202 protein-coding genes, 7 tRNA genes, 1 pseudogene and 1 riboswitch (2 of these 211 cut by a window edge) are annotated in these 227,834 nt (G+C 72.1%); of the genes and pseudogenes, 63 read left to right on the plus strand and 147 right to left on the minus strand.

What is annotated here, in order from left to right:
* Both KK483_RS04175 and ptsP read left to right on the plus strand, forming a co-directional pair.
* On the plus strand, window positions 1-122 hold the 3' portion of the coding sequence (locus tag KK483_RS04175) for a PTS glucose transporter subunit IIA (RefSeq protein ID WP_262003812.1). The gene continues 328 nt to the left of window position 1, outside the view; 122 of the gene's 450 nt are visible here — the last part of the coding sequence; the start codon falls outside the window, past its left edge; the stop codon is at window positions 120-122.
* Between the two features lie 93 nt (window positions 123-215).
* Window positions 216-1,886: a phosphoenolpyruvate--protein phosphotransferase gene (gene ptsP / locus KK483_RS04180; protein WP_262003814.1), complete on the plus strand. Its 1,671-nt coding sequence runs from the start codon at window positions 216-218 to the stop codon at window positions 1,884-1,886.
* A 69-nt stretch (window positions 1,887-1,955) separates the two neighbouring features.
* Here ptsP and KK483_RS04185 read toward each other — a convergent pair whose 3' ends face one another.
* Window positions 1,956-2,852 (minus strand): hypothetical protein, encoded by an 897-nt coding sequence (locus tag KK483_RS04185; RefSeq protein WP_262003816.1) that lies wholly within the window; start codon window positions 2,850-2,852, stop codon window positions 1,956-1,958.
* A gap of 125 nt (window positions 2,853-2,977) precedes the next feature.
* Entirely contained in the window at window positions 2,978-4,954 is a 1,977-nt protein-coding gene (locus KK483_RS04190) for an acetoacetate--CoA ligase (RefSeq protein WP_262003817.1), read from the minus strand.
* A 260-nt stretch (window positions 4,955-5,214) separates the two neighbouring features.
* On the opposite strand from KK483_RS04190, the gene KK483_RS04195 reads away from it, so the two are divergent.
* On the plus strand, window positions 5,215-7,572 hold the full coding sequence (locus tag KK483_RS04195) for a glycoside hydrolase family 31 protein (protein ID WP_262003818.1): 2,358 nt from the start codon (window positions 5,215-5,217) through the stop codon (window positions 7,570-7,572).
* A gap of 83 nt (window positions 7,573-7,655) precedes the next feature.
* On the opposite strand, the gene KK483_RS04200 is transcribed toward KK483_RS04195, so the two are convergent.
* Window positions 7,656-8,162 (minus strand): NUDIX domain-containing protein, encoded by a 507-nt coding sequence (locus tag KK483_RS04200; RefSeq protein WP_262009341.1) that lies wholly within the window; start codon window positions 8,160-8,162, stop codon window positions 7,656-7,658.
* A gap of 121 nt (window positions 8,163-8,283) precedes the next feature.
* A complete protein-coding gene (locus tag KK483_RS04205) occupies window positions 8,284-9,090 on the minus strand; it encodes a M15 family metallopeptidase (protein WP_262003819.1) in 807 nt (268 codons plus the stop codon).
* Between the two features lie 194 nt (window positions 9,091-9,284).
* Between KK483_RS04205 and KK483_RS04210 the strand changes: the two genes are divergently transcribed.
* The 4 genes from KK483_RS04210 (at window position 9,285) to glpK (ending at window position 13,681) form a co-directional block, all read left to right on the plus strand.
* Window positions 9,285-9,740 (plus strand): Zn-ribbon domain-containing OB-fold protein, encoded by a 456-nt coding sequence (locus KK483_RS04210; protein ID WP_262003821.1) that lies wholly within the window; start codon window positions 9,285-9,287, stop codon window positions 9,738-9,740.
* Complete coding sequence (locus KK483_RS04215; protein WP_262003823.1) at window positions 9,737-10,927, plus strand: lipid-transfer protein; 1,191 nt, start codon at window positions 9,737-9,739, stop codon at window positions 10,925-10,927. Before KK483_RS04210 ends, KK483_RS04215 begins: the two co-directional genes overlap by 4 nt.
* A 420-nt stretch (window positions 10,928-11,347) precedes the next feature.
* Entirely contained in the window at window positions 11,348-12,109 is a 762-nt protein-coding gene (locus KK483_RS04220) for an MIP/aquaporin family protein (protein WP_262003824.1), read from the plus strand.
* Window positions 12,110-12,160: 51 nt separating this feature from the next.
* On the plus strand, window positions 12,161-13,681 hold the full coding sequence (gene glpK / locus KK483_RS04225; protein ID WP_262003826.1) for a glycerol kinase GlpK: 1,521 nt from the start codon (window positions 12,161-12,163) through the stop codon (window positions 13,679-13,681).
* A gap of 142 nt (window positions 13,682-13,823) precedes the next feature.
* On the opposite strand, the gene KK483_RS04230 is transcribed toward glpK, so the two are convergent.
* The 4 genes from KK483_RS04230 to KK483_RS04245 are packed head-to-tail and all read right to left on the minus strand — an operon-like array spanning window position 13,824 to window position 18,195.
* The gene (locus KK483_RS04230; RefSeq protein ID WP_262003828.1) at window positions 13,824-14,435 is read right to left on the minus strand and encodes an ATP/GTP-binding protein; all 612 of its coding nucleotides are present in this window, start codon (window positions 14,433-14,435) and stop codon (window positions 13,824-13,826) included.
* Window positions 14,416-14,928 carry a DUF742 domain-containing protein gene (locus KK483_RS04235; RefSeq protein ID WP_262003829.1) on the minus strand — a complete coding sequence of 171 codons (513 nt, stop codon included), beginning with the start codon at window positions 14,926-14,928 and terminating at the stop codon, window positions 14,416-14,418. The genes KK483_RS04230 and KK483_RS04235 overlap by 20 nt, the downstream gene beginning before the upstream one ends.
* A gap of 16 nt (window positions 14,929-14,944) precedes the next feature.
* Window positions 14,945-15,379: a roadblock/LC7 domain-containing protein gene (locus tag KK483_RS04240; protein WP_262003831.1), complete on the minus strand. Its 435-nt coding sequence runs from the start codon at window positions 15,377-15,379 to the stop codon at window positions 14,945-14,947.
* Complete coding sequence (locus KK483_RS04245; protein WP_262003833.1) at window positions 15,376-18,195, minus strand: nitrate- and nitrite sensing domain-containing protein; 2,820 nt, start codon at window positions 18,193-18,195, stop codon at window positions 15,376-15,378. The genes KK483_RS04240 and KK483_RS04245 overlap by 4 nt, the downstream gene beginning before the upstream one ends.
* Before the next feature lie 463 nt (window positions 18,196-18,658).
* On the opposite strand from KK483_RS04245, the gene KK483_RS04250 reads away from it, so the two are divergent.
* Window positions 18,659-19,078, plus strand: a complete 420-nt coding sequence (locus KK483_RS04250) for a hypothetical protein (RefSeq protein ID WP_262003835.1) — start codon at window positions 18,659-18,661, stop codon at window positions 19,076-19,078.
* 191 nt (window positions 19,079-19,269) lie between these two features.
* Here KK483_RS04250 and KK483_RS04255 read toward each other — a convergent pair whose 3' ends face one another.
* The 4 genes from KK483_RS04255 to KK483_RS04270 form a co-directional block, all read right to left on the minus strand.
* Entirely contained in the window at window positions 19,270-24,156 is a 4,887-nt protein-coding gene (locus KK483_RS04255; protein ID WP_262003837.1) for a hypothetical protein, read from the minus strand.
* Window positions 24,157-24,280: 124 nt separating this feature from the next.
* Entirely contained in the window at window positions 24,281-25,195 is a 915-nt protein-coding gene (locus tag KK483_RS04260; protein WP_262003839.1) for a hypothetical protein, read from the minus strand.
* A gap of 91 nt (window positions 25,196-25,286) precedes the next feature.
* Entirely contained in the window at window positions 25,287-26,831 is a 1,545-nt protein-coding gene (locus KK483_RS04265; RefSeq protein ID WP_262003840.1) for a hypothetical protein, read from the minus strand.
* Window positions 26,832-26,945: 114 nt separating this feature from the next.
* Window positions 26,946-27,662 (minus strand): GntR family transcriptional regulator, encoded by a 717-nt coding sequence (locus tag KK483_RS04270; protein ID WP_262003842.1) that lies wholly within the window; start codon window positions 27,660-27,662, stop codon window positions 26,946-26,948.
* Between the two features lie 201 nt (window positions 27,663-27,863).
* Between KK483_RS04270 and KK483_RS04275 the strand changes: the two genes are divergently transcribed.
* The 4 genes from KK483_RS04275 to KK483_RS04290 are packed head-to-tail and all read left to right on the plus strand — an operon-like array spanning window position 27,864 to window position 31,451.
* Complete coding sequence (locus KK483_RS04275; protein ID WP_262003844.1) at window positions 27,864-29,141, plus strand: MFS transporter; 1,278 nt, start codon at window positions 27,864-27,866, stop codon at window positions 29,139-29,141.
* 32 nt (window positions 29,142-29,173) lie between these two features.
* Window positions 29,174-29,938, plus strand: coding sequence for a LamB/YcsF family protein (locus KK483_RS04280; RefSeq protein ID WP_262003846.1), 765 nt, complete (start codon window positions 29,174-29,176; stop codon window positions 29,936-29,938).
* Window positions 29,935-30,564, plus strand: a complete 630-nt coding sequence (locus KK483_RS04285; protein ID WP_262003847.1) for an allophanate hydrolase subunit 1 — start codon at window positions 29,935-29,937, stop codon at window positions 30,562-30,564. The genes KK483_RS04280 and KK483_RS04285 overlap by 4 nt, the downstream gene beginning before the upstream one ends.
* Entirely contained in the window at window positions 30,561-31,451 is an 891-nt protein-coding gene (locus KK483_RS04290; protein ID WP_262003848.1) for a biotin-dependent carboxyltransferase family protein, read from the plus strand. The genes KK483_RS04285 and KK483_RS04290 overlap by 4 nt, the downstream gene beginning before the upstream one ends.
* Here KK483_RS04290 and KK483_RS04295 read toward each other — a convergent pair.
* From KK483_RS04295 to KK483_RS04320, 6 genes are all read right to left on the minus strand, one after another.
* A complete protein-coding gene (locus KK483_RS04295) occupies window positions 31,430-35,035 on the minus strand; it encodes a hydantoinase B/oxoprolinase family protein (RefSeq protein WP_262003849.1) in 3,606 nt (1,201 codons plus the stop codon). The two genes, KK483_RS04290 and KK483_RS04295, sit on opposite strands and share 22 nt — an antisense overlap.
* On the minus strand, window positions 35,032-35,931 hold the full coding sequence (locus KK483_RS04300; protein WP_262009342.1) for an SGNH/GDSL hydrolase family protein: 900 nt from the start codon (window positions 35,929-35,931) through the stop codon (window positions 35,032-35,034). The genes KK483_RS04295 and KK483_RS04300 overlap by 4 nt, the downstream gene beginning before the upstream one ends.
* 1,049 nt (window positions 35,932-36,980) lie before the next feature.
* Entirely contained in the window at window positions 36,981-38,162 is a 1,182-nt protein-coding gene (locus tag KK483_RS04305) for a glycosyltransferase (RefSeq protein WP_262003851.1), read from the minus strand.
* Window positions 38,159-39,280 (minus strand): glycosyltransferase family 1 protein, encoded by a 1,122-nt coding sequence (locus tag KK483_RS04310; protein WP_262003853.1) that lies wholly within the window; start codon window positions 39,278-39,280, stop codon window positions 38,159-38,161. Before KK483_RS04310 ends, KK483_RS04305 begins: the two co-directional genes overlap by 4 nt.
* Before the next feature lie 350 nt (window positions 39,281-39,630).
* A complete protein-coding gene (locus KK483_RS04315; RefSeq protein WP_262003854.1) occupies window positions 39,631-41,049 on the minus strand; it encodes a HEAT repeat domain-containing protein in 1,419 nt (472 codons plus the stop codon).
* 220 nt (window positions 41,050-41,269) lie between these two features.
* Complete coding sequence (locus KK483_RS04320; protein ID WP_262003856.1) at window positions 41,270-41,662, minus strand: ankyrin repeat domain-containing protein; 393 nt, start codon at window positions 41,660-41,662, stop codon at window positions 41,270-41,272.
* A gap of 246 nt (window positions 41,663-41,908) precedes the next feature.
* Here KK483_RS04320 and KK483_RS04325 point away from each other — a divergent pair, with 246 nt between their 5' ends.
* On the plus strand, window positions 41,909-42,103 hold the full coding sequence (locus KK483_RS04325) for a hypothetical protein (protein ID WP_242332840.1): 195 nt from the start codon (window positions 41,909-41,911) through the stop codon (window positions 42,101-42,103).
* 49 nt (window positions 42,104-42,152) lie between these two features.
* A complete protein-coding gene (locus KK483_RS04330; RefSeq protein ID WP_262003858.1) occupies window positions 42,153-43,778 on the plus strand; it encodes a hypothetical protein in 1,626 nt (541 codons plus the stop codon).
* Between the two features lie 568 nt (window positions 43,779-44,346).
* On the opposite strand, the gene KK483_RS04335 is transcribed toward KK483_RS04330, so the two are convergent.
* Window positions 44,347-45,846 (minus strand): PLP-dependent aminotransferase family protein, encoded by a 1,500-nt coding sequence (locus KK483_RS04335; RefSeq protein ID WP_262003860.1) that lies wholly within the window; start codon window positions 45,844-45,846, stop codon window positions 44,347-44,349.
* Between the two features lie 212 nt (window positions 45,847-46,058).
* On the opposite strand from KK483_RS04335, the gene KK483_RS04340 reads away from it, so the two are divergent.
* The 4 genes from KK483_RS04340 (at window position 46,059) to KK483_RS04355 (ending at window position 49,493) form a co-directional block, all read left to right on the plus strand.
* Window positions 46,059-46,682 (plus strand): YitT family protein, encoded by a 624-nt coding sequence (locus KK483_RS04340; protein ID WP_262009343.1) that lies wholly within the window; start codon window positions 46,059-46,061, stop codon window positions 46,680-46,682.
* Entirely contained in the window at window positions 46,679-47,452 is a 774-nt protein-coding gene (locus tag KK483_RS04345) for a glycerophosphodiester phosphodiesterase (protein WP_262003861.1), read from the plus strand. Before KK483_RS04340 ends, KK483_RS04345 begins: the two co-directional genes overlap by 4 nt.
* Before the next feature lie 43 nt (window positions 47,453-47,495).
* Window positions 47,496-48,851 (plus strand): MFS transporter, encoded by a 1,356-nt coding sequence (locus KK483_RS04350; RefSeq protein WP_262003863.1) that lies wholly within the window; start codon window positions 47,496-47,498, stop codon window positions 48,849-48,851.
* A 267-nt stretch (window positions 48,852-49,118) separates the two neighbouring features.
* Entirely contained in the window at window positions 49,119-49,493 is a 375-nt protein-coding gene (locus KK483_RS04355) for an RNA polymerase-binding protein RbpA (RefSeq protein ID WP_003959706.1), read from the plus strand.
* Window positions 49,494-49,704: 211 nt separating this feature from the next.
* On the opposite strand, the gene fxsA is transcribed toward KK483_RS04355, so the two are convergent.
* The 4 genes from fxsA to KK483_RS04375 all read right to left on the minus strand — a co-directional run bounded on the left by fxsA (window position 49,705) and on the right by KK483_RS04375 (window position 53,670).
* Window positions 49,705-50,280, minus strand: a complete 576-nt coding sequence (gene fxsA, locus KK483_RS04360; protein ID WP_262003865.1) for an FxsA family membrane protein — start codon at window positions 50,278-50,280, stop codon at window positions 49,705-49,707.
* A 46-nt stretch (window positions 50,281-50,326) separates the two neighbouring features.
* Window positions 50,327-51,097, minus strand: a complete 771-nt coding sequence (locus KK483_RS04365) for a polyprenol monophosphomannose synthase (protein ID WP_262003867.1) — start codon at window positions 51,095-51,097, stop codon at window positions 50,327-50,329.
* A 500-nt stretch (window positions 51,098-51,597) separates the two neighbouring features.
* A complete protein-coding gene (locus KK483_RS04370; protein WP_262003868.1) occupies window positions 51,598-53,220 on the minus strand; it encodes an amidohydrolase in 1,623 nt (540 codons plus the stop codon).
* Window positions 53,221-53,229: 9 nt separating this feature from the next.
* Window positions 53,230-53,670, minus strand: coding sequence for an Lrp/AsnC family transcriptional regulator (locus KK483_RS04375; RefSeq protein ID WP_242332848.1), 441 nt, complete (start codon window positions 53,668-53,670; stop codon window positions 53,230-53,232).
* Between the two features lie 259 nt (window positions 53,671-53,929).
* Between KK483_RS04375 and KK483_RS04380 the strand changes: the two genes are divergently transcribed.
* Window positions 53,930-54,334, plus strand: a complete 405-nt coding sequence (locus tag KK483_RS04380; RefSeq protein ID WP_262003870.1) for a hypothetical protein — start codon at window positions 53,930-53,932, stop codon at window positions 54,332-54,334.
* Window positions 54,335-54,669: 335 nt separating this feature from the next.
* Here the strand turns inward: KK483_RS04380 and KK483_RS04385 are convergent, their stop codons facing one another.
* The gene (locus tag KK483_RS04385) at window positions 54,670-55,842 is read right to left on the minus strand and encodes an acyl-CoA dehydrogenase family protein (protein WP_262009344.1); all 1,173 of its coding nucleotides are present in this window, start codon (window positions 55,840-55,842) and stop codon (window positions 54,670-54,672) included.
* A gap of 369 nt (window positions 55,843-56,211) precedes the next feature.
* On the opposite strand from KK483_RS04385, the gene KK483_RS04390 reads away from it, so the two are divergent.
* Window positions 56,212-57,489, plus strand: coding sequence for a glycoside hydrolase family 18 protein (locus KK483_RS04390; RefSeq protein WP_262003871.1), 1,278 nt, complete (start codon window positions 56,212-56,214; stop codon window positions 57,487-57,489).
* Between the two features lie 52 nt (window positions 57,490-57,541).
* Here the strand turns inward: KK483_RS04390 and KK483_RS04395 are convergent, their stop codons facing one another.
* The 7 genes from KK483_RS04395 to KK483_RS04425 all read right to left on the minus strand — a co-directional run bounded on the left by KK483_RS04395 (window position 57,542) and on the right by KK483_RS04425 (window position 62,658).
* Window positions 57,542-57,682: an SCO1431 family membrane protein gene (locus KK483_RS04395; RefSeq protein WP_262003874.1), complete on the minus strand. Its 141-nt coding sequence runs from the start codon at window positions 57,680-57,682 to the stop codon at window positions 57,542-57,544.
* A gap of 97 nt (window positions 57,683-57,779) precedes the next feature.
* The gene (locus KK483_RS04400; RefSeq protein WP_262003875.1) at window positions 57,780-58,274 is read right to left on the minus strand and encodes a DoxX family protein; all 495 of its coding nucleotides are present in this window, start codon (window positions 58,272-58,274) and stop codon (window positions 57,780-57,782) included.
* Complete coding sequence (locus KK483_RS04405; protein WP_262003876.1) at window positions 58,271-58,630, minus strand: hypothetical protein; 360 nt, start codon at window positions 58,628-58,630, stop codon at window positions 58,271-58,273. The genes KK483_RS04400 and KK483_RS04405 overlap by 4 nt, the downstream gene beginning before the upstream one ends.
* The gene (locus KK483_RS04410) at window positions 58,627-59,490 is read right to left on the minus strand and encodes an extradiol ring-cleavage dioxygenase (RefSeq protein WP_262003877.1); all 864 of its coding nucleotides are present in this window, start codon (window positions 59,488-59,490) and stop codon (window positions 58,627-58,629) included. The genes KK483_RS04405 and KK483_RS04410 overlap by 4 nt, the downstream gene beginning before the upstream one ends.
* A gap of 143 nt (window positions 59,491-59,633) precedes the next feature.
* Entirely contained in the window at window positions 59,634-60,467 is an 834-nt protein-coding gene (locus KK483_RS04415; RefSeq protein ID WP_262003879.1) for a citryl-CoA lyase, read from the minus strand.
* 101 nt (window positions 60,468-60,568) lie between these two features.
* A complete protein-coding gene (locus KK483_RS04420; protein WP_262003880.1) occupies window positions 60,569-61,750 on the minus strand; it encodes a CaiB/BaiF CoA-transferase family protein in 1,182 nt (393 codons plus the stop codon).
* Between the two features lie 104 nt (window positions 61,751-61,854).
* A complete protein-coding gene (locus tag KK483_RS04425; RefSeq protein WP_262003881.1) occupies window positions 61,855-62,658 on the minus strand; it encodes an IclR family transcriptional regulator C-terminal domain-containing protein in 804 nt (267 codons plus the stop codon).
* A gap of 288 nt (window positions 62,659-62,946) precedes the next feature.
* Here KK483_RS04425 and KK483_RS04430 point away from each other — a divergent pair, with 288 nt between their 5' ends.
* Window positions 62,947-64,416 (plus strand): amidohydrolase family protein, encoded by a 1,470-nt coding sequence (locus tag KK483_RS04430; RefSeq protein WP_262003882.1) that lies wholly within the window; start codon window positions 62,947-62,949, stop codon window positions 64,414-64,416.
* A gap of 136 nt (window positions 64,417-64,552) precedes the next feature.
* On the plus strand, window positions 64,553-65,815 hold the full coding sequence (locus tag KK483_RS04435; protein WP_262003884.1) for an MFS transporter: 1,263 nt from the start codon (window positions 64,553-64,555) through the stop codon (window positions 65,813-65,815).
* A gap of 7 nt (window positions 65,816-65,822) precedes the next feature.
* Here the strand turns inward: KK483_RS04435 and KK483_RS04440 are convergent, their stop codons facing one another.
* Window positions 65,823-67,199, minus strand: a complete 1,377-nt coding sequence (locus KK483_RS04440) for a C39 family peptidase (RefSeq protein WP_262003885.1) — start codon at window positions 67,197-67,199, stop codon at window positions 65,823-65,825.
* A 213-nt stretch (window positions 67,200-67,412) separates the two neighbouring features.
* Between KK483_RS04440 and KK483_RS04445 the strand changes: the two genes are divergently transcribed.
* Window positions 67,413-68,066, plus strand: a complete 654-nt coding sequence (locus tag KK483_RS04445; RefSeq protein WP_262003886.1) for a uridine kinase — start codon at window positions 67,413-67,415, stop codon at window positions 68,064-68,066.
* A gap of 372 nt (window positions 68,067-68,438) precedes the next feature.
* A complete protein-coding gene (locus tag KK483_RS04450) occupies window positions 68,439-70,358 on the plus strand; it encodes an AAA family ATPase (RefSeq protein WP_262003888.1) in 1,920 nt (639 codons plus the stop codon).
* A 60-nt stretch (window positions 70,359-70,418) separates the two neighbouring features.
* Here KK483_RS04450 and KK483_RS04455 read toward each other — a convergent pair whose 3' ends face one another.
* The 11 genes from KK483_RS04455 to KK483_RS04505 all read right to left on the minus strand — a co-directional run bounded on the left by KK483_RS04455 (window position 70,419) and on the right by KK483_RS04505 (window position 80,978).
* A complete protein-coding gene (locus KK483_RS04455) occupies window positions 70,419-71,513 on the minus strand; it encodes a hemolysin family protein (RefSeq protein ID WP_262003889.1) in 1,095 nt (364 codons plus the stop codon).
* On the minus strand, window positions 71,510-72,844 hold the full coding sequence (locus KK483_RS04460) for a hemolysin family protein (RefSeq protein WP_262003890.1): 1,335 nt from the start codon (window positions 72,842-72,844) through the stop codon (window positions 71,510-71,512). Before KK483_RS04460 ends, KK483_RS04455 begins: the two co-directional genes overlap by 4 nt.
* 188 nt (window positions 72,845-73,032) lie before the next feature.
* Window positions 73,033-73,494 (minus strand): PH domain-containing protein, encoded by a 462-nt coding sequence (locus KK483_RS04465; RefSeq protein WP_262003892.1) that lies wholly within the window; start codon window positions 73,492-73,494, stop codon window positions 73,033-73,035.
* 15 nt (window positions 73,495-73,509) lie between these two features.
* On the minus strand, window positions 73,510-74,358 hold the full coding sequence (gene hisG / locus KK483_RS04470; RefSeq protein WP_262003894.1) for an ATP phosphoribosyltransferase: 849 nt from the start codon (window positions 74,356-74,358) through the stop codon (window positions 73,510-73,512).
* 87 nt (window positions 74,359-74,445) lie between these two features.
* Complete coding sequence (locus KK483_RS04475) at window positions 74,446-74,718, minus strand: phosphoribosyl-ATP diphosphatase (RefSeq protein ID WP_262003895.1); 273 nt, start codon at window positions 74,716-74,718, stop codon at window positions 74,446-74,448.
* A 33-nt stretch (window positions 74,719-74,751) separates the two neighbouring features.
* A complete protein-coding gene (gene ribH / locus KK483_RS04480) occupies window positions 74,752-75,237 on the minus strand; it encodes a 6,7-dimethyl-8-ribityllumazine synthase (RefSeq protein ID WP_262003897.1) in 486 nt (161 codons plus the stop codon).
* A 36-nt stretch (window positions 75,238-75,273) separates the two neighbouring features.
* Window positions 75,274-76,560: a bifunctional 3,4-dihydroxy-2-butanone-4-phosphate synthase/GTP cyclohydrolase II gene (locus KK483_RS04485; protein WP_262003899.1), complete on the minus strand. Its 1,287-nt coding sequence runs from the start codon at window positions 76,558-76,560 to the stop codon at window positions 75,274-75,276.
* Window positions 76,557-77,204 (minus strand): nicotinamide mononucleotide transporter family protein, encoded by a 648-nt coding sequence (locus KK483_RS04490; RefSeq protein ID WP_262003901.1) that lies wholly within the window; start codon window positions 77,202-77,204, stop codon window positions 76,557-76,559. Before KK483_RS04490 ends, KK483_RS04485 begins: the two co-directional genes overlap by 4 nt.
* On the minus strand, window positions 77,201-77,809 hold the full coding sequence (locus tag KK483_RS04495) for a riboflavin synthase (RefSeq protein ID WP_262003903.1): 609 nt from the start codon (window positions 77,807-77,809) through the stop codon (window positions 77,201-77,203). Before KK483_RS04495 ends, KK483_RS04490 begins: the two co-directional genes overlap by 4 nt.
* Window positions 77,810-77,811: 2 nt before the next feature.
* Entirely contained in the window at window positions 77,812-78,903 is a 1,092-nt protein-coding gene (gene ribD / locus KK483_RS04500; protein ID WP_262003905.1) for a bifunctional diaminohydroxyphosphoribosylaminopyrimidine deaminase/5-amino-6-(5-phosphoribosylamino)uracil reductase RibD, read from the minus strand.
* A 185-nt stretch (window positions 78,904-79,088) separates the two neighbouring features.
* A riboswitch (FMN riboswitch) is annotated at window positions 79,089-79,219 on the minus strand.
* A gap of 607 nt (window positions 79,220-79,826) precedes the next feature.
* Window positions 79,827-80,978, minus strand: a complete 1,152-nt coding sequence (locus KK483_RS04505; protein WP_262003907.1) for an ROK family transcriptional regulator — start codon at window positions 80,976-80,978, stop codon at window positions 79,827-79,829.
* A gap of 89 nt (window positions 80,979-81,067) precedes the next feature.
* Here KK483_RS04505 and KK483_RS04510 point away from each other — a divergent pair, with 89 nt between their 5' ends.
* Both KK483_RS04510 and KK483_RS04515 read left to right on the plus strand, forming a co-directional pair.
* On the plus strand, window positions 81,068-82,264 hold the full coding sequence (locus KK483_RS04510) for an MFS transporter (RefSeq protein ID WP_262003909.1): 1,197 nt from the start codon (window positions 81,068-81,070) through the stop codon (window positions 82,262-82,264).
* 549 nt (window positions 82,265-82,813) lie between these two features.
* Complete coding sequence (locus tag KK483_RS04515) at window positions 82,814-84,220, plus strand: uracil-xanthine permease family protein (protein WP_262003910.1); 1,407 nt, start codon at window positions 82,814-82,816, stop codon at window positions 84,218-84,220.
* Here KK483_RS04515 and KK483_RS04520 read toward each other — a convergent pair.
* Window positions 84,199-84,453 carry a hypothetical protein gene (locus KK483_RS04520; protein WP_262003911.1) on the minus strand — a complete coding sequence of 85 codons (255 nt, stop codon included), beginning with the start codon at window positions 84,451-84,453 and terminating at the stop codon, window positions 84,199-84,201. The two genes, KK483_RS04515 and KK483_RS04520, sit on opposite strands and share 22 nt — an antisense overlap.
* Before the next feature lie 109 nt (window positions 84,454-84,562).
* Between KK483_RS04520 and KK483_RS04525 the strand changes: the two genes are divergently transcribed.
* On the plus strand, window positions 84,563-85,279 hold the full coding sequence (locus KK483_RS04525; protein WP_262003912.1) for a DUF5995 family protein: 717 nt from the start codon (window positions 84,563-84,565) through the stop codon (window positions 85,277-85,279).
* Window positions 85,280-85,340: 61 nt separating this feature from the next.
* Window positions 85,341-86,270, plus strand: a complete 930-nt coding sequence (locus KK483_RS04530; RefSeq protein WP_262003913.1) for an LLM class F420-dependent oxidoreductase — start codon at window positions 85,341-85,343, stop codon at window positions 86,268-86,270.
* Window positions 86,271-86,541: 271 nt separating this feature from the next.
* Here KK483_RS04530 and KK483_RS04535 read toward each other — a convergent pair whose 3' ends face one another.
* From KK483_RS04535 to KK483_RS04550, 4 genes are all read right to left on the minus strand, one after another.
* A complete protein-coding gene (locus tag KK483_RS04535) occupies window positions 86,542-88,236 on the minus strand; it encodes an NAD(P)/FAD-dependent oxidoreductase (RefSeq protein ID WP_262003914.1) in 1,695 nt (564 codons plus the stop codon).
* Window positions 88,237-88,273: 37 nt separating this feature from the next.
* Entirely contained in the window at window positions 88,274-89,074 is an 801-nt protein-coding gene (locus KK483_RS04540; protein WP_262003915.1) for a carbon-nitrogen hydrolase family protein, read from the minus strand.
* 187 nt (window positions 89,075-89,261) lie between these two features.
* A complete protein-coding gene (locus tag KK483_RS04545; RefSeq protein ID WP_262003916.1) occupies window positions 89,262-89,717 on the minus strand; it encodes an Lrp/AsnC family transcriptional regulator in 456 nt (151 codons plus the stop codon).
* A 10-nt stretch (window positions 89,718-89,727) separates the two neighbouring features.
* A complete protein-coding gene (locus tag KK483_RS04550) occupies window positions 89,728-91,197 on the minus strand; it encodes an amino acid permease (RefSeq protein WP_262003917.1) in 1,470 nt (489 codons plus the stop codon).
* A gap of 435 nt (window positions 91,198-91,632) precedes the next feature.
* Between KK483_RS04550 and KK483_RS04555 the strand changes: the two genes are divergently transcribed.
* The gene (locus KK483_RS04555; protein WP_262003918.1) at window positions 91,633-92,703 is read left to right on the plus strand and encodes a GDSL-type esterase/lipase family protein; all 1,071 of its coding nucleotides are present in this window, start codon (window positions 91,633-91,635) and stop codon (window positions 92,701-92,703) included.
* A gap of 171 nt (window positions 92,704-92,874) precedes the next feature.
* Here the strand turns inward: KK483_RS04555 and KK483_RS04560 are convergent, their stop codons facing one another.
* From KK483_RS04560 to KK483_RS04570, 3 genes are all read right to left on the minus strand, one after another.
* A complete protein-coding gene (locus tag KK483_RS04560; RefSeq protein ID WP_399015962.1) occupies window positions 92,875-94,323 on the minus strand; it encodes a GuaB1 family IMP dehydrogenase-related protein in 1,449 nt (482 codons plus the stop codon).
* A 98-nt stretch (window positions 94,324-94,421) separates the two neighbouring features.
* Complete coding sequence (locus KK483_RS04565; protein ID WP_262003920.1) at window positions 94,422-94,784, minus strand: barstar family protein; 363 nt, start codon at window positions 94,782-94,784, stop codon at window positions 94,422-94,424.
* Window positions 94,781-95,212, minus strand: coding sequence for a ribonuclease domain-containing protein (locus KK483_RS04570; RefSeq protein WP_262003921.1), 432 nt, complete (start codon window positions 95,210-95,212; stop codon window positions 94,781-94,783). The genes KK483_RS04565 and KK483_RS04570 overlap by 4 nt, the downstream gene beginning before the upstream one ends.
* Window positions 95,213-95,461: 249 nt before the next feature.
* On the opposite strand from KK483_RS04570, the gene KK483_RS04575 reads away from it, so the two are divergent.
* Window positions 95,462-96,793 carry a glutamine synthetase family protein gene (locus tag KK483_RS04575; protein ID WP_262009345.1) on the plus strand — a complete coding sequence of 444 codons (1,332 nt, stop codon included), beginning with the start codon at window positions 95,462-95,464 and terminating at the stop codon, window positions 96,791-96,793.
* A gap of 2 nt (window positions 96,794-96,795) precedes the next feature.
* A complete protein-coding gene (locus tag KK483_RS04580) occupies window positions 96,796-97,932 on the plus strand; it encodes an amidohydrolase (protein WP_262003922.1) in 1,137 nt (378 codons plus the stop codon).
* A gap of 171 nt (window positions 97,933-98,103) precedes the next feature.
* On the opposite strand, the gene KK483_RS04585 is transcribed toward KK483_RS04580, so the two are convergent.
* The 4 genes from KK483_RS04585 to fmt form a co-directional block, all read right to left on the minus strand.
* A complete protein-coding gene (locus KK483_RS04585; protein ID WP_262003923.1) occupies window positions 98,104-99,150 on the minus strand; it encodes a sugar-binding transcriptional regulator in 1,047 nt (348 codons plus the stop codon).
* 75 nt (window positions 99,151-99,225) lie between these two features.
* Window positions 99,226-99,909: a ribulose-phosphate 3-epimerase gene (gene rpe, locus KK483_RS04590; RefSeq protein ID WP_262003924.1), complete on the minus strand. Its 684-nt coding sequence runs from the start codon at window positions 99,907-99,909 to the stop codon at window positions 99,226-99,228.
* A 77-nt stretch (window positions 99,910-99,986) separates the two neighbouring features.
* Window positions 99,987-101,420, minus strand: coding sequence for an RsmB/NOP family class I SAM-dependent RNA methyltransferase (locus tag KK483_RS04595; protein ID WP_262003925.1), 1,434 nt, complete (start codon window positions 101,418-101,420; stop codon window positions 99,987-99,989).
* Between the two features lie 34 nt (window positions 101,421-101,454).
* Complete coding sequence (gene fmt / locus KK483_RS04600; RefSeq protein ID WP_262003926.1) at window positions 101,455-102,399, minus strand: methionyl-tRNA formyltransferase; 945 nt, start codon at window positions 102,397-102,399, stop codon at window positions 101,455-101,457.
* A gap of 248 nt (window positions 102,400-102,647) precedes the next feature.
* On the opposite strand from fmt, the gene KK483_RS04605 reads away from it, so the two are divergent.
* On the plus strand, window positions 102,648-103,175 hold the full coding sequence (locus KK483_RS04605; RefSeq protein WP_262003927.1) for a hypothetical protein: 528 nt from the start codon (window positions 102,648-102,650) through the stop codon (window positions 103,173-103,175).
* Between the two features lie 878 nt (window positions 103,176-104,053).
* Here KK483_RS04605 and KK483_RS04610 read toward each other — a convergent pair.
* The 14 genes from KK483_RS04610 to pyrR all read right to left on the minus strand — a co-directional run bounded on the left by KK483_RS04610 (window position 104,054) and on the right by pyrR (window position 120,718).
* The gene (locus KK483_RS04610; RefSeq protein ID WP_262003928.1) at window positions 104,054-106,204 is read right to left on the minus strand and encodes a primosomal protein N'; all 2,151 of its coding nucleotides are present in this window, start codon (window positions 106,202-106,204) and stop codon (window positions 104,054-104,056) included.
* 113 nt (window positions 106,205-106,317) lie between these two features.
* A complete protein-coding gene (gene metK / locus KK483_RS04615; RefSeq protein WP_262003929.1) occupies window positions 106,318-107,541 on the minus strand; it encodes a methionine adenosyltransferase in 1,224 nt (407 codons plus the stop codon).
* Window positions 107,542-107,860: 319 nt separating this feature from the next.
* The gene (gene coaBC, locus KK483_RS04620; RefSeq protein WP_262003930.1) at window positions 107,861-109,063 is read right to left on the minus strand and encodes a bifunctional phosphopantothenoylcysteine decarboxylase/phosphopantothenate--cysteine ligase CoaBC; all 1,203 of its coding nucleotides are present in this window, start codon (window positions 109,061-109,063) and stop codon (window positions 107,861-107,863) included.
* A gap of 89 nt (window positions 109,064-109,152) precedes the next feature.
* The gene (gene rpoZ / locus KK483_RS04625) at window positions 109,153-109,425 is read right to left on the minus strand and encodes a DNA-directed RNA polymerase subunit omega (protein ID WP_005319902.1); all 273 of its coding nucleotides are present in this window, start codon (window positions 109,423-109,425) and stop codon (window positions 109,153-109,155) included.
* 55 nt (window positions 109,426-109,480) lie between these two features.
* A complete protein-coding gene (gene gmk / locus KK483_RS04630) occupies window positions 109,481-110,053 on the minus strand; it encodes a guanylate kinase (protein WP_262003931.1) in 573 nt (190 codons plus the stop codon).
* Window positions 110,054-110,091: 38 nt separating this feature from the next.
* The gene (locus KK483_RS04635; protein ID WP_026246651.1) at window positions 110,092-110,415 is read right to left on the minus strand and encodes an integration host factor; all 324 of its coding nucleotides are present in this window, start codon (window positions 110,413-110,415) and stop codon (window positions 110,092-110,094) included.
* Between the two features lie 261 nt (window positions 110,416-110,676).
* Complete coding sequence (pyrF, locus tag KK483_RS04640) at window positions 110,677-111,528, minus strand: orotidine-5'-phosphate decarboxylase (RefSeq protein ID WP_262003932.1); 852 nt, start codon at window positions 111,526-111,528, stop codon at window positions 110,677-110,679.
* Window positions 111,525-112,637, minus strand: a complete 1,113-nt coding sequence (locus KK483_RS04645) for a quinone-dependent dihydroorotate dehydrogenase (RefSeq protein ID WP_262003933.1) — start codon at window positions 112,635-112,637, stop codon at window positions 111,525-111,527. Before KK483_RS04645 ends, pyrF begins: the two co-directional genes overlap by 4 nt.
* A gap of 55 nt (window positions 112,638-112,692) precedes the next feature.
* Window positions 112,693-116,001, minus strand: coding sequence for a carbamoyl-phosphate synthase large subunit (carB, locus tag KK483_RS04650; protein ID WP_262003934.1), 3,309 nt, complete (start codon window positions 115,999-116,001; stop codon window positions 112,693-112,695).
* Window positions 115,994-117,133, minus strand: coding sequence for a glutamine-hydrolyzing carbamoyl-phosphate synthase small subunit (gene carA / locus KK483_RS04655; protein ID WP_262003935.1), 1,140 nt, complete (start codon window positions 117,131-117,133; stop codon window positions 115,994-115,996). Before carA ends, carB begins: the two co-directional genes overlap by 8 nt.
* Window positions 117,130-117,732: a hypothetical protein gene (locus tag KK483_RS04660; RefSeq protein ID WP_262003936.1), complete on the minus strand. Its 603-nt coding sequence runs from the start codon at window positions 117,730-117,732 to the stop codon at window positions 117,130-117,132. Before KK483_RS04660 ends, carA begins: the two co-directional genes overlap by 4 nt.
* Window positions 117,729-119,015 (minus strand): dihydroorotase, encoded by a 1,287-nt coding sequence (locus KK483_RS04665; protein WP_262003937.1) that lies wholly within the window; start codon window positions 119,013-119,015, stop codon window positions 117,729-117,731. The genes KK483_RS04660 and KK483_RS04665 overlap by 4 nt, the downstream gene beginning before the upstream one ends.
* 2 nt (window positions 119,016-119,017) lie before the next feature.
* Window positions 119,018-120,016, minus strand: a complete 999-nt coding sequence (locus tag KK483_RS04670; protein ID WP_262003938.1) for an aspartate carbamoyltransferase catalytic subunit — start codon at window positions 120,014-120,016, stop codon at window positions 119,018-119,020.
* 126 nt (window positions 120,017-120,142) lie between these two features.
* Window positions 120,143-120,718 carry a bifunctional pyr operon transcriptional regulator/uracil phosphoribosyltransferase PyrR gene (gene pyrR, locus KK483_RS04675; protein ID WP_262003939.1) on the minus strand — a complete coding sequence of 192 codons (576 nt, stop codon included), beginning with the start codon at window positions 120,716-120,718 and terminating at the stop codon, window positions 120,143-120,145.
* Window positions 120,719-120,938: 220 nt separating this feature from the next.
* Here pyrR and bldD point away from each other — a divergent pair, with 220 nt between their 5' ends.
* Window positions 120,939-121,439 carry a transcriptional regulator BldD gene (bldD, locus tag KK483_RS04680; RefSeq protein WP_017945577.1) on the plus strand — a complete coding sequence of 167 codons (501 nt, stop codon included), beginning with the start codon at window positions 120,939-120,941 and terminating at the stop codon, window positions 121,437-121,439.
* Between the two features lie 213 nt (window positions 121,440-121,652).
* Here bldD and nusB read toward each other — a convergent pair whose 3' ends face one another.
* The 14 genes from nusB to KK483_RS04750 form a co-directional block, all read right to left on the minus strand.
* Window positions 121,653-122,084, minus strand: coding sequence for a transcription antitermination factor NusB (gene nusB / locus KK483_RS04685; RefSeq protein ID WP_262003940.1), 432 nt, complete (start codon window positions 122,082-122,084; stop codon window positions 121,653-121,655).
* 2 nt (window positions 122,085-122,086) lie between these two features.
* The gene (gene efp / locus KK483_RS04690) at window positions 122,087-122,653 is read right to left on the minus strand and encodes an elongation factor P (RefSeq protein WP_262003941.1); all 567 of its coding nucleotides are present in this window, start codon (window positions 122,651-122,653) and stop codon (window positions 122,087-122,089) included.
* A gap of 71 nt (window positions 122,654-122,724) precedes the next feature.
* Entirely contained in the window at window positions 122,725-123,840 is a 1,116-nt protein-coding gene (locus KK483_RS04695) for an aminopeptidase P family protein (protein ID WP_262003942.1), read from the minus strand.
* A gap of 92 nt (window positions 123,841-123,932) precedes the next feature.
* Window positions 123,933-124,844: a Pro-rich N-terminal domain-containing protein gene (locus tag KK483_RS04700; protein ID WP_262003943.1), complete on the minus strand. Its 912-nt coding sequence runs from the start codon at window positions 124,842-124,844 to the stop codon at window positions 123,933-123,935.
* 136 nt (window positions 124,845-124,980) lie between these two features.
* The gene (aroQ, locus tag KK483_RS04705; RefSeq protein WP_262003944.1) at window positions 124,981-125,424 is read right to left on the minus strand and encodes a type II 3-dehydroquinate dehydratase; all 444 of its coding nucleotides are present in this window, start codon (window positions 125,422-125,424) and stop codon (window positions 124,981-124,983) included.
* Window positions 125,421-127,067, minus strand: coding sequence for a 3-dehydroquinate synthase (aroB, locus tag KK483_RS04710; protein ID WP_262003945.1), 1,647 nt, complete (start codon window positions 127,065-127,067; stop codon window positions 125,421-125,423). The genes aroQ and aroB overlap by 4 nt, the downstream gene beginning before the upstream one ends.
* Window positions 127,064-128,248, minus strand: a complete 1,185-nt coding sequence (aroC, locus tag KK483_RS04715; RefSeq protein WP_262003946.1) for a chorismate synthase — start codon at window positions 128,246-128,248, stop codon at window positions 127,064-127,066. Before aroC ends, aroB begins: the two co-directional genes overlap by 4 nt.
* The gene (locus KK483_RS04720; protein ID WP_262003947.1) at window positions 128,245-128,592 is read right to left on the minus strand and encodes a hypothetical protein; all 348 of its coding nucleotides are present in this window, start codon (window positions 128,590-128,592) and stop codon (window positions 128,245-128,247) included. Before KK483_RS04720 ends, aroC begins: the two co-directional genes overlap by 4 nt.
* Window positions 128,589-129,431 carry a shikimate dehydrogenase gene (locus tag KK483_RS04725; protein ID WP_262003948.1) on the minus strand — a complete coding sequence of 281 codons (843 nt, stop codon included), beginning with the start codon at window positions 129,429-129,431 and terminating at the stop codon, window positions 128,589-128,591. Before KK483_RS04725 ends, KK483_RS04720 begins: the two co-directional genes overlap by 4 nt.
* Entirely contained in the window at window positions 129,409-131,130 is a 1,722-nt protein-coding gene (mltG, locus tag KK483_RS04730; RefSeq protein WP_262003949.1) for an endolytic transglycosylase MltG, read from the minus strand. Before mltG ends, KK483_RS04725 begins: the two co-directional genes overlap by 23 nt.
* 101 nt (window positions 131,131-131,231) lie before the next feature.
* Complete coding sequence (ruvX, locus tag KK483_RS04735; RefSeq protein WP_262003950.1) at window positions 131,232-131,696, minus strand: Holliday junction resolvase RuvX; 465 nt, start codon at window positions 131,694-131,696, stop codon at window positions 131,232-131,234.
* 127 nt (window positions 131,697-131,823) lie between these two features.
* Complete coding sequence (gene alaS / locus KK483_RS04740) at window positions 131,824-134,493, minus strand: alanine--tRNA ligase (protein ID WP_262003951.1); 2,670 nt, start codon at window positions 134,491-134,493, stop codon at window positions 131,824-131,826.
* Window positions 134,493-134,852 (minus strand): hypothetical protein, encoded by a 360-nt coding sequence (locus KK483_RS04745; protein ID WP_262003952.1) that lies wholly within the window; start codon window positions 134,850-134,852, stop codon window positions 134,493-134,495. The genes alaS and KK483_RS04745 overlap by 1 nt, the downstream gene beginning before the upstream one ends.
* A gap of 7 nt (window positions 134,853-134,859) precedes the next feature.
* The gene (locus KK483_RS04750) at window positions 134,860-135,291 is read right to left on the minus strand and encodes a DUF948 domain-containing protein (RefSeq protein ID WP_242332948.1); all 432 of its coding nucleotides are present in this window, start codon (window positions 135,289-135,291) and stop codon (window positions 134,860-134,862) included.
* Window positions 135,292-135,473: 182 nt separating this feature from the next.
* Between KK483_RS04750 and KK483_RS04755 the strand changes: the two genes are divergently transcribed.
* Complete coding sequence (locus KK483_RS04755; RefSeq protein ID WP_262003953.1) at window positions 135,474-137,699, plus strand: tetratricopeptide repeat protein; 2,226 nt, start codon at window positions 135,474-135,476, stop codon at window positions 137,697-137,699.
* A 52-nt stretch (window positions 137,700-137,751) separates the two neighbouring features.
* On the opposite strand, the gene rpsD is transcribed toward KK483_RS04755, so the two are convergent.
* The gene (gene rpsD, locus KK483_RS04760; RefSeq protein ID WP_262003954.1) at window positions 137,752-138,363 is read right to left on the minus strand and encodes a 30S ribosomal protein S4; all 612 of its coding nucleotides are present in this window, start codon (window positions 138,361-138,363) and stop codon (window positions 137,752-137,754) included.
* A 188-nt stretch (window positions 138,364-138,551) separates the two neighbouring features.
* Here rpsD and KK483_RS04765 point away from each other — a divergent pair, with 188 nt between their 5' ends.
* A complete protein-coding gene (locus KK483_RS04765; RefSeq protein WP_262003955.1) occupies window positions 138,552-139,316 on the plus strand; it encodes a DUF2470 domain-containing protein in 765 nt (254 codons plus the stop codon).
* 33 nt (window positions 139,317-139,349) lie between these two features.
* Here the strand turns inward: KK483_RS04765 and KK483_RS04770 are convergent, their stop codons facing one another.
* The 4 genes from KK483_RS04770 to KK483_RS04785 form a co-directional block, all read right to left on the minus strand.
* Window positions 139,350-140,705 carry a replication-associated recombination protein A gene (locus KK483_RS04770; RefSeq protein WP_262003956.1) on the minus strand — a complete coding sequence of 452 codons (1,356 nt, stop codon included), beginning with the start codon at window positions 140,703-140,705 and terminating at the stop codon, window positions 139,350-139,352.
* A gap of 138 nt (window positions 140,706-140,843) precedes the next feature.
* The gene (locus tag KK483_RS04775) at window positions 140,844-141,491 is read right to left on the minus strand and encodes a vitamin K epoxide reductase family protein (RefSeq protein WP_262003957.1); all 648 of its coding nucleotides are present in this window, start codon (window positions 141,489-141,491) and stop codon (window positions 140,844-140,846) included.
* Window positions 141,492-141,652: 161 nt separating this feature from the next.
* Window positions 141,653-142,915 (minus strand): histidine--tRNA ligase, encoded by a 1,263-nt coding sequence (gene hisS / locus KK483_RS04780; protein ID WP_262003958.1) that lies wholly within the window; start codon window positions 142,913-142,915, stop codon window positions 141,653-141,655.
* An 11-nt stretch (window positions 142,916-142,926) separates the two neighbouring features.
* Entirely contained in the window at window positions 142,927-143,637 is a 711-nt protein-coding gene (locus KK483_RS04785; protein ID WP_262003959.1) for an MBL fold metallo-hydrolase, read from the minus strand.
* 182 nt (window positions 143,638-143,819) lie between these two features.
* Between KK483_RS04785 and KK483_RS04790 the strand changes: the two genes are divergently transcribed.
* A complete protein-coding gene (locus KK483_RS04790) occupies window positions 143,820-144,602 on the plus strand; it encodes a peptidylprolyl isomerase (RefSeq protein WP_262003960.1) in 783 nt (260 codons plus the stop codon).
* Window positions 144,603-144,775: 173 nt separating this feature from the next.
* Window positions 144,776-146,005, plus strand: coding sequence for a DUF349 domain-containing protein (locus KK483_RS04795; RefSeq protein WP_262003961.1), 1,230 nt, complete (start codon window positions 144,776-144,778; stop codon window positions 146,003-146,005).
* Window positions 146,006-146,245: 240 nt separating this feature from the next.
* On the opposite strand, the gene KK483_RS04800 is transcribed toward KK483_RS04795, so the two are convergent.
* The 11 genes from KK483_RS04800 to pdxS all read right to left on the minus strand — a co-directional run bounded on the left by KK483_RS04800 (window position 146,246) and on the right by pdxS (window position 157,932).
* Window positions 146,246-148,753, minus strand: a complete 2,508-nt coding sequence (locus KK483_RS04800) for a bifunctional (p)ppGpp synthetase/guanosine-3',5'-bis(diphosphate) 3'-pyrophosphohydrolase (protein ID WP_262003962.1) — start codon at window positions 148,751-148,753, stop codon at window positions 146,246-146,248.
* A gap of 158 nt (window positions 148,754-148,911) precedes the next feature.
* Window positions 148,912-149,454, minus strand: coding sequence for an adenine phosphoribosyltransferase (locus KK483_RS04805; RefSeq protein ID WP_262003963.1), 543 nt, complete (start codon window positions 149,452-149,454; stop codon window positions 148,912-148,914).
* Window positions 149,451-150,548: a protein translocase subunit SecF gene (gene secF, locus KK483_RS04810; protein WP_262003964.1), complete on the minus strand. Its 1,098-nt coding sequence runs from the start codon at window positions 150,546-150,548 to the stop codon at window positions 149,451-149,453. The genes KK483_RS04805 and secF overlap by 4 nt, the downstream gene beginning before the upstream one ends.
* 1 nt (window position 150,549) lies before the next feature.
* Entirely contained in the window at window positions 150,550-152,295 is a 1,746-nt protein-coding gene (gene secD / locus KK483_RS04815; RefSeq protein ID WP_262003965.1) for a protein translocase subunit SecD, read from the minus strand.
* 146 nt (window positions 152,296-152,441) lie between these two features.
* The gene (gene yajC, locus KK483_RS04820) at window positions 152,442-152,948 is read right to left on the minus strand and encodes a preprotein translocase subunit YajC (RefSeq protein ID WP_262003966.1); all 507 of its coding nucleotides are present in this window, start codon (window positions 152,946-152,948) and stop codon (window positions 152,442-152,444) included.
* 164 nt (window positions 152,949-153,112) lie between these two features.
* A complete protein-coding gene (gene ruvB / locus KK483_RS04825; RefSeq protein WP_262003967.1) occupies window positions 153,113-154,213 on the minus strand; it encodes a Holliday junction branch migration DNA helicase RuvB in 1,101 nt (366 codons plus the stop codon).
* Window positions 154,214-154,231: 18 nt separating this feature from the next.
* On the minus strand, window positions 154,232-154,843 hold the full coding sequence (gene ruvA, locus KK483_RS04830; protein WP_262003968.1) for a Holliday junction branch migration protein RuvA: 612 nt from the start codon (window positions 154,841-154,843) through the stop codon (window positions 154,232-154,234).
* Entirely contained in the window at window positions 154,840-155,373 is a 534-nt protein-coding gene (gene ruvC, locus KK483_RS04835) for a crossover junction endodeoxyribonuclease RuvC (protein ID WP_262003969.1), read from the minus strand. The genes ruvA and ruvC overlap by 4 nt, the downstream gene beginning before the upstream one ends.
* A 216-nt stretch (window positions 155,374-155,589) precedes the next feature.
* Complete coding sequence (locus tag KK483_RS04840; protein ID WP_262003970.1) at window positions 155,590-156,342, minus strand: YebC/PmpR family DNA-binding transcriptional regulator; 753 nt, start codon at window positions 156,340-156,342, stop codon at window positions 155,590-155,592.
* Window positions 156,343-156,405: 63 nt separating this feature from the next.
* A complete protein-coding gene (pdxT, locus tag KK483_RS04845) occupies window positions 156,406-156,999 on the minus strand; it encodes a pyridoxal 5'-phosphate synthase glutaminase subunit PdxT (protein WP_262003971.1) in 594 nt (197 codons plus the stop codon).
* Window positions 157,000-157,005: 6 nt separating this feature from the next.
* Window positions 157,006-157,932: a pyridoxal 5'-phosphate synthase lyase subunit PdxS gene (gene pdxS, locus KK483_RS04850; protein WP_262003972.1), complete on the minus strand. Its 927-nt coding sequence runs from the start codon at window positions 157,930-157,932 to the stop codon at window positions 157,006-157,008.
* A gap of 134 nt (window positions 157,933-158,066) precedes the next feature.
* Between pdxS and KK483_RS04855 the strand changes: the two genes are divergently transcribed.
* Window positions 158,067-158,441 (plus strand): VOC family protein, encoded by a 375-nt coding sequence (locus tag KK483_RS04855; RefSeq protein ID WP_262003973.1) that lies wholly within the window; start codon window positions 158,067-158,069, stop codon window positions 158,439-158,441.
* On the opposite strand, the gene KK483_RS04860 is transcribed toward KK483_RS04855, so the two are convergent.
* From KK483_RS04860 to pgsA, 4 genes are all read right to left on the minus strand, one after another.
* Window positions 158,438-158,980, minus strand: a complete 543-nt coding sequence (locus KK483_RS04860; RefSeq protein WP_262003974.1) for a hypothetical protein — start codon at window positions 158,978-158,980, stop codon at window positions 158,438-158,440. The genes KK483_RS04855 and KK483_RS04860 overlap by 4 nt on opposite strands.
* Window positions 158,981-159,245: 265 nt before the next feature.
* Entirely contained in the window at window positions 159,246-160,406 is a 1,161-nt protein-coding gene (locus tag KK483_RS04865; protein ID WP_262003975.1) for a glycosyltransferase family 4 protein, read from the minus strand.
* Window positions 160,403-161,314 carry a phosphatidylinositol mannoside acyltransferase gene (locus KK483_RS04870; protein ID WP_262003976.1) on the minus strand — a complete coding sequence of 304 codons (912 nt, stop codon included), beginning with the start codon at window positions 161,312-161,314 and terminating at the stop codon, window positions 160,403-160,405. Before KK483_RS04870 ends, KK483_RS04865 begins: the two co-directional genes overlap by 4 nt.
* The gene (gene pgsA, locus KK483_RS04875; RefSeq protein WP_262003977.1) at window positions 161,311-162,066 is read right to left on the minus strand and encodes a phosphatidylinositol phosphate synthase; all 756 of its coding nucleotides are present in this window, start codon (window positions 162,064-162,066) and stop codon (window positions 161,311-161,313) included. The genes KK483_RS04870 and pgsA overlap by 4 nt, the downstream gene beginning before the upstream one ends.
* A gap of 260 nt (window positions 162,067-162,326) precedes the next feature.
* Between pgsA and KK483_RS04880 the strand changes: the two genes are divergently transcribed.
* The 3 genes from KK483_RS04880 to KK483_RS04890 all read left to right on the plus strand — a co-directional run bounded on the left by KK483_RS04880 (window position 162,327) and on the right by KK483_RS04890 (window position 166,738).
* Complete coding sequence (locus KK483_RS04880) at window positions 162,327-164,534, plus strand: elongation factor G-like protein EF-G2 (protein ID WP_262003978.1); 2,208 nt, start codon at window positions 162,327-162,329, stop codon at window positions 164,532-164,534.
* Window positions 164,535-164,703: 169 nt separating this feature from the next.
* The gene (locus KK483_RS04885; RefSeq protein ID WP_262003979.1) at window positions 164,704-166,362 is read left to right on the plus strand and encodes a hypothetical protein; all 1,659 of its coding nucleotides are present in this window, start codon (window positions 164,704-164,706) and stop codon (window positions 166,360-166,362) included.
* A gap of 25 nt (window positions 166,363-166,387) precedes the next feature.
* Entirely contained in the window at window positions 166,388-166,738 is a 351-nt protein-coding gene (locus KK483_RS04890) for a VOC family protein (RefSeq protein ID WP_262003980.1), read from the plus strand.
* Window positions 166,739-166,752: 14 nt separating this feature from the next.
* Here the strand turns inward: KK483_RS04890 and KK483_RS04895 are convergent, their stop codons facing one another.
* On the minus strand, window positions 166,753-167,313 hold the full coding sequence (locus KK483_RS04895; RefSeq protein WP_262003981.1) for an HIT domain-containing protein: 561 nt from the start codon (window positions 167,311-167,313) through the stop codon (window positions 166,753-166,755).
* Window positions 167,314-167,380: 67 nt separating this feature from the next.
* Between KK483_RS04895 and KK483_RS04900 the strand changes: the two genes are divergently transcribed.
* Window positions 167,381-168,070: a potassium channel family protein gene (locus KK483_RS04900; RefSeq protein WP_262003982.1), complete on the plus strand. Its 690-nt coding sequence runs from the start codon at window positions 167,381-167,383 to the stop codon at window positions 168,068-168,070.
* Window positions 168,071-168,134: 64 nt separating this feature from the next.
* Here the strand turns inward: KK483_RS04900 and thrS are convergent, their stop codons facing one another.
* The 3 genes from thrS to KK483_RS04915 all read right to left on the minus strand — a co-directional run bounded on the left by thrS (window position 168,135) and on the right by KK483_RS04915 (window position 172,218).
* The gene (gene thrS, locus KK483_RS04905; RefSeq protein ID WP_262003983.1) at window positions 168,135-170,111 is read right to left on the minus strand and encodes a threonine--tRNA ligase; all 1,977 of its coding nucleotides are present in this window, start codon (window positions 170,109-170,111) and stop codon (window positions 168,135-168,137) included.
* Between the two features lie 254 nt (window positions 170,112-170,365).
* Window positions 170,366-171,655, minus strand: coding sequence for a hypothetical protein (locus KK483_RS04910; protein WP_262003984.1), 1,290 nt, complete (start codon window positions 171,653-171,655; stop codon window positions 170,366-170,368).
* A complete protein-coding gene (locus KK483_RS04915; protein ID WP_262003985.1) occupies window positions 171,655-172,218 on the minus strand; it encodes a DUF4365 domain-containing protein in 564 nt (187 codons plus the stop codon). Before KK483_RS04915 ends, KK483_RS04910 begins: the two co-directional genes overlap by 1 nt.
* Before the next feature lie 177 nt (window positions 172,219-172,395).
* On the opposite strand from KK483_RS04915, the gene KK483_RS04920 reads away from it, so the two are divergent.
* Window positions 172,396-173,124: a 3'-5' exonuclease gene (locus KK483_RS04920; protein WP_262003986.1), complete on the plus strand. Its 729-nt coding sequence runs from the start codon at window positions 172,396-172,398 to the stop codon at window positions 173,122-173,124.
* 49 nt (window positions 173,125-173,173) lie between these two features.
* Here KK483_RS04920 and KK483_RS04925 read toward each other — a convergent pair whose 3' ends face one another.
* The 3 genes from KK483_RS04925 to KK483_RS04935 form a co-directional block, all read right to left on the minus strand.
* Complete coding sequence (locus tag KK483_RS04925) at window positions 173,174-174,841, minus strand: carbohydrate binding domain-containing protein (protein ID WP_262003987.1); 1,668 nt, start codon at window positions 174,839-174,841, stop codon at window positions 173,174-173,176.
* A gap of 279 nt (window positions 174,842-175,120) precedes the next feature.
* Window positions 175,121-175,192: transfer RNA gene (locus KK483_RS04930), tRNA-Val, on the minus strand.
* A gap of 85 nt (window positions 175,193-175,277) precedes the next feature.
* On the minus strand, window positions 175,278-175,736 hold the full coding sequence (locus tag KK483_RS04935; RefSeq protein ID WP_262003988.1) for an SRPBCC family protein: 459 nt from the start codon (window positions 175,734-175,736) through the stop codon (window positions 175,278-175,280).
* 94 nt (window positions 175,737-175,830) lie between these two features.
* On the opposite strand from KK483_RS04935, the gene KK483_RS04940 reads away from it, so the two are divergent.
* On the plus strand, window positions 175,831-178,257 hold the full coding sequence (locus tag KK483_RS04940) for an SCO7613 C-terminal domain-containing membrane protein (RefSeq protein ID WP_262003989.1): 2,427 nt from the start codon (window positions 175,831-175,833) through the stop codon (window positions 178,255-178,257).
* Window positions 178,258-178,346: 89 nt separating this feature from the next.
* On the opposite strand, the gene KK483_RS04945 is transcribed toward KK483_RS04940, so the two are convergent.
* Both KK483_RS04945 and KK483_RS04950 read right to left on the minus strand, forming a co-directional pair.
* Window positions 178,347-178,421, minus strand: a tRNA-Val gene (locus KK483_RS04945).
* Window positions 178,422-178,510: 89 nt separating this feature from the next.
* Window positions 178,511-178,990, minus strand: coding sequence for a TIGR02611 family protein (locus KK483_RS04950; protein ID WP_262003990.1), 480 nt, complete (start codon window positions 178,988-178,990; stop codon window positions 178,511-178,513).
* Window positions 178,991-179,179: 189 nt separating this feature from the next.
* Between KK483_RS04950 and KK483_RS04955 the strand changes: the two genes are divergently transcribed.
* Both KK483_RS04955 and KK483_RS04960 read left to right on the plus strand, forming a co-directional pair.
* Window positions 179,180-179,593: an SsgA family sporulation/cell division regulator gene (locus tag KK483_RS04955; RefSeq protein WP_003959770.1), complete on the plus strand. Its 414-nt coding sequence runs from the start codon at window positions 179,180-179,182 to the stop codon at window positions 179,591-179,593.
* Window positions 179,594-179,789: 196 nt separating this feature from the next.
* Window positions 179,790-180,347, plus strand: coding sequence for a CGNR zinc finger domain-containing protein (locus KK483_RS04960; RefSeq protein ID WP_262003991.1), 558 nt, complete (start codon window positions 179,790-179,792; stop codon window positions 180,345-180,347).
* 57 nt (window positions 180,348-180,404) lie between these two features.
* Here KK483_RS04960 and KK483_RS04965 read toward each other — a convergent pair whose 3' ends face one another.
* Window positions 180,405-180,557 carry a hypothetical protein gene (locus tag KK483_RS04965; RefSeq protein WP_262003992.1) on the minus strand — a complete coding sequence of 51 codons (153 nt, stop codon included), beginning with the start codon at window positions 180,555-180,557 and terminating at the stop codon, window positions 180,405-180,407.
* Between the two features lie 205 nt (window positions 180,558-180,762).
* Complete coding sequence (locus KK483_RS04970; RefSeq protein WP_399013344.1) at window positions 180,763-181,239, minus strand: hypothetical protein; 477 nt, start codon at window positions 181,237-181,239, stop codon at window positions 180,763-180,765.
* 160 nt (window positions 181,240-181,399) lie between these two features.
* Between KK483_RS04970 and KK483_RS04975 the strand changes: the two genes are divergently transcribed.
* Window positions 181,400-181,924, plus strand: a complete 525-nt coding sequence (locus KK483_RS04975; RefSeq protein WP_262003994.1) for a DsbA family protein — start codon at window positions 181,400-181,402, stop codon at window positions 181,922-181,924.
* On the opposite strand, the gene KK483_RS04980 is transcribed toward KK483_RS04975, so the two are convergent.
* The 3 genes from KK483_RS04980 to KK483_RS04990 are packed head-to-tail and all read right to left on the minus strand — an operon-like array spanning window position 181,921 to window position 184,709.
* Window positions 181,921-182,766: a GNAT family N-acetyltransferase gene (locus tag KK483_RS04980; protein ID WP_262003995.1), complete on the minus strand. Its 846-nt coding sequence runs from the start codon at window positions 182,764-182,766 to the stop codon at window positions 181,921-181,923. The two genes, KK483_RS04975 and KK483_RS04980, sit on opposite strands and share 4 nt — an antisense overlap.
* A gap of 57 nt (window positions 182,767-182,823) precedes the next feature.
* The gene (locus tag KK483_RS04985; RefSeq protein ID WP_262003996.1) at window positions 182,824-183,654 is read right to left on the minus strand and encodes an aminotransferase class IV; all 831 of its coding nucleotides are present in this window, start codon (window positions 183,652-183,654) and stop codon (window positions 182,824-182,826) included.
* The gene (locus tag KK483_RS04990; protein ID WP_262003997.1) at window positions 183,654-184,709 is read right to left on the minus strand and encodes a chorismate-binding protein; all 1,056 of its coding nucleotides are present in this window, start codon (window positions 184,707-184,709) and stop codon (window positions 183,654-183,656) included. Before KK483_RS04990 ends, KK483_RS04985 begins: the two co-directional genes overlap by 1 nt.
* Before the next feature lie 222 nt (window positions 184,710-184,931).
* Between KK483_RS04990 and KK483_RS04995 the strand changes: the two genes are divergently transcribed.
* The 5 genes from KK483_RS04995 to KK483_RS05015 all read left to right on the plus strand — a co-directional run bounded on the left by KK483_RS04995 (window position 184,932) and on the right by KK483_RS05015 (window position 185,392).
* Window positions 184,932-185,004 (plus strand) — tRNA-Gly (locus KK483_RS04995).
* A gap of 35 nt (window positions 185,005-185,039) precedes the next feature.
* Window positions 185,040-185,113: transfer RNA gene (locus tag KK483_RS05000), tRNA-Cys, on the plus strand.
* A 1-nt stretch (window position 185,114) separates the two neighbouring features.
* Window positions 185,115-185,186: transfer RNA gene (locus KK483_RS05005), tRNA-Val, on the plus strand.
* 22 nt (window positions 185,187-185,208) lie between these two features.
* Window positions 185,209-185,280, plus strand: a tRNA-Val gene (locus KK483_RS05010).
* 40 nt (window positions 185,281-185,320) lie between these two features.
* Window positions 185,321-185,392: transfer RNA gene (locus KK483_RS05015), tRNA-Val, on the plus strand.
* A gap of 51 nt (window positions 185,393-185,443) precedes the next feature.
* On the opposite strand, the gene KK483_RS05020 is transcribed toward KK483_RS05015, so the two are convergent.
* The 4 genes from KK483_RS05020 to KK483_RS05035 all read right to left on the minus strand — a co-directional run bounded on the left by KK483_RS05020 (window position 185,444) and on the right by KK483_RS05035 (window position 188,152).
* On the minus strand, window positions 185,444-185,746 hold the full coding sequence (locus KK483_RS05020; protein ID WP_262003998.1) for a zf-TFIIB domain-containing protein: 303 nt from the start codon (window positions 185,744-185,746) through the stop codon (window positions 185,444-185,446).
* Between the two features lie 60 nt (window positions 185,747-185,806).
* On the minus strand, window positions 185,807-186,781 hold the full coding sequence (locus KK483_RS05025) for a phosphotransferase family protein (protein WP_262009346.1): 975 nt from the start codon (window positions 186,779-186,781) through the stop codon (window positions 185,807-185,809).
* Between the two features lie 679 nt (window positions 186,782-187,460).
* Window positions 187,461-187,670, minus strand: coding sequence for a hypothetical protein (locus tag KK483_RS05030; RefSeq protein WP_242333048.1), 210 nt, complete (start codon window positions 187,668-187,670; stop codon window positions 187,461-187,463).
* 188 nt (window positions 187,671-187,858) lie between these two features.
* Window positions 187,859-188,152, minus strand: coding sequence for a hypothetical protein (locus tag KK483_RS05035; protein ID WP_262003999.1), 294 nt, complete (start codon window positions 188,150-188,152; stop codon window positions 187,859-187,861).
* A gap of 234 nt (window positions 188,153-188,386) precedes the next feature.
* Between KK483_RS05035 and KK483_RS05040 the strand changes: the two genes are divergently transcribed.
* Window positions 188,387-189,604 (plus strand): serine/threonine-protein kinase, encoded by a 1,218-nt coding sequence (locus KK483_RS05040; RefSeq protein WP_262004000.1) that lies wholly within the window; start codon window positions 188,387-188,389, stop codon window positions 189,602-189,604.
* Between the two features lie 58 nt (window positions 189,605-189,662).
* Here KK483_RS05040 and KK483_RS05045 read toward each other — a convergent pair.
* From KK483_RS05045 to KK483_RS05085, 9 genes and pseudogenes are all read right to left on the minus strand, one after another.
* A pseudogene (locus tag KK483_RS05045) lies at window positions 189,663-190,472 on the minus strand (TrmH family RNA methyltransferase); the annotation flags it as partial.
* Between the two features lie 118 nt (window positions 190,473-190,590).
* Window positions 190,591-191,832, minus strand: a complete 1,242-nt coding sequence (cobA, locus tag KK483_RS05050; RefSeq protein ID WP_262004001.1) for a uroporphyrinogen-III C-methyltransferase — start codon at window positions 191,830-191,832, stop codon at window positions 190,591-190,593.
* A 766-nt stretch (window positions 191,833-192,598) separates the two neighbouring features.
* A complete protein-coding gene (cobT, locus tag KK483_RS05055; protein ID WP_262004002.1) occupies window positions 192,599-195,904 on the minus strand; it encodes a nicotinate-nucleotide--dimethylbenzimidazole phosphoribosyltransferase in 3,306 nt (1,101 codons plus the stop codon).
* A gap of 338 nt (window positions 195,905-196,242) precedes the next feature.
* Complete coding sequence (gene cbiE / locus KK483_RS05060) at window positions 196,243-197,460, minus strand: precorrin-6y C5,15-methyltransferase (decarboxylating) subunit CbiE (protein WP_262004003.1); 1,218 nt, start codon at window positions 197,458-197,460, stop codon at window positions 196,243-196,245.
* A gap of 66 nt (window positions 197,461-197,526) precedes the next feature.
* Window positions 197,527-198,171: a GNAT family N-acetyltransferase gene (locus tag KK483_RS05065; RefSeq protein WP_262004004.1), complete on the minus strand. Its 645-nt coding sequence runs from the start codon at window positions 198,169-198,171 to the stop codon at window positions 197,527-197,529.
* A 184-nt stretch (window positions 198,172-198,355) separates the two neighbouring features.
* On the minus strand, window positions 198,356-199,228 hold the full coding sequence (locus KK483_RS05070; protein WP_262004005.1) for a MetQ/NlpA family ABC transporter substrate-binding protein: 873 nt from the start codon (window positions 199,226-199,228) through the stop codon (window positions 198,356-198,358).
* An 82-nt stretch (window positions 199,229-199,310) separates the two neighbouring features.
* A complete protein-coding gene (locus tag KK483_RS05075; protein WP_262004006.1) occupies window positions 199,311-199,979 on the minus strand; it encodes a methionine ABC transporter permease in 669 nt (222 codons plus the stop codon).
* Window positions 199,976-201,052 carry a methionine ABC transporter ATP-binding protein gene (locus KK483_RS05080; protein WP_262004007.1) on the minus strand — a complete coding sequence of 359 codons (1,077 nt, stop codon included), beginning with the start codon at window positions 201,050-201,052 and terminating at the stop codon, window positions 199,976-199,978. Before KK483_RS05080 ends, KK483_RS05075 begins: the two co-directional genes overlap by 4 nt.
* Window positions 201,053-201,443: 391 nt before the next feature.
* Window positions 201,444-202,103, minus strand: coding sequence for an HAD-IA family hydrolase (locus KK483_RS05085; RefSeq protein ID WP_262004008.1), 660 nt, complete (start codon window positions 202,101-202,103; stop codon window positions 201,444-201,446).
* A 71-nt stretch (window positions 202,104-202,174) separates the two neighbouring features.
* On the opposite strand from KK483_RS05085, the gene KK483_RS05090 reads away from it, so the two are divergent.
* The gene (locus KK483_RS05090; protein WP_262004009.1) at window positions 202,175-202,534 is read left to right on the plus strand and encodes a hypothetical protein; all 360 of its coding nucleotides are present in this window, start codon (window positions 202,175-202,177) and stop codon (window positions 202,532-202,534) included.
* 2 nt (window positions 202,535-202,536) lie between these two features.
* Window positions 202,537-202,980, plus strand: coding sequence for a hypothetical protein (locus KK483_RS05095; protein ID WP_262004010.1), 444 nt, complete (start codon window positions 202,537-202,539; stop codon window positions 202,978-202,980).
* A gap of 27 nt (window positions 202,981-203,007) precedes the next feature.
* Here KK483_RS05095 and KK483_RS05100 read toward each other — a convergent pair whose 3' ends face one another.
* From KK483_RS05100 to KK483_RS05110, 3 genes are all read right to left on the minus strand, one after another.
* Window positions 203,008-203,517, minus strand: coding sequence for a GNAT family N-acetyltransferase (locus KK483_RS05100; RefSeq protein WP_262004011.1), 510 nt, complete (start codon window positions 203,515-203,517; stop codon window positions 203,008-203,010).
* A 17-nt stretch (window positions 203,518-203,534) separates the two neighbouring features.
* A complete protein-coding gene (locus tag KK483_RS05105) occupies window positions 203,535-204,143 on the minus strand; it encodes a sigma-70 family RNA polymerase sigma factor (RefSeq protein WP_262004012.1) in 609 nt (202 codons plus the stop codon).
* Window positions 204,144-204,301: 158 nt separating this feature from the next.
* On the minus strand, window positions 204,302-205,486 hold the full coding sequence (locus KK483_RS05110; RefSeq protein WP_262004013.1) for a glycerophosphodiester phosphodiesterase: 1,185 nt from the start codon (window positions 205,484-205,486) through the stop codon (window positions 204,302-204,304).
* A 223-nt stretch (window positions 205,487-205,709) separates the two neighbouring features.
* Between KK483_RS05110 and KK483_RS05115 the strand changes: the two genes are divergently transcribed.
* Window positions 205,710-206,399 (plus strand): lysophospholipid acyltransferase family protein, encoded by a 690-nt coding sequence (locus KK483_RS05115; protein WP_399013358.1) that lies wholly within the window; start codon window positions 205,710-205,712, stop codon window positions 206,397-206,399.
* A 171-nt stretch (window positions 206,400-206,570) separates the two neighbouring features.
* Here the strand turns inward: KK483_RS05115 and KK483_RS05120 are convergent, their stop codons facing one another.
* Both KK483_RS05120 and KK483_RS05125 read right to left on the minus strand, forming a co-directional pair.
* Complete coding sequence (locus KK483_RS05120; RefSeq protein ID WP_262004015.1) at window positions 206,571-208,118, minus strand: MFS transporter; 1,548 nt, start codon at window positions 208,116-208,118, stop codon at window positions 206,571-206,573.
* Complete coding sequence (locus tag KK483_RS05125; RefSeq protein ID WP_262004016.1) at window positions 208,115-208,666, minus strand: TetR/AcrR family transcriptional regulator; 552 nt, start codon at window positions 208,664-208,666, stop codon at window positions 208,115-208,117. Before KK483_RS05125 ends, KK483_RS05120 begins: the two co-directional genes overlap by 4 nt.
* A gap of 84 nt (window positions 208,667-208,750) precedes the next feature.
* Here KK483_RS05125 and KK483_RS05130 point away from each other — a divergent pair, with 84 nt between their 5' ends.
* Complete coding sequence (locus KK483_RS05130; RefSeq protein WP_262004017.1) at window positions 208,751-209,257, plus strand: HAD domain-containing protein; 507 nt, start codon at window positions 208,751-208,753, stop codon at window positions 209,255-209,257.
* A 75-nt stretch (window positions 209,258-209,332) separates the two neighbouring features.
* Here the strand turns inward: KK483_RS05130 and KK483_RS05135 are convergent, their stop codons facing one another.
* From KK483_RS05135 to KK483_RS05145, 3 genes are all read right to left on the minus strand, one after another.
* A complete protein-coding gene (locus KK483_RS05135; protein ID WP_262004018.1) occupies window positions 209,333-211,552 on the minus strand; it encodes an NADP-dependent isocitrate dehydrogenase in 2,220 nt (739 codons plus the stop codon).
* 109 nt (window positions 211,553-211,661) lie between these two features.
* A complete protein-coding gene (gene argH, locus KK483_RS05140) occupies window positions 211,662-213,089 on the minus strand; it encodes an argininosuccinate lyase (RefSeq protein ID WP_262004019.1) in 1,428 nt (475 codons plus the stop codon).
* 84 nt (window positions 213,090-213,173) lie between these two features.
* The gene (locus KK483_RS05145) at window positions 213,174-214,367 is read right to left on the minus strand and encodes an argininosuccinate synthase (RefSeq protein ID WP_262004020.1); all 1,194 of its coding nucleotides are present in this window, start codon (window positions 214,365-214,367) and stop codon (window positions 213,174-213,176) included.
* A 115-nt stretch (window positions 214,368-214,482) separates the two neighbouring features.
* Here KK483_RS05145 and KK483_RS05150 point away from each other — a divergent pair, with 115 nt between their 5' ends.
* Complete coding sequence (locus KK483_RS05150; RefSeq protein ID WP_262004021.1) at window positions 214,483-215,073, plus strand: pyridoxamine 5'-phosphate oxidase family protein; 591 nt, start codon at window positions 214,483-214,485, stop codon at window positions 215,071-215,073.
* A 102-nt stretch (window positions 215,074-215,175) separates the two neighbouring features.
* Here the strand turns inward: KK483_RS05150 and KK483_RS05155 are convergent, their stop codons facing one another.
* The 5 genes from KK483_RS05155 to argC all read right to left on the minus strand — a co-directional run bounded on the left by KK483_RS05155 (window position 215,176) and on the right by argC (window position 220,161).
* Window positions 215,176-215,739 carry an arginine repressor gene (locus KK483_RS05155; protein ID WP_262004022.1) on the minus strand — a complete coding sequence of 188 codons (564 nt, stop codon included), beginning with the start codon at window positions 215,737-215,739 and terminating at the stop codon, window positions 215,176-215,178.
* Window positions 215,740-215,746: 7 nt separating this feature from the next.
* Entirely contained in the window at window positions 215,747-216,952 is a 1,206-nt protein-coding gene (locus KK483_RS05160) for an acetylornithine transaminase (protein ID WP_262004023.1), read from the minus strand.
* Window positions 216,949-217,857, minus strand: a complete 909-nt coding sequence (argB, locus tag KK483_RS05165) for an acetylglutamate kinase (protein WP_262004024.1) — start codon at window positions 217,855-217,857, stop codon at window positions 216,949-216,951. Before argB ends, KK483_RS05160 begins: the two co-directional genes overlap by 4 nt.
* Window positions 217,858-217,877: 20 nt before the next feature.
* Window positions 217,878-219,044: a bifunctional glutamate N-acetyltransferase/amino-acid acetyltransferase ArgJ gene (gene argJ / locus KK483_RS05170; protein WP_262004025.1), complete on the minus strand. Its 1,167-nt coding sequence runs from the start codon at window positions 219,042-219,044 to the stop codon at window positions 217,878-217,880.
* An 88-nt stretch (window positions 219,045-219,132) separates the two neighbouring features.
* Window positions 219,133-220,161, minus strand: a complete 1,029-nt coding sequence (argC, locus tag KK483_RS05175; protein ID WP_262004026.1) for an N-acetyl-gamma-glutamyl-phosphate reductase — start codon at window positions 220,159-220,161, stop codon at window positions 219,133-219,135.
* A gap of 184 nt (window positions 220,162-220,345) precedes the next feature.
* Here argC and KK483_RS05180 point away from each other — a divergent pair, with 184 nt between their 5' ends.
* On the plus strand, window positions 220,346-221,140 hold the full coding sequence (locus KK483_RS05180; RefSeq protein ID WP_262004027.1) for a metalloregulator ArsR/SmtB family transcription factor: 795 nt from the start codon (window positions 220,346-220,348) through the stop codon (window positions 221,138-221,140).
* A 19-nt stretch (window positions 221,141-221,159) separates the two neighbouring features.
* Here the strand turns inward: KK483_RS05180 and KK483_RS05185 are convergent, their stop codons facing one another.
* Window positions 221,160-221,735 carry a histidine phosphatase family protein gene (locus KK483_RS05185; protein WP_262004028.1) on the minus strand — a complete coding sequence of 192 codons (576 nt, stop codon included), beginning with the start codon at window positions 221,733-221,735 and terminating at the stop codon, window positions 221,160-221,162.
* A gap of 190 nt (window positions 221,736-221,925) precedes the next feature.
* Window positions 221,926-223,362 carry a PLP-dependent aminotransferase family protein gene (locus tag KK483_RS05190; RefSeq protein ID WP_262004029.1) on the minus strand — a complete coding sequence of 479 codons (1,437 nt, stop codon included), beginning with the start codon at window positions 223,360-223,362 and terminating at the stop codon, window positions 221,926-221,928.
* Here KK483_RS05190 and KK483_RS05195 point away from each other — a divergent pair.
* Both KK483_RS05195 and KK483_RS05200 read left to right on the plus strand, forming a co-directional pair.
* Window positions 223,361-224,356, plus strand: coding sequence for a DMT family transporter (locus tag KK483_RS05195; RefSeq protein ID WP_262004030.1), 996 nt, complete (start codon window positions 223,361-223,363; stop codon window positions 224,354-224,356). The two genes, KK483_RS05190 and KK483_RS05195, sit on opposite strands and share 2 nt — an antisense overlap.
* A gap of 98 nt (window positions 224,357-224,454) precedes the next feature.
* Window positions 224,455-224,649, plus strand: a complete 195-nt coding sequence (locus KK483_RS05200; RefSeq protein WP_262004031.1) for a DUF1918 domain-containing protein — start codon at window positions 224,455-224,457, stop codon at window positions 224,647-224,649.
* A gap of 1 nt (window position 224,650) precedes the next feature.
* Here KK483_RS05200 and KK483_RS05205 read toward each other — a convergent pair whose 3' ends face one another.
* Window positions 224,651-225,925 (minus strand): glycoside hydrolase family 10 protein, encoded by a 1,275-nt coding sequence (locus tag KK483_RS05205; RefSeq protein ID WP_399013366.1) that lies wholly within the window; start codon window positions 225,923-225,925, stop codon window positions 224,651-224,653.
* Between the two features lie 181 nt (window positions 225,926-226,106).
* Here KK483_RS05205 and KK483_RS05210 point away from each other — a divergent pair, with 181 nt between their 5' ends.
* Both KK483_RS05210 and KK483_RS05215 read left to right on the plus strand, forming a co-directional pair.
* Window positions 226,107-226,967 carry a 3-hydroxybutyryl-CoA dehydrogenase gene (locus tag KK483_RS05210; protein WP_262009348.1) on the plus strand — a complete coding sequence of 287 codons (861 nt, stop codon included), beginning with the start codon at window positions 226,107-226,109 and terminating at the stop codon, window positions 226,965-226,967.
* Window positions 226,968-227,138: 171 nt separating this feature from the next.
* A complete protein-coding gene (locus tag KK483_RS05215; protein WP_262004032.1) occupies window positions 227,139-227,396 on the plus strand; it encodes a hypothetical protein in 258 nt (85 codons plus the stop codon).
* 23 nt (window positions 227,397-227,419) lie between these two features.
* On the opposite strand, the gene KK483_RS05220 is transcribed toward KK483_RS05215, so the two are convergent.
* On the minus strand, window positions 227,420-227,834 hold the 3' portion of the coding sequence (locus KK483_RS05220; protein ID WP_262004033.1) for an NUDIX domain-containing protein. It continues 116 nt past the right edge of the window; only the last 415 of its 531 coding nucleotides appear in the window; its start codon lies beyond the right edge, outside the window — the gene reads right to left on this strand; its stop codon occupies window positions 227,420-227,422.

A 227,834-nucleotide genomic window follows, 5' to 3' on the forward strand; every position in this document is an offset into this window, starting at 1 on the left:
AGGAAGCGGGCAAGTCCCCGATCTGCCCGGTCGTCGCGCTGGAGGCCACCGTCGACTCGTTGAGCGGTGTCCGCGAGGACGGCGACGTGAAGGCGGGCGACGAGCTGTTCGGCTGGCAGTGACCACGCCGTCGTACTGACGGGTCTGACGGTCCGAGGGCCGGGTGCATATCCATCGCGGTGGCTGGAACCGCCGCACGATCGGGGACGGGTGACATGGAGACAACGCTTCGAGGCGTCGGCGTGAGCCACGGTGTGGCGGTCGGCGAGGTCCGGCACATGGGGACGGCGGTGCTCGAGCCGCCGGCCAAGCAGATTCCGGCCGAGGAGGCCGAGCGCGAACAGGGGCGCGCTCGGCAGGCGGTCGATGCCGTGGCCGCGGACCTCATTGCGCGTGGCAATCTGGCGGGTGGCGAGGCACAGCACGTGCTCGAGGCGCAGGCCATGATGGCGCAGGACCCGGAGCTCATGGCCGATGTCGAGCGGCGGATCGCCGTCGGGAGCACGGCGGAGCGGGCCGTGTACGACGCCTTCGCCGCGTACCGGGCGCTGCTTGCGGGTGCCGGGGAGTACCTGGCCGGGCGTGTGGCCGACCTCGATGACGTCCGGAACCGGATCGTGGCGCGGCTGCTGGGCGTGCCGATGCCGGGTGTGCCGGACAGCGACGAGCCGTATGTACTGATCGCGCGGGATCTGGCTCCGGCGGACACGGCGCTGCTCGATCCGGCGCTGGTGCTCGGGTTCGTGACCGAGGAGGGCGGGCCGACGAGCCACAGCGCCATTCTGGCGCGGGCGCTCGGTGTGCCGGCCGTGGTGGCGCTGCCGGGTGCGGGTGAGATCACCGAGGGCACCGTCATCGCTGTCGACGGCAGCACGGGGGAGATCTTCGTCGAGCCGAGTGCGGAGAAGCGCGCGGCCCTGGCCAAGGCCGCCGCGGAGCGCAAGGCTGCGCTGGCCGCGTCGTCGGGTCCCGGGGTGACATCGGACGGGCACAAGGTGCCGCTGCTGGCCAATGTGGGCGGTCCGGCCGATGTGCCTGCGGCCGTGGAGGCGGGGGCCGAGGGTGTCGGTCTCTTCCGCACCGAGTTCCTGTTCCTGGACGACAGCAGGCAGGCGCCGTCGGAGGCCAAGCAGGTCGAGGCGTACCGCAAGGTGCTGGAGGCGTTCCCCGAGGGCCGGGTGGTCGTGCGGGTGCTGGACGCGGGTGCGGACAAACCGCTGGAGTTCCTGACTCCGGCCGATGAGCCGAATCCGGCGCTGGGCGTGCGGGGTCTGCGGACCCTGCTGGACCACCCGGAGGTGCTGCGGACGCAGCTGACCGCGCTGTCCAAGGCGGCCGAGGGCCTGCCGGTGTACCTCGAGGTCATGGCGCCGATGGTGGCGGACCGTGCCGATGCCAGGGCGTTCGCGGACGCCTGCCGTGAGGCGGGGCTGAACGCGAAGTTCGGTGCCATGGTCGAGATCCCCTCTGCTGCTCTGCGTGCGCGGTCGGTGCTGCAGGAGGTGGAGTTCCTGTCGCTGGGCACGAATGACCTGGCCCAGTACACCTTCGCGGCGGACCGGCAGGTGGGTGCGGTGTCGCGGCTTCAGGACCCGTGGCAGCCGGCGCTGCTCGATCTGGTCTCGCTGGCGGCCGAGGCCGCCAGGGCCGAGGGCAAGAGCTGTGGCGTGTGCGGTGAAGCCGCTGCGGATCCGCTGCTGGCGTGTGTGCTGACGGGTCTGGGTGTCACCTCTCTCTCGATGGGTGCGGCGTCGATTCCCTATGTGCGGGCGACGCTGGCGAAGTACACGCTGGCCCAGTGCGAGCGCGCTGCTGCCGCTGCGCGGGCGGCGGAGAGCGCCGAGGAGGCGCGGGTGGCCGCTCAGGCCGTGCTGTCCGGGGAATGACCGGCGGTCCGCCGTGCCGAGGTGAGTGGTGAGGGGGCTTCCCGCCGTGGCGGGGAGCCCCATCGGCGTTCAGTGGTGCGACGGTGTGTCCGGTGGGTCGCCGAGGTCGAAGCCCGCGCGGTATTCGACGCCGGGTTCCGGGGAGAGCGGTTCACCGGTTTCCGCGTCGGTGCAGTAGGCGCTGAAGACCTCGCCTTCGGTGAGCGGGGCGAGGCGGCCGTGGTGGAGGCGCCAGCCCCGGAGTCGGTCGGGGGTCTCCGGTGCGCTGGTCCGGAGCACGACTCCGCCCGGGCCTTCGAGGGCGATGCCGACGGCGAGCACCGTCGCGAACTCGGCTCCTTCGGTTGAGTCGAGGACGGCCGGGGTGTCCTGGCCGGTGCTGATGTGGAGCACCGCCAGGAGCTGTTCGCCGGCGGCGGGGATGCTGCAGACGAGGTGGTGTGTCCCGGTGCCGGCGGTGTCGATGAGGCTGAGCAGCTGCTGTGCGGCGCGGTCGAAGGCCGCGCGCCCGATGTCCTCTCCGCAGTCGGCGCAGGTGCCGATGCCGCTGAGCACGGCGGTCGCGTACTCCCAGGTGGCCTGGCGGACCGATCGGCTGACGAGCAGGGGCACGAGGTGGTCGAGGGGCTGGCCCGTGTAGGCGACGGTGGCTCCGGAGGCCGCGATCTCGGCCGTGTAGCGGCTGCGGCTGGTGGAGCTGTCCGGATCGAGGCCGGTCTCGGTGCAGTAGTGGGCGAAGTCCTCGGGGTCGAAGACGGCGACGGTGGTGTGGCCGCTCCGGGCGGAGAGCGTTCTGAGGAGCTTTTCGACCTGGTGGAGGTAGTCGGGATGGTCGGTGAAGGTGAAGCTGCGGTACCGGCGCATGGCGGTGAAGTCCTGCTCGTCGACGAGCAGGCCGACCGTGGCCGGAACGTCGCGGCGCAGGGCGCGCCGCATGGACTGCTGCTGGTTCCTGGTGTTCGCCATGATTCCCCCTGGTTCCCCGTGTTCCCCGTGGGCGCTGTTGCCAGTGCTCACTCACCGTAACCGTGAGCACTGACAACGTGTTCGTGACCGAGGTCGGGGCGGGCGGCAGGGGGCGGCGGCGGGGTTCAGCTGCGTGTGCGCGCCAGGTCCTCGTAGAAGCGGAGCAGGTCGATGTTGTCGACGGAGCCCGGGTTCACGGCTTTGGTGAGGGCGGTGCCCTGGAGCAGGCGCTTCACGGGGACTTCGATGCGCTTGCCGGTGAGGGTGTGCGGGATGCCGGGGACTTCGATGATGTCGTCGGGGACGTGGCGCGGGGAGAGCTGTTCGCGGATGGTGCGCTTGATGCGGTCGCGCAGGTCGTCGTCGAGGGTGGCGCCGGGTGCGAGGTGGACGAAGAGCGGCATCCAGTAGCCGCCGTCCGCTTCTTCGAGGCCGATGACGAGGGACTCGCGGATTTCCGGGAGCCGTTCGACGGCTTCGTAGATGTCGGCGGAGCCCATGCGGACGCCCTGCCGGTTCAGGGTGGAGTCGGAGCGGCCGTGGATGATCACGGAGCCGTGGTCGGTGAGGGTGATCCAGTCTCCGTGCCGCCAGACGCCGGGGTACATCTCGAAGTAGCTGTCGCGGTAGCGGCTGCCGTCGGGGTCGTTCCAGAAGTGGATGGGCATGGACGGCATGGGGTTGGTGACGACGAGTTCGCCGACCTCGCCGGTGAGCGGCTTGCCGTGCGGATCCCATGCCTGGAGGTCGGTGCCGAGGCAGGGCGCCTGGAGTTCGCCGATGTGGACGGGGAGGGTGGGCACGGCGCCTGCGAAGCAGGAGCACACGTCGGTGCCGCCGCTGACGGAGGCGATCCACAGGTCTTCCCTGACCTCGTCGTGGAGCCAGCGGAAGCCGTCGGGCGGGAGCGGGGAGCCGGTGGTGGCGACGCACTGGATCCGGGAGAGGTCGTGGTCGCGGCCGGGGTGCACGCCGGCTTTGCGGCAGGCCATCACATAGGCGGCGGAGGTGCCGAAGAGGGTGGATCCGGTGCGTTCGGCGATGGCCCACTGGGCGCCGGTCTCGGGGTAGCCGGGGCTGCCGTCGTAGAGGATGACGGTGGTGCCGGTGAGGAGGCCGGAGACGAGGAAGTTCCACATCATCCAGCCGGTGGAGGTGTACCAGAAGAAGCGGTCTCCGGGGCCGAGGTCGCAGTGCAGGCCGAGCTGTTTGAAGTGCTCGAGCAGGATGCCGCCCTGGGACTGGACGATGGCCTTGGGCAGGCCGGTGGTGCCGGAGGAGTACAGGACCCACAAGGGATGGTCGAACGGGACCTGTTCGAAGACGGGCTCGGTGTCCGACGAGGTGAGGTCGGACCAGGAGAGGGCGCCTTCGGGGGTGGGGGTGCCGAGCAGTGGGATGTGGACGACGGCGCGCAGGGTGGGGAGTTCCCGGCGCAGTTCGGCGACGGTGTCGCGCCGGTCGTGTTCCTTGCCGCCGTAGCGGTAGCCGTCGACGGTGAAGAGAACGACGGGTTCGACCTGCTGGAAGCGGTCGAGGACGCTGCGGGCGCCGAAGTCGGGGGCGCAGGAGGTCCAGACGGCGCCGACGGCGGCGGTGGCGAGCAGGGCGGTGACGGCTTGGGGGATGTTGGGCAGGTAGCCGCTGACGCGGTCGCCGGGGCGTACGCCGAGGGCGCGCAGTTCGGCGGCGAGTGCGCCGACCTGTCGGCGGAGCTCGGACCAGCTGACGGGGGTCGGCTCATGTGCCTCGTCCATATGGATGAGGGCCGGTTCGTGGGCGCGTGCCGGGTCTTCGGCGGTGCGCAGGGCATGCTCGGCGTAGTTGAGGGTGGCGCCGGTGAACCATTGGGCGCCGGGCATGGTGCTCTCGCCAAGGATGTGCTCGTACGGTGTGGAGAACCGTACGTCGAACCAGTCGGCGACGGCCTTCCAGAAGGTCTCCAGCTCGTCCACGGACCAGCGGTGCAGTGCCGGGTAGCCTCCGCCGGCGGGTGCGCCGTACCGCTCGGCCGCCCAGGTCTGGAAGCGGGTGATCCGGGCGGCGGCGATGCGGTCGGCGTCCGGCTGCCAGAGGGGGGCAGGGTTCGCTGCTGAGGTCATGGGGCGGCTCCCGGGCGGCTGTGGCTCTCGCTGTGTGGCTCTGCGCGTGGTTACGCATGGTTACGCGTGGTGGCGGTTCCGCGCACGGGCGTGGGTGTGCGCGTGACGCGGCTGACGCTCACAGGGACGATGCCATGTGATCGTCTTGTGCACCAGGGGCCCCCACCCATGGTCGAAGGGTTGAATGTGTGCTCCGACCACGGGTGAACGGGAGTTGAACGGTCCCCGCCAAACCCCTGGTGGATGGCAGGGTGATCAGCATGAACGGTCGTGGACTGGGGCGCTCGGTGAAGGTGTTCGGCACGGTGCAGGGGCTGCGTGCGGCGCGCGCGGCGTGGCGGCGGAGACGTACGGACGCGTGGGGGCTGCCGGCGCGGGGGGCGGAGCGTGCGCGGGTGCCGGGAGCGGTGGTGGGTGCCGAACCGCTTCCGGGCGGCGGGGTGGTCCGGTTCGCTCGGTCGCAGCTTCGGGTGCGGGTCGCGGCGGGCGGAAGCGTCTTCTGGGGATGGGACGGTGCGGAGCCCGAGCCGTCGTACGCGCTGGCGGGCCGGTTGCCCGAGGTCGATCCGCGTGCCGGGTTGGAGCCCGACAAGGACGGCGGCTGGCGGGTCGTGTCGGAGCGGGTGACGGTGGCGGTGTCGCGCCACGGTGCGGTGGAGATCCGTACGCCGGGCGGGGTGGTGCTGCGCCGGGATCTGCCGCCGCGCTGGTGGGAGCCGGTGGCCGGGGGGCCGGCGCGCTGGTTGCAGCGTTCCGAGGTGGCTGCGGACGCGCGGTTCTTCGGGCTGGGCGGTCGGTCGTCGGGGCCGCGTCTGCGGGACGGGACGTACCGGCTGTGGAACACCGATCCGCGTGGTGCTTTCGGCCCGGGGGACGATCCGCTGTACATCACGATGCCGGTGCAGCTGGTGGTCGCGGACGCGGGCACGCATCTGGCGTTCGTCGACAACTCCTGGGAGGGCCGCGTCACCCTGCGCGAGGGCGAGGAGGGTGCGGGTTCGGGTCACGACCGGCCGGGTACCTGCGAGGTCCGGGTGGCCGGCGGGCCGCTGCGCGGCTGGGTGCTGGTGGGCCCTCCGGCACGGGTGCTGCGCGGCTGGACGGCGCTCACGGGGGCGCCCGCGCTCCCCCCGGCGTGGGCGCTGGGGGCGCAGCACGCGCGCTGGGGCTTCGGCAGTGAGCAGGAGGTCCGCCGGGTGGTGGCGGGCTACCGGGAGCGGGGGCTTCCGCTGTCGGCGGTGCATCTCGACATCGACCACTACGACGGGCACCGGGTCTTCACGGTCGACCGTGCGCGCTTCCCCGATCTGCCGGGGCTGGCGGAGGAGCTGCGTGCGGAGGGGGTGCGGCTGGTGTCGATCGTCGATCCGGCGGTGAAGGCGGAGCCGGGCGGTGCCGTCTACGACAGCGGGTCGGCGGCGGGGGCGTTTGTGCGGGACGCGCGGGGGCGGGAGGTGCGCGGTGAGGTGTGGCCGGGCGAGTGCGTGTACCCGGACTTCACCGATCCCGAAGTCCGTGAGTGGTGGGGCGGGCTGTACGAGGAGCGGCTCGCGCAGGGCTTTTCCGGCGTGTGGCACGACATGAACGAGCCGGTGTCGTTCGCCCCGTTCGGTGACATGACGTTGCCGCGGTCGGCCCGGCATGTGCTGGAGGGGCACGGGGGTGATCATCGTGAGGCGCACAACGTGTACGGGCTCGCGATGGCGCGGGCGGCGTATGAGGGGCTGCGGCGGTTGCGGCCGCAGGAGCGGCCGTTTCTGTTCTCGCGCTCGGGGTGGGCGGGGATGCAGCGGTACGGCGGGACGTGGTCCGGTGATGTGGCCACGGGCTGGCCGGGGCTGCGGGCGTCGCTGTCGCTGGTGCTGGGGCTCGGGCTGTGCGGAGTTCCGTACTCCGGTCCGGATGTCGGCGGTTTCGACGGCAGTCCTTCGCCGGAGCTGTATCTGCGCTGGTTCCAGCTCGGCGCCTATCTGCCGCTGTTCCGTACGCATGCGGCGATCGACGCGGGGCGCCGGGAGCCGTGGGAGTTCGGTCCGCAGGTCCTCGGGCACGCGAAGGCGGCGATGCTCGAACGGGAGCGACTGCGTCCGTATTTCGTGACCCTGGCGCAGCTCGCCCGGCTCACCGGGGCGCCGTACGTGCGTCCCCTGTGGTGGGGAGCGCCGGAGGACCGTGCGTTGCGGGACTGCGAGGACGCGTTTCTGCTGGGTGACGCGCTGTTGGTCGCGCCGGTGCTGGCGCGGGGCACGGACCGGCGGGCGGTACGGCTGCCGCGCGGGCGGTGGTACGACACGGTGACCGGGGAGGCGTACGAGGGTCCGGGGCAGGTGCTGCTGGACGCGCCGTTGTCGCGGATCCCGGTGCTGGCGCGGGCGGGTGCGGTGATTCCGGTGCGCGGTGAGGACGGCGGGACGGAGCTGGAGGTGTGGGCTCCCGCCGCCGGTCGCTCCGGCGGCGGCCTGGTCGTCGAGGACTCGGGGGACGTCTCGGCGGTGGCCGAGCTGGAGCGGTACGCGTCACGGCTGGTGGGCGGGCGGGTCGTGGTGGAGCGGGTCGCGGAGGGCGGAGTGGTGAAGGCGGATCGGCCGGTACGGGTGCGGGGGCTGGACACCGTCTAGGGCAATCCATCCAGGGAGTGTCTTCGCGTCCCGTCCGCCCGGCGGTCGCTCCCGTGCCGAAGGAGGCGTCAGGGACACGTCCTTCAGACGTCGTAGTCGCCCGCGAACCAGCGCCGTGCCGCCACGGTGTGCAGGGGGAAGGCCAGTTCGGCCGGCTCGTGGAGGAGGTGCCAGCCCTCGGTCTCCTCGGTCGGCGCCGAATGCGGGAGCTCCGCCGCAGGCCGTTCGGGCAGCAGGCCGAAGAGGAGCAGATGGCCGCCGGGTGAGCTGAGCGCGTCGGCGAGCCGGACGTCCTCGTGGGCGGCCTCGATGCCGGTCTCCTCCTTGAGCTCGCGGACGACCGCGTGCCGCCAGTCCTCGGCCTGGTCGATGAAGCCGCCGGGCAGGGCGATGCCGCCGCGTTGCGGCTCGATGGTGCGGGTGATGACGACGAGTCCGGTGCCGTGGGCGGTGGCGGCGGGCACCAGGGCGACGGCGACGGGAAGGGGGTTGCGGTACGCGATGTCGCCGCAGACGGCGCAGGTTCGGGGCCAGCCGGTGGCGGCGGCCGGGTAGCGGGCGCCGCAGCTGGAGCAGTGCGAGTCCTGCACGGGGGTGGGGGTGGGGGCAGGGGCGGGGACACCGGGGGCAGGGGCGGGGGCAGGGGGCGGTGTGGGCGCGTTGGGCTCGGTCACACGCGGACTGTACGGGAGACCGAGCCCGATCGGCCCGTCACGGCCGCGCCAGTGACCTCCAGGACACGGGGAAGTCGAAGTAGGTGTCGGGGAAGAGCTCGGGCTTGTGCGTGAAGTGCCACCATTCTTCGGGCAGGTTGACGAATCCGACACCGGCGAGGGTCGTCTTCAGGAGCCGGCGGTTGGCGCGCTGCTCGCCCTGGACTCGGGGGTCGTCCGTGTGCGAGAGGGTGTCGAAGCAGTCGAATCCGGTGCCCATGTCGACGGAGTTGTCCGGGAACCGTTCGTTCCGCGGCGCGTAGCAGGGGACCAGCTTCTCGCCGGGGACGTAGGGACGGGACTTCTTGGCGGGGAGTTTCACGAGGGTCAGGTCGACGGTGCTGCCGCGGCTGTGGCCCGACTTCTCGGCGATGTAACCGTCCTCGAACAACCTCGATTTGTCGACCTGGGGATAGAACTCCTCCTTCATGCGCTCGTCGTCGAGGTCCTTGGCCCAGCGGACGAAGTGGTCGACGGCGCGCTGCGGCCGGTAGCAGTCGTAGACCTTGAGGGAGTAGCCCTGGCGCAGCAGTTGGCGCTGGGCACGCTGGAGGGCCTGGGCGGCGGGGCGGGTGAGGATGCACACGCCCTGGTGGTATCCGTCGATCGGTTCGCCGATGAAGTTGTGCGCGGTGGTGTAGCGCATCTCCTGGATGATCGTCGGGGCTACCGTGCGCAGCGCGACGAACTCCTGTGGCGCTCCCGGTTCGGGGGTCGCCCGGGCGGCGGGGGAGGTGACGGTGACGGCGAGCAGGGCGGCGGCGGTGAGGGTCAGGGCGCGGAATGCGGAAGCGAGTCCTCTCATGCGCACCACCGTCTATCAGGAACGGGCGGCCGGAACCACCCCCGTGGGTTCCGGCCACCCCTCCCCCACGTACCGGACGCGGCGGAGCACCGTCCGGTTCTGGCCGTACCCGGATCCGGCCGTACCCGGATCTGGTGGGGGGTGTCGGTCGCGTGGCACACTTCTGACGTTCCGTCAGATTGGAGAGGTCGGCCGTGGCGCGCACGCGTACGCCCGTGGTGGCCGGATGGTTCACCGACGGCGAGGTGGAGAGGGAGTTCAGACTCCTGGGCACCCGCTGCACCGTCTGCTCCGTGGTGTTCTTCCCACGTGAGGACGCGCACTGCCGCAATCCCGGCTGCGCGGGCGGCGGCCAACTGGCGGAGGTGGCCCTGTCCAAGCGGGGTCGCGTGTGGTCGTACACGGACGGGCGCTACCGGCCGCCCGCGCCGTACGTCTCGGACCCGGATGCCGCGTGGGAGCCGTACACGCTGGTGGCGGTCGAGCTCGCGGAGGAGCGCATGGTGGTCCTCGGGCAGGCGGTGCCGGGCCTGACCGTCGCCGATCTCGCCGTCGGCATGGAGGTCGAGGTGGTGCCGGGGGTCCTCGAAGAGGACGCGGGAACCACCTGGACGACCTGGCACTGGCGGCCGGTCGGGGGTGCCCGATGACCGGTGACGTCGCCGTGCTCGGCGCCGGGATGCACCCGTGGGGCAAATGGGGGCGGAGCTTCGTCGAGTACGGGACCGTCGCGGCGCGTGCCGCGCTCGCGGACGCCGGCGTCGACTGGCGGGACGTCCAGTCGGTGGTCGGCGCGGACACGGTGCGCGGCGGCTATCCCGGGTACGTGGCCGGTGCGACGTTCGCCCGCGCGCTCGGCTGGCAGGGTGCGCGGGTCACCAGCGTCTACGCCGCGTGCGCGTCCGGCGCCCAGGCCATCGGCACCGCCCGGGCGCAGATCCTCGCGGGCATGGCGGACGTCGTCCTGGTCGTGGGCGCCGACTCCGCGCCCAAGGGCTTCTTCGCACCGGCGGGCGGTGACCGTCCCGACGATCCGGACTGGCTGCGCTTCCGGGTGCTCGGCGCCACGAACCCGGCGTACTTCGCGCTCTACGCCCGGCGCCGCATGGCCCTGCACGGCGACACCCCGGAGGACTTCGCGCAGGTCAAGGTGAAGAACGCGGCGGCAGGCGCACTCAACCCGAACGCCCGCTACCGCAAGCCCGTGACCGCCGACGAGGTCGCCGCGTCCGCGGTCGTGGCCGATCCGCTGCGGCTGCTCGACATCTGCGCCACGTCGGACGGTGCCGCCGCACTCGTCCTGTCGAGCTTGGAGTACGCGCGCCGGCACGGCGCGGCCGATCCGGTCCGTGTCCGCGCCGTCTCGACGATCACGCCCACCTTCCCGAGGACCGTGCTCGACCTGCCCGACATCGCCACGGACTCGGCCGCCGTCGTGGAGCCGGCCGCGGTCGGCTTCCGCGAGTCGATCGCGCGCGCCGCGTACGAGGAGGCGGGGCTGGGTCCGGGGGACCTCTCGCTCGCCGAGGTCTACGACCTGTCCACGGCGCTGGAGCTGGAGTGGTACGAGGACATCGGGCTGTGCGGCGCCGGCGAGGGCGCGAAGCTGGTACGGGAGGGCGCGACGGCGCTCGGCGGGCGCGTGCCGGTCAACGCGAGCGGGGGCCTGGCGTCGTTCGGGGAGGCGGTCCCCGCACAGGCGATCGCGCAGGTGTGCGAGCTGACCTGGCAGCTGCGGGGCACGGCGGGCGGACGGCAGGTGGCGGGAGCCCGGGTGGGGATCACCGCGAACCAGGGGCTGTTCGGCCATGGATCGGCGATCGTGGCGGTTCGCTGAGGCTGCGCCCCGGGGTCCGACTCGCCGCACGGCCACGTCCCGGCATGCGCCGCCGACTGGACATTCCGTGGGGAAGTTCCGAACGCCCGCTGTGAACTGCGGGTGCTGTCGGCGACCTTGACGGTCCGGTAACACCGGAGAAAACTGCCTCTTCGTCGGCTCGGCGGGTATCCGTCGCCGCAGTCCGGCGGGCATCCGTACGCGCCCCTGCGCGCGCGGTCAGTACACGCACGGTCACGTACACGCGCACGTATGCGCGCAGTGAGAGACACGCACGGTCAGATACAGGCACGATCACGCACGCGCACGGTCACGCACGCTCACCACGCTCGTCACGGACGCCGAGCGGGGCCCGGGACACCTGTGCCCGCTGCCTTCGGCTCCGTAGCCATGGGAACACCACCCAGCCCAGGAGCCGCCATGAGCAACGCAGACATCTTCCTCGGCGAGGTCATCGGGACCGCGATACTGATCCTCTTCGGCGCGGGCGTATGCGCCGCGGTCACCTTGCACCACTCCAAAGCGAGAGCCTCCGGATGGTTCGTCATCACGTTCGGCTGGGGTTTCGGTGTGCTCGCGGGCGCGTACACCTCGGCGCCGCTCTCGGGCGGACACCTCAATCCGGCCGTGACCGTGGGCGTCGCCGTCGACACCGGCGAGTGGAGCAAGGTGCCGCTGTACATCGTGGCGCAGATGATCGGCGCGGTCCTCGGCGCCGTGCTCGCCTGGCTTGTCTACTACGCGCAGTTCCAGGCCAACTCCGACCGCGAGAAGGCCCAGCCCACGCTCGGGATCTTCGCGACCGCCCCGGAGATCCGCAAACCCGTCGCGAACCTCGTCACCGAGATCATCGCGACCGCGGGGCTCGTCCTGCCGGTCCTGGCCTTCGGACGGAACGCCGGCATCGGCATCGGCCCGGTACCGGGCGCGCCCGCCGGGATCTACGGCTCCGGAATCTCGATCCTGCTGGTGTCCCTGCTGGTCGTCGGGATCGGTCTGTCCCTGGGCGGACCGACCGGTTACGCCGTCAACCCGGCACGTGACCTGGGGCCGCGCCTCACCCACGCGCTGCTGCCCATCCCCAACAAGGGGACGTCCGACTGGGGATACGCCTGGATTCCGGTGGCCGGACCGCTGGTGGGTGGTCTCCTGGCGGGCCTCGTCTTCAACGCCGCGTTCTGACCGTAACGTTCCGACAGCAGCACCGAGCAGCACCTCCGACAAGGGGACGTCATGACGGACACCTCCGAGAAATTCGTCGCCGCGATCGACCAGGGCACCACGTCGAGCCGCTGCATCATCTTCGACAGGAACGGCGCCGTCGTCGCCGTCGACCAGCGCGAGCACCGTCAGATCTTCCCCAAGCCCGGCTGGGTCGAGCACGACGCGACCGAGATCTGGTCCAAGGTCCAGGCCGTGGTCGCGGGGGCGCTGGCCAAGGCCGGACTGCGCGCCGAGCAGCTCAGCGCGCTCGGCATCACCAACCAGCGCGAGACGACGGTGCTGTGGGACCGCGCCACGGGCAAGCCGGTGCACAACGCGATCGTCTGGCAGGACACACGGACGACGGCGCTGTGTGCCGAACTCGGCGGGGCGGACGGGCAGGACCGTTTCCGCGATGCGACCGGGCTGCCCCTCGCGAGCTACTTCTCCGGGCCCAAGGCGGCATGGCTGCTGGACAACGTGCCCGGGCTGCGCGGCAGGGCGGAGCGCGGTGAGATCGCGTTCGGCACCATCGACTCCTGGCTGATCTGGAACCTCACCGGCGGCACGGAGGGCGGTGTGCACGTCACCGACGTCACCAACGCCTCGCGCACCATGCTGATGAACCTGGAGACCCTCCGGTGGGACCCCTCGATCCTGGCGGCGATGCGGGTGCCCGAAGCCGTGCTCCCGGAGATCCGGTCATCGGCCGAGGTGTACGGAACGGCCGTCGGGCGGCTCGACGGTGTGCCGGTCGCCTCCGCGCTCGGCGACCAGCAGGCGGCCATTTTCGGCCAGGCGTGCTACGACACGGGCACGGCGAAGAACACGTACGGCACCGGCAGTTTCCTGCTGCTCAACACAGGAAGCCGGCCGGTCCCGTCGAAGAGCGGACTGATCACCACCGTCGGCTACAAGATCGGCCAGGAGGCTCCGGTCTACTGCCTGGAGGGGTCGATCGCGATCACCGGAGCCCTGGTGCAGTGGTTCCGGGACCAGCTCGGGATCATCCGCAGCGCGGACGAGATCGAGACACTGGCGGCGAGCGTGGACGACAACGGCGGGGCGTACATCGTGCCCGCCTTCTCCGGTCTGTACGCGCCGTACTGGCGGGCCGACGCCCGCGGTGTCATCACCGGGCTGACCGGGTACGTCACCAAGGCGCATCTGGCGCGGGCGGTGCTGGAGGCGACGAGCTGGCAGACGCGCGAGGTCGTGGACGCCATGTACCAGGACTCGGGCGTGCCGATCACGACGCTGAAGGTCGACGGCGGAATGACCGCCAACCAGCTGCTGATGCAGCATCAGGCGGATGTCCTCGGCGTGCCCGTGATCAGGCCGAAGGTGGCGGAGACGACCTGCCTGGGCGCGGCGTACGCGGCGGGTCTCGCCACCGGGGTGTGGGGCGGCCTGGACGAGCTGAAGACGCATTGGCAGCGCGATGCCGAGTGGTCGCCGCGGATGGGCGCGGAGGCCAGGGAGCGGGAGTACGACAACTGGCGCAGGGCCGTGGAGCGCAGCTTCGGCTGGCACAAGGAGGGCGGCGCGTAGCCCTGTCGTTTGGATCCGGCCGGATTTCCGAACGACAAGGGCCTGGCCCTGCTGCGGTCGCAGGACTGCCGTCTCCCCATGAGCCACGGTCCGTACCCCTGTCGGTGGGGGTACGGACCGTGTCGGATCCTGACGCGCTCTGTCAGGTCACGGCGGGCTCGCGCTCCCGGGTGGAGCGGTCCAGGGCGTGTTCCACGACCGCCACCAGCACCGACTTCACCGACTCGCGCTCCCGGGCGTCGCACAGCATCAGCGGCACCTCGGGGTCGAGGTCGAGTGCGGCCCGTACCGTGTCGATGGGGAAGCGGTCCGCGCCGTCGAAGCAGTTGACGCCGACGGTGAACGGGATCCCGCGGCGTTCGAAGTAGTCGATCGCCGCGAAGGAGTCCTCCAGGCGGCGCGTGTCGGCGAGGACCACCGCGCCGAGGGCGCCCTGGGCGAGTTCGTCCCAGAGGAACCAGAAGCGGTCCTGGCCGGGCGTGCCGAAGAGGTAGAGCACCAGGTCGTCCCGGAGGGTGATCCGGCCGAAGTCCATGGCGACGGTCGTCGTGCCCTTCGACTCGACGCCGTCGAGATCGTCGACGGGACGGCCGGCCTCGCTGAGGGTCTCCTCGGTGCGCAGTGGTCTGATCTCGCTGACAGCGCCGACGAGCGTCGTCTTGCCGACCCCGAAGCCGCCCGCCACCAGGAGCTTCAGCGTCACCGGCTCGACCGGCCGCTGCGCGCCCGAGCGGCTAGAGCGCTCGAAGACCATTGATCACCTCGCGGAGAATGCTCACGTCCGGCAGCTCGGCCGGCGGAACGGGACGGGATACGTGGACGAGCGCGTCGTCGACGAGGTCGCCGACGAGGACCCGGACCACCCCGACGGGGAGGTCGAGTCCGGCGGCGAGCTCGGCGATGGACTGCGGGATGGTGCTGCAGCGTTCGATGATCTCGACGTGCTCGGGCGAGAGCGTCTGGTCCCCGCCCGGGTTGTCGGCGGCCGGTTCGGGGACGACGAGCGCGATCAGATCGAGCCGGTGCCGGGTCGCGCTGCTCGTGCGGCCGCGGGTCATGGCATACGGACGGACCACCGGTCCCGCGTCGTCGTCGAACCAGTGGGATGCATGCTGGGCGTCCTGGCCGGAGCCCTGGCCGGTGCCTTGTCCGGAGTCCTGTCCCCCGTCTCGTCCGGCGTTCTGGTATCCGGCGTCCCGCCCGGGGTCTCGTCCGGAGTGTCCGGCGCGTTGTCCGGTGTCATTCATGATTCATGCCATTCACTCACCCTCCGGAGGTCAGCCCGGTCCGTGGTGCCGTGGCGAGGTGGACGCCCACCCGCTTGACCATCAACGTCATCTCGTAGGCGACCTGGCCGACGTCGGAGTCGGAGTCGGTCAGCACGGCGAGGCAGCTGCCGTCACCCGCCGCGGTGACGAAGAGGAAGGCGTCGTCGAGTTCGACGACGGTCTGCCGGACCTGCCCCACGTCGAAGTGGCGGCCCACGCCCTTGGCGAGGCTGTGGAAACCGGAGGCGACGGCGGCGAGGTGCTCGCCGTCCTCGCGGGTGAGGTCCTTGGACCTGCCGGTCGCCAAGCCGTCGCTGGAGAGCACCAGCGCCTTGCGGATGGAGCCGACCCGCTCGACCAGTTCGTCCAGGAGCCAGTTGAGCTCGCCGCCCCCGGCGGTGTCGTCTTCTGCGGCGTTCGGTGCGGTCATCGACCGTTCTCCTCCGGTGTCGTTCCGTGTGCTGTTCCGGCGGTGCCGTCGGGGCCGGTGGCGTCCTCGGCGTTGTGCCGGCGTCCGCGCTGCCAGCCCCGCTGCATCGCGGCCATGCGCGCGCGTACTTCTTCCGCGTCACGTTCGATGTCCGGCCCGTCCGCCGATGCGCCGCCGGTGGAGGCGGAGGCGACGCGGCCCGCCGAGGCGTCCGCGCGCAGCTGCGGCGCGAGGCTGGCCTGGCGGACGCGCCGGGGCAGACCGCCGTTGTTCGTCACGCGCCCTCCCTCCTTGCCCGGTGTCCCCTTGGCCGGGGCCTCCTCGGCCTTCCCCACGGAAGAGGCAGTCTCCGCCGCGTCCGCGGTCCGACCCGCCGCGTCCGCGGTCCGGCCGAAGGACGGGGCCCGGTTGGGGGCGGGATGGGCGCGCCCCGCCTCGTCCACGCGGCGGCCGTTGTCGCTGACCAGCGTCGGCGGCGTCCGGCGCGGCAGCGGAACGGGGCCCGTCGGGCGCGGGCCGCCGCCGCGCGGCCGCTGCGGCACCTGGTCGGACGCCTGCTGGTGCTGCTCGTCGGACGGCGTGCGCAGGAAGTCGCGGGCGCGGAACAGCCCGCCGCGCTCGCTCTCCGTGTCCTCGATGTCGGCGGCGGAATCGATCACTCCGATGGACTCGATCGTGTCGATGCCGCCGAGCGCCGGACGGTCGTCGAAGCCCAGCGCGCCGACGGGGGGCTCCAGTTCGACGGGACCGTCGAGCACGGAGGGACTGGTGAGCCCCGTGGGCACCTTGGACAGGGCGGCCAGCCTGCCGCCGTCGGAACGACGCCTGTCACGGCCCCTTTCCGGCGGGCCGTCGCGGTCGATACGGCCGCTCTTGCGGTCGCTCGCGCGGTCGAGGCGGAACCCGGTCCCCTCCGTGTCCGGCGCGTCGGTGAGAAGCGTGGCCGGGATGAAGACGACCGCGGTCGTGCCTCCGTAGGGCGAAGGCTGCAACGAGATCCGGACGTTCTGCCGCTGGGCCAGCCGGCTGACGACGAACAGGCCGAGGCGGTCGGTGTCGGAGAGCTCGAACTCGGGCGTCTCGGCGAGCCGGAGGTTCGCGTCGAGCAGCGCCTCGGGCGTCATGCCGAGTCCGCGGTCGTGGATCTCCAGGGTGAAGCCGTTGGCGACCCGCTCGCCGTGCACCTGCACGGCGGTGTGCGGGGGCGAGAACACCGTGGCGTTCTCCAGCAGTTCCGCGATCAGATGGGTGAGGTCGGCGACCGCGGCCCCGCCCACGCCGATCCGCGGCAGCCGCCGGACCTCGACGCGCTCGTAGTCCTCGACCTCGGCGACCGCTGCGCGGACGACGTCCATGAGCTGGATGGGCTTGCGCCACTGGCGGGACGGGGCGGCCCCGGAGAGGATCACGAGGCCCTCGGCGTGCCGGCGCATGCGGGTCGTGAGGTGGTCGAGCCGGAAGAGGTCGGCGAGTTCCTCGCTGTCCTCGGTGCGCCGCTCCATGGCGTCGAGCAGCGTCAGCTGGCGGTGGAGCAGCACCTGGTTGCGGCGGGCGAGGTTGACGAAGACCTCCGAGACGCCGCGGCGCACATCGGCCTGTCGGACGGCGGCCTCGACGGCGGCCCGCTGGAGGGTGTTGAGCGCCTGGCCGACCTGGCCTATCTCGTCCTTCTCGTATTCGAGGTGCGGTGCTTCGGTCTCGACGTCCACCGTCTCACCGGCGGCGAGCCTGCGCATGACGCTGGGCAGACGGACGCCGGAGACCTCGTGCGCCTCCTTGCGGAGCCGGGAGAGCGCCCGGACGAGATCGCGGCCGATGCGTACGGAGACGACGACGGAGACCAGCAGGGCGAGGAAGCCGAGCACGCCGGCCACTCCGGCCCTGACGAGGACGTCGTACGCGGCGGGCTCGACGCGGTCCTGGTAACGGTCGCCCGCCTCGGTGCTCTGCCGGGCGAGGTCGTCCAGGACGGGGGTCGCCTGCTCCTGCCACCACGGCGCGTCGATGGCGCGCGGGTACTTGGTGGGGCCGCCCGCGATCAGTCTCTCCTCAGCCTCGCGCAGCGGCTGGGTGTCGGGGCTGCGCCAGTACCGTTCGAGGATCTCCCGCTCGGACGCGGGCAGGACTTCGAGGCTTGTCTCGTACAGCAGCGCCCGGTTGGCCGCGAGGTCGGAGATCGCGCGGATCTCCGCGGCGGTGATCCGGCGTGTGATCAGCGCGGAGGTGACGAGCGCGTCCTCGCGGGCGAGCAGTTCGCGGGCGCGGCTCACGCCGACGAGGGCGCGGCCCTGCTTCTCCAGTTCCACGTCCTCCAGTGCGTGGAGGGAGGTGAGGAAGGTGTAGCAGGGGTCGACGAGCCGGTTGTAGAACTCGAGTGCCTGGGCACGGGTGATGGCGCTCTTCTCGACGTTGCGGCGCAGTGAGCCGAGTCCGTCGAGGGCGTCGACGAGCGAATCGAGCCGCTGTGACGCATCGGGCCGGATCGAGTCGCGTACACCGGAGTCGTCGGCGCTGTCGCGGATTTCGGCCACGGCCACGTCGGTGGCGGCGCGTTGGCGGCGCAGCGTGGTCAGGGCGTCGGATGCGCGCGGGTCCGCGAGATAGATCAGGGTCTGGCGGCGTTCCTTCTGGATGACGCGGACGGTGTCCTCGATGGGGTGGCCGACCTTGCCGATGATGTAGCCCACGTCCAGGAGCTGCTTGGCTTCCTGGCCGGTCAGTGCGGTCGCGAATCCCCACAGCGCGGTGAGGGACACGAGCGGCACGAGCAGCAGCGCCACGATCTTCCTGCGGATGGACTTCCCGCGAAAGCGCATGGCCTCCCCCAGATCGGCGCCCGCTGCGGGCGGGCGGTGATTCCGCTTGTGTTTTCCGTCAACTTGCGTCGACTACCGTCAACAAACGGCGCGAGCCTACTACTGACGCACTGCCAACTCGAAGACACGTCCGGACGATTTTCAGCCGTGAGGCGGCACGTTGATCATGGGTTGTCCTGGTATTCGGGGAGTTGGACCATGCGGGTGTGGCCCAGGACACCTGGCAGAATGCAGCATTCCGTTCCCGAATGGATGGCTGGAATTCTTCCTACCGTGGGAATCTTCGGCGGGATTCGTTCGTCTTCCTGTGCGGGGAACGGGAGTTGTCGGGGGCTGCGGTGGTTTCGGCGGTTCCGCCTGTGCCGGTGATGTGTCGGCACAGGCACGCCTGACACGGCGTAAAGACGGTGAAATCCGGGCAGGCACCCTGCAGTCGGACAGTGGTGGGGAGTGGACGCGGGCCATGGCTACGGCGGATGAGACAGGTGTGCGGGGGCGGCTCTGGGTGGAGGAGCCGGCCATCCGGCGGCGGATGCCTGATCCGGTGCGCACATCGGCCGTGCGTGCGGTGATAGTCGTGGCGGTGACGATGATTCAGGCGATGGTGGCGTTCCTCTTCAGTCTCACGGGCTCATGGCTGGCGTTCCCGATGGTGCTCGGCAGCGTGGGGAGCACGGTCGTGGCGACATGGGCGGTCCTCGACGTCTGGGTGACCCGCCAGGTGTGGAACCAGCGGCACGGTGTCGTCTCGGTGCCGAGCAGCACGGCGCGTCGGCTGAGGCGCGAGCGGCGCAGGCAGCGCCGGGCGGTGCGGAGCGCCGCGCGTGAGGCCGCGCGGATACGGAGTCGGCGCACAGGCGGCGGCTGGCTGTCGGAGGCCTGACCACCCGTCGGCGCCCCCGATGGTGTGGTGACGTGGGCAGTTCGCGTAGGACGTTGGCGTGGGGACGTTGGCGTGGGGCGTTGGCCTGGGCCGTTGACGGGCCCTCGCCGCCGGTGCCGTGGCGCCGGTCCCGTGGCGGTGGTGCCACGGCACCGGTGTCGTGCCACGGGTCCCCTGCGACCGGCCGGCGTCTACGCGCCGGGCGCGGGCGTCGACGGCGCCGGTGCGGAGGACACCGGTGCGGAGGACACCGGTGCGGCCGGTCCGGGGGCGTCCGCGCCACTCGCCGGCGCATCGGCAGAGGCCGTCGCCGGCCCGTCGACGGGCGCCGTCTCGTCCGCACTGCGCTTGAACATACGGGTGGCGGTGATCTCCCCGTGCACGGTCTCGCCTTCGGTGCGCTGTTGCGGAAGACCGGGCCGCAGATGCTCCTCGACGCTGATGTACTTCAGACCGGCCCGCAGGTCCGCGTCGTTGCGGAGGCGGATGACGAGCGGGAACTCGGCGAGAGCGGTCGTGTCGAACAGCCCCGTGGTGTAGAGCAGTTGGACGCCGAGGGCGTCGGAGACCGCGCGCTGGAGCTCCAGCAGATACGTGGCGTTCGCACGGCCGATGGGGTTGTCCAGGAACAGCGTGCCGGCGTGCCGGTGCTTGTCCCGGCCGCGGTCGTTGCTGCGCAGGGCCGCCATCGTGCAGTACAGGGCGATGGCCGCGGTGAGGAGCTGGCCGCCGGAGAAGACGTCGCCCATCTGCCCGACCGGCACCCTCTCGGCGCGCAGCACGGCGTCGGGCTTGAGGATCTCGACGGCGACGCCCTTCGGCTGAAGCGCCGCCTGCACACCGCGCAGCAGCAGGGACATGCCGTCCCGGCGCAGATCGGAGTTCTTCTTCACGGCGGCGCGGGTCGCCTCGTCGATGACCTCGCCGAGCCGCTCCGTGAGCGTCGCCTGGTCCGGCTCGTCGAAACGGATGCGGAGGAACTCCTGGCCCGACCACTCGCCGAGCCCTTCGGGCAGCCGGGAGAGCCGCTGTGCCGAACGGAGCGTCGTGAGCGCGGACTCCACCAATCCGCGCAGCCGGTCCACGATCGAGTCGCGGTTGCGCTCCAGCTGTGCCAGCTCATCCGTCAGCACGCGGAGCCTCGGTGCGAACGCCTCGGCCCACTTCGCGGCGTGCTCGGGCAGTGCGGCCGCGGGAAGTTCACGGATCTGCTGGCGCGCCGGGGTGCGTACGGCTTCGAAGCGGGTGGAGTTGGCATGCCGGACGAGCACATCGCTCGCCTCCCGTACGGACGCTTCCGCGGCGGACAGGTCGGAGGCGCAGCCGCGCAGCGAGCGCCGGGCCTCGGCGGCGGACTGCCGGGCCTCCTCCAGGCTGCCCGGGTACGGCTCCGGGGTCTCGTGCTCCTCGTCCGTGTGCTCCCTGAGCAGGTCCCTCAGCAGTGCCGCGGTCTCGTCGAAGCCGCCCGCCGCGTCCTCCGCGGCCCGGTGAGCGCGCAGCAGTCCGGCATGGGTGGCCCGCGCGGTGTCCAGGGCGTCGGTGCGTGCGGCGAGTTCCGCCGTGGCCGTGCGCAGCAGCGTCTGGGCGTGCTCGGCGTCGGCGGGGACCAGCTCCTCCGGCAGTTCGGTGTGCGCTTCGCCGTCCTGCGGGGCGAGGCGTTCGGCGTCGCCCCGCAGCCGGCCGAGCTTCTCGCTCGCCTCGGAGGCACGGGACTCCAGCATCTGGACCAGCGATTCGGCGCGGGCAGCGGCCGCCTGCCGGGACGGGCCGTCGGCGCCGTCGGTGCCCTCGAGGAGCTGGGCGGCGCGGGTGCGCACCTTGTTGGTGAGCCGGTCCAGTTCGTTGAGGGCCGCACTCTCGTCGCTCTCGGCGCGGGCCTGCTCGGCACGCAGGTCGGCGCCGACACCGACCTTCTCGTACAGCTGTGAGGCGGAGCGATATGCCTCGCGCAGGGCGGGGAGCGCGGCGCGCGGTGCTCCGGTGCCCTCTGGATTCCCGGAGTCCGCTTCCGGGAGCTGCTCGGGGGCGCCGGCGATCTCGGCACGCTCGGCGCGCAGGGCCCGCGCGGTGCGGCGGGCGTCGTCGGCCGCGCGCTGGGCCGCGCGGCGGTCCTCGTCGGCAGCGCGGGCCCGCTCCAGCCAGACGGCCGCCTTGGTCTCGGACTCGGCGGCGTCGTCGGCCAGTTCGCGGACCTTGGCCTGCCAGCCGGCCCTCTCGCGCAGGCGGAACGCAAGCCCGGCGAGCGCGTCTGCGGCTCGGCGGGTGCGCTGGGCGGTGTCCTGGCGCTCGTCGCGCACACGGGCGGTGTCGGCGGCGGCCTCGTCGGCCTCGGCCCGAGCGGCACGTGCCTCGGTGAGCTTCGCCGCCGCCGCGGCGGCGGCGTCGGCGGCCGTCTGTGCTGCCGCGTCGAGCTCGGCGAGCATGCCGGGCGGGCAGTCACCGCGCCAGGACCCGATGCGCGCGGCCAGCGCCCGGTCCCCCGCCAGCCGTGCGGCCAGCGTGCGGATCTCCTCGTCCCGTGCGGCCGCCCGGGCGCGCAGCGCCTGCCGCTCCTCGTCGGCGGCCTGCTCGTCGTGCATGGCGGGGTTCGGCGGTACGAGGAAGACCTCGGCGCCGCCCCCGGTGCCGGGCCCGGGCACCGGCGCGAGGAGCGCGGCGGCGGTGCCGACGGCCACCGTGGACCGCGGGAGCAGCGCGGCGCCGGAGAGCACCTCGCGGGCGCGGGCGTAGGAGACGGGGTCGGTGATCACGACGCCGTCCACCAGCTCGGGCCGTGCGGCGAGCACGGCGGCGTGGTCGGCGGGGTCGACGGCCTGCGCGAGGTAGCGCCAGCCGGGGAGCGCGGGGATGCCGTGCTCGCCGAGGAGTTCGACGGTGGCCAGCACATCGGGGCCGGGCGGGAGCAGTCCGCCGTCACCGAGCGCCCCGAGGATGCGGGCGTCGTCGGCGGCCGCGGTCCTCAGCTCGAACAGCTGCCGTTCGGCCGCGGCGACCCCCTGCTCAAGGAGCTCGCGCAGGTCGTCGGCGTAGCGGTCCAACTCCTCGGGGGCGAGGGGCCCTTCGACGCCGCGGGTGGAAGGTCCTGCCGGGGTGACCTGTCCCCCTGCGGAGCCGGCAGGGCCGTCGGTACCGCGTGCGGCGCCTTCGGTCCCCTCGGGCGAGTCCCCTGCGCCGGGCGTTTCCCCGGGGGCAGTTGCGCGACGCGGGCCCGGGACTGCCGGGGCGGCGGTGGCCGGGGGCAGGCTCAGGAGTTCGGCGAGGCGCTCGGACTCGGCGATGGACGCGGCCGCGCGGCGCTCCGCCTGGTGGGCGTGGTCCGCGGCCTCTGCGGCGTCCGACGCCCGGGCCGCCGCGAGCTCGGCCCGGGTCTCGGCGGCGGCGGCCTCGCGGGCGCGGTCCGCGGCCTCGCGCGCGGCGTCTCGGGCCGCGTCCCAGGCGGCCACGGCGGTCTTCTCCGCGTCACTGGCGGCGAGCGCGGCACGGGCCGGGTCGGCGTCGGGGGCGGTGTCGTCGAGCCAGCCCGCGCGGACGGCCTCCGCGGTCTCCTGCTCGACCTCGGCGAGGCGCTGGCGCAGATGTCCGGCCTCGCTTCGCGCGCGCTGTGCCTCGGTCGCAGCCGATGTGGCGTCGCGGTGGGCGGACTCGCCGGCCTCCTGGAGCGCGGTGGAGCGCTCCTCCTCCTCGTTGGCCACCCGTTCGGCGTCCTCGGCCGCGGAGTGCAGCGCGCGCACCAGGTCGGCCGCGGCGGTGGCACGGGCGGCCAGCGCGGGGGCGGCGTCCCGCTCGGCCTCGCGGATGGCGGCGGCGACGCGCGCCGAGCGGTCGGCGGCAGCGCGGTGCCTGAGCACCGCTTCGGCGGCCTGCCAGGCCGAGTGCAGCGTGCGGGCGTCGGTCAGCTCGCGGCGCTGCGCGGCGGCGCTCTTCTCGGCGGCGGTGAGCGCCAGGGACGCGTGCCGGTAGGCCAGTTCGGCCGCGATGAGCGAGCTGCGGCCGCGGGCGCGCTCGGCCTCGGTCACGGTGTCCGCGGCGCCGGTGACCTGCTCGGCGAGGTCCGCGGCGCGGTGGCGTTCCTCGCCCCCGCGAGCGGAGAGCCTGCGGGCGAGCGTGCGTGTACGGCGCTCGGCGCCGGAGTGGATGTCGCGCGCCCGTGCCCGCGCCTCGGCCGCCTCGACGATGCGGCCGAGCAGATCGAAGGAGCCGGCGGTGAAGTCGCGTTCCGCGGTGAGTTCGGAGCGGCGGCCGAGTTTGTTGCCGAAGCCGCTGACGAGGTCGGCGAGCCCGTCCGTGTCCCTGGTGTCGGTGACGGCCCGCAGCAGCAGATCGGTGAAGTCGGAGTCCTTCTTGACCGCGAAGAGCCCGGCGGCCTCACCCTCGTCGGCGTTCATCTCCCGCTGGTAGCGGAAGAGTTCGGGGTCGAGACCCAGGTCGCCGAGGTGTTCGTTCCAGCGGTCGTGGATCTCTTCCCAGTACACGTCGAGATGCAGGTACGCCTTGCCCGCATCGGTGATCGCGTCGCGGAAGCCCTTCATGGTGCGGCGGCGGCCCTGCGCGCCGGAGGCGCCCTCGACGGGCGGGCGCACCGCGGTGGACTCCGCGACCGGGAGCGAGTCGAGGCTCAGGCCGGGACCGGGCCGGAAGGAGTACCAGGCTTCGGCGAACTTGCGCGGGTCGTTGGAGACCTGCCGCCCCCGCCACTCGCTGACCTTGCCGACGACGACCAGCTCGCCGGTGAGGGTGTGCTGCCATTCGAGGGCCACGTGTCCGCAGTCGTCGGCGAGCAGGAACTTCCGCAGCACGCCCGAGCTGGCTCCGCCCAGTGTGTTGCGGTGCCCGGGGAGCATCACCGAGAAGATCAGCTTGAGCAGGACGGACTTGCCGCCGCCGTTCTCCAGGAAGAGCACGCCCGCGGGGGCCGGGCGGCGCGGCGGGCCGACCGGCTCCTCCTCGAAGAACTCGGCCTGCATGGGAGCCGGGTGGGGCACGGGCGCACCGACTCCGCGCAGGTCCAGCACGGTGTCGGCGTAGCGCGCACCGGCGGGCCCGATGGAGTAGAGGCGTACCCGGGACAGCTCGTACATGGCGGCGGACTCTCGTTGTTCTCAGGAGGGTTGGGCGGTGGTCAACGGGTTGGGCGGTGGTCAACGGGGTTGGGCGGTGGTCGACAGGTTGGGCGGTGAGCGGGGTGGAGCGGGGCGGGCCGTGTCAGGTGTGGAAGGGCAGACCGGCGTCGGCGGCCAGCTCCAGGCCGTCGGCGTCGGGTGGCGGCAGGAGTGTCGCCGTGCCGTCCGTGACGGGGACGATGCCGAGCTCCAGCAGCTCGGCCATGGCGGCGCTGCCCGCCATGTCGCGGACCTGCAGCTGGTACCGGGCGGTCGTGCGGTACGCCCCGCCGGCGTCGTCGCCGGTGCGCTGGAGGAAGCCGGAGTCGGTGAGGAAGGCGACGGCCTTGCCGACGATGCCGGTGGTGGATCCCGCGAGCCGCCGGGCGTCCTTGGTCGCGCCCGTGGCGCTGCGGCGGGCGTAGATCCGCCAGGCGGCTTCGAGGCCGGGGGTGCCGGATGCCGGGTCGGTGTTCTCGCCCTGCTGCTCGGCGCGCTCCTCCAGCCTGCGGCACGCCTGCCGTATGAACGCGTCGATGCCGTTGACGGTGATCCGGCCGATGTACCCGTCGTCGGCGAGGTCTTCGGGGCGCGGGAACGCCATGGCGGCGACGGCCAGGTGCGCGAGGCCGTGGAGGAAGCGGTCGGCCGAGTCGGTGGAGGCGCGACGCGCGTAGTCGCCCATGCGGACGGCGAAGACCGAGTCCTCGCCCGCGGTCACGGCCATGCCGGCGCGCGGGGAGACTTCGAGGACGACCAGGCCGAGACCGGTGGCGACGGCGTCGGCGAGCCGCGCGAAGGCGGGCTCTTCCCGGTAGCGCCGCAGCAGGTCGGCGTACTCGGCGTCGCGCGCGGGCAGCAGCTTGGGCTGGAGCCCGAAGGAGACGAGGCGGGCGGCGTCGGCCGCGTCGGCGGGCGTGACGCCGGCGGCCGCGGAGATCGGGCCGGACGGCGGTCCCTGCGGCGCACCACCCGGCTCGCTCCACGCCCCGGCGTGCTCTGCGTGCTGCTGGCTCACGGCTGGTGCTCCTCTGCGGGGTGGTGGTTCGGCGGCTCGCGGTGGGCCGGGGCAGGGACGGGGGCGCCGGCGGTGGTGGGGCGGGGCGGGCTCACGCCGACTCCGTGCGGTCCGCCGCCATGCCCGCCGCGTCCAGCAGGGCCGTGCCCACGATCAGGTCGGCGCCGCCGAACTCGGGGTCGTCGAGCTCCGTGCCGTCGTCGACGGCGAAGAGCAGGCGCTGTTCGCCCTGTCGGTAGGCCGTGCCGACCGGGGGGCTCGCCGCGTGGACGGCCAGCAGCGCGACCAGGTACGGGAGGTCCGGGTCGCGGCGGCGGGCCTCGGCGAGCAGGCCGGAGAGCCGGCGGGGTGCGTCGTGCTCCAGATCGAGCAGCTCCATGGCGCTCGCGAGCTGCTCCTCGCTGAAGCGGCTGTCGTCGGGGGTGGCGATGAGGTCGGGCTCCGGCATTTCGGCGCCCAGGTGCTCGCGCTCGACCGGAGGGGTGAGCAGCAGCTCGACGAGGTCGCCGACGCGCACGGAGGCGGGGGTGCGCAGCCCCGTACCGCGGGCGAAGAAGGCGTCGGTGACGCGGATGGCCTGGTCCACGGGGAGCGGGAGCAGCGGGGCGAGGAGGTGCCCGTACAGGTCCGTCCCGGAGCGCGCCGCCGGTGCGGCGAATGCCTGGCGGTCCTGCTCGGCACGGAAGAGCGGGCCGGCCTCCAGCAGCCGTGACTGGAGCTGGGTGTGGCGGCGGATGCAGTCCTTGACTATGTCGACGAGCTCGGCGGCCCGGCGCTTGTGCTCGCCCGTCCTCGGATCGGACCCGGTCTCGGCCTCGTCGCGTGCCTTGCGGATGTTGGTCAGGATCGCGTTCTCGTGGCGGTAGCGGTCGGCGACGTGGTCGAGCGCTTCGGCGATCATGTCGGGCACCGTGTTGAGCCAGTCGACGGCGCGCACGTTGCGGCGGGTCGCCTCGAGCGTCCTGCGGAGCGTCTCCGCGTACTGAACGGTCCGGTAGCGGGCCTGCTCGGCGGCGAGCTGGGCGTCGGCGAGCCGGCCCCGGCTGATGAGGACCTCCAGCTTCACCTCGGCCGCGATCTGCGCGCTGGTGACGTCCGTGTCGAGCGCTCCGACGAGGACGTTGACGGCTTCGTCCGTCGTACGGAGGTAGACGCTGCCGCCGTGGCCGGGGACTTCTTCGATGAGCTTGAAGTCGTAGTCCCGGCGGACATATGCACCGTCCGGCCCGAAAGTGCCATAGACGGCACGGAAGCCGCGGTCGACGCTGCCCACGTTGATCAGGTTCTCCAGCACCCAGCGGGCCACCCGCTCATGCTCCGCCAGGGGGCGCTGCGGGGCCTGCGCCGCGACGCGCGGCAGCAGTCTCGCCACTATCTGCTCGTGGTCGGCACCGGTGTCGAAGTCCATGTTGAGCGTGACGAGATCGATGGCGGCGAGGGCGACTTCGGCCATCGCGTACACCGAGTACTCCCCCGCGAGATTGGCTTTGCGGGTGTCCAGATCGTGCAGCGGGGCGGTGCATGCGAGCGCGCGGAGCCGCCGCGCCAGCCCTTCGTCGGCGGCCGGCCCCTGCGCGGGGCGCGGCCCCGCGCTGAGCTGGGGCGGAACGGATTCCGTCGGGGCAGGCAAAGTCACGGTGCACAGACTAGGTCCTCGGACTGACAACGGTCGAAACGGCGCAGAAACCCCGCGCCCACCGTGCCCGTGTCAGCGCCCGTACCCGTGCCCGCGCCCGTGTCAGCGCCCGTGTCAGCGCTCCGCCGCGTCCCCGTCCTGGACGAGTCCCGCGTACACCCGTACGAGCCGGGTGCGCGAGTCGTCGAGGTAGGCGGCGAGGAGCCGCTCCGCGCCGTCCCGCTTCCCCGCCTTGAGAGCTTCCAGAATCTCCCGGTTTCGCACGAGATACGGCTCATGGAGCCCGCGGGGGTCGTCCACGACGTGGAAGGCGAGGCGGAGTTCGGCGAGGACGCCGCGCATGAGCTCGTCGGTGCGGACGCTGCGTGCGAGCGCGACGAGCTCCCGGTGGAAGTGGATGTTGGCGGTGGAGACGCCCTTCCAGTCCTCCACGGATGCGGCCTGTTCGCCGGTGATGACGGCGGTGCGCAGCCCGTCGACGGCGAACGGCGGCTTGCCGAGCCCTCGGACGACCGCGCACTCGACGAGCCGGCGGGTGCGGTAGATGTCCTCGACGTCCTCGACGGCCAGCACGCGCACGAACACCCCGCGGTTGAGCTGGTGGACGAGCAGGCGTTCGTGGGTCAGCAGGCGGAATGCCTCGCGGAGCGTGTTGCGCGAGACGCCGAGCGCGGTGCCGATGCTGTCCTCCGAGAGCCGGGCCCCGGGAGGGAAGAAGCCCTCGGCGATCCGGGTGCGCAGGATGTCGGCGACCCGCTCGGCCGTGCTGGTCCGACCCAGCAGCGCGCGGTCGTCCGCCAGTTGGCCGTGTCCGGACCCCGTCGTCCCCACAGCGCCCTCTCTTCGTGCTCCACGGCCGCCGGTCCCTGTGACGACGTCCGGATTCACCGGATTCAACCGCACGAGCAAGGACGAGACAACATGACTCTTGTCGGATCGTTGAACAATCCCCTACGCTCGGTGTGGCCGGCATCACAGCCTGATGCCGAGCGCAGGTCTCAGCCGCGCCCCTCCCCCTTCTGCGAGGTGCAGATGAGTACGACCCAGACGCAGCCGAAGCAGGGCGAACGACCCGAAGACACCGGTGCGTTCGCCTTCCTTCGCGCGCTCGGACCGCGTGGCCGCCGGGCCTTCGGCGGCGCGTTCGGCGGATACGCCCTGGACTCCTACGACTTCTTCACGCTGCCGCTGAGCATGGTGGCCATCGCCGCCTACTTCAGCCTCGACAGCGGACAGACCGGGCTGCTGACCACCGTCACGCTGGTCGTGTCGGCCGTCGGCGGTGCACTGGCCGGGATTCTGGCCGACCGCATCGGCCGGGTCCGGGCGCTGATGATCACCGTGGTCACGTACGCGGTGTTCACCGTCGCCTGCGGCTTCGCCCCCAACTACGAGACCCTGCTGGTCTTCCGGGCGCTCCAGGGCCTGGGCTTCGGCGGCGAATGGGCGGTCGGCGCGATCCTCGTCGCCGAGTACGCCACGGCCAGGCACCGGGGCCGCACGCTCGGCGCGATCCAGAGCGCCTGGGCCGCCGGCTGGGCCCTGGCGGTCGTCGTGTACACGCTGGTGTTCCAGTTCCTCGACGCGGACACGGCGTGGCGGGTCATGTTCTGGACGGGCGCGCTGCCCGCCCTGCTCGTCGTCTACGTCCGGCGGAACGTGACGGATGCGCCGGAGGCGACCGAGCGCCGGCGCGCAAGCAGCGAACGCGGCTCGTTCACGGCGATATTCCGCAACGACCTGGGGCGCACGACGCTCTTCGCGGTGCTGCTCTCCACCGGGGTCCAGGGCGGCTACTACACACTCGCGACCTGGGTGCCGACCTATCTCAAGTCCGAGCGGGGACTGACGGTCGTCGGTACGGGCGGCTATCTGACCTTCCTCATATCCGGCGCCTTCATCGGCTATCTCACCGGCGGCTGGCTCACGGACGTGCTGGGCCGCAAGAAGAACATCGCCCTGTTCGCCGTGCTCTCCGCCGCCTGCATCCTGGCGTACACGAACATTCCGTCGGGGGCGGACGGACTGCTGCTCGTGCTCGGATTCCCGCTCGGCTTCTGCATGTCGGCGATATTCAGCGGCTTCGGTTCGTTCCTGGCCGAGCTGTATCCGACGGCCGTGCGCGGGACGGGTCAGGGCTTCACGTACAACACCGGGCGGGCGGTGGGGGCCTTCTTCCCCACGCTCGTCGGGTTCCTGGCGGGGAGCTGGGGCGTCGGCGGCGCCCTGGTCTTCGGCGCCGTCGGCTACGGCCTCGCGGTGGTGGCGCTGCTCGGGCTGCCCGAGACCCGCGGGCGAGAGCTCGTGTGAGGACGGGCACGTATGCGAAAGGACCTTCCGGTATGACCTGGGCTTCGATCGACCTCAACGCCGACCTCGGCGAGGGCTTCGGCCGCTGGCGGCTGACCGACGACGAACAGCTGCTCTCCGTCGTCACCAGCGCCAATGTGGCCTGTGGCTTCCACGCCGGGGACGCCTTCACCATGCGGCAGGTCTGTGCCATGGCGGCGGAGCGCAGAGTGCGCATCGGCGCCCAGGTGTCCTACCGGGACCTGGCCGGTTTCGGCCGCCGGTCGATGGATGTGCCGGCCTCCGAACTGGCCGCCGAGACCGCCTACCAGATCGGGGCGCTGGAGGTGTTCGCCCGCGCCGCCGGTTCGCGCGTCTCGTACGTCAAGCCGCACGGGGCGCTCTACAACCGGGTCGTCCACGACGAGGAACAGGCCGAGGCCGTCATCGAGGGGATCCTGCTCACCGGGGAGCGGCTGCCGGTGCTGGGACTGCCGGGCTCCCAGCTGCACACGATGGCGGAGAAGGCCGGACTCCCCGTCGTCACCGAGGCGTTCGCGGACCGGGCCTACCGGGCGGACGGCACCCTCGTGCCACGGGGGCAGGAGGGCGCCGTCGTCACCGACCCCGGGGCGGTGGTCGAACGGTCGGTGTCCGTGGCCCGGTTCGGAGTGGTCACCTCGTTGTGCGGACGGCCGGTGGGCGTGCGCGCCCGCTCGCTCTGTCTGCACAGCGACACCCCCGGAGCGGTCGGCCTGGCCCGCCGGGTGCGGTCCCGGCTGGAGACGTCGGGGGTCCGGGTGGAGGCCTTCGTATGAGACTGCTGCGCGTCGGCGACGGGGCGCTGCTCGTGGAGCTGGCCGATGGCACGGAGGCCGAGGCGCTCCATGCCGAACTGCTGCGCCGCCGCGCCGCCGGCACCCTCCCGGCGATACGGGAGATCGTGCCGGCGGCCCGGACCGTGCTCCTCGACGGCGTCGCGGAGCCGGCGCGGCTGGCCGCCGAGCTGCCCGGCTGGCAGATACCGCCCCTCGCCCCGGACGCCGGGCAGGCGGTCGAGATACCCGTGCGCTACGACGGGCCCGATCTGGCGGAGGTCGCGGCGCTCTGGGGGGTCGGCGCGGACGAGGCAGCGCGCCTTCACTCGGCGGCCGAATTCCATGTCGCCTTCTGCGGGTTCGCTCCCGGATTCGGCTATCTGACCGGACTCGGCGAGCGGTTCGCGGTTCCGCGGCGGACCACGCCCCGCACCTCGGTGCCCGCGGGATCGGTCGCGCTGGCCGGCCCGTACACCGGTGTGTACCCCCGCTCCTCCCCCGGTGGCTGGCAGCTGATAGGGACCACGGATGCGGTCCTGTGGGACCCCGCGCGGGAGCCTGCCGCATTGCTGTCCCCGGGGGTCCGCGTGCGGTTCCTGCCCGTCGGCGCGGGGGCCGGCCGGTGACGGACCGGGCTCTCGCGGTCGTGCGGGCCGGGGCGTTGACGACCGTGCAGGACCTGGGCAGGCCGGGCTACGCCCACCTCGGAGTGCCGCGCTCCGGAGCTCTCGACCCCGCCGCGCTGCGGCTGGTCAACCGGCTCGTGGGCAATCCTGAGCGGGCGGCGGTCCTGGAGACCACACTCACCGGGTGCGCGGTACGGCCGCGCCGTGCGGTCACGGTGGCGGTCGGCGGGGCGCCGTGCGCCGTGCGTGTCGGCGGCCGGCCGGCGGCCTGGGGCGCGCCGGTACGGGTCCCGGCGGGGACGCTCCTGGAGGTCGGCGCGGCGGTGCGCGGCGTGCGGAGCTATGTGGCGTTCGCCGGGGGCGTCGAGGCCGAACCGGTGCTGGGCAGCCGCTCCACGGATCTGCTCTCCGGGCTGGGGCCGGCGCCGCTCGGGGACGGCGCCGTACTGCCGTTGGGCGTGCCTGCCGGGCCGCCTGGCAGGCTGGACGGCACACCCTGGCCGGCGCCCGCGTCGGAGCTGATTCTGCGGGTCGGGCTCGGGCCGCGCGACGACTGGTTCACGGCGGCCGCGCTGCGGACCCTCGCCACGGGCGCCTACCGGGTGTCCGCGGCGAGCAACCGCATAGGGCTGCGCACCGAAGGACCGTCGCTGGAGCGGTCCGTGGGGGCCGAGCTGCCGAGCGAGGGCATGGTCCTGGGCGCGGTCCAGGTCCCGCCGGACGGGCGGCCCGTGGTGTTTCTCGCCGACCATCCGACGACGGGGGGCTACCCGGTGGTGGCGGTGGTCCGCGAGGCGGACCTCGGGGCGGCCGCGCAGGCGGCGCCGGGCACGCCGGTGCGCTTCGTCCCGGTCGGTGGGCCGGGTCAGTCCTCGGGGTCGCCGTAGCCGCCACCGCCCGGGGTGCGCACGACGAGGACATCACCGGGAGCGACGTCCACCGAGTCCACTCCCCGGAGTTCCTCGACCGTGCCGTCCGCGCGCTCCACCGCGTTGGCGCCCAGCGCGCCCGGGCGGCCGCCGGCCATGCCGTACGGCCGGACCCGCCGGTGGCCGGTGAGCAGGGCCACGGTCATCGGCTCCAGGAAGCGGATCCGGCGCACCACGCCGCTTCCGCCGTGCCAGCGTCCCGCACCGCCGCTGCCCCCGCGGACCGAGAACGCCTCGACCCGCACCGGGTAGCGCCACTCCAGGATCTCCGGGTCGGTCAGCCGCGAGTTGGTCATATGGGTCTGGACGGCGTCGGCGCCGTGGAAGCCGTCACCCGCGCCGGAGCCGCTCGCCACGGTCTCGTAGTACTGCACGCGGTCGTTGCCGAAGGTGACGTTGTTCATCGTGCCGGAGCCCTCTGCCTGGACGCCGAGTGCCGCGTAGAGCGCTCCGGTGACGGCCTGTGAGGTCTCGACGTTGCCCGCCACCGTCGCGGCCGGGAAGGCCGGGGCGAGCATCGAGCCGTCCGGGACCCGCACCTCGATCGGCTCCAGGCAGCCGCTGTTCAGCGGGATGTCCTCGGCGACGAGCGTCCGGAAGACATAGAGGACCGCCGCCGTCACCACCGACTTGGGGGCGTTGGCGTTGCCCTGCTGCTGCGGCGAGGTACCCGTGAAGTCGAGCACCGCGCTGCGGGCCCCCCGGTCCACGCGCAGGGCGACCTGGATGACCGCGCCCCCGTCGGTCTCGTAGCGGTACGTGCCGTCGTCCAGCTCGGCGACGATGCGGCGCACTGACTCCTCGGCGTTGCTCCGTACATGGCCCATGTACGCCTGGACGACGTCGAGGCCGAACTCGCCCACCATGCGGTCCAGTTCGGCGATGCCCTTCTCGTTGGCCGCGATCTGGGCCCGCAGGTCGGCGAGGTTGGTGTCGGGGTCCCGGGACGGGTGCGGTGCGCCGGTCAGCAGCGCCCGTGTCTCGGCCTCCCGGAGCCGGCCGTCCCGTACGAGAAGCCAGTTGTCGAAGAGGACGCCTTCCTCGTCGATCGTGCGGCTGAAGGCGGGCATGGACCCCGGGGTGATACCGCCGATCTCGGCGTGATGGCCGCGCGACGCCACCAGGAAGCGCAACCGGCCGCCGTCGTCCCCGAAGACGGGTGTGACGACGGTGACATCGGGCAGATGGGTGCCGCCGTGGTACGGGTCGTTGATCGCGTACACATCGCCGGGCCGCAGCTCACCGGCGTTGCGCCGCAGCACCTCCTTGATGGACTCCCCCATCGAGCCCAGATGCACGGGGATGTGGGGGGCGTTGGCGATGAGGTTGCCCTCGGCGTCGAAGAGGGCGCAGGAGAAGTCGAGCCGCTCCTTGATGTTGACGGAGTGTGCCGTGTTCTCCAGGCGGACGCCCATCTGCTCGGCGATCGCCATGAAGAGGTTGTTGAAGACCTCCAGCAGCACGGGGTCGACGTCCGTGCCCACGGCCACCCGGGCGGGCCGTGGCGCCGTACGCGTGAGCAGCAGGTGCCCGCCCTCGCCCACCGCCGCCCGCCAGCCGGGATCGACGACGGTCGTCGCGTCGGCCTCGGCGATGATCGCCGGGCCCTCGACGGCGTCGCCGGGAGACAGCTCCTCCCGACGGTGCAGCGGGGCGTCCGTCGGAGCGCCGTCGACGAACATCGGTACGGTCGCCCGCGCCTGCGGTCCGGCGTCGCTCTGCGCGGCCTCCCCGAGGACCACCGATCCGTGCGGCCCCGCCGTCCCCACCGCCTCCACCGACACCGCCTCCACGACCAGCGGCTTGTCCATCGTGAAGGCGTACCGCGCCCGGTGCACGGACTCGAACTCCTCCCGCATCCCGGCGGCCGTGCCGAGCCGGACCGGAAGCGCCGTGTCCGTGCCCGCGTAGCGCACGAGCACGCGTGCGTGGGTGGTGATCGCCTCGTCGGGCACGGTGTCCTCGCGGAGTTCCGCGCGGGTGCGGTCGGCGAGTTCGCCGCAGAGCTCCTCGACCCGGTGCAGGGCGGCGTCGTTCAGCTCGGCCTCGACCGACTGCTCGCGCATGGCGGTCGCGTCGGCGAGGCCGATGCCGTACGCGGAGAGGACCCCGGCGAGGGGCGGCACGATTACGGTGTCGATGCCGAGCGCGTCCGCGACGGCGCAGGCGTGCTGGCCGCCCGCGCCGCCGAAGCTGGTCAGGGCGTAGCGGGTGACGTCGTGGCCGCGCTGGACGGAGATCTTCTTGACGGCGTTCGCCATGTTGAGGACGGCGATCTCCAGGAATCCGGCGGCGACGTCCTCGGGGGTCGGCTCGGTGCCGGTCTCCCGGCGCACCTCCTCGGCGAGGGCGCGGAAGCGTTCCCGTACGACGTCGGCGTCGAGCGGCTGGTCGCCGTCCGGGCCGAACACGGCGGGGAAGTGGGCGGGCTGGACGCGGCCGAGCATCACATTGGCGTCGGTGACGGTGAGCGGGCCGCCGCGCCGGTAGCAGGCGGGGCCGGGTACGGCGCCGGCGGAGTCCGGGCCGACACGGTAGCGGCGGCCGTCGAAGTGGAGGACCGAGCCGCCGCCGGCGGCGACCGTGTGGATGTTCATCATCGGGGCGCGCATCCGCACGCCCGCGACCTGGGTGCCGAGTTCGCGCTCGAACTCGCCCGCGTAGTGCGACACATCGGTGGACGTGCCGCCCATGTCGAAGCCGATGACCCGGCCGTGCCCGGCCTGCTCGGAGGTGCGGGCCATCCCGACGACACCGCCGGCCGGCCCCGAAAGGACGGCGTCCTTGCCGCGGAAGTGGGCGGCCTCGCGCAGCCCGCCGTTGGACTGCATGAACATCAGCCGGACGGAGCGGAGTTCGCCGGCGACCTCGTCGACGTACCGCCGCAGGATCGGCGAGAGGTAGGCGTCCACGACGGTGGTGTCCCCGCGCGGCACGAGTTTGATCAGCGGGCTGACCTCGTGCGAGCAGCTGACCTGGGTGAAGCCGAGTTCGCGGGCGGCGTCGGCGACGGCGGACTCATGGGCGGGGTGGCGGTATCCGTGCATGAGGACGACGGCCGCGCTCGTGAAGCCGTCTCGGCGGGCGGCGGCAAGCTGCTCGGTGACCGCGCCCAGGTCGAGGGGCCGGACGGTCCCGCCGTGCGCGTCGATGCGTTCGGGTACGTCGATGACGCGGTCGTACACGGCCTCGGGGAGGACGATGCGGCGGTCGAAGAGTCGGGGACGGTTCTGGTAGGCGATGCGCAGCGCGTCGCGGAAGCCCTCGGTGATGAGGAGGACGGTCGGCTCGCCGCGCCGCTCCAGCAGGGCGTTGGTGGCGACGGTGGTGCCCATCTTGACGACGTCGATCCGGTCCGCCGGCACGGTGTCGTCGGGGCCGAGGCCGAGGAGCAGCCGGATACCGGCGACGGCCGCGTCGCGGTAGTGCTCCGGATTGTGCGAGAGCAGTTTGCGGGTGACGAGATGCCCGTCGGGGCGTCTGCCGACGATGTCGGTGAACGTTCCGCCACGGTCGATCCAGAATTCCCAGCGCCCGCTCATTCCCCCATTCTGGCAAGGGGGACGTCGAGGGACAGCGAGGCGAGCGCGGACGAGAGCGCGTTCTCGGCGACGTGGTCGAGGCGCGCGCTGGTGCCGCGGGCCCAGTGGCGTACCTCGGAGCCGGCGAGCGCGATCAGCTGGGGCAGCAGATCGGTGCAGCGGCGGGCCACCCAGGCCGTGCCTGCGGTCGCCAGCCAGGCCGCCTTGGCCACCCGGCTCGGCGTGGGCTGCTCGGGTTCGGCGCCGGGCGGGACGCCGAGGGCGAGGCCCTCCGCGGCGAGCAGCTCGTGGAAGCGGCGGGCGATCATTCGGTGCCCGCGCTCGCCGGGGTGGAGCCGGTCCGCGCTCCACATCGAGCGGTCCTCGACCCAGGCCGCGTCGGCGATGTGCAGGTGGATGGCGCCGTACCGCTCGGACAGGGCGTGGACGACGGCGTTGACCCCCCGCTGGCGGCGGGCGAGCGGCCGGGCGAGCGGACCGGGCAGCGCGAGCATCGTGCCGGGGTCGGGCAGGCACGCGGTCAGCAGCCGGGTGCCGCTTTCGCTGAGCGCCGCGCAGACCTTGTTGAGCCGGACGGCGATGTCATGGATGTCGAACGTGTGCCGGAGCGTGTCGTTGACGCCGACGACGACCGAGGCGATGTCGGGCGCGAAGGCGAGGACCTCGGGCGTCTGGGCGTCGTGCACATCGCGCGTGAGGGCGCCGCTGACGGCGAAGTTCCGGAACTCCGCCGGTCTGCCGGCCTCCCCGAGGCCCTGCGCGAGCAGCGCGGCCCAGCCGCGCCAGGCCCCGTCGACCCGGTCGCCGACACCCTCGGTGAGGGAGTCGCCGAGCGCGGCGAAACGCGGGGGGCGGGGACGGGCGGCGACGGGGGCGGTGCGGGTGCCGCGCTCCAGGGCCGGTGCGCCCGGCGCGGGCACGGGCACGGCCACTGCCGGGGAGGGAGCCGGGGCCGGGGCCTGCGCGACGGCGAGCGCCGGCACCCGGTCGGACGGGAGCGTGGCAGGGCGGGGCGCTGCGTCGGCCGCGGTTCCGGCGGGTGCCGCCGACGCGACGCCCACGGGGCGCGGGGACGGGACGGTCGCGACGAGAGGGCACGCACCGCCGGTGGCCCCGGACGCGACGCCCGTACGACCGGACGCGGCCTGCGCCCCGGATGAACCGGATGAACCGGATGAACCAGCGAGGCCCGCACCGCCGGCCCGGCCGGGGGCGCTGGAAGGCGTGCCTACCGAGGCCACGGCGCCGAGCTGCACGGACGGGGCCTCGCCGGATGTCCCAGCACTCCCGGACGCCCCGGTAGTCCCGGCCGTCCCGGGCGAGAGCGTTCCTGCCGTGGCGACAGCGTCGAACAGCGCGCCACGGACGGCTCCGACAGCCGGCACAGCGCCGAGCCGCGCGTACGCGGCCTCACCGGACGTCCCAGCACTCCCGGGCGTCCCGGCCGTCCCGGACGTCCCGGGCGTCCCGGCCGTCCCGGACGTCCCGGACGTCCCGGACGAGAGCGTTCCTGCCGTGCCGGGCAAGGGCGTCCCTGCCGTGCCGACGGCGTCAAACAACGCGCCACGGACGGCTCCGACAGCCGGCACAGCGCCGAGCCGCGCGGACGCGACCTCACCGGCCGTCCCAGCTGTCCTGACCGTCCCGGTAGTCCCGGTCGTCCCGGGCGTCCCGGGCGTCCCGGGCGAGAGCGTTCCTGCCGTGGCGACGGCGTCGAACAGCGCGCCGCGGACGGCTCCGACAGCCGGCACGGCGCCCGTGCGGTCGCCGCCCGGAGCCATGCCCGCTCGGGCCACCACTGCCGACGGGACGCGGCGCTCGGCCGGCGCGGGCTCGGCGCCGACGCGATCGGTCGGTGCTGCCGGCGCGGGCACACCGTGCGCTGCCTGGATCGGCTCGCTGCGCGCTCCGGGCGTCAGCTCGGCCGGCGGGCTCAGGTCCGTGCTCATGCCGCGACCTCCGGGTGACCGGCTATACGGGCGGGGGCGTCGTGGGCGGAGAGGAACGCGGTGACCGCGCTGTCCCAGCTGTAGAGCTCCGCGCGGGCGCGGGCGGCCTTGCGCCGGGCGGCTTCGGGGCGGGCCAGCAGTTCGCGGATCGCCTCCGCGAACGCCTCCGGCGTGTCGACGGCGGCGGCTCCCGCGTCGCCGATGACCTCGGGAAGGGCGGAGGAGGCGCTGGAGACCACCGGCGTCCCGCAGGCAAGGGCCTCCAGCGCGGACAGCCCGAAGGTCTCCGCGGGCCCGGGCGCCAGGCAGATGTCGGCCGATGCCTGGAGGTCCGCGAGGGCCTCGCGGTCGGCGACGTGCCCGAGGAAGTGGACCGGCAGCCGGGCGTCCTGGGCGCGCCGGGCCAGTCCGCTGCGCAGCGGGCCCTCCCCGGCCACGGCAAGCGCCGCGCGGACACCGCGCCTGCGCAGTGCGGCCAGCGCGTCGAGCGCCATGCCCGGGCGCTTCTCGACGGACAGCCGGGAGCACATCACGAGCAGCACCTCGGCACCTTCCGCGTACCGGGCGCGCAGCACCTTGCTGCGCCGGCCGGGACGGCAGCGCTCCAGTTCCACCCCGAGCGGCGCGCGCACCACGTTCCCGGCGCCGATGCGGACGAACTCCCGCTCCGCGAACTCCGTCGTGCACACGATCCGCGAGTACGACCAGGCGCTGCGCCGGTTGAGCCGGTCGGCGGCGCGTTCGGCGAACGCCTCGGGCACGCCCCAGGTGCGCAGCACACCGTCGGCCGTCTCGTGGGAGACCATCACCGAGGGGATGCGGCGGCGGCGCGCCCATTCGCCCGTCCAGCGCAGCGTGGTGCGGTCGGAGACCTCCAGCCGGTCGGGGGCGAGCTCCTCCAGGATGCCGCGCAGCCGGGTCCGGTTGGCGAGGACGCGGTACCCGCCGGTGCCGGGCAGGACGGGCCCGGGGAGGGTGATGACCCGTCCCTGGTCGGTCATCATGTCGCTCTCCACGTCGCCCGGTACGACGAGCACCGGGTCGTGTCCTGCCGCCAGATAGCCGCGGCCCAGCTCCCTGAGGGCCGTGCGCAGACCGCCGGAGGCGGGCGTGACGAAGTTCGCGAGGCGTACGATCCGCAGCCCGGCGGTGCCGTGGGCCGCGCCGGTGCCGGTCATGCCGCCACCGCCGTGCGCTCCCGCAGCACCTCCGCGTAGTGGTCGAGGAGCTGGTCGCCGACGGCGGCCCAGGTGCGGCCCTCGACCATGGCACGGCCGGCCCGCCCGTACGCCTCCCGGCGCGCCGGGTCGGCGACGAGGGCCGCCACCGCCTGCGTGACCGCCGCGGTGTCGCGGGCCGGGACGAGGAGTCCCGTACGGCCGTGGTCGACGAGGTCCAGCGGACCGCCGGCGGCCGGGGCGATGACGGGCACTCCGCTGGCCATGGCCTCCTGCACGGTCTGGCAGAAGGTCTCGTAGGGGCCCGTGTGCGCGAAGACGTCGAGCGAGGCGAAGATCCGCGCGAGGTCGTCGCCGGTGCGGCGGCCCATGAACACGGCTCCGGGGAGCGCCTCGCGCAGCGAGGGACTGCTGGGCCCGTCGCCGACGACCACGACCTTGACGCCGGGCAGTCCGCAGGCGCCGGAGAGCAGCTCGACGCACTTCTCGGGCGCGAGGCGGCCGACGTAGCCGACGATCGTCTCGCCGTTCGGGGCGAGTTCGCGGCGCAGCGTCTCGTCCCGCAGCTCGGGCCGGAAGCGGACGGTGTCCACGCCGCGCGGCCACAGCCGCACGCGCGGGATGCCGTGCTCCTCCAGGTCGCGCAGGGCCGCGGTGGAGGGCGCGAGGGTCCGGTCGGCCGCGGTGTGGACGGTGCGGATGCGTCGCCACGCCGTGGCCTCGCCCGCGCCCATGTACGTACGGGCGTAGCCGGCGAGGTCGGTCTGGTAGACGGCGACGGCGGGCAGCCCGAGCTTCGCCGCCGCCGTCATGCCGCGCACCCCGAGCACGAAGGGGCTGGCGAGATGGACGACATCGGCCCGGTGCGCGGCGAGCGCGGCGGCCAGCCGCCGGCTGGGCAGGGCCACACGGACCTGCGGATAGCCGGGCAGCGGGATGGACGGCACGCGGACCACCGGGCAGGGCGCTTCGTTGTCGGGCCCATGCCCGGCGACGGCCGGGGCGATGACGAGTGGATCATGACCGCGGTCGGCGAGATGCCGGGCGGTCTGCAGGGCGCAGTGCGCCACACCATTGACGTCTGGCGGGAAGGATTCGGTGACAATGACGACACGCATAGGGGAGTTGTCGTCTCGCCGGGGGTGGTGCGGCCAACGTGGATCTTTCCGCACGGGGAACGTCCTATGAGCGTTTGTCCCACGGCACCCCTTGGGGGGTCCTTCCCGGCTCGGACCTGCCCCGTGATGTCCCACCCTGCCCGTTTCGGCCATGCACTGACGGCGTTTCGGCCAACGCCTGGCTGAGTCTCGGCGGGGCGCAGTGAACCTGCACGACGGGACACGCCGAGCGGCACGCCCTGACCGCCGGACGAGCCGGACGAACGGGTGCAGAGCGGCCAGTGGCAGAGCGGTCAGCGGCGGAGCGATCAGAAAGCCATCAGAAGCGGATCGGTCGGGGAGCAGAGCGGTCAGATCGTCGGGGCGTCCGGACCGATGCGGCTGCGCACCGCCGTCTGCACCTCGTCCTCCTCGGCCGGGTCGGCCGCGAGCCTGCGCAACCGCTCGGCCACGCGCGCGTCACCCGTCTCCGCGTGCAGCGCCGCGACTTCCCTCGTGGTCTCCTCGCAGTCCCACAGGCACTCGACGGCGAAGCCGGTCGCGAAGGAGGGATCGGTCGCGGCGAGAGCGCGCGCCGTGCGGCCGCGCAGCTGGGAGGAGGTGGTCTCGCGGTAGATGTGCCGCAGCACGGGAGCCGCGCACTGGATGCCGAGCCGGCCCGTGCCGTCGACGAGGGTCCAGAGCAGCGGGGCGTCGGGCCCATCCGCCCGTACGGTCTCGCGGAGGGCGCCGAGCACCAGCTCGGCGTCCTGGGCGCCACCCCGGCAGGCCAGCACCCCGGCGGCCGAGGCGCCGAGCGCGTCGGGCCGGTGGACCCAGCTGCGCGCCCGGTCGACGGCGGGCTCGCCGCACATCCGCTCGAAGGCCGCCACGGCGGCCTCGGCGACCGTGCGCGAGCCGTCGAGCGCCGCCGCCTCGATGAGGTCGAGCACAGCGGGATCCCGTGACTCGGCCAGATAGTGCAGGGCGGCGCAGCGTGCGCCGTCCGGTCCCCCGCGCGCGGCCTCGAGGATCAGGGGGCGGTCGTCGGGACCGGCGACCGCGGTGAGACACCGGGCGGCCGGGACGTGCAGCACGCTGCCGCGTTCGAGCCCCTGCTGGGCCCATTCGAAGACCGCCCGGACGCTCCAGCCCGGCTGCGGCCCGCTCGGCCGCAGCTGGCGCTGCCAGCGGTCGAAGGAGCCGCGCTCCCGCGCGGCCCGCACCCGTGCGCCGACCGCTTCCCGCTGGTCGTCGGCCCACAGCCGCCACGGCCGCGGTTCGAAGGCGTCCCGTACGGCGACGGCGAGCTCGGCGTCGCCCTCCGGGGTCGCGGGGAAGCGGGCCAGTACGGGGGCGGCGAGGGAACGCAGCCCCTGGTCGTCGTCGCGCAGGGCCAGCTCGTCGAGGGCCCAGGCCCAGTTGGATCCGGTCGCCGCGTACCGCCTGAGCAGGGCGAGGGCGTCGTCGCGCCCGTACGCGGCGAGATGGCCCAGCACCGCGAGGGCCAGGCCGGTCCTGGACTCGTCGGTCCCGATGTGGTCCTCGGCCGAGAAGAGGTGGGCCTCGACCTCGTCGAGTCCCCCGTGGAGGTCCAGATAGAGGCGTGCGTAGTACAGGGACCGGTTCTCCACCTGCCAGTCGTGGCGGGGGTCGCTGAGCACGCAGTGGTTGAGGGCCGCGAGGGCCTCGGCACGGGGCGCGGCGAGCGCGTGCAGCGTGCCGTCGCCGCGGCCCCTCTGCAGCAGGCCGAGCAGGGTGCCGCTCGGCGCTATGACTGGTTCGAACATGGAAAGTGCCTCACATCAAGCTGTCGACGCAACCGGGGGTGTGTTCGCCTAGGCCGCGCGGCAACATGATCGGCTGCCCGTCGTCTTCCGCTTGATGTAGACCATTTCCCTCTGCCTCTCGTCGGTGGCCCCTTGCGGGCCCGACGCCATGATGACCCAGCCGCTTTCATCCCCGCGACCACATTTACGGCGCCGCCCTCACCTGGGGTTCAACACCCGTTCACCGGGCGGAGAACAGCTCCAGGAGATCCGTCTTCCCAAACATCCGCGCGGTATCCACGGCGGACGGAGTTCCCGCCCCCGGGTCGGCTCCGCCGTCGAGCAGGGCGCGGACGACAGTGTCCTCGCCCTTGAAGACGGCCCCCGCGAGCGGCGTCTGGCCGCGGTCGTTGGCCCGGTCCACGTCGGCGCCGCGCGCGAGCAGGGCCGTCACCGCGGCCGCGTGCCCGTGGTACGCGGCGAGCATGACGAGCGAGTCGCCCTTGTCGTTGGTCAGGTTCGCCGGTACCCCCGCGTCCACATACGCGGCGAGCGCCTCGGCATCGCCCTGACGCGCCAGATCGAAGATCCTGGTCGCAAGCTCGATCACCTCGGGATCGGGGTTCTCGCTCATCAGGGGGACCGCCTTTCACTGCGTTGACCTGGGACGTAGGGGTGAATCGACAGCGTACTGCGCGCCGGGCCACAGGACCGTGCCCGTCCACGGCGAAGATCAACACGCCCCGGGCAACCATCCGGCGTACGCCATTCGAGTGAAAAAGCTAGATATTCACCCATTTGCACCTTTTATCGCATAGATACTTCCTGTGAGGCTGGAAGAACTCATGGTGACTGTCCCCCTCAACCAGGAGAACACCTCATGATCCTGTCCATGTCAGGCGTCGTGCTGCTGGGAATCATCGTCTTCCTCTTCTTCAAGAAGGACGGGCTCAAGGCGTCGCACGCGCTGATCTCGGCACTCTTCGGCTTCTACCTCGCAGGTACGGCCATCGCCCCGAGCATCACGGCCGGCGGCGCCAGCCTCGCGAGCCTCCTGGGCGGGATCAAGTTCTGACCCCCGCGTCACCCGTCGACCACAACAAGTCAAGGAGCAGGAGAACCTCGTGGCCCGGCGACCACTCCCCCGCATTCCGCTCAGCGGCACCGACCGGATCGCGCGCAGCCGCGAGTTCGCGCGGACGGCCGCCGACAGCGCCACCGACGTCCTCCACCCGCTCATCACGATCAGCCGCGGACTGCGGCTGCTGGCCGCCGCCGGACTGCGCAAATGGGCCGACACGCCGAAGGACCGGCGCGGCCCCGCCCTGTTCCTGGCGGCGGCCTGCGCGCTGGCGGTCGCCCTCGTCCCGTACGGACCGCTGCTCGGCCTGATCACGGTCATGGGCGTGGCGGGCTGGAAGGGACGTGAGCGCACGCCCGTACGGACCGAGCCCGACGAGGCGGCACTGACGCGCGTCAAGGCACTCTACGAGGCGCTCGTGCCGTACTTCTCCGTACCGGAGGACCCGAGCCCACTCTTCGCCCACGGCGGCGAGTGGGCGAAGGCGTTCAGCGACCACCAGTTCGACGACGCGGGCCGGGTGACCCGGCTGCGGGTGCGCTACCCGGCGTACTTCACCGACGGCGAGCAGCAAGCACGGGCCCGGATCGAGCAGTTGCTGCACGCCAAGTCGGGGCGCGGCCGCGAATACCGCTTCGACTGGGACGAGGAGAGCAACCAGCTCCTGATGAGCGTGCTCCCGGCGCTCCCCACCACCATCACCGCCCAGCACTTCGTCGCCGCTCCCGGCGAGACCGTGCTGGGCTTCACCGACCCCGGCGCCGTGCCGCGGACCGTGCCCGTCGTCGTCGACGGCGGCGACACCAAGGACGAGACCCCCGTCGTGTGGCGCACCGGACCACGCTCGACGGAGCCCCACCTGCTGGCCGTGGGCCACCCCGGCAGCGGCACGACGACGCTCCTGCGCTCGATCGCCCTCCAGGCCCTGCCGCACGGCGACGTCCTGATCGTCGAGGGCAGCGGGACCGGGGAGTACGCCTGCCTCACGGGGCGGCCGGGCGTCCTCGGCGTCGAATGCGGGCTGGCGGGGGCGCTGGCGAGCCTGGAGTGGGCGGCGCACGAGACCGAGCGCCGGCTCATCGCCGCGAACCGGGCGCGGCAGGCGGGGCATCCCGCGCCCGACGACACCAAGCGTCCCCTGTGGATCCTCGTCGACCGCCCGAGTGTGTTCAGCCACCTGGCGGCCGCCGACGGACGGCCCGATCCGCAGCAGCTCCTCCAGGTGCCGCTGCGGCACGGGCGGGCGGCGTCGGTGACGGTCGCGGTGGCGGACCAGTTCGACAGCCTGGAGTTCCTGTCCGAGACGGTACGGACGCACACGCGTGCCCGGGTCGTCCTCGGCCCCACGACGCTCGACCAGGTCGAGACCGTGCTCGGCGTCCCGCCGCACACGACCCCCACAGCCGACGTGCCTCCGGGCCGCGGGTACGCGCGCCTCGGCACCGGCGGAGTGCTCCGGCTCCAGGTCCCGGTGACACCGGACCCCTACGACGACGCGACGGCCGAGCCCCACCGCCAGGCGGTCCTGGCCCTCCTCCCGGACCGCCCCACCCCGGACGCGCCCCCCGTCCCCGAACCGGCCACGGCCCCGCCCCCGGAGCCGGCTCCGGACCCGGTCCCGGCCCCCCAGCCCCGCGCGACGACGACCCCCGTCCCCGCGGAGGGCTGACGCCCTCGCCACCCACGGTCCCCTGCGGATTCGCCCCGGGGGGACCCCGCCGTCTCCGGCCGCAGACCGGTGGGTGGCGCGCCCGGCCTCCGGCCGGACTCCTCCCGTGGGCGGTTGCGCGCCGTCGGCGAGAGCGGCCTGGTGCGCGTGACGCGCCTACAGAGACCGGTGCGGGCTGGGAAGTCCCCGCACTTCCACGGGTGACTTCGGGCCGGTGGTGGCAGACGGCCTGCACCGGAGGGACGACCGGTACCGGAAACGCCCGGCCCGGCAAGGGGCCGTGCAGGGTCGGCCCCGCAGGGGACGGCGGCAAACACCGGGTGCGCAATTGGGCGGGCCTGTATGCCGCCGACCCCGAGGAGTCGAGCCCGGAGGGGCCCCGCAACCCGCACCCACCACACCGGGCACGCCCGCCGCACCCCGCAACCCCGGCACCGGACGCACCCCCGATGCCGGACGCACCCCACACACCGGGCACGCCCAACGCGCACCCGGCCCGGGGCAGGCAGGCCAGGCAGGGCGGGGCCCCCAGGGGCCGACGGGGGCATCCCCCGTCACGGAGAAACGCTCAGGCCACGAACGTACGCGGCGCCTCCGTCCCCGTCGTCGCCCCCGTTCGCACCAGCCGTGCCGCCGCCGCCAGCCGTGCCGCCGCCTCGTCGGCGACCGGGCCGCCGACCGTGAAGGGGAGGCGGACGTAGCCCTCGAACGCGCCGTCCACGCCGAAGCGCGGACCCGACGGCACCCGCACGCCGACCCGTTCGCCGACCTCGGCCAGGCGGGAGCCGGAGAGGCCACCCGCGCGGACCCACAGGGTCAGCCCTCCGTCGGGCACGGCGAACTCCCAGTCCGGCAGTTCCCTGTGCACCGCCGCGACCAGCGCGTCCCGGTTCGCCCGCGCCTGGGCACGGCGGATCACCACCGCCTCGCCCCAGCCTCCGGTCTGCATCAGCCAGTTGACCCCGAGCTGTTCCAGCACGGGCGTGCCCAGGTCGGCATAGGCACGCGCCGCGACGAGCGACCGGATGACGTCGGGTGCCGCCCGGACCCAGCCGATCCGCATGCCCGCCCAGAACGCCTTGCTGGCCGAGCCGACGGTGAGGACCGTGGCACCCGCCGGGTCGAACGCGCACACCGGCCGGGGCAGCTCCAGGCCGGGTTCGAGGCACAGCTCGGACATCGTCTCGTCCACGACGAGCACCGTCCCTGCGGACCGCGCGGACTCCACGAGCCGGCGCCGCTGGTCCTCGTCGGCCAGCGCCCCGGTGGGGTTGTGGAAGTCGGCGACGACATAGGCGAGTCGGGGCGCCGCGTCGCGCAGCACCTGGCGCCAGCGGGGCAGGTCCCAGCCGCCCAGCCCCTCGGCCATGGCCACGGGCACCAGCCGTGCCCCGGCCTCCCGCATGAGCTGGAGGATGTTCGCGTACGAGGGGGACTCGACGGCGATGCGTTCGCCGCGGCCGGCGAACAGATGGCAGATCGCGTCGATCGCACCCATCGCGCCGGTGGTCACCATGATCTGCTCGGGCATGGTGGGGATGCCGCGCTCCGTGTACCGCTCCGCGAGCGTCCGGCGCAGCGCGGGCAGGCCGGCCGGGTAGTCGCCGTGGGTGTGCGCGTACGGCGGCAGCTCCTCCAACGCGCCCTGGATGCTGCGGGTCAGCCAGGGCTCGGGGGCGGGCAGGGCGGCGCAGCCCAGGTCGATCATCGAGCCGAGGGACTCGGGCGGCAGCGGCTCCAGCCCGCGCGCCGGCACCGGATTGCCGGCCGGTACGGCGGTCCAGCTGCCGGCGCCCCTGCGGGATTCGAGGAACCCTTCGGCGCGGAGCGCCTCGTACGCCGCCGCGACCGTCGTCCGGCTCACGGCGAGGGCCACCGCGAGTTCGCGCTCGGCGGGCAGCCGGGCCGCGACGGGCACACGGCCTTCGAGGACGAGCAGCCGGATGCCGTCGGCGAGTGCCCGGTAGGCGGGCGGCTTGCGGGTGCCGGGGCCCGCCGGGCGGGGCTGCTGGGCGTTGAGCTGGCGGGCGAGCTGGCCCGCACCGACCGCCGAAGTCCACTGCGCCATGGAAGTCAGTCCACCTTCCTTGAATTGGCCATGGTTGGGTTCCATTTACCAGCCACAGAGTGTCATGCGTCAGTCCACTCTCACCACTGGGGGCCAGAACCTTGTCCATTCCCTCCGCCCGGAACCGGCACCCCCGCCCGGCCGGCCAGCCGGTCGACTCCACAGCCGACCAGCCGGCCGGCCGCCCGCTCACCCGCCGGCTTCCCCGCCGGCTGGTCCAGCTCTACGCCGGTCTTGCGCTGTACGGCGTGAGCTCCGCCCTCCTCGTCCGGGCCGGTCTCGGCCTTGAGCCGTGGGGCGTGCTGCACCAGGGCCTCGCGGAGCGGACCGGACTGACCATCGGCGTCGTCACGATCATCGTCGGCGCCGCCGTGCTGCTCCTGTGGATCCCGATCCGCCAGAAGCCGGGCCTCGGCACGGTCTCCAACGTCTTCGTCATCGGCGTCGCGATGGACGGCACGCTCGCCGTCGCCCCCGATGTGAACGGCTTGGCCGCCCAGATCCCGGTGATGATCGCCGGGATCGTCCTCAACGGGGCCGCCACCGGCCTCTACATCTCCGCCCGCTTCGGCCCGGGCCCGCGCGACGGCCTGATGACGGGGCTGCACCGGCTGACGGGCCGCTCGATCCGGCTGGTCCGCACCGCCATCGAGATCGCGGTCGTCGCCACCGGCTTCCTGCTCGGCGGCTCGGTCGGCGCCGGCACCGTGGCCTACGCGCTGGCCATCGGCCCGCTCGCCCAGCTCTTCCTGCGTGTTTTCGCCATCCCGTCTGCGGGCGAAGGAAGCCGGGAGGTCGCCAAGTCGACACCGGAGCAGGCCATACTGCCCGGGTGACTCGCGTACCGCACCCCCGGCATCCGTATCTCGACCACGCCTCCCCGATACCGTTCGCGCACCGCGGCGGCACGGCGGACGGGCTGGAGAACACGGCCGCCGCCTTCCGCCGCGCCGCGGCGACCGGCTACCGCTACTTCGAGACCGATGTGCACACCACCGCCGACGGGAAGCTGGTCGCCTTCCACGACCCGACCCTGGACCGTGTGACGGACTCCCACGGCCGGATCACGGACCTGCCGTGGAGCGAGGTGAGCCGGGCCCGGGTCGCGGGCAAGGAGCCGCTGCCGCTCTTCGAGGACCTCCTCGAGGAGTTCCCCGAGGCGCGCTGGAACGTCGACATCAAGGCGGAGGGCGCGCTGGCGCCGCTCGTGGACCTGGTGCGGCGGACGGCGGCCTGGGACCGGGTCTGCGTCGGCTCGTTCTCGGAGAGCCGGGTCTCCCGTGCGCACCGCCTCGCGGGCCCGCGCCTCGCGACCTCGTACGGTGTGCGCGGCGTGCTGGGGCTGCGGCTGCGCTCCCTGGGCATCCCGGCGGCGGTGCGCGTGGGCGCGGTCTGCGCGCAGGTGCCCGAGTCGCAGAACGGCATCAAGGTCGTGGACCGGCGTTTCGTCCGGGAGGCCCACGCACGCGGGCTCCAGGTGCACGTGTGGACGGTGAACGACGCGGATCGGATGGCCGCCCTCCTGGACCTCGGAGTGGATGGCATCATGACCGATCATCTGGAGACGCTGCGCACGGTGCTGACCGACCGGGGAGTCTGGTTCTGAGCCTCGCGCGTCTCCCCATGGGGACGAGCGAGGGGGGCACGGCGTGAGCGCTGAGACCGCGGACCGGGCCACGGCGACGGACGACGCCGGCGATCGCCGGCGTCAGCAACGCGGCTGGTACTTCTACGACTTCGCCGTCTCCGTCTACTCGACGAGCGTGCTCACGGTCTTCATCGGCCCCTATCTCACCTCGGTGGCGAAGGCCGCAGCGGACGCGGACGGCTTCGTCCACCCGCTCGGCATCCCGGTGCGGGCCGGTTCGCTGTTCCCGTACACCGTGTCCGTCTCGGTGGTGGTGGCGGTGCTCCTGATGCCGCTCGCGGGCGCGGTGGCGGACCGTACGGGCCGGAAGAAGCCTCTTCTCGCGGCCGCGGCGTACGTGGGGGCGGCGGCGACGGCCGGGATGTTCTTCCTTGACGGCCACCGCTATCTGCTCGGCGCGCTCCTGCTGATCGTGGCGAACGCGGCGCAGTCGGTGTCGATGGTCCTCTACAACGCGTACCTGCCGCAGATCGCGGAGCCAGACGAGCGCGACACCGTCTCCTCACGCGGCTGGGCCTTCGGCTACACGTCCGGGGCGCTCGTCCTCGTTCTCGACCTGGTGCTGTACACCGGGCACGAGTCCTTCGGCCTCTCCGAGTCGGACGCGGTGCGCATCTGCCTCGCCTCGGCCGGAGTCTGGTGGGGCGCGTTCGCGCTCGTGCCGCTGCGGCGGCTGCGCGACCGGCGCGTGCCGCACGCCCACGAGGGCGCGGTGGGGGCCGGATGGCGGCAGCTGACCGCGACGCTGCGGGACATGCGCCGGCATCCGCTGACGCTGTCGTTCCTGCTGGCGTACCTGGTCTACAACGACGGTGTGCAGACGGTGATTTCCCAGGCGTCGGTGTACGGCTCCGAGGAGCTGGGGCTGGACCAGACGACGCTGATCACGGCGGTGCTGCTTGTGCAGGTGCTGGCGGTGGCGGGCGCGCTGGGGATGGGCCGGCTGGCCGGAAGGTACGGTGCGAAGCGCACGATCCTCGGCTCGCTCGCGGTGTGGACGCTGATCCTGGCCGCCGGGTACTTCCTGCCGGCGCGGACGCCGGTGTGGTTCTACGCGCTGGCCGGTGCGATCGGGCTGGTGCTCGGTGGCAGCCAGGCGCTGTCGCGTTCGCTGTTCTCGCATCTGGTGCCGCGGGGCAAGGAGGCCGAGTACTTCTCGGCGTACGAGATGAGCGACCGCGGGCTGAGCTGGCTGGGGCCGTTGGTGTTCGGTCTGACGTTCCAGCTGACGGGGAGCTACCGGGATGCGATCATCTCGTTGGTGATCTTCTTCGCGCTCGGTTTCGTACTGCTCGCGCGGGTGCCGGTGCGGCGCGCGGTGGCCGCTGCGGGGAACCCCGTGCCGGAACGGATTTAGACGTTGAAGTGAAAGGCCGGTAGTGTACGCCTTTGGCCTGCCAGGCGGACCGTTACTGCGTGCTGAAAACGTCAAAACGTTGGGTGACACTTTCTGCCAGATGTGACAAACCGGGCGCTGGTGGGTACAACAAGGGGCGGCACGACGGGCGCGACGCATGACCTGAGAGGGAATGCGACGGGAATCTTTACCGCCGACCGGACGTTGACCGGATGACGACGACAGCGACACCTGTCCTGTGGGCGACAAGCCCGGGAGGCACGATTCATGAGTGAGCGAGCTCTTCGCGGCACGCGCCTCGTGGTGACCAGCTACGAGACCGACCGCGGCATCGATCTGGCCCCGCGCCAGGCGGTGGAGTACGCATGCCAGAACGGACATCGATTTGAGATGCCGTTCTCGGTCGAGGCGGAGATTCCGCCGGAGTGGGAGTGCAAGGCGTGCGGCGCCCAGGCACTTCTGGTGGACGGGGACGGCCCCGAGGAGAAGAAGGGCAAGCCCGCGCGTACGCACTGGGACATGCTCATGGAGCGGCGCACCCGCGAGGAGCTCGAGGAGGTGCTGGCCGAGAGGCTGGCCGTCCTGCGCTCCGGAGCCATGAACATCGCGGTGCACCCGCGCGACAGCCGGAAGTCCGCGTAACGACACCCACGAACGACATATGAGCCGCGGGCTGCCGCACACGTCATGTGTGCCGCAGCCCGCGGCTCTTCGCGTTCCTGGACCGGCTCGCGCCTGCTCAGGGCCCGGCCCGCGACGACTCAGCGCGCGGCACTCGGCGCAGTGATCCCCTGTGCAGTGACTCTCGGTGCAGTGACTCTCGGTGCAGTGACATTCGGTGCAGTGACATTCGTCACGGGGTCAGCGGAGGCCGCGACTCCTCGCCGGCTCGCCGCTGCGGCGGCGGCACGTCCTCGCGGATGACCTCACCCTGCACGACCTTTCCGTCGGGACGGTGAATGCGGGCCTGCCGGAAGGCGTCGCCAAGGGAACCGGGAGCGGCCTTGCGCACCCTGCGCTCGATCGACCTCTCCGCGAACCGGCCGAGGGCCGCGCGGACCGGCGGGACGAGCAGCAGCAGACCGGCGGCGTCGGAGATCAGGCCCGGCAGCATCAGGAGCAGCCCGCCGAGCATCAGCAGGCCGTTGCCGCCAGGGCGGTCGCCTTCGGCAGGCGCGAGGCCCGACTGCTGCCGCTGGAGGGTCTCGGTGAGACTGCGGAAGGCACGCCGTCCGGCGCGCTTGATCACGACCGCGCCGAGCACGGCGCCACCCAGCAGCAGAGCGAGGACGGTGAGCCCGCCGGCCGCTCCGGCCACGACGGTCAGCAGCCAGATCTCCAGCACCAGCCAGGCGGCCGTGGCGAGGGGGATGAGGGTGCGAGCGCGTGAGCGCCCGCGGGCGGTCGGGGTCGGTACACCGGTCGTCATGCTCCCAGTGTGCCTGGGCGCCCGCAGATGTGGCGTAAAGGCGGGATCAGCGCGACGGCCTGCGGCCCAGGACCCGGCCGGCCCTGGCGCTCACGCCCCACGCGGTGACCCGCCACAGCGCCTCCACGACGATGTCGCGGCTCATCTTGGAGTCGCCGAGCTCCCGCTCGACGAAGGTGATGGGGACCTCGACGACGTGGAAGCCCGCCTCGACGGCCCGGCGGGCGAGGTCGACCTGGAAGCAGTAGCCCTGTGAGGCGACGTCGTCGAGGCCGAGCCCTTCGAGGGTCTCCTTGCGGAAGGCCCTGAAGCCGCCGGTGACATCCCGGATGGGGATGCCGAGCAGCAGGCGGGAGTAGGTGCTTCCGCCGCGGGAGAGGAACTCACGGGACCTGGGCCAGTTGACGACCCGGCCCCCCGGCACCCAGCGGGAGCCGAGGACGAGGTCGGCGCCCTTGAGCGCGGTGAGCAGCCGGGGCAGTTCCTCGGGCTGGTGGGAGCCGTCGGCGTCCATCTCGACGAGTACGCCGTAGCCGTGCTCGGTGCCCCAGCGGAAGCCGGCCAGATACGCCGCGCCGAGCCCTTCCTTGCCCTTGCGGTGCAGGACGTGGACCTGGGGGTCCTCCACGGAGAGTTCGTCGGCGATCTTTCCGGTGCCGTCGGGGCTGTTGTCATCGGCGACCAGGATGTCCGCGTCCGGCACGGCGGCGCGCACACGCGAGACGATCGGCCCGATGTTCTCCGCCTCGTTGTAGGTCGGGATGATCACCAAGGCTCTGCCGAGCGGGCCGTACCGCCTCTGACCACCGTCGTTCACTGCTGCCCCTTTAACGTCCGTACGCAGAGACCCACCATAGCGACCGCTGATGACGCAGCGACGGCGGCACGGACACGAGGTGCGTGGGAGGGCGGATACGGCCGGGGCCCGGCGTCCTTCGGGCCGGCCTGGGACCCGCTGGCTGCGGGTCGACCGAGAGCCGTTGTCTACTGAACGCCGGGCCCCACCCGGGTCGCACCCTGCCGCCCGGCCGAAACCCTCCCTCGCCCCCGAGGCGCGGGCGCTGAACCTGGCTCCCAGTGGTGGTGCGCCGGTGCGGCGCACCACCCCATGACCCAGCGGCGTTCGACGACTGCGTGGAAGCTCGACCGGTCGGACGTCCTGTGGTGGACTCGGCCGAACCTACCGGCCCTCCGCCGCACTCTGTCAACACTCCTGTGAACTGCGGCGATTGGGCGAATCGGCTGGTCAGCGACGAAGATCCGCAGGTAGTGAGCGAACCTTCGGCGAGTCGCTCGACGGTACGAAATGTCCCGATGTCACTCGTTAGGCCGTACGTAGACCGTTTGTCCGAAGACAACGGTCCGCAGGCACTCCGGGAGCGCATTTCCGGGGGTCAGATCAGGCAGTCCCGGGGTGCCCGAGCGCGGGTCCGTCGACCAGCGGGCGACCCGGTCGTCGGGGGCCTGGACGACGAGTTCACCGGTGCGCCAGACCGCGTAGTCGGCGGGGGCACCGGGCACGAGAACGCCCGCGTCGTCCCTGCCCACGGCCCGCCAGCCGCCCCGGGTGTGGGCGGTGAAGGCGGCGCGCACCGAGATCCGGTGCTCGGGTGTGCGGTGGAAGGCGGCGGCGCGGACCGTGCCCCAGGGGTCGAGCGGGGTGACCGGACTGTCCGATCCGAAGGCCAGCGGGACCCCGGCGCGCAGGAGTGCGGCGTACGGATTGAGAGTGCGGGCACGTTCGATTCCGAGGCGCTGGGCGTACATACCGGTGTCGCCACCCCAGGCCGCGTCGAACGCGGGCTGCACGGAGGCGGTGAGGCCGAGCTCGGCAAAGGCGGCGACGGTCTCCGGAGTGAGCATCTCGGCGTGCTCCACACGGTGCCGGGCAGCGCGCACCCGGGCGAGACCGAGGGCGGCCGCGGCGGCTCGTACGCCCTCCACGACGTTGCCGATCGCACGGTCGCCGATCGCGTGGAAACCTGCCTGGATCCCGGCCTCCGTACAGGCCGTGACATGGGCGGCGACGGCGGCCGCGTCGAGGTGGGCCACGCCGGAGTGCGCCGCGTCGGCGTACGGCTCGTGGAGGCATGCCGTGTGGGAGCCGAGCGAGCCGTCGGCGAAGAGGTCACCGGCCGCGCCGGCCGCGCCGAGGGCGAGCGCCCGCTCCACGTCCGTGTCGGCCCAGTAGCCGACCACACGGGGCCCCGGCACGTCGCCGGCGGTCTTCAGGAAGCCGGTGAAGTCGTCCTCGGAGGAGATGTCGGGGCCGGCGCACTCGTGCACGGTGCCGATGCCGAGCGAGGCCGCGCGCCGGAGCGCGGCGCGCTGGGCCTCGGCCCGCTGCTCGGGCGACACGGCGGCGTACGCCGCGGCGCGTACGGCGTGGTGGGCGTCGCCCGTCAGCGGCTCCGCCTCCTGGAAGCCCGACCGGTCCCGGACGCCCGGCACCAGATCGAGCAGCGCGGTGGTCACGACGGCCGAGTGGACGTCGACGCGGGTCAGATAGAGCGGGCGGCCGCCGGTGAGTTCGTCGAGCTCGTCACGCCGAGGGGGGCGCTGCTCGGGCCAGCGGGAGGCGTCCCAGCCGTGCCCGATCAGGATCCGGTCGCCGGGCCGGTCCGCCGCGTACGCCCGGACGCGCTGCGCCGCCTCGGCGAGCGAGGAGGCACCGGTCAGGTCGAGTCCGGTGAGCGCCAGGCCGGTGGCGGTGGTGTGCACGTGCGCGTCCACGAAGGCGGGCGTCACAAGGGCGCCTTCCAGGTCGAGGACCTCGTCGACGCCGGAGGCGAAGGCGTCCGCGGCACCCTCGGAGCCCACCCAGGCGATGTGCCCGCGCTCGACGACCATCGCGGTGGCGAACGGGTCGGCGGGGCTGTGTACCTCACCGCCGCGCAGCAGCACGGTGCGGTGTTCGGCCTGGGTCGCGCTCTCACTCATGGGGACAGCCTAGATTCGCGGGGGCCGTGCCTCGTACGGGGTCGAGAGGACGACGGTCGTCCGGGTGGACACACCGGCCAGCGAGCGGATCTGGCTGAGGAGTTCCTCCAGCGCCAGCGGCGTGCCGACGCGCACCTTGAGGATGTAGTTCTCGTCGCCGGCGACGCTGTGGCACGCCTCGATCTCGGGCACCCCGGCGAGCCGCTCGGCGATGTCGTCGGGGGCGCTGGGGTCGAAGGGTTTCACCGAGATGAACGCCGTGAGCGGCAGTCCGACCTCTTCGGGGTCGACGACGGCGGCGTACCCGCGGATGACGCCGCGCTGCTCGAGCCTGCGGACGCGCTGATGCACAGCCGAGGTGGACAGGCCCGTGGCCTTGCCCAGGTCGGTGTAGCTCATGCGCCCGTCCTTGACGAGCAACTCGACGATCTGACGATCCAGCTCCTCCATGCGGATCAACCTATTGCCCCGGGTCGCCTCCGGCACAGTCGGCTGCGTCCTCGACGACTCCGCAAGGGGCGCCGGAAGGGCACTGGAAGGGGCGCGGAACATGCCGGGGCGGGCATCTGCGACGGGCATGTGACGAAGACCACAGGCTTGGACCCGTGTCCGTCGAGACCGCACGGTTACCTGCGGAGCGCGGCGGGAAGTGCTTGGTGTGGTCGAGGCCGCACGTGCCTGGTCGGCCCACCCGAGGGGGAGATTCTCCATGCAGAGTGTGAAGCGCGCCGGACGTACCGATCCGGAGCCTGTTGAAGCCGTCGTGTCCCACGAGGACGACGCGCTCGATGCCTACGACACGTTCGAGATGTACCGGGTGATCTGCCCGGACTGCGCGCAGCCGATCGCGCTGCTCGCCGACGAGGACGCACTGCCGGAGCACGCACTGTGCCCGACGCCGTGGAACCCGTTCGTGCTGTCGGTGTGCGCCGGGACCGGTCGGCCGGCGGCCGACGCCCGCCCCGCCGACGAGTCGCTGGAGGTACAGGAGCAGGACACCGCCCTGCTGTTGACGCTCCCTCAGGGGCTCGACTGGCGGACGCAGCCCTTCTCGCACGTCGGCGGACCGGGTTCGCGCCCGATCAAGGTGCCGCCGATGCGACGGGCCGCCTGACCCCGCCGCGGGTCCACCGCCACGAGCAGACCCGTCGCCCGCTCCGCGCGACGGGTACACCACGAACTCGCGCTCGAATCGGCCTGCCGGTGACCCGGGGCGCCCACCGGGCGTTTTGACGGTCATGACCCCGCAGTACCCCACGGGCGGCTCGGGCCGCCGCCGGCTGACGGCGCCCCGTCAGGACGAATCGGTTCCGCGCGCGGCGGACCCGCCCATCTACCGCGATCTGCTGCGCCACTGGGCGAGCACGGGACGCACCCTGCCGGGCCGCCGCGACCAGGAATGGAACAGGCTCACGGCGGCACCGGCGTGGACTCAGCGGACCGGCTGGGTCAGCGGGACTCTGGCCCAGCGAGGTGACGGGCGATGACCATGCGCTGGATCTGATTGGTGCCTTCGACGATCTGGAGCACCTTGGCCTCGCGCATCAGCCGCTCGACCGGGAAGTCGGCGGTGTAGCCGTATCCGCCGAGGATCTGCACCGCGTCCGTGGTCACCTGCATCGCCGCGTCCGTGCAGAACAGCTTGGCCATCGCCGCCTGCCGGGAGAACGGCCTGCCCGCGTCCCGCAGGCGGGCGGCGGCCAGGTACAGCGCACGGCCGGCCTCGACCTTGGTCGCCATGTCGGCGAGCATGAAGCGCAGCCCCTGGAAGTCCGCGATGGGACGGCCGAACTGCCGCCTTCCGGTGGCGTACGCGACCGACTCGTCGAGCGCCGCCTGGGCGACGCCGACCGCGCAGGCGGCGATGCCGAGGCGCCCCGAGTCCAGCGCCGACAGCGCGATGGCGAAGCCCTGCCCCTCCTCGCCGATGCGGCGGGCGTCGGGGACGCGGACCCCGTCGAAGTGCAGCTGGGCGGTGGGCGAGCCCTTCATGCCCATCTTCTTCTCGGGCGCGGCGGCGCCGAGCCCTTCGGCGTCGCCGGGCACCAGGTAGGCCGTGACGCCGCGGGCGCCCTCCCCGCCGGAGCGGGCGAGGACGGTGTAGAAGTCGGCGACGCCGCCGTGGGTGATCCATGCCTTGGTGCCGGTGATCACCCAGTCGTCGCCGTCGCGCACGGCCTTCGTGCGCAGCGAGGCGGCGTCGGATCCGGAGGACGGCTCGGAGAGGCAGTACGCGCCGAGCAGGCCGCCCCCGAGCATCGCGGGCAGGTGCTCGGCCTGCTGTTCCTTGGTGCCGTACTGGGCCAGGGCGTGGCAGGCCAGCGAGTGCACGCTGACGCCGAGGCCCACGGTGAGGCGGGCGGCGGCGAGCTCTTCGAGCACCTGGAGGTACACCTCGTACGGCTGGTCGCCGCCGCCGTACGCGGAGTCGTAAGGCAGGCCGAGCAGTCCGGAGTCGGACAGCAGCGAGAAGATCTCGCGCGGGAAGTGGCCCGCGTCCTCCTCCTCGGCCGCGCGGGGGGCGATCTCCCGCTGGACGATCTCCCGGACCAGGGCGATGAGATCCCTGGCCTCCTCGGTGGGCAGCGTGCGGTCCACCGGATGCGGGGCGCGGTCGGGCATTGCGGCGCTCTCCTCCCTGTCGGGCGCTGCGGCGGTCACGCGCGAAGGGTTGGGCGGCGCCGCCGGGTGTCACCTGATGCGCCGATGCTGCCCTCCCGGATCACGGAAGTGGCTGACCAGCGGCTGTGGCGGGTCGAGTATGCCCGATCCGGGGGCGTCCGTCACGGGGTGGAATGAGTCGCTCCGCTTGCCTGCGGCCGTCCTCGGGCGCCATCCCCGCCTTTCGAAAAGCCCCTCGAAATTGGTCCGAACCATTGACCCCACTGGTCTAGTCCTTCTACCGTCGCCCTGGAGACATGACCAGTTCATGCCATGCCTGCGAAGCGCTTTCCCCCCACATTCGCTCTCCCTCCCCCACGAGGAGACACGATGCTCGGATCCCCTCCCCCACACAGGCGCTTGAGGGCGCTCGTCGCGGCGGTCTGTACGGCCGTGCTCGGCGCCGGGCTGCTCGGCGGCGTCGGCACGGCCGGCACCGCCGACGCCGCCGGCGCCGGGGCGGCCTCCCTGGACACGGCCCCCGCCGCCGCTGCCGCACCACGGGCCGGCTCCAACGTGGTCGGATACTTCACCAACTGGGGTGTCTACGACCGCAATTACCACGTCAAGAACATCCAGACCTCCGGCTCCGCGGCCAAGCTCACGCACATCAACTACGCCTTCGGGAACGTCACAGGCGGCAGGTGCGTGGTCGGTGACGCCTTCGCCGACTACGAGAAGACGTACACCGCCGACCAGTCCGTCGACGGCGTCGCCGACACCTGGGACCAGCCGCTGCGCGGCAGCTTCAACCAGCTGCGCAAACTGAAGAAGCTCAACCCCCAGCTGAAGGTCATCTGGTCCTTCGGCGGCTGGACCTGGTCCGGCGGCTTCACCGAGGCCGCGCGGAACCCGGCGGCGTTCGCCGACTCCTGCTACAGCCTGGTCGAGGACCCGCGCTGGGCCGATGTCTTCGACGGCATCGACATCGACTGGGAGTACCCCAACGCCTGCGGCCTCTCCTGCGACACCAGCGGGCCCGCCGCGTTCAAGAACCTGATGTCGGCGCTGCGGACGAAATTCGGCTCGTCGAACCTGGTCACGGCCGCGATCACGGCCGACGCGAGCAGCGGCGGCAAGATCGACGCCACCGACTACGCGGGCGCGGCACAGTACGTCGACTGGTACAACCCGATGACGTACGACTTCTTCGGCGCCTGGGCGGCCCAGGGCCCGACCGCCCCGCACTCCCCGCTCACCTCGTACACCGGCATCCCGCAGCAGGGCTTCAACACCGACGCGGCGATCACCAAGCTCAAGGGCCTCGGGATCCCGTCCGGCAAGCTGCTGCTCGGCATCGGCTTCTACGGGCGCGGCTGGACCGGTGTGACCCAGGCCGCACCCGGCGGCACGGCGACCGGGCCCGCACCGGGCACGTACGAGCAGGGCATCGACGACTACAAGGTGCTCAAGACCAAGTGCCCGGCCAACGGAACGGTCGCGGGCACGGCGTACGCGCACTGCGGGACGCAGTGGTGGAGCTACGACACGCCCGCGACGATCACCGGGAAGATGGCGTACAAGAACCAGCAGGGCCTGGGAGGCACCTTCTTCTGGGAGCTCAGCGGCGACACGGCCAACGGCGAGCTGATCAAGTCGATCAGCTGAGCCGCAGCGGACCGGAGGGGGCGGGGAACGGGTCGGTTCCCCGCCCCCTCTGTCACAGCAGGCCGGTCTGGGTGACGAGCATCGCGAGGACGACCACGAGGACCCAGCCCATGAGGTGCTCGACGATCTTGGGGCCGTCGTCCTTGGGCCCTCCGGTACGGGCACGGGCGGTGGTGGCGGTGGTGGCGGTCATGGCTGCTCGCTCGGTCGTCGCGGTCGTGGGCGTCCTCCGTCGGAGGGTGTGACCCGTCCACAGTGCCAGTCGGCGCGCCTTCGGTCAGTGACACCGGTCACGGCCGCAGATGACGCCGGCGCAGCAGCAGCGCGGGGGTCGCCGCCGCCACGGCGACGGCCGCGGCGGCCACCGCCCAGACCGGGCCGGACGCGCTGTCCGCGCCGAGGGCATGGTCCACCGACCAGGGCCCCGGACCGGTCACCGCGATGACGAGCGCCAACGCCCCGTAGACGAACGGCACTTCGTATCCGCCCTGATGGGCCCAGAACCCGGTGGCGGCGCCCGGCGCGGCCGCGACGATCATCGTGCCCGTGACGATCGCGGCCGCGAGCGGGGTCGCCGCGCCGCAGGCGAGCAGCAGCGCACCGGCGAGCTCGCAGGCGCCGGCGAGCAGGACCAGCGGCTTGCCGGGCCGGAACCCCCAGCTCTCGAAGACCGGCGCGGTGCCGCTGGGCCCCATGCCGCGAAACCAGCCGAGCAGTTTCTGGGCCGCGTGCCCGAACAGCAGCCCCGCCAGCAGCAGACGCAGGAGCAGCAGCCCGGCGCTCATGTCGCGATGTCCGGGTACGGGAGGGAGAAGTGCGCCAACTGCTCGGCGTACAGCTTCTGGAAGCCAAGCCCTTCGTGGTCGCGCTCGAACATCGCGATGAAGAGCGTCAGGGTGAGGAAGGGGTGGGCGCCGAGCTCGAACAGCCTGGGGTGGTCGTGGGACGCGAGCGCCTCGCGCTCGGCGTCGTCGAACGTCAGCCAGGTCGACGACTCGCCGCTGGTGCAGTTGAGGAGGGTGTTGGCCACGTTCGCCTCCCACCACTCGACCGTGCCGCGCGGGTCGTTCCGGTACCGCTCCACCAGTTCGGGGTCGCGGTCGACGGTGTAGAGGAACTTGTTCAGCAGGTACCTGCTCATGCCCGGACTCCCTTCGGGTACCAGGTGAAGTACGCCTCCATGGTGTGGAACAGGTCGAGGGTGTCGACATGGTCGGCCTTGGCGCCCTCGCCGGCGACGCCCATCATCAGCATGAAGTCCATGAAGCCGTGCGTGGCGTTCCCGGGCCGGTGCAGGCTGTCGAGGGTGACCTCGGAGAGACAGCCCTCGATGTCCCCCTCGGCGATCCACTCGACCGCGCGGCGGTCGAACTCCGGGTCGGGTCCGTGCTCGCCGAACTGGCGCGGGCCGCCGAGCTCCAGCGACAGGTGCCCGGTGCCGATGACGGCGACGCGCTGGTCCGCCGGCCAGCCCTCGATGATCTCGCGGATGCTCCGCCCCAGTTGGACGAAGCGCTTCGGCTGCGGCAGCGGCGGGGCGAAGATGTTGGTGTAGATCGGCACGATCGGCAGGTCGGCCTCGGGTCGCAGCGTGATGATCGGGCAGGTGATCGAGTGGTCGATCCGCAGCTCGTTGCTGAAGGCCAGGTCGAAGCCGGCGTCCAGGCCCTGGCGCAACACATGGGCGGAGAGCTCCTCATGCCCCTTCAGGAGCATCTTCGGCAGGCCGAACTCGCGCTCCTCGTTGAAGAAGTTCGCGTCGTAGAACGGTGCCTTGCCGACCAGGAACTGCGGCATGTTGTCCAGCCACAGCTGGTGGAAGTGGTCGGAGCCGACCATGACCAGCACATCGGGGCGGGCCCGGGTCAGGGTCTCCCGGAATCTCTCGATCTTCGCGACCCATGCGTCGGCGAACGGCGGCCGGTCCTCGCCGGTCGCCGTGCTGGCCCGGTAGTAGAAGGGATGATGGGTCGAGGCGATGACCGCAACCAGTTCTGCCATGGTGATTCCTTCATCGGCTGCCATCTCGGGTGCTCTGACTGGTGCTGCGCTGCGTTGTGCTGTGCTGTGCTGTGCTGGCTGCGTGGTGCTGTGCTTGGTGCGTTGTGCCGAGTCGTGCGGAGCCGTTCGGACCGCCGCGCGGGTCAGCCGCCGGGCGGGGCGACGTACCGGGCGTTGCGGTCGACGGACAGATAGACGTCCATTCCGAGGGGTGAGCGCTGCTCCTCGGCGAGGTGCCCGAGCAGACCGGCCGCCCGCGCCAGCAGTGCGAAGCCGCGCAACAGACCGACGGGCAGGCCGAGATCGGCCAGGGCCGCACCGCACACCCCGGCGCCGTTGAGCGGGAGGGTACGGCCGAGGACCTTCGGGTGGACCCGGCCGACGGCCTCGAACAGCCGCAGGTGCGGCCCCTTGAGCCCGTTCTCCTCGGCGATCCCCAGCAGCACCGGCGTCCGGGGGTCCTGGACCTTGTGGACCGGGTGCCCGAGTCCCGGGACGAGCCGCCCCTGCGACCGGGCCGCCCGCACCGTCTTCAGTGCCAGCTCGTCCCAGCCCGCGTCGTCGCCGTCGCCGGGCAGTGGTCCGTCGTGGGCGGACACGGTCTCGTGCAGGAAGGCGCCGCAGTCCTCGGTCACGCCGAGGAAGCGCGAGCCGCCGCCGAGCAGGCCGGCCGCGAGCGCCCCCTGTACGGAGTCCGGAGCGGACAGGTACGTCAGCCGGGCCGCGATCGCCGTCGGCGTGAACCCGTGGTCGGCAAGCGCGACGAGGACGGCCTCGAAGACGCGGACCTCGCCCGGCTCCGGGCGGCGCTGGGTGACCAGCCACAAGGCCAGCTCGCCGAAGCCGACCTTGCCCATCAGCTCGCCGGCCAGGTCGTGGCCGAGCAGGGTGATGGTGCTGGCGTCCGATGTGCCCAGCGAGGTCGGGTACGAGGTCGCTTGCTGCGGCGGTCGGCCCGTCGCCGGTTGCTGTTCCACGGTGCTGCTCCTTCGGTCGGGGGCCGGCAGCGGCCACGGGCTTCGGCGAGGGTTTCGGCGAGGGTTTCGGCGAGGGTTTCGGCGACGGGTTCGGCGACCGCTCAGCCGCGCGGGGCCGTGAGCCAGGCACGCAACTCGGCGCCGTGCTCGTCCAGGCCCGGCGGGGGCAGCCGGTAGCGCGGCGGAGTGGCCGAGAACGAGATCGGATGCCGCACCGTCGGTACGGCCGCGTCCCCCTCGCCGACCACGACCACCGGGTCGAGGCCCACTTCCTCGGCGAACGCGACGCCTTCGTCGATGGTGTTGATGGGCGCGCACGGCACCCCCGCGGCGAGCAGTTCGTGGAACAGGTCCTTCTTGGTGCGCTCTGCCAGGCGCTCCACCAGCAGTGGCCGCAGTTGTTCGCGATGGGCGGTGCGGTCCTGGTTGCGGGCGAAGCGCGGGTCGCCCGGGAGGTCGGGGAGTCCGAGCACCTCGCACAGCCTCGCGAACTGGCCGTCGTTGCCGGCGATGACGATGAGTTCGCCGTCGGCGACGGGCAGGGGCTCGTACGGGAACAGACTCGGGTGGGCGTTGCCCATCCGTCGGGGGACGTCGCCGCCCGCCACGTAGGCGCTGGAGTGGTTGACCAGGCCGGAGAGCGCGGACGAGAGCAGATTGACCTCGAGGCGCTGGCCGGTGCCGGTCAGGTCGCGGTGGTGCAGTGCGGCGAGGATGCCGATCGTGGCGTGCATGCCGGTCATCACGTCGAAGACCGAGATGCCGGCCCGGTAGGGCGGGCCGTCCGGGTCGCCGGTCAGGCTCATGAGCCCGGAGATCGCCTGCACCATCAGGTCGTACCCGGGCAGGGCGGTGTCGGCGCGGGAGCCGAATCCGCTGATCGAGGCGTAGACGACGCCCGGGTTCAGGTCCCGGACGGCGTCGTAGTCCAGACCGAACCGCGCCAGCCCGCCCGGCTTGAAGTTCTCGATCACGACATCGGCGCGTGCGGCGAGTTCACGGGCCAGCGCCGCGTCGTTCCCGTCCTTGAGGTCCAGGGCCAGGGACCGCTTGTTCCGGTTGACGGCCAGGTAGTAGGTGGAGACCTCGTCGCGCACCGGCGGGAGCCAGGTGCGCGTGTCGTCTCCCCCGGGGCTCTCCACCTTGATCACTTCGGCGCCCATGTCCGCGAGCAGCATGGTCGCGTACGGACCGGCGAGGATGCGCGAGAAATCGGCCACCAGCAGTCCGCGCAGAGGCCCGCGGGCGCTGCTGTCGCCGGACCGAGCCGTTTCATCCTCCATGCCTCAGCACTCCCTTTGACCCATTGCCCGCTGTACGGACATTCGTCCGTACAGCGAAAGTCTCAGGAGTACCTGGAGTACGTGTCAAGACTCGGGCGGGAGAATCAGGTGACGGGCCGCCGTGGGATCGCGTCGTAGCGCGCGAAGTCGGCGCTCACATCACCGGCCGCCTGCAGGAGCAGCGGCAGGTACTCCCCCGTCAGCGTCTCCACCGAGGTCTCCGCGGCGTGCACCGTCACGTTCATCGCGGCGATCACCCGGCCGGTGCCGTCGCGCAGCGGCGCCGCCACCGACCGGATGCCGGCGGCGAGTTCCTGGTCGGTCAGCGTCCAGCCCTTGGCCCGCACCTCCCGCAGCGTCGCGTCCAGCTCCGGCCGGTCCAGGCCGCGGCGCGGCTCGACCCCGGCCCGGCTCGGCTCCGCCAGCGCCTTGTCCAGCTCCTCGGGCTCAAGGCCGGCGAGCAGCACCTTGCCCAGCGAGGTCTGGGGGGCGGGGAAGCGGGTGCCGATGCTCACCGACAGGGCGATGATCTTCGGCACGGCGACCCGGGCGACATAGACGATGTCGGAACCGTCCAGCTGTGCGATGGAGGTCGACTCGTGGGTCCGGGCGACCAGGCGCTCCATGTGCGGGCGGGCCACCCCCCACAGCCCCATGGCCTGCACATAGGTCAGGCCGAGTTCGAGCACCCGGGCGGTCAGGGTGAATCCGCCCGCCGGGAGTGCGCGTACGTACCCCAGCGATTCGAGGGTCAGCAGGATCCGGCGCGCGGTCGGGCGGGCCAGGCCGGTGGCCGTGGCCACCTCGCTCAGGGTCATGACGGGCGCGTGCGGGTCGAACGCCTTGATGACGTCGAATCCGCGGGCGATCGCCTCGATGAAGTTCGGGTCGTCGTCGCGACGAGGCACGGTGGCTCCTGCTGCTCGGAGGTGTGGGCGCCGCCAGGCGGTCCCGCCCAGAGCCTAGCTTCCCTGGTCCGTCCGTCCGCATGACGGACGGACCAGGCACCGCCACGCTTCCGAGTCCGGCTTCCGCGGTCTTGTGCGGAGTATTGACAGCCTCCCCGGCTCGACCCATGGTTACGCCAACGCCCCGACGTCCGCCAAACGGACAGTCGTCCGTTCATTGGCCGGAGCGGGGAACGGGCGCAGCGACCAGCGGCCGGCCACCAGCGACGTAGGAGTCGGAGGAGCCGAATGAACACGGCCAGCAGACCCGGCGGGAACGGCGAGGGCCCCGTGGCGGGCTCCTCCCTGGTGTTCCGGGGCGGAACCGTCCTCACCATGGACGACGGCAGGACCGTGCACGCCGCGGCCGACGTCCTGATCGTCGGCGAGCGGATCGAGGCCATCGGTCCGTCCCTGGCCGTCCCGGACGGCACGGTCGAGATCGACGCCGCCGGCGGCATCGTCATGCCCGGCATGATCGACACCCATCGGCACATGTGGCAGACCGCCATACGCGGCTACGGCGCGGACTGGACCCTCACCCAGTACTTCGTCTGGTACTACCTGGAGCACGGGAAGCACTTCCGGCCCGAGGACGTGCACGCCGGCAACCTGCTGTCCGCCCTCGAGGCGCTCGACGCGGGCGTGACCACGACGGTCGACTGGTCGCACGGCCTGCAGACCGTCCAGCACGCCGACGCCGCCGTCGACGCCCTGGAGGAGGTCCCCGGCCGCTTCGTGCTCGCGTACGGCAACATCCAGGCCGCGCCCTGGGAATGGTCGGCCGCGCCGGAGTTCCGCGACTTCGTCCGGCGCCGCTTCCACGGCAGCGACATGCTCGGCTTCCAGATGGCCTTCGACGTGACCGGGGACCCGGCGTTCCCGGAGAAGGCGGCCTTCGAGGTCGCGCGCGACCTGGGGGCCACGGTGACCACGCACGCCGGGGTGTGGGGCGCCACCAACGACGACGGCATCCGGCTGATGCACGACCACGGCTTCATGACCCCGGGCACGGTCTACGTGCACGCCGCCACCCTCGGCGCCGACTCCTACCACCGCATCGCGGCCACGGGCGGCTCGGTGTCGGTGTCGACCGAGAGCGAGCAGAGCTGCGGGCAGGGCTACCCGCCCACCTGGATCCTTCGCTCGCACGGAATCCCCGTCTCGCTGTCCATGGACACCAGCGTGTGGTGGAGCGGGGACCTGTTCTCCGCGATGCGCGCCACCCTCGGCGCCGACCGGGCCCGCGAACACCTCGAAGCGCACGCCGGGAGCGAGACCGTCACCCACGTCCACCTGCGGGCCGAACACGTCGTGGAGTGGGCCACCCGCGGCGGGGCCAGGGCACTCGGCCTGGACGACAGGGTGGGCAGTCTCGAAGCAGGCAAGAAGGCGGACGTCGTCCTGATCAAGAACGACCACTCCCCGGTCATGTTCCCGGTCCTCAACCCGTACGGCCACGTCGCCTTCCAGGCCCAGCGCGGCGATGTGCACACCGTCGTGGTCGACGGACGCGTCGTCAAACGCGACCACCGGCTGGTCGGCGTCGACCTCGCCAAGGCCCGCCGCGGCGTCGAGGCGACGGTCGAGCACCTGCGGGCACGGCTCGGGACCGCGGCCTGGGAGCGCGGGATGAACCCCGACATCCCCGAGACGAAGGTCCTGGACAACCCGTACACGTACACCGGCTACCGCAGCGCCGCCACCCACGGCGGCTGATCCCGCTCGTCGGCGCCCGCGCCACCGCTCCGCCCGCGCCACCGCTCCGCCCGCGCCCCGCGCTCCGGATTCCCCACGCGTCGAAGACCACTCCCCCGCGGCCACGACCGGTCGCCGTCCCCGAAGGAAACGTCCCGTGGTTGATGCACCTCCGACGACGACCTCTTCCGCTCGGCCGTCGCCACGACACCTGACGCCCGCCGCCGTCGCCGTCGGCTTCACCGTGCTGTGCGTCTCGTACATGCTCAACGCCATGGACCGGCAGGTCTTCTATCCCCTCCTGCCGGAGATCCGCCAGGAGTTCGGGTTCTCGCTCGACCAGGGCGGCCTGCTGGCCACCGGATTCACCCTCGGCATCGCCCTGGCCGGGCTGCCCGCCGGCTATCTGATGGACCGTCTGTCCCGCAAGAGCATCGTCGTGATGAGCGTCCTGATCTACTCCCTGGGGACCCTGGCGATCCCGCTCGCCTCCGGCTTCGTCGACATGAGCGTCTACCGCCTCGTCTCCGGTGTCGGCGAAGGGATGCAGGCCACGGCCCTGTACGCGATCGTCGGCGCCTTCTTCTTCCACCGCCGGGCCGTCGCCGCCGGTGTGGTCGGGGTCGCCTTCGGCGCGGGTGTCTTCCTCGGCCCCCTCGTCGGCAACCGGATCGCCGCGGCATGGGGCGACTGGCGCGGACCGTTCTATGTCTTCGCCGCGGCCGGCCTGGTCGTCGCCCTGCTCATCGCCGTCGGCGTCCGGCGGACGATGACCGAGTCGGTCACCGGCACGACGGCTTCGGTGTCGGACTACGGACACGTGCCGGCCAGCCCCTTCAACCGCAACACCCTCGGCATCGGCATCGCGTGCGCGGTGTCCGGCCTGGTGTTCTACGGATTCCTCGGTCTCTACCCGACGTTCCTGCGCGAACACCTCGGCTTCGGCGCCGGGCAGGCGGCCCTGGCCGTCTCCTTCTCGGGCTTCGGCGCGATGATGGCACTGCCGGCCGGCTGGCTGGGCGACCGCTTCAACCAGCGCAATCTGCTCGGCCTCGCCTTCCTCGCCACCTCCGCGACCGCGACGCTGACCTACCAGTACGCCACCTCGGCCCCGGCCCAGTACGTGCTCGCCTTCCTCATGGGCGCCTTCGCCAGCGGCTTCCTCTTCACCAACTGCACCACCGCCATGCAGCGGGCGGTCCGCCCCGAACACGTCGGACGGGGCGCCGGGCTGTTCATGCTGACCTACTACGTGGCCGCGGCGTTCTCCGGACTGCTCTTCGCACGGCTCGTCGACGCGTTCGACTGGGGCGGCGCCGGGCTGTGGCAGCTCACGGTCCTGCCCGCACTCGGCATCGCCGGCCTCGCCCTGGTCGACACCGGGAGAATGGTGGTGCCGCGCCGCACCGACGCCGGCTGACGGGGGCTCAGCGGATGCCCAGCTCCCGCAGTACGCGCTGCTGCCCCGCGGTCGCGCCGGTGGGCCAGTAGAGGTACGCGACGCCTCCCGTGCCGCTTCTGACGTTGCCGTTCGCGTCGTACCGCTTCGTGCGCAGCCAGATGTTCTCCCACTCGCGGCGGCGGTAGACCCGGCGTACGGCCGCGTTGCTCGGCGAGGCCGGATCGTTCGCGATCACGTCGCCGGCGGCGGTGAAGCCGATGACGGTCATCAGATGGCCGGCGGTGCCGTACCCGGCGCCGGTGAGCTCCTCCTTCAGGAAGGACTGCGACGTGATGGCCGGGATTCCGGCGCCGACGAGCCGCTCCAGCTCGTCCAGCGAGTGCAGCCGGGTCACGACGGCGTTCATGTCCCGGTACGTGGCCGCGTAGGCCGCGTTGAAGGGCCAGTTGCCGCAGCCCTCGTACTGGTAGTCGTAGGTGTGCCGGGCCGCGTGGCACACCTGCGGATCGGCGAAGGCCGGGTCGACCCAGGCGAGGTCCGCGGCGGTCGGCTTCCGGCCCCAGTACTCGATGATCATCTGGGAGGAGGTGGGGCTGCACCACGCCTCGCCGCCGTTGTCGTACTCCGGGTACTGGCCGATGTGCGTGTTCTGCGAATAGCGCGGCACGCCCAGCTCGCGGCCGAGGCGGGGCGTGGACGCGGGCACGGTGAAGCGGTCCGGAACGGCGGACGCCATCGCCCCGACGCGCCACACGGTGGGGGTGAGCGTCGTGCCGGGCCTGCGGTAGAGCGTGAGCCGCAGCCGGTACGACCCGAGCCGGAGCCCGCTCGCCGGGTCGTCGAGCGAGAGGGTGTCGGTCCAGACGGTGCTCTTGCCGTCGGTCTGGTCGTCGACGGAGGTGCGGCGGATGTCGGCCTCGCCGTCGCCGGAGGTCCAGCGGCCCATGACGAACCAGGGGCTCGCGGTGCCGTCCGAGTACGTGCCCGAGAGCTCCGCCTGCAGCCAGGTGCCGGCCGGGGTGCGGGCGTTCCACGAGGCGATGACCTCCGTCGCCGGGACCCGGGGGCGGTGGACGGGCGAGGTCCACGTGGCGTACTCCCACACCGCCGTCCTCCCCGTGTGCGGGTCCGCGTACTCGGCGCGGCCCGCGGCGGAGGCGATCACCAGCGCGGGGCGGTGGCCCGCGACGGCGCGGGTGCCCGCCCGGGAGCCCTGCGACCAGTCGGCGTACGAGCTCCAGAAGCGGTTGTCGACGAGGGGGCCGTCCGCGGCGCCTGCCGGGGAGGAGGTCGTCGCGGACGCCGAGGACGCCGACGCCGCACCGGCACCGGCACCGGCACCAGCAGCGGCGGCGGCGAGGGCGGCAGCAAGGACGGCTCTGCGCGAAGCGGCTCTGGTCACGGGAACCTCCGTCTTCCGTCTCGGGTGCGTCAGCCTCGTGCGCTCGTGTGCGTCAGCGCGTCCGAGGCGCGGCAGTGGGGCAACTATCCCGGCTCCGGAAGGGCTTCTGCCAGAGACTCGCGCGAGCCGAGCCGACCAATATTGGTCTCAACCAGTGGCATGACCTGCGGCGGCCGCGGCGGCCCTGCCGAGGCGCCGCTTAGGGTGGCAGCCATGGACCCCGCCGCTCCCCTCGACCGCCTCGATCCCGCCCGCGCCGCCGCGGGACTGCGCGCGCTGCCGCCGTCCTGCGGCCCGGTGCGGCTGATCGCGGTCGACGGGCACGCGGGCTCCGGGAAGAGCACCTTCTCCGCGCTGCTCGCCGAGGCGCTCGGCGGCGCTCCCGTACTCCATCTCGACGATCTGGCCACGCACGAGGAACTCTTCGCGTGGACCGGCCGGTTGCTGGACCAGGTGATCGGCCCCCTGTCCCGGGGCGAGAGCGCGCACTACGAGCCGTACGACTGGCATCTGCGCCGCTTCGGTGCCCCGCGCCCGCTGCCCGCCGCGCCGGTCGTCCTCGTCGAGGGCGTCGGGGCGGGCCGCCGGGCGCTGCGGCCCCATCTCGCCCGGCTGCTCTGGATGGACCGGGGCCCGCACGAGTCCTGGGCGCGCGGCCGTTTCCGGGACGGACCGGAGCTCGGCGCCTTCTGGGACGAGTGGACCGTGGCGGAGAGCCGCCATTTCGCCGGCGATCCTTCGCGCCCCTTCGCCGACACCTTGGTACGGGAGTGGCGTGAGGGGTACAAGTGGCTGCCGGGACCTGGTGCGACAGCGGGAGCGAACCACTTCCTCACGGAACGTGACCGACTCTCACCCCCGTACTGAGCAGTCGGAAATCCACTCCGCCGAGTGCCCCAACTCGGCTTGACCCAAGGGCCATACAGGTCTTACGTTCTCAATGTGCGGCTTTCAGGAGCCGCCCAGACGCGAAGCCCCCGGTTGTTCCCCCGTGATCGGGGGCTTCGTTCTGCCCGCACCCCGCTCGCCCGGTGCCGCAAACAGCACGCTGCGCTCACCCAGGGTCACCGTCCCGTGGACGCCCTTCTCACCCTCGCGCCACCCTTAATCACCTGCCCCCTGCGCAGGTACGATGCCTTTCGGTGCGGTCAATTCCCGTCCGCGAGAAGGTGGTTCAGCACGCTCCGACGGGCGCCCGCCCGGCGGGAGGTCACGGGGGCACGGTATGTGGGGGACCCGATGGACATCGGCACGCAGGGCACGCCGGCGCCGGCCGACCTCGCCTGGGTGCGCGGCGTGGACGCCTACACCATGGGCGCGTATCCGCAGGCGGAGGAGGAGTTCAGGACCGCGGTGCGGCTCGATCCCGGAATGGCGGACGGCTGGCTCGGTCTGCACGCGCTGCGCGTCGACACCACGACCGCGCTGCTGCGGATGTACCGCAACCGGGAGCGCTTCGGCGAGCAGCGCGCCAGGCACCGTCGCACGCTGAACTCGTGGTACTGGCTGGGCTGGTGGGTGCAGCCGGTGCTGGAGAACCCGCGCGACCTGTTACTCGCGCACGCCTCGCACTGGCTGGACGGGCGCCATGTGCCCGAGCTCGACCGGGCGCTCGCCGGACTGCCGCCCGTCGACACGGACCCACAGGTCCGCTTCCTGCACGCCTGCCGGGCCTATCTGGTCAAGGACTGGGAGCAGCTCGTCCGGCACACCGAGCCGCTCGTCAACGATCCGCTGCTGGGCATCGAGGCCGGGCTCTTCGGCGGCATGGCGCGGGTCCGGCTGGAGATGTACGGGCAGGCCGAGCCGCTGCTGTCCGCGGCGCTGATGCGGTGCCGCAGCGAACAGCCGCAGCGCAAGGAACTGCGCTACTGGCTCGCACGCGCCCACGAGGGCACCGGGCGCAGTGCGGCGGCGCTGCCGCTGTACCGGGCGGTGCACCGGGTCGACCCGGCGTTCATGGACACCGCGGCGCGGCTCGCGGCGATCGCGGAGTACGACGGAATCGACGGGCCCGACGAGCCGGCCGGGCTGGCCGCGGTGTCCCTGGCGGGCGCGGGCGCCGGCTCGGGCGGGGGCTTCGGCCAGGACGTGGTGGACGCGCAGGCCGATGCGGAGCCGCCGGCCGGGCCGGAGCCCCGCTTCGGCCCCGAGCCGCAGCCGCAGTTCGGCGTGGTGGCGCCGGCCGGGCCGGCCGACGGCGTACGGGAGAAGGCGGGAATGCCCTCCCAGGCGGCGCCCGCGCAGTACGCGTCGGGCCCCACGGATCCGGTGCTGCTGGCCGACGCGCTGGCCGAGCTGGAGCGCATGGTGGGACTGGAGCCGGTGAAACGCCAGGTGAAGGCGCTCTCGGCACAGCTGAACATGGCCCGGCTGCGAGCCGGGCAGGGACTGCCGGTGCAGCCCCCGAAGCGCCACTTCGTCTTCTCGGGCCCCTCCGGCACCGGCAAGACGACCGTCGCGCGCATCCTCGGCCGGGTCTTCTACGCGCTGGGGCTGCTCGGCGGCGACCACCTGGTGGAGGCGCAACGGGCCGACCTGGTGGGCGAGTTCCTCGGCCAGACCGCGGTGAAGGCCAACGAGCTGATCGACTCCGCGCTCGGCGGGGTGCTCTTCGTCGACGAGGCGTACGCCCTGTCCAACACGGGCTACAGCAAGGGCGACGCCTACGGCGACGAGGCGCTCCAGGTGCTGCTGAAGCGTGCCGAGGACAACCGCGACCACCTGGTGGTCATCCTCGCGGGCTACCCGGAGGGCATGGACCGGCTCCTCGCCGCCAACCCCGGGCTGTCCTCACGGTTCACGACCCGGGTCGACTTCCCCTCGTACCGCCCGCTGGAGCTCACCGCGATCGGCGAGGTGCTCGCGGCGGCCAACGGCGACCTGTGGGACGAGGAGGCGCTGGACGAGCTGCGCTCGATCAGCGGGCATGTGGTGGACCAGGGGTGGATCGACGAGCTCGGCAACGGGCGGTTCCTGCGCACGCTCTACGAGAAGAGCTGCGCGTACCGGGACCTGCGGCTGTCGGGGTACGCCGGTACCCCCACCCGGGAGGACCTGGCCACCCTGCGGCTGCCGGATCTGATGCAGGCGTACGGGGAGGTCCTGTCCGGCCGCGGCCCGGTGGACCGCGGCCCGCAGGACCCGACGGGGCCCTGAAGGGCGGGCGCCCGGGACCGAGCCCGGGCGCCCTTCACGCCGCGTCCGCCGCGTCCGCCGTCAGCCCGCCAGCGCGCGTTCGCCGCCCGGTGCCGGGGCCATGGGGACCGGGACGACAGGGACCTCCCGGTGGGCCGGGTCCCGGACCTCGCCGACGAGCATCTCCAGGACGTCCTCCAGGGCCACCAGCCCCAGCACCCGCCCCGACGCGTCCGCGACCTGCGCCAGATGCGTCGCCGCCCGCCGCATCACGGTCAGCGCGTCGTCCAGCGGCAGCTCCGCCCGCAGCGTCGCCATCGGCCGCCAGATGTGCTGCGGCACCGCCCGTTCGCCGTCCTCCAGGTCGAGGACGTCCTTGACGTGCAGATAGCCCATGAACGGGCCGCTGCCCTCGCCGCGCACCGGGAAACGGGAGTAGCCGGTGCGCACCGTCAGCTCCTCGACTTGGCGCGGCGTGACCGACGGGGGCACGGTGACGAGGGCCGACCGGGCGATGAGGACGTCCGTCACCGGGCGGCTGCCCAGCTCCAGCGCGTCCCCGAGCCGCTCCTGCTCCTCCGGGTCCAGCAGACCCGCCTGGCCCGCGTCCTCGACCAGCCGGCCCAGCTGGTCGCTGGTGAAGACGGCCTCGATCTCGTCCTTGGGCTCGACCCGGAACAGCTTCAGCACCAGACGGGCGCAGGCCCCGAGCCCCACCGTGACGGGGCGGCACAGCCTGGCGAAGCCGACCAGCGCCGGGCTGAGCCATAGCGCGGTCTTCTCGGGGCTGGCCATCGCGAGGTTCTTCGGGAGCATCTCGCCGATGACGAGGTGCAGGAAGACGACGACGGCGAGCGCTATGACGTAGCCGAGCGGATGGACCAGCCCCTCGGGGACGTGCACGGCGTGGAACACCGGCTCCAGCAGATGCGCCACCGTCGGCTCGGCGACCGCGCCCAGCGTCAGCGAGCAGATGGTGATGCCGAACTGCGCGGCGGCCATCATCTGCGGCAGGTTCTCCAGACCGTGCAGCACCTGCCGGGCCCGGGTCGAGCCCGCGGCGGCGAGCGGTTCGATCTGGCTGCGGCGCACGGACACCAGCGCGAACTCGGCGCCGACGAAGAAGCCGTTGCCCAGCACGAGGAGCACGGCGAACAGCAGTTGGAGGACGCTCACCGGGCCGCCTCCACCGGCTCGACGACCGTACGCACGAGCCGCACGCGTTCGGCCCGGTACCGGTCCACCTGCCGCACCGACAGGCGCCAGCCGGGCAGCTCGGCCCGGTCGCCGGGTGCCGGGATGCGGCCGAGGAGATCGGCGACGAGCCCGGCGACGGTCTCGTACGGGCCGTCGGGCACGTCGAGCCCTATGCGCCGCAGTGTGAGGACGCGGCAGCTGCCGTCGGCCTCCCAGGCGGGCCTGCCGTCCTCGGGGGCGGCGGGGGCCAGCTCGGGCCTGCCGTCGCCCTCGGCGTCGTGCTCGTCGCGCACCTCGCCGACGAGCTCCTCGACGATGTCCTCCAGGGTGACGACGCCCGCCGTGCCGCCGTACTCGTCCACGACGACGGCGATCGGCTGCTCGCTGCGCAGCCGCTCCAGGAGCTGCTGCACGGGCAGGGTCTCGGGGACCAGGAGCGGCGGGACGGCGATACGGCCGACGGGGGTACGCAGCCGCTGGTGGGCCTGGACGGCCAGGGCGTTCTTCAGATGGACCATGCCGACGACCTCGTCGATCCGGTCGCGGTAGACGGGGAACCGGGAGAGCCCGGTGGCGCGGGTGAGGTTGAGGACGTCCGCCGCGGTCGCGTCGGACTGGAGGGCGCTCATCTTCACGCGCGGGGTCATGACGTGCTGGGCGGTGAGCCGCCCGAGCGAGAGGGTCCGCACGAAGAGATCGGCCGTGTCCTGCTCCAGCGCTCCGGCGCGGGCCGAGTGGCGGGCGAGGGAGACCAGTTCGCCGGGGGTACGGGCGGAGGCGAGCTCCTCGGCCGGCTCGACGCCGAAGGCCCGGACCAGCCGGTTGGCGACGGCGTTGAGGAGGGCGATCACGGGCCGGAAGACGGTCGAGAAGGCGTGCTGCGGGCCGGCCACGAACCGGGCGACCTGCAGCGGCCGTGACACGGCCCAGTTCTTGGGGACGAGCTCGCCGATGACCATCTGCACGGCGGACGCGAGCAGCATGCCGATGACGACGGCGACGCCGGACACGGCCCCGTCGGGTATGCCGATCGCGATGAGCGGCCCGTCGAGGAGCTGCGCAAGGGCGGGCTCGGCGAGCATGCCGACGACGAGCGAGGTGATGGTGATGCCCAGCTGGGTGCCGGAGAGCTGGAACGACAGCTCGCGCAGGGCTCGTACGACACCGCGGGCGCGGCGGTCGCCCTCGGCCGCGGCGCGCTCGGCGTCCGCGCGCTCCACCGTGACGAGGCCGAATTCGGCGGCCACGAAGAAGCCGTTGGCGAGGATGAGCAGGAATGCCGCGCCGAGCAGCAGTAGCGGGATGATCATGCCGCCGCCTCGGGTGAGGGGGCGGCGCAGGTACTACCGGACGATCCGTCCATTGCCGGAGGGAGTCACTCCTCGGGTCGCGGGTGGTGGCCTCACGGGCCTTCGGTGGCCACGCGGGTGTGAGGCGGAGGCGCGCCGGGCGCCTCCGCCTCCAGAGTAAACATGACCGTGCCCCACTGGGCAGGGGCTCAGGGCCTGTCGTCCGTGCCGGTGCCACGGGACTCCGCGAGGGCGCGCAGGGCCCGTGCGTCGCGGACGGCGTGCTGTCGGTTGATTCCGGGCTGGATGCCGAGGGCCGGGAGGCTGGTGCCGTCACTCAGATCGAGGAAGACCCAGGGGTCACCCGGACGGAGGTTGACACGGAGGATCTCCGCCCACTCCAGCCGGCGGCTGCGGGTGAGGTTGACCACGGTGACCCCCTGCTCGTCGGCGACGACCTTGGGGCGGCTCAGCAGAGCCAGGACGCCGAAGAACGCGAGCGCGGTGAGGACGAAACTGATCCGCTCGCCCGGGCTGAGCTTCTCCAGCGCGAAGGCGACGGCGGTGATGACGGCGAACATCACCGTGCCGACGGTCAGCAGCACGGCCCGGGTGCGGGTCGGCCGGAAGGTCACGGGGAGCGCGGGCAGCTCCTGTTGGTCCACGGACATGATCGGCGCCGCTCCTCAGAGACGGCAGGCGTGGATCGCCGTGGTCAGGATGGCGCGGGCGCCGAGTTCGTACAGATCGTCCATGATCCGCTGTGCCTCCTTGGCGGGGACCATCGCGCGGACGGCGACCCAGCCCTCGTTGTGCAGGGGGGAGACGGTCGGCGACTCCAGGCCGGGGGTGAGGGCGACGGCCTGCTCCAGGTTCTCGACGCGGCAGTCGTAGTCCATCATCACGTAGCTGCGGGCGACGAGGACGCCCTGGAGGCGGCGCAGGAACTGCTGCACCTTCGGGTCGTCCTCCGCGGCGCCCGTACGGCGGATGACGACGGCCTCGGAGGTGAGGATCGGCTCGCCGATCACGCCGAGTCCGGCGTTGCGCAGGCTGGTGCCGGTCTCGACGACATCGGCGATGACCTGGGCGACACCGAGTTCGATCGCGGTCTCGACGGCGCCGTCGAGGTGGACGACGGAGGCGTCGATGCCGTTGTCGGCGAGGTGCTTGGCGACGATGCCCTCGTACGAGGTGGCGATCGTCAGCCCGCCGAAGTCCTCGACGCCGGCGGCGGTGCCGGGCTTGGTGGCGTAGCGGAAGGTGGAGCGGGCGAAGCCGAGCCGGAGGATCTCCTCGGCGTTGGCGCCGGAGTCCAGCAGCAGGTCGCGGCCGGTGATGCCGATGTCGAGGCGGCCCGAGCTGACGTAGATCGCGATGTCGCGGGGGCGCAGATAGAAGAACTCGACCTCGTTGTCCGGGTCGACCAGGACGAGTTCCTTGGAGTCCTTGCGCTGGAGGTAGCCCGCCTCATGGAGCATCTCCCCCGCAGGTCCGGAGAGTGAACCCTTGTTGGGGACGGCGATGCGCAGCATGGGGTGGGCTTCCTTCGTGTGCGTAGGTGCGTGGGTGCGTGGGTGCTTGCTGAGGAAGAGCTCGTACGGCGTACGGAGCGAGTGTGCTCAGAGGTGGGCGTAGACGTCGTCCAGGCTGATCCCGCGCGCGACCATCATCACCTGGACGTGGTACAGCAGCTGGGAGATCTCCTCGGCGGCGGCTTCCTTGCCCTCGTACTCGGCGGCCATCCAGACTTCGGCGGCCTCCTCGACGACCTTCTTGCCGATGGCATGGACGCCCTTGTCCACGAGCTCGGCGGTGCGGGAGGTGGCCGGGTCGCCGTTGGCGGCCTTCTGCTGGAGCTCGACGAAGAGCTCCTCGAAAGTCTTCTTGGACATGGTGGTCCCACCCTACGCGGAAGTGGTCCCTCCTCAGCGCCAGGGTTCGGATACTGAACGCAGCGTCGCCGCGGTGGCCACGGCGGCGGTGACCGCCTCGTGTCCCTTGTCCTCGTGCGAGCCCTCCAGACCGGCACGGTCGAGCGCCTGCTCCTCGGTGTCACAGGTGAGCACGCCGAAGCCGACGGGGACGCCCGTGTCGACGGACACCTGGGTGAGGCCCTGGGTGACGCCCTGGCACACGTACTCGAAGTGGGGCGTGCCGCCGCGGATGACGACGCCGAGCGCCACGATCGCGTCGTAGCCGCGGCCCGCGAGCACCTTGGCGACGACGGGGAGCTCGAAGCTTCCGGGGACCCGCAGCAGGGTCGGCTCGTCGATGCCCAGCTCGTGCAGGGCGCGCAGGGCGCCGTCGACGAGGCCGTCCATGATCTTCTCGTGCCACTGGGCCGCGATCACGGCCACGCGGAGGTCTCCGCAGTTGCGTACGGACAGTTCGGGTGCGCCCTTGCCGCTCACGTTTCTCCTTGAATCCTGTTGCTGATCGCGCTGGTCTTACTGGTTGCTTCCGCAGGCGGACGCGGCGGTCGCGGCGTCCAGCCAGGGCAGGTCGTGGCCCATCCGGTCCCGCTTGGTGCGCAGGTACCGCAGGTTGTGCTCGCCCGCCTGCACCGCCATGGGTTCGCGGCTCTCGACCTTCAGGCCGTGCCGCACCAGCGCGGTGATCTTGTCGGGGTTGTTGGTCAGCAGCCGCAGGCTGCGGACGCCGAGGTCGTCGAGGATCTGCGCGCCCGCGGCGTAGTCGCGGGCGTCGGCGGGCAGTCCGAGTTCGAGATTGGCGTCCAGCGTGTCGCGGCCGCGCTCCTGGAGCTCGTAGGCGCGCAGCTTGGACAGCAGCCCGATGCCGCGGCCCTCGTGGCCGCGGAGGTAGACGACCACGCCGCGGCCCGCCTCGGTGATGCGCTCCATGGACGCCTCCAGCTGCGGGCCGCAGTCGCAGCGCAGCGAATGGAAGATGTCTCCGGTGAGGCACTCGGAGTGGACGCGGACGAGGACGTCCTCGCCGTCGCCGATGTCGCCGTGGACGAGCGCGACGTGCTCGACGCCGTCCACGGTGGAGCGGTAGCCGTACGCCGTGAACGCGCCGTGCACGGTCGGCAGGTTGACCTCCGCCTCGCGGCGGACGGTCGGCTCGGAGGTGCGGCGGTAGGCGATCAGGTCCTCGATGGAGATGATCGTCAGGCCGTGCTTGCGGGCGAACGGGACGAGCTCGGGCAGCCGCAGCATGACGCCGTCCTCGCCGGCGATCTCGACGATCGCTCCGGCGGGGCGCAGCCCCGCGAGCCGGGCCAGGTCGACGGCGGCCTCGGTGTGGCCGTTGCGCACGAGGACGCCGCCGGGCTTGGCGCGCAGCGGGAAGACGTGCCCGGGGCGGACGAAGTCGCCGGCCTCGGCCTTGCCGCTCGCGAGCAGTTGGAGGGTGGTGGCCCGGTCGGCGGCGGAGATGCCGGTGGTCACGCCGTGCGCGGGGGCCGCGTCGACGGAGACGGTGAAGGCCGTGCTCATCGACTCGGTGTTGTGCTCGACCATCTGCGGCAGCCGGAGCCGCTCCAGCTCGTCGCTCTCCATGGGCGCGCAGATCAGCCCGCGGCATTCGCTCATCATGAACGCGACGATCTCGGGGGTGGCCATCTCGGCGGCGACGACGAGGTCGCCCTCGTTCTCGCGGTCCTCGTCGTCGACGACCACAACGGGCCGGCCTGCGGCGATGTCGCGGACGGCCTGCTCCACGGGGTCGAGGGAGAGGTCCTCCTCCGGGTGCCAGACGGGCAGTGCACTCATGCCGCCGCTCCTTCCAGGGCAGGGGTCGTACGGGTCCGGAGCCACCAGTCGCGCAGGCCCCACAGGACGAGCCCGCCGTAGACGACGTAGACGAAACCGGAGAAGGCGAAGCCGTTGGCGAAGGTGAGCGGCACGCCGACGAGGTCGACCAGCAGCCAGGCGAACCAGAACTCGACCATGCCGCGTGCCTGGGCGTACATGGCCACCAGCGTGCCGACGAAGATGTACGCGTCCGGCCACGGGTCCCACGACAGGCTTGGGTACGCGGTGAACAGCAGGGCGACGGCGATGGTGCCGAGGGCGGCTCCGGCGAGCATGACACCGCGCTCGCGCCAGGTGGCGAAGCGGACGGCGATGGCGCCGTCCTGGGCCTGCTGCCGGCCGCGGGTCCACTGCCAGTAGCCCCAGGCCGCGACGGCCATCACGACGACCTGCTTGCCGGCGCTGCCGGTCAGATGGGACGTGGCGAAGGCGGCGAAGAGGATGAGGCCGGACAGGAACTGGGCGGGCCAGGTCCATATCGAGCGGCGCCAGCCGAGCGCGAGGGCGATCAGGCCGATCACGTTGCCGGTCATGTCGGACCACTTGATGTGCTGCCCGACGGCGGTGAACGCCTCCGAGTCCAGCCAGTCAAGGGCGCTCACTCGGCGCTCTCCTTCGCGTCCGCGCCGAGCATCCGCTCGACGTACTTGGCGATCACGTCGACCTCGAGGTTGACCGGGTCGCCGGGCTGCTTGATGCCGAGCGTGGTCAGGGCGAGGGTGGTGGGGATGAGGCTGATGGTGAAGTAGTCGCGCCCGGCCTCGACGACGGTGAGGCTGACCCCGTCGACGGTGATGGATCCCTTCTCGACGACGTAGCGCGAGAGCTCCGCGGGGAGCGAGACCCTGACGAGCTCCCAGTTCTCGGACGGGTTGCGCGCGATGATGGTGCCGGTGCCGTCGACGTGTCCCTGGACGATGTGCCCGCCGAAACGGCCGTCGGCCACCATGGGCCGCTCCAGGTTGACGCGGGAGCCGACGCCGAGCGCGCCGAGGCTGGAGCGCTTGAGCGTCTCGGCCATCACATCGGCGGTGAACTCGCCACCGCCGGTCTCGACGACGGTGAGGCAGACGCCGTTGACGGCGATGGAGTCGCCGTGCTTGGCGCCGTCGGTGACGACGGGGCCGCGCAGGCGGAAGCGGCACGCGTCACCGAGCTCCTCGACGGCGGTGATCTCGCCCAGTTCTTCGACGATTCCGGTGAACACGCTCAGCTCTCCTCGGGGGTGGCAGTGATACGGAGGTCGGTGCCGATGCGGACGGTCTCGACCACGTCGAGCCGCAACGCTTCGGTGATGGTGGTGATTCCGGCGTCGGCGAGGGCCGTGCGGCCGTCGCCCAGGAGCACCGGCGCGAGATAGCCGACGACGGTGTCGACGGCTCCCGCGGCGACGAAGGAGCCGGCCAGCGTCGGCCCGCCTTCGAGGAGTACGGAGCGGACGCCGCGCTCGAACAGGGCGTCCAGCAGCGCCGGTACGGACAGGCCGCGGCCGTCCCTGGGCAGGCGTACGACGTCGGGAAGGCCGGTCTCGGCGACCTCGGCGACCTCGGCGTCCTCGGCGACCGCGATCAGCGTCGGCGCGGCGTCGTCGAGGACACGGGCGCCGGGCTTGACGGCGGTGGCGTCGGTGTCGACGACGACGCGCAGGGGCTGTACGGCACCGTCGATGCCGCGGACGGCGAGGTGCGGGTCGTCGGCGCGGGCGGTCCCGGAGCCGACGACCACGGCGTCGGCCTCGGCGCGCAGCCGGTGGACGTCGGCGCGGGACTCGGGCGAGCTGATCCAGCGGCTGGTGCCGTCGGCGGCGGCGATGCGGCCGTCAAAGGTGGCGGCGTACTTCCACAGGACGTAGGGCCGGCCGCGGCGGACGGAGGTGAGCCAGGCGGTGTTGCCCGCCGCGGCCTCGTCGGCGAGCAGGCCCTGCTCGACCTGGACGCCGGCGGCGCGCAGGGTGTCGGCGCCACCGGTGGCCTGCGGGTTCGGGTCGGCGACCGCGTAGACCACCCGGGCGATCCCGGCCTCGACGAGGGCCTGGGCACAGGGGCCGGTGCGGCCGGTGTGGTTGCAGGGTTCGAGGGTGACGTACGCGGTGCCGCCGCGGGTGCGTGCCCCCGCGTCCCGCAGGGCGTGGATCTCGGCGTGCGGGCCGCCGGCGCGCTGGTGGAAACCTTCGCCTACGGGGCGGCCCGAGACGTCGGTGATGACGCACCCGACAACCGGGTTGGGGCTGGTGGAGCCGAGTCCGCGGGCGGCGAGCGCGACGGCTCGGCGCATGGCGTCCAGGTCGGCTGCGGTGGCCACCGGGTCCTCCTGCCTCTTTCGGGCACGGACTCCGGGGCTGTCGACGAACGACAGGAGCAAGCGGAGGAACGCCTCGGGGGAATGCCGATGCCGACGCAACCGACCGCCCCCTCGGACCGTCCGGCTCCGGACTGTCCCCTGAGGACGACCAGCCGCTCCGGCCGACGGACCACGAGGGTCGCCCGCCGCGCACTGCCTCCCATCCGGACTTTCACCGTCGGTCCAGGAATTTCACCTGGTCAACCGGCCGCTGGATGCGGACGGGTCGCGGACTGTAACCGCCGGTTCGGAATTACACCGACCCCGGAGTGCGCTGCTGCTGATACAGGGCCAGTCTGCCATGCCCGTCGGAGGGCCAAACGAGCAAGTGGCTGTGTCCTGGCTCACAGGGCCCGGACCGCACGGGAATGATCCAGACCCATTGACGCAGTGGTCTAGTCCTTTTACTCTCTGCGTCACCTCCGCGGAGCCGGCCCGCCGGCGCACGCAGCCAGGGGGTGCCCGGCAGCACCTCACGGCCTGCCGGCCCCGGCACGAGATCGCCCGGCGGCGGTTCCCGGCCCTTGCCGCCGCCGGGTCCTCGGCACGACCGCGTGCCGCGCGTCCACGCAGACGAGAGCGGCGCCCAGCCTGGTGGCGGCGGCAAGGCGGGTGGAGGCCGGGCACATCGTCCGCCTCTCGATCGTCGCGGCGCGGGCCGCGTACCGCTGGGCCACTGCCGCACACAGCTGCGCGCACCATCGCGCGACCGGCCGCCGCGGGGTACCGGTCCCCCTCCGGCTCCCCCGGCCGTACGTTCCGCGCGCTGCGGCAGGGCGGGATCGCGGCCCCGAACGGGCCGCGGGCAAGCGGGCGTTCGAGGAGTTCCCGGCCGAGCGGAACGGCGGGCCGGCCGAGCGGCGGATGCGGACCGGAGGGCCCGGCTAGCGGACCGGCGAGTAGAGGTCGTCCTGGGCCGCGTCGCGCGCCGAGAGCAGGGCGCCGTGGAGCACGCCCGCGCCGCCGAGTCCGCCCGCACGTACCTCCGTGTGCAGCGGCGAGAGCTCGTTCATCCGGCGCGCCACCCGGTCGGCGAGCGCCGGCCCGCCCGCGTGGCCGATCTCGCCGCCGAGCACCACACAGCCCGGATCGAGTACGGCGACGGCCGCGGCGGCCCCGATGGCGATGCGCTCGGCCAGGGCGTCGAGGAAGGCCGGGGGGCCGTCGGCGGCCGCCGCCCCGACCATCGCGACCGCGTCGCCCTTCAGGCCGTGGCGCTCGCCGAGTGCGGCGACGGCCGCCCCGCCCGCCAGCGAGTGGAAGCCGCCGTCGCAGCCGTCCCTCCCCGGCAGGCCGCCGGTGCCGGGGACCGGGAGGAAGCCGATCTCACCGGCGCCGCCCGAGGCGCCGCGGCGGATGCGGCCGTCGAGGAAGAGCGCGGCACCGACGCCCTGGCCGAGCCAGAGGAGGACGAAGGTGTCGCGGTCGCGCGCGGCGCCGACGCGCTGCTCCGCGACCGCGGCCAGATTGGTCTCGTTCTCCACCAGCACGGTGGCGGGGAGGCGCTCCTGGAGCGCGGCGACGAGCCGCCGGTGCCAGGCGGGCAGCCCTGTGGTGTCCCGCAGTTCGCCGCTGGCCGGGTCGATGAGGCCCGGCGCGCCGATGCCGACGCTGTGCAGCCGCGCCACTCCGGCGTCGCGGGCCGTGCGTTCCAGCAGGGCGACGGCCCGCTCGACGGCCGGTTCCGTGCCGGTGTCGCTGCCGATCGGGAGCGTCGCGTCGGCGAGCGTCGTGCCGAGCAGGTCCGCGACCACGACCGAGACGCCCTGGGTCCGCATATCGAGGGCCGCCAGATGGGCGCGGTCGGCAACGATCCCGTACAGGCGCGCGTTCGGGCCGCGGCGCTGCTCGCCCGCCTCGCCCACGATCCGGATCAGCCCCGCGCCCTGGAGCCGCTCGACGAGGTCGGCGACGGACGGCCGGGAGAGTCCGGTCAGGGACTTCAGCTGACCTGCCGTCAACGGGCCCTCGTCCTGGAGGAGTCGCAGGGCGAGCCGGTCGTTGATGGCCCTGGCGGTGCTCGGGGATGCGGGCATGCCGGAATCCTTCCAGACCTATTTATCAGGCAGGGTTCCTGATAGTTTACGCTCGACCACGACCGTGGCTCAGGGGAGGATGAACAGCAATGCCCATCGCGCGACTGGTCCGGGCCCGGTACGCCGTGGCCGCCGTCTTCTGCGTCCACGGCGCCGTCACCGGCAGCTTCGCCACCCGCGTCCCGTGGATCCAGGACCACGCGGGGGTCGGCGCCGGCCTGCTCGGCGTGGCGCTCGCGTTCCCCGCGATCGGTGCGTCCGTCGCGATGCCGCTAGCCGGGGCGATCAGCCACCGCTTCGGCGCGCGCACCGCGCTGCGCGGACTGCTCGCGCTGTGGACGCTGGCGCTTTCGCTCCCGGCGCTGGCGCCGAACGTGTACGCGCTCTGCGCGGCGCTGTTCGTGTTCGGTGCGACGGCGGGGATGTCGGACGTCGCGATGAACGCGCTCGGCGTCGAGGTCGAGAACCGGCTGGACCGCTCCATCATGTCCAGCCTGCACGGCATGTGGAGCGTGGGCGCCCTGATCGGCTCCGCGGGCGGCACGCTCGCCGCGCACCTGGGCAGCGACGCACGTATCCACCATCTGCTCGCCTCCGCCGTGCTCACCGTGGCCGGGCTCCTGGCCTGCCAGGGTGTGCTGGACCTACGCAGCACGCCGGACGAGGAGCCCCCGCCGCGGTTCGCGCTGCCGCCGCGCTCGGCAGTGATCATCGGTGCGATCGGGTTCTGCGGGGTGTTCGCGGAGGGCGCCAGCCTGGACTGGTCCGCGGTGTACCTGCGGGACGAGCTCGATGCGTCGGCGGGGCTCGCGGCCGCGTCCACCACCGCGTTCGCGCTGACCATGGCGGTGGCCCGGCTGGTCGGGGACCGGGTCGTGGACCGCTTCGGTGCGGTCCGCACGGTCCGCGTCGGAGGCGTGCTGGCGACGGCCGGCGGCGTCCTGGTCGTGCTGGCGCCGCACCCTGCGGCGGCGATGGCGGGGTTCGGGTGCATCGGCCTCGGCATCGCCGTGGTCGTGCCGCTGGCCTTCGCCGCGGCGGGGCGGACCGGGACGAACCCGAGCCTGGCGATCGCGGGGGTCGCGACGATCACGTACACCTCGGGGCTGGTCGCGCCGTCGGCGATCGGAGGGATCGCGGATCTGACGTCGCTGGTCGTGTCGTTCGGCCTGGTGACGGTGCTGGCGTTCGGGCTCGTGCTGGGAGCGGGGGTGCTGCGGGGCAGCGCTCGTGACGGCGCGGTGCCCAGCCCGGCTCGTGAGTCGGCGCCGGAGCTTCGGAGCTAGGCCCTGTCGTTCGGATCAGGCCGGATCAGCGAACGGCCCGCCGCGGAGCGGCCGATGTCACAGCGGCGCGTGCAGCTGCAAGGCGGACCAAGAAGTCGACGCGGTGGGGGCACCTCCCGTACCCGAAGGGCTACGGCGGAGTCGGCGACCGACGACAACGCAGCAGATGCGCGCGCCGGACACGCGAACCCGGCAAGCTCCGATCGACAGGGCCTACGGAGTGTCTTCGATCGTCCGCCCCGAGGGCGGGCCCGGCGGCGCCTGGTGCGTGCGATCGCAAAGCGGAGGAAGGAGTCCATGCGGTGGGGGCACCTCCCGTGCCCGAAGGGCTACGGGGGTGGGGGCACCTCCCAGGCGCGAGCTCTGGGGGAGCGTGCCAGACGCCGCCGGGGAGACGAGACTGTGAAGACACGACCGAGGGCGCGGCGTGTCCGAACTTCGGGGCTGCGTCCCTGAAGTACGGACGAGGCACGGGGCGCAAGCAGAAGCGGACCTCTACGTTCCCCTTACCATTGCGGGGATCCCCAGAGCCTCGGAAGTGGAGCCCGTATGAACCTCGGCGTGCGCTGGACCCTGCACGGCGACGGACGAACACCCGCCCCCGGGGCTGTCGTACGGCCCGACGAACGGCTCTCGTGGCCGCGCACGGCCGGGCTCGGGGCCCAGCACGTGGTGGCGATGTTCGGCGCGTCGTTCGTGGCGCCGGTGCTCATGGGGCTGGATCCGAACCTCGCGATCATGATGTCCGGCATCGCGACGATGATCTTCCTGCTGGCGACGCGCGGCCGGATCCCGAGCTATCTGGGCTGCTCGCTCTCGTTCGTCGGTGTGGCGGCGGCGATCCGCGCGACCGGCGGCGACAGCGCCACCGTCACCGGCGCGGTCCTGGTCGTCGGTGCGGCGCTCTTCCTCGCGGGGCTCGCTGTGCAGCGGTTCGGCGCGCGGATCATCCACGCCGCGATGCCGCCGATCGTGACCGGCGCCGTCGTCATGCTCATCGGCTTCAACCTCGCGCCGGTCACGGCCGCGACGTACTGGCCGCAGGACCAGTGGACGGCGTTGCTGGTGATGCTGTTCACCGGCCTCGCCGTGGTCTGTCTGCGCGGCTTCTGGTCGCGTATCGCGATCTTCCTCGGGCTGATCTTCGGCTACGCGGTCTCCTGGCTCTTCGACCGGATCTTCGGGAAGATCCACTCCACCGCTGGTGGGCCCGAGGCGGTGGACCACTGGCGGCTCGATCTCTCCGGTGTCGCCAAGGCCGACTGGATCGGCCTGCCGAGCTTCCACGCCCCGGCCTTCGAGTGGTCGGCGATCCTGGTCGCGCTGCCGGTCGTCATCGCGCTGATCGCGGAGAACGCCGGACACGTCAAGGCCGTCGGCGAGATGACCGGCGACCCGCTCGACGACAAGCTCGGCACCGCCATCGCTGCCGACGGCGCCGCCTCGATGCTGTCGACGGCCGTGGGCGGCCCGCCCAACACCACGTACTCCGAGAACATCGGCGTCATGGCCGCCACGCGCGTCTACTCCACCGCCGCCTATTGGGCCGCGGCGGGCTTCGCCCTCCTCTTCGGGCTCTGCCCCAAGTTCGGCGCGGTGGTCGCCGCGATCCCGGGCGGGGTGCTGGGCGGGATCACCGTGATCCTCTACGGCATGATCGGCCTGCTCGGCGCGCAGATCTGGATCAACGCCAAGGTGGACCTGCGCAATCCGCTCAACCTCGTCCCGGCCGCCGCGGGCATCATCATCGGCGTCGGCGGCGTCAGCCTGAAGTTCACCGAGCACTTCGAACTCAGCGGCATCGCCCTCGGCACGATCGTCGTCATCACCGGCTATCACGTGCTGCGCGCCTTCGCGCCCGCGCATCTCAAGCCGCAGGAGCCGCTGCTCGACGCGGGCACGTCCGCCTACGACAGCGGGGAGCCCGGCGGCGATCAGCCCGTCGCCAGGTCATAGGCGTACTCGGGGCGAAGCTGCCCGCCGGTCGCGGAGAGCAGTCCGGCGACCGTGCCCGCGGCCACCACCGCCGCGGCCACCACCGCCGAGGCCGCCACCGCCGAGGCCGCCACCGCCGAGGCCGCCCCGCGGCCGGCACACCGCGGCGTACGCACACGACGGCGCGCGGCCCGGCGGCGCCGGGCGGTCCGCTCCGCCCGCCGCGGTGTGCGTACGCCTGACCTGCCCGGCATCGGCGCTCCCCTCCCCCGACAGGCCGCTCCAGTCCGATTTGTTCCCCCGTTCCGGGGAAGCGGGGTCCTGGCGGCACTCGCCCGAGCCCAGGACTGGGACGCTGCCCCCATGGGTCAGATCGAGCAGTCGACGGCGGCGCCGGTGCCGAGGACGGACGCCGTGCGCCCCTCGCTCGGCGCGGTGGTCGAGCGGATGTGTGGACTCCGCTCGGGCTGGCCGGCGACGGACGGGGTCGCGGTCTTCAACCGCGTGTACCTGTCCGTCACGGAGGAGCTCGGCCGGCGCATCGACCGAGGCGAGTTCCCGGACCGGCGGGCCGCGGTGACGCTGGACGTGCTCTTCGCCGAGCGCTATCTCTCCGCCGTCGCCACGGCCGTCGAGGGCGGCCGGCCGCCCGCCTGCTGGCGTCCGCTCTTCCAGTACCGGCGTCATCCGGGCGTACGCCCGCTGCAGTTCGCCATGGCCGGGATCAATGCGCACATCGGGCACGATCTGGCACTGGCGGTCGTGGACACCTGTCGTACGCTCGACTGCGAACCGCCGCATCTCGAGGGGGCGTTCGAGCATGTGGGCGAGGTCCTCACGTTGCTGGAGGAACGCATCCGCGAGGATCTGATGCCTGGGCCCGATCTGCTGGAGATCGCCGATCCGCTCACCCATCTGCTGGGCTCCTGGAGCCTGGAGCGGGCGAGGGACGCCGCCTGGTCGGCGGCCCGGCTGCTCTGGCGCATGCGGGAACTCCCCGGACTGGCCGACGAGTTCACCGAGCGGCTGGACACCGGCGTCGGGCTCGTCGGGCGCTGCATGCTCACCCCCTGGCCCTGACCCCAGCGCGGGCGCCGGTGCCGGCCCCGAACCCGACGCAATGGATGCGAAGGAGTGCAACATGACGATCCGGCTCGGACTCGGGCTCCCGCAGATGCGGCAGTACGACATCGGCCGCGACATCCCCGCGGTGGCGAGGGCGGCCGAGGAGACCGGCTACGACAGCCTGTGGGTGTTCGAGCGAGTGATCTTCCCCGAGCCCGCGACGCAAGGGCTGTACGGCATCCCGGGCCGCCCATGGCCCGACCAGTACCGCGACGTCGCCGAGCCGACGGTGTCGCTGGCCCTGGCGGCGGCCGTGACCGGCCGGGCGAGGCTCGGCACGAGCGTGCTGATCGCCCCGCTCCACATCCCCTTCCAGCTGGCGCGGACACTCGCCACCCTCGACGCGAGCAGCGGTGGCCGCGTCGTCGCCGGCTTCGGCACCGGCTGGTCCCTCGACGAGTACGCGGCCGCGGGAGTGGCGCCGTTCGAGCGGCGCGGCGCGGTGCTGGACGAGCTGCTCGACGTGTGCCGGGCCGTGTGGGGCCCGGACCCGGTCGCGTACGAGGGCGAACTGACGACCATCGCGCCGTCCGTCGTCGGGCCCAAGCCCGCCCGGCCCATCCCCGTCCTGCTGCCGGCGAACAGCCCCAAGGCCGCACGCCGCGTCGTCGACCGGGCCGACGGCTGGCTGCCGGTGGCGATGGGCCCGCAGAGGCTGGCCGACGAGTGGCGGCGGCTCCAGGACCTGGCGGCCGAGCGCGGCCGTGAGCGGCCCCTCCTGGTCTCGGTCCGTGCCAACGCGCGGTACCGGGCGAAGCCGTTCGACGGCCGCGACCGGCAGCCGTTCCACGGCAGCGTGGACCAGATCGTCGAGGACCTGGTGGCCCATGTCGCGCCCGGTCTCGACGACTTCCACCTCGATCTGCAGGGCACCACGAGGGACGCGGAGGAGCTCAAGGACGTCGCGGCGGCGGTGTACGCGGGCGTGCGGGCCGCGGGCGTCTGACCGGGCACCGGGCGTCTGACCGGGCAGCGGTGCGACGGACGTCCGACGCCCGTCCGACGGACGTCCGACGGGCATCTGACGGGCGCGGGTGCGCGACGGGCCGTCCGCGGGCGTACGAGAGCCGCCGTCCGGCCGGGGTTACCGGCCGGACGGCGGCTGAGGTGACCACCCGGGGCCGGCCGGATCACGGGCGGCGGCGGGGGTACGTTCACGGCGGACCGGCATCGCCGGTCCGTTCGGGCTCACCCAGGGCGAACTGGACCTCGAAGAATCAGTCCTCGGGAAGCTCCACCGGGGCGATCTCGTCGAAGACGTCACCGGGGCCGGGGTTGGTGGAGTCGGTCGCGCCACCGAAGTGGTGCATGACGCCCCACACCGCGTTGAGAGCCGTCTGCACCGCGCCCTCGGCCCAGCCGGCCGTCCAGGAGATGTCGTCGCCCGCGAGGAAGATGCCTCGCTTGTCGGCGGGCAGCCGGTCCTGCATGAAGTGGGTGAACAGGCGCCGCTGGTAGCGGTAGTGGCCCGGCAGGTTGGCCTTGAACGCGCCCATGAAGTAGGGCTCGTTCTCCCAGGACACGGTCACCGGGTTGCCGATGATGTGCTTGCGGATGTCGACCTTCGGGTAGATCTCGCCGAGCGACTTGAGCATGACCTCCATGCGCTCGTTCGCGGACAGCGGCAGCCACTTGAGGCTGTCGTCGCACCACGTGTACGAGAGGCAGATGACGGCCGGCTTGTCGGGGCCCTCGTCCAGGAGATAGGTGCCGCGGGTCATGCGGTCGGTGAGCGTCATCGACATGACGTCCCGGCCGGTCTGCTCGTCCTTGTCCAGCCAGAAGGGCCGGTCGACGGGGACGAAGAGCTTGCTGGACTCCATGTAGTGGGTCCGCTCCATCGCCGTCCAGTGGTCGATGGGGAAGAGCGAGTCGTCGCACGCGATCTTGGACAGCAGCATCCACGACTGGGCGGTGAAGATCGCCGCCTGGTAGGTGCGGATGTCGCCGGTCGCGTCGGTGACGGTGATCCGGTTGCCGGCGGTGCGGTGCAGCCGGGTCACGGCGGGCCGCGGCGCGCCGTCGTGCAGCGTGGCGAGGGAGGTGCCCTGGGCCCAGTGGACGATCTTCTCGGGCTCGCGCTCCCACAGCCGCAGCGGCAGCTGCTGGGAGCCGCCGACGATGCCGCGGTGGTGGTCGTCGGCCTCGGTGTAGACGACGCGGAGGATCTCCAGGATGGAGTTGGGGAAGTCGGTGTCCCAGCCGCCGGTGCCGAAGCCGACCTGGCCGAAGATCTCGCGGTGCCGGAAGGACTTGAAGGCCTCGGAGTCGCAGAGGAACCCGTAGAAGGTCTGGTTGTCGAGCTTCTCGACGAGCTTCGCCCAGATCTCGCGGATGCGCGGGACGTCGCGCTCGCGCATGGCGCGGTTCATGTCGGAGAAGTCCGCGCCCTCCTCCAGGCAGGCGTTCCACGCGTTCATCACGTCGCGGTAGACCTGCGGCAGGTCGTCGATGGTCTCCGCGTAGTGCGACTCGCCCTTGAGGTCGACGACGGTCGACGGGGTGGACTCGGCGAGCGGGTTGGGGAACGGCCGGGTCTCCAGGCCCACCAGGTCGATGTAGTGCTGGAGTGCGGTCGAGGAGGGCGGGAAGCGCATGGCGCCCATCTCGGCCGTCAGCTCGTCGGTGCCGGTGCCCTCGAAGCCGACCGTGCGGAGCCGGCCGCCGATCTGGTCCGCCTCGTAGACGACGGGCTTGAGGCCCATCTTCATCAGCTCGTACGCGGCGATGATGCCGGAGAGCCCGCCGCCGATGACGGCGACCTCGGTGCCGTGCCCGGTCGCGGGTATCTGGCCGAGGCCGGCCGGGTGGGCGAGGAAGTCGTCGTACGCGTACGGGAAGTCCGGCCCGAACATGGTGATGGGCGGCTGCGCGTCGGAGTGCGGGACGGCGGTGGGCACCGTGGACGTCATGGGGCTCTGGCTCCTGCTGTTCTGGCGTGCTGCGGGGTCAGCGGGTGAGGGACGCGTACAGGCCGGGACGGCGGTCGCGCAGATACGGGTTGGCGGCGCGCGAGGCGGCCAGGAAGTCCGGGTCGGCGTCGGCGACGACGAGCTCCTCGCCGTGGCCCGCGCGGGCCCGGGCGATGCCGTCGGGTCCGGCGAGGCAGCTCAGCCCGGCGAAGTCGAACTCGCCCTCGGGGCCGGTCCGGTTGGCGTAGGCCACGTACATCTGGCTCTCGAAGGCGCGGACCGGAAGGAGCTTCTCGGCGACGAACTGAAAGGGGTTCATCAGCGCGGTCGGCACCGCAAGGAGCTCCGTGCCGGCGAGGGCATGGGCCCGCACGTTCTCCGGGAACTCGACGTCGTAGCAGATGAGCAGGCCGATGCGGAGGCCGCCGAGCTCGGCCTGGACGACGGGCTCGTCGCCGGGCGTGAACCACTCCTGCTCGAAGCAGCCGAAGAGATGGGTCTTACGGTAGTTCGCGAGGCGCTCGCCGTCGGGGCCGATGAGCTGGGCGGCGTTGTAGACCGCCTCCTCGTCCCGCTCCGGGTAGCCGTAGACGACGGCGATGCCGTGGCGTGCGGCGATCGCGGCGACGGCCTGTGCGGAGGGACCGCCGGCGGGCTCGGCGAGGCGGGGCACGGCGTCGCCGATCGCGTAGCCGGTGAGGTACATCTCGGGGGCGATCAGCAGCCCGGCGCCCGCGGCGGCGGCGCGCGCGGCGTGCGTGTCGAGCAGTTCGAGGTTCTTCGCGATGTCGCCGGGGGTCCCGGAGCTCTGGAGCAGGGCGGTGCGCAGCGGCGGCATGGACCTACCTCGGGAGGACGGTGGGGTGTGTCAGGGAGACGTAATGACGGTACGTTCGGTGTTCGGCCCGGACAAGGCACGACCGTTGCGGACCGAGTGTCGATCCGTTGCGTGATATCCGCGCAGGGCGGCGATTCGTTGCGTGAGCCCGTTTGCGTGAGCCGCAGCTCCGGCCCCGCTGGTGCGTTCAGCCGGGCGAGCCGGACGAGAAGCGCCTGAGCAGCGGGGAGAGCACGAGCACGGACTTGGTCCGCTCGACGAACGGCTCGCCCGCGATCCGCTCCAGCACGCGCTCGAAGTGGCGCATGTCGGAGGCGAAGACCTGGACGATCGCGTCCGCCTCGCCGGTGACGGTGGAGGCGGACGCGACTTCCGGGTACCGCTCGAGACCGCGCTTGATGGTCTCGGGCGAGGTGTTGCTGCGTGCGTAGATCTCGATGAAGCCCTCGGTCTCCCAGCCCATGGCGGCCGGGTCGACGCGGACCGTGAAGCCGGTGATGGCTCCGTCGGCGCGCAGCCTGTCCACGCGCCGCTTCACGGCGGGCGCGGACAGGCCGACGAGCGACCCGATGTCGGCAAAGGAACGACGTGCGTCCTCGGCAAGGGCGTGGACGATGCGTTCGTCGAGATCGTTCAGTCGCACGGGGGGTGGATCACTTCTCTGCTGTTGCCAACCGGGAGCGGCGAAGGCCGTACAGGAAGTAGAACACGAGCCCGGCGACCATCCAGCCACCGAAGACCACCCATGTGGCGAACGGGAGGCTGAACATCATGTACGCGCAGAATCCGAAGCCGAGGATCGGGGTGACCGGGAAGAGCATCACCTTGAAGGTCCGGTTCATGTCCGGGCGGTTGTAGCGCAGGATGATCACGGCCACGTTGACCAGCGCGAAGGCGAAGAGCGTGCCGATGCTGGTGGCGTTGGCCAGCTCGCCCAGCGGGATGAAGGCCGCGAGGACACCGCAGAAGAGCGAGACGATCACGGTGTTGGCGCGCGGGGCGCCGGTCTTCGCGTTGACCTTGGCGAAGACCTTGGGCACCAGGCCGTCGCGGGACATCGCGAACAGGATGCGGGTCTGGCCGTACAGCACGGCGAAGACGACGCTGGCGATGGCGACGACCGCGCCGGCGGCGAGCACCACGCCCCAGAAGCTCTGGCCGGTGATGTCCTTCATGATCTGGGCGAGCGCCGCTTCGGTGCCCTCGAAGTCCTGCCACGGCATGGCGCCGACGGCGACCAGCGCGACCAGGCAGTAGAGCACGGTGACGATGAGCAGCGACAGCATGATCGCGCGCGGCAGGTCCTTCTTCGGGTTCTTGGCCTCTTCACCGGCGGTGGAGGCGGCGTCGAAGCCGATGTACGAGAAGAAGAGGGTGGCCGCGGCGGCGCTGATGCCCGTGACGCCGAGCGGGGCGAGCGGGGCGTAGTTGCCGGCCTTGATGCCCATGAAGCCGATGCCGATGAAGAGGACCAGCGTCACGATCTTCACGATGACCATGATCGTGTTGACGCGGGCGCTCTCCTTGGCGCCGCCCATCAGGAAGACCATGGCGAGCAGCACCACGACGAGGGCGGGGAGGTTGATGAAGCCGCCCTCACCGAGCGGCGCGGAGACCGAGGCGGGGATGGTGACGCCGATCGTGCCGTCGAGCAGCTCGTTGAGGTACTCGCCCCAGCCGACGGCCACGGCCGCGACGGAGACGCCGTACTCCAGCACGAGGCACCAGCCGCAGACCCAGGCGATGAGCTCGCCCATGGTCGCGTACGAGTACGAGTACGAGGATCCGGAGACGGGCACGGCGCCCGCGAGCTCCGCGTACGACAGTGCCGAGAACAGGGCGGTGAGGCCCGCGACGACGAACGAGATGGCGACGGCGGGGCCGGCGAGCGGGGTGGCCTCGCCGAGGACGACGAAGATGCCGGTGCCGAGCGTGGCACCGATGCTGATCATCGTCAGCTGCCACATCGTGAGCGAGCGGCGGAGGCTGCCGCCCTCGCCCTGGCCGCCCTCGGCGACGAGGGTCTCGACGGGCTTGCGCCGCATGAGGCGGCTGCCGAGGCCGGACTGGGCCGAGGGGTCCTGCTGGGGAGTGACGGGTGGCGCTGCGCCCTGGTCCAACACTGAGGAGGCTCCTAATCGCTGCCTGTAGGGAGGCGGCGACCGGGACGATTCCTCACGCTCTGCATCTTCCCGGATTCGCTCCGGGAAATGTGCTGGGGCATGACTGAGCAGCCCCGAGCGGGGAATCGCCGAGCAGACGGTCCCCGCCGAACTCCACGTACTAGCGAGTGACCCTATGAGTCCCGCTTCCCGCTCGTAATGCATGAGCTTTGCGCATCTGCGAAAGATCGTTGCGTGGTTCGGGCGGCAGCGGTGGAACGTTGCACCGCCACGCAAAACCCTTCCAAATCGGGACTCAAAGCTCTCGTGTCCGGTCGGCCACCGACCGGTAGGGGCATTCAAGCCAAGCGCTCGGGCATGCGCTCGGGCATGTACGGCACAACGCTTCCTGCGGTACCAGTGAAGGGCCCGTCACCGAGACGATCGGAGGCCCCTGTGACACCGGACGCCGACTGGCTCGATCCCGCCCCCGACTGGCTCGACCCCGCCCCCTTCCTGCGCGGCGTGGCCTGGCGGGAGGGGGCACGTGCCGTGCGGGCCGATCCCGCCGATCTGGCGCGGCTGCCGTGGGACACCCGCGAGCGCGCCGCGCTCCCCATCGGCGTACGGCTGGAGTTCACGGCGCCCGGCGGTGCGCGCGCGGTCGACGTGCGGTACCGGGCGCGGGTCCCCGGGCCGGGAGAGACGATGCGCGAACTCGCGCACTGCTTCGCGCTGTGGCGGGGAGACCGGTGTGTGGGCGAGGCGTTCGGCGAGCCTGCCGCGGAGGCGACGGTCCGGATCGGGCTACCGCCGGGGGACGGCCCGTTCGCGGTCCATCCGCCCGAGTCGCAGTCGCCCGTGGTCCTGGGCCTGCGCGGCGTCGGCGGGCCCGTGGTGCCCGCGCCGCGGCGCCCGCGCTGGCTCGTCCACGGCGACTCGATCACGGAGGGCTGGTGGTCCACGCGCCCCGCGCACTCCTGGCCCGCGGCCGCCGGCCGCACTCTCGGCCTGGACACCGTCAACCTCGGCTACGCGGGCGCGGCGCGCGGTGAGCTCGCCACCGCGGAGCAGCTCGCGTCCCTCCCCGCCGAGCTGCTGACGCTCGCCTTCGGCACCAACTGCTGGTCCGGGGTGCCGTACGGCGCCGCGCTGATGTACGCGACGACGCGGGCCTTCGTGGCGCTCGTACGCCGTGGCCACCCGGAGACTCCGCTGCTGCTCGTCTCGCCGTTGCTGCGCCCCGAGGCCGAGGCGGCGCAGAACGCCCTCGGCGCCACGCTCGCCGAGCTGCGCGGCGCGATGGAGTCGGCGGCCCTCGACCTCGCCGCGGCGGGCGACGGCCGGCTGGCGCTGCTGCCGGGCCGCGACCTGCTGACCGCCGCCGACCTGGCGGACGGCCTCCACCCGAACGACACGGGCCACGCCCGCCTCGCCTCCGCGGTGACGCACGCGCTGCGCGCGGCGGGCTTCGTCACGGCCGCCGCGACACGGGAACGGACACCGTCGCGGGCCGTCGGACCCTGACCCCCGCGTTCCGTCGGCGGTCCTGTCAGGGGGAGCGAGCCCACCCGCTCCGTGGAACTGCCGCACGGCAACGGCCCCCGGGACCGAAGTCCCGGGGGCCGCAAAGGGGTTGACGGGCCGAGGCCCGTCAGCTCAGGAGGCCGGGCGCGTCAGCTCAGGAGGCCGGGCGCGTCAGCTCCAGCTCGCGTGGAGCGGCTTGCCCTCCGCGTAGCCCGCCGCGCTCTGGATGCCGACGATCGCCTTCTCGGCGAACTCCTCCAGCGAACCCGCACCCGCGTACGTGCAGCTCGACCGCACGCCCGCGATGATCGAGTCGATCAGGTCCTCGACGCCCGGCCGCGCCGGGTCGAGGAACATCCGCGACGTCGAGATGCCCTCCTCGAAGAGCGCCTTGCGCGCCCGGTCGTAGGCCGACTCGTCGCTCGTGCGGTTGCGCACGGCACGCGCGGACGCCATGCCGAAGGACTCCTTGTACAGCCGGCCGTCCGCGGTCTGCTGGAGGTCGCCCGGGGACTCGTACGTCCCCGCGAACCAGGAGCCGACCATCACGTTCGACGCGCCCGCGGCGAGCGCCATCGCGACGTCGCGCGGGTGCCGGACCCCTCCGTCGGCCCAGACGTGCTTGCCGTACTTCTTCGCCTCCGCGGCGCACTCCAGCACGGCGGAGAACTGCGGGCGCCCCACGCCGGTCATCATGCGGGTGGTGCACATGGCGCCGGGGCCCACACCGACCTTGATGATGTCGGCGCCGGCGTCGATGAGGTCCTTGACGCCCTCGGCCGCGACGATGTTGCCCGCGACGATCGGGACCTGCGGGTCGAGGCCGCGGACCGCCTTGATCGCGGAGATCATCGACTCCTGGTGGCCGTGGGCCGTGTCCACGACGATCGTGTCGGCGCCGGCGTCGAGGAGCTGCTTCGCCTTGCCGGCCACATCGCCGTTGATGCCGACGGCCGCGGCGATCCTCAGCCGCCCCTGCGCGTCCGTGGCCGGGGTGTACAGCGTGGCGCGCAGGGCGCCCTTGCGGGTGAGGACGCCCACGAGCCTGCCGTCCTTGTCGACGGCCGGGGCGATCTTGCGATTGGCGTTGTCGAGGACGGTGAACGCCTCGCGCGGGTCGATGTCCGCGTCGACCTCCAGCAGGTCCTTGGACATGACCTCGGACAGCTGCGTGAAGCGGTCCACGCCGGACAGGTCGTGCTCGGTGACGATGCCGACCGGGCGGTTCTCCTCGTCCACGACGACACCGGCGCCGTGGGCCCGCTTCGGCAGCAGGGACAGCGCGTCGGCGACGGTCTGGTGCGGGCTCAGCATGATCGGGGTGTCGAGCACGAGGTGGCGCGTCTTCACCCAGGAAACGACCTCGGTGACGACCTCGATCGGGATGTCCTGCGGGATGACGACGATTCCGCCGCGACGGGCGACGGTCTCGGCCATCCGGCGGCCCGCGATGGCGGTCATGTTCGCGACGACCAGCGGGATCGTGGTCCCGCTGCCGTCGGGGGACGCGAGGTCGACGCCCTGACGGGAGCCAACGGCCGAGCGGCTCGGCACCATGAACACATCGTCGTACGTCAGGTCGTACGGCGGCTTGATGTCATTGAGGAAACGCACGTGCAGAACATCCCAGTCGATCGGAGGGGTCCCGGGTGTTCACCCGGGGGAAAACGCACGTACTTCATTGTCCCATGACAGCGGGGGTGCACCTCGCGGGCTGATCATCCAGCACCCCGCGCGGCCCCCTCGTCGGATCCTCCAAGGGCGACGAGCACGGCGAGCCGCCCCGGCATCGCGTCGACCGCCTGGGCGAACACCTCCTGGGCGGTCTCCCACTCCCGGGGGCGCGCGGCGGCGTACTCCTGCCAGCGCAGTACGAGCACGAGCGTGCCCTCGTCCCCCGGCAGGTCGGTGAGGCAGTCGGCGAGCGCGTCCCAGTTCCTGCCGAACCAGGCGGGGAGCTCCAGATCGCCCGCGCAGCGCTCCATGAAGGCCGCCTTGTCACTGACGCCGTGGAGGTCGAGCACGGTGATGTTCCGGCCGGCCACGGCGCCGAACAGAGCAGCGAGGGGGCCGTTCCTCATCGGAGCACCTCTCTGAACGTCTCGTAGTGATCGTCGGTGTAGTAGACCTCCCCGGCCTGCCCGGTGACAATGCGGCGGGCCCCGCGGTCGCGTTCGCCGGGTGTGCGGACGGTGTACTCGCGGTAGTAGCCGCGCTCCCGCCGCGGCAGGATCCGCTCGAAGTTGCCGAAGGCGGCGCCGTCCTTCCCGTACGGGAACGGCCCGCCCCTGTCGATGAGGCGCAGGGTCTCGCGGGCCTCCGGGGGCAGGTCGCCGACGCGAACGACCGGCAGGGCGGTACGGCCGGTGGGTGCGGCGGGGCTCTGCGTGCCGGAGCCCGAGGAGCAGCCGGCCGCCGGCAGTCCCAGGCAGACGAGCAGGGCGGCGGCCAGGACGAGACGCAGGAGCCGGGGAATCCGGAGGTCCCGCAGGGGCGGCCGGTGCAGCATGAGGCCGATGCTGCCACGGTCGCGGGTGAAGGCGGTGAAGGAGGGGCCGGGGCGGGTAGGGAATGCCCCGTGCAGCACAGCGACCGGACACACCACGCAGAACGGCATGCGCCCGCGCGAGGGGCGGAGGCACCCGAGCAGGAGCAGGCGGAGCCACCGGAGCGGGAACAGGCTCCGGCGTATGAGGCGCCGCGACGGCAGGCGGCGCTCCAGGAGACGCGTCAGCGCGCCCGTCAGGAGGCCGCGCGGCTGACGGCGGAGAGCGTCCACGGGGTGGCCCTGACCTGGGTGGACAACGCGGGGCTCACACGCGTCAAGGCCGTTCCCGTCGGCCGTCTCGCCCATGCCGCCACGCGCGGCGTGGGCATGTCGCCCGTCTTCGACGTCTACCTCGTGGACGACTCCATCACCACGAGCCGGCACATCGGCGGCCCGGACGGCGATCTCCGGCTCGTACCGGACCTCGAACGGCTCACCGTGCTGGCCGGGCAGCCCGGCTGGGCCTGGGCGCCCGTCGACCGGTACGACCAGGAGGGGCAGCCGTACGCCGCCTGCCAGCGGCTCTTCGCCCGCCGGATGGCGGAGCGCGCCGCGGAGCGCGGGATCGAGCTGCGGATGGGCTTCGAGACCGAGTGGATCGTGCAGCGGGAGGGCGGGTACCCGTGGGCCGGGCCGGCGTACGGAATGGCGCGGGTGGTCGAGCTCTCCGACTACGTGAACGAGGTGCTGCGGGCGCTGGGCGCGCAGGGCGTCGAGGTGCTCCAGATCCATCCCGAGTACGCCGTCGGGCAGTTCGAGGTCTCGGTCGCACCGTCGGACCCCGTGGGCGCCGCGGACCTCGCCGTACTGGTCCGCGAGACGGTCCGGGCGGTGTCGCTGCGGCACGGGCTGACGGCACTGTTCGGCCCGGCGGTGGAAGCGGCCGGTATCGGCAACGGCGGCCATCTCCATCTGAGCCTGTGGCGGGACGGGCGCAACCTGTGCCGGGCGGGTGACGGCCCCTTCGGGATGACCGCCGACAGCGAGGCGTTCCTCGCGGGCGTCCTGGACGCCCTCCCCGCGCTGCTGGCCGTCGGCGCCCCCTCCCCCGCGAGCTATCTCCGCCTCGAACCGTCCCGCTGGGCGGGCGCCTTCCAGTGCTGGGGGCTGGAGAACCGCGAGGCCGCTCTCCGCTTCATCACGGGCGCCCCCGACGACCCCGACGGCGCGAACGCCGAGGTGAAGTGCTTCGACGCCGCGGCGAACCCGTATCTCGTGACGGGCGCCGTGATCGCGGCGGGCCTGGCGGGCCTCGATGCGGACGCACGGCTCCCGGCCCCGGTGCGCGGCGACCCGGCGGTGACCGGCCCCGGTGAGGCCCGGGAGGGCGCGGGCGGCGGCGCCCCGGCCGCCGCGGGACCGCTGCGGCTGCCCCGGTCGCTGCCGGAGGCGCTGGCGCACTTCGAGCGGTCGGACGTGCTGCGTGCGGCGCTCGGTGAGGCGCTGTTCGAGGCCATCGCGGCCGTGCGGCGGGCCGAGGACGAGCTCTTCGCCGGCCGGGCCCCCCAGGCGATCGCGGACGCGACGCGCGGGCGGTACTGACCATGGATCCGGACCTCGCGCTGCCGCCGCTCGTCGACCACCACTGCCACGGGGTGCTGCGCCATGACCTGGACGCGGACGAGTTCGCCTCGTACCTGACGGAGTCGGACGCCCCGGCCGCGCCCGGCACGAGCTTCTTCGACACACAGCTGGGCTTCGCCGTGCGCCGCTGGTGCCCGCCGCTGCTCGGGCTGGAGGCGCACTGCCCCGCCGAGCGCTACCTGGAGCGCCGCAGGGAGCTGGGGGCGCAGGAGGCGACACGGCGGCTGCTGCGGGCGAGCGGCACAGGCACGTACCTGGTCGACACGGGTCTGCCCGGGGACCTCACCGGTCCGGCGGAGCTCGCCGGGCTGGCCGGGCTCGACGACGGCAGGGGGCATGTGGTCGTACGGCTGGAGGCGCTGGCCGAGCGCACGGCGGACGCGAGCCACGGCCCCGGGGCGTTCGTCGAGGTGCTGGAACACGCCGTCGTCGCGTCCGCCCGTACCGCCGCCGGGTTCAAGTCGGTCGCCGCGTACCGCCACGGCCTCGGGCTGGACCCCGCGCCGCCGGAGCCCGTGGAGGTCCACGCCGCGGCCGCGCGCTGGATGGACTCACGTCCCCCGGGCGGGCGGCTGGGCGACCCCGTACTGCTGCGCCATCTGCTCTGGTCCGCGGTCCGCACCGGACTGCCGCTCCAGCTCCACACCGGTTTCGGCGACCCCGATCTGCGCCTCGACCACGCCGATCCGCTCCTGCTCACCGACTTCATCCGTGCGGTCGCCCCGTACGGCTGCCCGCTGGTGCTGCTGCACGGCTACCCGTACCACCGGCATGCGGCCTACCTCGCGAACGTGTTCACACATGTGTACGCCGATGTCGGCCTGGCCCTCTGCCACACGGGCGCCCGCGCCGGCGCCGTGCTCGCCGAGGCGCTGGAACTGACCCCGTTCGGGAAGCTGCTGTACTCCAGCGACGCGTTCGGGCTTCCCGAGCTGTACGTGGTCGGCGCGCGGGTCTTCGAGGAGGCGCTCCGCGGCGTCCTCGGCGCCTGGACGGGATCGGGTGCCTGGTCCGAGCCGGACGCCCGGCGGGTGGCACACCTGCTGGCGGCCGGCAACGCCCGCCGCCTGTACGGCCTCGGCCCGGAAACGGACTGAGCCCGCCCCCGCCGGGAGACGGCGGGGACGGGCTCGGCGAGAGCCGTCGGTCGTACGGCCGGCGGTCACATGGCGCCGGTCGTCCGGGACGTCAGCCGTTCGAGGCGTCCGTCGTCCGGAACGTCGGTCGTTCGTGGCGCCCGTCGTCCGGGACGTCAGTCGTCCGGGACGTCAGTCGTCCGGGTCGGCGCGCTCCAGCGCGGGGCGCGGACCGGGCCGGGACTCGGTCAGCAGGTAGTCCGCCGCCGCGGTGTCCGTCACCAGGCTGGTCACAAGCCCGGAGCGCAGCACCGCGCCGATCGCCGCCGCCTTGCGCTGTCCGCCGGCGATCGCCACGACCTCCGGGATCCGGCGCAGCCGGTCCGCCTCGACCGTGATGCAGCGCTCGCCGAGGTCGCGCCCGACGCGGCGGCCGTCCGCGTCGAAGAGGTGCGCGGACATCTCGGCGGCGACGCCGAGCGACGCGTAGTGCGACCGCTCCTCGTCCGTCAGCATGTCGTGGACCGTCGAGATGCCCGGCTCCCAGGAACCGATGGAGACGCAGGCGACGGTCACCTTGTCGAAGTACTCGAAGGCGCGCGCGATACCCGTCTGGTTCCGCAGCGCCGCCGCGGTCGCCGGATCGGGCAGCAGCATCGGCGCGTAGATCGGGTGGGCCTCGCCGCCGGAGACCTGGGCGGCCCGCCGGACGGCCTCGACGGAGCCGCGCTCGGCGGTCCCCGCGTCGTAGACGCCCGTCAACTGCACGACCGTGCACGGCGGCAGCCGGTCCAGCGCCGCCGCCATGTGGATCGTCGAGCGGCCCCAGGCCAGGCCCAGCACATCGCCCTCGGCCACCAGCTCCCCGAGGAGATCCGCGGCGACCTCGCCGAGGTTCTCCGGGTCGGGAGACTCGTCCTCGCCCTCGGCCGGGGATTCGACGACGACCGCGTGGCGCAGGCCGTAGCGGGCGCGCAGCGCGTCGGAGCGCTCCGCGTCCAGCTCCGCCGGGACGCGGATCTCGATCCGTACGAGGTCGCGTTCGAGCGCAGTCTCCAGGACCCGGGCCACCTTGAAGCGGCTGACGCCGAACTCCTCCGCGATCTGGATCTTGGACTTGCCCTCGAGGTAGAAGCGGCGGGCCATGGCCGCCGCCTGCACCAGCTCGGCGGGTCCCATCCGCAGGGCTGGTCGTCCCGCCGACATTGCAGACACCGCGCTCTCCTCACTGCTGTTCACACTCCGGAACCGTCATCCTGTCAGATCCGGGGGTAGTCGATCAGCCCTGTCGGGGCCCGTTCACGCAAGCGTGGCTCAGTGGTCGCATGCCCAGGGTGCCGAGGCGATCGTGCGGGACGCCAGGTCCCGCAGCGAACGCACGGCCTCGGCCGGGTCCTCGGCGCCGTACACCGCGGAACCGGCGACGAAGACGTCCGCGCCGGCCTCCGCGCACTGCTCGATGGTCGCCTCCGATACACCTCCGTCGACCTGCAGCCACAGCTCCAGATCGTGCTTGGCGATCAGCTCCCTGGTGCGGCGGATCTTCGGCAGCATGATGTCCAGGAACGCCTGGCCGCCGAAGCCCGGCTCCACGGTCATGATCAGCAGCATGTCGAGCTCGGGAAGCAGGTCCTCGTACGGCTCGACGGGCGTGGCGGGCTTGAGCGCCATCGAGGCGCGCGCACCCTTGGCACGGATCTCGCGGGCCAGCCGCACGGGGGCCGCGGCGGCCTCCACATGGAAGGTGACCGAACCGGCACCGGCCTCGACGTACTGCGGAGCCCAGCGGTCCGGATCCTCGATCATCAGATGGCAGTCCAGCGGGATGTCGGTCGCGCGGCTCAGCGACTCCACCACCGGCACACCGAGCGTCAGATTGGGCACGAAGTGGTTGTCCATGACATCTACGTGGAGCCAGTCGGCGCCTTCGACGGCCTGCGCCTCCTCGGCGAGGCGGGCGAAGTCGGCGGACAGGATGCTGGGGTTGATCTGGGCCATGTGCCAAGACTGCCATGCTGCGGCACCCGCCTGCGCGGGAGGCCGTGGATGCCGGGCCCCGCCGCGGGCGCGCGGGGTCAGGCCGTGCGGCGCAGCAGCGCCAGGTACATGGCGTCGGTGCCGTGGAGATGGGGCCAGAGCTGGACGTCGGGACCGTCGCCCAGCGCCGGGACGCCCGGCATCAGAGGGCGGGCGTCGATCCACTCGGCCTGCGCCGGGGCACCGCCGCGGCCCTTCAGGACGTCCTCGACGACGACCCGGGTCTCGGCGAGATGCGGCGAGCACGTCGCGTACCCGACAACTCCGCCGACCCGGACGGCCCGCAGGGCCTCGTGCAGGAGGGCGCGCTGGAGCGGCGCGAACCCCTCGAAGTCCTCCGGGCGGCGTCGCCAGCGGGCCTCGGGACGGCGGCGCAGGGCCCCCAGACCCGAGCACGGCACATCGACGAGGACGCGGTCGAAGGAGCCCGACCGCCACGGCGGGCGGGTGCCGTCGGCGGCGATGACCTGGTAAGGACCGGGGTTGCCGGCCAGGGCGCGCTCCACGAGACGGGCACGGTGCGGCTGCTTCTCGGAGGCGAGCAGCGTGGCACCGCGCCCGGCCGCCAGCGCGCCGAGCAGGGCCGCCTTGCCGCCGGGGCCCGCACAGCCGTCGAGCCAGCGCTCGTCCGGCCCGTCCAGCGGCGCGTTCGCCAGCGCGATCGCGACCAGCTGGCTGCCCTCGTCCTGCACGCCGACGCGCCCCTCCCGCACCAGCTCGAGCGCGCCCGGCTCGCCGCCCTCGGCGAGCCGCACGGCGTACGGGGACCAGCGGCCCGGCAGGCCGGACTCCTCACCGAGCAGCTCCAGCAGCTCCTCCGTCGTGGCCCGACCGGGCCGGGCCACCAGGGTCACCTCGGGCCGCTCGTTGTCGGCCTCCAGCAGGTCCTCGATCCCGGCGCGCCCGCCGCCCAGCGCGTCCCACAGCGCGGAGACCACCCACCGCGGATGCGAGTGCACCACGGCGAGATGATCCTCGGCGTCCTCCTCGTACGGCGGCGCGACCTGCTCCAGCCAGCCGTCCAGATCGTGCTGCGCGATCTTCCGCAGCACCGCGTTGACGAACTTGGCCCGCCCGTCGCCGAGCACGACCCGCGCCAGCTCCACGCTCGCCGACACTGCCGCGTGGGTCGGGATCCGTGTCCCCAGCAGCTGATGGGCGCCGAGCGAGAGCACGTCCAGGACGGGCGGGTCCACCTCGCGCAGCGGCCGGTCGACACAGGCCGAGATGATCGCGTCGTACGTCCCCTGCCGGCGCAGCGTGCCGTACACCAGCTCGGTCGCGAGCGCCGCGTCCCGGTTGTCGAACTCCCCCTGCTCCCTGGCCTTGCGCAGCAGCGGCGGCAGAACGAGATTGGCGTACGCGTCCCGCTCGTCGACGGCCCGCAGCGCATCGAAGGCGAGGACCCGCACGGGGTCCTTCTTCGGGCGCCGGTACGGCTTGTGGGGACGGCGACGGCTCTGCTCGCTCAAAAGGTGCTCCGCGTTCCGAAAGGGTCCAACCCGTTCAGCCTACGTCGGCCGCGCCGACCTTCTCGCCGGGGGAGATCCGCACCCCGCGCGCCCAGTCCGCCGCGGGCATCGGCTTCTTGCCCTGCGGCTGCACCCAGAGCAGCTCGACGGCGTGCGAACCGGTGCCCACGTACACGTTGTTCTTGCCCACGGAGAGCTCCCCGGGCGCGAGCTCCGTACGGTCCGGCACGAGCCGGGCGTTGACCACCTTCAGGCGCTCTCCCCGGAAGCCGGTCCATGCACCGGGGGCGGGCGTGCAGCCGCGCACCACGCGGTCGACCCGGAGGGCGGGGGCGCGCCAGTCGATGTGCGCGTCCTCGACGTTGATCTTCGGGGCGAGCGTGATGCCCTCGGCGGGCTGCGGAACGGCCTTGAGCGTGCCGTCCTCGACCCCGTCCATCGTCGCGGCCAGCAGCCCCGCGCCCGCGAACGCGAGCCGGGTCAGCAGATCGCCGCTGGTGTCCGTCGGCCGTACGTGCTCGGTGATCACACCGTAGATCGGCCCGGAGTCCAGGCCCTCCTCGATCTGGAAGGTCGAGGCGCCGGTCATCTCGTCCCCGGCGAGGATGGCGTGCTGCACGGGCGCCGCGCCACGCCACGCGGGCAGCAGCGAGAAGTGCAGATTGACCCAGCCGTGCGCGGGGATCTCCAGCGCGGCCTTGGGCAGCAGCGCGCCGTACGCGACGACCGGGCAGCAGTCCGGCGCGATCTCGCGCAGCCGCGCGAGGAAGTCCTCCTCGCGCGGCCTGGCGGGCTTGAGCACCTCGATCCCGGCCTCCTCCGCACGCTGCGCGACCGGGCTGGCGACCAGGTGCCGGCCGCGGCCTGCGGGGGCGTCCGGACGGGTCACGACCGCCGCGACCTCGTGCCGGTCCGAGGCGATCAGGGCGTCCAGGGCGGGTACGGCGACCTCGGGGGTGCCTGCGAAGACAAGTTTCACGGGGGTTACCTCGCTCTGTGTGCCGGATGTCCCGGACGTACCGGGTGGACGCGCGGCGTACCAGTCTATTTGCCATGACCGACAGGGGGCGCACGGACGTCCGTGCGCCCTGCGCATATGCCCTTGCACCCGAGCACCGTGACCACAACGCCCCGTATCGCGTTGGTCAAGAGAGATTGACCGAAACGGGCCGCCGCCGCCCCGCGTGCGGCCCGGACCTTTTCAACGCCGGTTCGAGAGGCTTGTTCATGGCCGACCACGCAACCCACGACGCCCAAGCCCGGGCGAGTCTGCATCTGTTGGTGCGGGACATCGAGCGGGTCCGCCGGCAGGTGGACGCACTGCGCACGCTCACGGCCCAGTTGGGCAACGTCTACCGTCCGCGTCGCTCCGGCCCGTCCACGGGCTTCGTCGTCTACGGCAGGGCCCCGGCCCCGACCGTCCGCCTGGCGCAGGAACTGCGGGACAGCGTCGAGACCTTGGTGACCGCGGCGGTGGACTTCGACCGTTCGCTCGGCTTCTCGTGGGACGCGGTGGGCTCGGCGCTGGGCGTCACGAAGCAGGCGGTCCACCGTCGTTACGGCACACGGCGGGCGACACCGCAGCCGGGGACGGCGGAGCCGGTCCCGGCCCAGTCGATGCCGACGGTCCCGACGGTCCCGACGGTGCCGGCCGTGCCGACGGTGCCCGCGGTGCCCGCCGCTCGGGCGATGCCGCCGCAGCCCCTCCGCGAGGAGATCCGCCCGAGCGCCTTCCCGGGGCCGCGCAACGGCTGACGCGGTGTTGCCGCGAGTCGGGTTGGCACCCGGGGTTCTTGTCCTCAAGCGCCGGACGGGCTGAGCAGTCGGGGTTGCCCGGTGGCGGTGTGGTGGGCCGGGCTTCTTGTCCTCAAGCGCCGGACGGGCTGGGTGTGTCGGCGTCACCCGGCGGCGTGCGGTTGCCGTCCGGGTGGCGCTGCGGGGCTCGTGTCCGGGACGGCATGCTGTGCTTTTCCGGGGGAAACCCCCGGACCCCCGTACGGCACGCCACCCGGGGTTGTGTACGTGCCGTGCGTGTTGCGTGCCACAAATCACGCTTGAGTGTCCCGAACCCGACCCCTCCGCACCCCCCGGGCCACCTCACCGGCCGTGGCCGACCCCGGCGGTCAGGTTTACGCCCACCGGCCCGCCCCAGCCGGACGACTGTCCACAAACCGCGAGGTGGCCACCTGGTTTGTGGGCAGGCGTTCCGCTGGGGGTCCCCCCCAGGACGAAGTCCTAGGGGGAGGAACGGGTGGGCACAAACCACCCACCGGCCCGCAGACGAGCAACGACCCGCGGGCGCGACAACCACCCACCCACCCGCACCCGGCGGACAACCCCGGGGCGGGGCCGTGCAGGGTCAGCCCCGCAGGAGACGGCGGCAGGCACCGGGTGCGCAACCTGGTGGAACCTGTACGCCGCCGCCTCCGAGGAGTCGAGCCCGGAGGGGCCCCGAACCGAACCACCCACCGGACACACCCCCAGCCCGTCCGGCGCTTGAGGACAAACACCCCGGGTGCCCACCCGACACCGGACAACACCGCCCACCCCAAGCCCGTCCGGCGCTTGAGGACAAGAACCCCGGGTGCCCACCCGGCATAGGGCAACACCGCACCCGCGACAGGGCAAACGACTCAGCCGATGTCCGGTGGATCCACCCGCACCCGTACCGGCGGCAGCGCACCCCGCGCCAGGCGGGCGGACTGGGCCGATTTGAGGGACGCGGCCAGGGCCGCGCCGCTGCCCGGGGGGACCCGGAGCAGCGCGCGGTCCCAGTGCTCCCCTGGCGGCGGGTCGCCGGGCCGCCGCGGCCGGCCCGGCGCGACGGGCGGGGCCGGCAGCGGCACCGGCCCCAGCACCTCCGCGTCCGCCGGCAGCGACACCGCGGCGAGGAACTCCGCCACCGCCTCCGCCGGCCCCGACACCGACGCCATCCGGGACACCGGCGGGAAGCCCAGCTCGGCCCGCTCCGCGAGCTCCCGCTGCGCGTGGCCGACGGGGTCCCAGCGGACCAGCGCCTGCACCGGCCGGAGCGTGGGCTCGGCGACGACCACGACGGTGCCGCCGTCCTCCTGGCCCCGCACGAGCGATGCCGCGTCCATCCAGCGACGCAGCGCCTCCTCGCCGGCCCGCAGGTCCGGCCGTCCCAGCATCGCCCAGCCGTCGAGCAGCAGCGCCGCCGCGTAGCCGCCCTCGGCGACCGGCTCGGCGCCCGGTGTGCTGACGACCAGCGCGGGCCTGGCAGGCACCGAATCCAGCACATGGTCGCGCCCGGAGGTCCGTACCGGCACCGCCGGAAACGCCCGGCCGAGCTCCTCCGCGGTGCGCCGTGCGCCCACGACCTGGGCCCGCAGCCGTGCGCCACCGCACTCCGGGCAGTGCCATCCGGCGGCGTCCCGCCCGCACCAGCCGCACAGCAGGTCCTGTTCGCGTGGGGCCTCCAGCGGGCCGGAGCAGTGCCGGCAGCGTGCGGGCGTGCGGCAGCGTTCGCAGGCGAGCCTCGGCACGTATCCTCGCCGGGGCACCTGGACCAGCACCGGGCCGGTCCGCAGCCCGTCGCGGACGGCCTGCCACGCGAGCGACGGCAGGCGCGCGGCCCGTGCCGCCTCGTCCCGGGCCAGCTCGCCGTCGCCGACGGTGCGCACCAGCGGCGCGGCGCGCCGCACCTGGCCGCGGTCCGCGCTCAGCGGCGACGCCCAGCCGGTCTCGACGAGCTGCGCCGCCTCGACGGTGCAGCTGACGCCGCCGAGCAGGAAGCCGCACCGGTCGTGGGCGGCGCGCAGCAGCAGCACCTCCCGGGCGTGCGGCAGCGGTGCGTGCGGCTCGCTGTGGCTGGCGTCGCCGTCGTCCCATATCGCAACGAGCCCGAGGTCCTGCACCGGGGCGAACATCGCGGCCCGGGTGCCGACGACGGCCCGCACGGATCCCCGGCGTACGGCAAGCCACTGCCGGTACCGCTTCTCGGGGCCGGCCTCGGCGGTCAGCACGGCGTGCCGCCCGTCGCCGAGCAGTGCGGTGAGCGCGGCGTCGACCCGCGCGACCGCTCGCCCGTCCGGGACGACGACGAGCGCGCCCCGCCCGGAGGCGAGGGTCGCGGCGACGGCCCGGGCGAGCTCGTCCGCCCAGTGCGGTCCGGGCAGCGCGGTCCACACGGCGCGCGGTGCGCCGCCGCCGGCGAGCGCGGCCAGGAAGCCGGAACCCCGGCCGTACCGCTCCCAGGTGCCGACCTCCGGAGCCGTGGGCTGCGGCAGCGGCTCCGGTGAGGGCTGCCCCTCGGCACGGGCGCTGCGCGGCGGCACCGCGAGCTGGAGGACGTCGGCGAGGCTGCCCGCGTACCGGTCGGCGACGGCGCGGGCGAGGGTGAGCAGCTCGGGGCTGAGCACGGGCTCGGGTGAGACGACGCCGGCGAGGGCGGCAAGCGGACCGGAGTAGTCGGACTCGGCGCGCCGTTCGACGACGAAGCCGTCGATCAGCCGCCCGCCCTCGCGCCGTCCGTCTCGCACCTGGTGTGCGCCGGCTCCGAAGCGGACGCGGACCCGTACCCCGGGCTGGGCGGCGGCGTCGAGCTCTTCCGGCACGGCATAGTCGAAGAACTGGTCGAGGTGAAGCACGCCCTTGTTCACGACGACCCGGGCGACCGGCAGCTCCTTGGCGAGCGCGGCCCCCCGCCAGGTGCGCGGCTTGGCGCGCGGCACCTTTGCCTGCCGTACGCTCTCGCGGATGAGCGCAAGCTGCTCCGGCGGCCCCTCCTCGGGCCGGTCGGAATGTTCGTCGTCGCTGCTCACAGCCACATTCCTACCAGAGGCCACCGACAGTGCCGATGGCGTGGGAAAAGGCCGGGGCCCGGACCGATCCGGTCCGGGCCCTGGTCGAACAGCCTGTGCGTGGTGGGACGAGGTCAGAGCCCTGCGGCGGCGCGCAGCGCGTCGACGCGGTCGGTGCGCTCCCAGGTGAAGTCGGGCAGCTCGCGTCCGAAGTGACCGTACGCCGCCGTCTGCGCGTAGATCGGCCGCAGCAGGTCGAGATCCCGGATGATCGCGGCCGGACGCAGATCGAAGACCGCACCGATCGCGCTCTCGATCTTCTCCGCGTCGACGGCGGCGGTGCCGAAGGTCTCCACGAACAGACCGACCGGCTCGGCCTTGCCGATCGCGTACGCCACCTGCACCTCGCAGCGCGACGCCAGACCCGCGGCCACCACGTTCTTCGCCACCCAGCGCATCGCGTACGCCGCCGAACGGTCCACCTTCGACGGGTCCTTGCCCGAGAACGCCCCACCGCCGTGACGGGCCATGCCCCCGTACGTGTCGATGATGATCTTCCGCCCGGTCAGACCCGCGTCACCCATCGGGCCACCGATCTCGAAACGCCCGGTCGGATTGACCAGCAGCCGGTAGCCCTCGGTGTCCAGCTTGATGCCGTCCTCGACGAGCTGCTTCAGCACGTGCTCGACAACGAACTCGCGAATGTCCGGCGCCAGCAGCGAGTCCAGGTCGATGTCGGAGGCGTGCTGCGAGGAGACCACCACCGTGTCCAGCCGCACCGCCTTGTCACCGTCGTACTCAACGGTGACCTGCGTCTTGCCATCCGGACGCAGATACGGGATCGTCCCGTTCTTACGCACCTCGGACAGTCGGCGCGACAGCCGGTGCGCCAGATAGATCGGCAGCGGCATCAGCTCGGGCGTCTCATCGCACGCGTACCCGAACATCAGGCCCTGGTCACCCGCGCCCTGCCTGTCCAGCTCGTCCGCGACTCCGCCTGCGGCGGCACCCTCGACCCGCGACTCGTACGCCGTGTCGACACCCTGGGCGATGTCCGGCGACTGGGCGCCGATGGACACGGAGACACCGCAGGAAGCGCCGTCGAAGCCCTTCTTCGAGGAGTCGTAACCGATCTCGAGGATCTTGTTGCGCACCAGCGTGGCGATGTCGGCGTATGCCTTCGTCGTCACCTCGCCGGCCACATGAACCAGGCCGGTGGTGATCAACGTCTCGACGGCGACGCGCGAGGAGGGGTCCTCCTGGAGCAGCGCGTCGAGGATGGTGTCACTGATCTGGTCAGCGATCTTGTCGGGGTGGCCCTCGGTCACGGACTCCGAGGTGAACAGGCGACGGGACACAACGCTCCCTGGGGTTGCAGCGGCTGCTGGCTGATCATTGGCGGACCGGCCGGGGGGCTGCGCCCCGCGTCGTTCCGAGGGACAGTTTATCGGGCACCTTCGGCCGTTGGACCACGTGTCTCGCTTCGTGGGAGGCGAAAGACCGTGGAGAGGGAACCTCGGACAGGACCCACACCTGCCCGAAATGCCCGCATTCGGCAAGTTTGTCGCCGACATTGGGGTGAATGGTTCGTGACTGTGAAGTTCGCCCCAGATTCACCCGGATGACGCCTCCTGTCGCCGGGTGCGGCACATCACATCGCGCTCGACATCCGCGCGCTCAGGCCAGACGGGGCGCCACGAGGTCCCACACGGTGTCCGCGAGGGCCTCCTTCGGCCCGTACGGTACGGGCGTCTCGGCGCCGTCCGCCGCAAGGACCACGGCTTCGTTCTCCTCCGAGCCGAAGGTCTTGCGCTCCCCCACCTCATTGACGACGAGCAGGTCGCAGCCTTTGCGGCGGAGCTTGTCGCGGCCGTTGGCGAGCACGTCGTCGGTCTCGGCGGCGAAACCGACGATCACCTGGCCGGGACGGGCCCGGTCGGCGGAGATCTCGGCAAGGATGTCCGGATTACGCACGAGAACGATGGGCGCGGGCTCCTGGCCGTCCTTCTTCTTGATCTTGCCTTCGGCGTACGTCGCGGGGCGGAAGTCGGCGACGGCCGCGGCCATCACGACGGCATCGGCGTCGGAGGCGGCCTTGAGCACGGCCTCGCGCAGTTGCACGGCAGTGCCCACGTGGACGACGTCCACGCCCGCCGGGTCCGCCATGCCGGTGTTGGCCTCGATCAGGGTCACCCGGGCGCCACGGGCCGCCGCGGTGCGCGCCAGGGCGTATCCCTGCTTGCCGGAGGAGCGGTTGCCCAGGTAGCGCACCGGGTCGAGGGGCTCGCGCGTTCCTCCGGCGCTGATCACCACGTGGCGGCCGGCCAGGTCGGGGAGGGCGGCGCCGCGGGCGAGCACCCTGCGGCAGACCTCGAAGATCTCGCCCGGGTCCGGCAGCCGCCCCTTGCCGGTGTCGACGCCGGTGAGCCGGCCGACGGCGGGCTCGACGACGACGGCGCCACGGCGGCGCAGCGTGGCCACGTTCTCCTGGGTGGCGGGGTGCTCCCACATCTCGGTGTGCATCGCGGGCGCGAAGACGACGGGGCAGCGGGCGGTGAGCAGGGTGTTGGTGAGCAGGTCGTCGGCGAGGCCGTGGGCGGCCTTGGCCAGCATGTCGGCGGTCGCCGGCGCGACGACGACGAGGTCGGCCTGCTGGCCGATCCGCACATGGGGCACCTCGTGGACGTCCGACCAGACCTCGGTGGCCACCGGGTGCCCGGAGAGCGCCGACCAGGTCGCGGCGCCGACGAAGTGGAGCGCCGACGCGGTGGGCACGACGCGCACGTCGTGGCCCGACTCGGTCAGCCGTCGAAGCAGCTCGCACGCCTTGTAGGCGGCGATGCCACCGCTGACCCCCAGGACGACCTTCGGCTTGTCCACTGCGTCTCCCCGCACTCGGCTCCGTACCTATGACACACCACAGGCCCGGCAGGTGCGCTGCCGGGCCTGTGGTCCAAAAACCGTGACGCCTACTGGGCCGGGCCCTCGATGGCCTCGGAGGTCAGCAGACCCGCGTTGATCTCACGCAGGGCGATCGAGAGCGGCTTCTCGTGGACGTGCGTGTCGACGAGCGGACCGACGTACTCAAGCAGGCCCTCACCGAGCTGCGAGTAGTACGCGTTGATCTGACGCGCGCGCTTGGCCGCGTAGATCACGAGGCTGTACTTCGAGTCCGTGGCCTCGAGCAGCTCGTCGATCGGCGGGTTGATGATGCCCTCGGGCGCAGTGATGGAAGAGGACACGCTCTACCTTCCGAAAGATGGGAAAAAAATTTCAGACACTGTGGGGATCCGGGGGTCATTCCCCAGAAGACAGCAGCATCAAGGCTAGCAGCTCACGCGCCACGTCCTCGACGGAGGTGTTGACCAGGGTGGTGTCGAACTCCGATTCGGCGGCGAGTTCGACCTTGGCGGCTTCGAGACGGCGCTCGATGACGTCCGAGGACTCGGTGCCCCGGCCGGTGAGCCGGCGGACCAGCTCGTCCCAGCTCGGCGGGGCGAGGAAGACCAGCTGGGAGTCCGTCATGGACTCCTTGACCTGCCGGGCGCCCTGGAGATCGATCTCCAGCAGCACCGGCTCACCCGCCTCCAGGCGCTCGAGCACGGCGCGACGCGGGGTGCCGTAGCGATTGCCCGCGAATTCTGCCCATTCCAGGAGCTCACCGTTGGCGACCAGCTTGTCGAATTCCTCGTCGCTGACGAAGAAGTACTGGACACCGTGACGCTCGCCGGGGCGCGGCTTTCGGGTGGTGGCCGACACCGAGAGCCAGACCTCGGGGTGGACCTTGCGCATATGGGCGACGACCGTGCTCTTACCGACCCCGGAGGGGCCGGAGAGCACGGTCAGCCGCGGACGTACCTCTGCTGCCATGCAGCGATTATTCCAGTTTCCCGGCAGTGCCCCGGACGTCAGGCGCCGGTGCTGCCGAACTCGCGCTCGAGGGAGGCGATCTGGTTGGAGCCGAGACCTCGCACCCGGCGGCTCTCGGAGATGCCGAGCCGCTCCATGATCTGCTTGGCGCGGACCTTGCCCACGCCGGGGAGGGACTCGAGCAGGGCGGAGACCTTCATCTTGCCAATGACGTCGTTCTCCTGGCCCTGCTTGATCACCTCGTGGAGGGAGGCGCCGGAGTGCTTGAGTCGATTCTTGACCTCGGCCCGCTCCCGGCGAGCCGCGGCGGCCTTTTCGAGCGCGGCTGCGCGCTGTTCAGGGGTAAGGGGCGGAAGAGCCACGCCTACGTCACCTCGGATGTCGAACTGTCGGATACGGACCGGTGAGGAACCTAGTCGCCCCACACCAGGCGAGCAACGAGCAACGCAGTGCACGTTTGCTCTCGACGGAGACTAGCGGCCGAGACCGCTCCAGTCAGCGAGAACAGCGGAAAAGTCCTGGTCAGCATCGGCCGACCTGGATATTCCAGACATAAGACCCCGGTTTCTGTCAAGAAACCGTCCATGAAGAACGCGACTCAGGGTCCACTCGGCGCTCTTCGGTCACGCTCCGGCGACGGCCGTGCGCACTTCGTCGGCGAAGCGGGCGGCCGCTTCGCGCAGCGCCGCGACGTCCGGCCCGTGGCGCAGGACGCCTCGGCTGACGCTCGGGACGACGTTCCCGACGGCGCTGCCGAAGACGCCCGGGAGATCCGCGGGGGTGGCGCCCTGGGCGCCGATGCCCGGCGCGAGCAGCGGGCCGTTGATGTCCAGGTCGACACCGGCCTCGCCCAGGGTGGCACCGACGACCGCGCCGACCGAGCCGAGCGGCTCGGCGCCCGCGTTCTCGTCCGCCATGTGGTTCAGCATGAGCTGGGCGAGCGAGACCCCGCCGGCCGCCGTGGAGCGCTGCACCTCGGCGCCCTCCGGGTTGGAGGTGAGGGCGAGGACGAAGACCCCGCAGCCGTTGATCACGGCCTGGTCCAGGGCCGGGCGGAGCGAGCCGAAGCCGAGGTACGGCGAGACCGTGACCGCGTCCGAGAAGAGCGGCGAGTCCTTGCGCAGGAACGTCTCGGCGTACGCGCCCATGGTCGAGCCGATGTCGCCGCGCTTGGCGTCCATCAGCACCAGGGTCCCGGCGGCGCGCGCCTCCGCCACGGCCTTCTCCAGGACCGCGATACCGCGCGAGCCGAAGCGCTCGAAGAACGCCGACTGGGGCTTGAGCACGGCGACCCGGTCGGCGAGCGCCTCGACGACGGTGCGGGTGAAGCGCTCCAGACCCGCGATATCGTCGTTCAGGCCCCACGCGGTGAGCAGCGTGGCGTGCGGGTCGATGCCGACGCAGAGCGGCCCGCGGGTGTCCATGGCGTGGCGCAGCCGGGCGCCGAAGGGTTCCGAGCTCTCCAGAGGGCTCATGCGGTGGCTGCCTTTCGGGTCTCGGCGCCGACGGCCTCGGCGAGGGTGGCGTACGGACTGGCGGCCAGGCGTGCGGCGAGGCCCTTGTGGATGGCGCGGGCGTAGAGCGGACCCTCGTAGATGAAGGCGCTGTAGCCCTGGACGAGGGTGGCGCCGGCGAGGATGCGCTGCCAGGCGTCGTCGGCGTTCTCGATGCCGCCGACGCCGACGAGGGTGATGCTGTCGCCCACACGGGCGTACAGGCGGCGCAGCACCTCCAGGGAGCGCTGCTTGAGGGGTGCGCCGGAGAGGCCGCCGACCTCCTTGACCAGCGCCGGGTCGGAGGCCAGGCCGAGGCCGTCGCGGGCGATGGTGGTGTTGGTGGCGATGATGCCGTCCAGGCCGAGCTCGACGGCCAGGTCGGCGACGGCGTCGACGTCCTCGTCGGCGAGATCGGGCGCGATCTTGACGAGGAGCGGGACGCGGCGCTCGGGGACGGTGTGGTCGGCGGCCTCGCGCACGGCGCTGAGCAGCGGGCGCAGGGCCTCTGTGGCCTGGAGGTTGCGCAGGCCGGGGGTGTTCGGGGAGCTGACGTTCACCACGAGGTAGTCGGCGTAGGGGGCGAGCCGCTCGGTCGAGGTCACGTAGTCGGCGACGGCCTCCTCCTCGGGGACGACCTTGGTCTTGCCGATGTTGACGCCGACGGTGGTCCGGAAGATCTCGTGGCGGGTGGCGAGGCGGGCGGCGACCGCGGCCGAGCCCTCGTTGTTGAAGCCCATGCGGTTGATCAGGGCACGGTCCGGTACGAGCCGGAAGAGCCGCTTCTTCGGGTTGCCGGGCTGCGCCCGGGCCGTGACCGTGCCGATCTCGACGTGGTCGAAGCCGAGCATGGCCATGCCGTCGACGGCGATGGCGTTCTTGTCGAAGCCGGCGGCGAGTCCGAAGGGGCCGTGCATGCGCAGGCCGAGCGCCTCGGTGCGCAGTTCCTTGTACCGGGGGGCCAGGGCCGCCGCGGCGATGGTGCGCAGCACGGGGATGCGGACCGCGAGACGGATCCAGCGGAAGGCCAGGTGGTGGGCGTCTTCCGGGTCCATCCGCTTGAAGAGCAGGTTGAAGAACAGCTTGTACATGTCGGTGTCCTCATGAGGAGGGGGACACCGTTTCCGGTGTCCCCCTCGTGGGCTGCTAGTCGCGGGCCGCGGTCAGGTGTTCCGCATGTTCCTGGAGTGAGCGCACGCCCACGCCGCCGTGGTTGAGCGCGTCGATGCCCTGGACGGCGGCGGCGAGCGCCTGGACCGTCGTCAGGCAGGGGACGCCGCGCGCGACGGCCGCCGTGCGGATGTCGTAGCCGTCGAGACGGCCGCCGGTGCCGTACGGGGTGTTGACGATGAGGTCGACCTGGCCGTCGTGGATGAGCTGGACGATGGTCTTCTCGCCGTTCGGGCCCTCGCCCTCGGACTGCTTGCGCACGATCGTGGCGTTGATGCCGTTGCGCTTGAGGACCTCGGCGGTGCCGGAGGTGGCGAGGAGTTCGAAGCCGTGGGCGACGAGCTCACGCGCGGGGAAGATCATCGAGCGCTTGTCGCGGTTGGCGACGGAGATGAAGGCGCGTCCCTTGGTGGGCAGCGGGCCGTAGGCGCCTGCCTGGGACTTGGCGTAGGCCGTGCCGAAGACCGAGTCGATGCCCATGACCTCGCCGGTGGAGCGCATCTCCGGGCCGAGGATGGTGTCGACGCCCCGGCCGTGGATGTCGCGGAAGCGGCTCCACGGCATGACGGCCTCCTTGACGGAGATCGGCGCGTCCATGGGGAGCGTGCCGCCGTCGCCGTCCGCGGGCAGCAGGCCCTCTTCGCGCAGTTCGGCGATGGTGGCGCCGAGCGAGATGCGGGCGGCCGCCTTGGCGAGCGGCACGGCCGTCGCCTTGGAGGTGAACGGGACGGTGCGGGAGGCGCGCGGGTTGGCCTCCAGGACGTAGAGGATGTCCCCGGCCATGGCGAACTGGATGTTGATCAGTCCGCGGACCCCGACGCCGCGGGCGATTGCCTCGGTGGAGGCGCGCAGCCGCTTGATGTCGAAGCCGCCGAGGGTGATCGGGGGGAGGGCGCAGGCCGAGTCGCCGGAGTGGATGCCGGCCTCCTCGATGTGCTCCATGACGCCGCCGAGGTAGAGCTCGGTGCCGTCGTAGAGGGCGTCGACGTCGATCTCGATGGCGTCGTCGAGGAAGCGGTCGACGAGGACCGGCCGGTCGGGGCCGATCTCGGTGGACTCGGCGATGTAGGTCTGCAGGCGGGTCTCGTCGTAGACGATCTCCATGCCGCGGCCGCCGAGCACGTAGGACGGGCGTACGAGGACGGGGTAGCCGATCTCGTCGGCGATGGCCTTGGCCTCGGAGAAGGTGGTCGCGGTGCCGTGCTTGGGCGCCGGGAGCCCGGCGTCGGCGAGGACGCGGCCGAAGGCGCCGCGGTCCTCGGCGGCGTGGATGGCCTCCGGGGACGTGCCGACGATCGGCACGCCGTTGTCCTTCAGCGCCTGCGACAGGCCCAGCGGGGTCTGGCCGCCGAGCTGGACGACGACACCGGCGACCGGGCCGGCGAGCGTCTCGGCGTGGACGATCTCCAGGACGTCCTCCAGGGTGAGCGGCTCGAAGTAGAGCCGGTCGGAGGTGTCGTAGTCGGTGGAGACGGTCTCGGGGTTGCAGTTGACCATCACGGTCTCGTAGCCCGCGTCGCTGAGCGCGAAGGAGGCGTGGACGCAGGAGTAGTCGAACTCGATGCCCTGGCCGATGCGGTTGGGTCCGGAGCCGAGGATGATCACGGCGGGCTTCTCGCGCGGCGCGACCTCGTTCTCCTCGTCGTAGGAGGAGTAGAAGTACGGGGTCTTCGCGGCGAATTCGGCGGCGCAGGTGTCGACCGTCTTGTAGACGGGGCGGATGCCCAGGGCGTGCCGGACCTCGCGGACGACCTCCTCGCGCAGACCGCGGACCGCGGCGATCTGGGCGTCGGAGAAGCCGTGCCGCTTGGCCTCGCCGAGCAGCTCGGGGTCGAGCTCCTCGGCCTCGGCCAGCTCGTCGGCGAGCTCCTTGATGAGGAAGAGCTGGTCGACGAACCACGGGTCGATCTTCGTGGCGTCGAAGATCTCCTGCGGGGTGGCTCCGGCGCGGATGGCCTGCATCACGGTGTTGATCCGGCCGTCGGTGGGACGGACCGATTCACCCAGCAGATCGTCCTTGTCGCCGACGGGGCCGGTGAAGTCGAACTGCGAGCCCTTCTTCTCCAGGGAGCGCAGCGCCTTCTGGAGCGCCTCCGTGAAGTTCCGGCCGATGGCCATGGCCTCGCCCACCGACTTCATGGTGGTCGTCAGGGTCGAGTCGGCCTGCGGGAACTTCTCGAAGGCGAACCGCGGGGCCTTGACGACCACGTAGTCGAGCGTGGGCTCGAAGGACGCGGGCGTCTCCTCCGTGATGTCGTTGGGGATCTCGTCCAGTGTGTAGCCGACCGCGAGCCGGGCCGCGATCTTCGCGATCGGGAAACCGGTCGCCTTGGACGCCAGGGCCGAGGAGCGGGAGACCCGCGGGTTCATCTCGATGACGATGATCCGGCCGTCGTCGGGGTTGACCGCGAACTGGATGTTGCAGCCGCCGGTGTCCACGCCGACCTCGCGGATGACCGCGATGCCGATGTCGCGCAGGATCTGGTACTCGCGGTCGGTCAGCGTCATCGCCGGCGCGACGGTGATCGAGTCACCGGTGTGCACGCCCATCGGGTCGAAGTTCTCGATGGAGCAGACGACCACGACGTTGTCGTGCTTGTCGCGCATGAGCTCCAGCTCGTACTCCTTCCAGCCGAGGATGGACTCCTCCAGGAGCACCTCGGTGGTCGGCGAGAGCGTCAGGCCCTGGCCCGCGATCCGGCGCAGCTCGTCCTCGTCGTACGCGAAGCCGGAGCCCGCGCCGCCCATGGTGAACGAGGGGCGCACGACGACCGGGTAGCCCCCGAGGGTCTCCACACCCTTGAGGACGTCGTCCATGGAGTGGCAGATGACCGAGCGGGCGGACTCGCCGTGGCCGATCCTGGCCTTGACCGCCTCGACGACCGTCTTGAACTGGTCGCGGTCCTCGCCCTTGTGGATCGCCTCGACGTTGGCGCCGATCAGCTCGACGCCGTACTTGTCCAGGACACCGTTCTCGTGCAGCGAGATCGCCGTGTTGAGCGCGGTCTGGCCGCCCAGGGTGGGCAGGAGCGCGTCGGGGCGCTCCTTCGCGATGATCTTCTCGACGAAGTCGGGGGTGATCGGCTCGACGTACGTGGCGTCGGCGATCTCCGGATCGGTCATGATCGTCGCCGGGTTGGAGTTCACCAGGATGACGCGCAGGCCCTCGGACTTGAGGACCCGGCACGCCTGGGTGCCGGAGTAATCAAACTCGGCGGCCTGGCCGATGACGATCGGGCCGGAGCCGATGACCAGGACGGACTGGATATCGGTGCGCTTAGGCACGCTGGCCCTCCATCAGGGATACGAAGCGGTCGAACAGGTACGCGGCGTCGTGCGGTCCCGCTGCGGCTTCGGGGTGGTACTGGACGCTGAAGGCCGGCCGGTCGAGCAGCTGGAGGCCCTCCACCACGTTGTCGTTGAGGCAGACGTGGGAGACCTCGGCGCGGCCGTAGGGGGTCTCGGAGACCGTGTCGAGCGGGGCGTCCACGGCGAAGCCGTGGTTGTGCGCGGTGACCTCGACCTTGCCGGTCGTACGGTCCTGCACCGGCTGGTTGATGCCGCGGTGGCCGTACTTCAGCTTGTACGTGCCGAAGCCCAGGGCACGGCCCAGGATCTGGTTGCCGAAGCAGATACCGAAGAGCGGGGTCCCCCGCTCCAGCACGGCCTGCATGACGGCCACGGGGCCGTCCGCGGTGGCCGGGTCACCCGGACCGTTGGAGAAGAACACCCCGTCGGGGCCGACGGCGAACACGTCCTCGGCGCTCGCCGTGGCCGGCAGGACGTGCACCTCGATGCCGCGCTCGGCCATCCGGTGCGGGGTCATGCCCTTGATGCCCAGGTCGACCGCGGCGACGGTGAACCTCTTCTCACCGATCGCCGGCACCACGTACGTCTCCTTGGTGGCGACCTCGGCCGACAGGTCGGCGCCCGTCATCTCCGGCGACTGGCGCACCTCGGCCAGCATCGTGCCCTCGTCGGGCAGCGCGTTGCCGGAGAAGATCCCGACCCGCATGGCACCGCGCTCGCGCAGATGGCGGGTCAGCGCACGGGTGTCGATGCCGCTGATGCCGACGACGCCCTGCGCCCTGAGCTCCTCGTCCAGCGAACGCCTCGCCCGCCAGTTGGACGGCACACGGGCGGGGTCGCGCACGACGTATCCGGACACCCAGATGCGGGACGACTCCGGATCCTCGTCGTTGACGCCGGTGTTGCCGACGTGCGGGGCGGTCATCACCACGACCTGGCGGTGGTACGACGGGTCGGTCAGGGTCTCCTGGTAGCCGGTCATCCCGGTGGAGAACACGGCCTCGCCGAAGGTCGCCCCCACGGCCCCGTAGGCCCGGCCGCTGAAGGTACGGCCGTCCTCCAGGACGAGTACGGCGGGAACGCGTGTTCCCCTGGTGGAGGTCGTCATCGTGCGGCGCCTTCCGTCGTGTGCGTGTGCTGGTGGTTCTGTGCGTTGACTGCGTTGACCGCGTTGACCGCTTCGACCCAGGCGGTGTGCTCGGCCGCGTGGTCGGAGCGGAAGCCGGAGTCGAGTTCCTTGTCGCCGTGCGCCCAGGTGACGACGAGGAGTCCGCCCTCGGCGAGGACCTTGCCGGCGATGCCCTTGTCGAGGCGGGCACCGCGCAGGGCCGCGGCCGGGATGAAGAAGTCGGCCGCCCCGGGGCGCACGACGTCGATCCCGGCATCGCTGAGCGTCAGTTCGACGCGGCTGCGGGTGCCGAGACCGCGGGCGACGATCCGGTCGAGCCACTGGCCCGCCGTCGTCGAGCCGTGGTAGCGACCGCTGAGGGTGAGCAGGGGCGCACCGGGCTTCTCGGGGACCGCGGGCAGCTCGGGCAGGCCCGACTGGAGTTCGCCGCGCCACTTCCAGCCCTGGCGCATCAGCCAGTAGACGAGGGCGATGAAGGCCAGCAGTCCGGCGACCCAGCCGAGGCGGGCCGCCCAGTCGGTCACCTCCGCCGACTTCTGCCCGGTCTCCTCGGCCGCCTGAATGATGAGTGGTGTCACGCCAGCTTCCCGTCCATGAGCGTCGCCCGGCCCCGCAGGAAGGTGTGGGTGACGCGACCCGGCAGCTCGCGGCCCTCGTAGGGGGTGTTGCGGCTGCGGGAGGCGAAGCCCGCGGGGTCCACGCTTCCACGGTATGCCGGATCGAGCAGGGTGAGGTTGGCGGGCTCACCAGCCGAGACGGGGCGGCCGTGGCCCTCGGCGCGCCCGATCCTGGCGGGCGCGAAGGACATGCGGTCGGCGACGCCCTCCCAGGTCAGCAGCCCCGTCTCGACCATCGTCTGCTGCACGACGGACAGGGCGGTCTCCAGGCCGACCATGCCCATCGCGGCGGCGGCCCACTCGCAGTCCTTGTCCTCGTGCGGGTGCGGGGCGTGGTCCGTGGCGACGATGTCGATCGTGCCGTCGGCGAGGGCCTCGCGCAGCGCCATGACGTCGCGCTCGGTGCGCAGCGGCGGATTGACCTTGTAGACCGGGTTGTACGTGCGGACCAGCTCGTCGGTGAGGAGGAGGTGGTGCGGGGTGACCTCGGCGGTGACGTCGATGCCGCGGGACTTGGCCCAGCGGACGATCTCGACGGAGCCGGCGGTCGACAGGTGGCAGATGTGGACGCGGGAGCCGACGTGCTCGGCGAGGAGGACGTCGCGGGCGATGATCGACTCCTCCGCGACGGCGGGCCAGCCGCCGAGGCCCAGCTCGGCGGAGACGACGCCCTCGTTCATCTGGGCGCCCTCGGTGAGGCGGGGCTCCTGGGCGTGCTGGGCGACGACGCCGCCGAACGCCTTCACGTACTCCAGCGCGCGGCGCATGATCACGGCGTCGTCGACGCACTTGCCGTCGTCGGAGAAGACGGTGACGCCCGCGGCGGAGTCGTGCATGGCGCCGAGCTCGGCGAGCTTCTTGCCCTCAAGGCCGACGGTGACGGCGCCGATGGGCTGGACGTCGCAGTAGCCGTGCTCCTTGCCGAGGCGCCAGACCTGCTCGACCACGCCGGCGGTGTCGGCGACGGGGAAGGTGTTGGCCATGGCGAAGACGGCCGTGAAGCCGCCGCTCGCGGCGGCGCGGGTGCCGGTGAGGACGGTCTCGGAGTCCTCGCGGCCCGGCTCACGCAGATGGGTGTGCAGGTCGACCAGGCCGGGGAGCAGGATCTTGCCCTCGGCCTCGACGACGGTGGCGTCGCCGGCTTCGAGGCTTTCACCCACCTGAGCGATGGTCTCGCCGTCGATCAGGACGTCCTGCGGGTCGCCGCCGAGCACCTGCGCGCCACGAATCAGGATCTTGCTCATCTTCACTTGTTCTCCTCGGTGCGCGAGTGGGTGACGGCGGGCGCGGTGTCCGAATCGAACACAGCGCCGCCCAGAAGCAGGTAGAGCACGGCCATCCGGATGCTGACGCCGTTGGCGACCTGCTCGACGGCGGTGCAGCGGTCGGAGTCCGCGACCTCGGCGGTGATCTCCATACCGCGGTTCATCGGGCCGGGGTGCATGACGACGGCGTGCTCGGGCATCCGGGCCATCCGGTCGCCGTCCAGGCCGTAGCGGCGCGAGTACTCGCGCTCGGTCGGGAAGAAGGCGGCGTTCATCCGCTCCCGCTGCACGCGCAGCATCATCACGGCGTCGGACTTGGGCAGCACGTCGTCGAGGTCGTACGACACGTCGCACGGCCAGCTGCCGACCCCGACCGGCACCAGCGTGGGCGGGGCGACCAGGGTGACGTGGGCGCCGAGCGTGGTCAGCAGGTGCACGTTGGAGCGGGCGACGCGGCTGTGCAGGATGTCGCCCACGATGGTGATGCGGCGGCCTTCCAGGTCGCGTCCTGTGCCCGCGTCCCGGCCGACGAGGCGGCGGCGCATGGTGAAGGCGTCCAGCAGGGCCTGGGTGGGGTGCTCGTGGGTGCCGTCGCCCGCGTTGACGACCGCGCCGTCGATCCACCCCGAGTTGGCGAGGCGGTAGGGGGCGCCGGAGGCGTGGTGGCGGATGACGACGGCGTCGGCGCCCATCGCCTCCAGGGTCAGCGCGGTGTCCTTCAGGGACTCGCCCTTGGAGACCGACGACCCCTTGGCGGAGAAGTTGATGACGTCGGCGGAGAGGCGCTTGGCGGCGGCCTCGAAGGAGATCCGGGTCCGCGTGGAGTCCTCGAAGAAGAGGTTGACGACGGTGCGGCCGCGCAGGGTGGGCAGCTTCTTGATCGGCCGGTCGGCGACCCGGGCCATCTCCTCGGCGGTGTCGAGGATGAGGACGGCGTCGTCGCGGGTGAGGTCGGCGGCCGAGATGAGGTGGCGCTTCATCTGGGTGTGCTCCGGTGGGTGGCGGTGTGCGGGGCAGGGGGCGCGCAGGCGCAGGCCGTAGGGCTTCGGTCGCAGGCGCCGGTCCCGGCTTCGGACCGGGTTCCGGGTGCGGGGCCGTACGGGGTGCTACTGCTCGCCGGCCGGGGCGGTCTCACGGACGCCGAGCAGCACGGTGTCGCGACCGTCCTCCTCGGCGAGGTGGACCTTGACCGTCTCCCGCAGCGACGTCGGGAGGTTCTTGCCGACGTAGTCGGCTCGGATGGGCAGTTCGCGGTGGCCGCGGTCGACGAGGACGGCGAGCTGGACGGCTCGGGGCCGGCCGATGTCGTTCAGCGCGTCGAGGGCGGCGCGGATCGTGCGCCCGGAGAAGAGCACGTCGTCGACGAGGACGACCAGTCGGCCGTCGATGCCGTCGGCCGGGATGTCCGTGCGCGCGAGGGCGCGGGCCGGACGGAGCCGCAGGTCGTCGCGGTACATGGTGATGTCGAGAGAACCGACGGGGACGGCGCGGCCAGTGATCTCGGCGAGCTTGTCGCCGAGCCTGCGGGCAAGATGGATTCCGCGCGTCGGGATGCCGAGGAGCACCACGTCTTCGGCGCCCTTGGCGCGCTCGACGATCTCGTGGGCGATGCGGGTCAGTACCCGCGCGATGTCGGGGCCCTCAAGAACGGGGCGTGCGACATCGGAGTTGTGCGTGTCCATAAGAAACGGACCTCCTTCTCCGCCTCACGGGACGGACCTTAAAGGACGTCGGATTTGCGCCGTCAACACTATCAGGGTCTCGTCCGGCCTCCGGCCGTCCCTCTCGGGAGGGGCGTACGGACCATTCGGCTTGACGCGGCCAAGTAACGCTGCGTAACCTCACAGTGAGTGACCAGCCGCGCGGCCGAGCCGCACGTCGATACAGTGTCCGGGGAGCTATATGTCCAGCGAATACGCAAAACAGCTCGGGGCCAAGCTCCGCGCCATCCGTACCCAGCAGGGGCTCTCGCTCCACGGGGTGGAGGAGAAGTCCCAGGGCCGCTGGAAGGCCGTCGTCGTCGGGTCGTACGAGCGCGGTGACCGCGCCGTCACCGTGCAGCGACTGGCCGAGCTGGCCGACTTCTACGGCGTCCCGGTGCAGGAGCTCCTTCCTGGCACCACGCCCGGGGGCGCGGCCGAGCCGCCGCCGAAGCTCGTTCTGGACCTGGAGCGCCTCGCCCACGTCCCCGCGGAGAAGGCCGGCCCGCTGCAGCGCTATGCGGCGACGATCCAGTCGCAGCGCGGTGACTACAACGGCAAGGTGCTCTCGATCCGCCAGGACGACCTGCGCACGCTCGCGGTCATCTACGACCAGTCGCCCTCGGTCCTCACCGAGCAGCTGATCAGCTGGGGCGTCCTGGACGCGGACGCGCGCCGAGCGGTCGCCCACGAGGAGGGCTGACGCCCTCTCCCACACCAGCAGAAACGTGCCGCCGGGCCGGGGGAAGCGCTGCTTCGCCCGGCCCGCGGCCGTTTCTCCGCCGCCCACGCCGCTGCACTGCGCGGGCCCGGGTCCGGCGGCGACCGCGTTCTTCCCTCATGCCCCGCATGCCGAAGGCCCGCAGCGCAAGCGCTGCGGGCCTTCGTCGGCTCGGCCGTGGAGGGACGCCTCGGGTCACGCCTCGCGGCGCAGGCTCGGCTTCAGGTCCTTGAGACGGGCAAGCATGCCGTTCACGAAGGACGGCGAGTCGTCCGTGGAGAACTCCTTCGCCAGCTGCACCGCCTCGTCGATCACCACCGCGTCCGGGGTCTCGTCCACCCACACCAGTTCGTAGGCGCCCAGACGCAGGATGTTCCGGTCGACGACCGGCATCCGGTCGAGCGTCCAGCCGACCGCGTACGTGGAGATGAGCTCGTCGATCCGGTCCGCGTGCCCCGCGTACCCCTCGACCAGCTCCATCGTGTACTCGCTGACCGGCGGCTGACGGTCGTCGGACCGCGAGTGCCGGATCCAGTCCGCGAGGACCTCCCGCACGGAGGCACCGCGCTGGTCGGCCTCGAACAGGATCTGGAAGGCACGCTTGCGGGCCTTGTTGCGGGCAGCCACGGTTAGCCGTTCACCCGGCCGAGGTAGTCGCCGGAACGGGTGTCGACCTTGATCTTCTCACCGGTGGTGATGAAGAGCGGGACCTGGATGATGTAGCCGGTCTCCAGGGTGGCGGGCTTGGTGCCACCGGTGGAGCGGTCGCCCTGGACGCCGGGCTCGGTCTCCTGGATGACCAGCTCGACGGCGGCCGGGAGCTCGACGTAGAGCACCTCGCCCTCGTGCGTGGCGACGGTGGCGGTGAAGCCCTCGATGAGGAAGTTCGCGGCGTCGCCGACGGCCGTGCGCGACACGAGCAGCTGGTCGTACGTCTGCATGTCCATGAAGACGAAGTACTCGCCGTCCATGTACGAGAACTGCATGTCGCGGCGGTCGACGGTGGCCGTCTCGACCTTCACACCGGCGTTGAACGTCTTGTCGACGATCTTGCCGGACAGCACGTTCTTGAGCTTGGTGCGCACGAAGGCCGGGCCCTTGCCGGGCTTGACGTGCTGGAACTCGACGACGGACCACAGCTGGTCGTTGTCGAGCTTGAGCACCATGCCGTTCTTGAGGTCGTTCGTGGAAGCCACGGTTGCGGAATCTCCTGGACTGACGCTGATGGACGACCGAGGAGATGCGAAGGTACGCGCTGCCAGCTCGGCTAGAGCGCGAGCAGCTCCTTGGTCGTGATGGTGAGTAGCTCGGGTCCGCCGTCCGCCTCCTGGCGTACGACGAGCGTGTCATCGATCCGGACCCCGCCCCGGCCAGGGAGGTGAACCCCCGGTTCGACGGTGACCGGCACACAAGCGTCCAGTTTACCCATGGCCGCAGGTGCCAGCTGAGGGTCCTCGTCGATTTCGAGCCCGACACCGTGCCCGGTGGAGGGTGCGAGGCCCTCGCCGTGGCCCGCCGCGTTCAGCACCTGGCGGGCCGCGCGGTCCACGTCGCGGTACTCGGCGCCGGGGGCGAGCGCCTCACGGCCGGCCCGCTGAGCGGCGAAGACCAGCTCGTACAGGTCGATCTGCCAGTCGGCGGGCGTCGTGCCGATGACGAAGGTGCGGCCGATCTCGCAGCGGTATCCGCGGTAGTTGGCGCCGAGGCAGACGGTGAGGAAGTCGCCCTCCTCCACGCGCCGGTCGGAGGGGCGGTGGCCGCCGAGTCCGGCGTTGGGTCCGGTGGCGACGGAGGTGGGGAAGGCGGCGCCGTCGGCACCGTGGTCGACGAGCCGGCGCTCCAGCTCCAGGGCGAGGTGCCGCTCGGTGCGGCCGACGAGGATGGATTCGAGCAGCTCGCCGAGGGCCTGGTCGGCGATCTCGGCGGCGATGCGGATACAGGCGATCTCGTCCTCGTCCTTGACCATCCGCTGCTGCTCGATGGCGCCGCCGAGGTCGGCGAGGCCGAGCCGGGGCGCGACGGAGCCCAGCGCGCGATGTCGGGCGACGGTGAGGTGGTGCTCCTCGACGGCGAGGGAGTCGGCCCCGGCCACCCCGGCGATCTGGGCGGCGGCCACGGCGGGGTCGCCCCCGTGGCTGGGCAGGACCGTCTGGCGCAGCGCCTCGTCGAGGCGGCCGTCCACGGGGTCGCCGTTGGGGGTGCACGGGCAGACGAGCGTGTCGGCGGCGGAGCCTCCTGGCCCCAGCAGCAGCACGGCTCCCGGGGGTGCTCCCCCGGCGAGATACCGGACATTGGCGGGCCGCGACACCAGCGCAGCGGCGGTCCCGGCGGCCGCGAACCGGTCTCGCAACCTCGCACGGCGAGCAGCGAACACCTCGGACATGGCAACGAGCCTACGAGCGCGGCGTGGATTCGGCCGGTCGAGCGCGTCCGAGCGGGGTGCGGGTCGCCGGCGGCCTGCCCCGGCGACCCGGCCTACCAGGCCGGAGGGCTCGTGAGGGCGCGCGCGAGGACGTCGTCGAGGATGCGGGCCGTCGTCTCGACGTCGTACTTGGAGTTGTCGATGATCGGGAGGCCCGAGCCGTACCAGCCGGCCATCCGGCCGTGGATGCCGGCGACCTCCTCGTCGGAGAGGCGCCGGTTGCCGCTGCGTTCGGCGTTGCGTTCGAGGACGATCTCAAGGCCGGGCAGAAGGACGACGGGCAGCAGGCCGGGGCCCACGTGGCGCTTCCAGCCGCCGAGGCCGACGACGGGGCGGTCGGGGAAGACGGCGTCGTCGAGGATGCAGGAGATGCCGTTGGCCAGGAAGTTGCGCGCGGCGAAGCCGCAGGTGCGGCGGGCGAGGCGGTACTGGGCCTCGGACTGGTCGTTCCAGCCGGACTGGGGGTCGGCGAAGCCGGAGCAGACCCATTCGCGGACGTCGTCGAGGCTGACGTGGGCGGTGGGGACTCGGCGGCTGCTCGCCCAGTGGCGGGCCACGGTGGTCTTGCCCGCGCCTGCCGGGCCTATCAGCAGCACGGCGAGGGTGGCGGAGCCCGTACCGCTCTCGGCGGGCGGCGCGGTGGGTATCGGCAGCGGGACGGGGCCGCCAGGAGGCAGTTGCACATGCCCCGTCGTGTCGGGCGAGGGGGGCATGGGCGTTTGATGCGGGCCCTGCGGCGGCACGGGAGCCTGATGCGGGCCCGACTGCGGCACCGGCGCCTGGTGGTGCGGGCCCGGCGGCACGGGAGCCTGATGCGGGCCCGACGGAGGCACCGGCGTCTGATGCGGGCCGGGGCCGGCCCAGCCCTGCGGGGGCGGCGGGCCCGGCTGTCCGGAGTGCTGCGCCTCCCATGCGGCGGCGCCCGGTCCGTTGGGCGGCAGCGGAGCCCCTCCTGCGTGCTGCATCCGGTGCCACTCCGTCTCGTACGACGACTTCCTGCTGGTCGGGCGGCAGTTGACCGGCCCTTGTCGAACGGTACCCTCCCCGGCCGCCACTGGTGCAACGGCCGGGGCCGGAACGGAGTGCCCGTCCCGGGCCTGTTCAGCCGGTGAGTTCCTCGGCCAGCGCCCGCAGGGCCAGGCGGTACGAGCCGATCCCGAAGCCCGCGACCGTTCCGGTGGCGACCGCAGCGACCACCGAAGTGTGGCGGAACTCCTCGCGCGTGTACGGATTCGAGATGTGCACCTCGATGAGCGGCGCGGTCCGCTGGGCGGCCGCGTCGCGCATGGCGTACGAGTAGTGCGTGAACGCACCGGGGTTGAGAACGACCGGAATTGAACCGTCCGCCGCCTCGTGGAGCCAGCGGATCAGCTCGCCCTCGTCGTTCGTCTCCCGCACGTCGACGTCGAGGCCGAGCTCCTTGCCCAGGGTGCGGCAGGCGTCGACCAGACCGGCGTAGGACGTGGAGCCGTAGACGTCGGGCTCGCGCGAGCCGAGGCGCCCGAGGTTGGGCCCGTTCAGCACGAGGACGCGGCGACCGCTCATGCCGACACCTCGCCGAACGCCGCCAGCAGCACCGCCGGGTCGGGACCCTCCAGCACGGTCGGCTTGGCGAGTCCGTCGAGGACGATGAAGCGCAGCAGGTTGCCGCGGGACTTCTTGTCGACCTTCATGGTCTCCAGCAGCTTGGGCCACTGGTCGCCGCGGTACGTCAGCGGCAGCCCGACCGATTCCAGGACCGTGCGGTGCCGGTCGGCGGTGGCGTCGTCCAACCGTCCGGCGAGACGCCCGAGTTCGGCCGCGAAGACCATGCCGACGGAGACGGCGGCGCCATGCCGCCACTTGTAGCGCTCGTTCTTCTCGATGGCGTGCGCCAGCGTGTGCCCGTAGTTGAGGATCTCCCGCAGGCCCGACTCCTTGAGGTCGCTGGAGACGACCTCGGCCTTGACCCGGATGGAGCGCTCGATCAGCTCGGCGGTGTGCGGCCCCGTCGGCGTGCGGGCTCCCTCCGGGTCCGCCTCGACGAGGTCGAGGATGGCCGGGTCGGCGATGAAGCCGGCCTTGATGACCTCGGCCATACCGCTGACGTAGTCGTGGACGGGGAGGGAGTCCAGCGCGCCGAGGTCGCACAGGACTCCGGCCGGCGGGTGGAAGGCGCCGACGAGGTTCTTGCCCTCGGCGGTGTTGATGCCGGTCTTGCCGCCGACGGCCGCGTCGACCATGGCGAGGACGGTCGTCGGCACGGCGATCCAGCGCACCCCCCGCAGCCACGACGCCGCGACGAAGCCGGCCAGGTCGGTGGTCGCCCCTCCGCCGACGCCCACGATGACGTCGGTACGGGTGAAGCCGGTCTGGCCGAGCGCCTTCCAGCAGTACGCCGCGACCTCCGCGGTCTTGGCCTCCTCGGCGTTCGGCACCTGGATGGCGACGGCCTCGTAGCCCTGGCCGGCGAGGTCCTCGCGGACCGCCTCACCGGTCCCGGCGAGCGCCTCGGGGTGGATGACGGCGACGCGCTGGGCCCTCGTACCGATCAGACCGGGGAGCTCGCCGAGCAGCTGCCGGCCGACGAGCACCTCGTAGGGGTCGGTGCCCGCGGTGCCGCCGACCTGGATACGGGTGACTGCCTGCTCGGTCATGGTCTCTTCCTGGCCGGGGGTCCGGGGGTCGTCCCCCGGGACATGCAGTTCTTCGAGTGCGTCGAGGACCGCCTGGGCGACCTCTTCGGGGGTGCGGTCGTCGGTGGCGACGACGGCCCGGGCGGCGTCGGTGTAGAGGTGGCGGCGGGCCTCCATCAGCTCGCGCCACTGGCGGCGCGGGTTGACGGCGAGCAGCGGACGGGCGGTGTTCAGGCCGACGCGGCGCACGGCCTCCTCGACGTCCATCGAGAGATAGACGACGGGCAGCCCGGACAGCAGCTCGCGGGTGCCCTCGTCGAGGATCGCACCGCCCCCGAGGGCCAGTACGCCGGTGTGCTCGGCCACGGCGGTCCGTACGGCGGCGCGCTCCAGCTCGCGGAAGTGCGCCTCGCCGTCCTCGATGAAGATGTCGGAGATCTCGCGGCCCTCGGCGGCGACGATGTCGGCGTCGGTGTCCCGGTAGACGGTGCCGAGGCGCTCGGCGAGGAGGGCGCCGACGGTGGACTTCCCGACGCCCATCGGCCCGATCAGTACGACGCGTGGACCGTTCACCGGATGGCCAGGTTGTCGAGGTACGACTGCACGTTGCGCCGGGTCTCCTCGACACTGTCGCCGCCGAACTTCTCGGCGACGGCGTCGGCGAGGACGAGCGCGACCATGGCCTCGGCGACGATGCCGGCGGCCGGCACGGCGCAGACGTCGGAGCGCTGGTGGTGCGCGGCGACGGCCTCACCGGTGACGACGTCGACGGTCCGCAGCGCCCGGGGCACGGTCGCGATGGGCTTCATCGCGGCCCGTACGCGCAGCAGCTCACCGGTGGTGAGGCCGCCCTCGGTGCCGCCGGAGCGGCCGGAGGTGCGCTTGATGCCGTCCTCGGTCGCGACGATCTCGTCGTGCGCCTTGGAGCCGGGCACCCGGGCGAGATCGAAGCCGTCGCCGACCTCGACGCCCTTGATGGCCTGGATGCCCATGAGGGCGGCGGCCAGCCGGGCGTCCAGGCGGCGGTCCCAGTGGACGTGCGAGCCGAGGCCGACGGGGACTCCGTAGGCGAGGACCTCGACGACGCCGCCGAGGGTGTCGCCGTCCCTGTGGGCCTGGTCGATCTCGGCGACCATCGCCTTCGAGGCGTCGGTGTCGAAGCAGCGGACCGGGTCGGCGTCGAGCTTCTCGACGTCGGCCGGGGTCGGGAGGACGCCGTAGGGGGCCTTGGCGGCGGCGAGCTCGACGACGTGGGAGACGATCTCGATGCCGGCGGTCTCCTTGAGGTAGGAGCGGGCGACGGCGCCGAGAGCGACGCGGGCCGCGGTCTCCCGGGCGCTGGCGCGCTCCAGGACCGGGCGGGCCTCGTCGAAGCCGTACTTCTGCATGCCGGCGAGGTCGGCGTGGCCGGGGCGGGGACGGGTCAGCGGGGCGTTGCGGGCCAGTTCGGCGAGCTCGGCCGGGTCGACCGGGTCGGCCGCCATGACCTTCTCCCACTTGGGCCACTCGGTGTTGCCGACCATGATCGCGACGGGTGAGCCCATGGTGAGGCCGTGCCGCACACCACCCAGGAAGGTGATCTCGTCACGCTCGAACTTCATGCGCGCACCGCGTCCATAGCCGAGGCGCCGCCGGGCGAGGTGGTCCGCCACCATGTCCGTGGTGACCGGGACACCGGCGGGAAGACCCTCCAGCGTCGCCACCAGTGCGGGTCCGTGCGACTCCCCCGCGGTCAGCCAGCGCAACCTGCTCAACGGTGCTCCTCTTGCTCGCGCCTGGAACTGCGACGGCGCGACCGGGTGCGCGGCCCCGGTCCGCCTCCCTCGATCCTCCCACGTCCGGGGGCGTCCTCTGATCGCCGGTCCAGCTGTCGGACGGCGGAGCCCTCCGACGGGCCGGTGCCGCCACCGGTCCGTGAGGCGCGCACGACGGCGAGCAGCCGCCGGATCCCCACCGTCACGAGGGCCAGCAGCAGGAGCGCGAGGAGGAGGTCCTCCAGCCAGTCGGGCAGGAGGTGCAGCAACGTCCTGAAGAGCGCCTTGCCGATGTCGCCGCCCCAGTCGGCGGCGAGCGGCAGCCCGGCCGCGGCCGGGCTCACCGTTCGGACAGGGCCTGCTCGCCGGCGGCGCGCATCGCGGCCAGCGGGGCCGGGGTGACGCCGGTCATCTGTTCCACCTGGAGCACCGCCTGGTGCACCAGCAGGTCGAGGCCGCCCACGACGGCCCCGCCCTCCTCGGCCCAGGCCGCCGCCAGCGGGGTCGGCCAGGGGTCGTAGAGCACGTCGAAGAGGGTGCCGGGGCGCTCGGGGACGTACGGGACGAGGGCGTCCGTGGCCCCGGCCGGGGTGGTGGCGACGACCAGCGGGGCGTCGAAGGCATGGCCCGCCTCGGCCCAGTCGGCGGTGTGCACCTCGACGCCGAGCCGCTCGCCCCAGCCGCGCATCTCGTTGGCACGGGTGTGCGTGCGTACGTACGCGGTGACCGGGCCGGTGCAGATCCGGGAGAGGGCGGCGAGCGCCGAGGAGGCGGTCGCGCCGGCGCCGAGGACGGCCGCGTACTCGACCTTCTCGACGCCGCGCTCGCGCAGTGCGGCGACCATCCCGGGGATGTCCGTGTTGTCGCCGGTGCGGCGGCCGTCCTCGCCGATGACGACGGTGTTGACGGCCTCGACGGCGGCCGCCGTATCGCTGATGCCGTCGAGCAGCGGGATGACCGCCCGCTTGAGCGGCATGGTCAGCGACAGTCCGGCGAAGGCGGGGTCCAGCCGCTCCAGGAAGGCGGGCAGCTCCGTCTCGTCCACCTCGAAGCGCTCGTACGACCAGGTGCCGAGGCCGAGCGCCGCATAGGCGGCCCGGTGCAGGACCGGGGAGAGCGAGTGCGCGATGGGCGATCCGAGGACCGCTGCCCGGCGCACCTCAGTCGATGCCCTGCTGTGCATTGAACTTGTCCTTCAGTTCCTGGAACTGGGCGTGTGTCTTGGCGAATTCGGTGCGGTGCTTTCCGTCGGTCGCCACGAAATACATCCAGCCGTCCTTGGTCGGACTCATGGACGCGTTCAGCGCCACGGCGCCGGGATTGCCGATGGGCCCGGGGGTGAGGCCCTTCCGCGTATACGTGTTGTACGGGTCCTTGTTGCTGTTGATCTCGGACTCGCTGATCTCGATTTCGCTCTCGCCGCGCAGGTAATTGAAGGCGGAGTCGAACTGGAGCAGCTGGTTGGTTTCCGTGTTGGTGGGCTTGAGGCGGTTGTAGACCACCTCGGCCATCTTCCGGTAGTCGTCCTTCGTCTTGCCCTCGGCCTGCACCAGGCTGGCGACCGTGACCAGCTCCCAAGGACCTTCCAGGCCAAGGGACTTGGCCTTGCCCACCACGTTGGCCTTGGTGTACTCCTCGTTGGCACGGGTGACCATGCCGGCGAGGACGTCCTCGGGCTTGGCGCCCTTCTTGACGGGATAGCTGGCCGGGAAGAGGAATCCTTCGAGCGGGTCCTTGACCTCGGGGTGACCGGTGGCCCATTCCGGCAGGCCGAGGTCCTCCGCCTGGTCCTCCGCGACCTTCTTGGTGGTGCCAGCGTCGAGTCCGAGCTTGGTGTCGATCTGTTCGTAGATCCAGGCGTTCCGCTTGCCTTCGGGAATGATCAGGGAATTGCGGCTCTGCGTGCCGAGCAGCAGCTCTACCGCACTGGCGGCGGACATTTCCTTCTTCAGGTCGTAGACGCCCGCCTGGATCTTGTCCCCGTTGGGGTTCCGCAGCTGTGCGGCGACGAAGGCGTCGACGCTCTTCACGACGCCGGCGTCCTTGAGGAGATTGCCGATGGCGGCACCGGTCGCACCCTGGGGGATCTCGACCTGGACGCTGCCGCTGCCCTGCCCCGCGAAGTCGGGGGCCGCGCCGAACTTGTCCTGCCAGAACTGGTATCCGACATATCCGGCGCCACCGACGCCGCCCGCGAGGACCACGGCGACGATGAGGCAGGCCATGCCGCTGCGGCCCTTCTTCTGCTTCTTGGGCCTGCCGCGGCCGTCGCGGCCCCCGCCGCCCCGGGCGGCCTCGGGCTCGTCGTCGTACCCGTCGCTGTCGCCGCCGTCGCCGTCGGCGCCGGTGAAGAACGGGTGGTTCTCCTCCTCCGGCTCCGCGTCCCAGTCGGTCGCCGGCTCGGGCTCGCGGCGACGGCCGCGCTGCTCACCCGGTGCGGCCCGGTGGCCGGGCGGCTGGGGCGGCGGATAGGCGTCGGGGGTGCCGTAGAGGTCGGGTGTCTGGCCGCCGTAGGGGGCGCCGGGACCGGGGTCGTACGGCATCACGGGCTGCTGGCCGGTGTCCCAGCCGCCGGTGGCGTACTGCTGGCCGGTGTCCCAGCTGCCGGTGGCGTACTGCTGCTCGCCGTACTGCTGCTGGGGCGCGTAGTGCGGGTCGGCGTACTGCTGCGGGTGGCCCTGGCCGCCGTACTGCTGCTGGTTCGGGTCCTGGTAGTCGCCGCCGTACTGCTGCTGCGGGGGCTGCTGCGGCTGGTACTGCTGGGCACCGTAGGGCGCGGCGGGGCCGGGCTGACCCTGCTGGCCTCTCCATCCCTGGTCCCCGTAGAGCGGGTCCTCGGGATGCCACGGTTCGGAGCCGGGGCTCCGGCCATACTCAGTCATCGATCCCCAAACAGCCGCGAGGGGTCCGGACGGTCCGCCTCTACGTTGCGCTGCGGCTGTTCGAACGCCGCCGCGTCGCGCGGAACGTTACCGTATCGCGATCAGATGACCACTTCGACGCTCTCGCCGGGAGGATTACCCGATACCCGTTCGGACTCAAGAGCGTTCTGAAGGATGATCACAGCGGCCGCCTGGTCGATGACAGACCTGCCCTTTCTGGACTTCACGCCCGAGGCGCGGAGCCCCTGGCCGGCCGTGACTGTGGTCATCCTCTCGTCCACGAGCCGCACCGGCACCGGTGCGACGCCGCGGGCGAGCTCCTGGGCGAAGACACGGACCTTGGCCGCCGCCGGACCCTCACCGCCGCTGAGCGAGCGCGGCAGACCGACGACGACCTCGATCGGTTCGTACTCCTCCACGAGCTGCCTCAGCCGCCGGTGGGCGGCCGGGACGTCACGTCCCGGCACGGTCTCCACCGGTGTGGCGAGGACCCCGTCGGGGTCGCACGAGGCGACCCCGATCCGGGCGTCCCCGACGTCGATCGCGAGCCGACGTCCCCTGCGCATGGCCGCCGTCACGCCCCTTCCCGACAGTTCACCCCGCCGCGGCAGCGGCTGATGTCACAGCCGCCCTCCCGGCGCAGAGGTGCGGACATCGTCGTCAGCCGCGGCCCGGCGGCCGGTCGCGCGTCGCTCACGAGACGTCGGCGACGAGGCGCTCGACGGCGTCGATGGCGTCGCCGATCGCGGCCGGGTTCTGGCCGCCGCCCTGGGCGACGTCCGGCTTGCCGCCACCGCCGCCGCCGAGGGTCTTGGCGGCCGTACGGACCAGCTCGCCGGCCTTGAGGCCGCGCTCGCGGGCGGCCTCGTTGGTGGCGATGACCGTCAGCGGGCGGCCGTTGGCGGTCGTGAACAGGGCCACGACGGCCGGGCGGTCACCGGGGATGCGACCGCGCACGTCGAGAACGAGCTTGCGCAGGTCGTCGGCGGAGGTGCCGTCGGGGACCTGGCCGGTGACCAGCGCCGTGCCGCGGATGTCCTTGGCGGACTCGGCGAGCCCGGCGGCGGCCTGGAGGACCTTCTCCGCGCGGAACTTCTCGATCTCCTTCTCGGCGTCCTTCAGCTTGCCGAGCATGGCGGCGATCTTCTCCGGCAGCTCCTCGGAGCGGCCCTTGACCAGCTCCTGGAGCTGGGCGACGACCGTGTGCTCCCTGGCGAGGAAGTTGTACGCGTCGACGCCGACGAGGGCCTCGATACGGCGCACGCCCGAGCCGATCGACGACTCGCCGAGCAGCTTCACCAGGCCCAGCTGGGCGGTGTTGTGCACGTGCGTGCCGCCGCAGAGCTCCTTGGAGAAGTCGCCGATGGTGACGACACGGACCCGCTCGCCGTACTTCTCGCCGAACTCGGCGATGGCGCCCTGCTTCTTGGCCTCGTCGATGCTCATGACCTCGGCCTGGACGTCGAGCTCGCGGGCGAGGACCTCGTTGATCTTCTGCTCGACGTCGCTGAGGACCGTGCCGGGGACGGCGGACGGCGAGCCGAAGTCGAAGCGGAAGCGGCCCGGGGAGTTCTCGGAGCCGGCCTGGGCGGCCGTCGGGCCGAGGGCGTCGCGCAGCGCCTGGTGGGTGAGGTGGGTGGCGCTGTGGGCGCGGGCGATGGCGCGGCGGCGCTTGACGTCGATGGCGGCGTGGGCGGAGGCGCCCACGGTCACCTCGCCGACCTGCACCGAGCCCTTGTGCACGGAGACGCCGGGCACGGGCTGCTGGACGTCGCGGATCTCGATGACGGCACCGGTGTCGAGCCTGATCCGGCCCTGGTCGGCGAGCTGGCCGCCGCCCTCGGCGTAGAACGGTGTGCGGTCGAGGACGACCTCGACCTCGTCGCCCTCGGAGGCGGCCGGCGACGGGACGCCGTCGACGAGCAGTCCGACGATGGTCGACTCGCCTTCGGTGTGGCCGTATCCCGTGAACTCGGTCGAGCCGGCGGTGTCGGCGACCTCGCGGTAGGCGGAGAGGTCGGCGTGGCCGGTCTTCTTGGCCTTGGCATCGGCCTTGGCCCGCTCCCGCTGCTCCTTCATCAGCCGGCGGAAGCCGTCCTGGTCTACGCTCAGGCCCTGCTCGGCGGCCATCTCCAGGGTCAGGTCGATCGGGAAGCCCCAGGTGTCGTGGAGCAGGAAGGCCTTGTCGCCGGAGAGGACGGTCGAGCCGGCGCTCCTGGCGTCGGTGACGGCGCCGTCCAGGACGTTCGTCCCGGCGTTCAGCGTCTTGAGGAAGCGGGTCTCCTCGGCGAGGGCGACGGTCTCGATGCGCTTGCGGTCGGTCTCCAGCTCCGGGTACTGCTGGCCCATGGTCTTGATGACCACGTCGACGAGGGCGCCGACGACCGGCTCGGTGGCACCGAGCATGCGCATGTTGCGGATGGCGCGGCGCATGATGCGGCGCAGCACATAGCCGCGGCCCTCGTTGCCGGGGGTGACTCCGTCGCCGATGAGCATCACGGACGTGCGCAGATGGTCGGCGACGACGCGCAGGGAGACGTCGCCGGCATCGGTGGCGCCGTAGCGGACGCCGGTGAGCTCGGTGGCCTTGTCCATGACGACGCGCAGGGTGTCGGTCTCGTACATGTTGCGAACGCCCTGGAGGATCATGGCGAGGCGTTCGAGTCCGAGACCGGTGTCGATGTTCTTGCTCGGCAGGTCGCCGAGGATCTCGAAGTCCTCCTTGCCGGTGCCCTCGCCGCGCTCGTACTGCATGAAGACCAGGTTCCAGATCTCCACGTAGCGCTCGTCGTTGACGGCGGGGCCGCCCTCGGCGCCGAACTCCGGGCCGCGGTCGTAGTTGATCTCCGAGCACGGGCCGCAGGGGCCGGGGACGCCCATGGACCAGAAGTTGTCCTTCTTGCCGAGGCGCTGGATGCGCTCGGCGGGGACGCCCACGACCTCGCGCCAGATGCGCTCGGCCTCGTCGTCGTCGAGGTAGACGGTGATCCAGAGCTTCTCCGGCTCGAGACCGTAGCCGCCGTCCGCCACCGGGGAGGTGAGCAGCTCCCAGGCGAGCTTGATGGCGCCTTCCTTGAAGTAGTCGCCGAAGGAGAAGTTGCCGCACATCTGGAAGAACGTGCCGTGGCGGGTGGTCTTGCCGACCTCTTCGATGTCGGGCGTGCGCACGCACTTCTGCACACTGGTGGCGCGCGGGTACGGCGGCTTGACCTCGCCCAGGAAGTACGGCTTGAAGGGGACCATGCCCGCGGGGACCAGGAGCAGAGTCGGGTCGTCCGCGATGAGCGACGCCGAAGGCACGACGGTGTGCCCGCGCTCCTCGAAGAAGCTCAGCCAGCGGCGGCGGATTTCAGCCGACTCCATCAGTGGTCCTCATTCCGGTCGTACGAGTGCTTCTTGTCCAGCATCCCGTAGTGCTTCTTGTCCTGCTTCTGGTTTTCGCGGCGGCCTTCGAGGGCGGCCACGCGCCGCTGCGGCGGGAGCCCATGGCGAGGGGGTGCCTCGATGCCCAGGGCCTCGCCGAGCTCGGTCTCGCGCTGGACCATTCCGGCCCTGACGTCGAGGGCGAAGTCCTTGAGGCGGTGCCCGGTCTCGATCGCCTTGTCGGCCGCCTGGGCGGCCAGGCTCTCCGGCGCCAGCTGCCTGAGCTTGCGGTTGACCTTGGTGGTGGCCCACACGCCGACGGCGGCGCCCGCGGTGAACCAGAACGTACGGCGGAACATCGCAGGCTCAGCCCTTCTGCTTGCGGCGCCTGGGTGCCGGCACGGTGCGGCCGACGACGACGGTGCGCCGGACCCGCGCGGGCGGCTCGTCGGTCTTGTCGCGGCTCATCGCCCGGCGGACGCCGTAGCCGAAGGCCGCGACCTTGACGAGCGGGCCCCCGAAGGTCGAGGCGACGGTGGTGGACAGCGCCGACGCGTTGGAGGTGACCTCCTGGACGTCGGAGGCGATCGCGTCAACCCGGTCGAGCTGGGTCTGCGCGGATCGGACGGTCGCCGAGGCGTCCGCCAGCAGGGGCACGGCCTGCTCCGTCACGTCCGCCACCAGCTTGGTGGTCGCCCTGAGCGTCTGGGCCAGCCTCACCAGCACCACGGCGAGGAAGGAGACCAGGATCGCCCAGAACACGGCCACCAGGATCCCGGCAACCTCTCCACCGGTCACGCTGCACCGCTCTCTGCCGTCGATGGGCCTTCGAAAAGTCGTCCTCCGACCCTATCGCGCCAGAGGTCGCACCCTGTACCGGATCGGTGGCCGCGCCCCGGAGGCGAAGCCCTGGAACGGCACAGGGGCGTTGCGCAAGCCGATTGTACGGACTGCTCACGGCTCGGTACGCTCCGTGTCCCATGCGACGGAGCAATCTTCCGGCCGAACTGGGTGCGTTCGTGGGGCGCGAGGACGAACTGGCCGAGCTGGAGCGCCTCCTGGCGGGCTCCCGGCTGGTGACGCTGGCCGGGGCGGGCGGCGTCGGCAAGTCCCGGCTGGCCCTCCGCATCGCGACCGGGCTGGAGAAACGCTACTGCGACGGGGTGCGGCTCGCGGAGCTCTCCACGGTGCGCGACCCCTCCCTGCTGGAACACACGCTCGCCGAGGCGCTCGGACTGACCGATCACACCAGCAGAGCTCCGCGCGAGATGCTCGCCGGCCATCTCGCCGAGCGCCAACTCCTGCTCGTCCTCGACGGGTTCGAGCAGATCGTCGACGCCTGCGCCACGCTCGTACGGGAACTGCTGCGCGAGGCCCCTGGTCTGCGGGTGTTCGCCGTGGGCCGCCGCCCGCTGCGGGTCGCGGGCGAGGCCCTGCTGCCCCTCGCACCGCTGCCGGAGGACGACGCCGTGCGGCTCTTCGCGGACCGGGCCACCGCCGCGGCGCCCGGTTTCCGCCTCGCTGACGGCAACCGGGAGGCCGTACGGGAGCTGTGCCGCCGCCTCGACGGCATTCCGCTGGCGCTGGAGCTGGCGGCGGGGCGGCTGCCGGTCCTCTCCGTCGACGAGGTACTGCATCGGCTCGACGACCGGTTCCGGCTGCTGACCGGCGGCGCGCGGGGCGAGCTTCCGCGCCACGGGACGCTGCGGACGGCGATCGGCTGGAGCCATGAACTGTGCACCGCGCCGGAGCGGCTGCTCTGGGCGCGGCTCTCGGTCTTCGCCGGACCGTTCGACCTGGAGGCGGCCGAGTATGTCTGCGGCGGCGCCGGGCTGCCCGCCGAGACGGTCCTCGATGTGCTCGGCGAACTGCTCGCCCAGTCCGTCGTGTACCGGGAGGACACACCTGCCGGGGTGCGCTACCGGATGCTGGACACAGTGCGCGCGTACGGCGCCGAGTGGCTCGGCGCGATGGGCGACACGGAGCGGATGCGGCGCAGGCACCGCGACTGGTACACGGGACTCGCGACATGGTGCGAGCTCGACTGGTTCAGTCCGCGCCAGGCCGAGGTCGCCGCCTGCGCGGACACCGACCTGCCGAACCTCCGGGCCGCGCTGGAACTGTGCGTGGAGAGCGAGGGCGAGATCCACCTCGCCCAGTACCTCGCGGGCACGCTGTGGTTCTTCTGGGTCGGCTGCGGCCGGCTCGCCGAGGGGAGGCACTGGCTGGAGCGCGCGATGGCCGCGGATTCCGCAGCCGCCGGGAGCCGTGAGGTGACCGGGAGCCGTGAGGTGGCCGGGGTCCACGAGCCCGCGGCCGGCGCCCCCGAGCACCACGGCGACGTCAGGCTCAAGGCCCTGTGGGTGCTCGGCTACGTCGCGATCCTCCAGGGCGACGACACGGCGGCGGTCGGCGCGCTGCACGAGTGCGCCGAGACAGCAGTCCGTACGGGAAACCGGCTGGCGGCGGCCTACTCCACCCATCGGATGGGCTGTCTGGCGCTCCTCGGCGACGACATGGAGCGCGCCGAGGAACTGCTGCGCGCCGCGCTCGCCCAGTACCGGGAGCTCGGGGAACTCAACAGCAATGTGCTGATGGGCCAGGTCGAGCTGGGCATGTCACTGGTGTTCCAGGGGGAGCTGACGGCGGCCGTCGCGCTCTGCCAGGAGGTACGCGAGATCTGCGTGGAGCGCGGCGAGCGCTGGACCCGTGCGTATGCGCTGTATGTGCTCGCGTACGCCTGCTGGACCCGCGGGGACCACCGGGAGGCGAGGGAGCTGCTGGCCGAGTGCATCAGGATCGACCACGCCTTCCGGGATCTGGTCGGTCTGGTCCTGGCGATCGAGCTGCTGGCGCTGGTGACGGCGAGCCAGGGGGATCCGGCTGAGGCGGCGGTGCTTCAGGGCGCGGCGGCGCCGGTGTGGGACACGGTCGGGCTGCCGCTGTTCGGCTCGGGCTATTTCAGCGCTCCACGTGCCCTGTGCGAGCAGGAGGCGGGCGAGGTCCTGGGCACGGCGGAATATGACGCGCGTCTGCGGGAGGGCCGGGAGCTGTCGCTGGACGCGGCCGTGGAGCGGGCCCTCGGCTGGCACGAGGAGCACGCGTCCGGGGTGCCCGCGCCGCGCGCCACGCGCCGGCAGCCGGCTCGGGAAACGCGAGAGCCCGCCGGCTCCCCCACCGGAAAAGGTGGGGAAGCGGCGGGCTGAAGCACACCCGGGGACTCGCTCCGGGAACGCTCGGAGAGCGGCTACGCCAGGATCAACGGGCGTAGTACTCGACGACGAGCTGCTCGTCGCAGATCACCGGGATCTCCTTGCGGTTCGGCTCCCGGTCCATGCGGAAGGCGAGCGCCTTGAGGTTGACCTGCAGGTAGCGCGGGGTCTCGCCGTCGGGCGCGTAGCCACCCTCACGGGCGACCTGGAAGGGGTACTTCTCGCGGGAGCGCTCGCGCACCGTGACGACGTCGTCCGGACGGACGCGGAAGGACGGCTTGTCGACCTTGCCGCCGTTCACCTCGATGTGACCGTGCACGACCATCTGGCGAGCCTGGTAGATCGTGCGGGCGATACCGGAGCGGAGCACCAGGGCGTCGAGACGGCGCTCGAGCTCGATGATCAGCGCCTCACCGGTCTTGCCCTGGACCTTGCTGGCGCGCTCGTAGGCGCGGACCAGCTGGCGCTCGGACACGTCGTACTGCGCGCGAAGGCGCTGCTTCTCGAGCAGACGGACCTTGTAGTCCGAGGTCTGCTTGCGGCCACGGCCGTGCTCACCCGGCGGGTAGGGGCGAGCCTCGAAGTACTTGACGGCCTTCGGCGTCAGGGCGATACCGAGAGCACGCGACTTCTTGACCTTGGGTCGCGACTGGTTCACGGGGAACCTACCTCCATGTAAGTTAGGTGAGCCTTACCTTATTCGAGGAGGACGTAATGTCTCGACCACATGGGATCCCCCTGCCCAGTGCGCATCGCAGTTCGGACGACTTGAAAAAAGCGAAGTCCGCTTACGACGACGATGAGCAAGGTCAGCCGCGTCCCAGGGAAGGCGCTCGACAGCCCACCATGGCCGAGCGCGTACGAACCCTCGTTGAGTACAACGCCTCAGTATCCCTCACGCTGCCGGGTGCTCGCGACCACGGTCCCGGCTTCTGGGAGCCCGCCGCCCGCACCGTCACCCCCGAGGGTGACGTCGTGCTGCTTGTCCCGTGGGATTCTCCCACCGCCAGGGCCGCCGCCTACGCCCAGGACGACGACCTGACCTGCGTGATGGAGATCACGGACGTCGCCCCGGTCGCCATGCGCCAGCGGATCCGCGGCCGGGCCTGGCTGGCCGGCTGGCTCACGGCCGTGCGCAACGAGGACCGCGACCGCTGCGTCGAACTGCTCGCGGAGCGGCACCCCGTGCAGGCGGTGCTGGAGAGCGACGGCGACCGGCCCGCGTGGATGCCGGTACGGCTGGAGGTCGGCGAGATCTCCGTCGACGATCTGTGGGGCACCGGCTGCGTGGAGCCCGAGGAACTGGCCCGTACGGAGCCGGATCCGATCGCGCGGCACGAGGCCGAGCTGCTCCAGCACCTGCACTCCGCACACAGCGACCAGGTGCGCGGACTGTGCACGCTGCTCGGCGACCGGGCCGCCGGGGCCGAGGTCCACGCGGCGGTGCGCGACGTGGTGCCGGTGGCGCTGGACCGATTCGGATTGCGGGTGCGCCTCACCGAGGCCGACCGGCGGACGTTCGACGCGCGCTTCGACTTCCCCGAGCCGGTGCGGGACACGGGAGAGCTGCGGCACGCGATGCACACGCTCTTCGCGGCGGCGATGGGCTGAGGGCCGCGAGGCGGCCCCGGCCCCTCGGCTGCTTCAGCCCTCGTCGCCGCGCAGGCGGCCGCGGACCTTCTCGACCACGTCCGCGTAGCGCGCCTCCGCCCCGTAGCGCGTCGGCTCGTAGTAGCGCTTGCCGTGGATCGCGTCCGGCGCGTACTGCTGAGGGGCGATCGCGCCCGGCACGTCGTGCGGATAGACATAGCCCTGGGCGTGGCCCAGCTTCGCCGCGCCCTTGTAGTGGCCGTCGCGCAGATGGGGCGGCACGGGACCCGCCAGGCCACCCCGGACGTCCGCGAGGGCGGCTCCTATCGCGGTCGTCGCCGCGTTCGACTTCGGGGCGAGGGCGAGCGCGATCGTGGCGTGGCTGAGGGTCAGCGCGGCCTCGGGGAAGCCGATCATGGCCACGGCCTGCGCGGCGGCGACGGCCGTCGGCAGGGCCGTCGGGTCGGCGAGGCCGATGTCCTCGCTGGCCGAGATCATCAGACGCCGGGCGATGAACCTCGGGTCCTCCCCCGCCTCGATCATCCGCGCCAGATAGTGCAGCGCCGCGTCCACGTCGGAGCCGCGGATGGACTTGATGAGCGCGCTCGCCACGTCGTAGTGCTGGTCGCCGTCGCGGTCGTACTTCACCGCCGCGCGGTCGACCGTCTCCTCGACGGTCGAGAGGGAGATCTCCTGCTCCGACTTGGCCAGCGCGGCCCCCGCGGCCGCTTCGAGCGCGGTCAGCGCGCGCCGGGCGTCGCCTCCGGCGATCCGCAGCAGATGGGCCTCGGCGTCGTCCGGCAGGGTCACCGCACCGCCGAGGCCGCGCTCCTCGGTGAGCCCCCGCCGCAGCAGACCGCGCACGTCGTCGTCGGTGAGCGGCTCCAGGGTGAGCAGGAGCGAGCGGGAGAGCAGCGGGGAGATCACCGAGAAGTACGGATTCTCGGTGGTCGCGGCGATGAGCGTCACCCACCGGTTCTCGACCGCCGGGAGCAGGGAGTCCTGCTGGGCCTTGCTGAAGCGGTGGATCTCGTCCAGGAAGAGGACGGTCTCCTTACCGAAGCCGCCGACCGCGCGACGGGCCCCGTCGATGACGGCCCGGACCTCCTTGACGCCCGCGGTGATCGCGGACAGCTCGACGAAGCGCTTGTTCGTCGCCTTCGACACGACATGGGCGAGGGTCGTCTTGCCCGTGCCCGGCGGGCCCCAGAGGATCACGGACGAGGCCCCCGCGGGCCCGCCGCTGCCCTCGCCCACCAGGCGGCGCAGCGGCGAACCGGGCTTGAGCAGATGCCGCTGCCCGACGACCTCGTCGAGGGTGCGCGGGCGCATCCGGACGGCCAGGGGACTCGCCGAGGGGTCCTTCTCCTGGCGTTCTTCGGCGGCTGCGGTAAAGAGATCGGGCTCCACGCCATGAAGCCTAGGTCAGGCCACTGACAACGCGGACGGCACCGTCCGCATGGCCGCCAGCGTTCGCACAGCCGGCACGGTCCGCACAGCCGGCACGGTCCGCACGGCCGGCACTGTCCGCGGCACGGCCCGCTTCTGTCAGCCGATCCAGAAGTCCCACCAGCGGGTCAGGATGAGCATCCCGATGATCCCGGTGTGCAGGACGGGCAGGACCCAGGTGAACTCGGCGAGGAAGCTCTTCGCCCAGTCCGGCGCCGGCAGCAGGCCCTTGCGGATGTTGTGCGAGGTCACGTACCAGAACATGAAGATCGTGGCGACCCAGGCCAGGCAGCACCACAGGCACAGCGCGTTGATGTTGTACAGCGACTGGTACTGGAGCCAGGTGCAGAACCCGACGCCGAAGAGCGTGCCGGCGTTGAACGTCAGCCAGTACCAGCGGCGGAACCGGGCCCCGGCCAGCAGGCTCATGCCGACGCAGATGACGACGGCGTACGCGGCGAGGCCGAGCATCGGGTTGGGGAACCCGAAGGCGGCGGCCTGGTCGCTCTCCATGACGTTGCCGCAGGAGACGACCGGGTTGAGGCTGCAGCCGGGCGTGAAGGTCGTACCCGCGACCTTGGCCTCGAGGATCTTGAACTTGTCGATCGTGATGACCCAGGAGGCCAGCAGTCCGGCAGCGCCGGTGACCACGAGCAGCCAGGCGAAGGCCCGGCCCGCTCCCACCGTGCCGCGGGCGCTCTCCGCGTCCTGGCCGGAGGACACACCGTCAACCGCTGCTGTCGTCATATCGCCGTTCCGTGATTCGTTCGGTCGCTGCTGGGGGCACGGTCATTCTGCCGCAAGGCGGCACGTGTCCGCCGTTCGATGGACATAAGGAGGGCCCGGCCGTCCGCCGGCCGGGCCCCTGCACACCACCGTGGCACCGCCACCGGACGCCGTGCCGTACGTCAGGCGAGCCGCGCCCTGAGCTCCTCGACCACCGCGTCCAGGGCGACCGGCGCCTGCTCCCCGGACTGCATGTCCTTGAGCTGCACCACGCCCTCGGCGAGATCGCGCTCGCCGGCGACGAGCGTGAACCGCGCGCCGCTGCGGTTCGCGCTCTTCATCGCGCCCTTGAGGCCCTTGCCCCCGTACGCGAAGTCGGCCGCGACCCCGGCCCTGCGCAGCCGGGTGACCACGCCGAACAGCACCCGGCGCGCCTCCTCGCCCAGCGGGACCGCGAACACACTGGTGCCGGCGGGCAGTTCGAGCGTGATGCCCTCGGCCTCCAGCGCCAGGACCGTACGGTCCACGCCCAGCGCCCAGCCGACCGACGGCAGCGCGGGCCCGCCGATCATCTCGGAGAGGCCGTCGTAGCGGCCGCCGCCGCCGACCGCCGACTGCGAGCCGAGACCGTCGTGGACGAACTCGAAGGTCGTGCGCGTGTAGTAGTCGAGCCCGCGCACCAGCTTCTCGTCGTCCTCGTAGGCGACCCCGGCCGCCGTCAGCAGCTCGCGGACCTCCTCGTGGTACGCCTTGCAGGCGTCGCACAGGTAGTCGCGCAGCAGCGGCACGCCCACGAGCTGCTTCTGGACGCTGTCGCGCTTGTCGTCGAGGACCCGCAGCGGGTTGATGTCGACGCGGCGCAGGGTGTCCTCGTCGAGGTCGAGCCCGCGCAGGAAGCCCTGGAGCGCGTCACGGTAGACGGGACGGCACTCCTTGTCGCCGAGGGAGTTCAGCAGGATGCGGAAGTCGCTGAGGCCCAGCGAGCGGTACGCCTGGTCGGCGAGGATGATCAGCTCGGCGTCGAGCGCCGGGTCCTCGGCGCCGATCGCCTCGGCGCCGACCTGCGAGAAGTGCCGGTAACGGCCCTTCTGCGGGCGCTCGTAGCGGTAGTAGGAGCCCGAGTACCAGAGCTTGACCGGGAGGTTGCCCGCCTTGTGCAGGTTGGCCTCCAGGGCCGCGCGCAGCACGGAGGCGGTGCCCTCGGGGCGCAGGGCGAGCCTGTCGCCGCCCTTGGTCTCGAAGGCGTACATCTCCTTGGTGACGATGTCGGTGGACTCGCCGACACCGCGCGCGAACAGCTCGACGTTCTCGAAGCCGGGGGTCTCGATGTAGCCGTAGCCGGAGTTCCGCAGCGGCGCGGCGATCGCCTCGCGCACCGCCAGGTACGTCGCGGAGTCCGGCGGGATCAGGTCGTACGTGCCCTTGGGGGCCTGGAAGGTACTCACGGAAGGTCTCGTCACATTCCTCGTCGGGGAGCGGTCGTGCCGTCTCCCTGGCCGGCGGCCACCTCGCGCAGATACGGGTTGGCGGCGCGCTCGCGGCCGATGGTCGTCTGGGGGCCGTGGCCGGACAGCACCACGGTCGAGTCCTCGAGCGGCAGGCACACGCGGGCCAGCGAGTCGAGCATCTCGGCCATGTCACCGCCGGGCAGGTCGGTGCGTCCGATGGAGCCGGCGAAGAGCAGATCGCCCGAGAAGAAGACCGGCGGAATGTCTGCGGCCTCGGGCAGGCTGAAGGTCACCGACCCCTTGGTATGGCCGGGCGCGTGCGACACGGTCAGCTCCAGACCGGCCAGCTTCAGCGCGGCGCCGTCGGTCAGCTCGTGGACGTCGTCCGGCTCCCCCACGGTCAGCTCGCCCATGAGCGGCATCCCGATGGAGCGGCCGAGGGCCTTCTCCGGGTCGCTCATCATGTACCGGTCGGCGGGGTGGATCCACGCCGGTACGTCATGGGCCCCGCACACCGGGACGACGGAGGCGACATGGTCGATGTGGCCATGGGTGAGCATCACGGCGACGGGCTTGAGCCGATGCTTCCTGAGCGTCTCCTCGACTCCCTGGGCGGCCTGGTGGCCCGGGTCGATGATCACGCACTCCTCGCCTGCGGCCGGGGCGACCAGGTAGCAGTTGGTCCCCCAGGCCCCTGCGGGGAACCCGGCAATAAGCACGATCGTCCTCGGTATGTCGTCCGACGGGGTTGTCGCTGTGATGTTGCTGTACCGAATTGCAACAGGTCAGAGCCTACCGGCGCTGCTCATTTCACAGCCAACCCGTATACGGTACGGGCAAACCGGCCGGACGGATCACACCGGCGACGCACACCAGACACGTACAGCGAGGAGAAGACCCGGTGGTCAGCAGCGATCAGCGGCGGCGCCAGCTCGCCAGGGAAAAGTTCGAGCGGCAGCAGCGGCGCAGGGAGGACGCCCGCACGAAGGCCAAGCGCCGCAACATGGTCATCGCGGCGTCGCTCGCCGTGGTGCTTGCGGCGGGCGCGGCGGCGTACGCCTCGGTCGGACTGTCGGACGGCGACTCCGCCGACTCCGCGGCCGACTCCCCCTCGGCACCCCCGAGCCAGAGCGAGAGCAGCACGCCGGAGCCGGCGATGGCCGTCGACAAGAAGGCCAAGTACTCGATGCAGCTCAAGACCAACCAGGGCGACATCGCGGTGGCGATGGACGCCGCGAAGACCCCGCGCACGGTCAACTCGTTCAAGCACCTCGCGGACAAGGGCTTCTTCGACAGCACGAAGTGTCACCGGCTCACCACGGACGGCATTTTCGTCCTGCAGTGCGGCGACCCCAAGGGCGACGGCACCGGCGGTCCCGGGTACACGATCCCGGACGAGAACCTGACCGGGCTCGGCAAGGCCGGTGCGGACGGCATGGTGACGTACAAGGCGGGCACGGTGGCGATGGCCAACACCGGCCAGCCGAACAGCGGCGGGAGCCAGTTCTTCCTCGTCTACAAGGACAGCAAACTGCCGCCCGGGTACACGCCGTTCGGCACGCTGGACGCGAAGGGCCTGAAGGTCGTCAAGGACGTGGCGGCGGCCGGCGTCGACGGCGGTGCCACCGACGGGGCTCCCAAGAAGGCCGTCACCATCGACAAGGCGACGGTCAGCAAGGGATGACCCGGCGAATTCGGCGGCGCCGAGTGCGGACAGCCGGGCGGCCGGTCGCCTAGATTGGCGTTGTGCAGCGTGGTCTGGATTCGCGCTGAAGAGGACGGGCGAGGCCCGTCCGGGAAACTGTGGACGATGCCCGGGGGGCACACCCCTCGCAGGCATCATGTGGAGGAGGCGCTGTGAGCAGCGACCCGTGGGGCCGCGTCGACGAGACGGGCACCGTGTACGTGCGGACTTCCGAGGGCGAGCAGGTCGTCGGATCGTGGCAGGCCGGTACTCCCGAGGAGGCACTGGCTTACTTCGAGCGCAAGTACGAGGGCTTGGTTGTCGAGATCGGCCTCCTCGAGAAGCGGGTGAAGACCACCGATCTGTCGGCCAAGGACGCGACGGCCGCCATCGAGCACATCCGTCACCAGCTCGACGAGCACCACGCCGTGGGTGATCTCGACGCGCTGCGCAAGCGCCTGGACGCGCTCGTGGCGACGGTCGACGCTCGCCGCGAGGAGCGCAAGGCGCAGAAGGCCAAGCAGACCGACGAGGCCAGGCACGCCAAGGAGGCGCTGGTCACGGAGGCGGAAGAGCTGGCGCAGAGCGAGCAGTGGCGGTCGGCCGGTGAGCGGCTGCGCGCGCTCGTGGACACCTGGAAGGGCCTGCCCCGGCTCGACCGGAAGTCCGACGACGAGCTGTGGCACCGCTTCTCGCACGCCCGCTCGGCGTTCTCCAAGCGCCGCAAGGCCCACTTCGCCTCGCTCGACGCGCAGCGTGAGGTGGCGCGGCAGACGAAGGAGCGGCTGGTCGCGGAGGCGGAGTCGCTGTCCGGTTCGACGGACTGGGGGGCCACGGCCGCCCGTTACCGCGAGCTGATGGCGGAGTGGAAGGCCGCGGGTCGCGCCCAGCGCGAGCACGAGGACGACCTGTGGAACCGCTTCCGCGGCGCCCAGGACATCTTCTTCGCCGCCCGCAGCGGTGTCTTCGCCGAGCGTGACGCGGAGCAGACGGAGAACCTGAAGCTGAAGGAAGAGCTCGCGACCGAGGCCGAGAAGCTGGTGCCCGTGACGGATCTGAAGGCGGCACGTGGTGCCTTCCGCTCCATCAACGAGCGCTGGGAGGCCATCGGCCACGTCCCGCGTGACGCCCGCCCGAAGGTCGAGGGCCGGATGCATGCGGTGGAGCGGGCGATCCAGGAGGCCGAGGAGGCCGAGTGGCGCCGCACCAACCCGGAGGCGCGGGCACGCGCCGCGGGTCTGACGGGTCAGCTGCAGGCCGCGGTCGACAAGCTGCGCGGGCAGATCGACGCGGCGCGGGCGGCGGGCAACAACGCGAAGGCGGACAAGCTCTCCAAGGAGCTGGAGGGCCGCCAGGCTCTGCTGGACCAGGCCCTGAAGGGTCTGGAGGAGTTCGGCGGCTGACGGCGGCCGCGTACGCCGAAGGCCCGGCACGGGGTTCCCGTGCCGGGCCTCGGTGTGTCCGGGGGTTCGGACTCGGTGCCTCCGGGCACCGGGGGTCCGGACTCGGTGCATCCCGGGGCCCGGACTCGGTGCGTCCGGGACTCGGTGCATCCAGAGCTGCGGACCTCGGTGCGTCCAGAGCTACGGACCTCGGTGCGCCCGGGGGCGCCGGAACCGCTCGCGGAGCCTCTGTCGCTGTCGCTACGGCCGGCGCGCCGACGTCACGCGGTACACGTCGTAGACGCCCTCCACGCCCCTGACCGCCTTCAGGACGTGGCCCAGGTGTTTGGGGTCGCCCATCTCGAAGGTGAAGCGGGAGGTCGCGACGCGGTCGCGGGAGGTCTGGACGGCCGCCGAGAGGATGTTGACATGCTGGTCGGACAGGACTCGCGTGACGTCCGACAGCAGCCGGGACCGGTCGAGCGCCTCGACCTGGATGGCGACCAGGAAGACCGACGACTGGGTCGGCGCCCACTCGACGTCGAGGATCCGCTCGGGCTGCTGCGAGAGCGAGTCGACGTTGACGCAGTCCGCGCGGTGCACCGACACACCGGAGCCCCGGGTGACGAAGCCGATGATCGGGTCGCCGGGCACGGGCGTACAGCAGCGGGCGAGTTTCACCCAGACGTCCTCGACGCCCTTGACGACGACACCGGGATCGGCGGCGGCACGCCGCTTGCGGCCCCGCCCGTGCGACGGCGGGACGGACTCGGCGATGTCCTCGGTCGCGGCCTCCTCGCCACCGAGGGCCTGGACGAGCTTCTGCACGACGCCCTGGGCGGCGACATGGCCCTCGCCGATCGCCGCGTACAGCGAGGAGATGTCGGGGTAGCGCATCTCGTGCGCGAGCGTCACCAGCGAGTCGCCGGTGAGGATCCGCTGGATCGGCAGGTTCTGCTTGCGCATGGCCCGCGCGATCGCGTCCTTGCCCTGCTCGATCGCCTCGTCCCGGCGCTCCTTGGAGAACCAGGCGCGGATCTTGTTCCTCGCCCGGGGGGACTTGACGAAGCCGAGCCAGTCGCGGGAAGGGCCGGCGCCGGTCGCCTTGGAGGTGAAGACCTCCACCAGGTCGCCGTTGTCCAGGGTGGATTCGAGCGGTACGAGCCGTCCGTTGACACGGGCGCCTATCGTCCGGTGGCCGACCTCGGTGTGGACGGCGTACGCGAAGTCGACGGGGGTCGCGCCCGCGGGGAGCGCGATGACGTCGCCCTTCGGCGTGAAGACGAAGACCTCGTTGCGCGACAGGTCGAAGCGCAGGGATTCCAGGAACTCGCCCGGGTCCTCGGTCTCCTTCTGCCAGTCGAGCAGCTGCCGCAGCCACGCCATGTCGTTGATGGCGTCCTTGTCCTTGCCGGTCGCCTTGGGGAGGTCCGTACGAACCTTGGAGGCGCCGGCGACGGCTTCCTGCTTGTACTTCCAGTGCGCGGCGATGCCGTACTCGGCGCGGCGGTGCATGTCGAACGTGCGGATCTGGAGCTCGACGGGCTTGCCGTTGGGGCCGATGACCGTCGTGTGCAGCGACTGGTACATGTTGAACTTCGGCATCGCGATGTAGTCCTTGAACCGCCCCGGGACCGGGTTCCACCGGGCGTGGACGGTGCCGAGCGCCGCATAGCAGTCGCGGACGGTGTCGACGAGGACACGGATGCCGACCAGGTCGTAGATCTCCGCGAAGTCACGGCCGCGGACGATCATCTTCTGGTAGACGCTGTAGTAGTGCTTCGGCCGGCCGGTGACGGTGGCCTTGATGCGGGCGGCGCGCAGGTCGGACTGGACCTCGTCGGTCACTATGGCGAGGTACTCGTCGCGCTTGGGGGCGCGCTCGGCGACGAGCCGCACGATCTCGTCGTACATCTTGGGGTAGAGGATCGCGAAGGCGAGGTCCTCCAGCTCCCACTTGATGGTGTTCATACCCAGCCGGTGGGCCAGCGGGGCGTAGATCTCCAGGGTCTCGCGGGCCTTCTTCTCCTGCTTCTCCCGCTTGAGGTAGCGCATCGTGCGCATGTTGTGCAGGCGGTCGGCGAGCTTGATGACCAGGACGCGCGGGTCCTTGGCCATGGCGACGACCATCTTGCGCACGGTCTCGGCCTGCGCGGCCTCGCCGAACTTGACCTTGTCCAGCTTGGTGACGCCGTCGACGAGGAGGGCGACCTGGTCGCCGAAGTCGCGGCGCAGTGTGTCCAGGCCGTACTCGGTGTCCTCGACGGTGTCGTGCAGCAGCCCGGCCATCAGCGTCGCCGGGTCCATGCCGAGCTCGGCGAGGATGGTGGTGACGGCGAGCGGATGCGTGATGTACGGGTCGCCGCTCTTGCGCTTCTGGCCGCGGTGCCAGCGCTCGGCGACCTGGTAGGCCCGCTCGATCTGGCGCAGCGTCGCGTTCTCGATCTTGGGGTCGTTGCCGCGGACGATCCGCAGGAGGGGCTCCAGGACGGGGTTGTACGGGCTGGAGCGCTGCACGCCGAGCCGGGCGAGACGGGCACGGACCCGGTTGGACGAGCCGCCGGAGCGTGCCGGGGCCGCAGGCGCGGGCTTCGGTCCGGAGACGGGTGCGGGGGCGGGGGCCGGTGCGGGGGCCGGACCGGGCGCGCGCTCGGGCGCCGCCGCGGGCCGCTGATCCGCGGACTGCTTCTCGGGCGCGACGGAGTTCGCCACAGCCTTCTGGGCCTGCTGCTCGGGCTGCGCGGTCGCGGGCTGGGCCTCGTCTGGCAAGAGCGCTCCTCGTGCGGATCCGGGTCCCCCGGTCAGGCCCGTACAGGCCATGGTATCGATCCCGGGCGTTCACCTCGCCCCGGGACGGGGACTGTGGACAACGCGAAACGGGCACCCGGTGTTCCGGATGCCCGTTCCTTCGTGCCCGCGGGCGCGGCTCAGACCGTGATCAGGGAGTCCAGCGGAGCACCCCGCAGGGCCGGCTCCAGGCGGGCGCGCCCGCCGAGGAAGGCCAGCTCCATGAGGATCGCGACCCCCGCGACCTCGGCGCCCGCCCGGCGGATCAGCTCCAGCGAAGCCTCCGCGGTTCCGCCGGTGGCGAGGACGTCGTCGATGACCATGACGCGGTCGTCCGCGCCCAGGTCCTCGGCATGCACCTCGATCTCGGCGGTCCCGTACTCCAGCTCGTACGCCTGGGACAGGGTCGCTCCGGGGAGCTTGCCCGCCTTGCGCACGGGAATGAAGCCGACCCCGGCTTTGACCGCGACGGGCGCGGCCAGGATGAAGCCGCGCGCCTCCAGGCCGACGACCTTCGTCGCGCCCTGGCGCACGCACAGCTCCGCGAGGGTCTCGGTCAGCACCGTGAACGCGGCCGGGTCCGCGAGCAGCGGGGTGATGTCCTTGAACATCACGCCGGGCTTCGGATAGTCCGGCACGTCACGGATGCGGCTGAGCAGCAGTTCCCGCGCGGCGCCGGTCATCGGCGCTTCCCCGGGGCCCGGCCGCTCCGGCGCTGGCCGACGACGGCGCCCGCGGGGGCGGCGTCACGCGGTGCGTCGTCGCCCGCTCCTGCGGCCGACTCCTCGTCGGGGTCCCCGCCCCTGGCGGCCGCGGCGGCACGCTTGGCGAGGACCCGCTTCTTCAGGGCCTTCATCTGCGGCTCGCGCTCCTTCAGGTCGGCGACCAGCGGAGTGGCGATGAAGATCGACGAGTACGCACCGGCGGCGAGACCGACGAACAGCGACAGCGAGATGTCGTTGAGCATGCCCGCGCCGAGGAAGCCGCCGCCGATGAAGAGCAGGCCGGCGACCGGCAGCAGCGCCACGACCGTGGTGTTGATCGAACGGACGAGGGTGCTGTTGATCGAGCGGTTGGCGATCTCGCTGTAGGTCCAGCGGGTCTGCTTGGTGATGTCCTTCGTGCCTTCCTTGAGGCTGTCGAAGACGACCACCGTGTCGTACAGCGAGTAACCGAGGATGGTCAGCAGACCGATCACCGTGCCCGGGGTGACCTCGAAGCCGACGAGGGCGTAGATACCGACCGTGATCGTGATGTCGTGGATGAGGGCCACGAGCGCGGCGATCGCCATTCTCCATTCGAAGGCGATGGCCAGATAGATCACGACAAGGAGCATGAAGACGCCGAGACCGGTCCACGCCTTGTTGGCGATCTGCTCACCCCAGCTGGGGCCGACCAGCTCCGCGTTGATCTGGTCCCGGGGGATGTCCAGGTCCTCGGCGAGCTGCGCTCCCACCTTGTTGGCCGCGGCGGTGTCGAGCTCGCTGACCTGGATGCGCAGCGTGTCGTTGCCCAGCTTCTGGACGATGGCCTGGTGGCCGGAGGCCTCCTGCGCGTACTCCTGGGCCTGGGTGACGGACACGGTCGTCTTCGGGGTGGTGAAGACGGCGCCGCCCTTGAACTCGATGCCCATGTTGAGACCCCGCACCGCCAGGCCGACGATGGCCGTGATGGTGATCAGGATCGAGATGCCGTACCAGATCTTCCGCTTGCCGATGAAGTCGTAGCCGACCTCGCCGCGGTAGAGCCTGGCGCCGAGAGTGCCGAGACGCGACATCTCACGCCTCCTTCGGGTCGATGGGGGCGGAGACACGGCGCGAGCGGCGCAGCGGCGGCTTGGCGCCCAGGCGCTGCGGGTCGAGGCCTGACCAGGGATGACCGCTCGCGAAGAACTTGGTGCGGGCGAGAATCGTCATCAGCGGCTTGGTGAAGAGGAACACCACGACGACATCGAGCAGGGTCGTGAGGCCGAGCGTGAACGCGAAGCCCTGGACCTTGCCGACGGTGACGATGAAGAGCACCGCGGCGGCGAGGAACGACACGAAGTCGGAGACCAGGATCGTGCGCCGGGCGCGCGGCCAGGCACGCTCGACGGCCGGGCGCAGTGTGCGGCCCTCGCGGATCTCGTCCCGGATGCGCTCGAAGTAGACGATGAACGAGTCGGCGGTGATACCGATGGCGACGATGGCACCGCAGACGGCCGGCAGGTTCAGCGCGAAGCCGATGGCAGGGCCGAGCAGGGACATCAGCGTGTAGGTGAGGATCGCCGAGACCAGGAGGCTGAGCAGGGCCACGATCGACAGACCGCGGTAGTAGGCCAGCAGGTAGATCACGACGAGCGCGAGGCCGATGGCGCCCGCGATGAGGCCCGCCTTGAGCTGCTCGCCACCGAGCGCCGCGGTGACGGTGGTGACGCTCTGCTGCTCGAACGTCAGCGGGAGCGCACCGTAGGACAGGATGTTGCCGAGGTCCTGGGCGGACTGCTGGTCGAAGTCACCGGAGATCTCGGCGCTCCCGCTGAGGGTCTGGTTGACCTGCGGGGCGGAGACGACCTCGCCGTCGAGCACGATCGCGAACTGGTTCTGCGGCGAAGGCTGCTGCGACAGCTTGCCGGTGATCTGCGAGAACTTCTTCGAGCCGGCGCTGGTGAACTCCATCTGGACGATCCACATGCCGCGCTGCGGGTCGAGCACGCCCTTGGCGTCGTCGACGTCCTTGCCGTCGACCTCGGCAGGGCCGAGGAGGTACTTCGCGTCGCCCTCGGTGGAACAGGCGACGGTCGTGTCGGCGGGCTTGGCGCCCTTGCCTGCGTTGGCGCGGGCGGTCGGGTCGAGGCAGTTCAGCGTGGCGAACTGCTGCTCGGCCGCGGCCGCGGCAGGGTCGGGCGCGGGGGCCGACGGGCTCGGGGACGCCGCGGGGTTGCCCGCGGCGGAGCCGGTCGGGGTGGGCGACGGCGCCTTGAGCGCGTCGCTGACGGCGCGGCCCTGTGTGGTGGGGCTGGCGGTGGGCGTGCCGGACGGGGCGGTCGCCTTCTCATCGGCCTTGTCGGTCGGGGAGGCGCTCGGCGAGCCGCTCGGGCTGGTGCTGCCGGAGGGCTCCGGCGTCGCCGGGCCGCCGGCCGCGACGTTCAGCACCGGGCGGAAGTACAGCTGGGCGGTGGTGCCCACCTGCTTCTGGGCCTGCTCCGAGTCCGTCCCCTTGGGGATGTTGACGATGATGTTCTCGCGGCCCTGGGTCTGGACCTCGGCCTCGGAGACACCCAGGCCGTTGACACGGCGCTCGATGATGCCGACCGCCGTGTTCATGTTGGTCTCGTTGACCGCGCTCTCCTGGCCCGGCTCGGCCTTGGCCTGGAGCGTGATCGTCGTACCGCCGGCGAGGTCGATGCCCAGCCGGGGGGTCGTATGTCCGGACCAGAACATCCCGCCGACCAGCGCTGCCATGACGACCAGCAGCAGCGCCAGGGTACGTCCTGGCTTGCTCTGGCCCGCCGGCGCTCTCCGGCCCTTGTTCGGTGCTGCCACCTTCTCGTTTCTCCCTGTCCAACCGCCCCGCGCCGGGTGTGCGACGGGCGGCCACGAAGTGTTGTGGGGACCTGCCCCCGCGGAAGAAGTCGGCACGCACCGGGGACCGCGTACGCCGGTGGGCGCGACGCGGTCCCCGGTAGCGGCTACTTCGCGTCGGTGTCGCCGTCGCTCTTGTCGTCGCCCTTGGCGTCCTTGGCGTCCGTGGTCCCGGCGTCGCCGGCCTCGGCGTCGGCCTCGTCCTTCTTGCCGAGGTCGATCTTGGCATCCTTGGCGTCGCTGTCGTCGGCGGCACCCGCGTCGGTCAGCGAGGAGGCGTCGTCCGGCACGATCGGCGTGTCGCTCTTCAGGGCGTCGTCGTCACCCTCGCCGTCGCCGTGCACGATGCGGTTGTACTCGTCGTCCTCGAGGACGGCACCGATGGCGTTCTTGGCGAAGATGAGGTGCACGCCGGGCGCGGCCTCCAGGAGGACCGTGTCGTCGTTCACCTCCTTGACCGTGGCGTAGAGACCGCCGATGGTGCGGACGCCGGTGCCGGGCTGCAGCTGGTTCCGCATCGACACCGCCGCCTGCTGCTTCTTCTTGGCGGAGCGGGTCATCAGGAACATGGCCCCGATGAGCACGATGAAGGGGAGGAGGACAGTGATATCCACGGGACGGAATTCCTTCGCACGACCGCGGTGAGAAGCGGCCTGGTCTACGGGGGTGGGCACGCCGACCGAGACGGGCGGCATCGGCGGAGTCTAAGCGAGTCCGCATCGATGGAACAACGCCCAGCATCGCACCCTGGTTCCCGGCCGGGCGACCCTCCGCGCCGTCACGTCCCGAACAGCCCCTGTTGTCCCCCGGCACCCGCGCCGTTCGCTCCCCCGCCGTGCTGCGGGGGTACGAGGCCGAGATGCGCCCAGGCCGCGGGCGTCGCGACCCGGCCGCGTGGGGTGCGGGCGAGCAGCCCTTCCCGTACGAGGAAGGGCTCGGCGACCTCCTCGACGGTCTCCCGCTCCTCCCCCACGGCCACGGCCAGGGTCGACAGGCCGACGGGACCGCCGCCGAAGAGCTTGAGGAGCGCCTGGAGCACGGCGCGGTCGAGCCGGTCAAGCCCGCGGCCGTCCACCTCGTACACCCCGAGGGCCGCGGCGGCGATCTCACGGGTGATCCGGCCGTCCGCTTTGACCTGGGCGTAGTCCCGGACGCGGCGCAGCAGCCGGTTGGCGATACGGGGCGTGCCGCGGGAGCGGCCGGCGATCTCGGCCGCGCCGTCGGCGTCGATGACGAGATCGAGCAGCCGGGCCGAGCGGTGGATGACGCGCTCCAGCTCCACGGGCTCGTAGAACTCCATGTGGGCGGTGAAGCCGAAGCGGTCCCGCAGGGGCGGGGGCAGCAGTCCGGCCCTGGTCGTGGCCCCGACCAGGGTGAACGGCGGAAGTTCGAGAGGGATGGCGGTGGCTCCTGGACCCTTGCCGACGATGACGTCGACGCGGAAGTCCTCCATCGCCATGTAGAGCATCTCCTCGGCGGGCCGGGACATCCGGTGGATCTCGTCGAGGAAGAGGACCTCGCCCTCCTGGAGCGAGGACAGGATCGCGGCGAGGTCGCCGGCGTGCTGGATGGCGGGGCCGCTGGTGATGCGGATGGGGGCGCCCATCTCCGCCGCGATGATCATGGAGAGGGTGGTCTTGCCGAGCCCGGGCGCCCCGGAGAGCAGGACGTGGTCGGCGGTGGCGCCGCGCGCGAGGGCCGCCTTGAGGACGAGGTCGAGTTGCTCGCGCACGCGCTCCTGGCCGACGAACTCGTCCAGCGACTTGGGCCGCAGGGCGGCCTCGACGGCCTGGTCCTCGCCGTCGGCGGACGCGCCGACGAGCCGGCCCTCTGCGGCGGCTTCGGCGTCGGTCGGGGATGCGGTGTCGTCCCAGTTCACAGTGGATGGCCTCGGGTGTCAGCGGGTGCGGTTCAGGGTCTGGAGTGCGGCCTTGAGCAGCTGGCCGATCTGCGGCTCACCGGGCCCGGCCTCGGCCTGCGGGGTCACGGTGGTGACGGCCTCGTCGGCCTCGCGCGTCGCGTAGCCGAGGCCGATCAGGGCGGCGTGCAGCTGGTCGCGCCAGGACTGCGTGACGGGGGCACCGACCGCGCGCGCGCCGGAGCCGACGGGCTCGCCGAGGCGGTCCCGCAGCTCCAGGAGGAGCTTCTGCGCCCCCTTCTTGCCGATGCCCGGCACGGCGGTGAGCGCCTTCTCGTCGCCGGTGGCGACCGCGCGGCGCAGTGCGTCCGGCGAGTGGACCGCGAGCATGGCCTGGGCGAGGCGGGGGCCGACACCGCTCGCGGTCTGGAGCAGCTCGAAGACCTGCCGCTCGTCGTCGTCCGCGAAGCCGTACAGCGTCAGGGAGTCCTCCCGCACCACCAACGAGGTGGCGAGCCTGGCCTGCTGACCGATCCTCAGCTCCGACAGCGTGTTCGGCGTGCACTGGACGGCCATGCCGACGCCGCCGACCTCGATGACGGCGGTGGTCGGGGCGAGCGCGGCGACGGGGCCGGTCACAAAGGCGATCATGCGGTACGGCCTTTCATCGCGTGGTGTGCGGCGACCGCCTGCTGGAGGCGGTTCTGCGCGGGGGCGCGCCAGATGTGGCAGATGGCGAGGGCGAGTGCGTCGGCGGCGTCCGCCGGCTTCGGCGGGGCGTCGAGCCGCAGCAGCCGGGTCACCATCGCGCCGACCTGTGCCTTGTCGGCACGGCCGCTGCCGGTGACGGCGGCCTTGACCTCGCTGGGGGTGTGCAGGGCGACGGGCAGTCCGCGGCGGGCTGCGCAGAGCATGGCGACGGCGCTGGCCTGGGCCGTGCCCATCACCGTGCGCACATTGTGCTGGCTGAACACCCGCTCCACCGCGACCAGTTCGGGCCGGTGGGCATCCAGCCACTCCTCGATGCCGCGCTCGATGGCGACCAGGCGGTGGCCGATGTCCGCGTCGGCGGGGGTGCGCACGACACCGACACCGAGCATGGTCAGCGGGCGGCCCGCGACGCCCTCGACGACGCCGATGCCGCACCGCGTCAGTCCTGGATCCACCCCGAGCACGCGCACCGCGCCCTCCTTCGTTCGCCTGTCCGGTGCAGGTTATCCGGCGCCACTGACACAGCGACGGGCCGACAGGGTGCGCCCTGTCGGCCCGTCTGAATCAGCGACCATCATTGGAGCAACCCCGACGGCGAGGCCGCCCGCTCGCGACCGCATCCGCGAGAGCGGCTGGGGGCACCTCCCGGGCGAAGCCCTGGGGGAGGCTTGGCCGCGAAGGGAGGATCAGGCGTCGACCTTCTCCATGATGTCGTCCGAGACATCGAAGTTGGCGAAGACGTTCTGCACGTCGTCGCTGTCCTCCAGCGCGTCGATCAGCTTGAAGATCTTGCGCGCGCCCTCTTCGTCCAGCTCGACCTGCATGGTCGGGACGAAGCTGGCCTCGGCCGACTCGTAGTCGATTCCGGCTTCCTGGAGGGAGGAGCGGACGGCGACCAGATCGGTGGCCTCGCTGATGACCTCGAAGTTCTCGCCGAGGTCGTTGACCTCCTCGGCGCCGGCGTCCAGCACCGCGCCGAGGACGTCGTCCTCGCTCAGACCGCTCTTGGGGAGAACGACGACGCCCTTGCGGTTGAAGAGATACGACACCGAACCGGGGTCGGCCATGGAGCCGCCGTTGCGGGTCATGGCGACGCGGACGTCGGAGGCGGCGCGGTTGCGGTTGTCGGTGAGGCACTCGATGAGCACCGCGACACCGTTCGGACCGTAGCCCTCGTACATGATCGTCTCGTAGTCGGCGCCACCGGCTTCGAGACCGGCGCCGCGCTTGACGGCCGAGTCGATGTTCTTGTTCGGGACCGAGCTCTTCTTGGCCTTCTGGATGGCGTCGAAGAGGGTCGGGTTGCCCTCGACGTCGCCGCCACCGGTGCGGGCCGCGACCTCAATGTTCTTGATCAGCTTCGCGAAGAGCTTGCCGCGCTTGGCGTCGATCACGGCCTTCTTGTGCTTCGTCGTGGCCCATTTAGAGTGGCCGGACATCTGCCTGTCTCCTTCGCGTAACCAATCTCTGCTGCGTTCGCCTGTGATCCTACCGGGACAGGGTCAGTGCGCGGCGCGCACCATGTCCACGAACAGGGCGTGCACACGATGGTCCCCGGTCAGCTCCGGGTGGAACGACGTGGCCAGCGCGTTGCCCTGCCGGACGGCGACGATGTGGCCCTCGTGCTCGGCGAGCACCTCGGCCTGCGCACCGACGGACTCGACCCACGGCGCACGGATGAAGACGCCCTCCACGGGATCGCCGTCGACGCCCGCGACCGCGACCGCGGCCTCGAAGGACTCGTTCTGGCGGCCGAAGGCGTTGCGGCGCACGATCATGTCGATGCCGCCGATGGTCTCCTGGCCCGAGCGCGGGTCGAGGATCTTCTCGGCGAGCATGATCAGGCCCGCGCAGGTGCCGTAGACCGGCATTCCGGCGCGGACGCGCTCGCGCAGCGGCTCCATCATGCCGAAGAGATGGGCCAGCTTGGAGATGGTGGTGGACTCGCCGCCGGGGATGACGAGGCCGTCGACCTCGGCGAGCTCATCGGGGCGCCGGACCGGCCTGGCCACGGCGTCCGCCGCGGCCAGGGCGATCAGGTGCTCCCGTACGTCGCCCTGGAGCGCCAGGACGCCGATCACGGGGGTGTCGCTCATCGGTGGTTACCAGCCGCGCTTCGCGTAGCGCTCGGCCTCGGGGAGGGTGTCGCAGTTGATGCCGACCATGGCCTCGCCCAGGTTGCGGGAGGCGTCCGCAATGATCTTCGGGTCGTCGTAGAAGGTGGTGGCCTTCACGATGGCGGCGGCGCGCTTGGCCGGGTCGCCGGACTTGAAGATGCCCGAGCCGACGAAGACGCCCTCGGCGCCGAGCTGGCGCATCAGCGCGGCGTCGGCGGGGGTGGCGACGCCACCGGCGGAGAACAGCACGACGGGCAGCTTGCCGAGCTGGGCGACCTCGGCGACGAGCTCGTACGGGGCGCGCAGCTCCTTGGCAGCGGCGTACAGCTCGTTGTGGTCGAGGGCGCGCAGGTGGCCGATCTCGTTCTTGATCTGGCGCAGGTGGCGGACGGCCTCGACGACGTTGCCGGTGCCGGCCTCGCCCTTGGAGCGGATCATGGCCGCGCCCTCGGCGATACGGCGCAGGGCCTCGCCCAGGTTGGTGGCGCCACAGACGAACGGGGTGGTGAAGGCCCACTTGTCGGAGTGGTTGACCTCGTCGGCCGGGGTGAGCACCTCGGACTCGTCGATGTAGTCCACGCCGAGGGACTGCAGGACCTGGGCCTCGACGAAGTGGCCGATCCGGGACTTGGCCATGACCGGGATGGAGACCGCCTCGATGATCTCCTCGATCATGTTCGGGTCGGACATCCGGGCCACGCCGCCGTCCTTGCGGATGTCGGCCGGGACCCGCTCCAGGGCCATGACGGCGACGGCGCCCGCGTCCTCGGCGATCTTCGCCTGCTCGGCGTTGACCACGTCCATGATCACGCCGCCCTTGAGCTGCTCGGCCATGCCGCGCTTGACGCGCGCGGTGCCGGTCTCGGGGGCCTGCGGGGTGGTGGGGAACGTGCTGGACACGATCGACCTCATTCGGTGACGGCGGGTTTGGTGCTCCGATGAGGAAACCTTCCGGGTGCAGGCCACTGCAAGGGCCAATGCGGAGCCGGTGGCTCATTTTGGCGAAGCGGAGGCGAACACGGAGCGACATGCGGTAGGAGCTAGCCATGGCCATTCGCCGCGTTGTGCCCAATGTCCCGTCCAAACCGGAGTCGGCGGAGAGCAACCGTGACTTCTACGGGCGCCTCGGCTTCGAGGAGGTGATGAACCTCGGCTGGATCATGACACTGGCGTCCCCGTCCGCCCCGGCGGCGCAGATCAGCTTCATGGCCGGGGACATGACCGCGCCCGTCCACCCGGACCTGAGCATCGAGGTGGACGACGTGGACGCGGCGTACGCGGTCATGCGCGAGGCCGGAGCGGAGATCGTGCACCCGCTGCGGGACGAGGAGTGGGGAGTGCGCCGGTTCTTCGTACGGGACCCGGAGGGGCGGGTGGTCAACGTGCTGAGCCACCGCGCCGACCCGCCGGAGGCCTCCTAGGCCGGCCGGTCGGCGAGGGCCGTCGGGGGTTCGTCGTCCATCTCGAACGCCATCGGGAACGGTGCGTGCCCGGCCAGCCGGAACCAGCGGACCTTGCGGTGCCGGCGCACCGCCCGTGCGGCGCGTACGGCGTCGTTGTGGAACCGCCGCGCCATCGGTACGCGGCGCACCGCGGCGGCGAGCTCGTTCGCGGCGTCGTCGCCGCCGGGTGCCTCCCGGACGACCTGCACCTGCTCCGGCTCGCCGAAGACAGCGCGCAGCGCCTGGCTCAGCTCGCTCTCGGCGACCTCGCGCTGCTCCTCGTCGGCCTGGCGGGCGGCGTGCGCTGCCTCGTACAGCACGATCGAGGCGGCCGGGTCGAGCACGCCCGAAGTGGCGAGCTCCTGGGTGACCGATGCGCGGCGCAGCAGCTGGGCGTCGAGGGCGGCGCGGGCGGCGTCGATCCGGGAGTGGAGGCGGTCGAGGCGGCCGGCGGTCCAGCTGAGGTAGAGGCCGATGACGACGAGCGCGACGAGGATCCAGATCAGGGTTGCGGTCACGGCGGGTCACCCTACCGGTGCGGTCGGCGCCTGCGGCGCGCCTGTCTCCACCGGGCTCTGTCCCGGACCCCGCTCGGGGGCGCTGCCCCGCAGGTCGTGGCGACCGGCACGGCGTTCGCCGACCGGCGCACGGGACCGCCGCCGTCCCGAGAGGTCGGGCCCGGAGGGGCCTCGCCCCACCACCCACCCGCGGCAGCCGAGGCGGCCGACCCCGGTCCGGGGCAAACGGAGCCGACGGGCCCGGGCCCCGCTGACCCGCCCCCGCTCAGTCCCGCGCCAGCCCGAAGCGCGCCATCAGCCCCGGACGCTCGTCCGCGGCCACGGACGCCGCGCCGTCCGTCACCGTTTCGTAGACCGCGAGGATGTCCGCGCCGACCGTCGCCCAGTCGAAGCGCCGCACGTGCGCGCTGCCCCGCGTCCGCAGCTGCTCGCGCCGCTCCGGGTCGCCGAGCAGCCGGATCGCCGCTTCGGCCAGTGCGCCCGCGTCCTCATTGGTGAAGAGTTCGCCCGCCGCGCCCTGGTCGAGGACCTGGGCGAAGGCGTCCAGGTCCGAGGCCAGGACCGGCGCGCCCGCCGAGAGGGCCTCGACGAGGATGATGCCGAAGCTCTCGCCGCCGGTATTGGGGGCGACGTAGACGTCGACGCTGCACAGCAGCCGGGCCTTGTCCTCGTCGCTGACCATTCCGAGGAACTCGACGCGCGAGCGCATCTCCTCCGGCAGCGAGGCGACCGCCTCCTCCTCGTCGCCGCGGCCCGCGACCAGGAGCCGGGTGTCCGGCCGGGCGGCCAGGATCGTCGGGAGGGCGTTCATCAGGACCGGCAGGCCCTTGCGGGGTTCGTCGATCCGGCCGATGAAGCCGATCGTCCCGCCCTGCCACTCCGCCCGCGGCTCGGCCCGCGCGAAGAAGTCGACGTCGACGCCGTTGGGGATGACGACGGCGTCGCCGCCCAGGTGCTCCACCAGCGTGCGCCGCGCGTACTCGCTGACGGCGATGCGCGCGCTGATCTTCTCCAGCGCCGGCTGGAGGATCGGGTACGCGGCGATCATCGCCCGCGACCGCGGGTTGGACGTGTGGAAGGTGGCCACGATCGGGCCCTGCGCCGCCCAGCACGTGAGGAGCCCCAGCGACGGCGAGGCCGGCTCGTGGATGTGGATGACGTCGAAGGTGCCGTCGTGCAGCCAGCGCCTTACCCGCGCGGCCGACAGGAAGCCGAAGTTGAGCCGGGCGACCGAGCCGTTGTACGGGACGGGCACGGCGCGGCCGGCCGAGACGACGTACGGCGGCAGCGGTGTGTCGTCGTCCGCCGGGGCGAGGACGGACACCTCGTGGCCGAGCCGGATCAGATGGTCGGCCAGGTCCCTGATGTGGAACTGGACGCCGCCGGGCACGTCCCACGAGTAGGGGCAGACGATGCCGATCCTCACGGCCGTCGCCCCTCGTGGCCGGACGTGTCCAGGTCCGCGAGCCACAACCGCTGAAGCATGTGCCAGTCCTCCGGGTGGTCGGCGATGCCGCTGGCGAAGGCATCTGCCAGCGCCTGCGTCATCACAGACGTCTTTTCGGCCCGGGTACCTGTCTCGGGCAGCTCGACGGGCGGGTGGATCCGCCCCTTCATGACCGGCGTGTCGTCGTACCAGAGGGTGACCGGCAGCAACAGCGCGCCGGTCTGCTGCGCCAGCAGCGCCGGGCCCGCCGGCATCCGCGCCGTCTCGCCGAAGAACTTCACCTCGACGCCCGACGAGGACAGATCGCGGTCGGCGACCAGGCACACCATCCGGCCGTCGCGCAGCCTTCGCGCCAGGGTGCCGAAGGCGGAGCCACCGGTGTGCGGGAGGACCTCCATGCCCAGCGACTCGCGGTACTCGACGAACCGGTCGTACAGCGTCTCCGGCTTGAGCCGCTCGGCGACGGTCGTGAACGGTATGCCGAGGGCGCGGGTGGCCCAGACCCCCGCGAGGTCCCAGTTGGCGAGGTGCGGCAGCGCGAGCACGACGCCCTTGCCCGCGGCGAGCCCGTCGGTGAGACGGTCGATCCCGCCCAGCTCGAAGCTGCGCCTGGCGCGCTCCTCGTCCCAGGTGGGCAGCCGGAACGACTCCATCCAGTAGCGCATGTAGGAGCGCATGCCGGCCTTGGACAGCTCGGCGAGCCGTTCGGGGCCCGCGTCTGGCACTACACGGGCCAGATTGGCCTCCAGGCGCAGCACACCCTTGCCACGCCGCTTCCACGCGGTGTCCGCGACGGTCCGGCCGAGCGCCGCCGCGAGCGGCTCGGGGAGCTTCTTGACCGTCGCCCAGCCGAGCCCGTACAGCGCGTCCGTCAGCCGTTCCTTCATGAGGCTGCCCCACTCCCCTTCGAGGACTCCGACGACTCCGAGGACGCCGAGGACGCCGAGGACGCCGAGGACGCCGAGGACGCCGACGACTGCGGGGACGCTGCCGCATCCCTCTCCGCAGCGGCGTCCGCCTCGGCCGCCTCACGGCGTACCGTCACCACCCGCTGGCCCAGGGTCACCAGCGAACCGGCCGCCACGATCCACAGCGCGACCGGGAGCAGCACCTGGACGCCGGGCACCCCGAAGGCGCTCAGCCCCGCCAGGCCCGCCGCGACGAGCGAGATGACGAGCCGCTCGGCCCGCTCGATCAGCCCGTTGACCGCGACAGGCAGCCCGATCGACTCGCCGCGCGCCTTCGTGTACGACACGACCTGGCCGCTGGCCAGGCAGAAGATCGACACCGCGCACAGCACGTTGTCGTCGCCCTTGCCCGCGTACCAGAGCGCGAAGCCGCCGAAGATCGCCCCGTCGGCGACCCGGTCCAGCGTCGAGTCGAGGAACGCGCCCCAGCGGCTGGAGACCCCGGCCTGGCGCGCCATGTTCCCGTCGACCAGGTCCGAGAAGACGAACAGGGTAATGACGATGGTCCCCCAGAAGAACGCTCCGCGCGGGAAGAAGGCCAGCGCGCCCGCCATGACCCCGGCCGTGCCGACGAGTGTGACCGCGTCGGGGCTCACGCCGCGGCGGAGCAGAAATGCGGCGAACGGCGTGAGGACACGCGTGAAGAACGCACGCGCGTACTTGTTCAGCATGGCCTTCCCGAGGTTTCGGCGGGCCGTGCGGCCTCTTGTGACCACCGGCGGGCCCATCGTAGTCACGACGTCGTCGCGCCAGCGGACTCCCCCGGTCACGTACGACGTATGGACGCACCATGACGGGAGTGGAAAGCTCGAAAGACCACCGCGGGCACGCCGGAGCTTCCCCCTCGCCATCAGGAGGGCACGCACCCCAGTCGGCTCCCCCGGGTCCGCGCCCTCATACCTCACCGTGCAATCAGTCGGGAGGAAGAATCATGGGCGACAAGGCGAACGCACATCCCGGAGCCGCCGGCAGGGCTACGACGGCCGACCAGCCCTCATCCGTACGGAACGTGGTGCTGGTCGGCCACAGCGGATCGGGCAAGACGACCCTGGTCGAGGCCCTCGCACAGACGGCGGGAGCCGTCAACAGGGCGGGCCGGGTCGAGGACGGTGGCACGGTCTCCGACTACGACGAGATCGAACACCGTCAGCAGCGCTCCGTACAGCTGAGCCTCGTCCCGGTCGAATGGGGCGGATACAAGATCAATCTGCTGGACACCCCCGGATACGCCGACTTCGTCGGGGAACTCAGGGCCGGTCTGCGCGCCGCGGACGCGGCCCTTTTCGTTGTCTCCGCGGCCCAGGAGGCCGACGCCGTCGCCGGTTCGACCCGCATGGTGTGGGAGGAGTGCGCGGCGGTCGGGATGCCCCGGGCGATCGTGGTCACCCACCTGGAGACGGCTCGCACCGGTTTCGACGAGCTGACCGGGGTCTGCGGGCAGATATTCGGCGGCGACGACCCCGACGCCGTACTGCCGCTATACCTGCCGCTGCACGGCCCCGAGGCCGCGGACGGGCACGCGCCGGTGAACGGGCTGATCGGGCTGCTGTCGCAGAAGCTGTTCGACTACACCTCGGGCGCGCGGACGGAGCGTCCGCCCGGGGACGAGGAACTGCCGCAGATCGAGGAGGCCCGCAACCGGCTGATCGAGGGCATCATCGCGGAGAGCGAGGACGAGACCCTCATGGACCGTTACCTCGGCGGCGAGGACATCGACATCAAGACACTCGTCGACGACCTGGAGAAGGCCGTCGCGCGGGGCGTCTTCCACCCGGTGCTGGCCGCGGCGCCGGCGTCGAACGGTGGCAAGCAGGGGCTCGGCACGGTCGAGCTGCTGGAACTGATCACGGGCGGTTTCCCGACGCCGCTGGAGCGGGAGGCTCCGGCGGTCACGACGCCGCAGGGGCAGGCGCGCCCCGCGATCAGCTGCGACCCGGCGGGACCGCTGGTCGCCGAGGTGGTCAGGACCGCCTCGGACCCGTACGTCGGGCGGCTGTCGCTGGTGCGGGTGTTCTCCGGGACGCTGCGCCCGGACGAGACGGTGCATGTGTCCGGGCACGGTCTGACCGACCGGGGGCATGAGGACCACGATGTCGACGAGCGGGTCGGCGCGCTGTCCTCGCCCTTCGGCAAGCAGCAGCGCACCGTCGGCGCGTGCATCGCGGGCGATCTCGCGTGCGTCGCGAAGCTGGCACGGGCCGAGACCGGCGACACCCTGTCGTCGAAGGACGATCCCCTGCTGATGGAGCCGTGGGCGATGCCCGACCCGCTGCTGCCGGTGGCCATCCAGGCGCACAGCAAGGCGGACGAGGACCGGCTGTCCCAGGGGCTCGCCCGGCTGGTGGCCGAGGATCCGACGATGCGGCTCGAGCAGAACCAGGACACGCACCAGGTCGTCCTGTGGTGCCTGGGCGAGGCGCACATGGACGTGGCGCTGGAGCGGCTGCGCAGCCGCTACGGCGTCCAGGTCGACGTGGTCCCGCACAAGGTGTCGCTGCGGGAGACGTTCGGCGAGCGGTCGGCCGGGCGCGGGCGGCATGTGAAGCAGTCCGGCGGCCACGGCCAGTACGCGATCTGCGAGATCGAGGTCGATCCGCTGCCGGCCGGATCCGGCATCGAGTTCGTCGACAAGGTCGTCGGCGGCGCGGTGCCCCGGCAGTTCATCCCGTCCGTGGAGAAGGGCGTACGGGCGCAGGCGGCGAAGGGCGTCGCGGCCGGCTATCCGCTCGTCGACGTGCGGGTGACGCTCCTGGACGGCAAGTCGCACTCGGTGGACTCCTCCGACGCGGCCTTCCAGACGGCGGGTGCGCTGGCGCTGCGCGAGGCGGCGTCGGAGGTCCGGATCCATCTGCTGGAGCCGGTGTCCGAGGTGCAGGTGCTGGTGCCGGACGAGTACGTCGGTGCGGTGATGAGCGATCTGTCGGGGCGGCGCGGCCGCGTGGTCGGCACCGAGCAGGCGGGGCCGGGTCGGACGCTCGTACGGGCCGAGGTGCCGGAGATCGAGATCGGCCGGTACGCGGTCGATCTGCGGTCGATCTCGCACGGCACGGGCCGGTTCGACCGGTCGTACGCACGCCATGAGGCGATGCCTCCGCAACTGGCCGACAAGATCCGTCAACAGGCGGAGAACGGGTCCTAGTTGAGCCCGCCGCCCGCCGTACCCCCGTGCGGCGGGCGGCTTTTCCACAGGGTGCGGCACGCGGGGCCGGTGATCGATAGGCTGGGGTGCCCAGTTCAGCATGTGTGCGGGGCGCGGCCGTCGGGAAAAGGCCGCAGAGCGGACGAGTTGCGGCGATGGGGGCGGTGCGGTGGCGGACCAGGCATTCGATTTCTCTCCGGGGGCTCAGGTCCCGCTGCAGGGCTCGGCCGGTCAGACGGCCGCGACGCACGCGCTCGCCTCGGCGGCGTACCGGGACGGCAAGCTGGAGGACATCCTCAAGGCCAACAGCGAGTGGCACCAGTCCACGGTGACCAAGCCCAAGTTCTCGCTCTTCGAGCCGAGTCTGGGCGAGGCGTTCTCGCGGGCGGTGCAGCTGCGGATGCTCGGCGGAAGTCGCAAGCCGCTCATCCAGTCGTTCGGCACGGAGCCTCAGGCGGTCGTGGAGCACGCGCTCGCGGCGACCCGGATCCGTAAGCAGCGGGACGCGAAACTCACCGGCATCATGGCGGTGTTCGGGCTGCTGTTCCTGCCCGGGATGCTGCTGTGGATCGGGGTCTTCCAGCTGCGCCGTACGATCGCGGGCGCCCAGGACAAGAGGACCGGCGCGCTGGGCGGGGCACTGCTCGCCGCGGTGGGGCTGCTCGCGGTGGTGTTCCTGCTGCGGCTCCCGTTCACCGGCTTCTGGGGTTACTACCTGCGCGGCATGATCGTCGCCCCGGTCATCGGCTGGCTGCTCGCGAAGCGCATCTGCGAGTCCACGGCGAAGGACATGCGCGAGCGCTGGGGCAGCCTGCTGTCCGGTGGCGGCATCGGCGCCAAGGTGCCGGAGGCCGTGCCGGGGAATCCGAACGAGACCGCGGCGGAGCAGCTGCGCCAGGGCCTGGAGCTGCTCACGGCCGAGCAGCAGTCCAATTCGGTCTTCTACGCGGGGCCCAAGGGGATACTCGGCATGGGCACCCGCTGGGGCAGTTGGCAGCTGGCCGAGGAGCTGGTCGCCAGGGCTCCGGGCAAGGAGTTCCACCATTTCCGCAGCTGGGACGTGATCAAGGTCATCCACGACCAGCTGACCCTTCTGCAGCGCGGCCCGCTGAACACGGGAGGCTTCCCGCCGCCCCAGGTGAAGCACTGGGTGGTGGTGCCCGTCGGGGAGAACGCGAAGGAAGTGGCCCGGCCCGCCGGCGAGGACGTGGAGAACAGGTTCCAGGTCAAGCGCCACGAGATACAGCGCATCTGCGACCACCAGCAGTTCGGCAGCGGGAACCGCCACTACCTGGGTGTGCAGTTCACGCTGTGGGACGGTCAGCTGGTGATCACGATGATGATCACGGTGACGGTGCTCTTCGAGACCCTGCGCATCGAGGTGACCGGGCACGCGCTCGGCCCGGTGCATCCCCTCTTCACCACCAAGCCCGAGCCCAAGACGATCGACGTGCCGAAGACCGTCCGCTTCTGGGAGACCACGAAGCGGACGCTGCCGCTGGTGGAGACGCCCGAGGTGGTGCGGCTGATGGTGCGGGCGCCGTTCACCTGGTATCCCCCGCTGCTGGACTTCCTGGGCGGGAAGCTGGTGCTCCCGGAGCCGTTCGGACTGCGTCACGCCTGGGCGGACAAGCCGTGGCGGCACCGGTTCATGGCGGACGACGCGATGCGGGCGGCGACGCCGGTGCTGCGGGTGACGCACGCGGCGGCGATGCGGGTGCTGGAGGAGAACGGGGTGGACACGGAGCGCTTCAGCAACCGTTCCATGATCGTCAGCGGTCTCGTGCAGGATCCGACGCCCCGCAAGGCGGACGTGTACGACGCCTGAGGCCGCAGGCTCCTATCCTCGGAGCATGATCAATGGTGCGCACCTCATCATCTACAGCCGGGACGCGGAGGCCGACCGGGCCTTCCTCCGGGAGGTCCTGGGATATCCGCACGTGGACGCCGGCGGCGGCTGGCTGATCTTCAAGCTGCCGCCGGCGGAGGTCGCCGTGCACCCCGTGGAGGGAGCGGAGGCGCATGAGCTCTACCTCATGTGCGACGACGTCGAGGCGACCGTCGCCGAGCTCACCGCCCGGGGCGTGGAGTTCACACAGCCGGTCACGGACGCGGGCTGGGGCCTCCTGACGAGGCTCCGGCTGCCGGGCGGCGGCGAGGTCGGTATGTACGAGCCGCGGCACGCACGCGCCACCGACCTCTGAGGTTCCTCAGGAGCTCACGCGGACGGCCAGGCGTCCGCGAGCATCTTCCGCGTGTCCGCGAGGAGTTGGGGCAGCACCTTGGTGTGGCCGACGACCGGCATGAAGTTGGTGTCGCCGCCCCATCGCGGCACGACGTGCTGGTGCAGATGGGCGGCGATACCGGCCCCGGCGACCGAGCCCTGGTTCATGCCGATGTTGAAGCCGTGCGCCCCGGAGGCCGTGCGCAGCGCCGTCATCGCCCGCTTGGTGAACGCGGCCAGCTCGGCGGTCTCCGCGTCGTCGAGGTCGGTGTAGTCGGCGACGTGCCGGTAGGGCACCACCATCAGGTGCCCGCCGTTGTACGGGTACAGATTGAGCACCGCGTAGACGCTGTCGCCGCGTGCGATGACGAGTCCGTCCTCGTCGGACTTGGCGGGGATGGAGCAGAAGGGGCACCCGTCGTCGGCACCCGGGCCGGTCGGCTTGTTCTCCCCCTGGATGTAGGCCATCCGGTGAGGTGTCCACAGACGCTGGAAGGCGTCCTGGATGCCGACTCCGATCTGCTGCTCCGGCTCACTCGTCATGTGGTGCAGCATATGACTTCGCCCGTACGGAGCGTGTCGCCGGGGCTGGGCCGGGCCCGCCGAAGGCGATGCTGGGCCGATGGACTCCGCCGCAGACGCCCCGCTGACGCGCTGGGAGCAGCGCACCGAGGTGCCGCTGTTCTGGTGCTCCCTGCTGTTCCTCGCCGGGTACACGGTCCGCGTGCTGGCCACCGGGGTGGGCATGATCTGGCGGAATCTCGCGTTCGTGCTGATGCTTCTGATGTGGCTGCTCTTCGCCGCCGACTATGCGGTGCGGCTGCGGCTGAGCGGTCAGCGGCTGCCGCGGTTCCTGCGGACGCACTGGCTGGACACCCTGGTCCTGATCCTGCCGCTGCTGCGTCCGCTGCGCCTGGTGAAGGTGTACACGGCGGTGCAGCGACGGCGGGACCAGGCGCGGTTGAGCCTGTACGCACGGGTGATCGCGTACGCCGGGCTCACGGCCGTCCTGCTGGGATTCTCGGGGGCACTCGCCGTCTACCACCAGGAGCGCTCGGCTCCGGGGGCGTCGATCCGTACCTTCGGGGACGCCATCTGGTGGGTGTGCGAGACGCTGACCACGGTCGGGTACGGGGACGTCACGCCGGTGACCCCGATGGGCCGGCTGATCGCGGTGGGGCTGATGATCTGCGGTCTCGCGCTGCTGGGTGCGGTGACCGGTTCGTTCTCGTCCTGGCTGCTCCAGGTCTTCACGCGGGAGGACGAGAAGGGGCCCCCGGACGACGGGCGTCGTCCGGGGGCCCCTTCCTGAGGCCGACCGGTATCCAGGGTCCGGCCGTGCGTGACCAGACCTGATCGGACACGGCCCGACCTGATCAGATCTGCTCGCGGTCCTCGACGATCTTGGCGATCTTGGCGATGGCCTCGTCGACCGGGATGCCGTTCTCCTGCGAGCCGTCGCGGTAGCGGAAGGACACGGCGCCGTTCTCCATGTCCTCGTCGCCCGCGATGACCATGAAGGGCACCTTCTGCTTCTGGGCGTTGCGGATCTTCTTCTGCATCCGGTCCGACGAGCCGTCCACCTCGACGCGCAGCCCCTGCTTGCGCGCCTTGGCGGCGAACTCCTGGAGGTACGGGACGTGGGCGTCGCCGATCGGGATGCCGAGCGCCTGGACGGGCGCCAGCCACGCCGGGAACGCACCCGCGTAGTGCTCCAGGAGCACCGCGAAGAAACGCTCGATGGAGCCGAACAGCGCGCGGTGGATCATGACCGGACGCTGCTTGGTGCCGTCGGGGCCGGTGTACTCCAGGTTGAAGCGCTCCGGCAGGTTGAAGTCGAGCTGCACGGTCGACATCTGCCAGGTGCGGCCGATCGCGTCCTTCGCCTGGACGGAGATCTTCGGGCCGTAGAAGGCCGCGCCGCCCGGGTCGGGGGTGAGCGGGAGGCCCTGCTTCTCGGCCACCTGCCGCAGCACCTCGGTGGCTTCCTCCCAGACCTCGTCGGAGCCCACGAACTTGTTCGGGTCCTTGGTGGACAGCTCCAGGTAGAAGTCGGTCAGACCGTAGTCGCGCAGCAGGTCGAGGACGAAGGTGAGGGTGGTGTCCAGCTCCTCCGCCATCTGCTCACGGGTGCAGTAGATGTGCGCGTCGTCCTGGGTGAAGCCGCGGGCCCGGGTGAGGCCGTGCACGACGCCCGACTTCTCGTACCGGTAGACCGTCCCGAACTCGAAGAGGCGCAGCGGCAGTTCACGGTACGAGCGGCCGCGCGCATCGAAGATCAGGTTGTGCATCGGGCAGTTCATGGGCTTGAGGTAGTAGTCCACGCCCTCGTCGAGCTGCATGGGCGGGTACATGCCCTCGGCGTACCAGTCCAGGTGGCCCGACTTCTCGAACAGCTTGCCCTTGGTCGCGTGCGGCGAGTACACGAACTCGTAGCCGTGCTCCTCGTGGCGCTTGCGCGAGTAGTCCTCCATGACCCGGCGGATGACGCCGCCCTTGGGGTGGAAGACGGCGAGACCCGAGCCGACCTCGTCCGGGAAGGAGAACAGGTCCAGCTCGTTGCCGAGCTTGCGGTGGTCGCGCTTCTCGGCCTCGGCGAGGAAGTCCAGGTGCGCCTTCAGCTCCTCCTTCGAGGGCCAGGCGGTGCCGTAGATGCGCTGGAGCATCGGGTTCTTCTCGCTGCCGCGCCAGTACGCGGCGGCGTTGCGCATGAGCTTGAACGCCGGGATGTTCCTGGTGGTGGGCAGGTGGGGACCGCGGCAGAGGTCCTTCCAGCACAGCTCACCGGACTTGGCGTCCAGGTTGTCGTAGATGGTCAGCTCGCCGCCGCCCACCTCGACGTCGGCACCGTCGTCGTGCGACGCGGACCCCTTGATGCCGATGAGCTCCAGCTTGTACGGCTCGTCGGCGAGCTCCTCGCGGGCGGCCTCGTCGGTGACGACACGGCGCGAGAAGCGCTGGCCGCGCTTCTGGATCTCCTGCATCTTCTTCTCGATGGCCTTGAGATCCTCGGGGGTGAACGGCTTCTCGACGTCGAAGTCGTAGTAGAAGCCGTCCTTGACCGGCGGGCCGATGCCGAGCTTGGCCTCGGGGAAGAGCTCCTGCACGGCCTGCGCCATGACGTGCGCGGTGGAGTGGCGCAGGATGTTGAGGCCGTCCGCGGAGGAGATCTCGACCGGCTCGACCGCCTCCCCGTCCCGCACCTCGTGGGCGAGATCCTTGAGCTCGCCGCCGATGCGGGCGGCGACGACGGTGCGCTCACCGGCGAAGAGCTCGGCCGCCGTGGTGCCCGTGGTCACCACGCGCTCTTCCCGCTCGGAATCGCGTTGGATGATCACACGGACGTCTGACACCGGTCTCTCCTGTCTGATGGGAATGCGCGCGCAGTCGCACGACGCACGCAATACGTCATGCTACCGAGCCGCACGCCCCGGCCGCGAAACGGTTCACGTGGCGCAGGGCGGGCCTTCTCCCCGCCCCGCCGATCCCGTACGGCCTTCGGCCGTGTCCTCAATCGCCGGACGGGCTCCACATGAGCCCCTCCGGCGATTGAGGCGCGGGGGTCCGGAGGCGGAGCCCTCGGCGGGGGCGACGGGGCGGGGCCCCGTCAGTCGTCGTCGCCCCCGCACGCCTCCTCGAAGAAGTCGAGGTTCTCGTGGAGCGCCTTCATCAGCCGGTCCCGCTCCGCCTCGTCCACCTGGACCGGGACGACCCCCGTGGCGTCGGACAGCCGACGGAAGCCGCCGCGGCTCTCCAGGCGCCCGATGACCCTGATGGGAAGGCCCACCAGATGGGCGTGGCCCGCCGTGCGGTACGACTCCTCGTCGAGGACCGCGCGGACGTGCGGCACCTCCGCACCGGCCAGGACCCGCAGCCGTACGGTCCCCTCGCCGCGCGTGCCCGAGCGCCGCATCCGCACCACCGCGCCGGTGATGCGGACGGGCATGGACGGCTCGTCGCGCAGATAGCGGGCGCCGGCCTCGCGCAGGGCCGGCAGGTCGCCGGGGGAGAACTCGACGGGCTCGGGTCTGGCCGCACAGCCCTCCGGCACCCCCGCCGACGGTGACCAGGCCAGTGCGATCCGCGCTCCTTCGGCGCCGCGCACCAGCGCCACGACCGCCTCCGTGAGCTCACGGCTGACGCCCGCCTCGACGGCGGCGTCGAACGCCTCCATCCCGCCGGTGGCCCGCTGGTAGTCGACGGCCTCCCGGGCGGCGTGCAGCGCGTGGTGCAGGCTCACGGCGACCGACCGGCCGGTCTCGACCGGGACGAACGCGGTGAGCCCGCGACCGCCCGGCGCCGGGCCGACCAGGATGCCCTCCAGCGCCGCCAGCGCCTGCCTGCGGTGCCGAGCCCCGTAGTAGCCGGCGCGCCCGCGGGCGGCGAGCGCGCCGGCGAGCAGCAGTTGCCGGGCGGCCGACCGCAACTGCTCCTGCACGGTCCACGCCACCGCCCCCGACGGCCCTTGCGACACATCCCGCCACCAGCGGATCTCGTCGCTGGGCACGGCGAGCCCGACGAGCACCTCGCGGGCCGACGGTGCGGCGGAGCGGGCGAGGGCGGTGAGCGCCTCGCCCAGCAGGTCCTCGCAGTCCGGAAAGGCCCGGCTCTCCGGGACGAGCAGACTCGTTCCCCCGGCGGACGGACCCGGCGGGGTCCAGCGGGCGTACCTCCCGGCGGCTCCACCGCGCCGCCGCCACCCGTGCCGGTCGAGCAGCGCCCCCAGCACGACGGGGTCGACGTGGGCGGGGTCGGGCCCGTCGCTGCCGTACCAGGGCGCCGGCACATCGTCCGCGAGCGGGAGGTGCAGCGGATGCGGATGCGGCTGGCCGTGCGCGGGCGGAAGGGCGTACGAGCCGCCGTGCGGCTGTACGGGTTCGTCGATCGGGCGGTGCATCACGGTCTCCCTCCCACCCCGACCCGGGTCATGATCTCGCAGAGCACCCGGTCGTCGAATATGCGCGAGGTCGAGATCCGCACAGTGGTCTTGCGCCGGCCCGTCACCGGGTGGCCGGCCAGGTTGATCCAGTAGCAGCAGTGCCGCAGGTCCAGCCGGTCGTGACTGGCCCGCAGCCATTCCTCTTGGGTCCTCGGCACGATCATCACGACGAGGATCTTGTGTACCGACACCGGGGTCCTGGCCAGCTTCACCAGGTGGTCGTTGTCGAGCGTGAACGAGAAGGCCGGACCCGGCGGGTGCGGCGGGATCTGATAGGTCGCCTTGAGCTGCACCTTGATGGTGACTTCGTCGTCGACGGTGTGTCCGGGAGCGCTGTGACTGACGTGCCAGTCGATCCCGTTGTCGGGGAACGGCTGCGACAGTGAGCAGCCCGCAGCGGCCGCCACTGCGTGGAGATACCCCACCTGGAGGGTCTCCATGCAGGCGGTGGTGGCGAGTGCTCCGCGCAGCGGTACGGTCCGCTCGGGCAGCGCACCCGGTTCGGGCTGCGCGAGCGCCATGGCTCCGTCTGCCTTCCGGGCTGTGCCGATCGATCGATGATTCCCACGACGGGCCGTCAACATCGCGCCCCGTCATCTGTGTTGTCACCCGCTTGCGTACTGCGCAAACAGGCCGGGTATCACCGATTCGGGCAGGGGGATCACGCCATCTGCCAGGCAAGGGCGAGGAGTTCGGGGATGTCGCGCTGGTATGAGGGGCCCCTGGCCGCATTTGACACGGAGACTACAGGTGTTGACGTCGAGACGGAGCGGATCGTGTCCGCCGCACTCGTCGTCCAGGATTCGGCGGGCGGTCGCCCGCGCGTCACCAACTGGCTGGTCAATCCGGGCATTCCGGTCCCGGCGGAGGCGACCGCCGTGCACGGGCTGACCGACGAGCATCTTCAGCGCAACGGCCGCTGGCCCGCTCCCGTGATGGAGGAGATAGGCCGGGCGCTGGCCGAGCAGTGCGCGGCCGGCCGGCCGCTCGTGGTGATGAACGCGCCGTTCGATCTGACACTGCTCGACCGCGAACTGCGCCGCCACCGTGCCTCGTCGCTGGCGCACTATCTGGAGCACGTGCCGATGTGCGTCCTGGACCCGCGGGTCCTGGACAAGCATCTGGACCGCTACCGAAAGGGCAGGCGCACGCTCACGGATCTGTGCGGTCAGTACGAGGTGGTGCTGGACGGGGCGCACGACGCCGCGGCCGACGCGACGGCGGCCATGGAGGTCGTCAGGGCGGTGGGCCGGCGGTTCGCCGCCCGTCTGGAGCGGCTTTCTCCCGCGGAGCTGCACACGCTCCAGGCGGTGTGGCACGCGGCGCAGGCGCGGGGCCTCCAGGCGTGGTTCGCGCGCAACGGCTCGGAGGAGTCGGTGGACCCGGCGTGGCCGCTGCGTCCGGAGCTTCCGGCACGGGCGGCGTGAGTCCGAGGTGCCCGCGCGGCCGCGGGCACCTCGGGAACCGGGTCGCGGCTCAGCCGGTGAATCCGGCGGTGATGGAGGTGAACTGCCAGTTGCTCTGGCTGATCCCGGAGCAGTTGCTCGTCACCCCGCCGCCGGGGCAGGGCCGGTCGCGGTTGACGGACCAGTAGGCGAGCCGTGCGATGTGGTGGGAGTTGGCCCAGTCCTTGATCTGGGTCCAGATCTGCGGGCTGGTCAGCTCCTGCTGGTCGCTGAGGCCGTTCATGCCCGAGATGCCGATGTGGGCGTAGGCGGTGGCGTCGTCCCAGCCGAAGGTGGACTTCAGCTTGGTCTTCAGACCCTCGGTGGCGTTGACGGTGTTGCCGTACATGTCGGCTCCGCCGCCGAAGTCGAAGGGCATGATGGTGAAGACGTCGATGTTCGCCTGGAGCGCGTTGGCCCGCTCGATGAGGCGGTTGCCCCACCAGGTCGGTCCGGTCGTCGACGTGCCGAAGGTGATGATGGTCCGCAGGCCGGGGTTGTTCTGTTTGACGATCTTCAGGGCGTTGAGGATCCGGTCCTGGACGGCCTCGTTCTCGAACTCGTCGGTGTTCTCGATGTCGACGTCGATCGCCTTGAGCCCGTAGGCGTTGATCACCTGCTGGTACGCGCCGGCGAGCGCCTCGGGCGTCGCGCAGTTCGGGCCGAGCTTGTTGCCGCTCCAGCCGCCGATGGACGGCACGATGTCGCCGCCGGCGGCGCGGATCGCGTTGATGGTGGACTGGTCGGTGCCGCCGGTGAGCGGCCTGGTGCCGTCCCAGGCGGGGTTGCAGCCGCCGGAGGAGAGGATGAACGCCATGGTGAACCACTTGATGCCGGTGGCGCTCATCACGGTGCTGACGCTCGGCGGGTCGCCCCAGCCGAGGTAGAGGTACGGCGCGGCCTGTTTGAAGCCGGTGACCGGGGTGCCCGGGTCGGTGGTGACGTTGACCGCGGTCGTGGCCGGGGAGGTGTTGCCGGCGGCGTCGCGGGCGCGGACGGTGAAGCCGTACGCGGTGCTCGGGGCGAGTCCGGTGACGGTGGCGGTGGTGCCGGTCACGGAGGTGGCGAGGGTGGTGCCGCGGTAGACGTCGTAGCCGGTGACTGCGACGTTGTCGGTGGCGGCGTTCCAGGCCAGGCTGACGCTGGTGGAAGTCTTCGCGGTGGAGCGGAAGTTGGCGGGGGTGGTAGGGGCCTGGGTGTCGCCGCTGCCCGGGCCGCCGGGTCCGTCGAGGCTGATGTCGTCGGCGTAGTAGGTGCCGGTGCCGTACCAGCCGTGCAGGTAGATCTCGGCGCTGGTCTGCGAGGCGCCGGTGGTGAAACTGACGGTCAGCTGGGCGTACGAGCCGGTGGAGGTGGTCCATGTGGAGGAGCCGCCGGTGACGCCGAGGTAGACATTGCTGCCGCGGACCCAGCCGGTGAGGCTGTAGGCGGTGTTGGGCTGCACGGACACGGTCTGGGTGCACTTGGCGTTGTCGCTCGCGCTCGCGGCTCCGGCCAGCGCCTTCGTGCCACTGCGCACGGGGCTGCTGACGACCGAGCCGAGCCCGCCGGAGCAGGACCAGCCGGACAGGGAGCCGGTTTCGAAGCCGGGGTTGCCGAGCAGATTGGCGGCCTGGGCGGTGCTCGGCAGGGCGACGGCGGCGGCCGCGGCCAGCACCGTCGCGCTGAGCCCGGCCAGGAGCCGGTGTCTGGAACGCACGTGACCTCCCGGTGAGGGATGGGGGGACGGTTCGGCGGACCTGTCGCGGCGCCACGATTGGTCTGGACCTATCACGCGGATTGAAGCGGAGGGACGTGTCCGCGTCAAGAGGCCCTGCGGTACCCGCAATTCGGTGCGGCGCACACATACTGACGCCTCGTCACTGGGGCGCCCCGGCCTCGGCGGGGAGGAGACGCACTCCGGCGCAGAGCGGAGGGCGGGCGGCGGGGGGGGAACGCGTGAGGCCGGTCCGTCAGCTAACGGACCGGCCTCTCCCGGTGGGCGATACTGGGTTCGAACCAGTGACCTCTTCGGTGTGAACGAAGCGCTCTCCCACTGAGCTAATCGCCCGGGAACGCACTGAACCATACAGGTACCGGCGGGTTTCCTTCAAACTCCCTGCGGGCCACCGCTCAGGCACGCGGCGGGCCACCGCTCAGGCACGCGGCGGGCCACCGCTCAGGTACGCGGCGAGCCCCCGCCGTCCGCCGCGCATCATCAGGGCGTGGTTCGCCCGGAAGACGGGGCGCCCGGGCAGCGCCAGGCGGCGCATGAGCGGGCGGCGCACGACCACTTCCTGTTCGTAGCCCGCACGCGTGCCGCCCGCAGCCGCCGCGAGCGTCCAGCGCGCCCAGCCCACCAGATCACCGTCCAGCTCCACCTCCAGGACCAGCGCGTCGGGATCCCGGAGCCGCTCGCGGACGGTGACGACGAGGTCGTACGGGAGGAGGGAGCGGAGGCGGACCGTGCCGCTGCGGTCGTCGACGGGGACGACCTCGCGGACCTGGGGCCACCAGTGAGGGTAGTCGACGGGCCGCTCCAGCACCGCGTAGACGACGGCGGGCGGGGCGGGCAGCTCCCAGACGCTGCGGAAACGGTAGCGGTGCCAGTCCATGGTTCGAGTCTGCGCCGACGGGGGGCGTACTCACACACGATCTGAGTATCCGCGCCCATATCGGCGCCGTGTGTCGCAGCCCACACTGCTCGGCATGGAGAACGTACTGCCGCCCGCCGAAGAGCTGCGGCTCCTCGATGGAGAGCTGGCTCAACTCGACGCCCGACGGGCCCAGTTGCTGGTCCGCAGGGCGTGGCTGGTGCAGGCACTGCAAGCGGCGGCGCACGGCCCGACCAGGCCGGCGGGGCCGACGGGGCCGGTGTGGCCGTCGCGGCCCGCGGGTCCGGAGACCTCGCCGCCGAGCGCGCAGAACGTACTGCTCGCACTCGGCGGGATCCTGCTGACCATCGCCGCGATCGCCTTCACCGTGGTCAGCTGGGGCCACATGGGCATCGGCGGCCGCTCGCTGGTGCTCGGTGCGGTCACGGCGGCGGCGCTCGCGGTCCCGGCGCTGCTGCTGCGGCGCGGACTCGCCTCCACCGCCGAGTCGGTGGCGGCGCTCGGGCTCGCCCTCACGGTCCTCGACGTGTACGCCCTGCACCGTGCGGCCCTCACGGAGACGGACGCCCTCGGCTACGCGGCCGTCGCGTCGGCCGTGCTCGCCGCGGTGTGGGCCGGGTACGGGTCCGTGCTGGGCACGCTGCGCACACCGCTCCCGGCCGCGGTCGTCGCCGCACAACTCCCGCTGCCGCTCTGGGCCCTGGCGGAGGGTGCGGGCCCCGGGGCGACCGCGTGGGCGACGCTGGCGACCGCCGCGATCGACACCGTGATCGCACTCGCCGCGAAGCCCTCCGCCGTTCGCGGGCTCGCCGTGGCGGGTGCGGCGGCGACGGGCGGCTGGTCGCTGCTGACCGGGCTGTACCTGTCCGCGACGGCGCACACGGCCGCCCTCGCGCTGGAGCCGGCGCTCCTGCTCCTCGCCGCCGCGGGCCTGGCCCTGGGGGCTGCGTGGCGCGCCCCGTCCGCCGCTCCGGTGACCGCCGCGGTGGCGGGCCTCTCCGCGGTCGCGGCCACCGGCGGCCTGCTCGGCACGGCGCTGCCCGAGCACTGGACGGTGCCGGGCTACCTGCTGTGCGCGGTCCTCCTGCTGGCGGCCGTCCGCACCCCCGCGCCTCGCGGCATCCTCACGGGCCTGGGAGTCGCCGTGGCGGTGATCCACGCGGGCGCACTGGTCTGGGCGCTGCCCCCTGCCGCGTCCGGGGCCCTGACCCCGCTCGCGGCCGTCACCGACGTCTGGTCGGGCACCCCCGCCATGGCATCGCCCCCGCCGGGCACGCCCGCCGCGCTCGCGGTCATGGCCACCGTGGCCGCGGTGCTCCTGGCGGCGCCCCGCCTCCTGCCGGCCTGGGCACTGCCGCGCACGACCATGTCCGCCGCGGCCTTCGCCCTGGCGTGGTTCACCGCCTTCGCCGCCCCGGCGGCCCTGGACCTCCCGTACGCCTCCACGGTGGCGTGGCTGCTCCTGACGACGGCGGGGGCCCTCGCACCGTCCGCCGCCTCCCTGCCCTCGCGTACCGCGGACCCGGCCGCCCCGACGGCGGGGACACCCGGCCGAGCCGTCGGCGTCACCGTCACCGCGCTCGTGTGCGGGCAGGCCGGAGGAGTCGCCGTGGCGCTGCTCGCGCTGGCCGCCCAGGCCGCCACGTTCGCCGTGCTCGGCGTGCTGGCGGTCGCGTCAGGCGCCGTGGCCGTGGTGGCGCGGGGAGCGGTCCGGGCGGTGCTCGCGTCGGCAACCGTCGTGTGGGCCACCGGGCTCGCCGGGGCCGCAGCGGCGGCCGCCGGGCTCCCGGGCCACCGGGCGGGGCTGGTGCTCCTCGCCGTGCCCGCCGCCACCGCGCTGCTCGCGGCGCGGCTGCGGAGCAACCCCGTCGCGCTGCCGGTGGAGCTCACGGGCGCCGCGGCCGGGCTGGTCGCGATCGGCCTGGCCGTCCCCCACCCGCCCACGCTCGCACTGGTCCTGGCCGCCTCGGGCGTCATCGCGGCGGGCACGGCTCTGCGGCCCGAGCGGCGCCCCCTCGCCGGATACGCGGCCGGGGTGCTGTTCGTCGCGGCCACCTGGGTCCGGCTCGCCGCGTCGGAGGTCTCGCTGCCCGAGGCGTACAGCCTCCCCGTGACCGTCCCGGCGCTCGCCGTCGGCCTGCTGCGCCGCCGGCGCGACCCGGAGGCGTCGTCCTGGACCGCGTACGGCCCCGGCCTCGCCGCGACCCTGGTGCCGAGCCTCTTCGCCGCCTGGGGCGACTCGCACTGGCTGCGCCCGCTGCTGCTCGGCACGGCGGCGCTCGCTGTCACGCTCGTCGGCGCCCGGCAGCGGCTGCAGGCCCTGCTGGTGCTCGGCGGGACGGTCCTGTCCCTGGTCGCCCTGCACGAGCTCGCCCCCTACGTCGTCCAGGCCGTCGGCGCGCTCCCCCGCTGGCTGCCACCGGCGCTCGCCGGGCTTCTGCTGCTGGCGGTCGGCGCAACGTACGAGCAGCGGCTGCGCGACGCCCGCAGGCTGCGGGACACCCTGAGCCGGATGCGCTGACCGGGGCGCCCGATGCGCTGAACGAGCGAATCACGAGCAGACGCCGAAGGCCCCGGAGACTCTCGGTCTCCGGGGCCTTCGGTCCGGGCTGGTGGGCGATACTGGGTTCGAACCAGTGACCTCTTCGGTGTGAACGAAGCGCTCTCCCACTGAGCTAATCGCCCGGGCGCATCGCAAACATTACCGCATGTCAGCGGCGCTTCATGACCACCCGGTGATCATCCACGAGGCCACCGCGACGTCCCGCGCCGGGTCATTCGTCGATCTTCCACGGCATCACGATGCCGAACTTCCAGAGGTAGATCGCGAGCAGCACCGCGACGATCACCACTCCGACCGTGGTCAGGATCAGGTTGCGCCGGCGCACCCGGGGGTCGAGCGCCTTCTGCGCCGCCTCCGTCACCTTCCGCTTCGTCCACCGCAGCACGAGCTGCGCCCAGACGAACTCGGTCGCCCAGATCGCCATGCCGCCGAAGATGATCAGCCAGCCGGGGCCGGGCAGCGGCAGCAGGATCACGCCCGTCACGACGACGGCGAGACCGACGACGAACACGCCGACCTGCCAGCTCAGATGCAGCGTCCTGCGCGCCTTGACGAACTCGGGCGCCCGGGATCCGAGCGGCCGCTCGCCGTCCGCGCCGTCCTCGGTCACAACCGCGGTCACGTCCCCCGTGGCGGATGTCGGAACCGCTGTCGCGGCCGCCTTCCCCCGCTCGTCACTCTCCGCATTCATAGAGCCCAAAGTACCCGACGGGGAGGCGCTCCGGAATGACCACACGGTAGTAGATCGGACTCCTCCGTACGGGGTACCTGAAGGATCACAAAACAGACAGAGGGGTTTACAACGGCACCGTAGGTGGCATGTCGATTTCGCCGACGTGCGAATCCCCGAGCGCACACTGAGCGAAAGGCCCTGGCGCTTATGAACACCACGGTCAGCTGCGAGCTGCACCTGCGCCTCGTTGTATCGAGCGAGTCCTCACTGCCTGTACCCGCGGGCCTGCGGTATGACACGGCCGATCCTTATGCCGTGCACGCCACCTTCCATACCGGAGCCGAGGAGACGGTCGAATGGGTGTTCGCCCGAGATCTCCTCGCCGAGGGTCTGCACCGGCCCACCGGCACCGGCGACGTCAGAGTCTGGCCGTCCCGCAGTCATGGCCAGGGCGTCGTCTGCATCGCTTTGAGCTCCCCGGAGGGCGAAGCCCTGCTCGAGGCCCCGGCGCGGGCCCTGGAGTCGTTCCTGAAGCGGACCGACGCCGCGGTGCCACCCGGCACCGAGCACCGTCACTTCGATCTCGATACGGAGCTCTCGCACATCCTGGCCGAAAGCTGAGCCAGGCCGAGGGCTGCTCGGCGCCGTCCGACTCGGGGAGACGGCGCCGCGCGGAGAACCACTGACGCATACGGCACGCGACGGCGCCGTCACCACGGATCACACCGCGGTGACGGCGCCTTCGCGTTCGTCAGCGAGACGCTAGAGTCAGCGCAATTCGGCGGGCACCGGCCCGCAGCAGGCCAGGGAGCGAATCGTGCTGATCCCCCACGACACCCGCATCGCCCTCGACACCGTCGTCGATCTGGTGAACACCGCGCCCGAGGGCGCGGAGGCCGATGAACTGAAGGACGTCTCGTCCCTGCACGAATTCGTACGCAGCCACAACGTCAGCGACGTCGGCGATCTGGGCGAGGCCGACCTCGACACCGTACGGGACGTACGGGGCCGGTTCGCCGAGGTCTTCGCGGCGCCGGACCCGCGTACCGCAGCGGAGCTGATCAACCAGCTCGTGGCCGGCGCGGGCACCACCCCGCAGCTGACCGACCACGACGGCTACGACTGGCACGTCCACTACTTCGCGCCCGGCGCCTCGGTCGCGAACCATCTCGCCGCCGACTGCGGCATGGCCCTGGCATTCATAGTCGTCGCGGGCGAGCAGGAGCGGCTGCGGCGCTGCGAGGCGCCGGACTGCGGGCGCGCCTTCGTCGATGTCTCCCGCAACCGCTCACGCCGCTACTGCGACAGCCGCACCTGCGGCAACAGGCTGCACGTCGCCGCGTACCGCGCACGCCGCAGGGAAGCGGCGGGCTGACCCGCGCTCCCTCGCGTCCGCTCGCGGGGGCGCTCGGAAAGGCACTCACGGAAGCGCTCACAGCAGGAAGAGATCGTGCACCGCTGCGATGAGCAGCAGACAGCCGATCACCGCGAGGAAGATCATCAGGGGCGGCTGAGAGAGCGCGAAGAGACAGCCACGCGGCTCGTCGGCGGGGGCGGGGGTCTGGCCCCGGGAGGTATCCAGCATCTCGGGGTGATGATGGCGCAGCGCGCCCCCGAAGATCGAACAACACGCCTCACGGCGGGCCGAGTTCATCACATCCCGCGAGTCCGGGCCGCTCCCGCGAGTCCCGGGCCGCGCGGGTGCCGGGCCGCGCGGGTGCCGGGCCGCGCGGGTGCCGGGCCGCGCGGGTGCCGGGCCGCGCGGGTGCCGGGCCGCGCGGGTGCCGGGGTCAGATGCCGTGCTTCTTCAGGATCGCCTCGATGTCGCTGAAGTCATCGCCCTGGTCGGCGGCGGCGGCGCGCCCCTTGGGACGGTCGGCGGGCCGGGGCGCCTTGCCGAGGGCGGCCGGAGCCGACGCGGCGGGGGCCGCGGCGCGCGGACCGGAGGTGTCCCTGGCGGCCTTGCCCAGTGAGCGCCGCTCCACGGCGCGCGTCGTCATGAAGAGCGCCCAGGCGAGCCCGAGGACGCCGACGCCCACCCACGCCGTGAGGCTGAAGACGGTCCCGGCGAGCCACTCGACGGCACCGGTCAGCACCAGCCCGAGCGGGACCAGCGAGTACGCGGCGATACGGGTCGCGGTCAGGAAGCGCCTGCGGTACGCCGTGACCGCGGCGATGCCCAGCCCGGCCGCGGACACCGCGGAACAAATGGTCTCGGCAAGCATCCGGTCCTCCAGGGCCTGTGCGGGCATGTACGTCCCTTCCATCCTGCACCGCCGCGGCCGGTACGGGCCACGATCGGCCCACACCTCAGGGAGATCTCCGGGACGCCCCTCCTCCCCAGGTCGAGGTAGGGGCCCCCCGGTCCCGCTCCGGAGTCCCGGGTCCCGGTTGGGGCCCCGGGCGGGCGGCTGGAAGACTGGCCCCATGAGCGACACCTCTCCCGCCGAGCCCATCGTCCTGGACGTCTGGTGCGAGCTGCAGTGCCCCGACTGCCGCGCCGCCCTCGACGATCTGCGCAGTCTGCGCGAGCGCTACGGCGACCGGCTGGAGCTGCGGCTGCGGCACTTCCCGCTGGAGAAGCACAAGCACTCCTTCGCCGCCGCCCAGGCCGCCGAGGAGGCCGCGGTCCAGGGGCAGGTCTGGCCGTACGTGGAGGCCGTGCTCGGCCGGGTCGAGGAGCTGGACGGCAAGGGCGAGGCGCTCCTGGTGGAGACCGCCCGCGAACTCGGCCTGGACGCCGAGGAGTTCGACACCGCCCTGATCGACGGCCGGCACATCCTGATCGTCGACGCCGACCAGGCGGAGGGCAAGGCGATCGGGGTCACCGGCACGCCCACGTACGTCATCGACGGCGAGCGCCTCGACGGCGGCAAGAGCCAGGAGGGGCTGCGCGAGCGGATCGAGCAGATCGCCGACCGGCTCCTCGCGGCCCAGGACGGCACCCCCTAGATCAACTCCTTGAAGAGATGGACCTCGGTGGGCCGGTAGCCGAGCGACTCGTAGAGGCCGAGCGCCGGGGTGTTGCCCGCGAAGACGTGCAGTCCCAGCAGGGACATCCCGGCATCGGTCCGCGCGACCCGCTCCGCGAGGAGCATCAGCGCCCGCCCGTGACCCCGGCCGCGCAGCTCCTCGGCGACCGCGACGTCGTACACGTACGCGCCCTGCTCCCCCGGCCGCACCTCGTTCAGCGCCACCCATACGTGCCCCACGACCGCGCCCTCCGCGACCAGGACGCTGATCCAGGTGTCGCCGGTCGCGAGGCCGTCGGGGAGCTTGTCCTGGTGGTCGGCCTCGGACTTGGCGCGCGCCTCCGGCTCCGGCACTCCGCGGTCGATCCAGTTCTGTGCGTACGAGTCGATCGCCGCCGCCAGCCACTCCCGGTACTCGGCCTCGGTCATCGGCCGCCCCAGGGTCCCGTCGGGCAGCTCGGGACCCGGTCCGGCGGGCAGTTCCTTGACCATGTTCCGGCCGCGCTCGGTGTAGCCGAGCACCGTGGCCAGACGCAGCACGGCGGTCGCACCGGCCGGCACGGAGACGGTGATCTGCCGGCAGCCCCAGCCGCGCAGCACCTCCTCCGCGGCGAGCGCGGCGACCGTGCCGCGGCCGCGCCGCCGGTCGTCCTCGTCGATCCGCAGGGACCGTATGACGCCGGCCGTCGGGCCGAAGCGGGGGTGGGTGGCGAGCTCGATCGAGCCGACGGGCCTGCTGTTCACACACACGTCGTACGTGCGGGAGCGGGCACCGCCGTCGCGGCGCTGGAGCGGCCCGGTCGGCCGCAGGGTCGTGGTCATCAGGGGTGTTCTACCTGTCGCGCGGCCGCGCGTCACCATGTTTGTCCGGGCGGGCGGCTACGCGGAGCGCGGATCCGGGTCGGCCGCGGCGTGCTCCTCGAAGATCCGCATGGCCTTGGCGGTGAGCGAACCGGGCGCCCCGGACAGCTCGCGGCCGTCGACCCGGTGCACGGCCTGGACGTCGCGGGTGGTGGAGGTCAGGAAGATCTCCTCGGCCCGGTCCAGCGCGTCCATCGGCAGGTCGGCCTCCAGCGCGCCGGTCCAGTCCACAGTCAGCGCGCGGGTGATCCCGGCGAGGCAGCCCGAGGCCAGCGGCGGGGTGTACAGCTGCCCGTCGAGAACGACGAAGACGTTGGAACCGGTGCCCTCGCAGAGCTGCCCCACGGTGTTGGCGAACAGCGCCTCGGACGCGCCCCGGTCATGGGCGCGGGCCAGGGCGACCACGTTCTCGCCGTACGAGGTGGTCTTCAGCCCGGCCAGCGCGCCGCGCTCGTTGCGCGTCCACGGGACGGTGATCACGGCGGTGGTGTCGGGCCGGCGCTTGGCCTCCGCGGCGGCGACCACGAGCGTGGGGCCCTGGTCGCCGCGGTCGGAGCCGAGCGGCGAGTGCCCGCCGGTGTAGGTGATGCGCAGCCGGCCCAGGGGCATGGGGTTGGCTTCGAGTACGGCTTCGCAGGCCCGGCGCACCTCGTCGTGGTCCGGGTCGGGAAGACCCAGACCACTGGCCGAGCGGGCGAGCCGGTCGATGTGCCGGGTGAGGGCGAAGGGGCGTCCGTCGGTCGCCTTGACGGTCTCGAAGACGCCGTCCCCGACGGTCAGCCCGTGGTCGAACACGGACACCACGGCGGTGTCGGCGTCCCGCAGTCCACCGTTGACCCAGATCCTCATCACACGGTCCTTCCACTGTGCGCGTACGCTCCCGACGCTACCGTGAGCAGCCGGGACGCCTTCAGTTCGGTCTCCTCCCACTCGCGTTCCGGGTCGGAGCCCCAGGTGATCCCCGCTCCGGTGCCGAAGCGCAGGACGGGGCCGCCGGGTGCGGAGCGGTCGATCCAGAACGTGCGTATGCCGACGGCCAGCTCGCCCGTGCGGCGGTCGGCGTCGACCCAGCCGATGCCTCCGCAGTACGGGCCGCGCGGCGCCGTCTCCAGGGCCTCGATGATGCGCAGCGCGCTGGACTTGGGCGCTCCCGTCACCGAGCCGGGCGGGAACGTGGCTCCGAGCAGCTCGCGCCAGCCCGCGCCGGGGGTGAGCTCGCCGCGCACCGTGGAGACGAGGTGGACGAGCCCCGGATGGGATTCGACGGCGCAGAGCGCCGGCACGGTCACGGAGCCGGTTGCGCAGACCCGGCCGAGGTCGTTGCGGACCAGGTCCACGATCATCACGTTCTCGGCGTGGTCCTTCTCCAGCAGGTCGGCCGCCGTGCGGCCGGTGCCCTTGATCGGGCCGGACTCCACGGTGCGGGCATCGCGGCGCAGATAGAGCTCGGGCGAGGCGGTGGCGATCTCCACGCCGTACGCGGGCAGCCGGATCGTTCCCGCGTACGGGGCGGGGTTGCCGCGGGCCAGCAGCGCGGTGAGCGCGTCGACGTCGGCGGCGCCCGGGTCGGGCACCGGCGCGGACAGGACCCGGCACAGGTTCGCCTGGTAGACCTCGCCCGCGGCGATGTGCTCCCGGATCCGGCGTACGCCCGCGGTGTACGCCTCGCGGTCCAGCGACGACGTCCAGTCCCCGGCGGCGGGGCCGCGCCAGGCTCCCGGCTCGGGGGCCGGCACCGGCTCGTGGCGCACGTCACCGAAGCGGGCGCAGGTGAGACGGCCCTCGAAGTCGGCCGCGACGGCCCAGAAACCGGCGGAATCGAGGGCCTCGGGGTCGCTGGTGACATCCCTGAGGTCGGTGGCGACGAGGCCGCCGAAGCGGGCGAGAGGAGCGAGGTCGTGCACGGCTGTGAGTCTATGGCGGGGATCCGTGCCCGGCCCGCCCGCACGGTGCACCCTGCAGACTTTCCCAATTGTCACGATTTGCACCCACTGCGGCCCGCACCCGGCAATGAACCCGCCGTGAACACAGCTCAGCACGCTGCGGAAACGCGTTTTTGTGCTGGACCAGGAATCCGCTAGAGTTCAACACGTCGCCGGGACGCGAGAGCCGACCGGAAACGACAGGCGGACGTGGCTCAGTTGGTAGAGCATCACCTTGCCAAGGTGAGGGTCGCGAGTTCGAATCTCGTCGTCCGCTCGAAGTGGGGGATCTTCCCGACCCCTGCGCTCCGGGGTGGAGTGGCCGAGAGGCGAGGCAACGGCCTGCAAAGCCGTCTACACGGGTTCAAATCCCGTCTCCACCTCCAAGGACGATTAGCTCAGCGGGAGAGCGCTTCCCTGACACGGAAGAGGTCACTGGTTCAATCCCAGTATCGTCCACCGGACCCACGAGGGTCTTCCCGCGCGATTAGCTCAGCGGGAGAGCGCTTCCCTGACACGGAAGAGGTCACTGGTTCAATCCCAGTATCGCGCACGCAGTGCCCATGATCCGGAAGCCCGGGTCCTGGCCCCGCGGACGATTAGCTCAGCGGGAGAGCGCTTCCCTGACACGGAAGAGGTCACTGGTTCAATCCCAGTATCGTCCACACTCCGGAGCCCCCGGCCGCATCGAGCGGCCGGGGGCTCTGTCGTGCTTCTCAGGAGGAGAAAAGCATCCGGCCGAAGCCGCGCTGGTGGTGACCGCCGTGGTGGCCGTGGTGCCCGTGGTGGCCCTGGTGCGGAGCGCCCCAGGCCGGGGCGGCGGGCGCGGCACCGGCCGGGTACGCCGGCGGGACCGGCGGCGCGGGCGGGGCCTGACCGGCCCACTGGGACTCCAGACGGGTCAGCGACTCCAGCTCGCCGTAGTCCAGGAATATCCCCCGGCAGCCGCTGCACTGCTCGATCTGGACGCCACTGCGGTTGTACGTGTGCATGGGCGCATGGCACTTGGGACACTGCATCGTCGGCTCAGCTCCTCGCCGTTCGGGTGGTGGGCGCCCCCGCGCCCGCCTGCCCTCACCTTACGACGGGACCGTCGCGTCCAACTCGGGCGGGAGGTCGGCAATTCGGGCACAGGCGTCGGCCATCAACCGCTCCACGTCGTCGAGATCGCGTCCTTCCGCGGTGCTCTTCGCCAGCGCCACCGCGGCGGTCTGCACGGTCAGGGCACGGGCGGGCACATCGAGTTGGGGCCACGGATCGTATGCGGCGGGCGGGACGGCGGGGCCGCCGGCGGCCCGGTACGCGCCGAGGAAGCGCACCCAGACGTCCGGGGACAGGATGCCGGCGGCGTACCAGGCCGCGGGCCGCGCGAGGTCCCAGGCGGGCTCGCCCGTGCCCAGGTCGTCGATGTCGATGAGGTACCAGGGTCCGTCGCCGGCGGGATGGCGGACCAGCTGGCCGAGATGCAGGTCCCCGTGGCAGAGCCGGGGCGCGCCGCCCGCCGGGCCGGGGGCGGCGCCGCGCGCCCAGGCGGGGAGCCGCCGCCACGCCGTCACCACGTCCCGGGCTGCGCGATCCGCGGGCTCCGCCGCGCGCATCCGGGCCACCGCGGCGGCGACCTTCGCGGGCCCGCGCATGGGCGGCAGCGGTGCGGGCAGCGCGTCCAGGGGAACGGTGTGGAGGCCCGCGAGCAGCCGGGCGGCCGCCTCCCACGGGGCGGCATCCGGGTCGGCGGGATCCACGGGGCTGCCGTAGGGCCAGGCGGTGACGGGACGCCCGTCGAGCGGGGCGGCGGCCGGGAGCGACAGCGGCGGCAGCAGGATCCCGGCGAGGCGGGGGTGGGCGGCGACGGTGACGCGAGCGCGGTGGGCCGTGTGGTCGGTGGCGGAGGCATGGGCCTTGGCCACGGCCCGCCCATGCCGCACGACGAGCCCGTCGGCCCGCTCCGCCAGCACGTCGACGCCCACGTCCCGCCCGCAGGCGCGGCACGCCTCGCCCTGGCCGGGCGAGTGCGCGGCTTCTCGCGCGACGTCCGAGAGCGCACGCACGAGCATGCCGTTGCCGTCCTCCACGGGCCGAGCCTACGGTCGAGCCGCACGAGGCGCCTCCGGCGGGGCGGGGCTCGTGGGTGGTTTGTGCCCACCCATTTCTCTCCCTGGGACTTCGTCCTGGGGGGACCCCCAGCGGAACGCCTGCCCACAAACCGTGAGGTGGCCGCCTCACAGTTTGTGGGCAGTCGTCCCGCTGGGGCGGGACGGGTGGGCACAACCCGACCACCGGGGTCGGCCACGGCCGGTGACCTGACCCGGGGGGCGCGGAGGGGTCGGGTTCGGGACACTCAAGCGGGATTTGTGGCACGCAACACGCACGGCACATACACAACCCCGGGTGGCGTGCCGTACGGGGGTCCGGGGGTGTCCCCCGGAAAAGCACAGCATGCCGTCCCGAACACGAGCCCCGCAGCGCCACCCGGACGGCAACCACCCGCCACCGGGCAACCCCAACACACCCAGCCCGTCCGGCGCCTGAGGACACAAACCCCGGGCACCAACCCAGCACGCGACAACACCGCCCCGCCAAACCCGCACCCCACGCGAGAGCAAAAAATGGCGTTGGCCGGTCAGCTCCCCAGCTGACCGGCCGAACGCTGTCGTCCGCCGCACCCCCGTCCCCACGGGGTTAATGGGTGGGATGTCCCCGACCCGGGCCGCTCTCCCGGATCCGGGGCGCCGCTCAGCGCCCCAGCATCACGCCCACGGACGACGCCTGTGTGACCACCGCTTCCCAGCCGCCGAAGGCGACGACGAGCAGTGTCGCGAGAGGGAGCACCATGGCCGTGGCCACCAGCGGGTGGCGCCGGCCGGACGGGACGCGGGCGCCGAACGCCGCGGAAGCCTTGCGCCCCTGCGTACGGAACATGGTCCGCGATGCCGTGTCCGCCATCGGTCCTCTCCTGTCGTGGTCTGCGGCGGCGAGTGTCTGACCTCGGGGGACGAGTGCTGCACTCGCCGCTTGACCTCAACACTAGGGACATGGCGGGCCGGGGGCGTCATGCCCGCGTACCTATTGCCGGGCCTCCAGGAGGATGAGCCGTCCGCCGTGCACGTACTCCCCTGGGTGGAGAAAGGGACCTAGGTCTGGGGGTCTTCCCGGAGGGGACGCCCACCGCGGGCCTCGCCGGGCGCCGTGCCGGGCACCTCACCCGGCGCCGCGGCGGGCATCGGCTGCTCGACCAGGGCCAGCACCCGATTGGCCATGAAGCGGGCCGTCCGCACCACCGCACCGGTGCGCGTGACTTCGCTCACTTCCACCACCCCCCGCCGCACCGCCGTCTCCACCCGGCGCCCCGCCCGGCTTGCCACCACTTCGTACGTCCGTGTCGTGTCACCCGCGTCCACGACTATCTCCACGCGGTCACCCTTCATCGATCCAATCCCCCTTCTGTGACGGACCATTGGAATCGCACACAGGTCACGGGGCCAGGATCCCGCCCCCTTCTGACCACTCCTCAAGTCTCCCACCGGGCACTGACAATCGATCGCCCCGCGAGGGCGCGGCCTATGAGCGGACCGGGCTACGGGTACGTAAGCTGTGCCACGTCAAACGGATATCCGCGGCTGCGGGGGTGGGTTCTTCCCACCGTAGGTATGGGGACGGACATGGCGATGATGCGGCTCCGGCGCGAGGACCCGCGTGTCGTCGGCTCGTTCAGGCTGCACCGGCGGCTCGGTGCGGGCGGGATGGGGGTCGTGTACCTCGGTTCCGACCGCCGTGGCCAGCGGGTGGCGCTGAAGGTGATCCGGCCGGACCTGGCGGAGGATCAGGAGTTCCGCTCGCGGTTCGCCCGCGAGGTGTCCGCCGCCCGGCGGATCCGGGGCGGCTGTACGGCCCGGCTGGTCGCCGCCGATCTGGAGGCCGACCGGCCCTGGTTCGCCACGCAGTACGTGCCCGGGCCCTCACTGCACGACAAGGTCGCGGAGGAGGGCCCGCTGTCCGCGGCCGACACCGCCGCGATCGGCGCGGCCCTGTCCGAGGGCCTGGTGGCTGTCCACGAGGCCGGGGTCGTCCACCGGGATCTGAAGCCGTCGAACATCCTCCTCTCCCCCAAGGGCCCCCGGATCATCGACTTCGGCATCGCCTGGGCGACCGGGGCGTCCACGCTCACGCATGTCGGCACGGCGGTGGGCTCACCCGGTTTCCTCGCCCCCGAGCAGGTGCGCGGCGCCGTGGTGACGCCCGCGACCGACGTCTTCTCCCTGGGGGCCACGCTCGCGTACGCCGCGACCGGCGACTCCCCCTTCGGGCACGGCAGTTCCGAGGTCATGCTCTACCGGGTGGTGCACGAGGAGCCGCAGCTGTACGGCGTACCGGACGCACTGGCTCCGCTGCTGCGGGCGTGCCTGGCGAAGGACCCGGAGCAGCGCCCGAGCACGCTTCAGCTGTCGATGCGGCTGAAGGAGATCGCGGCGCGCGAGGCGCAGGGGCTGCCGGAGGCCCGGCCGCCCGCCCAGCGCGAGCGGGTGGAGCAGGGCCTGTCGCCGGAGCGGCACACCGCGCGGTACACGGAACGGAACACCCAGGGACGTGCCGCGGGGGCCTCGGGGGCTCCCGCGCCACGTGAGCGGGTGTCGCGCCCGTCGGCGCCGCGCACAGGCGGCTCGCGCCCCGGCGGTCCGCGCCCGCCGCAGGCCCACTCCCGGGGCGGCGGCACGGGTACGGCCGGCCGCGGCGCCGCGTCCCGCCCCGGGTCCCGCACGACCTCAGCCGGCCGCAGGCCCGCCAACCCGCGGCTGCTGCGTCAGCGGATCTTCGTGTTCGTGGTCGTCACTCTGGTGGTGGCGCTGGGGATCACGCTGGCCCAGGGCCTGAGGGGTTAGTGCCGGTCCTGTCCTCCGCACGGTCCTCTGTGCGGTCCTCTCTGCGGTCCTGGAGAGCCGGGCGGCCCGTCGCGACCGCGTAGAACGCGACGGCCGCGGCCGCGCCCACGTTCAGCGAGTCCACGCCGTGCGCCATGGGGATGCGTACCCATTCGTCCGCGGCTATCAGTGCCTGCGTCGACAGCCCGTCGCCCTCCGCGCCGAGCATCAGCGCGACGCGGTCGAGCCGGTGCGGGGCCGCCTCGTCGATCGGCGACGCCTTCTCGTCCGGGGTGAGGGCGAGCAGCTTGAAGCCTGCCTCGCGTACCGTTTCCAGGCCCTTGGGCCAGGTTTCGAGACGGGCGTACGGGACGGAGAAGACGGCTCCCATGGACACCTTCACCGAGCGGCGGTAGAGCGGGTCCGCGCAGTCCGGTGAGAGCAGGACGGCGTCCATGCCGAGCGCGGCGGCGCTGCGGAAGATCGCACCGATGTTCGTGTGGTCGTTCACCGATTCCATGATGACGACGCGGCGGGTGCTCTGGAGCAGTTCGTCCGCCGTCGGCAGCGGCTTCCGCTGCATCGAAGCGAGGGCTCCGCGGTGCACGTGGTAGCCGGTGACGCGTTCGGCGAGGTCCGGGCTCACGGCGTAGACCGGGGCCGGGACCTCGTCGATCACATCGCGCATGACGTCGACCCACTTGGCGGAGAGCAGCATCGAGCGCATCTCGTAACCGGCGTGCTTGGCACGACGGATGACCTTCTCGCCCTCGGCGATGAAGAGGCCCTCGGCGGGCTCGCGCTTGCGGCGCAGCTCGACGTCGGTCAGGCCCGTGTAGTCGCCCAGCCGCGGGTCGTCGGGATCGTCGACGGTGATGAGATCAGCCACAGGGTGATACTGCCTTGTCCTGGAGGTGGTGCCAACGGTTGCTACGGGTTGGTGCGGGGCGACGCAGGGGGAGGGCGGCGGGGGCGTGCCGCGCGATGCGGGGCGTGCCGAGCGGTGGCTACCTCTGGGGGGTGCCGAGGGCGACGACATCGCCGATGACGATGACCGCGGGCGGACGCACATCCGCCGACCTCACGCGCTCGGCCACCGTCGCGAGCGTGGCGTCGACCCGGCGCTGGGAAGCGGTCGTGCCCTCCTGGATCAGGGCCATCGGGGTGTCGGGCGCCTTGCCGTGGGCGACGAGCGCCTCCGCGATCGCGCCGATCTTGTCGACGCCCATCAGAATCACGAGCGTGCCGCGCAGCTTGGCGAGCGACTCCCAGTCGACGAGCGAGCGCGGGTCGCCGGGCGCGACGTGGCCGCTGACGACCGTGAACTCATGGGCCACACCCCGGTGCGTGACCGGGATCCCGGCGGCGCCGGGGACGGAGATGGAGCTGGAGATTCCGGGCACTACCGTGCAGGCGATACCCGCTTCGGCCAGGGCCTGGGCCTCCTCCATGCCACGTCCGAAGACGAACGGGTCGCCGCCCTTCAGACGGACGACGGACCTGCCCGCCTTGGCGTGCTCGATGAGGGCGTTGTTGATGGCCTCCTGGGCCATGAAACGGCCGTACGGGATCTTCGCGGCGTCGATCACCTCGACGTGCGGCGGGAGTTCGTCGAGCAGATCGCGGGGGCCGAGGCGGTCGGCGATGACGACATCGGCCTCGGCGAGGAGTCGACGGCCGCGGACCGTGATCAGGTCCGGGTCGCCGGGGCCGCCGCCGACCAGCGCGACGAACGGGGCCCGGGCGCGGGCGCGGTGGTGCGGGGCGGCGAGCGAGCCGTCGCGGAGGCCCTCGACGATCGCGTCGCGTACGGCCGCGGAGCGGCGGGGGTCCTTGCCGGTGAGGACCGCGACGGTGACACCCTCGCTGCGGCCGGCGGCCGGGGTCCAGGCGGTGGCCGCCTCGGCGTCGTCGGAGCGTACGCACCAGGTCCTGGTGCGCTCGGCCTCCGCGGAGGCGGCGCCGTTGGCCGCGGGGTCGGAGGTGGCGACCAGCACGTACCAGGCGCCGTCGAGGTCCCCGTCCTGATAGCGGCGCCTGGTCCAGGTGATCTCGCCGGCCTCCGCCATGGCCTCGACGGAGGGGGTCGCGGACGGGGAGACCAGGGTGATCTCGGCGCCGGCCGCGATGAGCGCCGGGAGGCGGCGCTGGGCCACCTGACCGCCGCCGATGACGACGACGCGCCGTCCCGCGAGGCGGAGCCCTACGGGGTAGGCGGGACGCTCGGCGTGTTCGGCGTGCTCAACCATGGCGGTGCGGCTCCTCGGGGCGGCGGTGCGGGGCCGCTGCGACGGTGAAGCGGCTGGTGGGAACGGGGATGAGGTCCTCCGGACCACGATACGGGGTGCGGGGCGGGGGCGTCCGGGGGCGGTTGCTGGGCCGGGGGTTTGTGTCCTCAAGCGCCGAACGGGCTGGGTGTGTTGGGGTCACCCGGTGGCGGGTGGTTGCCGTCCGGGTGGCGCTGCGGGGCTCGTATTCGGGACGGCATGATTTACGGCACGCCACCCGGGGTTATGTACGTGCCGTGCGTGTTGCGTGCCACAAATCACGCTTGAGTGTCCCGAACCCGACCCCTCCGCGCCCCCCGGGCCAGGTCACCGGCGGTGGCCGACCCCGGTGGTCGGGTTGTGCCCACCCGTCCCGCCCTGCGGAACGCCTGCCCACAAACCAGGCGGCCACCTCACGGTTTGTGGGCACCCGTCCCGCTGGGGCGGGACGGGTGGGCACAAACCACCCACCGGCCCGCAGACGGGCAAAAACCCGCGGGTGCGACAACCACCCACCCGCCCGCGCCCGGGGGCGGCGCCGGGGCGGGGCCGTGCAGGGTCGGCCCCGCAGGAGACGGCGGCAGGCACCGGGCTCGCAACCTGGTGGAACCTGTACGCCGCCGCCTCCGAGGAGTCGAGCCCGGAGGGGCCCCGAACCGCACCACCCACCGGACACACCCCCAGCCCGTCCGGCGCTTGAGGACAAACACCCCGGGTGCCCACCCGACACCGGGCAACCCCACGCGTTCTACTTCTCCGTGACGCCCGCCGAGTCGAACGTCGCCACCTCGTGCATCGCGCGCGCCGCGCTCTGGACCACCGGGAGTGCCAGCAGCGCGCCGGTGCCCTCGCCGAGGCGGAGGTCGAGGTCGACCAAGGGGCGCAGGCCCAGCTTGTTGAGGGCGGCCACGTGACCCGGCTCCGCGCTGCGGTGGCCCGCGATGCAGGCGGCGAGGGCCTCGGGCGCGACCGCCCGGGCCACCAGCGCCGCCGCGCCCGCCGAGACGCCGTCCAGCACGACCGGCGTACGCAGTGACGCGGCGCCGAGGATGAAGCCGACCAGCGCCGCGTGCTCCAGGCCGCCCACCGCCGCGAGGACGCCGATCGGGTCGGCCGGGTCGGGCCGGTGGAGTTCCAGCGCGCGCCGGACGACGTCGACCTTGCGCGCGTGCATCTCGTCGTTGATCCCGGTGCCGCGCCCCGTCACCTCCACCGGGTCCACGCCGGTGTAGACGGAGATCAGCGCCGCCGACACCGTCGTGTTGGCGATGCCCATCTCCCCGGTGAGCAGCGCCTTGTTACCGGCGGCGACCAGATCGCGGGCGGTCTCGATGCCGACCTCGATCGCGGCCAGGACCTCCTCGCGGGTGAGCGCGGCGCCGGTGGTGAAGTCGGCGGTGCCGGGGCGGACCTTGCGCGGCAGGAGGCCCGGCGTGGCGGGGAGGTCGGACGCGACGCCGACGTCGATGACGCAGACCTCCGCGCCGACCTGGTTGGCGAAGGCGTTGCACACCGCTCCCCCGCCGAGGAAGTTCGCGACCATCTGGCCGGTCACCTCCTGGGGCCACGCCGTGACGCCCTGGGCGTGCACCCCGTGGTCGCCCGCGAAGATCGCGACGGCCGCGGGCTCCGGGATCGGCGGCGGGCACATCCTGGAGAGCCCGGCGAGCTGAGCGGAGATGATCTCCAGCATGCCGAGCGCGCCGGCGGGCTTGGTCATCCGCTTCTGCCGTTCCCACGCCTCGCCAAGCGCCTTGGCGTCCAGCGGGCGGATGTTGGCGACGGTCTCCTGGAGGAGGTCGTGCGGCTCCTCGCCGGGCAGGGCGCGGCGGCCGTACGTCTCCTCGTGGACGACCCAGGCCAGCGGGCGGCGCTTCGACCAGCCCGCCTGCATCAGCTCGGGCTCCTCGGGGAACTCGTCGACGTAACCGACGCACAGGTAGGCGACGACTTCCAGGTGCTCCGGCAGGCCGAGCGCGCGGACCATCTCGCGCTCGTCGAAGAAGCTGACCCAGCCCACCCCGAGTCCCTCGGCGCGCGCGGCGAGCCACAGGTTCTCGACCGCGAGCGCGGAGGAGTACGGGGCCATCTGCGGCTGGGTGTGCCGGCCGAGCGTGTGGCGTCCGCCGCGGGTCGGGTCGGCGGTGACCACGATGTTCACCGGAGTTTCGAGGATGGCCTCGATCTTCAGTTCCTTGAACTGCTTCGCACGGCCCTTGGGCAGCGACTTGGCGTACGCCTCGCGCTGACGCTGCGCCAGTTCGTGCATCGTGCGGCGCGTCTCCGCGGAGCGGATGACGACGAAGTCCCACGGCTGGGAGTGGCCGACGCTGGGCGCGGTGTGCGCTGCTTCGAGGACCCGGAGCAGCACCTCGTGCGGGATGGGGTCGGAGCGGAAGCCGTTGCGGATGTCGCGGCGCTCGCGCATCACGCGCAGGACGGCCTCGCGTTCGGCGTCGTCGTACCCCGGTGCCGCGGCGCTGCCGTTGTCGATGTCGGCTTCGGCTTCGGCTTCGGCGACCGCGGTGACCGGTTCAGCAACGGCCACCGGTTCTTCAACGGCTTCGGGCTCGGGCGCGACGTCGGTCCGGGGCTCGGGCACGGCCTCGGGCTCGGGCTCGGGCTCGGGTTCAATCACGGCCACGGCTTCGGGCTCGGGCTCGGGCTCCGGCTCGGGCTCGGGCTCGGGCTCGGGCTCGGGCTCGATGTCCACGAACGTCTGCGGCTCGGCAGGTTCGTCGAGCGGCTCGGGCTCGCCACCTGTGCTGACGGGCTCCTCCGCGGGCACGTCGTCGCCGCCGTCGTCACCCCGCGGCGCGGGTACGACGACGACGGCCTCGGGCTCCTCGGTGGCCACGGGCGCCGGCTCCTCGACGGCGGCCTCCGGCTCGGGCGCGGCGGCGGGCTCCTCCTCGGCCGGAATCATCACGGCGACCGGCGTCGGGGCGAGGTGCGGGGTGGTCGGCAGGGAGCCCTCCACGGGCACGAACTGCCCCACGGGAGCGGGCTCCACGGCCGCCGCGAGCGCCTCCACGGGCTCCGGAACGACCGTTTCTGCCGGCGCCGCGGCGACAGGCTCGATGGGCGCGGGCGACCACGGGGCCGCTCCCTGCGCCGGCACGTCGGCGACCTGCGGCACGGCGGGGGCCGCGGGCTCGTCACGCGGTACGTCGAGGTACTCGGGCCCGGTGGTCGGCGGGCTCGGGTAACGGACGGTCATGGGGTGCGGCGGCGTATCGGCCGGGCCCCGGTCGGAGAGCGAGCGTACGACGCCACCGGTGGCGTCGGGCACGGGCGGGCCCATGTGGAGCGGGCGGCGCGCCGGCGACGGGGTGGGAGCGGTGGCGGGCGGCGGGATGCGTACGCCGCCGAGGTCGAGGGAGCCGGAGTCCCGGCCGCCCGCCTCGTGCGCCCCGGCCTCGTGCACGAACGGTTCGGGCACGGCCTGCTGCGCGTTGACGTGATCCGCCACGACAGGCTCGGGCGCGGGCTCGTGGGCGACCGGCACCGGCACCGGCACCGGCATCACGGGCTCCGGCGCCAGAGGCTCCTGCGCCACCGGCTCCGGCGCCACCGCCGCGACGGGGGTCTCGGCGATCATGGGACCCTCCGGCGCCGACAGCACGGACGGCACCGCCGGAGCCGGCTCGGCCAGGAGCGGCTCGGCCAAGAGCGGCTCGGGCGCGGGCGCCACCGGCTGGGCGGCCACGTGCTGCACCGCGGCCTGGACCGCCGCCGCGGCAGCGCCCGGAGCCGCACCGTCCGGAGGCAGCTGCGCGACCGGAGCCATGGCCTGGGCCGTGGCATGCGCGTGGTAGTGCGCCGCGGCGGCGACCGGCGCGGAGTGCACGGCCTGCGCGACCGCGTGCGGTTCGCTCCACGCGCCCTGCGCGCCCGGCATCAGCAGCAGATCGTCCTCTTCGCCGACGGGCTCGGCTCCGCTCCCGGAGGGGTCCAGGAAGGTGTACGCGCCAGGAGCGGGGATGCCCGGCTGCTCCACCATGCCTGCGTTCTCCGGCAGCCCCTCGCCCGGGACCTGGCCGGTGTCAGTCATGCGTACCCCTCGCCCATCGGTTGTGCTCCTTCAGACCTTCGCCCGGGGCGCCCGATCGCGGCACACGCACGGCGCCCGTCTCACAACAAGAACGAGCGTGTGCGCCGCGCGGCACGAAGCCCACGGACACCAAGCATTGTCGTGGGCGTTCGCCTCCGCGGCAGCAGGTTCCGCCACGGTGCGCTGTGGACTGCGCCACGTCGCGCGTCCCCCGGTCGCGCCGTACCACAGGCGAACCCAAAACGGTCCCCTTTTCCGGATTTTGGCGAACGAATCGACGCCCCACCGGTTGCGGTACAACAGTCGGCCAGCTTACCGCGCCACCGTGCGGGGCCGGGTCAGGGGGCGTGGTCCCGCCGGTGCCCGGAGAGCAGGAAGACGACCGCGCGCTCGCGTTCGGCCCAGGCGTCGGCGGGGTCCAGCTCGACGGACTGGAGCAGTGAACAGGACACCGCGTAGCCGCCGTCGGCGAGGGCGGCGCCGATCGCCTCGGCCTCGTCGCGCGTGGAGGCGTGGGCGACGATGCGTTCCGGGCGCCGGTCGGCGCAGGCGGTGACGACGAGGGCGCCGCCGCCCCCGATGCGTACGACATCGGGCTCGGGCAGCCGCTCCAGCACATGCGGCGCACGGCCCTGAACGGTGTGGAGCTGGACCCCGTACCGGCGCGCGGCCGCGTCGGTGCGGATGCAGGCGGCCGGGTCGTCGTCGACGGCGATGACGGCGGCGCCGAACCGGGCGGCGTCGGCGGCGAACTCCCCGCTGCCGCAGCCGATGTCCCAGACGAGGTCGCCGAGGCGGGGCCCGGTTCGGGCGAGCTGTGCGGCACGCAGCTGGGCCGATTCGCCCTCGCCGACGGGGTGGCGGCCCTGCTCGGGGGTGAGCGCCCAGCCCCGTGCGGCCGGCGGGTAGCCGGGCTCGCGCGCGGCGACCCAGCCTCCGCCCGAGACGGAGGCGGCGCCGCCGATGACGATGACGACGTTCGGGTCGCGCCAGCTGTGGTCGGCGACCTTGTCGGAGGTCAGGACGGTGACCTGCTCGCGCTCGGTGCCGAGCTCCTCGCAGATGACGAAGGTGCGGTGGACGCCGTCGAGGAGCAGGGCGAGCTCGACGGGGCCGGCGCCGGGCGAGGTGAGGACGGCGACCTTGGTGTGGGCGCGGCAGACGTTGACGGCCCGCCGGAGGGTGCGCTGGTGGGCGACGACGACCTGGGCGTCGTCCCAGGGCATTCCGGCGCGGGCGAAGGCGGTGGCGACGGAGGAGACCGCGGGGACGACCTCGACCTCGAGTCCGTACTGGGGTGCGCGCAGGGTTCGTACGACCCCGAAGAAGCCGGGGTCTCCGTCGGCGAGGACGACGGGGCTGCCGCGGTGTCCGGCGATGCGGCGGGCGGCGAGGTCGACGCTGCCGAGGCGGATGCGCTCCGCGCCCGCGGGCACCTCGGGGAGCGCCAGGTGGTGGGCGGCGCCGGCGACGAGTGTGGCGGCGGAAAGGGCTGACCTGGCGGCCGCGGTCAGGGGGGAACCGTCCCAGCCGATCACCGTGACCCGGTCGGCCATCGTCGTCTGTCTCCTGGAGTTCGCTGGGGTCGCTGGTGTTGACGCAGGTCGTGAGCGTACCTGGTATCAGTTCCAGTCGGCGAAGGAGGAATATCCGGCATCGGCCATCTGGTCGGCGACGCCGTCGAGGTCCTCGGGGAGCAGGCTCCAGACGATCAGGTCGGTCCTGGTGTCCGCCCAGCCGTCGTCGGTGCGGATGCGCGCTATCCAGGCGTTGCGCAGGACGCCCTCGCTGATGGAGCCGATCTTCTGGGCGACCTGCTGGGACGCGGTGTTGTCGGCGGCTGTGCGGATCTCCAGCCGTTCGAACTTCTGGTCGCGGAAGAGCCACTGGGCGACGGCGAGCATGGATTCGGTGGCGTAGCCCTCGCCGCGGGCCCAGGGGGCGGTGATGTAGGCCGCCTCGGTGGCGAGGATCCGCCAGTCGGTGTTCTGCAGACGGGTGATGCCCACGAGCCGCTGGGTGAGGAACTCGGTGACGGCGAAGACGATGCCGCGGCCCTCGGTGCGCTCCGCGGGAGCGGTCCCGCGCACCCATGCCTCGGCGTCCTGCTCGGTGTAGGGGTGCGGGGCGGTGGTCCAGGCGGTGGTCAGCTCGTCGTTCATCATCTCGGCGAGCGCCGGGACGTCGGCGTCCTCGAAGGGGCGCAGCACCAACCGCTCCGTGCTGATGGAGATGGACGGAAAGGTGGTAGTCATGCGCAGCTCCATGCCGAGGACCGTCGTGCAACGTCGTCAAGTCGAGAAGTCGTGAGGGCCGTAAAGGCACAGCATGCAGCATCGGGTGGGAGATGTGCATGGCCGGGTCGCCAACCCCGGTGGATACGCGGAGGGCCCCGCCCACCACGAGGTGTGCGGGGCCCTCAGGACCGGGCCTCGGGGTGCCCTGACGTGCTTACGCGGCGGGGGCGCCGAAGGCCGGGACGACCGAGCCGTCGTAGGTGTCCTCGATGTACTTCTTCACCTCGGGCGAGTTGAGGAGCCTCGCGAGCTTCTCGACGCGCGGGTCCTTCTCGTTGCCCTGCCTGACGGCGAGGAAGTTGGCGTAGGGGTTGCCCTCCGCCTTCTCCAGCGCCAGGGAGTCCTCGGCGGGCTTGAGGTCGGCCTCGATGGCGTAGTTGCCGTTGATGACGGCGGCGTCGACGTCGTTCAGGGCGCGGGGCACGGTGGCGGCCTCCAGCTCCTTGAACTCCAGGCCCTTCCTGTCGGTGATGTCGGAGAGCTTGGCGTTGGTGCCGACGCCCGGCTTGATGGTGATGAGGCCGTTCGCGGCGAGCAGCTGGAGGGAGCGGCCCTCGTTGGTGGTGTCGTTGGGGACGGCGATGGTCTGGCCGGCCTTGATGTCCTTGAGGCTCTTGACCTTCTTGGAGTAGAGGCCGAGCGGCTCCAGGTGGACGTTGACGACCGGGACGATGGTCGTCTCGTTCTTCTTGTTGAAGTCGTCCAGGTACGGCTTGTGCTGGAAGAAGTTGGCGTCGACCTGGCCCTGCTGGGTGGCGGTGTTCGGCAGGACGTAGTCGGTGAACTCCTTGACCTCCAGCTTGAGGCCGGCCTTCTCCGCGAGGTTGTCCTTGACGAAGTTCAGGATGTCGGCGTGCGGCGTCGGGGACGCGGCGACGACGAGCGGCTTGGACTCGGCGGCCTTGTCGCCGGACGCGGCGCCCGCGCCCGGGTCGGAGGAGGTGCCGCAGGCGGTGAGGCCGAGGGCGAGTGCGGTGGTGGCGGCGAAGGCCGCGGTGACCTTGATGTTCTTACGCGAGTTACGCACGAAAAGTGCCTCTTTCTGGTGGTGCGGACTGCGCCCGGACAAGGAGTGCGGGCTTGGTTCGGCGTGATGCCGGGGGTGGTGGTCAGGCGGTGCGGCCGCGGCGCGACAGCAGCCGTACGATCCCGTCGCCGATCAGCTGGACAGCGGTGACGAGGGCGATCAGGATCACGACGGTGATGAGCATGAACTGGGTCTCGAAGCGCTGGAAGCCGTAGGTGACGGCCTTGGATCCGAGGCCCTCGCCGCCGACCGCGCCCGCCATTGCCGAGTAGCCGACGAGGACGATCACGGTGGTGGTGACGGCGGCGACGAGCGAGGGCAGGGCCTGCGGGAGCAGCACCTTGCGGATGATCGTCGGAATGGAGCCACCCATGGACTGGACCGCTTCGACCAGTCCGTGGTCGACCTCGCGGACCGCCGTCTCGACGAGCCGCGCGAAGAAGGGGATGGCGCCGACCGCGAGCGGCACGATCATGGCCGTGGGGCCGATGAAGGTGCCGACCACCGCGGTGGTGAACGGGATCAGGGCGATCAGCAGGATGATGAACGGCAGCGAGCGGCCGATGTTCACGATCACGCCGACGGCCTTGTTCACCGGGAGGTTCTGCAGCAGTCCGCCCTTGTCGGTGAGGACGAGCAGGATGCCGAGCGGGAGGCCGCCGACCACGGTGGCGACCGTGGACCACAGGACCATGTAGAGGGTGTCGAAGGTGCCCTGGGTGAGCAGCGGCTCCATTTCGGACCAGGTCACTTGGCGTTCTCCTTCACCGGTTCCGTGCGGGGGGCGGGGATGTCCTCGGACTCGGACGCCGGATCCCGGTCGTGCTCGACGACCTCGACCTGGAGGCCCTGTTCGCGCAGGAAGCCGACGGGCACGACGTTGTCGTCGTACCGGCCGGGCAGTTCGATGCGCATCCGCCCGATCTGCTTGCCGCCGACGGTGTCCATCGCCGCGCCGAGGATCGATATGTCGATGTTGTACGTGCGCGAGAGCTGGGAGATGACCGGCTGGGTGGCGGCCTCGCCGTGGAAGGTGACGTCGACGACCGTGCGGTCCTGGCCCGTGGCGTCCCCGGTCACCGGGAACAGCTCGTGGGCGAGCTCGGAGCCGGGGGTGGCGAGCAGCTCGCCGACCGTGCCGGACTCGACGATCCGGCCCTGCTTCATCAGGGCGGCGGAGTCGCAGACGGTCTTGACGACGTCCATCTCGTGGGTGATGAGGAGGACGGTCAGGCCGAGCTGGCGGTTGAGGTCGCGCAGCAGGTGAAGGATCGAGCGGGTGGTCTCGGGGTCGAGGGCGCTGGTGGCCTCGTCCGAGAGGAGTACCTTCGGGTTCCCGGCGAGCGCCCGGGCGATGCCCACGCGCTGCTTCTGGCCGCCGGAGAGCTGTCCGGGGTACGCCTTGGCCTTGTCGGCGAGGCCGACGAGGTCGAGGAGTTCGAGGGCGCGGCGGGAGCGCTCGGCGCGCGGGACGCCCAGGATCTCCAGGGGGAGCTCGACGTTGTCCTTGACGGTCCGCGAGGACAGCAGGTTGAAGTGCTGGAAGACCATGCCGATGCGGCTGCGCGCCTGGCGCAGTTCCCTGGAGGCCCGGTTGCCGCGTCCGGCGAGTGCAGTGAGGTCGACGCCGTCGACGGTCACGGTGCCGGAGGTGGGGCGCTCCAGCAGGTTGACGCAGCGGATGAGGGAGGACTTGCCGGCGCCGCTGCGGCCGATGACGCCGAAGACCTCGCCCTCGCGGACGTGCAGGTCGACGCCGTCCAGGGCGGTGACGTCGCGGCCTCGCGACTGGTAGACCTTGGTGAGGCCCGTAGTGGTGATCACAGGGTTTCCGTCACTGTCGAGTGCGCGGCGCGAGTTCCGCCGGCACGGGCGTGTCGTCTTGGAACGGTCGGGCTCGGGACGTCGGGCTCGGGACAGCGAGGCGCGGCACGGATGACCGTTGGGCAGCGTGCGCGCGGGCGAGCGAGGTCCGGCAGGTCTTCGGCGGACTCGGCTCGGCCGTCCCGGGGTCTCGCTTCGGGGCGCGAGACTCAGGCAGGGGCCCTCAGAAGGCGCACATTCGACACATACAGCGAGCACCGGGCGTCGTGTTCGCCTCGGTCGCAAGGGTGCGGCTGCTCGTCGTGGTCATGCGGCAAGTAAAGCAGACAGGCATACGAGCGGATCTCGGGTGTCCGCATAACGGACTGCCGGGGTCCGGATTACGGACGGCTCAGCCGGCCGCGGTGATCTCCACTCCCCTGGCCGTGGCCTGCGCGGACACGGCGGAGAGGTCGCCTACGACGACGTCCGCGTCGAGCTCGGCGGGGTCATGGGTTGTGGCCAAGGCCACGGTGGTCATCCCGGCGGCGCGGCCCGCGGCCAGCCCGGCGGGCGCGTCCTCGAAGACCACGCAGCGGGCCGGATCGACACCGAGCCTGCGGGCGGCGAGCAGGAACGGCTCGGGGTCGGGCTTGCCCCGGCTGACGTCGTCGGCGGCTATGAGGGTCTTGGGCCGGATGCCGACGGCCTCCAGCCGGGCCTCGCCGAGCCGCCGGGTGGCGGAGGTCACCACGGCCCACCGCTCGGCGGGCAGCGAGGCGAGCAGCCGGGCCGTCCCCGGCAGCAGCACGACACCGCCCGCCACGTCCTCGACCTCCAGCTGCTCGATGCGGGCCACCGCTTCCGCCACGACGCCGGCGGGCAGCAGATCCGCGGCGATCTCGGCGGCGGGGCGGCCGTGCAGCTCGACCCGGGCGAACTCCTCCGCCGTGATGCCGTACTCCCCCGCCCACCGCGTCCAGCAGCGGTGAACGGATTCGAGGGACGAGACGAGAGTCCCGTCGTTGTCGAACAGCAGGGCTTCGGCGTGGAGCGTCGTGAGGGCGGGCATGGCCCCGACCCTAACTTTCGCCCAGGGGGCCGAACGCATCGGGCCTTTCGGCCCGTAATACGCTCGACGGCATGCTCGACGCCCTCACGGTCGCGGTCTCCGCGGCCGCGCTCGCCCTCGCCGCCTGGTGCGGCTTCGCCGCGTACCGGGACCAGCCGACGAAGGACTGGCACTTCATCGGCATGGCGGTGGTGACGGTGCTGGCACTGGCGCAGCTGGTGACCGGGATCGTGCAGCTGGCGCGCGGCGAGAAGGCCGACGAGGGCTCGGTGATCTTCGTCTCGTATCTGCTCGGCGCGTTCGCCGCCGTGCCCGCGGCCGGGTTCCTCTCACTGACCGAGCGGACCCGCTGGGGTTCGGTGACGGTCGCGGCGGGCGCGGTGGTGCTCGCCGTGCTCGAAGTGCGGCTCTACGACATCTGGAAGGGCTGACGATGACCGGGACCGACTCCACGACGGGCGTCACCGGCGACGCACCGGCCACGCCCTCCGGGACCCGGCTGGTCCGGGGTCCCGGCCTGCTGGTGGTCTGGCTGTACGGCGTGATGTCGGTGGGCGCGGTCTCGCGCTCGGTCTACCAGATCGCCACCGAGTACGAGCGCGCCCCGCTCGCCTACTCGCTCTCGGCGATCGCCGCCGTGGTCTACGCGTTCATCACGTACACCCTCGTGCGCGGGGGTGAGAAGGCCCGCAGGGCGGCGCTGGTGTGCTGCGCCGCCGAGCTGGTGGGCGTGCTGACCGTGGGCACCTGGACGCTGGCGGATCCGTCCGCCTTCCCGGACGCCACGGTCTGGTCGGACTACGGGATGGGCTATCTCTTCATCCCCGTGCTGCTGCCGGTCACGGGCATGCTGTGGCTGCGCAAGGCCCGCCGGTAGGACCGGCGGGCCCGTACGGCAGCACGGTCAGGCGCTGGCGGCGTAGTCGCCCTGCGCCTGGGCGGCGTCCTTCTCCAGCGTGATGAGGGTCAGCCGCGGCCCGACCTCGCGGGTCGCGACGGGTGCGTAGCCGTGGCTGCGGTAGAGGCGCAGATTGCCCTCGCTGCGGTGGCCGGTGAAGAGCTGGAAGCGCTTGGCCGCGGGGTCGCCCGCGAAATGCGCCTCGATGGCGTCGAGGAGCCGTCCGCCGAGTCCGTGGCGCTGCATCCGCGGGTGGACGATGAGTTTGGCGATCCGCGCGGTGCCGGCCTGGTCGATCTCGCCGCGTACGGAGGCGATCACCTCGTCGCCGAGCCGCGCCACCAGGGCGTGGCCTCTGCCTAGTTCGGCCCGCAGGTCGTCGAGGGTCTGGGTGAGCGGCTCGATGCCGTAGTCGCCGTAGAGTTCGGCCTCTGTCTGGTAGCACAGGTACTGCAGCTTGAGGATGGCTTCGGCGTCCTGTGCCGTCGCCGCTGAGATGGTCACGCTCATGCCCATGTGCGCATGCCTCCCGCTCACCTGTCACCCGGTTGTCTACCGCTCCATTCCCGGAGTTCAGGAGCGGCAACCTCTGCCGGAAGCATTCTGCGCAGACATCCCAGGCAACGGGAACGCATTGGCCCCAGACTTCCTTGTGAGATACCCAACTGTCCTGCGATTTCCCGGTAGGTGGGGTCCATGGGGGACAGCATCGCAGTCAGCAGCCGCGGGCAGTGTCCGGGTGTGCGGGCGACGGCGGCACGGAGCGCCCGGCGCCGTTCGGCGACGAGCGCGGCGCGTTCGGGGCAGGCAGCCGGTCCGGTCGGCGGTTCGCCGGCGTACGGGCGCTCGCGCAGGGCCCGCCGCCGGGCGCGGCGGGCCTCCTCGTGCACGGCGCCGCGCACCCAGCCGGCCGCGTCGGCGGGCGGCCCCTCGGCGTCGAGACGCTCCAGCAGACGCAGCCACACGGCCTGTTCGAGGTCCGCGGAGTCCAGGGCGCCGTCGTGGGCCTCGGCGTGGGCCTCGGCCTGGACGAGCGGACGGAGCACCCGCACGAGAGCGCCGGCATCGTCGCGGGCGACGGCTGCGGCGGTGATGGTGCCGGAGATGGTGGTGGAGATGGTGGCGGTTTCACGGAGCGTCATGTCCCGCGGGACGTGTCCGCCGCGAGCCGCGGTTTCGCCGGGTCCCGCCGCTCACCCGACCGCATGACGGCCGTGAGGCCGCTGACGCACCCACGCAAGGTGGGGCAGGCGCGGGTGCGTCAGCGCGGTGCGTCAGCGCGGTGCGTCAGCGCGGTGCGTCAGCGGGCGAGGAAGTCCTCCCGTGCCAGCAGCCCGGTGTCCGGGTTGTCGGTGAAGATGCCGTCGATGCCCTGCTCGAAGTAGACCTTGAAGGCCCCGAAGGCGTCCCCGTACGCGTTCGGGTCGGTGCCGCGCCGGAAGTCCGCGGGCAGGAAGGCGTTCTCGTTGCGCATCGTGTACGGGTGCAGGAGCAGCCCCTTCGCGTGCGCGTCCCTGACCAGGGTGGTGGGCGTGCCGAGCCTGCCGCTCGCGTCCCTCGGAACGACCAGGTCGAGGGTGGGTCCGATGCCCTGGGCGTACGAGGCGATCCACGCGAGGCCCTCGGGTGTGACGAGGTCCGCGACCGTGCGCGGGTCGCCCGCCTGGACGAAGTCCCAGGGGCGGGTGGCGGCTCCGGAGAGCAGCACGACGCGCGGGGAGGAGACGAGCTTCGCGAGCCGCTCGATGCTGCTCGGCTCGAACGACTGGAGGAAGACCGGCGAGTTGGCGCGGTGGCGGCCATAGCGGCGCAGCAGCTTGGCGAGCGGCTCCTCCAGGCCGAGGCCGATGCCGCGGAAGTAGGTGGGGTGCTTGGTCTCCACGTGCAGCCACACCGGGCGCCCGCGCCTGCGGCCCTCCTGCTCGGCCCAGCGCAGCACCTCCTCGAAGGTGGGAACGGTCCAGCGGCCGTCGTAGAGGGTGTTCTCCTGGCGGGTGGCGGGGACGCGCTCCGTGGCGCGCAGGGTCTTGAGCTCGGCGAGGGTGAAGTCCTCGGTGAACCAGCCCGTCAGGCTCGTGCCGTCGACGGACTTGGTGGTCCTGCGGGAGGCGAACTCGGGGCGGGTCGAGACGTCCGTCGTACCCGTGATGTCGTTCTCGTGACGGCAGACCAGATGTCCGTCCTTGGTGGGCACGAGGTCCTGTTCGACGATGTGCGCGCCCATGTCCAGGGCCAGCTGGTACGAGCCCAGGGTGTGCTCGGGGCGGTAACCGCTGGCGCCGCGGTGGGCGATGACCGTGGGCGTGGGGAGCCCGTGGAGGCCGGAGCCGTGGCCGTGACCGCCGCCGGTGTGACCGCTGGGGCCGCCGTGGCGTTCCTCGGCGTGCGCCGCCGTGGCGCCGCCGATGCCGAGCGCCGCCGAACCGAGTACCGCCGCGCCGAGGACGGCTCGCCGCCCGGGAGTCCTGTCCGCACCCTGTGTCATGAACGCTCCTCCAAAGGGATGTGATGTCCCGCACTGCCGGCGGGTCCCGGCACGGCGCTCCACGCTAGGTGAACGCGCGTTACGTCCCGGAGACCCAGGGCAAACACACCCAGAACTCAGGTCAACACTGTGTATCTGCTCGATGAACCCAATGTGCGCTCGGCCCGGACCCGCGAGTATCGTCCTCACCTGCAGAGACTTCGCCGGCCGTACCCGACCGCCCATGACTTCGGAGGACCCGTTGTCCCGCTTGTCGCTCATCAAGGCAGTGCTCGGACCGATCCTGCGCCTGATGTTCCGCCCCCGGGTGGAAGGCGTACAGCACATCCCTGGCAACGGCCCCGTCATCCTCGCCGGCAACCACCTCACGTTCATCGACTCGATGATCCTGCCGCTCGTCTGCGACCGGCAGGTCTTCTTCATCGGCAAGGACGAGTACGTCACGGGCAAGGGTCTGAAGGGCCGGCTGATGGCCTGGTTCTTCACCGGCGTCGGCATGATCCCGGTCGACCGGGACGGGGCGAACGGCGGCGTCGCCGCGCTGATGACCGGCCGTCGGGTGCTGGAGGACGGCAAGGTCTTCGGTATCTACCCGGAGGGCACCCGTTCCCCCGACGGCCGCCTCTACCGGGGTCGTACGGGCATCGCCCGGCTGACCCTGATGACCGGCGCGCCCGTGGTCCCGTTCGCGATGATCGGCACGGACAAGCTCCAGCCGGGCGGCGCGGGCCTCCCCCGTCCCGGCCGGGTGACGGTCCGCTTCGGCGAGCCCATGGAGTTCTCCCGCTACGACGGGATGGACCGCGACCGGTACGTGCTGCGGGCGGTGACGGACTCGGTGATGACCGAGGTGATGCGACTGTCCGGCCAGGAGTACGTGGACATGTACGCCACGAAGGCGAAGGCGGCGTAACCACGGGGCCGGCGGCCGGAGGCCGACGCAGCCGCCCGAAGCCCGCGAGGCGCCCAGGCGCCGAGCCCGCGAGGACGGCAGACGAAGCCGCCGCCACGAAGGCGAAGGCGGCGTAACCACGGACGTGGCCCCCGGCGCTCCGCGCGCCGGGGGCCACGTCCGTGTGACGGGTCAGTGCTCGATGCCGTCGGCCAGCTTCTGGCCGCGCAGCAGGAACCACGCGGCGGCCGCGGTGGCGAACAGGACGGCCGCTCCCACGCCCACCGCGAGCCGCAGCCCGTCGACGAACGCCTCCTGGGCCGCACCGACGAGCGCCGCGGCCTCCTGCCCGGGAAGCCCGGCCGCGGCCTCGACGGCGCCGCCGAGCGACTCGTGCGCCGCGGCAGCGGTGCCCGACGGCACCCCCGCCGGGGTGGCGAAGTCGCGGTAGACGCCGGTCACGATGGAGCCGAGCAGCGCGATACCGAGGGCCGCACCGAGCTCGTACGCCGTCTCGGACACCGCGGACGCCGCGCCCGCCTGCTCCTTCGGCACGCTGGAGAGGATGACGTCGGCCGTGACGGTGAACGAGAATCCCGCGCCGATGCCGACGACGAGCAGCGAGGCGCCGAGCAGCGGATAGCCGGTGGACTGGCTGACCAGTGTCAGGATCCCGAGCGCAGCCGCCACGGCGGCAAGACCTCCGGTGACGACCACCCGTACCGAGAACCGCCGCGCGGCGCGGCCCGCGAGGAGGCCCGTGGCCACGGCGCCGATCGCGGCGGGGAGTTCCGCGAGCCCGGCCTCGAACGGCGACCTGCCCTGGACCAGTTGCAGGAACTGGGAGAGGAAGAAGACCAGCCCGGACAGGCCGAGGACGGTCAGCAGATCGGCGAGGACCGCGCCGGAGAAGCCCCGGTGGCGGAACAGCCGCATGTCGAGCAGCGGTGACGGCAGGGTGAGCTGCCTGCGGCCGAAGAGGTAGAGCGCGGCGGCACCGATGACCGCGGCGGCGCCCGCCTCCCAGCTCGCGCCGTGCGTCGCCGCCTCCTTGACGGCGTACACGACACTGATCATGCCGATGAGCGAGAGTCCGACGCTGATCAGGTCCCAGGGGCCGGCGACGGGGTTCTTGGACTCGGGCAGCAGCTTGATGCCGACGAGCACCAGGACGGCCATCACGGGCAGGTTGATCAGGAAGACCGAGCCCCACCAGAAGTGCTCCAGCAGGAATCCGCCGACGACCGGACCGACTGCGGCACCGGCCGAGGCCATGGCGCCCCAGATGCCGATGGCGAGGCTGCGCTCCCTGGGGTCGTGGAAGATGTTCCGGATCAGCGCCAGGGTGGACGGCATCAGGGTGGCGCCGGCGACACCGAGCAGGGCGCGGGCGGCGATCATCATCTCAGGCGTGGTGGCGTACGCGTTGAGCACGGACACCGCACCGAAGGCCACAGCGCCGCTCAGCAGCAGCTTCTTGCGGCCGATGCGGTCGCCGAGGCTGCCCATGGAGACGAGCAGGCCGGCGATGACGAAGGAGTAGACGTCGCCGATCCACAGCAGCTGGGTGCCGGTGGGCTTGAGGTCCTCGCTGAGGAAGGGCGTCGCGAGGCCGAGTACGGTGGCGTCGACGGCCACGAGCAGGACGGCGAGCACGAGCACGGCCAGTGCCAGCCAGCGCCCGGGGCGGTACACGGTCTCGTCCGTCCCGCTCGTGCGCTGGACGGTACTGCTGCTCATTTCTCCACACTCCGTCGGGCTCCGCCGAGCAGCAGCTCGGCGATCATGTACTGGAAGTCGTTCTTGGCGACCCGGCCGTCCATGACGGCCCAGGCGCAGGTGCCGATGAGGCCGTAGAGGGCCTCGGTGAGCCATGCGGGCGAGAGGTCGATCCGGAATTCGCCCTGCTCCTGGCCACGCCGGAAGAGCGCGGACACGCGGGCGTCCAGCCGGGACCAGCCCTCGTTGACCTGGTCGCCCTCGAACAGCTGGTTCTCGGTGACGAGGAAGGCGAGCAGCTCCGCGGCGGGCTCCATCTCGGCGATCAGCCGCCGCAGCCCGTCGCTCGCGCCGCCCTCGTCGAGCCGGGCCCGGTCGAGGGCGGCCTCGAACTCCTTGATGCCGAGGGCTTCCAGCGCCTCGACGAGCGCCTCCCGCCCGGCGAAGTGCCGGTGCAACGTGGCCCGCCCGATCCCGGCGGCGCGGGCGACCTCGTCCATGGTGGCGGTCGACTTGCGTGCGAGGAGGGCGGCGGCGGTGCGGAGCACCTGTTCACGATCCATGGCCATGAGACAAGCGTACACCGAATGAGACGTGCATGTCTCATTCGATATTCAAGTGCCTCAGAGAGAGGCGGAGGGGATGCTGTGCGCATGAAGCCGCTGCTGCTGATCGACATCGACGGCCCGCTCAATCCGTACGGCGGCAAGCCTGAGCGCCGCCCGGACGGCTACACGACCCACCGCATGCGCCCGTGCGGCTGGCCGCACGACAAGCCGCTGCGGGTGTGGCTGAACCACGGGCACGGCACGGAGCTGCTGGCGCTGGCCGGGTGGTACGAGCTGGTGTGGGCGACGACCTGGAAGGGCGAGGCCAACGAGTTGGTCGGCCCGCATCTGGGGCTGCCCGAGCTGCCGTTCATCGACTGGCCCGTGATGCACGGCGCCTCGCCGCGCGGGACGTTCTGGAAGACGCAGTACGTGCTGGACTACGCGGCCGGGCGGCCGTTCGCCTGGATCGACGACGAGATCACGGAACTGGACCGCGATTGGGTGGGCCGGCACCACTTCGCCGATGCGCTGCTGCTGCGCGTCGACCACCGGATCGGGCTGACACGGCCGGACTTCGACGCGCTCGCGGACTGGGCGGCGGCGCTGTAGCCGGAGGCGGTGGAAACGGGACCGCCCCGGCCGGACTGGTGTCCGGCCGGGGCGGTCCTCGGCGTGCGCCGTGCGTCAGGCCAGGGTCGCGAGGGCCTGGTTGAAGGTGTTCGACGGGCGCATGACCGCCGCCGCCTTCTCCACGTCCGGCTGGTAGTAGCCGCCGATGTCGGCCGGCGAGCCCTGCACCGCGAGCAGTTCGTCGACGATCGACCGCTCCTGCTCGGTGAGCGTCTTGGCCAGCGGCGCGAAGGCGCCCGCGAGCTCGGCGTCGTCGGTCTGCCTGGCCAGCTCCTGGGCCCAGTAGAGGGCCAGGTAGAAGTGGCTGCCGCGGTTGTCGATGCCACCCACGCGGCGGGTGGGCGACTTGTCCTCGTTCAGGAAGGTCGCCGTCGCCCGGTCCAGGGTGTCGGCGAGGACCTGGGCGCGGGCGTTGCCCGTGCTCTGCGCGAGGTGCTCGAAGCTGGCCGCGAGCGCGAAGAACTCGCCCAGACTGTCCCAGCGCAGGTAGTTCTCCTTGACGAGCTGCTGGACGTGCTTGGGCGCGGAGCCGCCGGCGCCCGTCTCGAAGAGACCGCCGCCCGCCATCAGCGGGACGACCGACAGCATCTTGGCGCTGGTGCCCAGCTCCAGGATCGGGAAGAGGTCGGTCAGGTAGTCGCGCAGCACGTTGCCGGTGACCGAGATGGTGTTCTCGCCGCGGCGGATGCGCTCCACGGAGAACTTGGTCGCCTCGACCGGGGACAGGACGCGGATGTCCAGGCCCTCGGTGTCGTGCTCCGGCAGGTACGCGTTGACCTTCTCGATGAGCTGCGCGTCGTGGGCGCGGTCCTCGTCGAGCCAGAACACGGCCGGGTCGCCGGTCGCGCGGGCGCGGGTGACGGCGAGCTTGACCCAGTCCTTGACGGGCGCGTCCTTGGTCTGGCACATGCGGAAGATGTCGCCGGCACCGACGACCTGCTCCAGGACGACGTTGCCGGACTCGTCGACCACGCGCACCGTGCCGGTCGCGGGGATCTCGAAGGTCTTGTCGTGGCTGCCGTACTCCTCGGCCTTCTGCGCCATCAGGCCGACGTTGGGCACCGAGCCCATCGTCGACGGGTCGAAGGCGCCGTTGGCGCGGCAGTCGTCGATGACGACCTGGTAGACACCGGCGTACGAGGAGTCCGGGAGCACCGCGAGGGTGTCGGCCTCCTGGCCGTCCGGGCCCCACATGTGGCCCGAGGTGCGGATCATCGCCGGCATGGAGGCGTCGACGATGACGTCGCTCGGGACGTGCAGGTTGGTGATGCCGCGGTCCGAGTCGACCATCGCGAGCTCGGGGCCCTCGGCCAGCTCGGCGTCGAAGGACGCCTTGATCTCGGCGCCCTCGGGCAGCGCCTCCAGGCCCTTGAAGATGCCGCCGAGGCCGTCGTTCGGGGTCATGCCGGCCCCGGCGAGCGCCTCGCCGTACTTCGCGAACGTCTTCGGGAAGAAGGCGCGCACCACGTGGCCGAAGACGATCGGGTCGGAGACCTTCATCATCGTGGCCTTGAGGTGCACGGAGAAGAGCACGCCCTCGGCCTTGGCGCGGGCGATCTGCGCGGTGAGGAACTCCCGCAGGGCGGCGACGCGCATGGCGGACGCGTCGACGACCTCACCGGCGAGCACCGGTACGGACTCGCGCAGGACGGTGGTGGAGCCGTCGTCGCCGGCCAGCTCGATCCGGAGCGAACCCGCCTCGGAGATCACCGCGGACTTCTCGGTGGAGCGGAAGTCGTCGACACCCATGGTGGCGACGTTCGTCTTCGAGTCGGCGGTCCAGGCGCCCATGCGGTGCGGGTGCGTCTTGGCGTAGTTCTTGACCGACGCGGGGGCGCGGCGGTCGGAGTTGCCCTCGCGCAGGACCGGGTTGACGGCGCTGCCCTTGACCTTGTCGTAGCGGGCGCGGATGTCGCGCTCCTCGTCGGTCTTCGGGTCGTCCGGGTAGTCCGGCAGCGCGTAGCCCTGCTGCTGCAGCTCGGCGATCGCGGCCTTCAGCTGCGGGATCGAGGCCGAGATGTTCGGCAGCTTGATGATGTTCGCGCCGGGGGTCTTCGCCAGCTCGCCGAGCTCGGCGAGGGCGTCGCCGATCCGCCGGCCCTCCTCCAGACGCTCGGGGAACTGGGAGATGATCCGCCCCGCCAGGGAGATGTCGCGGGTCTCCACCGTGACCCCGGCGGTCGAGGCGTACGCCTGGACGACAGGCAGGAACGAATACGTCGCCAGGGCCGGAGCCTCGTCAGTGTGCGTATAGATGATGGTCGAGTCAGTCACCGGGTGCTCCGCTCCACGTCTGCAACATTGCTCGACATCAAGATATCCCGTGCGCGGGTCCCTCTCGACGGGACCCTGCCCCCGACGGGACAGGGCCGCCGCCGGGGCACTACCGCTTCGCCGCGGCCCACGCGTGCTGGACCGCCAGATCGGCCTTGACCTCGGCGAGCTGGACGGCGACGGCCGCCGGGGCGGTGCCCCCGCGTCCGCTGCGGGAGGCCAGCGCGCCCGGCACGTCGAGGACGGTGCGCACCTCGGGCGTGAGGTGCGGCGAGATCTTGGCGAACTGCTCGTCGGTGAGCTGGTCCAGCTCGATGCCGTGCGCCTCGCACTCCTTGACGCACTCCCCCGCGACCTCGTGCGCGACGCGGAACGGGACGCCCTGCTTCACCAGCCACTCGGCGATGTCGGTGGCGAGCGAGAAGCCGGCGGGGGCCAGCTCCTCCATCCGCTCGCGGTTGACGGTGAGCGTGGCCGTCATGCCGGTGAAGGCGGGGAGCAGGACCTCCAGCTGGTCGCAGGAGTCGAAGACCGGCTCCTTGTCCTCCTGGAGATCGCGGTTGTACGCGAGCGGGAGGGCCTTCAGCGTGGCGAGCAGGCCCGTGAGGTTGCCGATGAGGCGGCCGGACTTGCCGCGCGCGAGCTCGGCGATGTCCGGGTTCTTCTTCTGCGGCATGATCGACGAGCCGGTGGAGAAGGCGTCGTGGAGGGTGACGAAGGAGAACTCCTTCGTGTTCCAGATGATGATCTCCTCGGCGATCCTGGAGAGGTTCACGCCGATCATCGCGGTGATGAAGGCGAACTCGGCGACGAAGTCGCGCGAGGCCGTGCCGTCGATGGAGTTGCCGGCGCTGCCGCGCTCGAAGCCGAGATCCTTCGCCACCGCCTCCGGGTCGAGGCCGAGCGAGGATCCGGCGAGCGCGCCCGAGCCGTACGGGGACACGGCCGTGCGCTCATCCCACTGCCGCAGCCGTTCGGCGTCCCGGGACAGCGACTGGACGTGCGCCAGGACGTGGTGGGCGAAGAGGACGGGCTGGGCGTGCTGGAGGTGCGTACGGCCCGGCATGGCGACGTCCGGGTGGGCCTCGGCGAGGCCGACGAGGGCGTCCTGGAGGTCGGCGACGAGGCCGCCGATGATCCGTGCGTGGTCGCGCAGGTACATCCGGAAGAGCGTGGCGACCTGGTCGTTGCGGGACCGGCCGGCGCGGAGCTTGCCGCCGAGGTCGGGGCCGAGGCGCTCCAGGAGGCCGCGCTCCAGGGCAGTGTGGACGTCCTCGTCGGCGATGGTGCCCACGAAGCTCCCGTCGGCGACGTCCGCTTCGAGCCGGTCGAGGCCGGCGATCATCCGCTCCAGCTCGTCGGCGGTCAGCAGGCCCGCCTGGTGGAGCACGCGCGCGTGCGCGCGGGAGCCGGCGATGTCGTACGGCGCGAGCCGCCAGTCGAAGTGGACCGACGCGGACAGCTTCGCCAGCGCCTCGGCGGGGCCGTCGGCGAACCGGCCGCCCCAGAGCCGGACGTCACCGTTGTTGCTGCTCACAGCTGAAGCTCCTCAAAGGGGTGGATGTGCCGCCGCCTCCCCGGCGCGGAGGAACGGGGAGGCGGCTGTCGTACGCGTATGGAATCAGGCCAGATCACGCTTCGCCGCGATCTTCGACGACAGGCCGAAGATGTCGATGAAGCCCTGCGCCTTCGACTGGTCGAAGGTGTCGCCCGAGTCGTACGTGGCGAGGTTGAAGTCGTAGAGCGACTGATCCGACTTCCGGCCGGTGACGACGGCGCGACCGCCGTGCAGGGTCATCCGGATGTCACCGGTGACGTGCTGGTTGGCCTCGTTGATGAAGCCGTCCAGGGCGCGCTTGAGCGGCGAGAACCACAGGCCGTCGTAGACGAGCTCGCCCCAGCGCTGCTCGACCTGGCGCTTGTAGCGGGCCAGCTCGCGCTCGACCGTGACGTTCTCCAGCTCCTGGTGGGCGGTGATCAGCGCGATCGCGCCCGGGGCCTCGTACACCTCGCGGGACTTGATGCCGACCAGCCGGTCCTCGACCATGTCGATCCGGCCGATGCCCTGGGCGCCGGCGCGCTCGTTGAGCTGCTGGACGGCCTGGAGGACGGTGACGGGCTTGCCGTCGATGGCGACCGGGACGCCCTCCTTGAAGGAGATGACCACCTCGTCGGCCTCGCGGGGCGTGGCCGGGTTGGAGGTGTACTCGTAGATGTCCTCGATCGGCGCGTTCCAGATGTCCTCCAGGAAGCCGGTCTCGACGGCCCGCCCGAAGACGTTCTGGTCGATGGAGTACGGCGACTTCTTGGTGGTGGCGATCGGGAGCTGCTTCTCCTCGCAGAAGGCGATCGCCTTGTCGCGGGTCATCGCGTAGTCGCGGACCGGGGCGATGCACCTCAGGTCGGGGCCGAGCGCCTGGATACCGGCCTCGAAGCGCACCTGGTCGTTGCCCTTGCCGGTGCAGCCGTGGGCGACGATGCCGGCGCCGTGCTTGCGGGCCGCGGCGACGAGGTGTTTGACGATCGTCGGCCGGGAGAGGGCGGAGACCAGCGGGTAGCGGTCCATGTAGAGGGCGTTGGCCTTGATCGCCGGGAGGCAGTACTCCTCGGCGAACTCGTCCTTGGCGTCGGCGACCTCCGCCTCGACGGCACCGCACGCGAGCGCGCGCTTGCGGATGACGTCCAGGTCCTCGCCGCCCTGGCCGACGTCCACGGCAACGGCGATGACCTCGGCGCCCGTCTCCTCGGCGATCCAGCCGATGGCGACGGAGGTGTCCAGACCGCCCGAGTAGGCGAGTACGACGCGCTCGGTCACGGGATTCTCCTTACGGTGCATGCGGTGATGGGTATAACTATGCAGTCCTCCGTATGTTTTGTCAACGCGGCGCATGGAACAGTGGGGCGCGCCGCCGTCGGGCCATAATCCGCCCATGGGACAGACGTACGCACGCATAGAGGGCCGCATCCGCGCGTTCATCGAGGAGCAGCCCGTCTTCTTCACCGCCACCGCCCCGCTCGCGGCTGACGGCCACGTCAACCTCTCTCCCAAGGGCCGCAAGGGAACGCTCGTCGTCGTCGACGAGCTGACACTCGCGTATCTGGACTTCGGCGGGAGCGGTGCGGAGACCATCGCGCATGTGCGGGAGAACGGGCGGATCACGTTGATGTGGTGTGCGTTCGGCGGGCCGCCGAAGGTGCTGCGGGTCCACGGGCAGGGGGAGGCGGTGTTCCGGGACGATCCGCGGTGGGAGGAGTACGTCCGGTACTTCGCGGGGGCCGACGGGGCGGCGGCGCGGGCCGTCATCGTCGTACGGGCCGGGCGGATCAGTGACGCCTGCGGGTTCGCCGTGCCGTTCATGGACTATCGCGAGGAGCGGACCCAGCACGCGGAGCACTTCGGCAGGAAGACGGACGAGGAGTTCGCGGCGTACTGCGAGAGGAAGCCACACGTGGGTTCGAGCCTGGACGGGCTGCCGGCGCTGCCGCTGCCGCTGCCGGCGCGTACGGACCGGCCCGTCTGACCGGGCCGGTGCCGCCCGGCGCCGGGGAGCGGCAGGGGCAGCGCTGCGATGAGCTCCTACCGGGCGGCCCCGGGCCGGGACCGGCGGTGCGCCGAGGGCGCGTCAGCGGTCGTTCTGGGCCAGCCGCAGCAGATGGTCCGCCAGCGCCTGCCCGCCCGCCGGGTCGCGGGAGATCAGCAGCAACGTGTCGTCACCCGCGATCGTGCCGAGGATCGCCTGGAGTTCGGCCTGGTCGATGGCCGAGGCGAGGAACTGGGCCGCGCCCGGCGGCGTACGCAGCACCACGAGGTTGGCCGACGCCTCCGCGGAGATCAGCAGTTCGCCGGAGAGGCGGCGCATCCGCTCCTCCTTGGCGGACTCGCCGAGCGGCGCCTGCGGGGTGCGGAACCCGCCCTCGCTCGGCACCGCGTAGATCAGCTCGCCACCGGTGTTGCGGATCTTCACCGCACCGAGCTCGTCGAGGTCGCGGGAGAGCGTCGCCTGGGTGACGCTCAGCCCGTCGTCGGCGAGGAGCTTGGCCAGCTGGCTCTGCGAGCGCACCGGCTGCCGGTTGAGGATGTCCACGATCCGGCGGTGGCGGGCCGTGCGGGTCTGCGGCACGGCGGGCCCTCCCCCGGACTCCGTCTGGGGGGACCCCCAGTTCTCGGTGTGCGTCGCCTCGGTCATCGTCGTCTCATTCTCCGGATCGTCCGTCCCCGTGCGGTGCTGCCCCGGGCAGTGCCGCGTCGAGGATGCCGGGGAGCGCCCGGAGGAACGCGTCCACCTCCGCGTCGCCGATGATCAGCGGCGGCATGATCCTCACGACTTCGGGGGCGGGTGCGTTCACCAGGAGGCCGGCATCCTGAGCCGCCTGCTGCACCCGGGGGGCGAGGGGCTCCGTGAGCACGATACCCAGCAGCAGGCCGGCTCCGCGGACGTGCGAGACCAGAGGATGGTCCAGGGACTCGATCCCGTCCCGGAGGCGCTCCCCGGTCCGCTTCACCTCGTCGAGCCTTCCGTCGAGCGTCCTGAGCACGGCGAGGCCCGCGGCACAGGCGACCGGGTTGCCCCCGAAGGTCGTGCCGTGGTGTCCCGGCCGGAAGAGGTCGGCCGCCTCGCCGAAGGCGATGGCGGCGCCGAGCGGCAGGCCGCCGCCCAGGCCCTTGGCGAGGGTCACGATGTCCGGCTCGATGCCCTGCGCCTGGTGCTCGAACCAGTGCCCGGTGCGCCCGATGCCGGTCTGGACCTCGTCGAGGACGAGCAGCGTTCCGGTGGCGCGGGTGATCTCGCGGGCGGCCTTGAGATAGCCGGCGGGCGGCACGACGACCCCGTTCTCGCCCTGGACCGGCTCGATGATCACGAGGGCGGTGCCGGTCGTGACGGCGGTCCGCAGCGCCTCGGCGTCGCCGTAGGGGACATGGGTGACGTCGCCGGGCAGCGGGCGGAACGGCTCCTGCTTCGCCGGCTGGCCGGTGAGCGCGAGGGCGCCCATGGTCCGCCCGTGGAAGCCGCCGTCGGTGGCGACCATGTGCGTACGTCCGGTCAGCCGGCCCAGCTTGAAGGCGGCCTCGTTGGCCTCGGCACCGGAGTTGCAGAACAGCACCCGCCCCGGACGGCCGGAGAGCTGGAGCAGCCGCTCGGCGAGGGCGACGGGCGGCTCGGCGACGTACAGGTTGGACACGTGGCCGAGCGAGGCGATCTGGCGGGAGACGGCCTCGACGATCGCCGGGTGGGCGTGGCCGAGCGCGTTGACGGCGATACCGCCGACGAAGTCGAGGTACTCGGTGCCGTCGGCGTCCCAGACCCTCGCGCCCTCGCCGCGGACGAGGGACAGCTGCGGCGTGCCGTAGTTGTCCATCATCGAGCCCTGCCAGCGCTGCGACAGCCCCTGGTTGCTCATGCGGTGGTGCCCCCTTCGGCTCCGTCGGGCACGACCATCGTGCCGATGCCCTCGTCGGTGAAGATCTCCAGCAGGATGGAGTGCTGCACCCGGCCGTCGATGACGCGCGCGGTGTTGACTCCGTTGCGTACGGCGTGCAGGCAGCCCTGCATCTTGGGGACCATGCCGCTGGAGAGCTCGGGAAGCAGCTTCTCCAGCTCGCTCGCGGTGAGGCGGCTGATCACCTCGTCGCTGTTGGGCCAGTCCTCGTAGAGTCCCTCGACGTCGGTGAGGACCATGAGGGTTTCGGCGCCAAGTGCCGCAGCGAGTGCCGCAGCCGCCGTATCAGCATTGACGTTGTAGACATGTCCGTCGTCCTGGGAACGGGCGATCGACGAGACGACCGGGATACGGCCGTCCCCCAGCAGCGCCTCGATGGCGCCGGTGTCGATGGCGGTGATCTCACCGACCCGGCCGATGTCGACGAGCTCGCCGTCGATCTCCGGCAGGTGCTTGGTGGCGGTGATGGTGTGGGCGTCCTCGCCGGTGAGGCCGATGGCGAGGGGACCGTGCTGGTTGAGCAGCCCGACCAGCTCACGCTGGACCTGTCCCGCGAGCACCATGCGTACGACGTCCATCGCCTCCGGCGTCGTCACGCGCAGCCCGGCCTTGAACTCGCTGACCAGCCCGTGCCTGTCGAGCTGGGCGCTGATCTGCGGGCCGCCGCCGTGCACGACGACGGGCTTGATGCCGGCGTGCCGCAGAAAGACGACGTCCTGGGCGAAGGCCGCCTTCAGCTCGTCGTCGACCATGGCGTTTCCGCCGAACTTGATGACCACCTTCTTGCCGTGGTGGCGGGTGAGCCACGGCAGTGCCTCGATCAAGGTCTGCGCCTTGGGGAGTGCAGTGTGCTTGCGTGTGCTCATCGGCTCCGTGGTCTCCGTCCTCAGGACGAGTAGGCGCTGTTCTCGTGGACGTAGTCGGCGGTCAGGTCGTTGGCCCAGATGACGGCCGACTCGCTGCCCGCGGCGAGGTCGGCGGTGATCCGCACCTCCCGGTAGCGCATGTCGACGAGGTCGCGGTCCTCGCCCACCGAGCCGCCCTGGCAGACCCAGACGCCGTTGATGGCGACGTTCAGCCTGTCGGGCTCGAAGGCGGCCTTCGTCGTGCCGATCGCGGACAGCACCCGGCCCCAGTTGGGGTCCTCGCCGTGGATGGCGCACTTGAGGAGGTTGTTGCGGGCGATGGAGCGGCCCACCTCCACGGCGTCGTCCTCGCTCGCGGCGTTGACCACCTCGATACGGATGTCCTTGGCGGCGCCCTCGGCGTCGCCGATCAGCTGGCGGGCGAGGTCGTCGCAGACGGTGCGTACGGCGTCGGCGAACTCGCCGTACTCCGGGGTGGCGCCGGAGGCGCCGGAGGCGAGCAGCAGCACGGTGTCGTTGGTGGACATGCAGCCGTCGGAGTCGACCCGGTCGAAGGTGAGGCGGGTGGCGTCCCGCAGCGCCTTGTCGAGGGTCGCGCTGCCGAGGTCGGCGTCGGTGGTGAGGACGACGAGCATGGTGGCCAGGCCGGGGGCGAGCATCCCCGCGCCCTTGGCCATGCCGCCGACGGTCCAGCCGTCGCCGGTGGCGACGGCGGTCTTGTGGACGGTGTCGGTCGTCTTGATGGCGATGGCGGCCTTCTCACCGCCGTGGGCGCTGAGTTCGGCGGCGGCCTTCCCGATGCCGGGGAGGAGCTTGTCCATGGGGAGCAGCACGCCGATGAGCCCGGTGGAGGCGACGGCGACCTCGCCCGCGCCGATGTCGAGGCCCTGCTCGTTCAAGACGTCGGCGGCCTTCTCGGCGGTCGCGTGGGTGTCCTGGAAGCCCTTGGGTCCGGTGCAGGCGTTGGCGCCGCCGGAGTTGAGGACGACGGCGGAGACCTCGCCGCCCTTGAGGACCTGCTCGGACCAGAGGACGGGGGCGGCCTTGACACGGTTGGAGGTGAAGACACCGGCGGCGGCGCGGCGCGGCCCGTTGTTGACGACGAGCGCGAGGTCCGGGTTGCCGTTCGCCTTGATTCCGGCGGCGATGCCCGCGGCCGTGAATCCCTGTGCAGCGGTGACGCTCACTTGCTTGCTCCGTTCGCTTCTCCGCCCGCGCAGCGCAGCGGTGCGGCACTCGTCGTTGTCTGCAGCCCGGCGGCTGCGCGCGCGTCGCTCACGGTGCCACTCCGGTCGTGGAAAGGCCCGTGGTCTGGTCGAGACCCAGGGCGATGTTCATGCTCTGGACCGCGCCGCCCGCCGTGCCTTTGGTGAGGTTGTCGATGGCGCTGATCGCGATGATGCGGCCGGCGTCCCCGTCGTAGGCGACTTGGATCTGAACGGCGTTGGAACCGTAGACGGACGCCGTGGCGGGCCATTGCCCCTCGGGCAGCAGATGGACGAACGGCTCGTCCGCGTACGCCTTCTCGTACGCGGCCCGTACGGCTCCGGCCGTCGTGTCCGGCCTCGCCTTGGCGCTGCAGGTGGCGAGGATGCCCCGGGGCATGGGTGCGAGGGTGGGCGTGAAGGAGACGGTGACGCGCTCCCCCGCCACCGCGCTGAGGTTCTGGATCATCTCGGGGGTGTGCCGGTGGCCGCCGCCGACGCCGTACGGGGTCATGGAGCCCATGACCTCGGAGCCGAGCAGATGGGGCTTGAGTGCCTTGCCGGCACCGGAGGTGCCGCTGGCGGCGGTGATCACGGCCTCGGGCTCGGCGAGGCCGCCCGCGTAGGCCGGGAAGAGCGCGAGCGAGACGGCGGTCGGGTAGCAGCCGGGCACCGCGATGCGCTTGGACCCCTCCAGCGCGGCGCGGGCACCCGGCAGTTCGGGGAGCCCGTACGGCCAGGTCCCGGCGTGAGCGGAACCGTAGAACCGCTCCCAGTCGGCGGCATCCTTCAGCCGGAAGTCGGCGCCCATGTCGACGACCAGGACCTCCCCGCCGAGCTGTTCGGCGACCGCGGCGGACTGGCCGTGCGGCAGCGCGAGGAAGACGACGTCGTGACCGGCGAGCGCCTCGGCCGTGGTGGGTGCGAGGACGCGGTCAGCGAGCGGCAGCAGATGGGGCTGGAGCGCCCCGAGCCGCTGCCCGGCGTTGGAGTGGCCGGTCAGGACGCCGATCTCGACGTCCGGGTGCGCGATGAGCAGCCGGAGCAGCTCTCCGCCCGCGTATCCGCTCGCACCTGCCACTGCCGCACGTACCACCATCGGACCCTCCTCCTTGGAAGCATGACTATACGCAGCACTGCATGTTTTTGCAACGAACCCTTGCCGAGCCCTGGTGAGACGGAGCGCGACCCCGCGGCCCCATCGCACACCATTGACATGCAGCCATTCAGCTACCTATGATTATGCAACCGAATGGCTGCATGTTGGGGGATGGCGAGCACTGATGGACGAGGTGTTCAAGGCACTGGCCGACGCCAGCCGCCGCCGGCTGCTGGACGGACTGAACGCCCGTGACGGACAGACCCTTCGGGAGCTGTGCGCCGGGCTCGACATGACCCGGCAGTCGGTCAGCAAGCACCTCGCGGTGCTGGAGGCGGCCGGTCTGGTCACCACCGTGTGGCGCGGCCGGGAGAAGTTGCACTACCTCAACGCCGTGCCCATCAACGCCATCGCCGACCGCTGGATCAGCCGGTACGACCGCGAGCGCGTGCGCGCACTCGACGACCTGAAGGCCGCATTGGAGCAGGAACCCATGAACGACGCCCCTTCCTTCGTCTACACCACCTACATCAGGACCACGCCCGAGCGGCTCTGGCAGGCGCTGACCGACCCGGCCTTCACCCGCAGGTACTGGGGCGTGACGCTGACCTCGGACTGGAAGCCGGGCTCCGCGATGACCTGGGAGCAGTTCGGCGTGACGGTGTCCGATCCCGAGCAGGTCGTCCTGGAGTCCGAGCCGGGGCGGCGGCTCGCCTACACCTGGCACACCTTCACCCCCGAGTTCGCCTCGGCCTGCGGGCTGAGTGACGAGCTCACCGCCAGGGTGTCCGCGGAGCCCCGGTCGAAGGTGACGTTCGAGATCGAGCCGGTGGACGACATGGTCAGGCTGACCGTCGTGCACGACGGCTTCCCGCCGGAGAGTGCGGTGCGGGAGGGCGTCAGCCAGGGCTGGCCCGCGATCGTCGCCGGCCTCAAGACGCTGCTGGAGACCGGCACGGCCCTGGCCGAGCCGCAGTAGCGGCCACCGGGCCCGGCCGTCAGCCGGTGTGCTCGAGGCACAGGCTCCAGCGTCCTGAGCGGCCGGTCAGCACGACGGTGGAGAGCGGGCGGACGTCGACGTTCCAGTACGTCGACGGCGGGGCCTTGAGCGCGTACACCAGCGCCGCGCGTACGACGGCGGGCTCGGCGACGGCGACGACGGAACTGCCGTCGCCGGCCGGGCGGGTGTCCAGCCAGCCGCCTATCCGGGAGATGAACCCGAGCAGCGGCTCCCCGCCGTGCGGGGCGGAGCGCGGGTCGGCGAGCCAGGCGTCGACCGCGTCGGGCTCCCTGGCCGCCACCTCGGCCAGCGTGAAGCCGCGCCAGCGCCCCATGTCGCAGTCGCTCAGCGCGGGCTGGGCGAGCGGGGCATAGCCGAGCGCGTCCGCGGTCGCCCGGCTCCGGGCGGTCGGCGAGCAGTAGCGCAGCTCGGCCGCGCCGAGGGGTACGAGTGTGTGCGCGGCGAGCTGCACCTCGTACCAGCCGGCCTGGTCCAGCGGCCGGTCGTCGTCGAAGCGCTCGGCCAGCCGGGCGGAGCTGCGCGCGGCGGCCACAAGGGTGACCCGAACACTCATGGCGGGATCGTGATGCCGCACGCGCCCCAGGTCAAGGGGGGTTACTGATCGTTAACGGAGGCCACCCCGAGGCCGTGCCCCGGCCACTTCTCCCGTCATCGAGTGGCACCGGTCCGACGCTCCCGTGAACTGCGGGGGTGCCGTCCGCCGGCGGAGGACAGGGCTCCGCGGGCCCCGTCCGGTGCGCGGGTCAGCCCAGCTGCTCGTCACAGGCTGTACGCAGTCTCCGTACCCCCTCCGCAATCTCCGCCGGGCCCGCGACACCGGCGAAGCTCAGCCGGACATGGCCCGCCGGAGGTTCGGCGCTGAAGTAGGGGCGGCCGGGGGCGAGGGCGACGCCCGCGCGCAGGGCGGCGGAGACGAGGGCGGTCTCGTCGGTGCCGTCGGGGAGGCGCAGCCACAGGTGGTAGCCGCCCGAGGGGATGTGCGGGAGGGCGAGTTCGGGCAGCCGCAGCCGCAGGGCGGCGGTCATCGTGTCCCGGCGGGCCTTCAACTCGGCGGCGACGGTGCGCAGATGGCGGCTCCAGGCCGGGGAGCCGACGAGTTCGAGCGCGGCCTCCTGGAGCGGGCGGGGCACGAAGAGGTTGTCGACGACATGGATGGCGCGCAGCCGTTCCAGCACGGGGCCGCGGGCGACGAGCGCGCCCACGCGCAGACTCGGCGACGTGGCCTTCGTCAGCGAGCAGACGTGGACGACGACGCCGTCCGGGTCGTCCGCCGCGAGCGGGGCCGGCAGCGGGCCCGCGTCGTCGTGGACGAGGCGGCGGGCGAAGTCGTCCTCGATGACGAAGGCACCGGCGGCGCGGGCGATCCGCACCACCTCCGCGCGGCGGTCGGGGGCGAGCACGGCGCCCGTGGGGTTCTGGAAGAGCGGCTGGGAGACGAGGACCCGGGCGCCGGTGGCACCAAGGGCGGCGGCGAGCAGTTCGGGCCGTACGCCCTGCGGGTCGACCGGCACGGGCACCGGGCGCAGTCCGGCGGCGCGGGCGATGGCCAGCATCCCGGGGTACGTCGGCGACTCGACCAGCACGGGGGCGCCGGGCGGGGCGAGGGCGCGCAGCGCGGTGGTGAGCGCGGACTGGCCACCGGTGGTGACCAGCACCTCGGCCGCGGTGACCGCGGGGCCGATGCCGCGCGCGAACCAGTCGCGCAGCTCGGGCAGCCCGTCGGCCGGCGACCGCCCCCAGGCACCGGGGCGCCGCCCGGCCCTGGCCAGCGCGGCGGCCAGCGCCTGCTCGGGCTGGAGCGAGGGGTGCAGATAGCCGCCGTTGAACTCGATGACACCGGGTGGCGGTGCGGAGAGCGTGACCAGGACGCCTGAGGCGTCCACGGCCCGCGGCACCACCTCGGCGGCGGCGTCCGCGCTGAGCGCGACCTCCTGCCAGGAGGTGTCGCCGGCCGCCGGCGCGTCCCTGCGCTGCTCCGCGCGGAACGCGCCCGCACCCGGCCGGGTGACGACCAGCCCCTCGGCGGCGAGCTGAGCGAGCGCGCGCGTCACGGTGACCGGGGAGACGCGGTAGCGCTCCACGATGGCACGGCTTGATGGCAGCTTCTCTCCGACCGAGTAACGGTTGAGCTCCTGCCTCAACGTTCTCGCCAGGTCACCCACACTGCTACGCTCTTGCATGAGAGCACAGGATAGCGCTACCGATCCATCGACGATAGCGGTCGACGATTCCTCGCCCGGGCACGACGCCGGACCCGCCGCGGTCCGCGCCGGCCGTACGCCCCGGCGCCTCCCGGCGGATGCCGCATCCGCACAGGGAGGCCGGAGCGGCACGCTCCTCGCCGTGCTCGGCGTCGTCGCCTTCTCGCTCACGTTCCCCTCGACCGCCTGGGGCCTGGAGTCCTTCGGCCCCTGGTCGCTCGTCGCCGTGCGGAGCGTCCTCGCCGCCGCCGTCGCGGGCTGCTTCCTCCTCGCCCTGCGCGTACCGCTCCCGGACCGGCGCCACTGGGCCTCCCTCGTCGTCGTCGCGAGCGGCGTCGTGGTCGGCTACCCGCTGCTGACGACCCTCGCACTGCAGACCTCGACGACCTCGCACGCCGCCGTGGTCGTCGGGCTCCTCCCCCTCACCACCGCCGTCTTCGCGGCCGTGCGCACGGGCCGGCGCCCCTCGCGCACCTTCTGGGCGGCCGCGCTCGCCGGCGCCGCGGTCGTGATCGCGTTCACGCTCGGCCAGAGCGGCGGCGGGCTCGCCACGGGCGACCTGTATCTCTTCGGAGCGCTGCTCGTCTGCGCCGCGGGATACACGGAAGGCGGCCGGCTGGCGCGGCTGATGCCGGGGTGGCACGTGGTCGGCTGGGCGCTGGTCCTGTGCCTGCCGCTCACCGTCCCCGGGTCCGTCGTCGCCCTGATGGCCGAACCGGTACGGCTGACCGCCCACGGCGTCGCCGGACTGGTGTGGGTGGCCGTCGGTTCCACGTTCTTCGGGCTCTACGTCTGGTATCGCGGCATGGCGGCGATCGGCATCGCCAGGGCGAGTCAGCTCCAGCTCGCCCAGCCGCTCCTCACCCTCCTCTGGTCGGTGCTGCTGCTCTCCGAACGGCTCTCGCCCGCCGCTCCACTGGCCGCCGTCGCCGTACTCGTCTGCATCGCCGTCACTCAGCGCACGAACGCCTGAGGGTGACACGGGTCACACACCGGGACGTAGACTCAGGGATACCGACCACCACCGACCACCACCTTCAAGCCAGCCCCGCGTCAAGGAGGTCACGCCCGATGGAAGCGAGTGTGGGAGACAAGCTGCTCGTCCACGGCCGGGTCGTCGGTCAGCACGACCGGCTCGCCGAAGTCGTCGAGGTGCTGGGCGACAAGGGCACTCCGCCGTACCGCGTCCGTTTCGAGGACGACGGCCACGAGTGCCTGATGTCGCCGGGTCCCGACACCGTCGTACGCCACCGCGAAGGCGCCTGACTCAGCGAGGTCCCCGGACCCGGGTCGGATAGTGATCGGCCACGACCGCCGCCATCGCCCCGATCCGGTCCGCGACCACTTCCGACGCGGCGAAGAAGCAGTGCCCGCGCACGCTCCCGTACTTGCCCGCGAGCGTGAGGTGGCGGGACAGCTCGTCCGGATCCTGCCAGGCATCGGCCTGCGCCGGGTCTCCCGCCTTGTACAACGCCTCGCCGATGTACAGGTCGACACCGCTCCCCCGGGCCACCGCGTCCCACCAGGGCACCAGCTTGGCGTAGTCCGCGGCGCTCTGGCCGATGTGCCAGTACAGCTGGGGGACGACGTAGTCGATCCAGCGCTCGCGCACCCACTTCCTGGTGTCGGCGTAGAGGTCGTCGTACGTCTCCACGCCCGCCCGGGTGTCCGAGCCGAGGGGGTCGCTGCCGGCGTTGCGCCACACGCCGAACGGGCTGATGCCGAAGCGGACCCCGGCGCGGACCGCCTTGATCCGGGCGGCCGTCTCGCGCACCAGCCGGTCGGTGTTGTCGCGCCGCCAGGCCGCCCGGTTGGGGAAGCCGCCGCCGTACTCCGCGTAGGCGTCGTCATCGTCGAAGACCTCGCCGGCCACCGGGTACGGGTAGAAGTAGTCGTCCCAGTGGACGGCGTCGATGTCGTAGCGCTCGACGGCGTCGAGCATCGCGTCCTGGACGTAGGACCTGACCTCGGGGAGCCCGGGGTTGTAGTACAGCTTCCCGCCGTAGGGCAGCACCCAGCCGGGGTTGCGGCGCGCCGGGTGGCCGGCGGACAGCTTCCGGAGGTCGGTGTGGAGGGCGACCCGGTACGGATTGAACCAGGCGTGCAGTTCGAGCCCGCGCGCGTGCGCCTCGGCCACGGCGGTGCCGAGCGGGTCCCAGCCGGGGCTCCGCCCCTGCACGCCGGTGAGGTACGCCGACCACGGCTCGTACGGCGAGGGCCACAGGGCGTCGGCGGTCGGCCGGACCTGGAAGACGACCGCGTTGAGCCGGCGGCGCACCGCAGTGTCGAGGTGCGCGAGGAGCTCGGCGCGCTGCCGGGCAGCGCTCAGCCCCGGTCGCGACGGCCAGTCGCGGTTGGCGACCGTGGCGAGCCACGCACCGCGGAACTCGCGTGGGCTCCTCCCGCGCCGTCCCGCGGGAGCCGCGGCCACCGCCTCCCCGGTCATGGTGAGCGCGGCGAGCGCGCCCAGCGCACCCGCAGCGCCCGCAGCGCCCGCCGCGCCCGCCGCCGTGACGAAGCCTCTCCTGGTCAACCGACTCATGAACCCGACCCTCCACCGCTTCGTGTGCGAGCCCTTACCCGCCGTCACCGACAGCATGCCGCCCCGGCCCTCCGAGCACACGCACCGGCGGAGTAACGTCGTGGGGTCGAGGCGGGCACCGGAACCAAACGGGGGACCTGCCGCACGGAAGACCAGCGAAAGGCACGATGTGACCGACACTGTGGCGGACGTATCCCGCGTCGGAGTGGTGGGGTGCGGCCAGATGGGCGCCGGTATCGCCGAGGTCTGCGCCCGCAGCGGACTTGAGGTCAGGGTCGCGGAGACCACCGGCGAGGCGCTGGAGATCGGCCGTACCCGGCTGTACAACTCCCTCGCCAAGGCCGCCGAGCGAGGCAAGATCACCGAGGAGGAGCGGGACGCGACACTGGCCCGGCTCAGCTTCACAACCGATCTCGGCGAGTTGGCCGACCGCGATCTCGTCATCGAGGCCGTCGTCGAGAACGAGCAGGTCAAGACCGAGATCTTCCAGGTGCTCGACCAGGTGGTGACCCGGCCGGACGCCATCCTCGCGTCGAACACCTCCTCCATCCCCCTGGTCAAGCTGGCCGTCGCCACGTCCCGCCCCGACCAGGTCATCGGCATCCACTTCTTCAACCCGGCGCCGGTGCAGAAGCTCGTCGAGCTGATTCCCGCGCTGACCACCTCCGAGGAGACCATCAAGCGCTCGGAGGCCGTGGTCCAGCAGGTGCTGGACAAGCACGCGATCCGCGCCCAGGACCGCTCGGGCTTCGTCGTGAACGCGCTGCTCATCCCGTATCTGCTCTCCGCGATCCGGATGTTCGAGTCGGGCATCGCGAGCCGCGAGGACATCGACAACGGCATGGAGCTGGGCTGCGCCCACCCGATGGGGCCGCTGAAGCTGTCGGACCTGATCGGTCTCGACACGGTCGCGTCGGTCGCCGACTCGATGTACGCCGAGTTCAAGGAGCCGCTGTACGCCGCTCCGCCGCTGCTGCAGCGCATGGTGGACGCGGGCCGGCTGGGGCGGAAGACGGGCTCGGGCTTCTACACGTACTCCTGAGTCCGCTGGGACGAGGGAATTCGTACTGGTGTTTCACACGGGGTGTGTGGAGCGTGTCCGCATATGCCGTGCGCACACGCTCCCCTGCTCCGACCAGGAACGGTTGACTCGGATCCGCTCAGCAACAGCAGAGGGACCCGTGGGACGACTTTTCCGTAGAGGAGCATTCAGGTGACCACCGACCCCGACCACTTAACGGCCGTCGAGGAGTTCGCGGAGCTGCGCCGCTCGCTCGACGTCGGCCTGGCCCGTATCGACGGGCAACTGGCACTGCTCGCCCAGCGCCATGACCAGATCGACCGGGACATCAGCGATCTGGGCGCGCGCGTAGTGGCGCTGGAGCACTCCAAATGGCCCCTGCCCGCCGTCGCCGCGCTCACCGCGGCGGGTGCGCTGGCGGTAGCGGTCTGGCAGGCGCTCGGACAGTAGCGCCCGCGGCATGCGGCGCGAGGTCAGCCCAGCCGCAGATGGTGCAGCATCAGCAGCCCGGCCGCCATGTTGGCGGCCGGGACCTCGCCGCGGGCGATCATGTCCGGCACCAGCTTGAGCGGGATCCACTCGCGGCGCGAGGACTCGAAGTCGTCCTCGGGATGCCCGATGTGCGTCGCCGCCTCCGACCAGTAGAGATGGTGCCGGGCGTCGGTGAGCCCGTTGGACGGCTCGACGGTCAGCAGATGCCGCAGCGGCCCCGGCCGCCAGCCGGTCTCCTCCTCCATCTCGCGCGCCGCGGCGGCCTCGACGTCCTCGCCGTCCTCGACGACGCCGGCGGCGAGCTCCCAGCCCCAGCTGTCGGTGATGAAGCGGTGCCGCCAGAGCATCAGGACCTCGTTGGCCTCGTTGACCGCGGTCGCGACGGCGACCGGGCGG

It is taken from the genome of Streptomyces sp. FIT100 (genome assembly GCF_024584805.1).
Classification (GTDB): Bacteria; Actinomycetota; Actinomycetes; order Streptomycetales; family Streptomycetaceae; genus Streptomyces.

Bases quoted from the DNA above. Each gene is read 5' to 3' on its own strand.
- ptsP (WP_262003814.1), top strand. From the start codon at position 216: ATGGAGACAACGCTTCGAGGCGTCGGCGTGAGCCACGGTGTGGCGGTC.
- KK483_RS04185 (WP_262003816.1), bottom strand. From the start codon at position 2,852: ATGGCGAACACCAGGAACCAGCAGCAGTCCATGCGGCGCGCCCTGCGC.
- KK483_RS04190 (WP_262003817.1), bottom strand. From the start codon at position 4,954: ATGACCTCAGCAGCGAACCCTGCCCCCCTCTGGCAGCCGGACGCCGAC.
- KK483_RS04195 (WP_262003818.1), top strand. From the start codon at position 5,215: ATGAACGGTCGTGGACTGGGGCGCTCGGTGAAGGTGTTCGGCACGGTG.
- KK483_RS04205 (WP_262003819.1), bottom strand. From the start codon at position 9,090: ATGAGAGGACTCGCTTCCGCATTCCGCGCCCTGACCCTCACCGCCGCC.
- KK483_RS04215 (WP_262003823.1), top strand. From the start codon at position 9,737: ATGACCGGTGACGTCGCCGTGCTCGGCGCCGGGATGCACCCGTGGGGC.
- KK483_RS04220 (WP_262003824.1), top strand. From the start codon at position 11,348: ATGAGCAACGCAGACATCTTCCTCGGCGAGGTCATCGGGACCGCGATA.
- glpK (WP_262003826.1), top strand. From the start codon at position 12,161: ATGACGGACACCTCCGAGAAATTCGTCGCCGCGATCGACCAGGGCACC.
- KK483_RS04230 (WP_262003828.1), bottom strand. From the start codon at position 14,435: ATGGTCTTCGAGCGCTCTAGCCGCTCGGGCGCGCAGCGGCCGGTCGAG.
- KK483_RS04235 (WP_262003829.1), bottom strand. From the start codon at position 14,928: ATGAATGACACCGGACAACGCGCCGGACACTCCGGACGAGACCCCGGG.
- KK483_RS04240 (WP_262003831.1), bottom strand. From the start codon at position 15,379: ATGACCGCACCGAACGCCGCAGAAGACGACACCGCCGGGGGCGGCGAG.
- KK483_RS04245 (WP_262003833.1), bottom strand. From the start codon at position 18,195: ATGCGCTTTCGCGGGAAGTCCATCCGCAGGAAGATCGTGGCGCTGCTG.
- KK483_RS04250 (WP_262003835.1), top strand. From the start codon at position 18,659: ATGGCTACGGCGGATGAGACAGGTGTGCGGGGGCGGCTCTGGGTGGAG.
- KK483_RS04255 (WP_262003837.1), bottom strand. From the start codon at position 24,156: ATGTACGAGCTGTCCCGGGTACGCCTCTACTCCATCGGGCCCGCCGGT.
- KK483_RS04275 (WP_262003844.1), top strand. From the start codon at position 27,864: ATGAGTACGACCCAGACGCAGCCGAAGCAGGGCGAACGACCCGAAGAC.
- KK483_RS04280 (WP_262003846.1), top strand. From the start codon at position 29,174: ATGACCTGGGCTTCGATCGACCTCAACGCCGACCTCGGCGAGGGCTTC.
- KK483_RS04285 (WP_262003847.1), top strand. From the start codon at position 29,935: ATGAGACTGCTGCGCGTCGGCGACGGGGCGCTGCTCGTGGAGCTGGCC.
- KK483_RS04295 (WP_262003849.1), bottom strand. From the start codon at position 35,035: ATGAGCGGGCGCTGGGAATTCTGGATCGACCGTGGCGGAACGTTCACC.
- KK483_RS04305 (WP_262003851.1), bottom strand. From the start codon at position 38,162: ATGACCGGCACCGGCGCGGCCCACGGCACCGCCGGGCTGCGGATCGTA.
- KK483_RS04310 (WP_262003853.1), bottom strand. From the start codon at position 39,280: ATGCGTGTCGTCATTGTCACCGAATCCTTCCCGCCAGACGTCAATGGT.
- KK483_RS04315 (WP_262003854.1), bottom strand. From the start codon at position 41,049: ATGTTCGAACCAGTCATAGCGCCGAGCGGCACCCTGCTCGGCCTGCTG.
- KK483_RS04320 (WP_262003856.1), bottom strand. From the start codon at position 41,662: ATGAGCGAGAACCCCGATCCCGAGGTGATCGAGCTTGCGACCAGGATC.
- KK483_RS04325 (WP_242332840.1), top strand. From the start codon at position 41,909: ATGATCCTGTCCATGTCAGGCGTCGTGCTGCTGGGAATCATCGTCTTC.
- KK483_RS04335 (WP_262003860.1), bottom strand. From the start codon at position 45,846: ATGGCGCAGTGGACTTCGGCGGTCGGTGCGGGCCAGCTCGCCCGCCAG.
- KK483_RS04355 (WP_003959706.1), top strand. From the start codon at position 49,119: ATGAGTGAGCGAGCTCTTCGCGGCACGCGCCTCGTGGTGACCAGCTAC.
- fxsA (WP_262003865.1), bottom strand. From the start codon at position 50,280: ATGACGACCGGTGTACCGACCCCGACCGCCCGCGGGCGCTCACGCGCT.
- KK483_RS04370 (WP_262003868.1), bottom strand. From the start codon at position 53,220: ATGAGTGAGAGCGCGACCCAGGCCGAACACCGCACCGTGCTGCTGCGC.
- KK483_RS04375 (WP_242332848.1), bottom strand. From the start codon at position 53,670: ATGGAGGAGCTGGATCGTCAGATCGTCGAGTTGCTCGTCAAGGACGGG.
- KK483_RS04380 (WP_262003870.1), top strand. From the start codon at position 53,930: ATGCAGAGTGTGAAGCGCGCCGGACGTACCGATCCGGAGCCTGTTGAA.
- KK483_RS04385 (WP_262009344.1), bottom strand. From the start codon at position 55,842: ATGCCCGACCGCGCCCCGCATCCGGTGGACCGCACGCTGCCCACCGAG.
- KK483_RS04390 (WP_262003871.1), top strand. From the start codon at position 56,212: ATGCTCGGATCCCCTCCCCCACACAGGCGCTTGAGGGCGCTCGTCGCG.
- KK483_RS04395 (WP_262003874.1), bottom strand. From the start codon at position 57,682: ATGACCGCCACCACCGCCACCACCGCCCGTGCCCGTACCGGAGGGCCC.
- KK483_RS04400 (WP_262003875.1), bottom strand. From the start codon at position 58,274: ATGAGCGCCGGGCTGCTGCTCCTGCGTCTGCTGCTGGCGGGGCTGCTG.
- KK483_RS04405 (WP_262003876.1), bottom strand. From the start codon at position 58,630: ATGAGCAGGTACCTGCTGAACAAGTTCCTCTACACCGTCGACCGCGAC.
- KK483_RS04410 (WP_262003877.1), bottom strand. From the start codon at position 59,490: ATGGCAGAACTGGTTGCGGTCATCGCCTCGACCCATCATCCCTTCTAC.
- KK483_RS04420 (WP_262003880.1), bottom strand. From the start codon at position 61,750: ATGGAGGATGAAACGGCTCGGTCCGGCGACAGCAGCGCCCGCGGGCCT.
- KK483_RS04430 (WP_262003882.1), top strand. From the start codon at position 62,947: ATGAACACGGCCAGCAGACCCGGCGGGAACGGCGAGGGCCCCGTGGCG.
- KK483_RS04445 (WP_262003886.1), top strand. From the start codon at position 67,413: ATGGACCCCGCCGCTCCCCTCGACCGCCTCGATCCCGCCCGCGCCGCC.
- KK483_RS04450 (WP_262003888.1), top strand. From the start codon at position 68,439: ATGGACATCGGCACGCAGGGCACGCCGGCGCCGGCCGACCTCGCCTGG.
- KK483_RS04460 (WP_262003890.1), bottom strand. From the start codon at position 72,844: ATGATCATCCCGCTACTGCTGCTCGGCGCGGCATTCCTGCTCATCCTC.
- KK483_RS04465 (WP_262003892.1), bottom strand. From the start codon at position 73,494: ATGTCCGTGGACCAACAGGAGCTGCCCGCGCTCCCCGTGACCTTCCGG.
- hisG (WP_262003894.1), bottom strand. From the start codon at position 74,358: ATGCTGCGCATCGCCGTCCCCAACAAGGGTTCACTCTCCGGACCTGCG.
- KK483_RS04475 (WP_262003895.1), bottom strand. From the start codon at position 74,718: ATGTCCAAGAAGACTTTCGAGGAGCTCTTCGTCGAGCTCCAGCAGAAG.
- KK483_RS04485 (WP_262003899.1), bottom strand. From the start codon at position 76,560: ATGAGTGCACTGCCCGTCTGGCACCCGGAGGAGGACCTCTCCCTCGAC.
- KK483_RS04505 (WP_262003907.1), bottom strand. From the start codon at position 80,978: ATGCCCGCATCCCCGAGCACCGCCAGGGCCATCAACGACCGGCTCGCC.
- KK483_RS04510 (WP_262003909.1), top strand. From the start codon at position 81,068: ATGCCCATCGCGCGACTGGTCCGGGCCCGGTACGCCGTGGCCGCCGTC.
- KK483_RS04515 (WP_262003910.1), top strand. From the start codon at position 82,814: ATGAACCTCGGCGTGCGCTGGACCCTGCACGGCGACGGACGAACACCC.
- KK483_RS04520 (WP_262003911.1), bottom strand. From the start codon at position 84,453: ATGCCGGGCAGGTCAGGCGTACGCACACCGCGGCGGGCGGAGCGGACC.
- KK483_RS04525 (WP_262003912.1), top strand. From the start codon at position 84,563: ATGGGTCAGATCGAGCAGTCGACGGCGGCGCCGGTGCCGAGGACGGAC.
- KK483_RS04530 (WP_262003913.1), top strand. From the start codon at position 85,341: ATGACGATCCGGCTCGGACTCGGGCTCCCGCAGATGCGGCAGTACGAC.
- KK483_RS04535 (WP_262003914.1), bottom strand. From the start codon at position 88,236: ATGACGTCCACGGTGCCCACCGCCGTCCCGCACTCCGACGCGCAGCCG.
- KK483_RS04540 (WP_262003915.1), bottom strand. From the start codon at position 89,074: ATGCCGCCGCTGCGCACCGCCCTGCTCCAGAGCTCCGGGACCCCCGGC.
- KK483_RS04565 (WP_262003920.1), bottom strand. From the start codon at position 94,784: ATGAGGAACGGCCCCCTCGCTGCTCTGTTCGGCGCCGTGGCCGGCCGG.
- KK483_RS04570 (WP_262003921.1), bottom strand. From the start codon at position 95,212: ATGCTGCACCGGCCGCCCCTGCGGGACCTCCGGATTCCCCGGCTCCTG.
- KK483_RS04580 (WP_262003922.1), top strand. From the start codon at position 96,796: ATGGATCCGGACCTCGCGCTGCCGCCGCTCGTCGACCACCACTGCCAC.
- rpe (WP_262003924.1), bottom strand. From the start codon at position 99,909: ATGGCCCAGATCAACCCCAGCATCCTGTCCGCCGACTTCGCCCGCCTC.
- KK483_RS04605 (WP_262003927.1), top strand. From the start codon at position 102,648: ATGGCCGACCACGCAACCCACGACGCCCAAGCCCGGGCGAGTCTGCAT.
- gmk (WP_262003931.1), bottom strand. From the start codon at position 110,053: ATGGCAGCAGAGGTACGTCCGCGGCTGACCGTGCTCTCCGGCCCCTCC.
- pyrF (WP_262003932.1), bottom strand. From the start codon at position 111,528: ATGAGCCCTCTGGAGAGCTCGGAACCCTTCGGCGCCCGGCTGCGCCAC.
- KK483_RS04645 (WP_262003933.1), bottom strand. From the start codon at position 112,637: ATGTACAAGCTGTTCTTCAACCTGCTCTTCAAGCGGATGGACCCGGAA.
- carA (WP_262003935.1), bottom strand. From the start codon at position 117,133: ATGACGACCTCCACCAGGGGAACACGCGTTCCCGCCGTACTCGTCCTG.
- KK483_RS04665 (WP_262003937.1), bottom strand. From the start codon at position 119,015: ATGAGCAAGATCCTGATTCGTGGCGCGCAGGTGCTCGGCGGCGACCCG.
- KK483_RS04670 (WP_262003938.1), bottom strand. From the start codon at position 120,016: ATGAAGCGCCACCTCATCTCGGCCGCCGACCTCACCCGCGACGACGCC.
- pyrR (WP_262003939.1), bottom strand. From the start codon at position 120,718: ATGGACACGCACAACTCCGATGTCGCACGCCCCGTTCTTGAGGGCCCC.
- bldD (WP_017945577.1), top strand. From the start codon at position 120,939: ATGTCCAGCGAATACGCAAAACAGCTCGGGGCCAAGCTCCGCGCCATC.
- KK483_RS04695 (WP_262003942.1), bottom strand. From the start codon at position 123,840: ATGTCCGAGGTGTTCGCTGCTCGCCGTGCGAGGTTGCGAGACCGGTTC.
- KK483_RS04700 (WP_262003943.1), bottom strand. From the start codon at position 124,844: ATGCAGCACGCAGGAGGGGCTCCGCTGCCGCCCAACGGACCGGGCGCC.
- aroQ (WP_262003944.1), bottom strand. From the start codon at position 125,424: ATGAGCGGTCGCCGCGTCCTCGTGCTGAACGGGCCCAACCTCGGGCGC.
- KK483_RS04725 (WP_262003948.1), bottom strand. From the start codon at position 129,431: ATGCACAGCAGGGCATCGACTGAGGTGCGCCGGGCAGCGGTCCTCGGA.
- mltG (WP_262003949.1), bottom strand. From the start codon at position 131,130: ATGACTGAGTATGGCCGGAGCCCCGGCTCCGAACCGTGGCATCCCGAG.
- ruvX (WP_262003950.1), bottom strand. From the start codon at position 131,696: ATGCGCAGGGGACGTCGGCTCGCGATCGACGTCGGGGACGCCCGGATC.
- alaS (WP_262003951.1), bottom strand. From the start codon at position 134,493: ATGGAGTCGGCTGAAATCCGCCGCCGCTGGCTGAGCTTCTTCGAGGAG.
- KK483_RS04745 (WP_262003952.1), bottom strand. From the start codon at position 134,852: ATGTTCCGCCGTACGTTCTGGTTCACCGCGGGCGCCGCCGTCGGCGTG.
- KK483_RS04755 (WP_262003953.1), top strand. From the start codon at position 135,474: ATGCGACGGAGCAATCTTCCGGCCGAACTGGGTGCGTTCGTGGGGCGC.
- KK483_RS04765 (WP_262003955.1), top strand. From the start codon at position 138,552: ATGGCCGAGCGCGTACGAACCCTCGTTGAGTACAACGCCTCAGTATCC.
- KK483_RS04775 (WP_262003957.1), bottom strand. From the start codon at position 141,491: ATGACGACAGCAGCGGTTGACGGTGTGTCCTCCGGCCAGGACGCGGAG.
- KK483_RS04805 (WP_262003963.1), bottom strand. From the start codon at position 149,454: ATGACCGGCGCCGCGCGGGAACTGCTGCTCAGCCGCATCCGTGACGTG.
- secF (WP_262003964.1), bottom strand. From the start codon at position 150,548: ATGTCGCGTCTCGGCACTCTCGGCGCCAGGCTCTACCGCGGCGAGGTC.
- ruvA (WP_262003968.1), bottom strand. From the start codon at position 154,843: ATGATCGCCTTTGTGACCGGCCCCGTCGCCGCGCTCGCCCCGACCACC.
- KK483_RS04840 (WP_262003970.1), bottom strand. From the start codon at position 156,342: ATGTCCGGCCACTCTAAATGGGCCACGACGAAGCACAAGAAGGCCGTG.
- pdxT (WP_262003971.1), bottom strand. From the start codon at position 156,999: ATGAGCGACACCCCCGTGATCGGCGTCCTGGCGCTCCAGGGCGACGTA.
- pdxS (WP_262003972.1), bottom strand. From the start codon at position 157,932: ATGAGGTCGATCGTGTCCAGCACGTTCCCCACCACCCCGCAGGCCCCC.
- KK483_RS04855 (WP_262003973.1), top strand. From the start codon at position 158,067: ATGGCCATTCGCCGCGTTGTGCCCAATGTCCCGTCCAAACCGGAGTCG.
- KK483_RS04870 (WP_262003976.1), bottom strand. From the start codon at position 161,314: ATGAAGGAACGGCTGACGGACGCGCTGTACGGGCTCGGCTGGGCGACG.
- pgsA (WP_262003977.1), bottom strand. From the start codon at position 162,066: ATGCTGAACAAGTACGCGCGTGCGTTCTTCACGCGTGTCCTCACGCCG.
- KK483_RS04880 (WP_262003978.1), top strand. From the start codon at position 162,327: ATGGGCGACAAGGCGAACGCACATCCCGGAGCCGCCGGCAGGGCTACG.
- KK483_RS04890 (WP_262003980.1), top strand. From the start codon at position 166,388: ATGATCAATGGTGCGCACCTCATCATCTACAGCCGGGACGCGGAGGCC.
- KK483_RS04895 (WP_262003981.1), bottom strand. From the start codon at position 167,313: ATGCTGCACCACATGACGAGTGAGCCGGAGCAGCAGATCGGAGTCGGC.
- KK483_RS04900 (WP_262003982.1), top strand. From the start codon at position 167,381: ATGGACTCCGCCGCAGACGCCCCGCTGACGCGCTGGGAGCAGCGCACC.
- KK483_RS04910 (WP_262003984.1), bottom strand. From the start codon at position 171,655: ATGCACCGCCCGATCGACGAACCCGTACAGCCGCACGGCGGCTCGTAC.
- KK483_RS04915 (WP_262003985.1), bottom strand. From the start codon at position 172,218: ATGGCGCTCGCGCAGCCCGAACCGGGTGCGCTGCCCGAGCGGACCGTA.
- KK483_RS04920 (WP_262003986.1), top strand. From the start codon at position 172,396: ATGTCGCGCTGGTATGAGGGGCCCCTGGCCGCATTTGACACGGAGACT.
- KK483_RS04935 (WP_262003988.1), bottom strand. From the start codon at position 175,736: ATGGACTGGCACCGCTACCGTTTCCGCAGCGTCTGGGAGCTGCCCGCC.
- KK483_RS04940 (WP_262003989.1), top strand. From the start codon at position 175,831: ATGGAGAACGTACTGCCGCCCGCCGAAGAGCTGCGGCTCCTCGATGGA.
- KK483_RS04950 (WP_262003990.1), bottom strand. From the start codon at position 178,990: ATGAATGCGGAGAGTGACGAGCGGGGGAAGGCGGCCGCGACAGCGGTT.
- KK483_RS04955 (WP_003959770.1), top strand. From the start codon at position 179,180: ATGAACACCACGGTCAGCTGCGAGCTGCACCTGCGCCTCGTTGTATCG.
- KK483_RS04965 (WP_262003992.1), bottom strand. From the start codon at position 180,557: ATGCTGGATACCTCCCGGGGCCAGACCCCCGCCCCCGCCGACGAGCCG.
- KK483_RS04970 (WP_399013344.1), bottom strand. From the start codon at position 181,239: ATGGAAGGGACGTACATGCCCGCACAGGCCCTGGAGGACCGGATGCTT.
- KK483_RS04975 (WP_262003994.1), top strand. From the start codon at position 181,400: ATGAGCGACACCTCTCCCGCCGAGCCCATCGTCCTGGACGTCTGGTGC.
- KK483_RS04980 (WP_262003995.1), bottom strand. From the start codon at position 182,766: ATGACCACGACCCTGCGGCCGACCGGGCCGCTCCAGCGCCGCGACGGC.
- KK483_RS04985 (WP_262003996.1), bottom strand. From the start codon at position 183,654: ATGAGGATCTGGGTCAACGGTGGACTGCGGGACGCCGACACCGCCGTG.
- KK483_RS05020 (WP_262003998.1), bottom strand. From the start codon at position 185,746: ATGCAGTGTCCCAAGTGCCATGCGCCCATGCACACGTACAACCGCAGT.
- KK483_RS05025 (WP_262009346.1), bottom strand. From the start codon at position 186,781: ATGCTCGTGCGTGCGCTCTCGGACGTCGCGCGAGAAGCCGCGCACTCG.
- KK483_RS05030 (WP_242333048.1), bottom strand. From the start codon at position 187,670: ATGGCGGACACGGCATCGCGGACCATGTTCCGTACGCAGGGGCGCAAG.
- KK483_RS05035 (WP_262003999.1), bottom strand. From the start codon at position 188,152: ATGAAGGGTGACCGCGTGGAGATAGTCGTGGACGCGGGTGACACGACA.
- KK483_RS05040 (WP_262004000.1), top strand. From the start codon at position 188,387: ATGGCGATGATGCGGCTCCGGCGCGAGGACCCGCGTGTCGTCGGCTCG.
- cobA (WP_262004001.1), bottom strand. From the start codon at position 191,832: ATGGTTGAGCACGCCGAACACGCCGAGCGTCCCGCCTACCCCGTAGGG.
- cobT (WP_262004002.1), bottom strand. From the start codon at position 195,904: ATGACTGACACCGGCCAGGTCCCGGGCGAGGGGCTGCCGGAGAACGCA.
- cbiE (WP_262004003.1), bottom strand. From the start codon at position 197,460: ATGGCCGACCGGGTCACGGTGATCGGCTGGGACGGTTCCCCCCTGACC.
- KK483_RS05065 (WP_262004004.1), bottom strand. From the start codon at position 198,171: ATGGAGCTGCGCATGACTACCACCTTTCCGTCCATCTCCATCAGCACG.
- KK483_RS05085 (WP_262004008.1), bottom strand. From the start codon at position 202,103: ATGCCCGCCCTCACGACGCTCCACGCCGAAGCCCTGCTGTTCGACAAC.
- KK483_RS05090 (WP_262004009.1), top strand. From the start codon at position 202,175: ATGCTCGACGCCCTCACGGTCGCGGTCTCCGCGGCCGCGCTCGCCCTC.
- KK483_RS05095 (WP_262004010.1), top strand. From the start codon at position 202,537: ATGACCGGGACCGACTCCACGACGGGCGTCACCGGCGACGCACCGGCC.
- KK483_RS05100 (WP_262004011.1), bottom strand. From the start codon at position 203,517: ATGGGCATGAGCGTGACCATCTCAGCGGCGACGGCACAGGACGCCGAA.
- KK483_RS05105 (WP_262004012.1), bottom strand. From the start codon at position 204,143: ATGACGCTCCGTGAAACCGCCACCATCTCCACCACCATCTCCGGCACC.
- KK483_RS05110 (WP_262004013.1), bottom strand. From the start codon at position 205,486: ATGACACAGGGTGCGGACAGGACTCCCGGGCGGCGAGCCGTCCTCGGC.
- KK483_RS05115 (WP_399013358.1), top strand. From the start codon at position 205,710: ATGACTTCGGAGGACCCGTTGTCCCGCTTGTCGCTCATCAAGGCAGTG.
- KK483_RS05120 (WP_262004015.1), bottom strand. From the start codon at position 208,118: ATGAGCAGCAGTACCGTCCAGCGCACGAGCGGGACGGACGAGACCGTG.
- KK483_RS05125 (WP_262004016.1), bottom strand. From the start codon at position 208,666: ATGGCCATGGATCGTGAACAGGTGCTCCGCACCGCCGCCGCCCTCCTC.
- KK483_RS05130 (WP_262004017.1), top strand. From the start codon at position 208,751: ATGAAGCCGCTGCTGCTGATCGACATCGACGGCCCGCTCAATCCGTAC.
- KK483_RS05150 (WP_262004021.1), top strand. From the start codon at position 214,483: ATGGGACAGACGTACGCACGCATAGAGGGCCGCATCCGCGCGTTCATC.
- KK483_RS05155 (WP_262004022.1), bottom strand. From the start codon at position 215,739: ATGACCGAGGCGACGCACACCGAGAACTGGGGGTCCCCCCAGACGGAG.
- KK483_RS05160 (WP_262004023.1), bottom strand. From the start codon at position 216,952: ATGAGCAACCAGGGGCTGTCGCAGCGCTGGCAGGGCTCGATGATGGAC.
- argB (WP_262004024.1), bottom strand. From the start codon at position 217,857: ATGAGCACACGCAAGCACACTGCACTCCCCAAGGCGCAGACCTTGATC.
- argC (WP_262004026.1), bottom strand. From the start codon at position 220,161: ATGGTGGTACGTGCGGCAGTGGCAGGTGCGAGCGGATACGCGGGCGGA.
- KK483_RS05180 (WP_262004027.1), top strand. From the start codon at position 220,346: ATGGACGAGGTGTTCAAGGCACTGGCCGACGCCAGCCGCCGCCGGCTG.
- KK483_RS05185 (WP_262004028.1), bottom strand. From the start codon at position 221,735: ATGAGTGTTCGGGTCACCCTTGTGGCCGCCGCGCGCAGCTCCGCCCGG.
- KK483_RS05195 (WP_262004030.1), top strand. From the start codon at position 223,361: ATGAGAGCACAGGATAGCGCTACCGATCCATCGACGATAGCGGTCGAC.
- KK483_RS05190 (WP_262004029.1), bottom strand. From the start codon at position 223,362: ATGCAAGAGCGTAGCAGTGTGGGTGACCTGGCGAGAACGTTGAGGCAG.
- KK483_RS05200 (WP_262004031.1), top strand. From the start codon at position 224,455: ATGGAAGCGAGTGTGGGAGACAAGCTGCTCGTCCACGGCCGGGTCGTC.
- KK483_RS05205 (WP_399013366.1), bottom strand. From the start codon at position 225,925: ATGAGTCGGTTGACCAGGAGAGGCTTCGTCACGGCGGCGGGCGCGGCG.